This is a genomic window from Nocardioides cynanchi (genome assembly GCF_008761635.1).
In the GTDB taxonomy this organism is placed as follows: Bacteria; Actinomycetota; Actinomycetes; order Propionibacteriales; family Nocardioidaceae; genus Nocardioides; species Nocardioides cynanchi.
Genome location: NZ_CP044344.1, coordinates 3548312 through 3776556 on the forward strand (window position 1 = coordinate 3548312; position 228245 = coordinate 3776556).

A 228245-nucleotide genomic window follows, 5' to 3' on the forward strand; every position below is an offset into this window, starting at 1 on the left:
CGCGCGAGCCGGTCAGCAGGGGCACGGCCGCGCGTACCGACGGGATCGGGGCGATGCCGTCCGAGGCGCCGCCGAAGACCAGCACCGGTGCCGTGATCGCGGCCACCGAGATGGTGCGCCCCTCCAGGTCGAAGGTGCCGTCCACGAGGGCGTTGCCCTTGAGCAGCCGGTGGTAGAGCTGGCCGAAGGTGCGACCGGGGTAGGCGATCATGTTCGCGGTGAAGCGGTCGACCGCCTCGATCTGGGCGAGGTAGTCGGCGTCGTCGAGGTTGCGCGCCATCGCCAGCGGCTTGGTCACCAGCTTCTGGAAGGACGACAGCTGGAATGCCCAGCGCACCAGGGGCTGGGGGGCACCGCCGGCCGCCTGGTAGAGCCGGGTGATCGCACCACGGCCGTCGGTGAGGTTGAGCAGTGGTCGCAGCGGGGCCACCATCGGCACCTCGCGGACGTCGAAGGGCGAGCCGAGGGCGGTGATCGAGGCGATCGGCAGCGAGGCGTCGTCGGCCGCCGCGAGCAGTGCGAACACCCCGCCCAACGACCAGCCGACCACGTGCACCGGCCGCCCGCCGGCGTGGGCCGAGGCCTCGCGGATCGCGGTCGGGACGACCTCCTCGATCCAGTGCTCCATGCCGAGGTTTCGGTCGCGGAACGACACCGCGCCGTACTCCACGACGTAGGTCCGGCGACCCTCGGTGACCAGGTGCTCGACCAACGAGCAGCCCCGGCGCAGGTCGTAGCAGATCGCGGGTGCCGCCAGCGGGGTCACCAGCAGGACGGGGTCTCCGTGCTCGGAGGCGCGGGCCGCGGGGCGGTAGTGGTAGACCTCGCGCAGCGTGCCCTCGTCGATCAGGGTGCGCGGCATCGGCCGCAGGTCGGCCAGGCCGCCGTAGACCACCCGATGAGCGAGGTTGCCGGCCGCGGAGACGACCTGATCGGGCTTCGGTATCAGGTCCACGTGCCGAAACTACCCGAGCGGGAACGAGAAGGCCGACACGGGGAACTTTGCCCCGACCCCGTGCCGGCTCTCGATGGCGATTCGCGCGCCACACAAGGCCCAACGAGGTGGAGCGCCCGGGGTTACGCGGCGTCGTCGGCGGTCGGCCGGACCCGCTTGCCGTGCGGCGGACGGACGTCGTCCAGCTCGGCGAGGAAGCTCCGCGCCCAGGCGGCCACGTCGGCGTGCCTGACCGTCTTGCGCATCGCGCGCATCCGCCGCGACCGGTCCTTGGGGTCGGCGCGGCAGGCGTCGAGCAGCGCCGCCTTCATCCCGTTCAGGTCGTAAGGGTTGACCTGCCAGGCCTGTCGCAGCTCGGCCGCCGCGCCGGCGAACTCCGAGAGCACCAGGGCACCGTCGTCGTCGTAGCGGCAGGCGACGTACTCCTTGGCGACGAGGTTCATCCCGTCGCGGTAGGGCGTGACCACCATGACGTCGGCAGCGCGGAAGAGCGCGGCCATCTCCTCGCGCGGGTACGACGAGTGGAGGTAGCTGATCGCGGGTCTCCCGATCTGGCCGAGGTCGCCGTTGACCCGCCCGACCAGACGGTCGAGGTCGTCGCGCAGCATGCGGTACTCCTCGACCTGCTCGCGCGACGGTGTCGCCACCTGCACGAAGACCGCGTCGCCGACGTCGAGCTCGCCGTCGCGGACCAGCTCGGCGTAGGCGCGCAGCCGGGCGTGGATGCCCTTGGTGTAGTCGAGGCGGTCGATGCCGAGGAAGACCTTCCCCGGGTTGCCCAGGGCCTCGCGGATCTCGGTGGCGCGGCGGCCCACCGACTCGGACCGGGCCAGCTTCTCCAGGCCCTTGTAGTCGATCGAGATCGGGAACGCGGCCGCCCGGACGGTGCGGTTGTCGGGCAGGTAGACGAGGTCGCGGTGGGTCTTGTGGCCCACGCGCTGGCGGACCAGGCGGACGAAGTTGGCGGCGCCGCCGGGCAGCTGGAAGCCGACCAGGTCGGCGCCGAGCAGTCCTTCGAGGAGCTGGCGCCGCCACGGCAGCTGCTGGAACAGCTCGGCGGGCGGGAAGGGGATGTGGAGGTAGAAACCGATCCGCAGGTCGGGGCGCAGCTCGCGCAGCAGCTGCGGCACCAGCTGGAGCTGGTAGTCGTGGACCCACACCGTGGCGTTCTCGGCCGCGCGGTCGGCGGCGTGCTCGGCGAAGCGCTTGTTGACCGCGACGTAGGAGTCCCACCACTCCCGGTGGAACTCGGGCTTGGCGACGAGGTCGTGGTAGAGCGGCCAGAGGGTGGCGTTGCTGAAGCCCTCGTAGAAGCCGGTGACCTCCTCCTCGCTGAGCGAGATCGGGTCGAGCGCCATGCCGTCGTGCTCGAAGGGCTCCAGGCCGGTCTCGGTGCCCCCGGCCAGCCGATCCAGATGCCGTCGTTGGCGCGCATGATCGGCTCGACCGCGGTGACCAGGCCGCCCGGTGACCCGCGCCAGCCCGGGCTGCCGTCCGGAAGGGTGACCCGGTCGACGGGCAGCCGGTTGGCCACGATGACGAGATCGGCCGAACCGTTGGGAGACACACCCTGACCCTAGCGAGGGTGCGGGCGGCCCACTTCATCCACCGGGGCGGTCTGCTGCCCCGCGGAGGCGTCGTCGGCGGGGTAGTGCACCCCGATGATCCGCCTGATGTCGTCCATCACGCCGAGCAGCTCCAGGGTCTGCGCGCGGGGGACCAGCGGGCTCTCGGCGAGCCCGTCCCGCAGGCAGTCCTGCACGTGCGCGGCCTCGTTGCCGAGGCCGGTGCCGAGGACCGGGGCCGGGGTCTGGATCCGCTGGGGCTCGCCGCCTGCGGGGTTCCACACGGCGTACGGCGGGTGGTGGAAGTCGGCGGGCAGGTCGATACGGCCGAGGTCGGTGGCGATGCTGGCGCTGCGCGGGCTCTTGGCGGTCATCGAGGTGGTCAGGGCCGACACCGCGCCGCTCTCGTGACGGCCGGCCACCGCCACGTCGAGGTCGATCCCGCTGCCGGCGAGGTCGGCGCTGGCCGCGACCCCGGTGAACGGCCCGAGCATCATCCGGGCGAAGGTCAGCGGGTAGATCCCCATGTCCAGCAGGGCTCCCGCGCCCAGGTCGCGCTCGACCATCCGGGCGCCGGCGGTCTCCGGCACGACGAAGCCGAGGTCGGCATGCACCTGCCGGGGGGTGCCGAAGTCGCCCGCGAGGAGCCGTCGCTGCACCTCGCGCACGAGCGGGTGGCAGGCCATCCACATCGCCTCCATGCAGAACAGGTCCCCGGCCGACTCGAACAGGGCCTCCGCGTCGGCGCGGGTGATCGTCAGTGGCTTCTCGCAGAGCACCGGCTTGCCCGCGGCGAAGGCGAGCCGGGCGTGCTCGAGGTGCAGGGCGTGCGGGCTGGCGACGTAGACCACGTCGACGTCGGGGTCGGCGACCAGGGCGTCGTACGACGGGTGCGCGCGGGTCGACCCGTCGCCGTACTCGTGGGCGAAGGTCTCCGCCGAGCCGGGCGTGCGGGAGCCGACGGCTCCCAGGCGGGCGCCCGGGACGTGGCGCAGGTCGGCGGCGAACGAGTGTGCGATGCGGCCGGTCGCGAGGATCCCCCAGGAGGTGGTCATCGCCCCAGTCAGTCGGAGTCCGCGACGCGCCGCAAGCGAATGACACGGCTGTGATTCCTCGCGTAGGATGCGCAGCAGGGCACGAGCACAGGCAACCGAGCACGCAGGAGACACCCCATGGACGCCGCAGCCGCACGATCCGGCCACGAGGCCGGAACGAGCCTGGGCGAGCGCGACCGCGAGATCCTGGAGTTCGAGCGTCAGTGGTGGAAGTACGCCGGCGCCAAGGAGACCGCGATCCGCGAGTCCTTCGACATGTCGGCCACTCGCTACTACCAGGTGCTCAACGCGCTGATCGACCGCCCCGAGGCCCTCGTCGAGGATCCCCTGCTGGTGCGTCGCCTGCGCCGGATGCGGGCCGAGCGGCAGCGCGCGCGCTCGGCACGGCGGCTCGGGTTCGAGGTCTGACGTGCTTGCCCGCGACCAGCGCGGCGTGGTCTTCCCCTCGCCCGTGGTGATCCTGAGCATCCTCGCGGTCGCGATGGCCGGCGTCGCGTGGGTCGCCACCCGCAACCCCACACCCAACGAGCGCCAGGTCACCCCGGCGGCGGTCACGCACAGCCCGAGCGCCCACCACTCGTCGTACTCCCCGCCGAAGCCGAAGCACACCCAGCCCAGCGGCCCCACGGTCGACCGCGGCAAGGTCGTCGTCGAGGTCTTCAACAACTCCAGCATCAGTGGGCTGGCCGGTCGGGTCGCGGGCCAGGTGGCCCACGCCGGCTGGCAGGTGGTCGGCTCCGACAACTGGTACGGCACGATCCCGGCCTCCACGGTGTACTACCCACCGCGGCTCAAGGCGGCCGGGCATCTGCTGGCCCTCGATCTCGGCATCCGTCGCACGATGCCCGCGGTGACGCCGATGCGGCTCGACCGGCTGACCGTGATCCTGACCGGGCCGACGAGCACCTCCACGCACTGAGTCTCGACTCCGCTCGACCACCGTCTCGACTCCGCTCGACCACCGTCTCGACTCCGCTCGACCACCGGTCGCGCCTGCGTGATTGGGTGGGGCCGTGGATTTCACCTCCGCCGAGGGGCGGCAGCGCTACGACGCGCTCGTCGCCGCAGCGGCGTCGACGGTGGTCGGGCTCGACTTCGACGGCACGCTGGCCCCGATCGTGGACGACCCCGAGACCGCGCACATCCACCCGGACGCGCCGGGCGTGCTGCTGGCCCTCGCCGGGGTGGTCCGCGCGGTGGCGGTGATCACGGGACGGCCGGCCCGCAAGGCGCTGGCCCTCGGTGGCCTCGACGAGGTGGGCCGCGAGATCGGTGAGACCGGTCGCGAGCTGTTCGTCTTCGGGCAGTACGGCTACGAGCGCTGGAGCAGCACCCAGCGCCGCGTCGTGTCGCCCCGCCCACCGCAGGGCCTGTCGGCGTTCCTGCGCGACCTGCCCCGCGTGCTGCGGGAGGCCGACGCCGCCGACGCCTTCATCGAGGACAAGGGCCTGGCGATCGCCGCGCACACGCGCCGGCTCGACGACCCGGCCGGCGCCTACGACCGGCTGCTGCCCCGACTCACCGAGCTCTCCGAGCGCCACGGCCTCGTGGTCGAGCCGGGCCGCAACGTGATCGAGATGCGCTCGCCCGGCATGGACAAGGGCGTCGTGGTGCGCAACCTGGCCGAGGAGGTCGAGGCCGGCGGCTTTCTCTTCGCCGGGGACGACCTGGGCGACGTCGAGGCGTTCGAGGCGGTGGCCGAGCTCCGCCGACAGGGCCTGCCGACCCTGCTGGTCTGCTCGGCCTCCCAGGAGGAGAGCACCCTGCTCGAGCTCTCCGACGTCGTCGTGCCCGGGCCGGAGGGCGTGCTCGGCCTGCTCCGGCAGCTCACCGAGGACGCCACCCGGGGCTAGCGCTCAGGGCGTGAGCGTCTCGCACGCGAACGGTTCCTCGATCGAGACGCAGCGATCGGTCCCGTTGCTGCCGTTGCCGGCGTCGTGGCCCGGGCCGCCGTCCAGCAGGTCGTTGCCGTCGTTCCCGGTCAGCTGGTCGTCGCCACCCCTGCCGAAGAGGCGCAGCGGGGGTACGACGCCCCCGGAGAAGAGCACGGAGAGCGCGTTGTCCTGGGCGTTCCCGATCAGCGTGTAGGCGCGGGCGACGTGCGGCTGGTGCGGGAGCGTGAGGTCGTCGATCTCGGCGTCGCCGAAGCTGCGGAACCGCATCCGGGCGGTGCCGGTGCGGACGAGCCCGGTCGCGAGGTCGACCACGAGGCGGCGGTACGGCGTGTGCCTGGTCCGGGGGAGCCGCGGGACCAGCAGGAGGAGGTCGTGACCGGGCCCGCCGCGCAGGTCCTGGGCGTGGCGCACCGTGCCCTCGAGGCTGACGTCGTCGCGGCCGGGGCCACCGTGGAGATGGGCCGGACCCTTCCTGGCCACCGCGTCGAGGCTGTCGTTGCCCGGTCCGCCGAGGATCGTGCAGCCGCAGCGCCTCACCCGGATCCCGTCCAGGCCCCTCCCGCCGCGCACCACGCTCGGCCCGGTCACCCGGATCTCGTCGTTGCCGCGACGGCCGACGTACGTGCCGCCCCTGACGTGGTCGATCATGAAGTCGTCGCCGGCGCCCCCGACGAGGGTGTCCCGGCCCGGGCCGCGGTGCTCGAAGTCGAGGCCGCTGCCGCCGAGGACCAGGTCGGCACCCGGCCCGGCGCGCAGGTGGTCCTTGCCGGCGCCACCGCAGATCAGGTCGGCGCCGCCGAGGCCACGGACCCAGTCGTTGCCGCCGAGCCCGGCGATGACGTCGGGCCCCGGCGTCCCGTGGATCACGTCGCGAGCCGGCGTGCCCACGATCGTCGCCACCCGGCCGCCGCAGGTGGGTGCGGTCACCTGGGCGGTGGCCGGGGCGGTGAGCCACGCCGTACCCAGGGACACGGCGGCGGCAGCGGCGACGATGGTATGGAAGCGCATGGTTCCTCCTCGGACTGGAGAGGTCGTACAGGAGAGGACGCCGCAACCCGCGGCGAGATACGTGACCCGGCGTGAGCCTCACGACCCCGGGCGAGTCGATGCGAATCTCGATATTCGAGACGTCTGTCCAACATGTAGACACGCGGTAGGTCGGGCGGCGTGACCGCTCCTACTCTGGAGGCTCGCTCATCGAGAGGGACTGAGGGAACGGCCCGTCGAAGTCCCGGCAACCGCCGCACGTCAGCGTCGTACGACGTGTGGAACCAGGTGCCAATTCCGTCCTGCGGCGAGGGTCGCCGCGGGGAAGATGAGAAGGAGGAGATCTGTGAGCACCCTGGTCACCGAGACCACCACCCAGTCCGGGGCCCGCGCCGCAACCGGGACCACCCACCGGAAGGGCGCGTTCGGCAGCGCCCGGGCTCTGTCCTGCCGCGAGTGCGGCCACGAGCTGGCGCTCGGCCCGCACTACGCGTGTCCGGAGTGCTTCGGCCCGCTCGAGATCGCCTACGACTTCGGCACGGTGACCCGCGCCCAGATCGAGGCCGGGCCCCGCAACATCTGGCGCTACCAGCCGCTGCTGCCGGTGCCGACCGACATCGCGCAGAGCCCCAACATGGAGCCCGGCTACACCCGGCTCCTGCGGGCCGGCAACCTCGGCCGCGAGCTCGGCATCGACACCCTCTGGGTCAAGGACGACAGCACCAACCCCACCAACTCCTTCAAGGACCGCGTGGTCGCCTGTGCGCTCAGTGCAGCCCGCGAGTTCGGTTCCAAGGTCTTCGCCTGCCCCTCGACCGGCAACCTCGCCAACGCCGTCGCCGCCGCGGGCGCCCGCGCCGGGATCAAGACGGTCGTCTTCATCCCCGCGGACCTCGAGAAGCCCAAGCAGGTCAACTCGGCGGTCTACACCGAGAACCTGGTCGCGGTGAACGGCACCTACGACGACGTCAACCGCCTGGCCTCCGAGATCGCGGGCGAGGAGGAGGGCTGGGCGTTCGTCAACGTCAACGTCCGACCGTTCTACGCCGAGGGGTCCAAGACCCTCGGCTACGAGATCGCCGAGCAGCTCGGCTGGCGGCTGCCGGACCAGATCGTCATCCCGGTCGCCTCCGGCTCCCAGCTGACCAAGGTGCATAAGGCCTTCCAGGAGCTGATCGCGCTCGGCCTGGTCGAGGACAAGCCCTACCGCGTGTACGGCGCCCAGGCCGCCGGCTGCTCGCCGGTCTCGGTCGCCTACAAGTCGGGCGCCGACGTCATCCGCCCGGTCAAGCCGGACACGATCGCCAAGAGCCTGGCCATCGGCAACCCGGCCGACGGGGTCTATGTGCTCGACATCTGCCGCGAGACCGGCGGCGCCGTGGAGGACGTCACCGACGACGAGGTCCGCGCCGGGATCGTGCTCCTGGCCAGGACCGAGGGCATCTTCACCGAGACGGCCGGCGGCACCACGGTGGCGGTCCTCAAGAAGCTGGTCGAGACCGGTCTGCTCGACCCGACGCTGGAGACCGTGGTGATCAACACCGGACACGGCCTGAAGACGCTCGACGCCGTCGGCGACGCTGTCGGGCCCGCGGCGACCATCGACCCGTCGTACGCTGCCTTCGTCGCCACCGGCATCGCCTGACCGCCCCGATTCCCGAGATAGTCCGTGACGAAACGCAGGATTTTCGAGCCGAAACACCTGCTGATCGTCACGGACTATCCCGCCAAGGAGGAGAACCCATGAGTGTGTCCGTACGCATCCCGACCATCCTGCGCACCTACACCGGAGGGGAGTCCGAGGTGTCCGCCGACGGCGCGACCCTGACCGAGGTGCTCGACAGCCTGGACAGCAGCTACTCCGGGATCAAGGGCCGGATCATCGACGAGAAGGGCGAGCTGCGCCGCTTCGTCAACGTGTACGTCGGCAACGACGACGTCCGCTTCCTCGACAACCTCGCGACGCCCACCCCGGACGGCACCCAGATCTCGGTGATCCCGGCCGTCGCCGGCGGCTGCTAGGGGTTGACGACCTCGCAGTTGGTCGGTCGCTCGCGAACCCGGTTTCCCCGGGCAGGGAGACTGGGCACGTGCTCGACTCCCTGGCCCCGGCCCGCCGCCGGCTCTTCCTCGGTGTCGGGGGAGTGGTCGCGGCGGCGCTGCTGGTGGGGGGCGTCGCCTTCGGCGTCTCGGCCGTGCACGGCGGCCACACCGTCACACCGGTGAGCCAGGACGCGCAGCCGCCGGTGCTGATCGTGCCCGGGTACGGCGGGGGGACCGGCGGCCTGGAGACCCTCGCCGCCGCGTTGAGGGCGCACGGCCGGGACGCCACGATCGTGCAGCTGGCCGGCGACGGGACCGGTGACCTCGAGACCCAGGCGGCCGTGCTGCAGCGGGCCGTGCAGACCGCCCTGGGTCGCGGGGCGCCGTCGGTCGACATCGTCGGCTACTCCGCCGGAGGCGTCACCGCCCGCCTCTGGTTCCGGGCGTACGACGGCGGGTCGGTCGCCCGGCGCATCGTCACCCTCGGCTCGCCCCAGCACGGCACCGACCTGGCCGCGCTGGCGAGCGACCTCGCCCCCGACTCCTGCCCGGTCGCCTGCCAGCAGCTGGCCACCGACAGCGACCTGATCCGGTCGCTGGACTCCGGCGACGAGACCCCGCCGGGCCCGGCCTGGGTCTCGATCTGGACCACCGACGACCGGATCTCGACGCCACCGCAGACCGCCTCCCTGGACGGCGCGCTCGACCTGACCGTGCAGTCGGTGTGTCCCGGCCGGTCGGTCACCCACGGGCAGCTCCCCGAGGACCCCGCCGTGGTCGCGATGGTGCTGGCCGAGCTGGCCCGCACCCCGCCCGTCGTACCCCCCTCGTCGGTGTGCGCCGCCGCCTGACGGATCAGTCGGTGATGTCCTTGGTCACGAAGTTGGCCCACGCGGCACCCAGGAACACCACGACGTAGCCGACCTGCAGCAGCACGCCGTGCACCACGTCGTGCCACAGGATGGGGTCGCGGAACAGGTCGACGAACGCCAGCCAGTAGCGGGTCACCAGGTAGGGCCGCAGGCCGTGCGCGGCGTCCAGGGTGAGCAGCAGGCTCGAGCCGATCAGCAGCGCGAGCGTGCCCATCGCCGCCGCCAGGGGCGAGCGCACCAGGGTCGAGAGGAACAGCGCGACGGCAGCGACGCCCAGCATCGAGAGCAGCGCGTAGGCCAGGGCCAACCCGGTCCGCTCGACCAGCTGCGGGGTCGTCAGCTGGGTGCCCGAGAAGGTCGTCGTGGCCGCCCCGACGTCCTGGTGTCCGAGCAGGACCACGCCCAGGACGTACGCCGTGACCGCGACCACGAGCAGTGTGAGCAGCACGAAGGCCATCACCGACACCAGCTTGGCGACGAGCAGCCGGGTCCGCCCGACCGGCCGGATCAGCAGGTAGCGAAGGGTTCCTTGTTGGGCCTCGCCGGCGATGGTCTCGCCGGCGGTGATCGCCACCGCCGCCGGCAGGAACAGCGGCAGGATGATCGCGATCGCAGCCAGGGGGAAGAGCGACCCGTCGGCCAGCACCGCGGACAGGAACGCCGGCCCGGTGCCGGGCCGGGGGCCGAGGTCGGTGACCGAGAGCAGCACCGCGACCAGCGACGGCAGGAAGTCGATGATCGCGATGGTCACCCAGGTCCGCCGGCTGCGCAGCATCTTGCGCAGCTCCACGCCGATCATGGGCGTGCCACCCGGTCCGAGCCTGCCTGCGTCGCCTCGAGCACGACGTCCTCGAGGGTACGGCGCTCGGGTGCGAGCAGCTCGACCCGGACGCCGCCCCCCACGAGCAGGGCGTTGAGGGCAGCGGCGTCCGGGTGCCGGATCAGCAGCCGTTCGGCGTCCGCGTGCTCGACCTGGCCGTCCAGCAGCGCGCGGGCGCGACCCACGTCGAGGGTGCGCACCTCGAGCCGGCCGGTGGGCTGCTGGAGCAGGTCGAGCCGCTCCTGCACCACGAGCCGGCCCCGGTCCAGCACGCCGACCCGGTCGCAGAGCTGCTCGACCTCGGCCAGCAGGTGCGAGGAGAGGAACACGGTCGTGCCACGGTCGTTCAGGCCGAGCAGGAGGTCGCGGATCTCGCGGATCCCCTGGGGATCGAGACCGTTCGTCGGCTCGTCGAGCACCAGCAGCCGCGGGGTGCGGAGCAGGGCAGCGGCCAGGCCGAGCCGCTGCCGCATCCCGAGCGAGTAGGTGCGGACGGGTCGGCCGTCGACGCCGCCGAGGCCCACGGCGTCGAGCGCGTCGTCGATGCGTCCGGCCCGCGAGGCCCGCAGACCCTTCGGCCCGATCGCGTCGACGAGGGCCAGGTTGGCCCGGCCCGAGATCCCCGGGTAGGCCGCGGGTCCTTCGACGAGGGCACCCACCTGGGGCAGCACCTCGCCCGCGTCGGCCGGCATCTGCCGGCCCAGCAGCTCGATCTCGCCCGAGGTCGCCAGCACCAGTCCGAGCAGCATCCGCACGGTCGTGGTCTTGCCCGAGCCGTTGGGTCCGAGGAAGCCGTAGACGTCTCCCTCGGCGACGTCCAGGTCGAGGTCGTCGACGGCGAGCACCGCGCCGTACCTCTTGGTCAGCCCCCGGGTCCTGATCATCGGAACTGTGCTCCTGTCGCGAGGTCGGCGGCGGCCCGGAGCAGGGTCTGGTCGGTGACGGTGCCGGTGACCAGCCAGGCGAAGGTCTGGCCCTCCGGCGAGTCGACGCCCACCTCGACGGGCTGGTGGGTGGTCAGGAGGTAGACGCCGAGCGGACCGACCCGCAGCAGCGGCGTTCCGTGGACGAGGGTGGCGCCGTTGGCCTTCAGCTGGTCGGCGAGGTCGCCGGCGTCCCGGGCCTGCAGGGGCAGCGCCATCAGCTGGGTCAGGCCGGTGCCGTAGATCCCGACGGCCCCCTGTGACTGCGGTGACTTGGCCAGCCCGGCCACCTCCGCGGGTGGCAGGAACGGGGCGAACTGGTTGGCGGCGTCGGCGATGTCGAGTACGTCGTCGACGCTCTGGTGCACGCCCGGCGCCGGATGGAACACCGTCGCCGACGGGGCCGGGGTGTGCAGGCTGACGCTGGTGAACGTCGTGCTGAGCGCCGGCTGCGAGCCGGTGCCGTAGGCGTCGAGGGCCAGCACCGCCCCGGTCGCCGGGTCGGCCCACAGATCGACGTGGTCGATGCTGGTGCGCGGGTCGGCGGGGGTCACGCGGAGCCCGACCGTGTCGATGCCGGCGACCCGCCGCGGTGGCAGCCGGCTCACGTCGGCTGGGGTCGCGGCGAGCAGAGCGCGAGCGGCGAGCGGCCCCGGCAGCAGGTCGGCGTCGCGGGGTAGCCGGATCGGGGGGTCGACGCTGGTGCGTGCCTCGGCCCGCTCGTAGTCCCACTCGATGGTGGCCCTGCCGTGGTGGAAGAGGTCCACCTCACCGGTGTCCAGCAGCCGGTCCACACGCCAGTCCTGCCCGCCGCGCCACCAGACCCGCAGCCTGGTGCTGCCGCCGAGCAGGTCGGCGATGTCGGTGAAGTGGTCCGAGATCGGCAGCCCGAGGCGACCGCGGGTCTCGACGGTGCCGGAGTACGCCGTACCCTCGCCGGCGCGCACCAGGGCCAGCACCTGCTCGGCCGAGAGGGCGCGGTCCGGCACCGGCCACGCACGCACGCCGGCCGGAACGATGACGGCCAGGGCGCACGCGGCGACGACGAGACCCCAGCGGTGGACGGCCCGCATGCCCCGAACCTACGTCGGTGGGCGGCGTTCGGTTCGGTCCGGCGGTTTCTGGGACGCCTCAGGCGTACGAGCCGGCCTGGATCGCGTAGAGCTCGGCGTAGGTGCCGCCGCGGGCCATCAGCTCGGCGTGGCTGCCGACCTCGGCGACGCGGGCACCGTCGAGGACCACGATCAGATCGGCCATCCGGACCGTCGAGAAGCGGTGGGAGACGAGTACGGTGACCCGACCGTTGGCGGCGGCCTCGCGGGCACCGACGGCGAATCGCTCGAAGAGGGCGTGCTCGGTCTCCGCGTCGAGGGCGGCCGTCGGCTCGTCGAGCATCAGCAGCACCGGCTCGGGCCGCATGTAGCCGCGGGCCAGCGCGAGCTTCTGCCACTGCCCGAAGCTCACGTCGACGCCGTCGTCCCACGACGGCCCGAGCTGGGTGTCGAGCCCGTCGCGCAGGTCGTCGACCACCGTGCTCGCTCCGGCGCGGTCGACCGCCGAGCCCACGGCTTCCCGGTCGTCGCGGCGGGGCTCGTCGCCCAGACCGACCGTTGTCGCGGCGACGAACTCCAGGCGGGCGAAGTCCTGGAAGGCACCCGAGAGCCGCTCCCGCCACTGGGTGACGTCCATCCGGCCGATGTCGACGCCGTCGGCGGTCACCCGCCCCGACGTGGGGTGGTACATCCGGGCCAGCAGCTTGACCAGGGTCGACTTGCCGGCGCCGTTCTCGCCGACGACCGCGACGACGCTGCCGGCGGGGAGCAGGAGGTCGACGTCCTCGAGCACCGTTCTCGTCGTACCGGGGTAGACGAACGAGACGCCCTCGAAGGCGATGCCCTGCTCCAGCCGGTCGGGTGCCGGCTGGTCGGTGCGGGAGTTCTGGCCGGCGGCGAAGTCCTCGAGCCAGGCCAGGCGCTGGGCGGAGTCGAGCCAGATGCCACGCAGGAAGCCGAGCTCGCCGACCGCCGAGCCGACGTACGCCGAGAGCCGGCCGCCCGCGGTCAGCACCAGCACCACGGAGCCCGGGCTCGCGTCGAGGCCGGTCGCCACCCAGGCCACGGCGGCCACGAACGCCAGCCCGAAGAGGGTCCAGGCCGCGGCGGTCCAGGCGGCGGTGGCCAGCTGGGTGGCGCGCACCAGCGCGAAGAACCGGCCCCACGCCTCGCGGCGCCGGACGACGAGATCGTGCTGGTTGCCGGTGACCCGGAGCTCCTTGCCCGGTGGCGCCGTGGTGGCGAGCTGGAACAGGTGCCGGCCGAGCCGGGCGTCGGAGGCGACCCGCTCCTCGGCGCGCTTCTCGACCTTCGGCCGCCAGGCCGCCACCAGCAGCAGGGGTACGGCGGCGGGCAGGAGGAGCAGCAGCGCGGGATGGATCGCGGCCAGGAGGACCGAGACGAAGACAAGCCGGACCAGCCAGCCGACCAGGGTGAACATCGACCCGAAGAGATGGTCGAGCGCGAACACCCCGGTGCGGAGCACGGCGATCCGGTCGAGGTAGGCCGGTCGCTCGTGGTGCTCGACGGTGGCGACCTCGGCCTGCAGTCGCGCGACATGGCCCTGGAACATGATGTTGAGCCGGTCGCCGAGCCGGCGGATGGTGCGGGTCAGGGTCACCTGGAGCGCCCACATCAAGGTCGCCGACGCGGCCAGCCCCAGGGCGCCGACCAGCAGCCTGGTCCGGTCGTGGTGGACCACCCCGTCGGTGACCAGGGCCAGCCAGAGTGCGACCAGGGCGTCGGGCAGGGCCTGCAGCAGGGTCATCGCCAGCGACGCGACGAGCAGCCGGGGCTCGGCGCGGTAGCCCAGCTTCACCACCCGGATCATCGACGGGACCGCGGCCGGCATCGGACCGGCGGCGTCCTCGGGCCGGCTGCCTGCGTCAGAGGACATCGTGGACGACCTCCTCCCCGTGCTCGTCGACCTCGACGAAACGGCTGGCCTGGAGGTCGTACATCGTGCGGTAGCGGCCGCCCAGCGCCATCAGCTCCTCGTGGCTGCCCAGCTCGAGGGCCCGGCCGTGCTCGACCACGCAGATCAGCTGGGCCTGGCGCACCGTGGAGAAGCGGTGGGACACCAGGATCGTGGTGGTCTGGGACGTCGCGTCCAGCACCCGTCGGAAGATCTCGGACTCACCGCGTACGTCGAGCATCGCCGTCGGCTCGTCGAGGAGCACCACGTCGGCACCGGCGTCGACCTTGGCGATCGCCCGGGCCAGCGCGACCCGCTGCCACTGACCGCCGGACAGCTCCACCCCGCCGGGGTAGCCCTTGGCCATCGGGGCGTCGAGCTCGGCCAGACCGAGGGCACCGGCCCGAGCGAGGGCGCTCTCGACCACGGCGCGGTCGCCCCCGAGCGGCGAGACGTTGTCGGCGAGGGACAGCTCGTAGCGGACGAAGTCCTGGAAGACGGCGGCCACCTCGCTCCGCCAGGCCGCCAGGTCGAGGTCGCGCAGGTCGGTGCCGTCGATCTCGATCGAGCCGGAGTCGGGGTCGTAGAGCCGGCACAGCAGCTTGGCGATGGTGGTCTTGCCGGCGCCGTTCTGCCCGACGATGGCCAGCGAGACCCCCGCCGGGATGGTGAGGTCGAAGCCCTCGAGCACCGGCCTGCTGCCGGTCGGGTAGGTGAAGGTGACGTCTCGGAACCGGATCTCGGGGGAGCGCCCGGACCGTGCCGGTGCCGCTCCTCCCGCGGCGAGCGCACCGGATCGGGCCATCTCCGGCTCGAGCGCGAGGATCGCCAGCACCGGCGCTGCGGCCCCGTCGAGGGCCCAGCTCAGGCCGCCGAACGCGATCGAGCTCGCGCCGAACGCCGCTCCCGCATAGGTCACGACGGCCTGGAGCCCCAGCCGCCCGTCGTACCCCCGCTGGGCGAGCAGCCAGAACAGCAGCGTGTTGGCGGCGAGCACGATCACCAGGGCGCCGGCCAACGACCGCTCGCGCAGCCGGGTGGCGTCGTACTGGAGGTCGTGCAGGCGCAGCCGGTGGGCGGTGAACCGTTCGAGCAGCCAGGGCGAGAGCCCGAACAGCCGCACCTCCTTGGCCGCGGCGGGCTCGGTCGCCAGGTCGTAGGCGTACGACGTGTGGCGGCGCGCGGTCTTGACCTCGTCGGTGTTGCGGTCCCGCCAGACGCCGCTCTCCCGCAGCAGCCAGTGGGTGGCGCCCCACGCTGCGAGGAGCAGCACCGGAGCCCACCAGGCGAAGCCGACCAGCACGATCGCGGACACGATGCCTCCGAGGAGCAGCACCAGCCCCTGGGCGATGAAGTCCATGTTGAGGAACATCGGCGGAGCGGTCCAGCCGAGGTCGAAGTCGCGCGCGGTGGTCAGGTCGTTGGTGAGGTCGCCGCGCTCGAGGTGGCCGATGCCGTCGGGACCCAGGGTCGCCGCCATCAGCCGGTCGTTGAGCACGCTGCTGAACCGGTAGCCGGCCAGCGCCCCGACCACCTGGTGCAGGGGCGGCCCGACCTGGGAGAGGACGAACGCGACGGCGAACCCGACCAGCGGAGCGGTGAGGTCGCCGCCGGACTCGACCCGCCCGACCAGCAGGCCGGTGGCGATCGCCAGAGCCGCAGGCACCAGCGACCGGACCGCGAGCAGGGCCCACCACGCGGAGGCCAGCCCCGGCACCGACCTGGTCAGGGTGACGAAGAAGCGCGCGGCCGGACGTCGGGCGACGGCGGCCGGGCCGAACCGAGAGAGTCGAGGCGCCACGCGGTCACCCTAGGTGAGACCGCGGACGCCGCCTCCAACCCTTTCGACCCGGGGTGCGTTCTGGAAGTGTGACGGCACTTCGGGGAGAGGCGGACGTGACCGAGGCCGATGAGCGCGAGGAGTTCACGCGCTGGGCGCGGGCCCGGCAACAGCACCTCCTGCGTGCCTCCCTGCTGCTCACCGGTGACCGGCAGCGGGCCGAGGACCTGGTGCAGGAGGCTCTGGCCAAGGTCGCGGCCCGGTGGAGTCGTCTGCAGACCACGAGCCCGGATGCCTACGCGCGCACCGTGATGTTCCACGACCACATCTCGTGGTGGCGCGCTCGACGCCACGAGGTGCTCACCGCGTACGACGTGGACGGCGTCGCGGAGGGCGTCGTGCCCGAGCGCCGGATCCTCCTGCTGGCCGCGCTGCGCACGCTGACCCCTCGCCAGCGGGCGGTGGTCGTGCTGCGCTACTTCGAGGACCTCACCGAGCGCCAGACAGCGGAGGTGCTCGGCGTCTCGGTCGGCACCGTGAAGAGCCAGACCCACCTGTCCCTGCGCCGCCTGCGCGAGGCCGCGCCCGAGCTCGCCGAGTTCCTGCACGAGGAGTCGTGATGACCGACCACCAGCTGCGTGACCTGCTGCACGAGTCCGTCGCGGACGCGGCCATGCCCGACGTCGCCGACCGGGCCTGGGAGGCAGGCGGGCGTCGGCGCCGTCGTCGTGCCGCCTCCGCGGTGGGCGGCGTGGTCTCGGTCGTCCTCGTGGTCGGTGGCCTCGCCTGGGCGGTCGACCACCGCGAAGGGAACCGCTCGGCGGCGCCGACCCAGTCGACGAAGCCGACCCGGTCGACGAAGCCGACCCAGAGCGGCGCGCCGTACACCGGAAGGAACCAGCCGGACGGGTCGTACCGCGGCACGTCGGTGTGGTGGGCGCCGAGCGTCGGGCAGGAGAGCTCGCTGCCGTACACGGCGACCCCGCTCCCGACGACGATCGATCTCGCCTCTCCCGACAGCGGGCTGGTCGGTGACCCGGTCTCGCGCGCGCTGGCGGCGTTCGCGGTGACGAGGGCCGACGGGTCGCTGTACTCGATCCGGGTCCTCGGTGCGGACGGCCTGCTCCGGGGCGTCGATCTCGGGACCGCCCCGGACGGACCCGCCCAGGTCCAGCCGATGCGCGACCCGGAGGGGAACCTGCGGATCCGCGCGGGGGAGTCGATGCTATCGCCGTCGGGGGAGTACCTGATGTTCCCGCAGGACGGCTCGATCCGTGTCTTCCGGTTGAAGGGTCAGCAGTGGTCGACGATCGACACCGGTTCCCACAGCACCTGGGACGCCACGTGGACGCCTGACGACGACATCGTGCTCTGGGACCCGGCGCGGCCGGACGCGCATCCTCCCGTGTACGACGTGCGCGGCAGGCCGGTGACGCGGGCGGGTGCGACCGACGACCTGAACCCGAGGTGGGACAGCGATCCCTACGGACTCCCGCGTCGCTCAGCGAGCGGCTCGCTGGCTCAGAGCTACACGTCCGGCGCCGACGTCCCCCAGCCGCCCTCGCTGGGTCTCTCACCGGGGCAGTCGGACTGGATCGGGATCGCCTCCGCTCCGGACGCGATCCTCGTGCTGCCCCAGGAGGCCGCCCGGCAGAAGCAGTGCTGCGAGGCGGCCGGGTGGCTCGACCGGGACGTCCTGCTCTACGAGTCACGCTCCAGCGAAGGGTTCCGGCTCCTGGCCTGGCAGCAGGGGACCGGCAACTTCTGGCAGGTCTCGGATGTCGTGGGCTGGCGGCCGGGGTACCAGTCTGTGGTCGCTTCCTACGCCCGTCTCCCGGTCGTGGGGACCAGGGCCGTCTCCTAGTGGGTCTTCTTCCCCTCGCGCAGCCCGGCCACGGTCTTCTCGATCCGGGTCGCGCGGGTCTCGGGCTTCTTCGCCTCCTCGACCCAGCGCACCCACTCCTTGCGGTGGGAGTAGGACAGGGCGTCGTACGCCGTACGCGCCGCGTCGTCCATCGCCGCCGCGAGGTCGTCGGGCAGCGTGACCTCGCGGGGTGAGGTGTCGAGGGCGATCTCGACCGAGACGTCGTGCCCGGCCGCCAGCCCGGCTGCCTCACGGTGCTCGGCGCTCAGGGGCACCAGGAACCGGTCACCCATCCGCACCGCGGTGGTCCGGTAGGTGTACCCGTTGACCGTGATCGTCACCGCTGGTCGCCGGCTGTCGCCCAGTGCGGCGACCACCTCGTCCGGCACCGGGATCCCGGTCGCAGTCTTCCCGCCCAGCTCGACGGTGCTCTCGAACCTCATCCCCCGATCCTGCCAGCTGCACGGAACAGATAGTCCGTGACGTTCCGCAGGTGATCCGGCTCGATCGACCTGCGTTTCGTCACGGACTATCGCGGGGAGGAACTTCAACCCAGGGTGGCGAGCCGGGCCTCGAGGTGGGCGCGCTCGGCGTCGTTGTCGCACAGGGCCACGGCTCGGGCCAGCTCGACGCCGGCCTCGTCGACCCGGCCGACCCGGGCGAGCAGCTCGCCGCGGACGCCGGGCAGCCGGTGCCCGACCAGCTCGACCCTGTCGAGAGCCCGGAGGCCGGCGAGCGGGCCGTCCGCCTCGGCCACGGCGACGGCGCGGTTGAGCCGGACCACGGGGGAGTCCGCGAGCGCCACCAGCTCGTCGTACCGCGCGACGATGCGAGGCCAGTCGGTCGCGTCGGGGTGGGGGGCGATGGCGTGCTCGGCGGCGATCAGCGCCTGGAGGAGGTACGGCGTGCCCGGCCCGGTGACGTGCGGGGTGAGCACCGCCAGCGCCTCGGTGATCTCCTCGTTATGCCATCGGGCACGGTCCTGCTCGGGCAGCAGGACCAGCCGCCCGTCGTCGACCCGGGCGTCGCGGCGTGAGTGCTGCAGCAGCATCAGGGCGAGCAGGCCATCCAGGTCGGCGCGTCCGGGGAGCAGCTCGCGCAGCACCCGCCCGAGCCGGACGCCCTCGCCGGCGAGCTCGGGTCGCACCAGCGCGGCCCCCGACGGTGGGGCGTAGCCGGCCGTGAACGCGAGGTAGGCGACGTCGGCGGCCCGGTCGACGCGGCGCTGGAGCTCGGCACCGGTCGGCACCGCGAACGTCGCCTCGGCCAGGCTCTTGCGCGAGCGCGTCAGCCGGGCGGCCATGGTCGGGGTGGAGACCAGGAACAGCCGCGCGATGTCGGCGGTGCTGATGCCGAGCACGAGGCGGAGGGTCAGCGCCGCGGCGTTCTCGCGGGACAGCGAGGGGTGGGCGCACAGCAGCACCAGCCGGAGGCGCTCGTCGCGCACCGGTTCGCCGCTGTCGGCCATCACCCGCTGCGCCTCCTCCTGCAGATCGGCCTCGACGGCGAGCCGCGGCATCGCTCGCGCGGCCACGGCCTCCGCCCGCAGCCGGTCGAGGATCCGCCGCCGGGCAGCGGTGAGCAGCCACGCCGGCGGGTTGTCGGGTACGCCGTCGCGCGGCCAGGTGCGCGCGGCCGCCTCGAACGCGTCGCCCAGGCCGTCCTCGGCCAGGTCGAGCCGGCGGTACTGCGCGACCAGCAGCGCGGTCAGCCGGCCCCAGTGGTCGCGCCAGGCGACGTCGAGCGCCCCGGTGACCGTGGGGTCACTCCCCGTCGCGGTCGTCCTCATAGCCCTCGATCTCGATCACCGGCCGCACCTCGACGGCGTACGACGTGGGGAGCAGATGGCACAGGTCCAGGACGACGTCCTGCGACTCCGCCTCGACCAGGTAGAAGCCGCCGAGCTGCTCCACGCCCTCGGCGTACGGACCCTCGGTGACCAGCGGCTGCCCGTCCACGTGGCGCAGGGTGCGTCCCTCCGGCGCCTCGGCGAGCGCCTCCCCGGCGAGCATCGTGGCGCGCTCCGCGACGGCCTGGTGGAAGGCGGTGTGGGCGTCCATCACCACCTGCCGCTGCTCGGGGGTGGCGGCCTGCCACGTGCCTTGCTCCTCGGCCAGCAGCACCAGGTACTTCATCGCGGTTCCGTCCTCTCGTGGGCGAGTGTGTCACCTCGATGACGACCCGGCCCCGGCGGAATCGACACCTCGTGGCTCAGGGGTCACATGCCGCCGCGCTCGACGTAGGCCCGCACCTCGATGCCGCTCTCGACCGAGCTGATCCGGCCGACGCACCGGAGCAGGTCGTCGAGGTCGTCGGTGTCGATGACGTAGAAGCCGGTCAGCTGCTCGGCGGTCTCGGCGTAGGGGCCGTCGGTGACGGTCACATCGTCCAGCGTGCCGCGGACAACGTGCGCCTGGCTGCTCGGGACCAGCTCGGCGCCCTCGACGAAGGTGTGCCCGCGCTGGGCGAGGAGCTCGGCGAACTCGGCGTGGCCGGCGAAGACGCGCTCCTTCTCAGCCTGGGGCAGCGCCTCCCACGTGGACTCGTTGCCGGGGATCAGGACGACGTACTTGGCCATGGCCGTTCCTCTCGGTGGTGGTGCGAGTCTGACACCGCGATGACGCGCGAGGAACCTCCGGATCGACAGGCCGTCAGGCCCAGTCGAGGATGACCTTCCCGCACTCGCCCTGGCCGACGATCTCGAAGGCCTCGGCATAACGGTCGGCCGGGAGCCGGTGCGTGACGATGCCGCTGACGTCGAGACCGCTCTGGAGCATCGCGGCCATCTTGTACCAGGTCTCGAAGATCCGGCGGCCGTAGATCCCCTGGATCTCCAGGCCCTTGAAGATCACGTCGTTGACGTCCAGGGTCATCGGGCCGGCCGGGATGCCGAGCACCGCGATCCGGCCGCCGTGGGTCATCGCGTCGAGCATCTGGTTGAAGGCGGCCTCGGCACCGCTCATCTCCAGGCCGACGTCGAAGCCCTCGGTCATCCCCAGCGCCGCGGTGACGTCGGCGAGCTCGTCACGGCGTACGTCGACCACACGGCTCGCACCGTGCGCCTGCGCCATCGCCAGCCGGTAGGGGTTCACGTCGGTGACGACCACGTGGCGGGCGCCGATGTGGCGGACGATCGCCGCGGCGAGCACGCCGATCGGCCCGGCGCCGGTGATCAGCACGTCCTCGCCGACCACGTCGAAGCGCAGGGCGGTGTGGGTGGCGTTGCCCAGCGGGTCGAGCACGGCCGCGACGTCGTCGGAGATGTGGTCGGGGACCACGAAGACGTTCTGGGCCGGGATCACGAGGTAGTCGGCGAAGGCGCCGGGGCGGGTCACACCGACGCCGGTGTGGTGGTGGCAGAACTCGCGACGGCCGCCCTTGCAGTTGCGGCAGTGCCCGCAGGTGACGTGGCCCTCGCCGGCCACCCGCTGGCCGACCTCCAGGCCGCGCACGCCGGCACCGAGCGCGGTGATCTCGCCCATGAACTCGTGGCCGACCACCATCGGCACCGGGATCGTCGACCGCGCCCAGGCGTCCCAGTGCAGGATGTGCAGGTCGGTGCCGCAGATCGACGTCTTGCGCACGCGGATCAGCACCTCACCGTCGCCCGGCTCGGGCTGCGGCACGTCCTCGAGCCAGAGGCCGGGCTCGGCGGCGGCCTTGACCAGCGCCCTCACGTCAGGACACCCATCTCCGTGCCGACCTTGGCGAACGCCGCGACCGCGCGGTCGATGTCGTCGTCGCTGTGGGCGGCCGACATCTGGGTCCGGATCCGGGCCTTGCCCTGGGGGACGACGGGGAAGCTGAACGCGATCACGTAGACGCCTTCGGCCAGCAGCCGCTGCGCCATCTCGCCGGCGACCTTCGCGTCGCCCAGCATCACCGGGATGATCGGGTGGCCGGCACCGGCCAGGGTGAAGCCGGCGGACTCCATGCCGGTGCGGAACCTCGTCGCGTTGCGCCGGAGCTGGCGCTGGAGGTCGTTGTCGGGCGTCAGCATCTCGAGCACGTGCAGCGTGGTCGCCGCGATCGTGGGGGCCAGCGAGTTGCTGAACAGGTAGGGCCGCGAGCGCTGGCGCAGCCAGTCGACGATCTCCCGGCGGCCGCTGGTGTAGCCGCCGCTGGCGCCACCGAGCGCCTTGCCCAGGGTGCCGGTGATGATGTCGACTCGCCCCAGCACCTCGCAGTACTCCGGGGTGCCACGGCCCCCGTCACCGACGAAGCCGACCGCGTGGGAGTCGTCGACCATGACCAGCGCGTCGTACTTCTCGGCGAGATCGCAGATGGTGTGCAGGTCGGCGATCACGCCGTCCATCGAGAACACCCCGTCGGTCGCGATCAGCCGGTAACGCGCGTCGGAGGCGTCGCGCAGGTGCTGCTCGAGCTGCGCCATGTCGTTGTTGTCGTAGCGCAGGCGGCGGGCCTTGCACAGGCGGATGCCGTCGATGATCGAGGCGTGGTTGAGGGCGTCGGAGATCACGCAGTCCTGCTCGTCCAGGATGGTCTCGAAGAGGCCACCGTTGGCGTCGAAGCACGACGAGTAGAGGATCGTGTCGTCGGTGCCGAGGAAGGTGCTGATCGCGGCCTCGAGCTCGGTGTGCACGGTCTGGGTGCCGCAGATGAAGCGCACCGACGCCATTCCGTAGCCGTGGGCGTCCAGCGCCTCGTGCGCAGCCCGCACGAGCTCCGGGTGGTCGGCGAGGCCGAGGTAGTTGTTGGCGCAGAGGTTGAGCACCTCGCTGCCGTCGGCCAGCGTGATGTGGGCCGTCTGCGGCGAGGCGATCACCCGCTCGCTCTTGAACAGACCGTCGTCGCGAAGGCCGGCCGTGCGCTGGGCGAGGTCGGCGAGGAGGGCGCGTGGCATGGCCCCGACCCTAATCCGCCGGCGCCTGGTGGGGGTCGACCAGGCGGCGCACGGAGGCGGGCACGTCGATGCCCGCGGCGAGGTCGGGCGCCGGCCGCGCGGCGTCGTACGACTGGAGGAGGGGTACGACGCCGGCCCACGCCGGCCCGGCGACGTCGTCGGGGCCGTCCTCCGGCCAGCCGTCGGAAACCTTGAGCGACCAGTCGTCGATCGGCAGGGCCAGCACGAGGGTGGCGGCCAGCTCGGCCTTGGTGGGCCGGCGCACCTCGGCCACCCGGCCGGGCAGCAGCCGCTCGGTGACCAGGTCGAGCACCCGCTCCTTGTCGTCGTCGGCGACGGTCGTGCAGCGGCCGAACAGCACCGCCGAGCGGTAGTGGATCGAGGACTCGAAGGCGCTGCGAGCCACGAGCAGCCCGTCGTACGACGTCACCGCCAGCGCCGTGGGCGCTCCGGCGCCCAGCATCCGCATCCAGCGCGAGCCCGTGGAGCCGTGGGCGAGCACCCGGTCGCCGTCGCGGATGACCGCGGTCGGGATCACCACCGGCAGACCGTCCTCGGCGACCAGTCCGAAGTGGCCGACCAGGGCGGTGTCTAGGAGCCGGTCGAGGGCGGACCGGTCGGTGCTGGCGTGCTCGGGCAGCCGGGTCGGCCGGCGCGGGTCGCGGGGAGTGCTCACGGGAGCAAACTAGCGACCCGGGGGCCGGACCGAGTCGTTTGCACTCGACCCGTGCGAGTGCTAAACATGACGCTGGCACTCTCGGGCAGAGAGTGACAACACCATCGGATCCGGTGAGTTGAGGTCAGAAGCGTCGGTGGGAAGGGTCCACCGGGCAGCCTGGCCGTCCGTCGCGGGCAGCGAGCCGGCCGCCAGACGCTGGATCACGCCAATGATCACGAAGGAATCGCGGAAAATATGGCCAAGCTGATTGCTTTCAACGAGGAGGCCCGCCGCGGGCTCGAGCGAGGGATGAACCAACTCGCCGACGCGGTCAAGGTCACGCTGGGCCCCAAGGGCCGCAACGTCGTTCTCGAGAAGAAGTGGGGCGCGCCCACCATCACCAACGATGGTGTGAGCATCGCCAAGGAGATCGAGCTCGAGGACCCCTACGAGAAGATCGGTGCCGAGCTCGTCAAGGAGGTCGCCAAGAAGACCGACGACGTCGCAGGCGACGGCACCACCACGGCAACCGTGCTCGCGCAGGCGATGGTCCGCGAGGGCCTCCGCAACGTCGCGGCCGGTGCCAACCCGATGAGCATCAAGCGCGGCATCGAGAAGGCCGTCGAGGCCGTCACCGAGCAGCTGCACGCGATGTCGAAGGACGTCGAGACCAAGGAGCAGATCGCCTCGGTCGCCGCGATCTCCGCCGGTGGCGACCAGAGCGTCGGCGACATCATCGCCGAGGCGATGGACAAGGTCGGCAAGGAAGGCGTCATCACCGTCGAGGAGTCGAACACGTTCGGCATCGACCTCGAGCTGACCGAGGGCATGCGGTTCGACAAGGGCTACATCTCGGCGTACTTCGCGACCGACATGGAGCGCATGGAGGCCGTGCTCGAGGACCCCTACATCCTCGTGGCCAACCAGAAGGTCTCGTCGGTCAAGGACCTCCTGCCGATCCTCGAGAAGGTCATGCAGTCCGGCAAGCCGCTGCTGATCATCGCCGAGGACACCGACGGCGAGGCGCTGTCGACCCTGGTCGTCAACAAGATCCGCGGCACCTTCAAGTCCGTGGCCGTCAAGGCCCCGGGCTTCGGTGACCGCCGCAAGGCCATGCTCCAGGACATCGCGATCCTGACCGGTGGCCAGGTGATCTCCGAGGAGGTCGGCCTGAAGCTGGAGTCGACCGGCATCGAGCTGCTCGGCACCGCACGCAAGGTCGTCATCACCAAGGACGAGACCACCATCGTCGAGGGTGGCGGCGACTCCGCCCAGATCGAGGGTCGGGTCAACCAGATCCGCGCCGAGATCGAGAAGAGCGACTCCGACTACGACCGCGAGAAGCTGCAGGAGCGCCTGGCCAAGCTGGCCGGCGGTGTCGCGGTGATCAAGGTCGGCGCGGCCACCGAGGTCGAGCTCAAGGAGCGCAAGCACCGCATCGAGGACGCCGTTCGCGCGGCCAAGGCCTCGGTCGAGGAGGGCATCGTCGCCGGCGGCGGCGTGGCCCTGCTCCAGGCGGGTGCCCGGGCGTTCGACAAGCTCGACCTGCCCGACGACGAGGCCACGGGTGCCAACATCGTCCGGGTCGCGGTCAGCGCCCCGATCCGCCAGATCGCGCTGAACGCCGGTCTCGAGGGTGGTGTCGTCGCCGAGAAGGTCGCCGGCCTGCCCGAGGGCCACGGCCTCAACGCCGCGACCGGCGAGTACGGCGACATGCTGAAGGCCGGCGTGCCCGACCCGACCAAGGTCGTCCGCTCCGCCCTGCAGAACGCCGCCTCCATCGCGGCGCTGTTCCTGACGACCGAGGCCGTCATCGCCGACAAGCCCGAGAAGGCCGCGCCCATGGGCGGCGACCCCTCCGGCGGCATGGGTGGCATGGACTTCTGAGTCCAGCCCTCCTCGCTCCACCACGCAAGGCCCCCGCTCCGGCGGGGGCCTTGCTGTGTTCGGCCCCCACGGTCCCCGGGACGTCATACGTTGTGGTCGCCATGACGACCGATTCGTATGACGTCCGGTGGGGACGCGCCCTGGTGGCGGTCGTCGGGGCGCTGCTGGTGATCGCGTCGTCGGGGTGCGGCGCACCGCCGCGGGCTGCGACCCACCACCCGCGCCACCCCCACGCCGTACGCCGTCACGACGGGTCGCCGACACCGTCGCCGCACCACTCGGCCCCCGCGGCACCGAGCTCGCGTCCCACCCAGGTCCGGCTGACGCCCCAGACCGTGCGCACGGTGCTCGCCGAGCTCGGCCGCCTCGTGGTCCGGCCCCGGCCGCGGGGCACGCGGGGCTACGTCCGCGACGCGTTCGGCAGCGACTGGATCGACACCGACCACAACGGCTGCAACCAGCGCGACGACGTGCTGCTGCGCGACGCCGTACCCGGGAGCACCAGGGTCGAGCAGCAGGGCGCCTGCGACCACGACGTGCTGGCCGGCACCTGGCACGACCCCTACACCGGGCGGACCCTGGTCTTCACCGACCTCAAGGACCTGCGCCAGGCCGAGGCGATCCAGATCGACCACGTGGTACCACTGGCAGAAGCCTGGGTCTCCGGCGCCGCCGGCTGGACGACCGACCGGCGCGAGCTGTTCGCCAACGACCTGCACGAGCTGCTAGCGGTCGACGGCCCGACGAACATGAGCAAGGGCGACGGCGACCCCGCTGCCTGGCGGCCGCGCCAGGGCTACCAGTGCACCTACGCGCGGCGCTGGGTCGCGGTGAAGACCGCGTGGCACCTGGCCGTCGACCCGCCCGAGGTCGCCGCGCTGCGGGAGATGCTCGGCTACTGCCGCTGACCCAGACCCTGGCGCTGTGAGAGCGTGAGGGTCGTGCCGTGGACCATCGCGCCGATCACGCTCGACGACGCCGACGAGGTGGGCCGGGTCCACGTCGAGGTCTGGCGGCAGGCGTACGCCGGGCTGATGCCGGCCGACCACCTCGCCGGTCTCGACCCCGCGGCCTTCGCGTCGCACTGGCGCGACCGGCTGCTCGCCCCGGTGCCGGGCGTCGAGCACTGGCTGGCCCGGGACGAGACCGGGATCGTCGGCATCGCCACCTCCGGTCCCGGCCGCGACGAGGACCGGCCGACCCCGCTGGAGCTCTACGCGATCAACGTGCTCGCCCGGGGGCACGGCACGGGGGTGTCCGACGCCCTGCTCGCCCGCGCAGTCGGCGACCGCGCGGCGTACCTCTGGGTGCTGGAGGGCAACGACCGGGCGCTCGCCTTCTACCGTCGGCACGGGTTCGCCGACGAGGGCGGGCGCAAGCCGGAGCCGGACACCGGCACGCTGGAGATCCGGATGGCGCGGAGCGACCGCACGCCGTGAGCGGCACCGCGCTCGCGTTGGTCCTGACCGCCGCGGTGCTGCACGCGACATGGAACCTCGCCGCCAAGGGCGTGACCGGGGACCGGGTGGCGTTCATCTGGCTGTACGTCGTGACCACGGTGGTCTGCTGGGGACCGGTCGCGGTGGTCTGGGTGGTGGCCCGCGACGAGAGCCCGGACCGGTGGTGGCTGCTCGGCGCGGCGGTGACGGCGGTGCTGCACATCGGCTACCAGCTGGTCCTCCAGCGCGGCTACGCCGAGGGTGACCTCAACCTGGTCTACCCGCTCGCCCGCGGTTCGGGACCGCTGCTGACCTTCGTCGTCGCGGTCGCCCTGCTCGGCCAGCGCCCGGGACCGGTGGCCGCCCTCGGTGTGCTCGCCGTGGTCGCCGGGGTGCTGCTGATCGCGCTCGGGCGCAGCCACCACCGGGTCCGGGCCGGCGTCACCTGGGGGCTGCTCACCGGCGCGACCATCGCGTCGTACACCTTGTGGGACAGCCTCTCGGTCAACCACCTCGGCGTTCCGCCGCTGCCCTACTTCGTGCTGAGCGCCGCCCTGCAGCTGCCGTGGCTGACGGTGCTCCTCGCGAGACGGCGCGAGCCGCAGCCGCTCGACGAGGTCTGGCGGGCCACCCGCAGGCCGGTGCTCGTCGTGGGGATCCTGTCCCCTCTGGCCTACATCCTGGTGCTGCGCGCCCTGCAGCTGGCCCCGGTCGCCCTGGTCGCCCCGGCCCGCGAGAGCAGCATCGTGGTCGGCGCGCTGTTCGGCTGGCTGGTGCTTCGCGAGCCGCGGCCGGCCCGCAGGCTGGTGGGTGCCGCGATCGTGCTGGCCGGCATCGCGTTGATCGCGCTCGGCTGAGCGGGCGGCTACCCGCAGGGGTGAAAGATCCGGTCGGCGTCCGGACATGTGTGAGGGTGGAGACCGTGGACACGGCCGATCTCGAGGCCCGCCGTGCGCGCTTCGACACGATCGTGCGCGGGGTGGTCGAACCCCTGCGGCGCTTCCTGGCACGTCGTACCGACCCGGCCACGGCCGACGACGTGCTCGGCGACACCCTGCTCGTGCTCTGGCGCCGGTACGACGAGCTGCCGGCCGAGCCCCTGCCCTTCGCCTACGGGGTGGCCCGGCTGTGCCTGGCCAACGCCGAGCGCGGCGCGCGGCGACAACGCCGCCTGGCCGGCCGGATCGCGACCGTGGACCCGCCGCGCGAGGCACCCGACCCGGTCGGCGACGACCGGCTGGCCGAGGCGATGGCCTCCCTCTCCGCCGACGACGGGGAGCTGCTCCGGCTGTGGGCCTGGGAGCAGCTGACTCCCGCCGAGATCGCCACGGTCCTCGACGTCACCATCAACGCGGCGGCGATCCGGCTGCACCGCGCCCGCGGCAGGCTGCGTGAGCTGCTGCGAAAGATCGACGCGGTCGACGGACATGAGGAAGCGAACGAAGGGAGGAGACCGTGAACGACGCCGCACCCGAGACCGACGACAGCGCCCTGCTGGCGCGGCTGCGGGCCGCCGACCCGGCCGCCTCCCTCCCACCGGCCGGTCCCGACCGGGTCACGCACCTCCTGGAGGCAGCCATGACCGACACCACCACGCACGAGACGCGAGAGAGTGGCACCCACGACCGCAGCCCGCTGACCTGGCTGGTCGCCGCCGCAGCCGTGCTCCTGATCGCGGCGGCCGGGGTGTTCGGGCTGGTCAACCGCGACCACGGGCCGGCCCCGGCAGCGCAGGGCACCGTGACCATGCTCGGCTACGCCCCGACCCAGGGCCGGTGCGTGCTGCCGAGCGTCGGGGTGCTCCGGGTCCAGACGATCGCCTTCCGCGGCACGCTGACGACGCTCACCGACGGCAGCGCGACGTTCCGGGTGGGCCACTGGTTCAAGGGTGGGCCGACCGACCTGGCCAAGGTGACCACCGCCCCGGCGCTGCTGCGACCGCTGGCCGAGTCGGCCGACCTGCAGGTCGGTGAGACCTACCTCGTCGCCGCCCGCGACGGCCAGGTCACCGGCTGCGGCTTCACCGGCCCGGCGACCGGCCGGCTCGCCACTCTCTACCAGCAGGCCTACGCCGGCTGACCGCTGCCGGCGGCCGGTCGCTTGGCACGTCCTCTCGCTCCTACCTCACAGCGGCCGATCGGCCTCATCGAGGTAGGACCCACCCGGCTACGTCAGCGAGTCGACGTCGCGCCCCGAGGCCAGGTCACCGCACTCGATCAGCTCGACCTCGCGGCCGGCGAGATAGGCGCGGGCACCCTGGTCGCCGTGGGCGGTCTCGAGGACGCCGGGCCAGTGGTCGCGGCCGAAGAGGACCGGATGACCGGGGATGCCGTCGTACGCCGCCCGGGCCAGGACGTGCGGGGAGCGGGTGGCGGTGCCGACCCGGGCGACCACCTCCGGGACGAGGTCGGGCAGGTCGACCAACGAGACCAGGACGAAGCCGTCGGTCGAGTCGGCGAAGGCACGCATGCCGGCCCGCAGCGAGGCGCCCATGCCGTCGGCCCAGTCCTCGGCGACCACGATCCTGGGCGGCTCTGCGAGCTCCTCGAGCAGTGCGGCCGCGCGCTCGGCCTCGGCGCCGAGCACCACGGTCACCCGTCGGCAACCCCCGTCGGCGAGCGTCGTCACCCCACGGACGAGCCAGGACCCGCGGTCGTCGGAGACGAGAGCCTTCGGCATCCCCATCCTCCGGCCGGCTCCGGCCGCGAGCAGCAGTCCCTCCACCTGGCCAGCCTGTCAGACGCGTCGGCTGCGCAGACTGCCAACCATCGGCCAACGGACGCGCCAGTAGCCTGGAATCATGGAGCCGTCGTCGATGCCCGGATCGGCACGAGAGGTGTCCGCCCTGCTCGGGCGCACCGGCTACCTCTGCGACGACGAGCTGGCCACGGTCACCTACCTGATGCTGGCCATGCAGCGGCCGCTGCTGCTGGAGGGCGAGCCCGGCACCGGCAAGACGGCGCTGGCCGAGGCGCTCGCCGAGAGCCTGGAGCTGCCGCTCGTGCGGCTGCAGTGCTACGAGGGCATCGACTCGACGCAGGCCCTCTACGACTGGGACTTCCCCCGCCAGATCCTGCACCTGCGCGCGCTCGAGGCCGGGGGTGGCGCGGATCCCGAGGAGGCCGAGAAGAGCCTGTACGACGAGCGGTTCCTGCTCGCGCGCCCGGTGCTGGCCGCGCTCCAGCAGAGCCCGGCGCTGCTGCTGGTCGACGAGGTGGACCGCGCCGACGACGAGTTCGAGGCGTTCCTCCTGGAGGTGCTGTCCACCTGGCAGGTCAGCATCCCCGAGCTCGGAACCGTCCGGGCCGCGACGCCGCCGCTGGTCGTGCTGACCTCCAACCGCACTCGTGAGCTCCACGACGCTCTGAAACGGCGCTGCCTCTACCACTGGATCGAGCACCCCGGCCTGGACCGCGAGCTGCAGATCGTGCGCTCTCGGGCGCCCGAGGTCTCCGAGGCACTGGCCGGCCAGGTGGTCCGGGTCGTCCAGCAGCTGCGCGACCGCGACCTCCAGAAGCCGCCCGGTGTCGCCGAGACCATCGACTGGGCCCGCGCGCTGCACCACCTCGGCACCGCCGAGCTGGATCTCGAGACCGCGTCGGCGACCCTCGGCGCGCTGGTGAAGTACCGCGAGGACGCCGACCGGGTCCGGCACGCGCTCGACCAGCTTCTGCGGACATGAGCCCCCGATGAGCCCCGATGAGCCCCCGATGAGCCCCGATGAGCCGGGGGAGGTGCGCGGGGGCGACGAGATCCTGCTGGCCTTCGCCCGCGCGCTGCGGGCCGGTGGCATCGCGGTCACCCAGGACCGGGCGCACGGGTTCCTGGCCTCGGCCGCCGAGCTGGGCGCCGACGATCCCGTCGCGGTGCGGATCGCCGGCCGGGCCACGCTGTGCGCGAGCCCGGACGACCTGGCCAGGTTCGACCAGGTCTTCGAGGCGTTCTTCAACGCCCGCGACGGGCTGCCACGGACACGGCCGGCGGCTCCGACCGAGCCGCGCTTCACCGACTTCCCCGAGGAGGACGCGTCGGGGGAGGGCGAGCCGACCGACGAGATGGTCCGGGCGGCGGCCAGCGCGACCGAGCTGCTCCGCCAACGGGACGTCGCCTCCCTGACCCCGGCCGAGAAGCGACGGCTCGACGGCATGTTCGCCACCCTGCGTCCGCGCGCACCGATGCGTCGTACCGCCCGGCACCAGCGCTGGCACCGCGGCCAGGTCGACGCGTCGCGCACCCTCCGTTCCAGCCTGCGTCGCCTCGGCGAGCCGTCGGTGATCGAGTGGCGCCGCCGCGGCACCCGGCCGCGGCGGATCGTCCTGCTCGTCGACGTCAGCGGGTCGATGAGCTCCTACGCCGACGCGCTGCTGCGGCTGGCGCACCGGCTGACCCAGGCGCTGGGGCAGGCGGCCGGCCCGGTCGAGACCTTCACCATCGGCACCCGGGTCACCCACATCAGCCGCGCCCTGCGGATCCGCGACCCCGAGCGCGCGCTGGTGGCCGCGGGCGAGACCGTGCCGGACTGGTCCGGTGGTACCCGGCTCGGCGAGACGCTGCGCTTCTTCCTCGACCGCTGGGGCCAGCGCGGAATGGCGAGGGGGGCCGTGGTCGTTGTCTTCAGCGATGGTTGGGAACGAGGTGACACGGCGCTGCTCGGCGAGCAGATGGCCCGGTTGCGCCGGATCGCGCACCGCGTGGTGTGGGTCAACCCGCACCGCGGCAAGGACGGCTACGAAGCAGTCCAGCAGGGTGTGGTCGCCGCGCTGCCCCATCTCCACGACTTCGTCGCCGGGCACTCGCTCGCGACGTACGCCGAGCTGGTCGAGGTCCTGGCCGATGCCTGAGGTGGCGACATGCGTGAAGTGATGCCCGAGCTGCTGGAGTGGTGGCGCGCCGGCGAGGAGATCGGCGTCGGCACCGTGGTGGCGACGTTCCAGTCGGCCCCGCGGCCCGCCGGAGCCTCGATGCTGGTCGGGCCCGACGAGACCGCGGTCGGCTCGGTCTCGGGCGGCTGTGTCGAGGGCGCCGTCTACGAGCTCGGCCGGGAGGTCGTGGCGTCCGGCGCGCCGGTCCTGACCCGTTACGGCATCTCCGACGACGACGCCTTCGCGGTCGGCCTGACCTGCGGCGGCATCCTCGACGTGTACGTCGAGAAGGTCTCGCGCGAGACGTTCCCCGAGCTGGAGGACCTCGCCGCCGACCTCGAGGCCGGGGTCGCGGTCGCGGTCGCGACGGTGATCGAGCACCCTGACCCCGCCTGGCTCGGCCGCCGGGTGATCATCCATCCCGGCGAGCCGGTCACCGGCTCGCTCGGCTCCCCGCGCGCCGACGACGCCGTGCACGACGACGCGATGGGGCTGCTCGCCAGTGGCACCAACGCCACGCTCACCTACGGCCCGGACGGCGAACGGCGTGGCGAGGGCATGCGGGTCTTCGTCTGGGCCTTCGCCCCCAAGCCGCTGATGCTGGTCTTCGGGGCGATCGACTTCGCCGCCGCGGTCGCCCGGGTGGGCAGCTTCTTGGGGTACCACGTGACCGTGTGCGACGCCCGGCCGGTCTTCGCCACCAACACCCGCTTCCCCGAGGCGGACGAGGTGGTCGTCGAGTGGCCGCACCGGTTCCTGGAGAAGCAGCGCGACTCGGGTGCGATCGACGGCCGGACCGTGATCGCCGTTCTCACCCACGACCCGAAGTTCGACGTCCCGCTGCTCGAGGTCGCGCTCCGGCTGCCGGAGGTGGCCTACATCGGCGCGATGGGTTCGCGGCGTACCCACGAGGACCGCGAGGCCCGGCTCCGCGAGGTCGGGGTCACCGACGCGGAGCTGGCCCGGCTGTCGAGCCCGATCGGTCTCGACCTGGGCGCGCGGACCCCGGAGGAGACCGCGATCTCGATCGCGGCCGAGATCATCGCCGGGCGCTGGGGTGGCTCGGGAAACCGGCTGGCCGCGGGCGCCGGCCGGATCCACCACGACTGACCGGTAGCCGGCGCGCGGCCCCCGCCCGCGACGAGACGTGGACGTGGTGCCGGGTTGAGGTGCCCCGCGCTACCGTGACCAGCGTCACCCGGACGTTGGGACTCACATGAGCTCGTCGAGCGATCTGCAGGACCGTCGGCTCGACGCCCTGCGCGCCTGGACGGCGTTCGTCGAGCACGGCGACCGGGCCGAGGAGCTGGTCCGGCCCGAGATCCTGCGGAGCTGGCGCCGTTCGCAGCCGCGGGTCTCGCCCGACGTCACGCAGGCGCCGCTGACCGACGAGTCCGACGCCCAGGCCTTCTGGCACGAGTCGCCGCTCCAGCAGGCCGTCTCGCGGGTGGAGTCCGAGCTGAGGCGGACCGCCGAGGACGGCGACCTGGTGCTCGCGGTGACCGACGCCCAGACCCGGATCCTCTGGACCTACGGCGGCCGGGTGATGCGCCGCAAGGCCGAGTCGGTGAACTTCGTCCCCGCCGCCCGATGGGACGACGAGAGCGTGGGCACCAACGCCCTCGACCTCGCCAACCGGCACGACCGCCCGAGCATGGTCTTCAGCGCCGAGCACTACGCCCCGATCGTGCACAACTGGGTCTGCTGGGCCGCGCCGGTGCACGACCCGCTCACCGGCGCCCAGCTGGGTGTGATCGACCTGTCGACCACCTGGGACCGCACCCACCCGATCGGGCTGGCCACGGCGCGGGTGCTGGCGCGGCTGATCGAGACCGCGATGCCGCTCTCGACGATGCACCCCCTCGCCTCGGACGCCGACGGACCGACCGGGCTGGTGCTGCGGCTGCTCGGCAACGCCGAGGCCACCCTGGACGGCGCCCGGCTGCTCCTCAACCGGCGGCAGACCGAGATCCTGGCGATCCTGGCGCTGCACAACGACGGACTCTCGCTGGACCGCCTGCACGCGCTGGTCTACGGCGACCAGCCGGTCACGCTGTCCACGCTGAAGGCCGAGGTGTCGCACCTGCGGGCAGCGCTCGGTGGCCAGCTCGCCTCGCGCCCCTACCGGCTCACCCTGCCCGTCGCGACCGACATCGACGACGTCCTGGACGCCCTGCGACGTGGTGACGTCGGCGGCGCCATCGCCCGGTACGGCGGCGACCTGCTGCCCGGAACGGAGTCGCCGGCCCTCGTCGAGCTGGGGGAGTACGTCGCCGTGGCCATGCGCGAGGCCCTCCTGGCCAGCCCGGAGCCCTCCGCGGTGATCCGCTACAGCGAGCTCGCGCCGTACGACACCGAGGTGCTCGAGGTCTGCCTCGCCGCCCTGGGCGCCCGCCCGCACCCGGCGAAGCCCCTCTTGAAGGGCCGGCTGGCGGTCGCCGGCGGCTGATCCGTCGCCGCTTCGGCGTCGCCGTGGCCCCGCCGTTCACAGGAAAGTCGGGCATTTCGGCCCTACGTGCGTCTCCACGCTCCGCTCAGGATGTCAAGAGGTCACCTCGGCTGGAAGGAGTTCGGCTCATGGGCATCGTGTTCTCTGCCGGCAAGTACGTCCACTGGGGGGTTCTGAGCATCAGCCTCACCAACCTCCTGATCATCCTGGGGATGATCGTCGTCTTCGGGCTCGCGCTCGTGCTGCCCTTCCCTGGTGCGCAGGAGCGTCATCAGGCCGACGAGGACGAGTCGTGAGCGCCCCCGCCTCGGACGCCGGCCAGCGCAGCTGGACCGCAGCGGTCCGCGACCACGTCACCGGCCTGGTGCCCGAGGGCCAGGCGCTTCCGGACCGCCAGCCGGCGTACGTCGCCTCCTGGATCTACGTGTTCGGCGTGGCGACCCTCGCCGCCCTCCTCGTCGTCGTGGGCTCGGGGATCGTCCTGGCCATGGGCGGTGCCGCCTGGTGGCACACCTCCGGTCTCGGACACTTCGTGAACTCCGTGCACCTGTGGAGCGTCGAGCTGTTCTTCGCCGCCATGGTCGTGCACCTGTGGGGCAAGTTCTGGATGGCCGCCTGGCGCGGCAACCGGGGCCTGACCTGGGTGACCGGGGTCGTCTCCTTCATCACCTCGATCGGCGCTGCGTTCACCGGCTACCTCGTGCAGAGCAACTTCGACTCGCAGTGGATCAGCGGCGAGGCCAAGGACGGCATCAACTCGATCGGCGTCGGCGGTTTCTTCAACGTGCTGAACACCGGCCAGATGCTGCTGTGGCACGTCACTCTGCTGCCCATCGGCGTCGGCATCATCGCGGTGATGCACGTGATCCTGGTCCGCCGGCACGGCGTCGTGCCGCCGCTGGACGACGAGGGCAAGGAGGTCGCGCGATGACCACCGTGCACGCCCAGCGGCCGCACCGGCAGACCCCCGACTCCCACGACTACCCGACCCGGCACTACGACCTGGTCAAGGAGTTCGTGATCGCCCTGGCGGTCATGGCCGGCCTGTCGCTGGCGCTGGCGGGGGTCTTCTCGTCGCCCGACGACAAGGCGATCACGATGGCCAGCTGGGCGAAGGCCGATCCGGCCGACGTCGTCGCCACGGCGACCGGCGAGCTCGCCGGCACGACGACCAGCGCGACGTACGGCGCGCCGTACAACCACGCCTCGGAGGGTCAGTCCGTGCTCGGGCTGAAGCTCCAGAAGTGGGGCGGCGTCGGCATCCCGATCAACTCGGCCGACCTGGTGCTCCAGCCGCTCCGGGCCGTCGTCGGGAACGCGTCGCTGACCACGGCGCTCGCCCAGTGGGACGCCCTCTCGGCCGACCAGCAGGTCACCGAGGCGACGGCGTACGCCGACGCGCTGGCCGCGACCCCGGACGGCAGCCCCGCCCAGGTGGCGCGGGGCAACTACGGCCCCGTCCCGGCCCTCACCACGTCGTTCCTCGGCCTGGCGGCGTCCGGCGGCCTCGAGGGTTCGCTGACCTCGTCGGGCACGTTCTACGGCACCGACCAGACCCGCGCGATGCTGCTGCTCTCCGACGGCGCCTACCTCGAGGACACCGCCGTGGCCGACCACCTCGGCGGCGACCAGTGGGGCATGATGAACGAGGTCGGCAACTACCCGGGGCAGCCCTGGATGTGGCTGTACACGTTCTGGTACCAGGTGAAGCCGTTCTCGACCTCGGAGAACGCCGACACCCAGGTCTGGGCCCTGATGATGCTGCTCACGCTGGTGCTGGCCCTGGTGCCGTGGATCCCGGGGGTGCGCAGCATCCCGCGGCTGATCCCGGTCCATCGCCTGATCTGGCGCGAGCACTACCGGAACCGCCGCTGACCCGCCCCTGACCGGGTCACCTCGCTTCCGGAACGGCCCGGCACGCGCCACGCGCGTGCCGGGCTGCGCCATGTCGGGGGGCCGGGCCCCGGTCGGGGAACCTCCGGGACCGGCCGAGCAACCTTTCGCCAACCGCCGGGCCCTAACGTGACGCCCACCACAGATCCGCTGTGCCCGAAAGGCAGGCCTTCGATGACCAAGATCAGTCTCACCGTCGACGGAGCGCAGGTCTCCGACGAGGTCGAGCCGCGGATGCTGCTCGTGCAGTACCTCCGCGAGAAGCTCGGGAAGACCGGCACCGTGATCGGTTGCGACACCAGCAACTGCGGTGCCTGCACGGTCCACCTCGACGGCCGCAGCGTGAAGAGCTGCAACGTGCTGGCGGTCCAGGCCGACGGCCACGAGGTGACCACGATCGAGGGCCTCGCCACCGACGGCAAGCTGCACCAGGTGCAGGAGTCGTTCCGGGAGTGCCACGGCCTCCAGTGCGGCTTCTGCACGCCCGGCATGATCATGCAGTCGGTAGACCTCCTCAACGAGAACCCGCATCCGTCCGAGCAGGAGGTCCGTGAGGGCCTCGAAGGCAACCTCTGCCGCTGCACGGGCTACCACAACATCGTCAAGAGCGTGCTCCACGCAGCGGGCCAGGGCTCGACCGCGGGGGCGCAGTCATGACCGCCACCGCCGAAGCCCCCGCCGCCGAGATCGGCCAGGAGCGTCGCCGCAAGGAGGACCAGCGGCTGATCACCGGACGCACCCGGTGGACCGACAACCTGACCCTGCCCGGGATGCTGCACCTGGCGATGGTGCGCAGCCCGTTCGCGCACGCCACGATCGTCAGCGTCGACACCAGCGCCGCCAAGGCCGCGCCCAACGTGATCGGCGTCTTCAGCGGCAAGGACGTCGCCGAGGACCAGGGCATCCTGATCAACGCCTGGGCGATCACGACCGACCAGGTCACGCCCACCCACACCCCGGTCGCGGTCGACCGGGTCACCTTCGCCGGCGAGATCGTCGCCGTGGTCGTGGCCCGCTCCGCCGCCGAGGCCCGGGACGCCGCCGAGCTGGTCGACGTGGAGTACGACGAGCTGCCGGCCGCCCTGGACCTCAAGGAGTCGGCCGAGGACAAGGTCCTGGCCCACCCCGACCTCGGCACCAACAAGAGCGCCTTCTGGAAGTTCGACTCGGCCGAGGCCGGCACCGGGGGCAACGTCGACGAGGCCATCGAGAAGGCCCGCGGCGACGGCATCGTGATCGAGCGGGAGTACCGCCAGCAGCGGCTGATCCCGGCGTTCATGGAGCCCCGCTCGGTCGTGGTGGACCCCACGGGCGAGCAGCTGACCGTCTGGTCGGCCACCCAGATCCCGCACATCCTCCGCTTCGCCCTCGCCGCGACCACCGGCATCTCGGAGTCGAAGATCCGGGTGATCGCCCCGGACGTGGGCGGTGGGTTCGGCGGGAAGCTCCAGACCACGCCCGAGGAGTGGATCGCGGTCGCCCTGGCGCGGCGGGTCGGCAAGCCGGTCAAGTACACCGAGACCCGGAGCGAGTCGCTGATGGCGGCCCACCACGGCCGGGACCAGTGGCAGAAGCTGACCCTCTCGGCGGAGAAGGACGGCACCGTCACCGGCTTCAAGGTCGAGCTCCTGGCCGACCTCGGCTCGCACGTGTCGCTGGTCGGAGGCGGCGTGCCGGTGCTCGGCGCGTTCATGTTCAACTCCATCTACAAGTTCCCCGCCTACCAGTTCAGCGTGCAGACGGTGCTGACCAACAAGACCTGGACCGACGCCTACCGCGGTGCGGGGCGCCCCGAGGCGACGTACGCCATCGAGCGGATCATGGACGAGCTCGCCGTCGAGGTCGGCGTCGACCCCCTCGAGATCCGGGCGAAGAACTGGATCAAGCACGAGGAGTTCCCGTTCACCACGGTGGCCGGGCTCGAGTACGACACGGGCAACTACGAGGCCGCCACCGCGCGGGCCAAGGAGATGTTCGGCTACGACGAGCTGCGCGCGGAGCAGAAGCAGCGCCGGGAGGCGGGTGACCGGGTCCAGCTCGGCATCGGCATCTCGACCTTCACCGAGATGTGCGGCCTGGCTCCGAGCCGGGTGCTGGGCAGCCTGAACTACGGCGCGGGCGGCTGGGAGCACGCCAGCGTGCGGATGCTGGCGACCGGCAAGGTCGAGGTCGTCACCGGCGCCAGCGCGCACGGCCAGGGCCACGAGACGGCGTTCAGCCAGATCGTCGCCGACCGGCTCGGCGTGGCCTTCGAGGACGTCGAGATCCTGCACGGCGACACCCAGATCGCGCACAAGGGCCTCGACACCTACGGCTCGCGCAGCCTGGTGGTCGGTGGTGAGGCCATCGTCAAGGCGGCCGACAAGGTGATCGAGAAGGCCAAGCCGATCGCGGCCCACCTGCTCGAGGCCAGCGTGGACGACATCGAGTTCTCAGGCGGCCGGTTCAGCGTCAGGGGCACCGACCAGGGATTGGCCATGGCCGACATCGCGCTGGCGACGTTCACCTCCCACAACTTCCCGGAGGGTGTCGAGCCGAGCATCGACAGCGACGCGACGTACGACCCGGTCAACTTCAACTACCCGCACGGCACCCATCTGTGCGCGATGGAGGTCGACACCGAGACGGGTCGGGTCACGATGCGCAAGTACGTCTGCTGCGACGACATCGGCAACATCATCAACCCGATGATCGTCGGGGGTCAGGTGCACGGCGGCCTGGTCCAGGGGATCGCGCAGGCGCTCTTCGAGGAGGCGGTGTACGACGACGCCGGGACGCTGGTGAGCGGCTCCTTCGTCGACTACCTGCTGCCCACCTCGGCGGACACGATCTCCTTCGAGATCGACCACACCACCAGCCCCTCGACGACCAACACGCTCGGCACCAAGGGTGTCGGTGAGGCCGGCACGATCGCGTCGACCCCGGCCGTGGTCAACGCCGTCGTCGACGCGGTCCGGCACTTCGGTGTCAACGACATCCAGATGCCCTGCACGCCCGAGCGGGTGTGGAAGGCGATCAACACCTCGTCCGCGACCGGCGGGACCACCGAGGGTGCGGCGATGCCGCACTTCGACGAGTCCGAGCCGGGCCAGAGCAGCACGGAAGGAGCGGGCGCATGATCCCCGCCAAGTTCGACTACGTGGCACCCAGCACGGTCGAGGAGGCCCTCAGCGCCCTGGCCGAGCGCGGCGACGACGCGAAGATCATGGCCGGTGGGCAGAGCCTCCTGCCGGTGCTGCGGATGCGGCTGAACGCGCCGGAGATGGTGATCGACCTCGGCCGCATCGAGAGCCTGCGCGGCGTGACCGAGGACGGCGACGCTCTCGTGATCGGGGCGCTGACCACCCACTCCGAGATGGTGACCAACGACCTGGTCAGGCAGCACGCCCTGCTGCTGTCCAAGGCCGCGGCCGAGGTCGCGGACAACCAGATCCGGCACCGCGGGACTTTCGGCGGGGCCCTGGCCCACGCCGACCCGGCGGGAGACATGGGGGCCGCGGCGCTCGCGATGGACGCCGAGTACGTCGTCCAGGGCCCTGGTGGGTCGCGGACGGTCGCCGCCTCCGACTTCTTCGTGGACCTCTTCGAGACCGCGATCGGTGAGGACGAGATCCTGACCGCGATCCGGATCCCGAAGAAGACCGGTTGGGGTGCCCACTACGAGAAGTTCGTCCGGGTCGCCCACCAGTGGCCGATCGTGGCGATCGCCGCCACGGTCAAGGCCGAGGGCGGCACCATCAGCGAGGCCCGGGTCGGGCTGACCAACATGGGCAACACCGCCCTGCGGGCCACCGCGACCGAGGCCGCCCTCGCGGGCGTGCCGGCCACCGAGGACGGCGTACGCGCGGCAGCCGACCAGGCCGCCGACGGCACCCACCCTCCGAGCGACCTCAACGGTGACTCCGACTACCGCAAGCACCTGGCGACGGTGCTCACCCGGCGTGCCGTGCTGAAGGCGGCCGGCGCCTGACGCCTTCAGCAGATGCTTAACCGAGCCTCCGGACGCGCCGCGTCCGGAGGCTGGGGTCGCTCATTCCCCGCCTTGAAGGAGGCCACGAACCATGGAGCTCACCCACGAGTTCACCGTCCCGGTGCCGGTCCAGGAGGCCTGGGACCACTTCCAGGACATCGCCTCGGTCGCCCAGTGCTTCCCCGGAGCCCAGGTCACGAGCGTCGAGGACACCACCTTCAACGGCTCGGTGAAGGTGAAGCTCGGGCCGATCTCGCTGGTCTACAACGGCAGCGGGACCTTCACCGAGAAGGACGAGACCGCGCACCGTTTCGTGGTCGACGCCAAGGGCAAGGACAAGCGGGGCAACGGCACGGCCGGCGCCAAGGTCACGCTCGCGATGACCCCGAACGGCGACTCGACCGACGTGAAGGTGGAGACCGACCTGGCGATCACCGGCAAGCCGGCGCAGTTCGGTCGTGGCGTGATGCAGGACGTCTCCGACAAGCTGCTCAACCAGTTCGTCGCCTGCCTCGAGCAACGGATGGCGCGGGAGGACTCGACCGCGGCGCCGGCCGAGCCGGCGGCTGCCGACCAGGCGGCTGCCGTCCCGGCCGCCGCCGAGGTGACCCCCGACCCCGCCGCGCCCTCCTCCGAGACTCCCGCCGCGGCGACCCCCGACCCGGCGGCACCGGCTCCGGTCGCCTCGGCTCCGGCAGCCGCACCTCCTGCGGCTGCGGCCGCGCCCCCCGCGGCCGCTCCGAAGCACGCAGCGCCGGCGGCAGCGTCGCCGCGCGGCTCGGACGACGCGCTGGATCTCGGCGCCACCGTGCTGCCGGTGCTCGCCAAGGCCTACTGGAAGCAGGCCGTGGGTGCCCTGGTCGTGATCGGGGTCGTGGTCTGGCTGGTCACACGCTGACCGACCGGTCGTCCGGCGCGGTGTGCACGCCGTTCACTCCGGGCGGCAGGCGGCGCTCGAGATCGGCGGCGACCAGCACGACAGCGCCGCAGCCGACCACCAGCAGGCCGATGTAGGCCACGCCGAGGGAGTGGCCGATCAGCCAGCCCGCCGTGACCGGGCCGATGATCGCCGCGAGCGAGAACGCGCCGGAGCTGAGCGCGTTGTAGCGGCCGCGGAGGTGGTCGGGCGCCAGGTCGTTGACCAGCGCCGGGACGGTGGGCTGCATCAGCGTCTCGCCGAGCGCGAACACCGAGGTGCACGACGCCACCAGCAGGGTCGCGCCGAGCGTGCCGGGCACCAGCCCCGAGGCTCCGAGCAGCAGCCACGCGAACGACCAGATCAGTGACATCACCATGATCACGCGGGTGCGGCGTCGGCCGTCGATCCAGCGGAGCACGATCAGCTGGAGCACCACGATCACCAGCGTGTTGCAGGCGTAGGCCAGACCGAGCCCGGCCGTCGAGATCCGCCCGATGTCGCGGGCGAACGCCTGGGTGCCGGCATTGAGCTGGGAGTAGCCCACGAACGACGCGACGAAGCTCAGCGCCACGACCCCACCCACCGCGGGACGGCGCAGCACCTGGAGGTAGCTCTCGGCCGGTGGCGGCCCGTCGTCGTGCACCGGGCGGCCGGCAAGGTGGCGCAGCGGCACGGCGAGGAGGTAGATCGCGGGCAGGAAGCTGGCGGCGTCGGCGAGGTAGATCGCCTGGAAGGTCACCGGGTGGTGCACGTCGACGAACAGCCCGCCGACGATCCCGCCGATCCCGATGCCGAGGTTGAGCAGGGTGAAGTTCAGCCCGAAGTAGCGCTGCCGCAGCTCCGAGGGGATCGCCGCCGCGATCAGGCTCTGCGAAGCCGGCCAGGAGACCCCGAACGCCATCCCCTGGAGGCTGACCGCGATCACGGCCTGGGGCAGCGCGGAGGCAAAGGCCAGCACGATGTCGGCCACCACGAGCAGGCTGGTGGAGCAGAGCACGATCACCCGCGCGCCGTACTTGTCGATGACGGCTCCGCCCGGCCCGACGACCAGGAACCCGATCAGCGGCCCCAGCCCGATCAGCCAGCCGACCTCGCTCAACGAGAAGCCACGGATCTCGTGGAGGTAGACCACGAGGAACGGCAGCACCAGCCCGGTGCCGAGGAACTCCACGACGACCACGGACAGCAGCAACCGACCCTCGCGCGGCAGGCCGTTCCAGAACGTCGTGAGGGAGGGCGGGCGGGCAGCAGTGTTCTCGGACATCTCCTCGACCCAACCAGCCCCCACCGACAGTCGCACCGGGTTTTCCCCGGCCGCCTACCCGGTGGTCGAGCGAAGTCGAGACCACGGGCGCCGGTGGTCGCGTCGATCAGTTGGAACCGGTATCGAGCGCATCGAGGTCGCGCACGGCGTAGCGGTGGTGCTCCCACTCCTCCTCGAGGATCACGTGGAGGCACGACCGCGTGGTCTCGCTGTGGGAGGGGTCGTGCGGGTTGCGATGGACCGCGTCCAGCTCGTCCGCTGTGACCGCAGCGAGGAAGTCACGCACCATCGCGACCCGGTCGGCGCGCGCCTCGAGGACGTCGTCGTACGTCGGGTCGACCGCGGTTGCCGGCCGGCGGGCGTCCTCGGCCTGGCTCTCGACGTCGATCAGGCCGAGCGGGTGGTAGGGCTCATCGAGCTCCAGGACACCACGGCCCAGCCACGTGTCGGTGGCCAGGACCAGGTGCCGAAGGGTCTGGGCGAACGACCACTCGCCGGCCACCTGGACGTCGACCGTGCCCGCCGGCATCGCCGCGGCTCGTTCGAGGGTGGCCGCCCAGGTGCGCTGCAGGGCAGCCCATGCCTCCCGCAGGCCCTGAGGATCTTCGGCGCGCTGCTGCTCCCGCCCCGGGAACCGGCGGTTGAGCTCGGCCTCGACGAACGGCGTGACGTCGACGCCGTTGACGAGCAGGGGGCTCTGCTCGCTGAGCAGCCACGGAGCGTCGATGTCCGCACCGTCGACCTGGACGCCACGCATCACGACGCCGGAGAGGTCGGCCCGGACGAACCGGGCACCGCGCAGGTCGGTGTCGACGAACTCCGTGCCCGTCAGGTCGTCGGGCGGGGTGAAGGTTGGCATGCGGGTGCCTCCTCGAGCGACCTCGACGGTGCGGTCCGAGCCGGCTGGTGCCGATCGGCTCCACCGTTACTACCAGTCGTCGCCCACCGTTGTCAGTGGTCACCGCCTGACGACGTCCGGTCGAAGCGCGGCAGCGACGGCCAGCGATCGCTGGCCCAGGCGAACCAGCTCTCGAAGTCGCCTGGTGCGGCCGGGACCGCGGCGTAGGAGAGCTCCGCCGGGGAGGGCGGCACGCAGAGCGCCAGGAACTGGTCGTGGTCGTCGTCGGTCATCGGGAAGGTCGTCTCGGGGGCCGTCCTCCAGCGCGTGGTCGCTCGTTCCCGACGCTCCGCCTCGTCGAGGGTGACCCAGCGCAGGTCGAAGCGTGCTCCGACGGACTCGGCCACCATCCGGATCGCGTAGCGCTCGTCGGGTGACCAGCAACCGAAGTCGAGGATCACCGAGGCCCCGCTGCGCAGGACCTCGTGGGCCACCCAGATCAGGCGCCCTTCGAGGATGTCCCGGCGCCCGTTCGCGTCGCTGTGCCGGAAGAGTGGAGCCATCCACTCGTCCGGAGTGAGGCGCAGGATGCCCTCGTCCTCGGCGATCCGGCGCGCCAGCGTCGTCTTGCCGGCGCCCGGCAGCCCCACGGTCAGGTACAGCACGGGCGACTCCGTCACCCCGCGATGCTCACAGTCACCTCACCTGCCCGGCAAGCGGGATTCGACGTGCGTGTGGCCGCCCCCATCGGCCTCCGCCTGCGTCCCTCTGCGGGCCGATGCGCGCCGGGGGTGGGAGGTGCCAGCATGGCCACATGAAGCGACTGGTGGTGTGCTGCGACGGGACGTGGAACAAGCCCGACAGCGAGAACGTCACCAACGTCGAGAAGATCGCACGCACGGTGCAGAGCGACCCGTCGGCCACGGGCGGCGCCTACCAGCTGGTCTACTACATCAGCGGGGTGGGGGCCGGCAGCTACGAGGCCGACCGGCTGCTGGGCGGGGCGTTCGGCTTCGGGCTCTTCCACAACGTCATCGCCTGCTACCGGTTCCTGGCCCAGAACTACGAACCCGGCGACGAGATCTTCATCCTCGGCTTCAGCCGCGGCGCCTACACCGCCCGGTCCGTCGCCGGGATGCTCGCCGGTGTGGGGCTGCTGACCAAGCTGGCGCTGGTCGAGGAGCGGCTGCCCGAGGCGGTCCATCTCTACCAGCGGACCTCGATGCCCGAGGGCGCCTTCGGGGAGAGTGTGGAGGAGTTCAAGCACGACCACTGCCACGCCGCGAAGGTGACCTTCCTCGGTGTCTTCGACACCGTCGGGGCGCTCGGGGTGCCCGGCTTCGAGCGGGACACGCCCCGCTTCCACAACGTCCAGCTCAGTGACCAGGTGCTGTGCGCGCGACAGGCGCTGGCCATCGACGAGACCAGGCTGAAGTTCGCGCCCACGCTCTGGGAGGCGCCAGCCGATCCCCCCGGTGCCCCGACCGAGGACCCACGGGTCAAGCAGGTGTGGTTCGAGGGTGCCCACTCCGACGTCGGGGGCGGCTACGCCCAGACCGGCCTCTCGGACACGGCGCTGCTGTGGATGGCGCGCGAGGCGCACGCCGCCGGACTGGTCTTCGACGCCGACCTCCTCGGCACCTACGTGAACAGCGGGTCCGACCCGATCTGCCACAACCCGCTCAGCCTGCTCTACAAGCTCGACAACGAGATCCTCGGAGCCAAGGAGCACCTGCCCTGGCAGGACGAGGAGAGCGAGTTCAGCCACGGACTGCGGCTCCTCACCAACGACCGCGCGCTCTCCGTGCGGGTGTCCTACTCGGCCGTCCGGCACTACGAGGAGGGCGGCTACGCGCCGGGCAACCTGGTGGCGTTCGCCGAGCAGACCGGCGGCTTCGAGGGGATCATCGAGCACGTCGTCCGGCTCCCGGAGGCCGGCACCGACCTGACTGACCTGGCGAGCCCTCCGGTCGCTGCGGGCTGACCGGATCGACCCGGCACAGCATCGACCGGGCACAGGATCGACTTGACGGTTACCGATCAGAAGACCCCGCGCGGGCGGAACTGCACCGAGATCCGCGGGCCGGCGCGCGCGACCTTGGGTACGGCGTGCTCCCAGGTGCGCTGGCAGGAGCCGCCCATCACCAGCACGTCCCCGTGCCCCATCTCGAAGGTGAGGGAGTCTCCGCCACCGCGCGGCCGGAGCCGGAGCTGGCGCGGGTCGCCGAAGGACACGATCGCGACCATGGTGTCCTGGCTGCGACCCCGGCCGATCGTGTCTCCGTGCCAGGCGACGCTGTCGCGACCGTCGCGGTAGTAGCAGCAGCCGGCGGTCACGAACGGCTCGCCCAGCTCCGGGAGGTAGTGCTCGGAGAGCGCCTCCCGGGCCTCGTCGAGCACGGGGTGGGGGAGCGGCTCGGCCTCGCCGTAGGTGTGCACGAGCCGCGGCACGTCCACCACCCGGTCGTACATCTGCCGGCGCTCGGCCCGCCAGGGCACGTCCGCGACCAGGCGTGCCAGCACCTCGTCGGCGGCGCGGCACCAGTCGCGGCGGACGTCGACCCACGCGCCGCGGGTCAGGGTGTGTCGGACGGTGGAGGCGAGATCGCCCAGGGTGGGCGCCCCCGTCTCCAGCGCCGTCTCGAACAGGGTCCCCTGGAAGTCCATCGACTCAGGATACCACGGAGTCGAACGTGTGTTCGATCGCCCGGGCGGATCCCAGACCGACCCCGGGGCCGGCCCGGGGGCGGGCCGGGGCCGACCCCGATGGAGAGCGCTTGGCCGTCGTTGGCAGGCTGAGCCCGTGAGCGCACCCGCGGCCCGGATCCGCGACCTGACCAAGACCTACGGGTCGGGGGACGCACTGGTGCGCGCGCTGGACGGGGTGAGCCTGGATCTCGAGGCCGGCCGCTTCACCGCGATCATGGGGCCCAGCGGCTCGGGGAAGTCCACGCTCATGCACTGCGCGGCGGCCCTCGACCGCGCCGACTCCGGCACGGTGCACATCGGGGACGAGGAGATCTCGCGGCTGGGGGACAAGTCGCTGACCCGCCTGCGCCGCGACCGGATCGGCTTCGTCTTCCAGGCCTACAACCTGATCCCGACGCTGAGCGCGGAGGAGAACATCCGCCTGCCCCAGGCGATCGCGCGCCGCCGCCCGGACCAGGAGTGGTACGACGAGGTGATCGACACCGTGGGCCTGCGCGACCGGCTGCGGCACCGGCCCAGCGAGCTGTCCGGCGGCCAGCAGCAGCGCGTGGCGGTGGCCCGGGCGCTGGTCGGACGGCCCGAGATCGTCTTCGCCGACGAGCCGACCGGCAACCTGGACAGCCGATCGGGGGCGGAGATCCTCGAGCTGCTGCGTCGCAGCGTCGACCAGCACCACCAGACGGTGGTGATGGTGACCCACGACCCCGTCGCCGCGGCGTACACCGACCGGGTCGTGTTCCTCTCCGACGGCCGGGTCGTCGACGACCTCCGCGACCCCGAGCGCGAGCAGATCATCGCGCACATGGCCGCCGCCGAGCCCGGGGACTGAGATGCTCCGCGCCACGTGGAAGAGCCTGCTCGCGCGCAAGGTACGCCTGCTGATGAGCACGTTTGCGATCGCCCTGGGGGTGGCGTTCGTGGTCGGCTCGCTGGTCTTCTCGGCCGCTCTCAGCGCCGGCTTCAACCGGCTCTTCGGTGCCTCGGTCGGCGACGTGGTCGTCCGGCCGGCGGGCGCGACGACCCTGAACGGCGACCCCTCCACCCGCACCGTCCCCGCGTCGCTCGTCGACCGGCTGGCCCAGGTGCCCGGCGCCGCGCGCGCCGACGGCAACGTCCAGGCGCTGGGCGTCTTCGTGATCAGCGTGGACGGCAAGGTGGTCGGTGGCCTCGGCGCACCGACGTACGGCATCAGCTACTCCACGGCTCCGGCCGAGCACGGCGTCCCCGGCCTGGCGCTCCTCGGTGGCCACGCGCCGCACGGGCCGCACCAGATCGCCCTGGACGAGCACACCGCCGGAGCCGGCGGCTACCACCTGGGAGACCAGGTCCACGTCGTCACGGCCGGCCGCAAGGCGGTGCTGTCCGAGCGGCTCGTCGGCATCGTCGGGTACGCCGACAACACGTCGCTGGCCGGCGCGACCCTCACCGTCTTCGACGTCCCGACGGCCCAGCGGCTGTTCCTGCACGGGAAGGACGCCTTCACCAACATCTGGGTGACCGCCGACCACGGCGTCTCGCAGACCAGCCTGCGCAGCGCCGTCGTGCAGGCACTGCCGCCACAGGTGAAGGCGGTCACCGGTGAGGACGCCGCCAACGAGTCGGCGAGCGGGGTGCTGCGCGGCGTGTCCTTCCTGCGCACCTTCCTGCTGATCTTCGCCGGGGTCGCGCTGGTGGTCGGCGCCTACCTGATCGTCAACACCTTCTCGATCCTGGTGGCACAACGCAGCCGGGAGCTGGCGCTGCTGCGGGCGATCGGTGCGTCGCGACGACAGGTCTCGCGCAGCGTGCTGCTCGAGGCGCTGGTGCTCGGGCTCTTCGGCTCCACCGTCGGGCTGGCGCTGGGGGTGGGGCTGGCCTATGCCATCCGCTCCCTGATCGGGCTGATCGGTCTCGACCTCGGTTCGCAGTCGCTCACCCTCACCGGGGAGGCCGTCGTCGCCGGCTACGGGACGGGTGTGGTGGTGACGATGGCGGCGGCCTGGCTGCCCGCGCGGCGTACCACCAGGATCACGCCGGTGCAGGCGCTGGGAGACGTCGTCGCCCTGCCCGAGTCGTCGATCCGCTGGCGGTTCGCGCTCGGCATGTTGCTGGCGGTGGCCGGTGCCGGTGCGGCGCTCGCGGGGCTGTTCGCCACGGTGCCGCACTCGGGCTACTGGGTCGGGGGCGGCATCCTCGCGGTGCTGCTGGGCGTCACGGCTGCCGCACCGATCCTGTGCCGCCCACTCCTGGCTGCGGCGCGGTGGGCGTACGCCGGGATGTTCCGCGCCGTCGGCAACCTGGCCGGACAGAACGCCCTGCGCAACCCACGGCGTACGACGGCCACCGCGTCGGCCCTGATGATCGGTCTGGCCCTGGCCTGCACCATGTCGATCATCGGGGCGTCGGCCAAGGCCTCGGTGGACCAGGCGATCAGCGAGAACTTCATCGGCAACTACGTGGTCGGGAGCGGCTTCGGGCAGCCGTTCTCGTCGCAGGTCGCGACCCGGATCGCGCACGTGCCGGGCGTCACCAAGGTGGTTCGGCAGCGCTACGCGTTCATCGAGGCCGACGGCAAGCGCGAGGCGCTCACCGGCGTGGACCCGCGCCAGATCGACGACTTCGGTCTCCACCTCTCGGCGGGTACCACGGGCCTGGCCGGCCGCACGGTGCTGGTCAACCAGAAGTACGCCGACCGACGGCACGTGGCGGTCGGCGACACCGTGCGGATCGGCAAGCTGCCGGTCGGGACCCGGACCTTCCGGGTCGGGGGGATCTATGCCGACACCCCGCTCGTCTTCGACTTCGTGGTCTCGATCGACAACCTCCGTCGGGCCGGCTTCGAGGACAGCGACAACTTCCTGATCGTCTTCACCCGGCACCAGTCCGCCGCGACGCTGAGCCGTCTGCAGCACCAGGTGCGCTCGCTGCCGGTGGTCACGGTGCAGGACGAGACGGCCTTCGCCCAGCAGCAGCGGGCGCCGATCGACCGGTTGGTGCTGATGGTCGACGCCCTGCTCGGCCTGGCCCTGGTGATCGCGGTCCTCGGCATCGTCAACACGCTGGCGCTGTCGATCATCGAGCGCACCCGGGAGATCGGCCTGCTCCGGGCGATCGGGCTGGGCCGCGGGCAGCTGCGGCTGATGGTCACCCTGGAATCGGTGGTGATGGCGGTGCTGGGTGCGGTGCTCGGCGTGGCTCTCGGCGTGTGCTTCGGCGTCGCCATGATGTACGCCGTCCGCGACCAGGGGCTGAAGGTGATCGCCATCCCCTGGGCGCAGCTGGCGGTCTTCCTGGGCCTGGCCGTGGTGATCGGGGTCGTCGCCGCGGTGCTCCCGGCACGTCGGGCCGCCCGGCTGGACGTGCTCGCCGCCATCTCGGCGACCTGACCGTTCGACGTCCCGCAGCGCTCGTTTCCCCCTAGAATCCGGGGGTGGAGGAGTTGCTCGTGCCGATCGGTACGACGCTCAAGCACGTCCAGGTTCGCGAGTACGTCCGAGCCCTGATCCAGGACCTTCCCGAGGGTGCCCCGGCGCCGTCGGAACGCGGGCTGATGCAGCACTTCGGGGTGGCGCGGATGACGGTGCGCCAGGCGATCGACGCCCTGGTCGCCGAGGGACTGCTCGAGCGCGCGCCGGCCAGAGGCACCTTCGTGTGCAAGAACCCGCGGCCGGCGTCGCGGCCGTTGTCGTTCGCCGAGGACGCCGCGGCCCGGGGCTGGGAGATCACCACCGAGACCCTCCAGTCGGGGCTTGGTCAGGCCGGACCCGGGGTGGCGAAAGCGCTGGGGATCACCCCCGGCGACGCCGTCATCCACTGGCGCCGCCGACGCCGGCTGGACGACGTACCCCTCTGCTACCAGGACGTGTACCTCAACGAGGTCCTGCTGCCGGGCTTCCTCCAGACCGGGCTGCCCCACAGCCTGTACTCCCTGCTCGCCGCGCGCGGCCTGCGGCCGACGGTCGCCGAGGACCGCTTCACCGCCGACCTGGCCAACGAGTCCGACGCCGAGCTGCTCGACCTCGCGGTCGGCGACCCCGTGCTCCGGCACTCCCGCCGCGGGCTGGTGGGAGACGCGGTGATCGAGCTGTCCCGGTCGGTGTTCGCCGGTGCGCGCTACACCTGGTGGGGCCATCTGGGCTGACGGTCAGCCCGCGGGCCCCAGCCGGCCCAGCTGGGCCACCGTCCGACCCGACTCCTCGCAGACCCACCGCGGCATCGGACCGCCGATGTCCGGCTCGATGTAGAGCGCGTGCTCGGGCACCTCGGGGTCGCAGGTCAGACAGACCGGCCACCGGCCCAGCGTGCCGAACAGGGCGTCCTGCACGTCCTGGGCGACCAGGCCCGCGACGAACGCCTCCCCCTCGGGCCACTGCTCGGCCCACCAGCCGCGGTTGGCGCAGGCGTCCTCCAGCGCGTCCACCGCGTCGGGTACGGCGCGGTCGCGTGCCTGGAGGTCGGCCAGCACGAGAGCCCGGGCGGCGAGCAGGAGCGTGTCGTCCACGCTTCCGATTGTGCCCCGCTGCCGGGCACGGTGCCCCGCAGACGCCGGAAAAGAGCATCGACGGCGGGGTTCTGGCTGCTCACGTGCCGCGGTGAGGCCGGGCCACAGCCCTAGGCTGTGGCCATGTCGGCGTCGGGTGTGGTGCTGGAGGTCAGCGTCTCCGAGCCACGCGACGTCGCCGGCGCCGCGGAGGGTGGTGCCGACCGGCTGCACGTCGTCGTCCCCGGGCCGACCTGCGGCCTCTCGCCCGAGCCGGCGCTGGTCAGCACGATCGGCCGCGAGAGCGAGCTGCCGGTCTTCGTGCTGCTCCGGCTCAACGACACCTGGTCGACCACCGGCGGCGAGTTCGCCCGCCTGATCGGCCTCGCGGAGGACTACGTCGCCAGTGGTGCGACCGGTGTCGCGTTCGGCTTCCTCGACGGCGACCTCGAGATCGACACCGAGACCTGCTCGATGCTGCTCGGCCGGCTGCCCAACGTGCCCTGGACCTTCACCCGCGCGATCGACTCCTCGCTCGACCCACGGCGTTCGTGGCGCCGGCTGCTCGACCTGCCGCGGCTCGTGGCCGTGCGCTCGGCCGGCTCCCCCCAGGGCATGGCGGTGGGGTACGACGACCTGCTGGCGTCGGTGACCCCGGCGATCGCGCCGCTGCTGATGCCCGGCGGCGGGCTGGCTGCCGAGCACGTGCCGTGGCTGCTCAAGGCCGGGGTGCGGCAGCTCCACCTCGGTGCCCAGGTCCGGCCCGGTGGGTCCGCCAAGGCCTACGTCGACGCCACCTACGTGCGGTCGTGGCGCACGCTGGTCGACGACCAGTCGCTGGGCCGATGATCCTGATCGACCCGGCCAACGCGCCCGGCCACGGCCGGCTGTGGTCCCACCTCGCCAGCGACACGTCGTACGACGAGCTGCACGCCTTCGCCCGCAGGATCGGCATCCCCGAGCGGGGTTTCGACCGCGACCACTACGACGTACCGTCCGAGAGGTACGACGTCGTCGTCGCCGCCGGCGCGGTGCCGGTCAGCTCGCGCGAGCTGATCGTCCGGCTCCGCGCGGCGGGTCTGCGGCGGCGCAAGCACTCACGACGGGCTCTCGAGGAGGACTGATGCGCGGACGGACCAACCAGGCAGGCGCCGACCGGTGGCAGCGCAAGGACTGGTGGGGCGTCAACGTCGAGGCCCCCGACCCGCGGGGGCTGCTCGCCTTCTGGTCGGAGATCCTCGGCGTGCCGATCCATGCGGTCGACGAGACCGGCGGGTCGCTCGACTTCGGGGAGGGCGTCGGCTCGTTCACCGTCCAGCGCGCCGACGTCTACGAGCCCCCCGTGTGGCCGCCCGAGCCGGGGAAGCAGGGCATGCAGATGCACCTGGAGGTGGAGGTCGACGACCTGGCTGCCGCGGTCGAGCACGCCGTCGAGCTCGGTGCGACGGTGGCCGACCACCAACCCCAGGAGGACGTGCGAGTGATGCTCGACCCCGCCGGGCACCCGTTCTGCCTCTACACCTGACCGTCAGCGGGTCCTCGGCCGAGGCGGGCGAGCTCGGCCGCCAGGTTGGCGCGGGCGGCCGGCTCCCACCGCTCGCGGGCGTACGCCGTGTGGAACAGCCGGTCGCGGGCGCCCAGGTCGCGGAGCACGGCCGCGCGGCCGACGGCGAAGTCGGCGTCGGACACGTGGGCGTAGTCGCGGCGGACTCCGGCCACGTAGGCCGCGTAGCGCTCCGGGGATGCCGCGAGGATCGCCAGGTCGGCGTCGCAGAGCACCTGTCCGATCAGGTCGTCCGGGGCCGGGTCGTGGTGCTCGGTGAGACGGACCAGGCGGGCGACCTCGGCGGCATGCGGGGTGTCGGCCAGGGAGTCCTCGGCCCAGAGGGCGCTGCGGTCCTCGTCACCGCGCAGCCCGTCGTAGACCCCGTCGTGGAACCACGCGGCCAGGCGCAGGGTGGTGGGGTCGAGGGGGTCGCCGGGGTCGGCCACGGCGGCCGACCCGGTGAGCTCGTCGATCCGGTCGAGCACCTCGGTCAGGTGGAGCCCGTTGTGATAGCCCCGGTCGGGGTCGCCGTACGCCGCCAGCAGGGCGTCGCGGTCATCCTCGTGGTCGGGCAGGGGCCAGCGGTCCGCGAGCTGGTCGGGCGTCATCAGCTCGCGGCGCCGAGCCCGGGTGCGTCGGCCTCGCGCTGGGCCTGCAGCCGCGCCACGACCGACGGGTCGCTGGTCATCGCCCAGCGGATGGTGCGGGTGGCCAGCGCGCCGAGCGGTCCGGCGACCCGGTCGTGGACCAGCGGGATCGTCGGCAGCCCCAGGGGCCTGCGGGACCACTGCGGCATCAGGCCGATCGACGCCGCGACCAGCACGCCGTACGGCAGCCGCGCCGGGAGCGGCAGGTCGGGGTGCCAGATCAGGTAGGACACCGCCTCCCGGGCGTGGTCGGTGACGGTGAGCTCGGGGCGGAAGCGCGCCATCGCGGCCTCGAGCTCGGCCTCGGTGGTCGGCGGGTCGAGGGCGCCGAGCTTGCGCGCGACGAAGGCTGTTTGCGCGACGTACTCGTCGCGGCCGGCCTGGTCGAGCGGCCGCGCGCCGTACCGTTGGTGCGCCAGGAGGAAGCTGTGGATCTCGGCGATGTGCACCCACTCGAGGAGGTGCGGGTCGGTGGCGGTGTACGGCGTGCCGTCGGGCATCGTGCCGACCACCCGCTCGTGGATCGCCTTGACCACGTCGACGGCCTGCTGGGCGTCGTCGGCCATGCCGAAGGTGGTGACCGCGAGGAAGCGGCTGGTGCGGGCCAGGCGGCCCCAGATGTCGCCGCGGTAGCCGGAGTGCTCGGCCACCGCCGTCATCGCCTGCGGCTGCAGGGTCTGGAGCAGCACCGCGCGCAGGCCGCCGACGTACATCGACGCCTCGCCGTGCACCCGGGTGATCGGGCTGCCCGGCTCGAACCAGCGCGGCCCCGGCGTCCCGTGGATCCGGTCGCGGTGGATGGTGCCCTCCGGCCCGGCGACCCGGGCGAAGATGGCGTCGTTCAGCCGCTCGCGGATGCTCCCCATGCGGTCGAGCGTACGGGGGGGCTGGTTTCACCGGTGTACCGGGGAAACCGTCGCTTCTCAGCCGAAATATCAGCCGAGAAGCGACGGTTTCGGCTGGGGAGTCCGGGGTGGGCCGGCGCCCTCAGGCGAGCGTGGCGACCAGGCGTTCGACGTCGGGCAGCAGCAGGGGCTGGCCCAGGAACTCCTCCACCCCGGCCAGCGACCGGGCCCGGCTCTCGCTGTCGCGGGCCGCGAGCCACATCCGGATGTGCCGGTGCCCGATGTGGTGGAGCTGCGCGACGGTCAGGGCGAGGTCCTCCGGCGACGTCACGCGACCGGGCCCGCCGGCGTCGCGGTACGCGTCGTACAGCAGCCGTTGTCGCCGCGGGTCACCCTGCCCGAACTCGACGACCAGCATCGCCACCTCGCGGGCGGGGTCGCCGGGGCCGGCGTTGTCGAAGTCGATCACGCACGCGGTGCCGTCGGAGCTACGACGCCGCAGGTTGTCCGCCCACAGGTCGAGGTGCAGCATCTGCACCGGAACCATCGGGGTCAGCAGCGACTCGACCGCCAGCAGGTGCGGGAGCATCTCACCGAGCCGGTCGGCGTACGGCGCGCCCGCCCCGCGCGAGGCCTTGAGCACCGCCCGCCACTCGCGCTCCCCGACCGGGGCCTCGAACCACGCGTGCACGCCCCCGACCCCGGGCCGGCGTACGGCGTGCAGCGCGGCCAGCAGGGAGCCGACCTCGACCGGGTCCAGGCCGGGGTCCGGATCGTCGAGGTCGACCCAGCCGTAGGCCCGGAGCAGCTCGCCGCCCACCTCGGCGGAGTGCCCACCGGCGACGGAGAGCCGCGGCTGGGGCGTCGGGACCCCGGCCTCCCAGCACGCGCGATGGAACGCGCCGGACGCCTCGGCCTCGGCGACTTCGGCGTCACCGACCGGGTCGAGCGACTCCTTGACCGCCCAGACGCCGGTGTCGGTGACCAGGCGGCGTACCTGCCCGAGCTCACCACGCGCCACCGGTTCGCTCAGCGACTCCGCACGGCCCAGGCCGAAGGCGTCGGCCACGGACTGCGCATCGGGACACATGCGGCCACGCTAATGGCGTGGCCGGTGGCGTCCGGAGGGGCGCACCATGGAGACGTGCAGCCGACCGCCGACGACTTCCGCGCGCTCGCCCGGAGCTCCCCGTGGCGGTGGACGACGCTGCACTTCCGGCACCGGTCCCGCTTCCCAGGTGAGGCCGAGGCGTGGGTACGGCGCCCCGGCGAGCTGCTCGTCAGCCCGCGCGGCCGACCGACCGAGTACGTCTCGGGCGTGCCGTACTCGACCTCCAGCGTGCGGATCGTCGGCAACGCCGACGGCACGCAGGCGGTCGAGCCCGACCCTGAGCCCGAGCCGGAGCCGGTCTTCCGGGCCGACGGGCTCGTGGAGTCCCGGCCCGACGGCTGGGGCTTCCGGCACAGCGACCCCATATGGGGGAACTACAGCTGGCCGGCCATGCTCGACCCCGAGGAGCTCAGCCACCACGTCGACGTCGCCGACCTGCGGGTGGTCGAGGTGGCCGGCCGGACCGCGTGGCGGGCCGACCTGCGCGCCGGACCCGGCTACGACCCGCGGTGCGGCGGCAACTGCTGCGAGCTGCTGTACAGCGAGGCCGGGCTGCGCGCCGACTTCCCCGACCCGGACGACGTACCGGAGAAGTGGCGTGGGCGCGACTACCCCGACCACTACGACGTCGCGCTCGACGTCGGGACGGGCGTCGTCGTGCGCTGCCTGCCGGTCGGTGGTCCGGACGACGCCCCATGGCTGGAGAACGACGTCCTCGAGGTCGACGCCGACCTCGACGCGGTCTTCGCCGGCCGCTGACCCGGGTCGGTCAGTCCTCGGCGTCGCGGATCGAGTAGGCGTAGCCCTGCTCGGCGAGGAACCGCTGCCGGTTGGCGGCGAACTCCGCGTCGACGGTGTCGCGGCTGACGATCGTGTAGAAGTGCGCGGTCTTGCCCTCGGTCTTCGGGCGCAGCAGCCGGCCGAGGCGCTGGGCCTCCTCCTGGCGTGAGCCGAACGACCCCGACACCTGGATCGCCACCTCGGCGGTGGGCAGGTCGACGGAGAAGTTGGCGACCTTGGAGACCACCAGCAGCTCCTCCTCGCCGTGCCGGAACGCCTCGAACAGCCGCTGCCGCTCCTTGACCGTCGTGGCCCCGGTGATCAGCGGCGCGTCGAGGGCGGCGGCGAGCTCGTCGAGCTGCTCGAGGTACTGCCCGATCACCAGCGTCGGCTGGCCTGGGTGCTGCGCGACCAGCCGTCGTACGACGTCGATCTTGTGGTGGGTGCACGACGCCAGCCGGTAGCGCTCCTCGGGCTCGGCGGTGGCGTAGACCAGCCGCTCGGACGACGGCAGCGTCACCCGCACCTCGACGCAGTCGGCCGGCGCGATCCAGCCCTGGGACTCGATGTCCTTCCACGGGGCGTCGTACCGCTTGGGCCCGATCAGCGAGAACACGTCGCCCTCGCGGCCGTCCTCGCGCACCAGCGTCGCGGTCAGCCCGAGCCGTCGCCGGGCCTGGAGGTCGGCGGTCATCCGGAAGATCGGCGCGGGCAGCAGGTGCACCTCGTCGTAGACGATCAGCCCCCAGTCGCGGGCGTCGAGCAGCTCGAGGTGGGTGTAGACGCCCTTCCGGCGGGTGGTCATCACCTGGTACGTCGCGATGGTGACCGGCCGGATCTCCTTGACCGAGCCGCTGTACTCGCCGATCTCGTCGGCGGTCAGGGAAGTACGACGGACCAGCTCGTCCTTCCACTGCCGCGCGCTCACGGTGTTGGTGACCAGGATCAGCGTGGTCGCCTTCGCCTCCGCCATCGCGGCCGCGCCGACCATCGTCTTGCCGGCGCCGCACGGGAGCACGACCACGCCGGAGCCGCCGTGCCAGAACGACTCGACGGCCTCCTTCTGGTAGGGCCGCATCGACCAGTCGGACTCGTCGAGCTCGATCGCGTGCGCCTCGCCGTCGACGTACCCCGCGAAGTCCTCGGCCGGCCAGCCGAGCTTGAGCAGCGCCTGCTTGAGGTTGCCGCGCTCGGAGGGGTGGACGGCGACGGTGTCGTCGTCGATCCGGTTGCCGAGCATCCCGGCGATCTTCTTGGCGCGCAGCACCTCCTCCAGCACCGGCCGGTCGGTGGAGACCAGCACCAGGCCGTTGACCGGATCCTTCTCCAGCCGCAGCCGGCCGTAGCGGGCCATCGTCTCAGCGACGTCGACGAGCAGCGCGTGGGGTACGGCGTACCGGCTGAACTCCAGCAGCGTGTCGACGACCTGCTCCGCGTCGTGCCCGGCGGCCCGGGCGTTCCACAGGCCGAGGGGGGTGAGCCGGTAGGTGTGGATGTGCTCGGGCGAGCGCTCCAGCTCGGCGAACGGCGCGATCGCCTTGCGGCAGTCCTGCGCGCGCTCGTGGTCGACCTCGAGCAGCAGCGTCTTGTCGCTCTGCACGATCAGGGGCCCGTCGGTCACTGCCCAAGACTACGGAGTGCAGGTAACGTGCCGGACGTGGCCGACATCCGGGAGGTCCGCCAGGTGGTGGTGATGGGCGTGTCCGGCGTGGGCAAGTCCACGGTGGCCAAGGGGATCTCGCTCACCTTGGGCTGGACCTACGCCGAGGGAGACGCGTTCCACTCCCCGGCCAACGTCGCCAAGATGGCGTCGGGACACCCGCTCACCGACGACGACCGGTGGCCGTGGCTGGCCAGCATCGGCGACTGGATGTCCGGCGAGATCGCCGCAGGGCACTCGTCGGTGATCACCTGCTCGGCGCTGCGCCGCGCCTACCGCGACGTGCTCCGGGAGGGCCGCCCGGAGGTGGTGTTCTGCCATCTCGTCGCCGGCGAGGACCTGGTCGCCGACCGGATCTCGAACCGCCGAAGCCACTTCATGCCGAGCTCGCTGCTGCACAGCCAGTACCAGACCCTCGAGCCCCTCGAGCCCGACGAGCCGGGCGTCGTCGTGCCCGTCGACGGCACGGCCGCCGAGGTCCTGACCCGCACCTTGGACGCCCTGGGCATCACTCCGCCCCCTGCTGAAGGAGCCAGATCGTGAGCTGGATCATCCTCCCCCTCGCCACCCCTCCGCCGCCCGTCATCAGCGACGCCGGAGACACCCAGCTGGTGCTGGCGGCCCTGGCCGGCATCGCGGCGGTCGTCCTGCTGATCGTGCTGGCCAAGCTGCACCCGTTCCTCGCCCTGATGCTCGGCTCCGGCGTGCTCGGAGCGGTGGCGTTCGCGGCGCCGATCGACGTCGTGACGGCGTTCACGACCGGGTTCGGCACGACCATGGGATCGGTCGGCATCCTGATCGCGCTCGGCGCGATGATCGGCAAGCTGCTCGCCGACTCCGGGGGGAGCAACACCATCGTCGACGCGGTGATCGGGCGCGTGGGCCCGCGCCGACTGCCGTGGGCGATGGCCCTGATCGCGGCGATCCTGGGGCTGCCGCTGTTCTTCGAGATCGGCGTCGTGCTGCTGGTCCCGGTGGTGATCCTGGTCGCCCGCCGCGTCGAGGTCCCCGTGATGCGGGTCGGGATCCCGGCGCTCGCCGGACTCTCCGTGCTGCACGGACTGGTGCCTCCGCACCCGGGACCGCTGACCGCGATCGCCAACCTCCAGGCCGACCTCGGCCGCACCCTGATCTTCGGCCTGATCGTGGCCGTCCCGACGCTGATCATCTGCGGCCCGCTCCTGGCCCGGGTGATCGAGCGCTGGGTGCCGGTGATGGCGCCTGCCGGGGCGGGCGGTACCCCGGACACCACCGACGAGGAGGGTCGGGCGCCGGTGGCGGAGGGCGTGACCCGCCGGCCGGGCTTCGGAGCCGCCCTGGTCAGCATCGTGCTGCCGGTCCTCCTGATGCTGGTCCGCGCCATCGCCGACCTGGTCATCGACAACCCGGACGACAGCACCCAGAAGGTCTTCGACTTCATCGGCAACCCGACCGTGGCACTCCTGGTCGCGGTGCTCGTGGCGATGTTCGCGCTCGGGCGCGGCTCGGGGATGAGCATGCGGCAGACCCAGGACTCCCTCGGCTCCGGACTGCCCTTGGTGGCGAGCATCCTGCTGATCGTGGCCGCCGGAGGCGGCTTCAAGGAGGTGCTGGTCGAGTGCGGAGTCGCCCACGTGATCAGCGACGCGGCGGAGGGGAGCGGCCTGTCGATCCTGGTGCTCGGCTGGCTGGTCGCGGTAGGCGTGCGTCTGGCCACCGGCTCGGCGACCGTGGCCACGATCACCGCCTCGGGCATCGTCACCGGCGCAGCCGCCTCGAGCTCGACGAACGAGGTGGCCCTGCTGGTGCTGGCGATCGGGTGCGGCTCGCTGTTCTTCAGCCACGTGAACGACGCGGGCTTCTGGTTGGTCAAGGAGTACTTCGGTCTCACGGTCGGGCAGACCATCAAGTCCTGGTCGGTGATGGAGACCGCGATCTCCGTGGTCGGCCTGGTCTTCGTGCTCCTGCTCAACCTGGTCGTCTAGCTCGAGGCCCGGCCGGGAATCCGACGGCCACCTCGCCCCCCGGGCGGGCGTGAGCCCGATAGCGTGCCCGCGTGACTGAATCGCTGACCGTGATGTTCATGCCGGAGTCGGCCTACGGACCCACCAACCAGTGCATCGGTCTCGGGAAGGTGCTGCTCGACCGGGGACACCGCGTGGTGTTCGCCGCCGAGGCGTCGTGGGCCGGACGACTGGAGCCGTTCGGGTTCGTCGAGGCGCTGGTCGACCTCGCGGAGCCCGACCCGGACGCGGAGGAAGGGGCTGCCGGGCAGTTCTGGATCGACTTCGTCAACGAGACGGCGCCGGAGTTCGCCAGGCCGACCCGCGACCAGCTCGCCAGCTTCGTCCAGCCGACGTACGACGCGCTGGTCACGGGAGCGCGATACGCCGAGCCGCGGCTGCGCGAGATCATCGCCGAGCACCGCCCCGACGTGATCGTCGAGGACAACGTCGTGTCGTTCCCGGCCCTGATGACCTCCGACGCGGCGTTCGTGCGGATCGTCTCCTGCAACCCGCTCGAGGTCCGCGGCGACGACATCCCCCCGGTGTTCTCCGGCTACCCCATGGCCGACCGCTCGCAGTGGGTTGACTTCCTGGCGGAGTTCGACCGGGTGCACGCCGACACCTGGACGGAGTGGGACGCGTGGTGCCGGGAGCAGGGTGCCCCGCCGCTGCCGCCGCGCGCGTTCATGCACACCTCGCCGACCGCGAACATCTACGTCTATCCCCGCGAGCTCGACTACACCGACGCCCGGCCGCTCGACGACACCTGGCACCGGATCGACTCCAGTGTCCGCGAGACCGACGAGGACTACGACCTCCCGCCGGAGCTGGCGGACCGGCCCGACGGCAGCGGCCTGGTCTACCTCTCGCTGGGCTCGCTCGGCGGGGCCGACGTCGAGCTGATGCAGCGGCTGATCGACGTGCTCGGCACCTCGCGGCACCGGGTGGTCGTGAGCATGGGGCCGCGGGCCGACGAGCTCCGGCTGGCCGACAACATGAGCGGCGCGGCGACGGTGCCGCAGACCAAGGTGATCCCGCAGGTCGACCTGGTGATCACCCACGGCGGCAACAACACCACCACCGAGGCGATGCACTTCGGCAAGCCGATGGTCGTGCTGCCGCTCTTCTGGGACCAGTACGACAACGCCCAGCGCGTGGACGAGCTCGGGTACGGCGTACGCCTCCCGACGTACGCCTTCTCCGACGACGACCTCCTCGGCGCCGTCGACCGGCTGCTCGCCGACACCGACCTGCGAACCCGGCTGGACGCGATCGGCGCCGACATCCGGGCCCGCGACGGCGTGCGTCGTGGTGCCGAGATCATCGAACGGGTCGGTCTGGACCATCGTGGTGACCGCTGACCTGCTCCGTCTCGACGCCGGCCACGCCGTGCGGGTCGTCGCGACGGAGGCGGGCCACCGCGCCGGGCCGGTGACCCTTGCCGGCGACGAATGGTTGCCCGCCGAGCCCGGCGACGGCGCCGGCCTGGCCGTGCTGCACCGGCTGCGCAACCGCTCGGCCGTCGAGGAGGGGTTCCGGGTCACCGGGTTCGGCTGGAGCGCTCCGCGTGACGAGTCCGAGCGGGCGATGGGGGTCGACCAGACCCACCGGTCGTGGGTGGTCGGCGACAGCGTCGTGGTGAAGTGGATGACCGAGCCCCTCGTCGGGCCGCACCCCGCCCCCGAGCGGCTGCGCCGGCTCGCGGAGGCCGGCTTCGCGGAGGCGCCCGAGCTGCTGGGGCTCCTCGAGTGGCACGACCCCGACCAGGGTGGGTGGATCCCGGTCGTCGTCGTGCAGGCCTACCTGCCCGGGGCCGAGGACGGCTGGACCTGGGCGGTCACCGACGCCCGCCGGGCGCTGGGCCTCGAGCCGGGTGAGCCGACCGACCTCGGCGGCGACCTCGGTGGGCTGACCGGGCGCCTCCACGTGGCCCTCGCCGACCGACCGCCGGCCCGGTTGTCGGAGGCCGTGGCCCGGGCGCACGCCGACGAGGCCCGCAGTGCCTTCGACCTCGCCGTGCGCCTCACCGAGCAGCACGACCCCGACTCGTCCGCGCTGCTGGTCGCCCACCGGGACCGGATCGAGGAGGTGCTCGGCGGGCTGGCCGGCGCCGCGGGGACCCCGGTGCTGCCGGTGCACGGCGACCTCCACGTCGGGCAGGTGCTGCGCGACCCGGCCGGCGCCCTGGCCGTGATCGACTTCGACGGCAACCCCACCCGCACACCGGCCCTGCGCGCGGCCCTCGCGCCGGCCGCCCTCGACGTGGCGGGGATGCTCGTCTGTCTGGAGAACGTCGCGCACGTCGCCCGCCACGGTGCCGATGCCGATGCCGACCCCGCGCTCGACCCCGCGCTCGACTGGTCCACGATGGCGTGGACCAGCCACGCCCAGGCCCGCTTCCTCAGCGGTTACCGCGAGGCGCTCGGCGACCACCTCGATCTGTACGACGCGTCCCTGGTCCCGGCGTACTCCTGGGAGCAGCTGTGCCGTGAGTTCGTCTACGCGGCGCTGCACCTGCCGGCGTGGCTCTACGTGCCGGCGGCGTCGCTGCGGAACCGGCTCGCGCAGGAGCCCGCGTGAACCCCGATCTCTTCCTGGCCGACCTCGAGGAGAAGCCCGGGCGGCTGACGGAGCTCGCCGCCTCACTGCGCGCCGCCGATCCCTGGGGGGCGGTCGGGCCGGCCGAGCGATGGGTCTTCCTCGGCATGGGCTCGTCCCACTACGCCAACCAGGTCGCGGCCGCCCGGCTGAGGTCCCGGGGCGTTGCCGCGGTCGCCGAGCTGGCTGCCTCCGACCTGCTGCCCATCGTCGGGCCCGGCACCACCGTGGTCGCCGTATCGGCGTCGGGTGGGTCCGCCGAGACCCTCGATGCCGTACGCCGGCTGCGGGCGGCCGGCGACGGCGCGCGGTTCGTGGCGCTGACCAACCGGGCCTCGACCGGCTCGACCACCGCAACGCCGCTGGCGGGGCTGTGCGACGTCGAGGTGGGCCTGGCGGCAGGGGAGGAGCGCGGCGGGGTCGCCTGCCGGTCGTTCCAGCACACGCTGGCGCTGCTGCTGGCGCTCGAGGAGCGGCTGACCGGGTCTCGACTCCGCTCGACCGCCGAGGTGGTCAGCGCGACCGCCGAGGTGGTGGAGCGGGCAGCGGAGGCCTGCGCGCACCTGCTCGACACCCGCGACGAGTGGCTCCCGTCGCTGTCCGCCGCGGCGCTCGGCCCGCAGGGCACCCACGTCGTGGCACCCGCCCGGCGGCTCGGCTCGGCGCTCCAGTCGGCGCTGATGCTGCGTGAGGGTCCGCGGCTGCCGGCGGTCGGCTGCGAGACCGCCGACTGGAGCCACGTCGACGTCTATCTGACCAAGACGACCGACTACCGCCTCGTCCTGCTCGCCGGCTCCCGCTGGGAGCCCGAGCTGCTCGACTGGGTGGGGCAGCGCGGGAGCACGCTGGTCGCGGTCGGCGGCGAGGTGCCCGGGGCGGCGGTCACCGTGCGCTACCCGCACGACGACGTCGACGACGTACGCCTGCTCGCCGAGACGCTGGTCCTCGAGCTGGTCGCGGCGCAGGCGTGGCGAGGGCAGGCCCAGGGCGACTTCGGCGCCTGACAGGAGCTACGGGGCACTCCCGGGCAGGTCGTCCCCGCTACCGCACCGACGGGGCGCCCTGGCCAGGATCCTCGCTCAGCCCGCGGCGGCCTTCTGCCGGGCCCGGTAGGCCGCCACGTTGGCCCGTGAGGAGCAGCGGTCCGAGCAGTAGCGCCGCGACTGGTTCGGCGAGGTGTCGACGTACACGTTGGTGCAGGGCGTGGCCGCGCAGACGCCGAGGCGGGTCGGGCCGAGGTCGCAGACCAGGTTGGCGAGCCCCAGGAGAGCCTCGCCGACGAGCAGGTCGGCGACGCTGGCGGCCCGGTTGGCGACGTGGATGTGCAGGTTGGCCGGGTTGTGGTCGGCGATCCGCGGGGTGATCGGGTGCCGCTCGAGCAGCGCGTTCAGGCCGTCCACGACGCCCTTCGGGTCGTCGGCCGACGACGCCTCGAACACCGGCCGGAGGTCGCGCTGGAAGCGCCGCAGCGCGATCACGTCCCGCTCGCCGACCTGGGGCTGCAGCCAGGCCCGCGGGGTCAGGAACGCCACCAGCGAGTCGAGGTCGGTCAGCTCGGCGTTGAGCAGCGCTGCCGACGACTCGGCGTACCGGACGAAATCCACACCCCGAGTCTAGGTCGCGACGTCCACCGGATTCACGCTGCGGATCCGGTGGACGGCGAAGGTGCGCACGTCGTCGGCCCGGTGGTCGCGTGCGGTGAGCACCCCGCCGTCGACGCGGAGGGGGTCGACGAGTCGCTCGGTGGCGGCGCCGTGGTTGTCGACGTAGGCGATCAGGACGGTGCGCCCGCCCTCGGCGGCCTCACGCAGGGCGGTCAGCGAGCCCATCGGGGTCAGTGCCGGCGCGGGTGCGCCCCGCGCCTCGACGACCCGGTCGCCGGCTCGGATCGCGGTGACGACCTGGGCCAGCCGGGCCTCCTGCCGGGCGTCGGCGATGGTACGCCGCGCGACCTTGGGGCGGGCGCGCTGCCGGTCGGGCCGGCTCACGTGCACGGTGCCGTCGATCGCCTCCACCAGCGGCGAGACGCCGAGCTCACGCAGCCGCGGCAGCAGCACCTCGAGCGGAGTCGTGCTGACCAGCACGGTCGGCGCGATCCGGCGCAGCCCGAGCGAGCCGGCCCGCGAGTGGTGCAGGACCTCGGTCAGGGCCGCCTCGTCGTCGGCGCGCAGGAACGCCTCCGCGTGCCCGACCCGGATCGTCCCGAAGGTCCGGGCCGCGTCGTCGACGAGGTAGCTCAGCGGCTGCGGGACCGGCGTCCGCGAGACCTGCTCGAGGAAGGAGTGGACCTCGTGGGCGGCCCAGCCGGCGTCGAACGCCCGGCGCACCGACGACGGTGTGAAGCGGTAGACGGTGGCCTGTCCCCGTGACTCGACGTCGGCCATCAGGTGCAGGTCGCGAGCGCGCTCGCGCACCAGCGGACCGGGGGCCACCGCGGTCAGGTCGGCCTGGATCAGCACCTGGTCCACCTCGTCGGGCAGCAGCGCCTCGAGTGCCGGCGCGGGGTCGTCGCCGGCGAGCAGGAGCCGGGCGTACGACGCCAGCCCGCCGAGTGCGGTCAGGCCGAGGTGGGCGGCCTCGTCGAGCGCGGAGACGACCTGGTCGGCGCGTGAGGGCAGCCGTCGCGGTCGCAGCCAGGCGACCCGGGCCACCACCGAGGCCGGCCCGGTGCCGGCGGCCAGGACCCGGCCGGGAGGCAGGTCGGCCAGCGCCGTCAGCGCCATCCGCCGGGTCTCGGGGGCGGAGCGCGCGACCAGGTCGGGGTCCAGGGCGTTGCGCGGCTTGCCCTGGTCGTCGCGGCTGCCGACGAGTCCGGGCACCCGCTCGGTGTCGAGCCAGGCGCGGGCCAGGACGGCCCAGCGGACCGCGGCCGGCTCGTCGGACCACGCGTCGTACGCCTCGGTGGGCGTCCACGCCGGATTGCCGTCGGCATCGGGCCAGGTCGCCGCCAAGTGGGCGGCGGCGGCCACCTCGGCGACCAGGGCGGTGGCCGCAAGATCGAGCTGGACCGTCTCGGCGGCGGCCTTGAGGTCGCGGGCCGACAAAGCGCCGTTGCGCAGGGCTATCGGCGGCCGGGTGCCCCAGTGGTCCACCAGCAGCTCGACACGTCGTACGACGTCGAAGGCCGCGCCGGCCGCGGTGTGGTCCACCTGTCCGGAATCGCGCTCGGACCAGGCGACCTCCGGGGCCTCGGCGAGCGGCTCCCGCAGCGCCCGCCCGCCGCGCAGCGCGACCTGCACCTCACCGGGCACCCGGACCAGTCCCGCCCGGCCCGGCACCAGCAGGCCGCGCGACAGCAGCTCCTCGGCCGGGGTCCGGGCCTCGGCCGGCGTGATGCCGGGACGGGCCGAGCCGGGTGCGGCCTCGCCGGAGCCCGCCTCGACGTGCTCGAGCAGTGCCACCGCGGCCGGGGACAGCTCGGCCAGGAGCCGGGCGACGTCGTCGGCGGTGCGCCCCGGGGTCAGCGGGTGGATCATCGCCGAGCCGCCGAGGGCCTCGGCCACCCCGGTCAGCGGACGGAGGCCGGCGTCGTGCTCCCAGACCAGGGCCAGGTCGGCCAGCCGGGTCAGTGCGCTCTCGACAGTCGGGCCCGGGAGACCGAGGATGTGGGCCAGATCCAGGTCGGGAGTTTGGTCCGACGCCACGAGGGCATCAAGGACGGAGAGCTCGAGGCGCGTGAGCAGGTCGAGAGCACGGTTCAGTGAGGAGCGCGTCGCAGCCCGCGATGCCAGCTGGCCGCAGTCGGCAGGGGCAGGAGTGGACAGATCGGACCGTTGCCGGAGCAGCCGCGTCAGCCGGTCGTCCGGCCAGCTCCTGAGCTGGTCGGCGAGCGAGCGGTACCCCCGGCGCGCGGGTTCCCGGCTGGAGGGAGCGGACGAGGTGGACATCGTTCCCACGCTACTGGTCTGCCCCAGCTGCGGGTCTGGGCCCGCGTGATGGACGACGGGCTCGATCGGGTCGAGCTCCACTACGGGGCGGCCACCGACGTCGGTCTGGTCCGCGAGGTCAACGAGGACTCCCACCTGGCCGACCCGCCGGTGTTCGTGGTCGCCGACGGCATGGGCGGTCACGACGGCGGTGACGTCGCCAGCCGGATCGTCGCCGAGGAGTTCGCCCGCCTCGCCGACGTCGGCTACGACGCCCGGCGCGGCCGGCACGTCGTCGACGCGACGCTGCGGCAGTGCCAGCTCCGCCTCCGGCAGTACGGCGAGACGCACCTCGGCAGCGACGGCGGCCGCTGGCACGGCGGGACGACCGCGGTGGTGGCACTGCTGGTGCAGGAGGAGGGCGAGCCGCGCTGGCTGCTGGCCAACCTCGGCGACTCCCGGATCTACCGGTTCAACCAAGGCGAGCTGGTCCGGGTCAGCGTGGACCACAGCGTGGTCCAGGAGCTGGTCGACGCCGGTGAGATCACCGAGGAGGAGGCCGCGGTGCACCCCGAGCGGCACATCGTGACCCGCGCTCTCGGTGGGCCCGATCGTCCCGAGCCGGACTACTTCACGCTCCCGCTGCCCGAGGCCGAACGGATCCTGCTCTGCTCCGACGGGGTCACCGGGATGGTTCCCGACCACGACCTGGCCACGTTGCTCGGCAGCCACCCCGACCCGCGCGACGCCGCCGAGCGAGTCGTCGCGGCGGCGGTGGCTGCCGGCGGGGTCGACAACGCCACGGCGGTCGTGGTGGATGTGATGGGATTGGCCAGCGACGACAGCTACGACTCCCGGCGCCAGCGCGAGAGTCTGCACGAGAAACTGGGGGCCCTGCCGTGACCGCAAGCCGCTCCGTCACGCCGGGGGACTGGTACGGCGTCCTGGGTGACCGCGTGGCGGTCCTGCTGCCACCCGCCGCCAAGTCCCGGGTGGCCGGCCTGTGGGAGCGGGTGGACGAGGACGCCGGCTTCGACGAGGTGCTCGACGCCCTGATCAGCGGCGGGCTGCGGGAGCTGCCCGGGTTCGTGCTGGTCAGCACAGAGGGCTCCGAGGTCCGGGTGGTGATCCGCGGGGCCGGCCGGGCCGAGCTGACCACGAGCGACGGCCCGGTCACGGTGAGCGGCGCCCAGGACACCACCTGGGTCGAACAGACGGTCTCCGGGGTGACCGGCCTGAAGGTGCAGGTCGCCGACGGCGACGGTACGCCGTACCCCTTCGGCACCGGGCTGGTCCGGGTCTCCGGGCTCGAGCAGCCGCCGAGCGCGCCCGCGTCGCCCGCCGCCGCACCCCCCGTCACGGCGCCGCCGGTCGCCGCGCCCCCGATCCCGCCGCCGGTCGCTGCGCCCCCGATCCCGCCGCCGGTCGTGACCCCCGATCCCGGCGACACCCAGAGCGGGTCGTTCGACCCGGGTCCGCTGGCACCCGCCGAGGAGCCGAGCCCGCGACCGCCCGACCACGCTCCGGGCACACCGACCCCGCCCGCGGTCGCCCAGCGACCGGTGGCGCGGCTGATCTTCTCCAGCGGCGAGATCGTCGACGTCGACCGGGCGGTGCTGGTGGGCCGGGCACCGGAGTCGCGTCGCTTCGGTGGTGACGACCAGTCGCGGCTGGTCCGGGTGCCGAGCCCGCACCAGGAGGTCTCCTCCACCCACCTCGAGATCCGGCCCGGCACCGGTGCCGACCACGGCTCGGCGGTGGTCACCGACCTCGGCTCGACCAACGGCACCGTCGTGGTCCAGCCCGGGCTGCCGGCCGAGGATCTCCAGCCCGGCATCGCGGTCCAGCTGATCCCGGGTGCCATCGTCGACCTCGGTGAAGGGGTGACCATCCAGGTCACCACCGTGTGAGCGCCGTGAGCAGCGCAGTCGCACCGACCGCCACCCCGGCCCGCACCGCTCCGACGCCCGAGACCGGGCTCCGGGTCGCCGAGACCGACCGGCGCTTCTACGCCTTCGCCGTCGACCGCCTGATCGCCTGGGGCATCGACCTCGCCTTCGCCTTGGCGGCGCAGCACTACCTGATCTCCCGCGGCCACGTGTGGGGCGGTGTCCTGGTGATCGTGGCGACGGTCCTGGTCGTCGGCGGCGTCTTCGCGGCGCTTCTCGGTCTCACCGGGAGCACCCCCGGCAAGGCGTTCTGCGGACTACGGGTGATCGACTCCCGTACCGGTCGACCGATCGGGATGGGACCGGCCCTGCTCCGCACCGTGGTGGTCGCGGGTGCGACGGTGCCGTTCGGCTTCGGCCTCGCGGCCCTGGCCTGGACCGCCCTGGCCGACCCCGATCGGCTTGCGCGCGGCTGGCACGACCGGCTGGTCTCCTCGCTCGTCGTGGACGTGCGACCGGTGCCGGCCGCGGAGGAGCCCGAGCAGTCCGCGCCTCGCGGTGTGGTCAACCTGACCGCGATGCGGCTGGTGCCCGCACGTCGTACGCCGCCCGGACCCGACCCCGCCCGGCTCCCCGCCCGGGCACCGACCCGCGATCACCGGGCCCGACCGGCGACCGGCGACGCAGGGGAGTCGGGGCGGACCACCGTGCGCGACCCGGCGTTGGCCGCTGCGGCCTCCGGCGGCACCACGGCAACCCCCGAGGCGTCACCGGCCCCGTCCGCCTGGGGCCTGGTCTTCGACACCGGCGAGCGGGTGCGGGTGGAGTCGGTCGTGCTGATCGGGCGACGCCCCGAGCCCCGCGAGGGAGAGCAGGGGGCCCGGCTGGTCGGGCTGCCGTCGACCGACATGTCGGTCTCCAAGACCCATGCCCAGGTGGCGCTGGCCCCCGACGGCACGCTCGTGGTCACCGACCGCGGCTCGACCAACGGCTCCGTGCTCCGGCGGCAGGGGGTCGCCAGGCGACTGACCGCCGGGCGGCCGGCGACCCTGCTCGACGGCGACGTGGTCAACCTCGGCGACCGCACGATGACCGTCGTCCGCGTCGGCTGAGCCGACCCTCCCGCAGCCCAGCTCGGGCGAGTAGTTTCCGGTCATGCAGTCCTATGCGCGCGGTGAGTCCGAGCCGGCCCTGCTCGAGGAGACGATCGGGGCGAACCTCGACCGCACGGTCGCGGCCTTCCCCGATCGTGAGGCCCTCGTCGAGTTCGCGTCCGGGCGTCGGTGGACGTGGCGCGAGCTCAACCACGACGTCGACCTGTTCGCACGCGGGCTGATCGCGTACGGCATCGAGAAGGGCGACCGGGTCGGCATCTGGGCACCCAACTGCGCCGAGTGGACGATCACGCAGTACGCCTGCGCCAAGATCGGGGCGGTCCTGGTCAACGTCAACCCGGCCTACCGCACCCACGAGTTCTCCTACGCCGTGAACCAGTCGGGGCTGCGGCTCCTGGTCGCCGCCGAGAGCTTCAAGACCAGCGACTACCGGGCGATGGTCGAGGAGACGGCGCCCCTCAACTCAGCCCTCGAGCGCGTGGTCTACATCGGCACCGGCGACTGGGCGGACGTGGTGGCCGCCGGCCAGCAGGTCGACTCCGACGTCGTGAACGCGCGGATGCTGACGCTGCGACCCGAGGACCCGATCAACATCCAGTACACCTCGGGCACCACGGGCCGGCCCAAGGGCGCGACCCTCTCGCACCGCAACATCCTCAACAACGGCTTCATGGTCACCGAGCTGATGGGCTTCACCGAGCAGGACCGGCTCTGCATCCCGGTGCCCTTCTACCACTGCTTCGGGATGGTGATGGCCAACCTCGGCTGCACCAGCCACGGCTCCACGATGGTGATCCCGGCGCCGGGCTTCGACCCCGAGGTCACCCTGCGCGCGATCGCCGAGGAGCGGTGCACGGCGGTGTACGGCGTGCCGACGATGTTCATCGCCATGCAGCACCACCCGACCTTCGCCGACCACGACCTCTCGAGCCTGAGGACCGGCTGCATGGCGGGGTCGATCTGCCCGGTCGAGGTGATGAAGCGCTGTCTCGGCGACATGCACATGGCCGAGGTCTGCATCGCCTACGGCATGACCGAGACCTCACCGGTCTCGACCCAGACCCGGGTCGACGACGACCTCGACCGTCGTACCGCCTCGATCGGCCGGGTCCATCCCCACGTCGAGGTCAAGATCGTGGACCCGGTCACCGGCGCGACCGTCGAGCGGGGGAGCCCCGGCGAGCTGTGCACCCGCGGCTACTCGGTGATGCTCGGCTACTGGGACGACCCCGAGAAGACCGCCGAGGCGATCGACGCCGAGGGGTGGATGCACACCGGCGACCTCGCCGAGATGCGTGAGGACGGCTACTGCAACATCGTCGGCCGGATCAAGGACATGGTGATCCGCGGCGGGGAGAACGTCTACCCGCGCGAGATCGAGGAGTTCCTCTACGCCCACCCCGACATCGAGGACGTGCAGGTGATCGGCGTCCCCGACGAGAAGTACGGCGAGGAGCTGGCCGCGTGGATCAAGCTGCGGGCCGGCGCCGAGCCGCTCGACGCCGACGCGGTTCGCGCGTACGCCACCGGCAAGCTCGCCCACTACAAGATCCCGCGCTACGTGCTGCTGGTCGACGAGTTCCCGATGACGGTGACCGGCAAGATCCGCAAGGTGCAGATGCGTGAGGAGACCGCGGCCAGGCTCGGCCTGACCGGTGCGGGCCACGGTCCGGCCGGCTCGTAGGCCGGAGCCTCCGGTCGAGACGAAATCGTGACGTCCGGCGTCGACTCCCGCGGCTAGGTTGATCGCGACCCATCGGAGCCTCGGAAGGAACCTGCGTTGAGCGACTCACTGCGACAGCTGGCCGACGACTACTGGAAGGCCTTGCTCGACGTCGACCCGACCTGGCGGCACATGCTCGGCGACTACTCCGCCGTCGGCCGCTACGAGCACTGCTCCCGGGTCTCCGAGGACTCCGTCGCTGCGACCCTGCGCGACTTCGCGGCCCGCGCGGAGGCGCTCGACGAGGGCCCGCTCGACGAGCAGGAGCGGCTCACCCGGGGGGTGCTGGCGTCGTCCGCGACGTCCACCGCAGACCTGCTCGACGCCCGACTCACCGAGCTGGCCGCCGACCCGGTACACGGCCCGCAGACCACCTTGTCCCTGGTGCTCGGCATGCTCGCGGTGCCCGACCAGCAGGTCGCCGACGCGATGCCCGCCAAGCTCGACGGCATCGGCACCTACTTCCACGAGCTCGCCGACCGGGTCCACGAGGGCGTGGGCCGCGGCTGGGTGGCGGCCGAGTTCGCGGTCGCCGAGACGATCGCCCAGATCGAGGCCGCGCTCGCCGTCCCGCCCGCGAGCGACCCGATGCTGGGCGCCGTCGCGATCCCCGACGGTGTCGACGCCGAGGCGTTCCGGAGGCACCTGCAGGAGGCGCTCGAGCGCGCGGTGCGCCCGGGCCTGGTGGCCTACCGCGACGCGCTGCGTGACCAGGCTCTGCCGATCGCCCGCTCCGAGGAGCGGTGCGGCCTGAGCTGGCTGACCGGCGGCGACGACGCCTACGACCGCACCCTGCGCTACTACACGACGACCGCCAAGACGGCGCAGGAGATCCACGAGATCGGTCTCGCGCAGGTCGCCAAGCTCGCCGACGAGTACCGCGCGCTCGGCCCCGAGGTGGTCGGCACCGACGACCTCCAGCAGATCTTCGAGGCGATGCGCACCGACCCCAAGCTGCACTTCGAGCACGCCGACGAGCTGGTCGAGCAGTCGCGTGTCGCCCTCGCCAGGGCGGAGGCCGCGATGGGCGACTGGTTCGAGGTCGTGCCCCAGGCGCCGTGCGCGGTGTCCGGCACCGAGGTCGGCGCCAAGGCGTTCTACTACCCGCCGGCGACCGACGGCTCGCGCGGCGGCACGTTCTTCGTCAACACCACCGACCCCGAGACGTGGGGCCGCTTCGAGCTCGAGTCGATGGCCTTCCACGAGGGCGTGCCCGGTCACCACCTCCAGCTCGCCATCGCCGCCGAGCTGCCCGACACGATGCCGGAGTTCCGCAAGCACCTCCACAACTCCGCGTACGCCGAGGGCTGGGGCCTCTACACCGAGCGGCTCTCCGACGAGATGGGTCTCTACAGCTCGGCCGTGGACCGGATGGGCATGTACAGCGCCGACTCGATGCGGGCCTGCCGGCTCGTCGTCGACACCGGACTGCACGCGCTGGGCTGGAGCCGCCAGCAGGCGATCGACTACATGGTCGCCAACAGCCCCCTCACCGAGGGTGTCTGCCGGCCCGAGGTGGACCGCTACATCTGCAGCCCCGGCCAGGCGACGTCGTACATGATCGGCCGGCTGGAGATCGAGCGGATGCGGGCCGAGGCCGAGCAGCGGCAGGGGGCGGCGTTCGACGTCAAGAAGTTCCACTCGGCCGTGCTCGACAGCGGCTCGCTGCCCCTCGAGGTGCTCGACCGGGTGGTCGCGGCTCGGCTTGCCTGAGCGGTCGGGTCCGACAGGTCAGCGCCGCAGCCGGCTCCGCCGACCCTCGGGGCGGCGGCGCGGGTCGGCGGCGTCGAGCCGCTCCTCGCGGAGCTGCTCGGTCACGTCACGGGGTACGACGGCCAGCGGGCCGGTGACCCGCTCGAGCAGCGTGTCGGCGAGCACAGGGTTGCGGACCAGCACCGGCCCGTGCAGGTAGGTCGCGACGATGTTGTCCTGCTGCACTCCCTCGGTGCGACCGTCGCCGTTCCCCACTCCGGCCACGAGCGTGCCCAGCGGGCGCGCGGACGGCCCGACCTCGGCCGTGCCGCGGTGGTTCTCGAACCCGGTCAGCGTCGGGACGCCGGGCAGCTCCACCGGTTCGAGCACGATCTCGCCGACGGCCCGCTCGGCGAGCCGGTCGCAGGTGGCGTCGAGCAGCCCGAGCCCCGTCTCCGGCCGGCCCTCGAACCCGAGGAACGTCCGCGAGAGCAGCTGGAGCCCGGCGCAGACCGCGAAGACCGGTGCGCTGCCCCCGAAGATCGACGCCGCCCGGTCGTCGGCGAGCATCGCCCGGGCCGCGAGCAGCTGGGTGGCGTCCTCGCCGCCGCCGATCACGAAGAGGTCGCCGGAGGCGGGGAGCGGCTGGTCGGCCATCACGTCGACGATCTCGGTCGCGACGCCGCGCAGCCCGGCGCGGTAGGCCAGGGCGAGCACGTTGCCGCGGTCGCCGTAGGTCCCGAGCAGGTCGGGGTAGACGTGGACGATCACCAAGGGGTCAGCCACGGCGGCCCAGCTCCTCTCGGGCGGCCTGGAAGGCCGTGTAGTTGCCGACCACGTCGACCGGGCCGGCGGCCAGGTGGGGCAGCACGCTGAGCAGGCCTGCCGGAGCGCGCCGGGCCTCGACGCCGTCGACGGCCAGCCGGGCCAGCAGGTCGGTGGCGCGGCGGCCGGTCACCCACACGGTCCGGCCGCGCAGGGCGGTGAAGGAGACGTCGTACAGCCAGGACGGGTCGCGCCCGTCGACCCCCTCGGCGTTGAAGCACAGCACCACGGGCCGCTGGTCGTCGGCCATCATCGCCAGGAGCTCGAGCCAGCCGGCGGGGTTCTTGGCCAGCATCAGCCGCAGCTCGTGCTCGCCGTGGCGCACCTGCTCGAAGCGGCCGGACACCGCGGGGACCGCCGCCACCCGACGCGCCGCCTCCTCGAGGGGTACGCCGTCCGCGTGGGCGGTCGCGACCGCCAGCGCGGCGTTCCCCAGGTTGAACCTGCCCGGGATGCCGAGCGCGAGAGCCACCTGGTCGTCGTCCGGCCCGTGCAGGGTCGCTCCGTCGAGCCAGAAGTCCGGCTGCGGTCGCCGCAGGTCGCACTCCGTGCAGTGCCAGCCTCCGTCCTCGTGCCGAATCCGGGAGCCGCACTTCGGGCAGACGAGGGAGTCCTGGGTCCAGGAGATGTGGGCGGCCACCCAGACCTGGCGCTCGGCAGCCATCGCCGCCCACACGATCAGGGGATCGTCGGCGTTGGCGACGACAAGGGGCACCCCGGCCAGGGCGGTGCGCCAGGCCCGGGACACCGAGCCGACCTCGTGGTGGCGTGAGAGCTGGTCGCGGGACAGGTTCGAGATCAGCACGCTGACCGGTCGCGTCCGGGTGATCACCCAGGGCAGCCAGCCCTCGTCGGTCTCCAGGACCATCCGGTGGTCGCGGGTGGCAGCCAGCGTGCCGGCGATGCCGACCGACGTGTTGGCCCCGCCGCGGTTGCTCCCGACCACGCCGTCCCCGCCCAGGGCTGCGGTCAGGAGACCGGTGGTGGTGGTCTTGCCGTTGGTGCCGCTGACCAGGGTGATCCGGCGGCCGCGGCTGAGCTCGGCGGCCGCCGAGGGCGTGGCCATCAGCAGGAGACGGCCGGCGATCACGTTGCCCGAGCCGCCGCGCAGGCGCCGGGCCGCGGCAGCCACCGCCCGGGTGCCCTGCCGGGCGATCCGGAGCGGGACCTCCGGGCGGCTCACGAGGGGACCCCTGACGGCGGTACGGAAGGGCGAGCGGTCCGTGCGGTCACGCTCCAGTAGTACCCGATCGCCTGGGCCGGCGCCCCGTCGACCCTCAGATCTTCTTCGACAGGAGCTGGATCACGGTCTCCCCGGGGCAGGTCGTCGACTCCTTGATCGCCCAGCGACCGGTGTAGCCGTTGCCGGTCCAGTTGGCCTCGGCGTCGTGGTCCTCGGTCTCGCCCTCGGTCACCTTGAAGCCGGCCGACTTCGCCGCGTTCAGGGCACTGAGCACGTCGGGGAACGCCGCCTTGGTGACCCCGGTGGCCACGACGCCCTCGGAGCCGCGGTCCTCGACGTGGTAGACGACGGTGACGTCCGGCAGTGGGAACTCGGTGGGATAGCCCGCGGGGAAGTCGCTGACCTGGTGCGCGTCGGACAGGCAGGTCGAGGTGTCGGCCGCGGCCGTCAGGTCGGCGTCGGCCTCGGGACCCGAGGCCGCGCCCGAGCCGCCGCAGCCCGCGGTGAGCAGGAGCAGCCCCAGTGCAGCAGCGGCGACCCGCGCCGCCCTGGTCACCGTCACCGCCGGCCCCGGTGCGCCACCCGCTTGTTGTCCGACTCGTGGCGCTCGCGCACCCGGTCGCGCGGGTCGGTGATCGCGGTGATCGTCTGCGGCTTCGACGAGGCCGGCCAGCGGAACACCAGCGCGGTGCCTCGGTGCGCATTGAGCGAGGTCACCGCCCGGCCGACCCGGGAGCGGTTGTCGGTGACGATCGTGGCGAAGTCCGAGACGGCGCGGTCACCGGTGTTGCGTACGGTCACCCGGTCGACCCACATTCCGCTGGCGTTCTTGTGCAGGTGCTGCTTGGTCAGCTTCAGGTTGACCGTCGAGGCGTCGTACGCCGAGAAGAGCCCGAGGCCGCTGCTCTGCCGCGCGATCGTGGCGTACGCCGCCTGGGCGTCGGCCGGGCCGGCACCGCTGGTCTCCGTGGTGTCGGTGACGCAGGTGTTGATGCAGCCGTCGGCGAACGCCGCCTCGACCCGCCCCTGCTTGTCGGTGGTCACGTCGATGAAGTCGAGCAGGTTGCGGTCGCTGCCGCACGTCGTACCGCCGGTGCAGATGGAGCCGCGCTGGACCGGGTCGTTCGGGGTGGCGTCGCTGGTCACCCAGGACTTTCCGCCGTCGTACGTCGTGGCCAGGTAGAGGTGCCAGACGCCCTTGAAGTTGGTGGCGTCCTGGTAGTTGCCGGCGGTCGGGGTGCCGAGGAACGCGAGGGTGGCCCGGTCGTCGTCACCGGCGACCATGGCCGGGAACACGGCGTTCTTGATGCCGAACTCGCTGCCGACGACCTGCGGCGTCGACCACGTCGTGCCCTGGTCGTGGCTGACCGCGACGCTCGGGCGGCCGTCGGAGCCCACCGAGCCGAGGTAGACGGTGCCGTTGGCGCCCACGCCCACCGACGGGTCGGCGTCGCTGGGGCTGGTGCCGGGCACCTTGTTCACCGTCCAGGTGGTGCCGCCGTCCTTGGAGACGACGACCGCGGCGTTGTTCCCGCACGCCCGGTTGGGCAGGTACGCCGTACCGTCCGGCGCGACCTTGACGTGGCCGTGCAGGCCGCCGCAGTCGAGCAGGCTGTAGGTCGGGACGCCGGGGCCGAACGTCGTACCCCCGTCGTGCGAGGCGGCGCAGAAGGCGGTGGCGATGTCCTGGCTGCAGTAGTAGACCGCGTGCGGATAGGTCGACGTGGGCAGGGAGCCGAGGCCGGCCGGGCTGTAGACCCCGCCGCCCAGGGTCTGGTGGTCGGCGCCGGACGGGATGCCCCCGCCGGTGCTCGGGTTCCACGTCGTGCCGTCGTCGTCGGTGTAGCAGGTGGCCGAGTCCGCGCCAGTGAGCTGCGACTCGAAGGTGCGCCCGGTGGTGTGGTCGGTGAACAGGATCGGGTCCAGGCTCAGGGTGCTGCCGACCACACAGCCGTCGGCGGCGTTGGCCGAGACGTCCGACCAGTGCGCGGTCGCCGGCGAGGTGCTGTCGTCGAAGCTCACCCGGTAGGTCGACAGGCTGGCCTGGTACATCGTCGAACCGGTCTTCCAGTCCGTGCCGATCGAGGGCTCGCCTGCGTTGTTGGTGTCCTTGCCGAGGGTGCTCGGGGCGGGGTACGTCGTGAAGCCCGGCGGCGTCGCTGTGCCCGGCGGCGGGGGCGCCGGGGTGTCGGTGAGCACCGCCTTGGCGGTGTAGCTGTCCCCGAGCGGGGCGAACGGGACGACCCGGACGGTGTAGGTCCCGGTGGTCGGTGGGACCACGACCTCCTCCGGGTTGGCGCTGGAGGCGGAGGTGCCGACGGTGTGACCGGCCGCGTCGAGCACGTAGACGTCGAAGTCCGCGGCGGTGTTCGGCCAGGCCACGTCGATCTTCAGCGCGTGACCGGTGTCGTAGCCGGCGGGCGTCGAGACGTGGAGGGTGAAGTCGTCGCAGCTCATCGGGACCGTGCAGTCGGGAGCGCCGAGGGCGGTCGCGGTCGCGTTGGGAGCCACGAAGGGGCCGCCGCTCCAGGTCACCTTCGTGGAGGTGTCGCTGACCGTCCCTTCGGCAGGGTTGCTGGCCGTGGCATGGCCGCCCAGGGTGACGAGGGCGGCTGCGAGGCAGGCTGAGGAAGCGAGACCGATCACTCGGCGGGCACGTGGCATGAGGGCTCCTGAGATCGTCGACGTACTCCTCGTCAACGAGCCGGCCGCCCCCGGGTCACGCTCAGGGAGCGATCACGACCGGGATCCGCACCCTCGTGCCGTCCTCGGCGGTCCAGGTGACCGCGCCGCTGTCGAGGGGCTGCGCGGCCCCCGGCCCGGCGCCGTACACCTCGAGGTGGAAGGTGAGGCTCTCGCCCGGCGCCAGGCGGGCGGCCGCGGGCGTCACCACCACCTGGTGGCGCCGGAAGCCGGTCGCCGTCGAGGAGAAGTAGCGCGCCCGCTCCCCGACGTTGGTGACTTGGCGGGTGACGACCGTCGGGGAGGTGGCGCCGGTGGAGACGAAGACCGACGTGGCGTCGAGGGCATCGGCGGGCAGCAGGCCGTCCAGCCAGCGGCGGTAGTCCCCGGGGCGGGGCAGGTAGGCGAGATGGGGGCGTGCCGCGGGCCGGGCCGCAGCGAGGCCCGCACCCTGGCGGAGCGGTCCCGCACCGGGGACCGGCCGGGCCGTGGTGGCCAGTGCGGAGCGGACCTGGCCGGGGGTCCAGCCCGGTGCGGCGCCGAGCGCGGCCGCAAGACCGCTGACCGCGGCCGTGGCGGCCGAGGTGCCGGACTCGAGGTCCCACCGCAGGCCACGCTCGTCCGGGGGTACGGCGCCCAGGACGCCGAGGCCGGGCGCCAGCAGGTCGGGCTTGAGCAGAGGTCCGGTGCGGTCACCGCCTCGGGACCAGCCCGGCACCCTCGGCCCGGGCCGCGCGGTGCCGGACGGCACCAACCGGATCCTGGCCCGCGGGTGGCTCCGCACCCAAGCGGTGAGCGTCGACCCGGCCCTGGCGTCGAGGTGCACGGTCGGCACGCTGTGGAGGTCGGCGTCGACCGAGCCCGGTCCGGTGTTGACCAGGACCATGCCGACGCCGTCGGCCCGGGCCACGGCCGCGGACTTGTCGACCCGCCCGATGCCCCCGCGACGGCAGACCACCACCCGGCCCGCCGTCCGACCCGCGTCGAGGCTGCCCGGGAGGCACCGGGCTGCGGCCCGGCTCGACCGCCCGGGCACCGCCAGGTCGCTGCCGAGGACGACCCGGACCGGCCCGACGTGCCGGCGCGACGACATGGCGCCGGTCAGCCGGGGCCCGCCGGCGATCTCGACCGCACCGCGGCTCTGCTCACCGGTGCCGGCACCGACCGTGGTCACCCAGGGCGACGGATGGGCGGCGTGGCCGGGGCCGTTGCCGGCGGAGGCCACCACCACCGTGCCCGCCTCGGTGGCACCGAGCAGCGCGCGCTCGACGGTGTCGATCCGGTCGGGGCCGGACACCGGCAGGTCGAGCACGTCGACGCCGTCGGCCGTCGCCCGGTCGACGGCGGTGACCAGGTCGGCGGTGGAGCAGCCGTCGTTCGCCGGGTCGGGGGCCTGCCAGCACGCCTTGTAGACCGCCACCCGGGCTCGCGGCGCCACCCCGCTGGTCAGCCGGTGCGGCACGCCGGGCACCTGCACGGTGACCCCGCCGTCGCCGGCCGCGATCGAGGCCGAGAGCGTGCCGTGGCCGTCGTCGTCGACCGGGGAGAGCCGGGCACTGCTGGCGATCCGGTCCGCGCCGAAGCCTCGCACGAAGAACCGCGCCGCCACGACCTTCCCGTCGCACATGCCGGCTCGCCAGCCGGGGCCGGTCCGGCAGGGGCCGTGGAAGCCCGGTGGCCGTCGGTGCATCCCCGGACTCTCGGCGAACGCCGCGCTGTGCGGCCACAGACCGGAGTCCACGAACCCGATTACCTGGTCGCGGCCACCTCCGGGGACGGAGTGCGTCGGCGTCCCGGCCGCGGCCCGCAGGTCCAGCCCGGTCAGCCGGCGTACGGCGTCGCGCTCGACCAGGGCCACGTCGGCGCTCGCCGCCAGGGTCGCCGCCTGGCCGGCGTCGAGGCGTACGGCGAACCCGTCCAGGGCGGTGGTCCAGCGGTAGACCGGTGCCGACGCCCCCACCTGGTCGAGCAGGGCGTCCTGCCGCAGCACCTGCGCCGCGCGGCTCGCGTCCGGCGCATGGCGCGGGGCGTCGTGGCGGCCGGCCGTGCCGGGCCCGGTCAGGGTGACCAGGTAGAGGGACCGGTGACCGTCGGGGACGTGCGCCTGAGCCGGCCCGGACACGGCCACGCCGCCGGCGACCGTGGTCGCCGCGAGCAGACCGAGCAGGAGCGCCGAGCCCGCGGCCGACCCGCGGCGTACCCGCCGACGAGCTCGCTGGCCGCACACGGTCACGGGATCCTCCATCGCCCGGCGGCGGGCGCCGCCGGTGAGCCGCCAAGAATGACAGGCGCACCCCACCGAGTCCAAGGGTCCACCCCCGGACACCCTGCGGGGTGAATCGGTTGGTGCCGTCGCCGGGCAGGAGCCTAGGCTGGGGTGTCGGCCGGGCAAGTGACCCGGCCGCTGCTGTTGTAGAAGAGGGATGATCGTGCCCAGTGGCAAGGTGAAGTGGTTCGACCCCGAGAAGGGTTTCGGGTTCCTGTCGCAGGACGACGGGCCCGATGTCTACGTGCACGCCGACGCGCTGCCCGACGGCACCGCCACCCTCAAGGCGGGCACCCGGGTCGAGTTCGGGATCGCCCAGGGCCGCCGTGGCGAGCAGGCCCTCCAGGTCAAGGTGCTCGACGCGCCCGCCTCGGTGGTCCGCAACCAGTCGCACGCCAAGCGCAAGAAGCCCGAGGAGATGGCCCCGATCGTCGAGGACCTGATCCGCCTGCTCGACGGGGTCGGTGAGTCCTACCGGCACGGCCGCTACCCGGAGTCGCGCTCGGCCCGGCCGACCGCCAAGCTGCTGCGCGCCCTCGCCGACGAGCTGGAGCTCTGAGGAGCGGCGCGACCGACCGTCAGGCCGCAGTCGGGGCCGGCCGCGGTGCCGGCGTACGCCGTCCGACGTTGGCCAGCACGAACAGCGACCACGCCACCAGCACCACGGCCGCCACGATCAGGCCGAGGCGGGGCTGGAGCGGCATCGCGATGCCGACGAAGCCCCCGATCACCCAGGCCAGCTGGAGCGTGGTGTCGCTGCGCGCGAAGGCGCTGGTCTGCACCCGCTCGGGCACGTCGCGCTGGATGGTGGAGTCGAGCGAGAGCTTGGCCAGGCACTGGGTCAGCCCGGCGGTGAATCCCAGCACCACGAGCGGCAGCAGGCCGTAGAACAGCGCGGCCACGGTGACCGCGGCCGCGTCGGCCAGGAGCGCCAGCACGAGGGTGATCTTGGGGTGGACGTTCTTCAGCACCGAGCCGAGCCCCAGGCCCAGGACGTTGCCGACCCCGGCCGCGCCGATGATCGCGGCGAGCAGGAACTTCGGTGAGTGCCCCGCGATCGGGTGCACGCGCAGCAGGAACGCCATGAAGAGGGTCAGGAAGCCCGACAGCCAGCGTGGCCCGCAGTTGGCGCGCAGGGCGAAGGCCATGCTCGAGGGGATCCGGACGGTCCGGCGTCGCCGGGCCGCACCGGTGGCCGTCGCCGCCGTCGTACCGGCGGTGGGGTCGTCCACCGCCGCGCCGCTCAGGAAGCCGATCGCGTCCTCACCCTGGCTGGAGTCGACCCGGGCCGGGAGCCGGATTGCCAGGATCGTGGCCACCACGAAGACCAGGAAGGCGTAGCGCAGCGACCACTCGGGCCCGAAGGTCGACGCCGCGGCCGCGATCGGTGCCGAGACCGCGACCCCGACCATCCCGGCCATCGACGTCCGGGCGTTCGCGGTGACCAGGGAGAGGTCGTGCGGCAGGAGCCGGGGTACGGCGGCAGCCCGGGTCACGTTGTAGGCCTTGGAGGCGATCAGCACCCCGAGCGCGGCCGGGAACAGCCACACCGAGGACGAGGTGACCGAGCCTGCGAGCACCCACACCAGGAACGCGCGCACCGCCATGGTGGCGCCGATGGCCCAGCGCCGGCCGTGGCTGAAGCGGTCCAGGAGAGGTCCGATCAGCGGAGCCACGATCGCGAAGGGCAGCATGGTCAGGCCCAGGAAGAGGGAGACCTGACCCCGGGCCTCGCCGGTGGGGATCTGGAAGAAGAGCGTGCCGGCCAGCGAGATCGCCACGGCGGCGTCGGCGGCGGCGTTGAGCGCCCCGAGCTCGATCAGCCGGGCCAGCCCGCTGGTGTCGGCGCCCTCGGCGGCGGCCGCGCGGCGCGCCGTACGGAAGGCGCCGCGGCCCAGCCGGCCCGTGCCGCGCGCCACCGACCGGAGGCCGCGACCGGTCACCCGGGCGCCGCTGACCACGGTGTCGCGCCGCGAGGCGCGGGCGGGCTCCCCGGGCGAGGTCATGGGACCATCCTGCATCGTGATCCGGGCCGGCCGGGGTCCCGGCTCGCAACTCGTCGCGGACCGATCTGACACGCGCCGACCCGATGGGACATCATGGCGCCATGAGTGACGTCGACGAGGCCCCGGTCGTGGAGCGCACGCGCACGTCCCGAGCCCGTCGCGACGAGGGCGGCGACGCCGTCGCCCGAGCGGCCTCCGACGTGGCGCGAGCGAGCCTGCTCCTCGACGTCGACGCCGCCGAGGTCGGAGACCACCTCGGCGCCGAGGTCGAGGGGGAACGGGTGGTGACCCACCTGTTCGAGTGCCGGAAGCCGGGCTACCTCGGCTGGCGCTGGTCGGTGACCGTGGTCCGGGCCTCGCGGCAGAAGACCGTCACCGTCGACGAGATCGTGCTGATCCCCGGCGCCGACGCGATCGTGGCGCCGGAGTGGGTGCCCTACCGCGAGCGTCTCCAGCCGGGTGACCTCTCACCCGGCGACCTCCTGCCGGTGGCCGACGACGACCCGCGGCTGGTCCCGACGTACTCCTTCGGCGACGACCCGCTCGACACCGACGCGAAGGCCCAGATCCGCACCGTCGCCCAGGACCTCGGCCTCGGCCGGGTCCGCACCCTCTCGCTCGAGGGTCACGAGTCGGCGGCGCAGCGGTGGTACGACGGTGACGGCGGCCCCGAGGCGCCGCTCGCGCAGTCGGCGCCCGAGCCCTGCTCGACCTGCGGCTTCCTGCTCCGGATCTCCGGCTCCCTCGCCGAGTCGTTCGGCGTGTGCGCGAACGGCGACGCCAACGACGACGGCCGCGTGGTCGCGTTCGGGCACGGCTGCGGGGCGCACTCCGAGGTCCGCCTGGCCAAGCGCCACGAGCCGATCCCGATGCCCGACCCCGTGATCGACGAGATCGTCGAGGATCTCGAGACCTTTTAGATCGTCGTCGAGACCTCGGCCTCGCCCGGGCCGGCCTGGTCACGCAGCGTGCGCGCGCGCTTGCGGCGGCGGCAGTACTCCAGACCCAGCAGCCCCAGGCCGCAGCCCGCGGCGCAGGTCCAGAGCAGCCACGAGCGGCCGTCGTCCTGGAGCCGGCCGTAGAACGGCAGGACCGCGACGAAGCCGATCACCCAGAGCGCCACACCGACCTGCACCGTGCGGACCCCGTCGACGTCGAGGGGCTCCACGTCGGCCACGATGTAGGTGCGGTTGCCGATCTCGTGGGTCATCGGCTGGTCGTCCCGCAGCTCCATGGTGCTCACTGTAGGGGTGTCCCCGACGGTCTGCGCGGCGACGCTTCCGCCGCGACCCGGGCTCTGGCATGCTGCCGCGCGTGACGGAACAGTCCGAGGGCGCGCGCCCCGCCAAGACCCGGTCCGCGGACCGCACCAAGTCCACGCCGACCCCCCGTCGCAACGACCCGCGGCAGCAGGGCGGAGCGCTGGACCGGTGGTTCCACATCCACGAGCGCGGGTCGACCGTCGAGCGCGAGCTGCGCGGCGGCGTCGTCACCTTCTTCACGATGGCCTACATCGTGGTGCTCAACCCGATCATCCTGGGCTTCGCTCCCGACAAGAACGGCCACTTCCTCGGTGGCGGCACAGGTCACGGCGAGAACCTCCCGGCGATCGCGGCCGGGACGGCGCTGGTCGCCGGGGTGATGTCGATCCTGATGGGGACCGTGGCCAACTACCCGCTCGCGCTGGCGACCGGGCTCGGGCTGAACGCCTTCGTCGCGGTCTCGATCGCCCGCCAGATGAGCTGGTCGGCGGCGATGGGCCTGATCGTGATCGAGGGCCTGGTGATCCTGGCGCTGGTGCTGACCGGTTTCCGGACGGCGGTGTTCCATGCCGTGCCCTCCCAGCTGAAGATCGCGATCTCGGTCGGGATCGGCCTGTTCATCGCCTTCATCGGCTTCGTCGACGCCGGCTTCGTACGCCGTATCCCCGACGCCGCGCAGACCACCGTGCCGGTCGAGGTCGGGCCCAACGGGTTCCTGTCCGGCTGGCCGGTGCTGGTCTTCCTGGTCGGGCTGGCGCTGGTGATCACCCTGTGGGTGCGCAAGGTGCGAGGTGCGATCCTGATCTCGATCGTGCTGACCACGATCCTGGCGATGATCGTGGAGGGCATCGGCAACACCGGCCCGATGTTCCCGACCGGCGGGTACAACCCGACCGGATGGGGCCTGAACGTCCCGTCCTGGCCGTCGTCGGTCTTCGAGAAGCCGCACTTCTCCACGATCGGGCACGTCACCTTCGGGGCGTTCTCCGAGGTCGGCGTGGTCTCGGCGATCCTCCTGGTCTTCACCCTGATGCTGGCCGACTTCTTCGACACCATGGGCACGATGACGGCGATCGGCGCCGAGGCCGGCCTGCTCGACAAGGACGGCACCCCGCCCAACCCGACCCGGATCCTGGTCGTCGACTCCCTGGCCGCGGCGGCCGGTGGCGCGGCCGGCGTGTCGTCCAACACGGCGTACATCGAGAGCGCCTCGGGGGTCGGCGAAGGTGCCCGGACCGGCCTCGCGTCGGTGGTGACCGGCCTGCTCTTCCTGGTCTCGATCGTCTTCGCGCCGCTGGTCAAGGTGATCCCCTCCGAGGCGGCCGTGCCCGCGCTGGTGCTGGTCGGCTTCCTGATGATGCAGCAGGTCAAGGGCATCGCCTGGGACGACGTCGAGATCGCGATCCCGGCGTTCCTGACGATCATCCTGATGCCGTTCACCTACTCGATCACGGTCGGCATCGGGGCCGGGTTCTGCGCCTACGTGCTGATCAAGGCGGTGCGCAGCAAGGCCGCCGAGGTCCACCCCCTCCTCTGGGTCGTCGCCGCCCTCTTCGTCGTCTACTTCGCGATCAACCCCGTCACCGCCCTCTTCACCTGAGTCGGCGCAAAGAGGCATTCCCAAGCCGCTGAGTCGGCGCAAAGAGGCATTCCCGAGCCGCTGAGTCGGCGCAAAGAGGCATTCCCGAGCCGCTGAGTCGGCGCATGTGTGCACCCCGAGATGCCTCTTTATGCCGACTCGGCGACCTCCTTACGTCTCTTTGTGACGACTCGGCCGCCTTGCGCTGCCTGTTTGCGCCGACTCGGCCGTGTTGTGCTGCCTGTTCGTGGCGACTCGGGAATGGTTAGCGTGGGTAATGAGTTATGCTAACGATATGCCCACTGTCGAGATGGCCTCCCGGACCGATGCCGGGCTCGCGAGCGAGCTCCGGCTGTCGGTGATGCGACTGCGTCGCCGCCTGGCCAACGAGCGCCACCCCGACAACCCGCTGAGCATGGGTGCGATGTCGGTGCTCGGCTGCCTGTTCCGCAACGGCGACCTGACCGTCGGGGAGCTCGCCTCCCACGAGCGGGTGCAACCGCCCAGCATGACCCGCACCGTCAACGCCCTCGACGCGGGCGGCTACGTCGTCCGCCGCAAGCACGACACCGACGGCCGGCAGGTCGTCCTCGCGCTCTCCGACCGGGGCCGGACCACCGTGCTCGCCGACCGCGCCCGGCGCGACGCCTGGCTGGCCCAGCGCCTGCGCGACCTGACCACGGACGAACGCGACACCCTCCGCCGCGCGGCGCCGATCCTCGAGCGCCTCGCCACCTCCGACTGACCGACCGCCCGCACCAGACCGGAAGCAGATCTTGAGCCCCACGTTCCGTGCCCTGCACAACCCCAACTACCGCCGCTACGCGCTCGGCAGCCTGGTGTCCAACACCGGCACCTGGATGATGCGCGTCGCCCAGGACTGGCTGGTCCTCGAGCTCACCCACGGCAGCGGTACGGCGCTCGGCGTGACCACCGGCCTCCAGTTCCTGCCCGTGCTCCTGCTCTCGCCGTACGCCGGTGTGGTCGCCGACCGCTTCCCCAAGCGCCGCCTGCTCCAGCTCACCCAGCTGACGATGGCGCTCGCCTCGCTGGTGCTCGGCCTCCTCGCCGTGGTCGGGGTGGCCGAGGTCTGGCAGGTCTACGTGATCGCCTTCCTGTTCGGCATCGGCTCGGCCTTCGACGCGCCGGCCCGTCAGTCGTTCGTCTCGGAGCTGGTCGACGCCGACGACCTGACCAACGCCGTCGGCCTCAACTCCGCCACCTTCAACGCCGCCCGGATCGTCGGCCCGGCGGTCGCCGGCCTGATGATCGGGGCGCTGGGCGGCGGTGCCGGGGCCACCGGCTGGGTGATCCTGGTCAACGCGGCGTCGTACGGCGCGGTGATCTGGCAGCTCCAGCACATGGACGCCGCGCTCCTGCACTCCCCGAAACCGGTCGCCCGGACACCCGGGATGCTGCTCGAGGGCGTCCGCTACGTCCGCAGCCAGCCCAAGATGATGCTGATCCTGGTGATGGTGTTCTTCGCCGGCACCTTCGGGATGAACTTCCAGATCACCTCTGCCCTGATGGCCACCCAGGTGTTCGGCAAGGGCGCCGGCGAGTTCGGGATCCTCGGCTCGGCGATGGCGGTGGGCTCGTTGGCCGGCGCCCTCCTGAGCGCGCGGCGGGTCCGGATCCGCGTGCGCCTGCTGGTCGGCGCCGCCCTGGGCTTCGGGTCCGCGGAGATCCTGGCGGGCCTGATGCCGACCTACCTCTCCTTCGCGATCGTCTGCCCGCTGATCGGCCTGTGCACCCTGACCATGCTCAACTCCGCCAACGCCACCATGCAGCTCGAGTCCGAGCCCGCCCTGCGCGGCCGGGTGATGGCGCTCTACATGACCATCGTGATGGGCGGCACCCCGATCGGGTCGCCGATCATCGGCTGGGTCGGCCAGCAGTACGGCGCCCGCTGGACCCTGCTCGGCGGCGGCATCCTCACCATCCTGGGGGTCGGGCTGGCGCTCGCGCTGTTCGCCCGGCCCGCCCGCGCCCAGGCGGAGTCCCTGGCCCGGGCCGAGCGCGAACCGGTCCCGGCCGAGGCCGCCTGACCGGCTCGGATTCTCGTTTTGGCCCTGACCGGCCGCACCGGTAGCCTTGGCAGTCGTGTCTGGCCGGTCCGGACCGTGGCGAGCCCTCCACCCGTCGTACGACGTGAACCCGGGACGCCGACATCTCACGGCACATCGCTCCAACGCAACACGATCGTGCCCGGCAAGGCGCTGGGTACTGAGGTAAGAAACAGAAAGGGAACCACCAGGTGCCCACCATCCAGCAGTTGGTCCGCAAGGGCCGCCAGGACAAGGCGTCCAAGTCCAAGACGCCCGCCCTCAAGGGCAGTCCGCAGCGCCGAGGCGTCTGCACCCGCGTCTACACCACCACCCCGAAGAAGCCGAACTCCGCCCTCCGCAAGGTCGCCCGCGTGCGCCTGTCGAGCGGTGTCGAGGTCACGGCCTACATCCCGGGCGTCGGTCACAACCTCCAGGAGCACTCGATCGTGCTCGTCCGCGGCGGCCGGGTGAAGGACCTCCCCGGTGTCCGCTACAAGATCATCCGCGGCACGCTCGACACCCAGGGCGTGAAGAACCGCAAGCAGGCGCGCAGCCGTTACGGCGCCAAGAAGGAGAAGAGCTAATGCCCCGCAAGGGTCCCGCCCCGAAGCGGCCGCTCGACGTCGACCCCGTCTACGGGTCGCAGCTGGTCACCCAGCTGGTCTCCAAGGTGCTCAAGGACGGCAAGAAGCAGGTCGCCCAGCGCATCGTCTACACCGCCCTCGAGGGCTGCCGCGAGAAGACCGGCACCGACCCCGTGGTCACGCTCAAGCGCGCCATGGACAACGTGAAGCCGGCCATCGAGGTCAAGTCCCGACGCGTCGGTGGTGCGACCTACCAGGTCCCGATCGAGGTCAAGGGAACACGCGGCACCACGCTCGCGTTGCGCTGGTTGGTCGGGTACGCCGCGGACCGTCGTGAGAAGACGATGTCCGAGCGCCTGATGAACGAGATCCTCGACGCCTCCAACGGGCTCGGAGCCGCTGTGAAGAAGCGCGAGGACACCCACAAGATGGCCGAGTCCAACAAGGCCTTCGCCCACTACCGCTGGTGACCAACCGTCGTACGCCTTCCTGATCCGGGAGGCCGTACGACGGCGAGCACCGGCTTCCACGTCCTACCTAAGGAAACGAACCCTCAGTGGCCGTCGACATCACCACGGACCTGAAGAAGGTCCGCAACATCGGCATCATGGCGCACATCGATGCCGGCAAGACCACCACCACCGAGCGCATCCTGTTCTACACCGGCATCTCCTACAAGATCGGTGAGGTCCACGACGGCGCTGCCGTCATGGACTGGATGGAGCAGGAGCAGGAGCGCGGCATCACGATCACGTCCGCCGCGACCACCTGCTGGTGGAAGGACCACCAGATCAACATCATCGACACCCCCGGGCACGTCGACTTCACCGCCGAGGTCGAGCGCTCGTTGCGCGTCCTCGACGGCGCCGTCGCCGTCTTCGACGGCGTGGCCGGCGTGGAGCCGCAGACGATGACGGTCTGGCGCCAGGCGAACAAGTACTCCGTGCCCCGGATGTGCTTCGTCAACAAGCTGGACCGCACCGGCGCGGACTTCTTCCGCTGCGTCGACATGATGGTCGAGCGCCTCAACTCCACCCCGCTCGTCCTCCAGCTGCCGATCGGCGCGGAGGCCGACTTCCTCGGTGTCGTCGACCTGGTCGGCATGCGTGCCCTGACCTGGCGCGGCGAGACCACCATGGGTGAGGACTACGAGGTCGAGGAGATCCCGGAGTCGCTGCGTGAGCAGGCCGACGAGTACCGCGAGAAGTTCCTCGAGACGCTCGCCGAGGCCGACGACGCCGTGATGGAGAAGTACCTCGAGGGCGAGGAGCTCTCCGTCGAGGAGCTGGAGGCCGCGATCCGTCGCGCCACCCTGGCCGACCTCGTCAATCCCGTGCTGTGCGGTACGGCGTTCAAGAACAAGGGCGTGCAGCCCCTGCTCGACGCCGTCGTGAAGTACCTCCCGAGCCCGCTCGACATCGACGCGATCGTCGGCCACAAGGTCAACGACGAGGACGAGAAGATCGAGCGGATGCCCGCGGACGACCAGCCGTTCTCCGGCCTGGCCTACAAGATCGCCTCGGACCCCCACCTCGGCAAGCTGATCTACGTGCGCGTCTACTCCGGCAAGCTGGAGGCCGGCGCGACCGTGCTCAACTCCGTGACGGGCAAGAAGGAGCGGATCGGCAAGGTCTACCAGATGCACGCCAACAAGCGTGAGGAGATCGCGTCGGTCGGCGCCGGCCAGATCGTGGCCGTGATGGGTCTGAAGGACACCAAGACCGGTCACACGCTCAGCGACCTGCAGCACCCGGTCGTGCTCGAGTCGATGTCGTTCCCGGCCCCGGTGATCGAGGTCGCGATCGAGCCCAAGACCAAGAGCGACCAGGAGAAGCTCGGTACCGCCATCCAGCGGCTCTCCGACGAGGACCCCACCTTCACGGTGAAGACCGACGAGGAGACCGGCCAGACGATCATCGCCGGGATGGGCGAGCTCCACCTGGAGATCCTGGTCGACCGGATGAAGCGCGAGTTCCGCGTCGAGGCCACTGTCGGCAAGCCGCAGGTCGCCTACCGCGAGACCGTCCGCAACGAGGTCACCAACCACACCTACGTGCACAAGAAGCAGACCGGTGGGTCCGGCCAGTTCGCGAAGGTCGTGATCAGCCTCGGGCCGAGCATCGACCCCGAGACCGGCCAGGGCGCCGGCTACGAGTTCGTCAACAACGTCTCCGGTGGCCGCATCCCGCGCGAGTACATCCCCTCGGTGGACCAGGGCGGCCAGGACGCCATGGAGTTCGGCGTGCTCGCGGGCTACCCCATGGTCGACGTGAAGTTCACCCTCGAGGACGGCGCCTACCACGACGTCGACTCCTCGGAGCTGGCCTTCAAGATCGCCGGCAACCAGGCCTTCAAGGAGGCCGCGCGGATGGCGAAGCCGGTCCTGCTCGAGCCGATGTTCGCGGTCGAGGTGATCACCCCGGACACCTTCCTGGGCACGGTCATCGGCGACCTCAACAGCCGGCGCGGCCAGATCCAGGCACAGGAGGAGCGCCACGGTGACATGGTCATCAACGCGCTCGTGCCGCTCTCAGAGATGTTCGGGTACGTTGGCGACCTGAGGTCCAAGACCTCCGGCCAGGCGTCGTACTCGATGGAGTTCGACTCGTACGCCGAGGTCCCCGGGGGCATCGCCGACGAGATCGTCAAGAAGGTTCGCGGCGAGTAATCGCTCCCAGCGGTCCGGTACGTGCCGGGGCGCATTTGGCCGGACCCTCGGCATGCAGCACAATCATCGAGTCAAAGCGACAACAACAGGAGGAGCCCCCAGTGGCTAAGGCGAAGTTCGAGCGGACCAAGCCGCACGTCAACATCGGCACGATCGGTCACATCGACCACGGCAAGACCACCTTGACCGCGGCGATCACCAAGGTCCTGCACGACCAGCACCCCGACCTGAACCCCTTCACGCCGTTCGACGAGATCGACAAGGCACCCGAAGAGCGTCAGCGCGGTATCACGATCTCCATCGCGCACGTGGAGTACCAGACCGAGGCGCGGCACTACGCCCACGTCGACTGCCCGGGTCACGCCGACTACATCAAGAACATGATCACCGGCGCGGCTCAGATGGACGGCGCGATCCTCGTGGTCGCCGCCACCGACGGCCCCATGCCCCAGACGCGTGAGCACGTGCTGCTCGCCCGCCAGGTCGGCGTGCCGGCGATCGTGGTCGCGCTCAACAAGTGCGACATGGTCGACGACGAGGAGCTCATCGAGCTCGTCGAGATGGAGGTGCGCGAGCTCCTCTCCGAGTACGACTTCCCGGGCGACGACATCCCGGTGGTGAAGGTCGCTGCCTTCCCGGCGCTGAACGGCGACGAGAAGTGGGGCGCCTCGATCCTCGAGCTCATGAACGCGGTCGACGAGTCGATCCCGACCCCTGAGCGCGACACCGAGAAGCCCTTCCTGATGCCGGTCGAGGACGTCTTCACGATCACCGGTCGCGGCACGGTCATCACCGGCCGTATCGAGCGGGGCATCGTGAAGGTAAACGAGGAGGTCGAGATCATCGGCATCCGCGACAAGTCGCAGAAGAGCACCGTCACCGGTGTCGAGATGTTCCGCAAGCTGCTCGACGAGGGTCAGGCCGGCGAGAACGTCGGGCTGCTGCTTCGTGGCACCAAGCGCGAGGACGTCGAGCGCGGCATGGTCGTGATCAAGCCCGGCACGACGACCCCGCACACCAACTTCGGCGCGAACGTCTACATCCTGTCGAAGGAGGAGGGCGGCCGTCACACGCCGTTCTTCAACAACTACCGCCCGCAGTTCTACTTCCGTACCACCGACGTGACCGGCGTGGTGACCCTCCCCGAGGGCACCGAGATGGTCATGCCCGGCGACAACACGGAGATGGCCGTCGAGCTGATCCAGCCGATCGCCATGGAAGAGGGCCTGCGGTTCGCGATCCGGGAGGGTGGCCGCACCGTCGGCGCCGGCCGGGTCACCAAGATCACCAAGTGAATCCCCTCGGTGGTCGAGCGGAGTCGAGACCACTGAGCTGAACCACCAGAACGGCCCCGGACCTCGGTCCGGGGCCGTTCTGCGTTGGTCGTGAGTCGCTGCCTACGCGGCGTGGCCGGCGGGCTCGGTGAGGTCGGGCTCCGAGGACTCGCGCCGGTCGGCCAGCACCAGCCCGGCCGAGCCGGCCAGGAGACAGACCAGCGCGGCCAGACCGGAGACCTCGGCGCCGACGACGAGAACGGCGGCCAGCGCCACCCCACCGCCCAGCCGGGGTACGGCGCCGGGCAGCCCGAGCACCAGCCGGAACAGCCCGAGCCCGACCCAGAAGCCGCCGACGCCCACGCTCAGCTGGCCGGCGTACTCCCAGCCGAGCCGGTCCGTGGGATGGGCGAGAGCGTGGTGCAGCCCGGCGGCGGTCAGCACGATCCCGAACAGGACCACCCAGAAGGCATAGCCGTACGACGCGAGCGCGGCCGCCTCCACGCGCTCGGGAGGCATCGCCTCGAGGGCGGCCTCGGCCCGGCGGTCCTCCTCGACCCCGAAGTAGGCCCAGAACAGGGTGGCGGCCAGCAGCAGGCTGATCGCTGCGAAGGCGATCTGGGCCGGGCCGATCGCGCTGACCCCGGTGCCCAGCCCCACGCCGATCGCCAGCACCGACTCGCCGAGCGCGATCAGGAGCATCAGCCCGTGCCGCTCCACGAAGTGCCCGGGCACCAGCTCGAAGGCGGGGCCGCCGTCGTCCTCGGGCCGGTCGAAGGGGCCGATCGAGACCAGACGCGGCAGGACGACCACCACCACGAAGGCACCGAGCCACCACCACGCCAGGATGTCCTCGAAGAACAGCGCGCCGACCAGCCCCAGCACGGCACCGAGCATGTTCCACCCGAGCAGCTGGACCACCATGCCGCGGGTGATCCGGGCCGCCTCGGTCACGTACATGCCGGCGTGGACGGTCACGACGAGCAGGTAGCCCGAGGCGAACACCACGCGGTCCGAGCCGTAGGCGTGCGGGATCGACATCGCGGTCACGAAGTTGCCGAGCATCCCGAGCACCAGCAGCACCCGGCGACGCGTGGTGACCGGTGGCGCGGCGTTGGTCAGCCACGCGTAGCCGCCGTACATCCACCACAGCAGCAGGAGCAGGAGCGCCGAGCGGGCGGTGACCGCCCAGCCGCCGGGTCCGACGGTCGCGGTGAGCTGGGTGATGGTGAAGACAAAGACCAGGTCGAAGAACAGCTCGAGCGAGGTGACCTGGCCGGCGGTGGGCAACGCGACGCCCTGCCGACGAGGCTGCATGTCGCGCACCCTACGACCATCGCTGCGCCCCCGCACCCGGGAAAACCCGTGGTGCCGGCGGTACGGCGCGCCCTACGGTGGCGGGGTCCGTCAGCGGTGACCCACGAGAGAGGAGCAGCAGATGCGCGGAGCGTGCGGTTCTTTCGAGCTCTGTCCCTCTCTCTCGAAGGTGGTCACGCATGCCCGCACGCACGCTCAACCTGGGGATCCTGGCGCACGTTGACGCCGGCAAGACGACCCTGACCGAACGCCTCCTGCACCACGCAGGGGTGATCCGCGACCTCGGCTCGGTGGACTCGGGGACCACCCAGACCGACACCCTGGCCCTGGAACGACGCCGGGGCATCACCATCCGCGCGGCCGTCGTGGCGTTCCCCCTCGACGGGGCCACCGTGAACGTCATCGACACCCCGGGCCACCCCGACTTCATCGCCGAGGTCGAGCGCTCGCTGGCGGTGCTCGACGGCGCGGTGCTGGTCGTGTCAGCGGTGGAGGGGGTGCAGCCCCAGACCCGGGTCCTGATGCGGGCCCTGCGTCGTCTGGGCGTCCCGACCCTGGTGTTCGTCAACAAGGTGGACCGTTCCGGCGCCGACCCGGACCGGGTGCTGGCCGCGGTCGCGGACCGGCTCGCGCCCCGGCTGGTGTCGATGGGCACGGTGACCGCGGCCGGCTCGCGGGCCGCGGGGTTCACGTCGTACCGTCCCGACGACGTCGCGTTCCGCAGCCGCCTGCTCGACCTGCTCGCCGACGACTCCGATGCGCTGGTGGCCGAGTACGTCCACGACGGGCAGGTCACCGAGCGTCATCTGAACGACGAGCTGGCGGCGCAGGTCGCGGCGGCCCGGCTCCATCCGGTGTTCTTCGGCTCCGCCGCCACCGGGGCCGGGGTTCCCGAGCTGATGGACGGCATCGGCCGGTTGCTGCCCGGCACCGCGCCCGACGGCACCGGGCCCGCGTCCGGGCGGGTGTTCAAGGTCGAGCGGGGTGAGGCGGGCGACAAGGTCGCCTACCTCCGGATGTTCGCCGGCTCGGTCGGGGTCCGCCAACGCCTCGACCTGCCCGACGGCCGGCTCGGGAAGGTGGCCGGCATCCAGCTGTTCGAGTCCGGACGATGGGTCCGCGCCGGCTCGGTGGGCGCCGGCCAGATCGGACGGGTCACCGGGCTCGCCGCGGTCCGGGTCGGTGACGTCTTCGGCGACCGGAGCGCGGCCGACGACCACCACTTCGCACCCCCGACGCTCGAGGCCGCCGTCACCGCGGTCCGCCCCGAGCAGGGACCGGCCCTGCGGGCGGCGCTGGCCGCGCTGGCCGACCAGGACCCGCTGATCGACGCCCGGAGCGACGAGGCCGGCGGGGTCGTGGTCTCGCTCTACGGTCGCGTCCAGCAGGAGGTGCTGGCGGCGACGCTCGCCGAGGAGTACGGCGTCGAGGCGGCGTTCGCCGATGCCAGCGTGCTCCACGTGGAGCGACCCCGCGGCCGGGGCGAGGCGGTGGTCCGGCTGAACACCGACGAGAACCCCTACCAGGCCACGATCGGGCTCCGGATCGAGCCGGGGCGTCCCGGCTCGGGGCTTCGCTTCGTGATCGCCGCGCCCGCCCGTGACATGCCGCTGTACCTGTTCCGCAGCGCCGAGGCCTTCGGGGCGGCGCTCGAGGCGCATGTCCGCCGCGAGCTCGCCCGCGGTCGGCACGGCTGGGAGGTCACCGACGCGGTCGTAACGCTGGTCGAGGTGGCCTACAGCACCGCCGACGGACCGCCCTCGAAGCGGGGGCCGACCAGCACGTCGCTCGACTATCGCAAGGTCGCTCCCGTGGTGGCACGCCGGGCGCTGGACCGGGCCCGGACGGTGGTCTGCGAGCCGGTGCTGAGGATCCGGCTCGAGGTCCCCGTCGAGACCACCCCTGCACTGCAGCGCCTGCTCGGCCGGTGGGGGGCCGAACAGTCGGACCAGAGCTCGAGCGGCAGCTTCGCCATCCTGGAGGCGCTCCTGCCCGCGGCCCGGCTGCACGAGCTGCAGCGCCGGTTGCCGGACCTGACCGGGGGCGAAGGGGTCCTCGAGTCCGCCTTCGCCGGCTACCAGCCCGTGCCCGGCCGGCCTCCGCAGCGGGCCGGCGGAGCGGCCGGGTCCCGGACGGTCGTGGCAGGCTGACGCCCGTGCCGCACTTCACCCGGGCCGAGCTCGAGTCGTTCCGCGGGGTCGAGGTGCCCGACCTCGTGGGCGACGGGGTCAGGCTGGTCTTCGTCGGCATCAACCCCGGGCTGCGCACCGCTGCGACCCAGATCCACTTCGGCAACCCCGGCAACCGTTTCCGCCCGGCCCTCGTCGAGGCGGGAGTCCTCGCCCCGGCCGTCGGCGGAGTGCCCGGGATGACCGAGGCCGATCTCGCCGAGCTGGTCCGCCGAGGGGTGGGCATCACCAACCTCGTCCGCCGGGCCACCGCCCGCGCCGACGAGCTCTCCGCCGCCGAGCTGGTCGAGGGCGCGGCCCGGCTCGAGGCCTTCGTGGCCACCCACCGCCCGCAGGTGGTCGCGGTGCTGGGCATCACGGCGTACCGCATCGCCTTCGCGCTGCCCCGCGCCGTCCCCGGCCGGCAGCCCGACGACCTCGCCGGAGCAGCGCTGTGGGTGGTGCCGAACCCGAGCGGGCTGAACGCCCACGAGACGGTCGCGTCGCTCGGTGCGGCGTACGCCGAGCCCGCCCGGGCCGCGGGCATCGGGCCTGTCGGCGTCCGCTGAGAGGCTGTGGGCATGACGCAGCATGCCCACGGCACCTTCGAGGTCACGATCACGCCCGACGAGACCGACGACGGGTTCGGCCGCTTCCGGTTCCACAAGACCTGGTCCGGCGACCTCACGGGCAGCAGCCACGGAGTGATGCTGTCCGCGGGCGACCCGACGCAGCACCGGGCCGGTTACGTCGCGCTCGAGTCGGTCGAGGGCACGCTCGACGGTCGGGCCGGCACGTTCGCCTTCCAGCAGCTCGGCACCATGCGACCCGACGGGCAGGAGCTGACCTACGTCGTGGTGCCGGGCTCGGGGACCGGCGACCTGGCCGCCTTGGAGGGCTCGCTCGCCCTCGACATCGCGGCCGACGGCACGCACACCTACGACCTGACCTACGTCGGCACCGACTGAGCCGCTGACGACCGGCCGGAGCGCCGCCGGTCACGCCGGCGCGCGCACCAGGGTCACCAGCCGCGCGGTCCCGCGGCTCCGCCGTACACCTTTCCGCGCCCGGAGACCGCCAGGGGGTGGCCGTCGACCTCGGGCCACCCGCCCAGGTAGCGCACCTCGCCGTCGCGGGAGACCAGCCGCGCCGGCAACCGCGCCTCGGCCAGCCACGCCTCCGCCCCGTCTCCCGCCACGACGGCCGCGGTCGATGCGGCGTTCGCGTCGGCGCACGTCGCGGCGGCGACGCTCACCGTGCGCCACGGCGCGTCGGCCGGGAGCCCGGTGCCCGGATTCACGATGTGGTGCATCTCCCGACCGCCGCTCCGCCAGCGGCGGCACGCGGTCGACGACGTCGCCACGGCCCCGGTCACGAGCCGGACCTCCTGGGTGCCGCCCTGGCCGGTCGACCCGGGTTCGTCGGCCACGAGGATCGGCCAGCCGCCGCGCGGCGGCTGTCCGTCGACGGCGATGTCGCCGCCCAGACTGACCAGGACGCCGCCTTCCTGCCGGGTGGCCGACATCACGGCCCGCACCGCGCGGTCGGAGCCCAGCCCCTTGGCCGTGGCGCCGAGATCCAGCCGGACTCCGCGCGGCAGGGTGAGCATCGGCCCGTCGAGCTCCACGGTGCGCCAGCCCGGAGCGGGGGTTGCTGCGACCGGCTCGCCTCCCCGGGGGTCGAGGGTGGCGAAGTCCCGGTCGTAGCCCAGCGCGATCACCGCCTCGCCGACCGTCGGGTCGGTCCGGCCGCGGGTCCACCGGGCGGCCGCCAGGGCGACGCCGACCGCCTCGGCCAGACCGTTGCTGAGCATGAACATGCCGCCGTCCTTGCGGTGCACGCGGGAGATCTCCGAGTCGGCACGGAACCGGCTCGCCTGTCGGTCGAGCGCCGTCAGGACACCGTCGACAGCCACGAGCGCCTCGTCGAGGTTCTCCGGTGGCCACACCGCGACCCGCGCCGTGGTGCCGAGGGCGTCGCGCTCGGCGACGGCGATCGAGGTGTCGCCGGTGTCGACGGACCGCCACACCGCGGTCATCGTGAGCTCGGTCATCTCAGGCTCCTGGTCAGCTGTCGTGGTGCGTGGTGGTGGCACCACTGCGGGTGTGCGTGACCACGGTCTTGCCGTTCACGACCTGGGTGGTGGTGTACGTCGTCACGCCGGAGGCGCTCGTCGTCGCCACCGTGTGGGTGACCGTGGGTCCGCTGCCGGTGTTGGTGACCTTCGTCGTACCGACCCCGCCGGTGCTCGAGGAGGCACCGAGGGGCGCAGGAGCGGGCGGCAGCAGCTGGTAGGCGAGGGTCACCGCGGCGGCCCCGCTGCCCACCATCAGCACGCCCGCGGTCAGCCGCGACCTGCGGCGGGCACGGCGGTAGGAGTCGCTGTCGGACCTGACCGTGCGATCCGCCGCGGGAGATGCCGGGAGCGGGACCCAGGCTGCGACCGGGTCCTCGGCCGGACCCGGGTGCGTGACTGGGCCGCCGTGGGTGTCGCTGTCGTCGGACATGTCGCTTCCTTTCGTCATCACGTCCCGGGTCCCGCCCGGCACGCCCACTCTGCGCCGGGAGCCATGTGCAGGCCGTGAGAGGACGATGAGAGGACCTCTCATCTGCCCGGGTCTTTGGCCTCCTCCGCCGAGCCCGGTGGCTGCGTAGCGTGAGCGACGTGCGGGTGCTGGTGATCGAGGACGAGGTGCGCATGGCACAGCTCGTCGAGCGCGCCCTCGTCGAGGAGGGATACGCCGTCGACGTGTGCGGCGACGGTCCCGAGGGGCTGTGGATGGCCACGGAGAACCCCTACGCCGCGGTCGTCCTCGACGTGATGCTCCCCGGGTTCGACGGCTTCGAGCTGTGCCGGAGGTTGCGCGCCGCAGAGATCTGGGTCCCGGTCCTGATGCTCACCGCGCGCGACGAGATCGGTGACCGGGTCCGCGGGCTCGACGTCGGTGCGGACGACTACCTGGTCAAGCCGTTCAGCCTGCTCGAGCTCGCGGCGCGGCTGCGCGCCCTCACCCGACGCGAGGAGCACAGCCGCCCCGCAGTGGTCGGGGTCGGTGACCTGACGCTGGACCCGGCCGCCAAGCGGGCGTGGCGGGGGAGTGCAGAGCTGGAGCTCTCCCCCAAGGAGTTCGCTCTGCTCGAGCTCTTCCTGCGCCATCCGGGCGCCGTACTGACCCGCACGCAGATCATCGACGCGGTCTGGGACTTCGCCTACGACGGCACCTCGAACGTCGTCGACCAGTACGTCAACTACCTGCGCCGCAAGGTCGACGCGCCGTTCGGTCGTCACGACCTCGGGACCGTCCGCGGCCGGGGCTACCGGCTGCGGGACGACAAGGCCGGATAGGCCATGTCGATCCGCCTTCGCCTGGCCGGGGTGTTCGCGCTCGTCTCGACGGTGCTGTTCACCGTGGGCGGCTGGCTGTTCGTGAGCCAGCTGTCGGCATCACTGCAGGGCACGATCGACGCCCAGCTGGCCGTCCAACTGGCCCAAGCGGCGCGAGTCCTGCCCGCTTCTGGCGCTCCGACGACGTCATCGGCGGGCCCGGCGCCGGGGGAGTACGTCGTCCAGGTCGTCGACGGTCACGGGCAGGTCCGCGGCGGCAGCGCGGACGCCGGGACGAGCCCCCTCCTCGGTGCCGGCGACCTCCAGCGAGCGGCTCGGGGTCGCATCCTCGAGACGGTGGCAGCCGAGGGCGAACGGGAGCGGGTGCTGGCGGCCCCACTACCTGGCCACCGCGGCTGGGTCGCGGTCGCGGGGGTCTCGCTCGAGACCATGGACGCGACGCTGCGCCATGTGACCCGAGAGCTGCTGGTCGCCGGGCTGGTGCTGGTGCTCGGGGCGGGCTTCGGTGCCTACGGCCTGGCCCGCGCCGCGCTGTCCCCGGTGGAGCGGCTGCGTCGTGAGGTCGCCGAGCTCTCCGAGCGGGAGGACGCCCCGGGCGTCCGCGTGCCGCGGACCCGCGACGAGATCGCGGCGCTGGCGACGACGATGAACCAGCTCCTCGACCGGATCCGGGGCGCCCTGGCGCAGCAGCGTGCGCTGGTCGCGGACGCCAGTCACGAGCTGCGGAACCCCTTCGCGGTGCTGAGCGGCGAGCTCGAGCTCGCCGCCCGGCCGGGGCGGAGCCGGACGGAGCTGGCCCTCGCCGTCGAGCGAGCGGGCGAGGAGACGGCGCGGCTGGCGCGGCTCACCGAGCAGCTGCTGACCCTGGCCCGGAGCGACGAGGACCGGCTGCCGGCCGACCGTGAGCCGACCGGCCTCCTCCGACTGCTGACCCGCAGCGCAGACCACGCCGCCGCGCGAGCCCTGGCCGCCGGCGCGCGGTGCGAGGTTCGCGTGCCCGACGGCCTCACGGCCACCCTCGACCCGGACCGGATCGGCGAGGCGGTCGACAACCTGGTCGACAACGCCCTCCGGTTCGCCCCGAGCGGCACGCCGATCGTGCTCTCCGCTCGGGCGGCCGGCCGGACCGACCTGGTGATCGAGGTCAGCGACTCCGGACCGGGCTTCCCGGTGGAGTTCCTGCCGCACGCCTTCGAGCGGTTCGCGCGACCGGACTCCAGCCGCGCCCGCCGCGACGGGGGTGCCGGGCTCGGGCTGTCGATCGTCGAGGCCATCGCCCGGACCCACGGCGGTCGGGCGACGGTCCACAACCGCCCGGAGGGCGGATCCGTGGTGGCCCTGGAGCTCCCGGGCTGCGTCAGCGAGCCGACGGCATCCGCGCCCGGGCCGCGGTCCGACCTCTGACCCCGGCCGGCCCGCGAGTCCGGGAAACGTCCCGGCCGCGCAGGCACTTTCGGCCCTGACGGACGCGGCCCGCGGCGGCGAGGATGTGAGGTGCGGGACGGGCCACCCGCCCTGCACCGTCCCTTGGAGGTCGCCATGAGGAGCATGGTCCGACACCCCGCACCGACTCCGTCGCTGTCCGACGCACTGGACGGCTGGGTGCACCTGGGTCTGATCACCGATGAGCAGTCGCGCGCGATCCGACTGCACGAGGGGGAGCCACCCGAGCGGCGCGTTCCGCTGGCGCTGGCGCCCCCACCCGAGCCCGGACCCTCCCTGGTCGTCGAGGCCCTGGGCTATCTCGGTGGCGTCGTGATGCTGGTCGGTGCCGGGATCCTGGCCGGGATGTACTGGCTGGACCTGTCGGTCCCGCTCCGGCTGGTCCTGATCGGGGCGACGGCGGTCGCCCTCATAGGTGCCGGCTTCGTGGTCTCCGAGCGCCTCGGTGACGCGGCCGGACGGCTGCGCTCGGTCCTCTGGGCCCTGGGTGTCGCGACCACCGCGGGCTTCCTCGGCGTCCTCAGCACCGACGTGCTGAACCGGTACGACGAGCATGCGCTGGTGGTCGTCGGCGGCGGCACCGCGGTGGTCGCCGGCGTCCTGTGGTGGCTGCGGCCGACGGTCCTCCAGCAGCTGGCCCTGTTCGTTCCCGTGCTGGTCGGCACCGTGGGTGCCGCGCTGGAGCTCACGTCGACCAGCTCGTCCTGGGGTGGCGTCGCCCTGTGGGCCGTCGCGGTCGCCTGGGCCGGGCTGTCGTGGGCAGGGCGGCTCGAGCCGCGCGTGACCGGCGTCGCCCTCGGCGTGCTCGGCGCCGTGCTGGGGGCGATGACGATCGACGGCGACGTGGGCATCGCGCTCGCGCTCCTGACCGCGGTCGGCGCGGTCGTCCTGGCGCTGGGGGACCGCAACCTCCCCTGGCTCGGAGTGGCCGCGGTCGCCCTCCTCTGGACCGTGCCACGCGCAGCCGGCGCCTGGTTCCCGGGCCGCCTGTCGGCCGCCCTCACCCTGATCGTGACCGGCGCCGCTCTCGTGGGTGCGGCCGTGTGGGTGGCCCGGCACCGGAGCGGTCCGCCGTCCTGATGGCTCCCGGCCCGCGCTAGTCGGCGAGGAGCGCGAGCTCCTCGTCGACGTAGGGGTCTGCCTCGCCGACCGTGACCAGCTCGTCCTTCAGCGCCTGCTGCACGGCGCGCGCCTCGTCGCGACGTCCCAGGTTACGCAGCGCCCAGCCGATCATCCACCGGGCCACCCGGATGGTCGCAGGGTCGCCGATCCGCTCCCGGGCGGCCAGTGCCTCCTCGAACGTCGTCAGCGCGGCCTGGAAGTCGCCGGCATCGGCCTGGGTCATCCCCAGGTTGTTGAGCAGGGAGGCGTCCCAGTCACGGGCTCGCTGGTCGGAGGAGCCGCGGGCCACCGCCAGAGCGCTCTCGGTCAGCGCCGCCTGCTCCTCCGGGGGCGCGACCAGAGCGACCATGTGCAGCGCGTCGACGTGGAGCGCCTCCAGGCCGGCCTGTGCGGCTGTCTCCGCGGCGAGCACGAACAACGGCCGCGCGTCGTCGGGACGGCCCGACGACCGGAGCACCCGCCCGCGCTCCAGCGCGAGGTAGGTGACGGCCTCCGGGTCGTCCGAGCTGAGGCCGTCGAGGACCTTGGTCGCCTCGTCGTACTTCTCCTGGAGACCCAGCGCGCGGACGTACTGCGTCAGCCAGGCCGTCCGCTCCGGCTCTTCCGCCTGCTCGGCCGCGTCGAGGAAGCGTTCGGCGGACGCCGCCGGGTCGTCGAAGTCCCACCGTGGCTTGGGGTCGATCATGCGGAGATCCTGCCAGAACCCGCTGCTGCGGCGTCCGCCAGAATGTCCCCATGCCGGAGCCCACGCCGATCGACGCCGTGACCCCTGCGCGACCGCACCACCGCTTCACCGAGGACGGCCGCCGGATCCGCGAGGTGCTCAGCTACTCCCGGCGCGGGAGCCGGTTCACGCCGAGCCAGCGCGAGGCCTGGGAGGCGCACAGCGACGCCTGGGTGATCCCCGAGTCTGCCGTCGACGACCCCGACTTCCGGCTCGCGGACTGGTTCGGCCGCGAGGCGCCCCTGATCGTCGAGATCGGCTCCGGCGTGGGCGAGGCGACCGGAGCGCTGGCCGCCGCCCGTCCGTCGTACGACGTGCTGGCGCTGGAGGTGTGGCGACCCGGCGTCGCCGCGTCCCTGGCGGAGGTCGCGGCCGCCGGTGCCACGCACGTGCGCTTCTGCTCGGTCGACGCGGTCTGGGCGCTGGAGCACCTCGTCGCCCCCGGGACGCTGGCCGAGCTGTGGACCTTCTTCCCCGACCCGTGGCCCAAGACCCGGCACCACAAGCGCCGCATCGTCGACCCCGCCTTCGCGGCCGTGGCCGCCGGCCGGCTCGCGACGGGCGGCACCTGGCGGCTGGCCACCGACTGGGCCGACTACGCCGACCAGATGGTCGCGGTGCTCGACGCCCAGCCCGGCCTGGTGGGCGGGGTGACCGAGCGCTGGGCCGAGCGGCCGGTCACCAAGTTCGAGCGCAAAGGAGTCGAGGCGGGGCGGGCGATCACCGACCTGGCCTACCGGCGGCTCTGATCAGCCGAGGTCGACGCCGGCCTCGGCGAGGTCGTGCTCGGTCCGCAGCCGCTCGCTCTCGCGCTCGAGGTCGTCGGTGATCCGGTCCAGCTCGGTCGGCACGCCGAGGGCGTGACAGGCGTCGAGGAGGGCATCGTCGTACGCCGCCACGGCAGCCTGGCGACGGACCATCGGGGTGCCGGCGGGTGGCTGCATCACCTCGGGCCGGATCCGGCGCAGGTCGGCGGCGATCCGCTCGATCCGCATCCCGGTGGGCGCGGGGAGGGCCGGCGGTGCCAGCCGCGCCCGCCGCGCCACGGCGAGCGACAGGGTGACCAGCCGGCGCGCGTTGAGCACACCCCACAGCACCGCGGCACCGATCGCGGTCACCTCGGCGATGTAGAGCACACCGCCCCACCTGCCTGTTGGCACGTGATCGACGTTAGGCGCGGGTCAGCCCGGCGGCAAGAGGCCGAAGGCTGCGACACTGACCCGCATGACCCAGCAGCCGGCGGCCCCGCCGTACCCCTCGGTGCCACCGAACCATCCGCAGTCGACCACCGCGCTGGTCCTGGGCATCCTCGGACTGGTGCTGTGCGGCGCCATCGCGCCGTTCGCCTGGAACATCGGCAGTCAGGCCGTGCGCGAGATCGACGCCTCCGGTGGGGCGTGGGGAGGCCGCTCGGAGGCCAACGCGGGCCGGATCATGGGCATCGTCGGCACGGTCCTGCTGGCCCTCGGGTTCCTGGCGTTCATCGCCTTCGTGGTGGTCTTCGTGGTGCTCGGAGCCACGTCGATGACCACGATCCACACCACCCACACGCACCTGGTGCGCTGACCGGGGGAAGGCTCTCCAGCGCCGCCTTCGGGCTCACTCGCTGCGCGCGGTGAGCCTGGCGCGCAGGGCGTCGTCCCGGCTCAGCCGGGCGGCGTCCCGCTGGCGTCGGGTGGCGCTCACCGCGGCCAGGAAGTCCCAGGAGGTGGTGCCCGGTGGCGGGGGCGGTGCGACGTACTCCGACATCCGGGTCGCGAGCAGCTCGCCGCCCCGGTGCCGCGAGGCGGGGTCCAGGGTGGACACCCGGGCGAGGTACTGACGCACGGCCAGGGCGAGCCCGACCGGCGGCGAGCGCACGTCGGCCGTGGCCGCCCAGCCGACCAGGTGTGCGGGCATCGGGGTGGGCGGGGGGAGTGCGAGGCGAACCCGGTCCCGGACGACGTAGGTGCCGGCGGCGTAGTCACCCAGCCGCTTGCCACGTGAGCTGACCAGGCAGCTGAAGAACGCCGGACCGCCGGACAGGGCGTAGATCTCCACGATCCCGATCAGGGCCCGCACGAACGACTGCTGGGCGGTGACCGGTCCGGCGTCGTCGCGGACCACCCGCAGCCCCATCGCCACCTTGCCGAGCGACCGGCCGCGGGTCAGTGTCTCCAGCACGGTCGGGTAGACCAGGAAGACCAGCATCAACGAGCCGACCAGCGCCACGTGCTGGAGCGCGCCGTCGGTGTGGGCGCTGGAGACGATGGCCAGGAAGAGCACCACGAACCCGACGATGCCCAGCGCGAGCACGTCGAGCAGGCCCGAGGCGATCCGGGCGCCCACGGTGGCGGCGGGCAGGTCCAGGGCGACGGCCTCGCCGGTGACGAGGTCGTCCTCGGTCAGCATCGCGAACTCCGGTGAGGACATCGACGTGAGCATAGGCTTCGGCGCGTGGACCTGGACGCGTATGTGCTCGCCCACCACGCCGAGTGGACCCGCCTGGAGACCCTGACTGGTCAGCGGCGGCTCGACGGCGCCGAGAGCGACGAGCTCGTCGAGCGCTACCAGCGCGTGGCCACGCACCTCTCGGTGATCCGGACCTCGGCGCCCGACGCGAGCGTGATCACCTATCTCTCGCTGCTGCTGAGCCGCGCCCGCAACCGGGCCGGCGCCTCCAGCGGCGGCACCTGGCACGGCGTACGCACGTTCGTGCTCGAGCGGTTCCCGGCCGCGCTCTACCGGCTGCGCTGGTGGTGGATCGGTACGGCAGCGGGCAACGTGGTGGCCACCGGCGTGATGATGTGGTGGCTGCTCGGCCATTCGGACGTCGAGCAGCGGCTGCTCTCGCCGCGCGACGTCGACCAGCTGGTCAACCACCGCTTCTCCGGCTACTACAGCCAGTACGCCGCCTCGCACTTCGCTGCGGAGGTGTGGACCAACAACGTCTGGGTCGCCGCGCTCTGCCTGGCCTTCGGGGCGCTCGGCGTCCCGGTGGTCTACCTGCTGTTCCAGAACGTCGCGAACCTCGCCGTGATCGGCTCGATCATGACCCGCCACGGGCACGCCGCGGAGTTCTGGGGGCTGATTCTGCCCCACGGGATGCTCGAGCTGACCGCCGTGTTCGTCGCCGGTGGCGTCGGCTTCCGGCTCTTCTGGTCGTGGGTGGAGCCGGGCGACCTGACCCGAGCACAGTCCTTCGCCCGCGAGGGGCGAACGGCCGGGACGGTCGCGCTGGGGCTGGTCGGCGTGCTGGCGGTCAGCGGCGTCATCGAGGCCTTCGTGACCCCGAGCGGGCTCCCGACCTGGGCCCGGATCGGTGTCGGCGCGCTGGCCGAGGCGACGTTCCTGGCCTACGTCTTCGGGCTCGGCCGGCGGGCGGCGCGGCGCGGTCACACGGGCGACATCGACGCCCGTCTGCTCGAGGACCGGGTCGCCGCGCAGGCCTGAGCGGCGGGCGACCAGCCGCTCACAGCAACCCGCGTGCCTTGAGCGACAGGTAGTGGTCGGCCAGCGCCGGCGGCAGGTCGTCGGCCGGTACGTCGATCACGTCCACGCCGAGCGTGCGCAGCAGGCCGCGGATGATCCGGAACGCACCGTCCAGGATGTCGCCGAGCACGAGAGGGCGCAGCGGGATCGCTCCCGGCCGGTGGGCCGCGCCCGGCGGGACGCCGGTCGGCGACTGCTGGAGGGCGTAGGCCGGGGGGGTCGGGTACGCCGCCTGGTAGGACGGTGCCGGGCTCGGCCCTGGCTGCAGCCAGCGCGGGGTCTCCGCACCGCCGGAGGACGGCGCACCCGGCGGCGGGGGAGGCGGCGTGACCTGGCCCCAGCCGGGCGTCGGTGCCGGAGACCCGCTCCATCCGGGGGGCGGCGGTTCCGGCTCGCCCCCACCGGGGGGTGGCGGTTGCTCTCCCGACACGGCTGTGGTCTCCTCGTCGTGGGGGCGGCGACCCGGGGTCCGGCCTCCGCGAGGCGCCCATCCTGTCAGCCGTCGACGCGATTTGGCGTCCATGGGGGCCATCTGTCAGGATTGTCCGGTTGCTCCGGCGGGTTGCCGGGGTGCGCAGCACTTGACTTCTGAATCGCGTCTCCCGCTGGTTCGCAGGTCGCCGTGCGTCGCACCGAACCAGGAGACCCGATCTCCCGACACCTGTCGGGGGCCCACCAACACGATGCAGTTCTCCCGCGAGGGGGAGCTGCGTGCCGCGGAACCTGCGCGACACGCCCGACCTCGGGGGTCGGGAGTGGAGCGTGCCGGGCAGCGGACAACACGGACGACAGGCGGACGGTTCCGACCCGGGACCGGACGGACGGACAGCAGCACGACACGAAGAGGACGAGAGAGACCTATGGCGGGACAGAAGATCCGCATCAGGCTCAAGGCCTATGACCACGAGGTGATCGACACCTCGGCGCGCAAGATCGTGGACACCGTCACCCGTACGGGTGCCAAGGTCGCCGGCCCCGTGCCGCTGCCGACCGAGAAGAACGTGTACTGCGTCATCCGCTCGCCCCACAAGTACAAGGACTCGCGCGAGCACTTCGAGATGCGCACCCACAAGCGGCTGATCGACATCATCGACCCCACGCCGAAGACCGTCGACTCCCTGATGCGCCTCGACCTCCCCGCCGGTGTCGACATCGAGATCAAGCTCTGAGGCTCTGACATGACTGTTGAACGAAACGTGAAGGGGCTGCTGGGCACCAAGCTCGGCATGACCCAGCTGTGGGACGAGAACAACCGCATCGTCCCGGTCACCGTCGTCGCGGCGTCCACCAACGTCGTCACCCAGGTGCGCAAGCCCGAGAGCGACGGCTACAACGCCATCCAGGTCGGGTACGGCGAGATCGACGGCCGCAAGGTCACCAAGCCGGAGGCCGGCCAGTTCGTCCGCGCCGGCGTCTCCCCCCGCCGCCACGTGGTCGAGATCCGGACCGCCGACGCCGGCTCGTACACCGTGGGCCAGGAGCTCGCCGTCGACACCTTCGCCCCGGGCGAGGAGATCGACGTGACCGGCACCAGCAAGGGCAAGGGCTTCGCCGGTGTGATGAAGCGACACGGCTTCCACGGCGTCGGCGCCTCGCACGGCGCCCACCGCAACCACCGCAAGCCGGGCTCCATCGGTGCCTGCGCCACCCCCGGTCGCGTCTTCAAGGGCGTCCGGATGGCCGGTCGCATGGGCAACGAGACCGTCACCACCCAGAACGTCACCGTCCACGCGGTCGACGCCGAGAAGGGCCTGATCCTGCTCAAGGGCGCCGTTCCCGGCCCCAAGGGCGGGCTGATCGTGCTCCGCTCGGCCGCCAAGCGGACCGCACCCGCCGAGGAGGCCTGACCATGGCGAGCACCACGAAGAAGGCTGCCGCGAAGAAGGCGCCCGCGGCCAAGACCACGGGCACCACCTCGGTCGTGGCCGTCGACCTGCCCGCCGAGATCTTCGACGTCGAGGTCAACATTCCGCTGATCCACCAGGTCGTGGTGGCCCAGCAGGCGGCCGCCCGCCAGGGCACGCACGCCACCAAACGCCGCGGCGACGTCCGCGGTGGTGGCCGCAAGCCCTACAAGCAGAAGGGCACCGGCCGCGCCCGTCAGGGCTCGACCCGCGCTCCGCAGTTCGCCGGCGGCGGTGTCGTCCACGGCCCGCAGCCGCGCAGCTACGCCCAGCGCACCCCCAAGAAGATGATCGCCGCCGCCCTGCGCGGTGCGCTCTCCGACCGGGCCCGGGACGGCCGCATCCACGTCGTGGAGTCGCTCGTCACCGGGGAGACCCCCTCGACCAAGGCGGCCCTGGCCGCTCTGGCCGGCGTGGTGGCCGACCGGGCGAACTTCCTGGTCGTGCTCGAGCGTTCCGACGCCGTCACCTGGCTGTCGCTGCGCAACGCGCACGAGGTGCACATCCTGGCCGTCGACCAGGTCAACACCTACGACGTGCTGGCCTCCGACGACATCGTGTTCACCCGCGGTGCCTACGAGGCGTTCGTGAACGGCACCGCTTCGGCGACTGCCCGCCCGGCCACCATCGTCGAAGCGCCGGCCGCTGACGCGGAGTCCCCGGCTGCGGCCGAGACGCCCGTCGAGGCCGAGGCCGAGACGGTCGTCGCCGAGGATGCCAAGCCGGAGCTGCCCCAGGGCGCGAAGCTGCCGCTGAAGAGTGGTGGCGCCCCCAAGGGCTACGACGTCAAGGGCAACGCCGACTCGGGTCTGTACCACGAGCCCGACGGCCAGTGGTACGACGCCACGGTGGCGGAGTTCTACTTCAAGACCGCCGAGGACGCCGAGGCAGCGGGCTTCACCCGCGCCGGCGGCGCCGCTGAAGGGGAGGACCAGAAGTGAGCACCCTGCACAAGGACCACCGCGACGTCCTGCTCGCCCCGGTGGTGTCGGAGAAGAGCTACGGCCTCCTCGACGCCAACAAGTACACCTTCCTGGTGCACCCGGACGCCAACAAGACCGAGATCAAGATCGCGGTCGAGAAGGTCTTCGGCGTCAAGGTCACCTCGGTGAACACCATCAACCGCCAGGGCAAGACGCGTCGTACCCGGACCGGTCTGGGCAAGCGCAAGAACACCAAGCGCGCCATCGTCAGCCTCGCCGAGGGCCACCGCATCGACATCTTCGGAGGTCCGGTCTCCTGACCGGGCTCCTGACTAGGACGAGAAACCATGGCTATCCGCAAGTACAAGCCGACCACCCCGGGCCGTCGTGGCTCCTCGGTGGCCGACTTCGTCGAGATCACCCGGACCACGCCGGAGAAGTCGCTGACGCGTCCGCTGCCCAAGAAGGGCGGCCGCAACAACCAGGGCCGGATCACCACCCGGCACCAGGGCGGCGGCCACAAGCGGGCCTACCGCATCATCGACTTCCGTCGCTACGACAAGGACGGCGTGCCCTGCAAGGTCGCGCACATCGAGTACGACCCCAACCGCACGGCCCGGATCGCGCTGCTGCACTACGCCGACGGCGAGAAGCGCTACATCGTGGCGCCCAAGGACCTCTTCCAGGGCATGGCCCTGGAGTCCGGCCCCAACGCCGACATCAAGGTGGGCAACAACCTGCCGCTGCGCAACATCCCGGTCGGTACCACCATCCACTGCATCGAGATGCGTCCGGGCGGTGGCGCCAAGATCGCCCGCTCGGCCGGCAACTCCGCGCAGCTGGTCGCCAAGGAGGGCTCGCGCGCCACGCTGCGGATGCCCTCGGGCGAGATGCGGTTCGTCGACGTCCGGTGCCGTGCCTCGATCGGTGAGGTCGGCAACGCCGAGCAGTCCAACATCAACTGGGGCAAGGCCGGCCGCATGCGGTGGAAGGGCAAGCGCCCGACCGTCCGAGGTGTGGTCATGAACCCGGTCGACCACCCGCACGGTGGTGGCGAGGGCAAGACCTCCGGTGGTCGTCACCCGGTCAGCCCGTGGGGCAAGCCCGAGGGCCGCACCCGCCGTAAGGGCAAGGCCAGCGACGCCCAGATCATCCGCCGCCGCCGCAGTGGCAAGAACAAGAAGCGCTGAGCAGGGAGATAGAGACAGATGCCTCGCAGCCTCAAGAAGGGCCCGTTCGTCGACGGCCACCTGCAGAAGAAGGTGGACGCCGAGAACGACAAGGGATCCCACAACGTGATCAAGACCTGGTCGCGTCGCTCGATGATCGTGCCGACCATGATCGGTCACACGATCGCCGTACACGACGGCCGCAAGCACGTCCCTGTCTTCGTGACCGACTCGATGGTCGGCCACAAGCTCGGGGAGTTCGCACCGACCCGCACCTACCGCGGGCACGTCAAGGACGACCGTAAGGGGAGGCGCCGCTAATGCCGACCACTGAACGCCGGCGCACCAGCGCCCGCCGCGACTCGCTGCTGGGCGACCAGCCGGGTTCCTTCGCCAGCGCCCGCTACGTGCGGATCACGCCGATGAAGGCCCGCCGCGTCACCCAGATGATCCACGGCCTGCCGGTCGACGACGCCCTGTCCCTCCTGCAGTTCGCTCCGCAGGCTGCGGCCGCGACGGTCTACAAGGTCCTGGAGAGCGCGGTCGCGAACGCCGAGACCACCGAGGACCTCACCCGCGCGGACCTGGTCGTGAGCAACTGCCAGGTCGACGAGGGCCCCACGATGAAGCGCTGGCGCCCGCGCGCCCAGGGCCGCGCCACGCGGATCCTGAAGCGCACCAGCCACATCACCCTCGTGGTGACGCCGCGGGCCAAGCCCGCCGTGAGCACCAACAAGAACCGGAAGAAGGGGAAGGCCTGATGGGCCAGAAAATCAACCCGAACGGCTTCCGCCTCGGCATCTCGACCGACCACAAGTCGCGTTGGTACGCCGACAAGCTCTACAAGTCGTACGTCGGCGAGGACGTCGCCATCCGCCGCCTCCTGTCCAAGGGCATGGAGCGCGCGGGCATCGCCAAGGTCGAGATCGAGCGCACCCGTGACCGGGTGCGGGTGGACATCCACACCGCGCGTCCGGGCATCGTGATCGGCCGCCGTGGCGCCGAGGCCGACCGGATCCGCGGCGACCTGGAGAAGCTCACCGGCAAGCAGGTCCAGCTGAACATCCTCGAGGTCAAGAACCCCGAGATCGACGCGCAGCTGGTCGCCCAGGGCGTCGCCGAGCAGCTCAGCGGCCGCGTGCAGTTCCGGCGGGCCATGCGCAAGGCGATGCAGACCACGATGCGCTCGGGTGCCAAGGGCATCCGGATCCAGTGCTCGGGTCGCCTCAACGGCGCTGAGATGTCGCGCACCGAGTTCTACCGCGAGGGCCGCGTGCCCCTGCACACCCTGCGTGCCGACATCGACTACGGCTTCTACGAGGCCAAGACCACCTTCGGCCGGATCGGCGTGAAGGTCTGGATCTACAAGGGCGAGGTCGCCGGCACCCGTGCCGAGCGTCAGGCGCAGGCCGCCGCCAAGGCCGGCGTGCCCGGTCGCAGCGGTCGCCCGTCGACCCGTGGTGGCGGCGCCGCCGAGCGTCCCAGCCGGGGCACCCGCCCGACCCGTTCGGACCGCGACGCGGCTCCGGCCGAGGCAGCCGCTCCGGCCGCCGAGGCTGCCGCGCCGGCGACCACCGGATCGGAGGCCTGAGCCATGTTGATGCCCCGACGCCTCAAGCACCGCAAGCAGCACCACCCCAACCGCTCCGGTGCGGCCAAGGGCGGAACCAAGCTCGCGTTCGGTGAGTTCGGCATCCAGGCCCTCGAGGGCTCCTACCTGACCAACCGTCAGATCGAGTCCGCCCGAATCGCGATGACCCGCCACATCAAGCGTGGCGGCAAGGTGTGGATCAACATCTACCCCGACCGCCCGCTGACCAAGAAGCCCGCCGAGACCCGGATGGGCTCCGGCAAGGGCTCCCCGGAGTGGTGGATCGCCAACATCAAGCCCGGCCGCGTGCTCTTCGAGCTCTCCGGTGTGGACGAGACGACGGCGCGCGAGGCCATGCGCCGCGCGCAGCACAAGCTCCCGTGCAAGACGCGTTTCATCTCCCGTGAAGCAGGTGAATTCTGATGGCCAGCATCCTGAGGGCTCACGAGCTCGACGAGATGAACGAGACCGACCTCGAGGCCCGCTTGCGCGAGGCCAAGGAGGAGCTGTTCAACCTGCGCTTCCAGGCGGCCACCGGCCAGCTGGAGAGCCACGGTCGGCTCCGCACGGTCAAGAAGGACATCGCCCGGATCTACACCGTGGTGCGTGAGCGCGAGCTCGGCATCAGGTCCACCCCGAGCGCCGACGATGAGGCGAAGACCCCGAAGAGCCAGAAGGCTCCGAAGGCCAAGAAGGAAGGTGCTGACGCATGAGCGAGCAGTCCGTTGCTCCTGAGCGCAACACACGCAAGGTCCTCCAGGGCCTGGTCGTCAGCGACAAGATGGACAAGACCGTCGTGGTCGAGGTCGAGAACCGCGTGAAGCACGCGGTCTACGGCAAGGTCATGCGCCGGACGTCGCGCCTCAAGGCTCACGACGAGCTGAACGACGCCCACCAGGGCGACCGGGTCCAGATCATGGAGACCCGTCCGCTCTCGGCGACCAAGCGCTGGCGCATCGTGGAGATCCTGGAGCGTGCGAAGTGATCCAGCAGGAGTCGCGACTCAAGGTCGCCGACAACACCGGTGCCAAGGAAGTCCTGTGCATCCGGGTGCTCGGTGGCTCCGGTCGGCGCTACGCCGGGATCGGTGACGTGATCGTCTGCACGGTCAAGGACGCCATCCCCGGCGGCAATGTCAAGAAGGGCGACGTCGTCAAGGCCGTGATCGTGCGCACCACCAAGGAGCGCCGCCGTCCCGACGGGTCCTACATCAAGTTCGACGAGAACGCCGCGGTCATCCTCCGCCAGGACGGCGAGCCCCGTGGCACCCGCATCTTCGGCCCGGTGGGCCGCGAGCTGCGGGACAAGAAGTTCATGAAGATCATCTCCCTCGCACCGGAGGTGCTCTGAGATGGGGAAGCACTCGATGAAGATCAGGAAGGGCGACACCGTCAAGGTGATCGCCGGCAAGGACAAGGGCGCCGAAGGCAAGGTGATCCTGGTGCTCCGTGAGGAGCAGCGGGTCATCGTCGAGGGTGTGAACCGCGTCAAGAAGCACACCAAGGTCGTCAACCAGGGCGGTCGCGCCGGCACCACCGGCGGGATCATCACCACCGAGGCCCCGATCCACGTGTCCAACGTGATGCTGGTCGAGGGCGACGGGGTCACCCGGGCCGGCTTCCGCCGGGACGAGGTGCTCAAGCGCCGCCCCGACGGGTCGACGTACCCCGGCACCCGCAGCGTCCGCATCTCGCGCAAGAGCGGGAAGGAGATCTGACATGAGCGACACCGTCACCGAGAAGGCGCCGGAGCCCAAGGTCACCCCGCGGCTGAAGACGCGTTACCGCGAGGAGATCCTGCCCGCGCTGCGGAGCGAGTTCGAGATCGCCAACGTCATGCAGGTGCCCGGCCTGACCAAGATCGTGGTCAACATGGGCGTCGGCGAGGCGGCTCGTGACTCGAAGCTGATCGAGGGTGCCATCAAGGACCTCACCGCCATCACCGGCCAGAAGCCGATGGTGACGCAGGCCCGTAAGTCGATCGCCCAGTTCAAGCTGCGCGAGGGGATGCCGATCGGCGCCCACGTGACGCTGCGGGGCGACCGGATGTGGGAGTTCCTGGACCGGCTGCTGTCGCTCGCGCTGCCCCGCATCCGCGACTTCCGCGGGCTGTCGCCGGCGCAGTTCGACGGCAACGGCAACTACACCTTCGGGCTGACCGAGCAGGTCATGTTCCACGAGATCAACCAGGACCGCGTCGACCGCCCCCGGGGCATGGACATCACGGTCGTCACCACCGCGACGAACGACGAGCAGGGCCGCGCGCTGTTGAAGCAGCTCGGGTTCCCGTTCAAGGAGGCCTGACATGGCGAAGACCGCACTGAGGGTGAAGGCGGCGCGCAAGCCCAAGTTCGCCGTACGTGGCTACACCCGCTGCCAGCGCTGCGGCCGTCCCAAGGCGGTCTACCGCAAGTTCGGCCTGTGCCGGATCTGCCTGCGCGAGATGGCTCACCGCGGTGAGCTGCCCGGCATCACCAAGTCCAGCTGGTAGCACCTACTAGAACGCTGTAGGTCCTCCGAGTCGCCGAGCGCGACTCCGCGGGAAACCACAACGAGAGAGAACACACCTCACCATGACCATGACCGACCCGATCGCAGACATGCTGACCCGTCTGCGCAACGCCAACCAGGCGTACCACGACTCCGTGACCATGCCCTACAGCAAGATGAAGCAGGGCCTGGCCGAGATCCTCAAGGCCGAGGGCTACATCACGTCCTTCGATGTGGCCGAGGCTCCCGACGGTGGTGTCGCCAAGACGCTGACCATCACCTTGAAGTACGGCCGCAACCGCGAGCGCTCGATCGCCGGCGTACGCCGGATCAGCAAGCCCGGTCTGCGCGTCTACGCGAAGAGCACCGGCCTGCCCAAGGTCCTCGGTGGCCTGGGTGTCGCGATCATCTCCACCAGCCAGGGTCTCCTGACCGACCGCCAGGCGAACCAGAAGGGCGTGGGTGGGGAAGTCCTCGCCTACGTCTGGTAGCCCGAGACCGGAGAAGGAGAAACAGACATGTCGCGCATCGGAAGAATGCCGGTCGTCGTCCCCTCGGGTGTCGACGTCGCGATCGACGGCCCCCTGGTCACGGTCAAGGGCCCCAAGGGCACGCTGACCCACACGGTGGTCACCCCGATCACGGTCGCCAAGGGCGAGGACGGCGCACTCGCCGTCACCCGCCCCGACGACGAGCGGGAGAGCCGGGCCCGCCACGGGCTGACCCGCACCCTGGTCAACAACATGGTCATCGGTGTCACCGAGGGCTACGAGAAGAAGCTCGAGATCGTGGGCGTCGGCTACCGGGTGCTGTCCAAGGGCCCGACCCAGCTGGAGTTCCAGCTCGGCTACAGCCACTCGATCACGTTCAACGCTCCCGACGGCATCACCTTCACCGTCGACGGCCCTACCCGCCTCGGCGTCCAGGGCATCGACAAGCAGCTCGTCGGCGAGGTGGCCGCCAACATCCGCAAGCTGCGCAAGCCCGAGCCCTACAAGGGTAAGGGCATCCGCTACGCCGGCGAGCACATCCGCCGCAAGGTCGGAAAGGCTGGTAAGTGACCATGGGGATCTCCCTGTCCAAGCACAAGCACACGGCGCCGCGCACGAAGGCGCGCCTGCAGCGCCAGGTCCGCGGTCGCAAGAAGATCTCCGGGACGGCCGAGCGGCCGCGCCTGGTGGTCACCCGGTCGTCGAAGCACATCAGCGTGCAGGTCGTCGACGACCTCGAGGGCAAGACCCTCGTGTCGGCCTCCAGCATGGAGGCAGACCTGCGAGGTCTCGACGGCGACAAGACCGCCAAGGCCAAGAAGGTCGGCGAGCTCGTCGCCGAGCGGGCGAAGACCCAGGGCATCGACTCGGTGGTCTTCGACCGTGCCGGCAACAAGTACCACGGCCGCGTCGCGGCCCTCGCCGATGCCGCCCGTGAGGGCGGCCTGAGCTTCTGACCGCACCACACGACCAAGAGAAATTGAAGGAAGAGGACATCTGATGAGCGGAGCTCAGCGCGGACAGCGCGGGGGTGGCGATCGCCAGTCCGGCCGTCGCGACGACCGTCGCGGTGGTGCCGAGAAGAGCGCCTACGTCGAGCGGGTGGTCGCGATCAACCGCGTCGCCAAGGTCGTCCAGGGTGGTCGTCGGTTCAGCTTCACCGCCCTCGTGGTCGTCGGAGACGGCGACGGCATGGTCGGTGTCGGCTACGGCAAGGCCAAGGAGGTGCCGGCGGCGATCGCCAAGGGCGTCGAGGAGGCCAAGAAGGCCTTCTTCCGGGTCCCCCGCATCCAGGGCACCATCCCGCACCCCGTCCAGGGCGAGAAGGCCGCGGGCGTCGTCCTGCTGCGTCCAGCCGCTCCCGGTACCGGCGTGATCGCCGGTGGCCCGGTGCGCGCCGTGCTCGAGTGCGCCGGCATCCACGACGTGCTCAGCAAGTCGCTGGGGTCGTCCAACCAGATCAACATCGTGCACGCCACCGTGGCGGCGCTGAAGATGCTCGAGCAGCCCGAGACCGTGGCCGCGCGACGGGGCCTGCCCGTCGAGCACGTCGCCCCGGCCGCCCTGCTCCGGGCCAAGGCAGCGGAGACCGCTGCCGCGGCGGCGGAGGTGGCGCACTGATGGCACAGCTCAAGGTCAAGCAGCTCAGGAGCGGGATCGGCTGCAAGGCCAACCAGCGCGAGACGCTGCGCTCGCTCGGTCTCAAGCGGATCGGCGACGTCGTCGTGAAGGAGGACCGCCCGGAGATCCGGGGCATGGTCCAGACCGTCCGTCACCTGGTGACGGTCGAGGAAGTCGAGTAGGACTATGACGCTGAAACTCCACCACCTGCGCCCGGCGCCGGGTGCCAAGACCGCCAAGACCCGCGTCGGACGCGGTGAGGGCTCGAAGGGCAAGACGTCCGGTCGCGGCACCAAGGGCACCAAGGCGCGCTACCAGGTCCCCGCTGCGTTCGAGGGCGGCCAGATGCCGCTGCACATGCGCCTGCCCAAGCTCAAGGGATTCAAGAACCCGTTCAAGGTCGAGTTCCAGGTCGTGAACCTCGACAAGCTCGGCGAGCTCTTCCCCGAAGGCGGCACGGTGTCCCCGGCCGACCTCGTCGCGAAGGGCGCGGTCCGCAAGGGCCAGCCGGTCAAGGTCCTCGGCCAGGGCGACCTCTCGGTCGCCTGCCAGGTGAGCGCCCAGGCGTTCTCCGGCACGGCCCGGGAGAAGATCGAGGCCGCCGGCGGCTCCGTGACGGTTCTCTGACCGACGCCAGGAGGCGCGGGCCACGCGGGTTCGTCCCGCAGGGTCCGCGCCTCATGCATTCTCGGGGTCTGTGAGCAGCCTGTTAGGCTTCCCGGGGTCATCGCCGGAGCCTGGGAAGGCGGGCAGACAATGGCCTCCCGAGGCCCGGAAACCGCCCCTGCGGCGGGATCAAGAAAGAGGAATCTGTGCTAGGCGCCTACGTCAACGCGTTCCGGACCCCGGACCTTCGGCGCAAGCTGTTGTTCGTCCTGATGATCATCGCGATCTTCCGGCTCGGCTCGCAGATCCCCGCTCCGGGCGTCAACGTCGCGAACGTGCACGAGTGCATCCAGGGCTCCACCGGAGGCGTCTACAACCTGATCAACGTCTTCTCCGGCGGCGCGCTGCTCCAGCTGACGATCTTCGCGCTCGGGATCATGCCCTACATCACCGCTAGCATCATCCTGCAGCTGCTCGTCGTGGTGATCCCGCGGCTCGAAGCGCTGAAGAAGGAAGGCCAGGCGGGCCAGACCAAGATCACCCAGTACACCCGTTACCTGACGCTCGGCCTGGCCCTGCTGCAGGCCACCGGCATCGTCGCCCTGGCCCGCTCCGGCAGCCTGCTCAACTGCGACAACTCCCGGTTCCCGCTGCTCTACGACAACGGCACCAAGACCTTCCTGGTCATGGTGATCACGATGACCGCCGGTACGGCCGTGATCATGTGGCTCGGCGAGCTGATCACCGACCGCGGCGTCGGCAACGGCATGTCGATCCTGATCTTCACCCAGGTCGTCGCCCGCTTCCCGAGCTCGCTGTGGTCGGTCGGCAAGTCCAAGGGCTGGTGGGTCTTCGCGATCGTGGTCGCGATCGGGCTCGTGATCATCGCCGCGGTCATCTTCATCGAGCAGGCCCAGCGCCGGATCCCGGTGCAGTACGCGCGCCGGATGGTGGGCCGCAAGATGTTCGGCGGCTCCTCGACGTACATCCCGCTCAAGGTCAACCAGGCCGGCGTCATCCCGGTGATCTTCGCGTCGTCCCTGCTCTACCTCCCCGCGATGGCGTCGCAGTTCAACCAGAACGCCACCTCCGGCTGGGCGGTCTGGGTCCAGAGCAACCTGGTCCGGGGCGACCATCCGCTCTACATGGCGCTGTTCTTCGCCATGATCGTCTTCTTCACCTACTTCTACGTGTCGATCACCTTCAACCCTGAAGAGGTGGCGGACAACATGAAGAAGTACGGCGGCTTCATCCCCGGGATCCGGGCGGGCAAGCCGACCGAGGACTACCTGTCCTACGTACTGTCCCGCATCACGTTGCCGGGCGCGCTGTACCTCGGTCTGATTGCCCTGATCCCGCTGATCGCCTTCGTGCTGATCGGTGCGGACCAGAACTTCCCCTTCGGCGGCACGTCCATCCTGATCATGGTGGGCGTTGCACTCGACACGGTGAAACAGATCGAGAGCCAGCTCCAGCAGCGCAACTACGAAGGGTTCTTGCGCTAGCCATGAGACTGATCCTGATGGGGCCTCCCGGAGCCGGGAAGGGTACCCAGGCCAGGTACGTCGCCGATCACTTCGGCATCCCGGCGATCTCCACCGGCGACATCTTCCGGGCCAACGTGTCGCAGGGCACCGCCCTGGGCAAGAAGGCCCAGGAGTACATGGACGCCGGCGAGTACGTCCCGGACGAGATCACCAACCTCATGGTGCGAGCCCGGATCGACGAGCCCGACGCCGCTCCCGGCTTCCTGCTCGACGGCTACCCGCGCACCCTGGCCCAGGTCGAGGAGCTGGACGGGATGATCAAGCACACCGGTCACGTCCTCGACGCGGTCGTGGTGCTCGTGGTCGACCCCGACGAGCTGGTGGCCCGGCTGGTGCAGCGCGCGGAGGTCGAGGGTCGCGCCGACGACACCGAGGACGTCATCCGGCGCCGCCAGGAGGTGTACGCCGAGCAGACCGAGCCGCTGATCGGGGTCTACCGCGGTCGCGGCATCGTCCAGGAGATCGACGGGATCGGCGAGGTCACCGAGGTGACCGAGCGGATCTTCGCCGCCCTGGACGTCGTACCCCAGAGCTGAGCGCGCGAGCTGATGGGACTCCTGGACCGCGGCCTCGAGATCAAGACGCCGGCGCAGATCGACCTGATGCGGGTCGCCGGCCTCCTGGTCGGGCAGACCCTGGAGCTGCTGCGCGACGCCTGCGCACCCGGCGTGACCACGGGCCGGCTGGACGAGCTGGCGGAGGAGCACATCCGCTCGCACGGTGGCATCCCGTCGTTCCTGGGGTACGGCGTGCCGCCCTTCCCGGCGACCATCTGCGCCTCGGTGAACGACGAGGTCGTGCACGGCATCCCGGGCGAGCGGGTGCTGGCCGAGGGCGACGTGATCTCCATCGACTGCGGCGCCATCGTCGACGGCTGGCACGGCGACGCCGCGATCACGGTCGGCATCGGGGAGATCGCCGCCGACGTGGCCGAGCTGATGCGGGTCACCGAGGAGTCGCTGTGGGCAGGGATGGCCGCCGCCCGGCTCGGAGGGCGGGTCAGCGACATCTCCCACGCCGTCGAGACCTGCGTCCGGTCCCAGGGCGGCTACGGCATCCTCGAGGACTACGTCGGGCACGGCATCGGCACCCAGATGCACCTGCCGCCCAACGTGCCGAACGTCGGACGCCCCGGCCGCGGACCCAAGCTGGTGCCCGGCCTCGCGCTCGCGGTGGAGCCGATGGTGACCCTGGGCAGCAGCGAGACCGACGTGCTCGAGGACGACTGGACGGTGGCGACCGCCGACGGCTCGATGTCGGCCCACTTCGAGCACACCTTCACCCTCACCCCCGACGGCCCCTGGGTGCTGACCGCGATCGACGGCGGCGAGCAGCGGCTGACGTCCCTCGGGGTGCCTTTCGGCGGTCGATAGGTTCGGCGCATGCATGTCGCCCCGTGGGTCTGGTGGACCACCGTCCTCCTGACGACCGCGATCCTCCTGTTCGACGTGTTCGTGATCGGTCGTCGCCCGCACGAGCCGAGTCGCCGCGAGACGTCGTTCGCCCTGGGTCTCTACGTGACGCTGGCGATCGTCTTCGGGCTCGGCGTGTGGTGGTTCTCCGGCGGCGAGTACGGCGGGGAGTTCTTCGCCGGCTGGCTGACCGAGTACTCCCTGTCGATCGACAACCTGTTCATCTTCATCGTGATCATGGGCAAGCTCGCCGTGCCCCGTGACCTCCAGCAGTCGGCCCTGCTTGTCGGGATCGTGCTGGCCCTGGTGCTGCGCGGGATCTTCATCGCCGTCGGCGCCGCGGCGATCAACCAGTTCAGCTGGGTGTTCTACATCTTCGGGGCGTTCCTCGTGATCACCGCGGTGAACCTGGCGCGCGAGGGCGGCGAGGACGACGGTGGGTACGACGAGCCGCGGCTGGTCCGCTGGCTGCGGCGTCGCCTGCCCTTCAGCGAGAGCTGGAACGGCGCCCGGCTCACCGTCTCGGAGAACGGCTCGCGGCTGTTCACCCCGATGTTCATCGTGGTGCTCACCCTCGGCGTCACCGACCTGCTCTTCGCCCTCGACTCGATCCCGGCGATCTACGGGTTGACCAGTGAGCCGTACCTCGTGCTGACCGCCAACATCTTCGCCCTGATGGGGCTGCGGCAGCTGTACTTCCTGATCGGCGACCTGCTCACCCGCCTGGTCTTCCTCTCCTACGGACTGGCGTTCCTGCTGCTGTTCATCGGCGTCAAGCTCGTGCTCCACGCGATGCACGAGAACACGCTGCCCTTCGTCAACGGCGGGGAGAACCTCTCATGGGCGCCGGACATCCCGATCTGGGTCTCCCTCGTGGTGATCGTGGCCACCCTCGCGATCACCACCGTGGCCAGCCTCGCCTCCGACAGGTTCCGGCCAGGCGCACCGGTCTGAGCCACGGACGCAGCCCACGGGCGCGGTGTGGCGGAGCGGAGGCCGGAGAGCACGTCAAGGGGCTTGGCCGCGGCGGCCGCCGACCACCGTCACCGACGACGGCGTCGCCCGGCCGACGCGCCGCCCCAGTGCCGCAGGTCTTCGCTCCGCCGCGCCGCGCACCCTCGGGAGGCGTGACTGACCTGCGTCAGCCGCAGGCGCCGGCGTAGGTCGAGGGCGGCAGGTCGGGACGCGCGAGCCGGACCTGGAGGCACACGCGCGCTGACGAGTGGATCGTCACCGAGTCCGCCGAGGTCAGGTGCGAGCCCCCGGCGCGGGGGAGGCGCCACTGGAAGGAGTCGCCCGGTTGCGGGACGTCCGCGGCGTGCCAACGGAACTCGACGGTGGCTCCCGACCGCTGGGCCGTCACGACCGGGCGCGGCACGACACCGGGTACGACGGGACCGGACGTGGTCGCGGGAGGGAGCACCACGTCGCGGCCGCCCGACCCCGAGGTGAGCCGGGGGACCACGATCACGGCCAGCACCACCAGGGCGACGACGAGGGCGGCCCACCGGGTGGCGGGCTCGACCCACCACCGGCGTCGGGCCGGGGCCGGCGTGGTGTCGCGTGCCCCGGCGACGCCCCGGGGCGCCGACCCGGAGACCACGCCGACCGGCTTCAGCTGGGTCCGGTCGCCCTCCTCCACGGGGACGACCGGCGTCGTGTGGTCGGGGCGGTCACCCTCGACCGCGATCGGCGTCCGGGAGAAGCCGGCCTGGGCCTCGATCCGCTGGAGGCTGCGAGCCAGCTCGAGCGCCGAGCCGGGCCGGTGCTCGGGGGTCTTGGACAGGCACGAGGCGAGCAGCTGGTCGAGCGCCGGCGGCACGTCGGGCCGCTGCGTGCGCGGCGGCGTGGAGTGCAGGATCCGGGCGCTGAGGGCGCGTGAGGAGTTGTCGCCGTTGGGGACCGAGAACGGCGACCGGCCGACCAGGAGGTTCCAGATCGTGGCGCCGAGGGAGTAGACGTCGGAGGCGACCGAACCGTTCGAGCGGCCGTCGAGCAGCTCCGGCGGTGACCACGGGTAGGAGATCCGGACCTCGCTGTCGCCCTCGATCTCGTGGAGCCGGCCGGCGATGCCGAAGTCGGTCAGTGCCGGCTCGTGGTACGGCGTGACCAGGACGTTGGAGGGCTTGATGTCGCGGTGGATGATCCCGCTCCGGTGGGCCGTCTCCACCGCGCTGGCCAGCTTGATGCCGGTACTGATCGCGTCGGGCACCGACATCGGCTGGGCCTGGGCTCTCGCCCCGAGATCGGGTGGTGGGCAGTAGCGCATCACCAGGAACGGCCGCGACCCCTCGGCGGCACTCGTGGTGCCGGCGGTCATCACCGAGACGATGTAGGGGTGGTCCGCCAGGCGCGCCATGGCGTTGGCCTCGGAGGTGAACATCGACTTCTCGCGCTCGGTCAGCGGTACGTCGGCGCGCACCACCTTGATCGCGACCCGCTGGTTGGGCCACTCCTGCTCGTAGAGGAACACGTCGGCGAAGCCGCCCGAGCCGAGCAGCTGCACGAGCTCGAAGCCGGGGATCACCGGGCCCTTCACGTCGCGTCTCCGGAGCGCGAGGGGTCGTCGCCCACCTCGTAAACCACCAGGAACTCGTCGGCGAGGTCGAGCGCGTGGCCGGGCTCGAGCACGTGCGGCTCCTGGGCCCGGATCGCCTCGGGTGCCCGCCCGGGCACCAGCAGGGTGGTGCCACCTCGGGAGCCGAGGTCGCGGGCGACTACCAGCCAGCCGTCGATCTCGAGGTGGACGTGCACGCGGGAGACGTACGACGCCTCGGGCGGCACGCTGACCAGGTGCGGCCACTCGCCCTGGTCGTCCACCGGGGCGGGACGGCGGCCGATCACGACGCTCCGGTCGAGCGCGACGACCTCGCCGGACGGCAGGCGCAGGCCTCCGAGTCGCGGGCGGGGGATCCGCTGCGGCTGCTGCGAGGCGACCTCGCCCCGGCAGACCCGGCAGGTCCCGGAGTACGCCGGCGTCGGGTGGCCGTGGGCGCAGAACACCGCCAGGACCGTCTCCGACGTCGGCTGGCGCAGGTGGTCGACGCGGGAGGTGCGCACCACCGTCGCGGACTGTCGGTGGGTGGTCCGGCCGTCGTGCTCGGCCCCCTCCTCGGGGGGCTCGGCCGCCGGTTGGTCCGGGCGTCGTCGGAGGCCTGTGGGCACGTCCGGCCCCACGGACGCGGCCACTTCCTCGGGGATGCCGTCGATCAGGCGACGCCGGCCCACGGGGGCGTCGGCCGGCTCGAGCCGGACCGCGGCACCGGCCACGATGCCACCCGCAAGCGGCAGCCACGGCCCGTCGAGGTCGAGTCCGACCGTGAGCTCGGGACCGGCGCCGTGGGCGACCGCACCCCCGCCCCGCACCTGGCATCGGCCGACGTCCCAAGCGGCGACCGACGGCGGCCGCCCGGCGTACGCCCGTTCCACCACGGCGAGGGCCTGGTCGAGGCCGAGCCCGGTCAGGGCCTCCCAGAGGTCGCGGATCACGCACTCCTCGGGCTGGTCGGCCACGAGCAGCCAGCGGTCGCCGGTGCCGAGGAGCAGACCGGCGCCGGGCGCGTAGCTCCAGCGCTGCGTTGCGCCTGCGGTCACGAGCGTTCCTCCGAGAGTGGTCGGGCCGGTCACATTCTCACCTGCGGGATCCCCGGTGACGCACCGAAGGTCACAGATCGGCGAAAGGTTTGGCCGGACTCGCGGGCTCACGTAGCCTCCGTCACGCAGGATCCTGGTGACGGGAGAAGACGTGGATCTCGGGGTGGCGATGCAGCGACGGCGCGTCGCCATCGCGTCGTACCTGGCGCTGGCTCTGGCAGTCGGCCTGGTGGTCGTCTACGCCGTGGCGGCGCAGGGCTACCGCGCCCACCAGACGCGCCTCAACGACGGCGGCATCTGGGTCACCGACAACCGCGACAGCGCCTACGGCCGGATGAACAAGCCGATCGGCCAGCTCGACGGAGCCGTCTTCGCCGGGCTCGACGCCAACCTCGACGTCGCCCAGGACGACTCCGCGATCGTCGGGATCAACCTCTCCGGCGGCACGATGTCGCCGCTCGACCCGTCGACGATGCGCCCGCCGTCGAGCTCCTCGGTGCCGATCCCGGCCGCCCCGCAGGTCGAGGCCGCCGGCGGGACCCTCGCTGTGCTCGACACCGACCAGGGCACGCTGTGGGCGACGCGGGTCGACACCGTGGCCGGGGTGCCCGACCTGGCCCAGGTCGGCCGTGAGGCGAAGCCGCTGGCGAAGGTGGGCCGGACCGCCGCTCTCGCGGTGACCGACCTCGGCACCGTGCTCGCGGTCTCCGCGGTCACCGGCAACCTGCTGACGATCCCCGCCGCCGGGGCGACGGCCTCGGGCTTCGGCCCGGTGCACAGCCAGCACCTCGCCGGGAGGCCGAGCGGTTCGAAGTCCCTCCAGCTGACCGCGGTCGGCGCGACCCCGGTGGTCCTCGACCCGGTCACCGGAGCCCTGCGCGTCGTCGGTGGCGGTACGGCACAGGTGCCTCCCGGCTCGGTGCTGCAGCAGCCGGGGCCGGCAGGCGACAGCGTCCTGGTCGACACCCCGACCTCGCTGGTCGAGGTCGACCTGTCCACCGGGGCGAGCAGCACGCTGGCCGGCCAGGTCTCCGGCCGCCCCAGCCGGCCGGTCCGCCTCGGCACCTGCGCGTACGGCGCGTGGTCCGGCGGGACCGGCTTCGTCGCCACCCGCTGCGGTGCCGGTGACCCGATGGTCGCCGGGCTGCGGGCCCAGACCACCGACCTGGTCTTCCGGGTCAACCGGGGGCAGGTCGTGCTCAACGACCGTGGCGACGGCGCCGTCTGGGACGTCGACCACGCCCAGCCGCGGCGCCTCGACAACTGGGACGCCTACCGGTCGACCCCGACCAGATCCAGCCGGCACCAGCACGACGACAACCCCGACCTCGGGGACCGGCGGCCGCCCAAGGCCAAGGACGACAGCTTCGGCGCGCGCCCCGGACGCTCCACCGTGCTGCACCCCCTCGACAACGACAGTGCCCCGGCCGGCCGGCTGCTGGCGATCCGGGCGATCCAGCAGGTGTCCGACCCGGCAGCACGGGTCCGGATCAGCCCCGACGGGCAGACCGTCGACCTCACCCTGCCGCCGCGTGCGACCGGGGTGACCACGTTCGAGTACTTCGTCGACGACGGCCGAGACGGTGTCTCCGGCCACGCGACCGTGCGCGTCCAGGCGCGGGTGGGCGCGGTCAACCAGCCGCCCGATCTCCGTGCCGGCGCCAAGCCACGGGTCTGGAACATCCCGGCTTCCGGCACGATGACGGTCCCGGTGCTCGCCGACTGGCGCGACAACCGCGACGGTGACGCCCTGACGCTGGTCTCGGCGTCGCCCGAGACCGGCGCCGACCACGGGGCGACCGCCACGACGACCGACGCCGGCGCCGTCCGCTTCCACGCGCCCGACGACCCCGGCCTGGTCCGGGTCCGGTACGCCGCCACCGACAGCCTGTCCGCCCCGGTGGAGAGGACGCTGACCTTCCGCGTCGAAAGCCGCGACGGGGACGCGTCGTACCCCGCCGTCGCGGAGCCCGACGTCATCGCCGGCCAGGTCGGCAAGCCGATCACCGTGAAGCCGCTGCTCAACGACCTGCCGGGGTCCGACCCGATCGACCCCCAGGCCGCCCTCGGGCTGGCCGGCCGGGTCGCCCAGCCGGACGGCGCGCACGTGACCACCGACCTCGACCAGGGCACGATCACCCTCGAGAGCCCGACCGCGCACACCTACTTCCTCGACTATCAGGCCTCCTACGGCAACGCCAAGGCCACGCCCGGCCGGATCCGCGTCGACGTGAAGGCACCCGCCCGGACCCCGCAGGACCCCGTCGCGATGCCCGACCAGGTGACGCTGCACGGCCAGGAGCCGGCACTGGTCGACGTGCTGGCCAACGACTCCGACCCGGCCGGTGGGCTGCTCGAGGTGCAGAACGCCGCCGCCGACGACCCGACCCAGCTCGACGTCGGCGTCGTCGACGGTCGATGGCTGCGGGTCTCGGCACCCCGCGGTGCGCTGGCTCCCGACCCGCAGGTCGTGACCTACCAGATCAGCGACGGTGAGCACTCCGGGATCACCGGCCAGGTGGTGGTGAACCAGCGACCGACCCCGGCCGACGACACCCCGGTCACCAGCGACGACGAGGTCACGGTCCGGGCCGGGAACGCCGTGGCGGTGCCGGTGCTGGACAACGACTTCAGCCCGGCCGGTGACCAGCTCGAGCTGCTGCGGACCGTCGCCGGGCAGCGACCCGGCCGGCTCGAGGTCGGCCAGGACGGCGGGCAGGGGCCGTCGGGGTCGGCGTACACCGTGGGCCGGCAGGTGCGCTACGTCGCGCCGGCATCGGTCTCGGAGCCGCAGGACGTCCAGGTGCGCTACGTCGCCGTGAACGCCTCCGGTGCGACGGCGCCCGGCACCCTCGACGTGACGGTGATCCCGCGGCAGAAGGGCAACGACCCGCCCAGCCCACCGCCGCTCGAGGGCCGGGTCGTCTCCGGCGACGTGGTCAAGCTCCGGCTGCCGGGCTCGGGGGTGGACCCCGACGGCGACGCCGTCACCATCCTCGGCCTCGACAGCGCGCCCGCCCTCGGCCGGATCCTCAAGATCGGTGCGAACTCGATCGACTACCAGGCCTACCCCGGCAGCGTCGGGACCGACGAGTTCAGCTACCGGCTGACCGATGCGCTCGGTGCCACCTCGACCGGCACCGCCCGCGTGGTGATCGCGCCCCCGGGCACCCCGCAGGCGCCCCTGGCGGTGGCCGATGCGATGACCGTGGCTCCCGGTCGGACGGCGTCGGTGGACGTGCTGGCCAACGACCTGGTGTCCTCGGGAGACCGGGTCACCGTCAGCCTGGTGGGCCCGCCCCCGGGCGTGAGCCTCGAGTCGCCGACGGGCCCGGTCCGGATCCAGGCGCCGCGCACCGCGGACGGCCGCAACGAGGTGGTCGTCTACCGGATCAGCAACGGCCTCGAGGTCTCGCAGTCGACGGTCACCCTGACCGTGGTGGCCGGCTACGACAACCCGCCGGTGGTCTTCGACGCCTTCGGCGCGACCGGCAACGGCGACACGGTGACCACCGACGTCCTGGCCACGGCGTACGACCCGGACGGGCCGCCGGGCGACCTCCGGATCAGCAAGGTCCTGGCCCCGCGCGGCGTCACCGCCCGGGTGGTGGGGGGATCGAGGATCCGGGTCTCCCGCGGCCACGACCCCACGGTGGTGCCGTTCGTGGTCACCGACGGCGAGGGTGCGGCGACCACCGGCAACCTCTACGTCCCGGCGGCGACGGGTGGGCTGCCCTACGTGAAGCCCGGCGCCCTGCTCCGGGTCAAGCCGGACGGCTCGGTCAGCGGCCGGCTGTCGGACCTCGTGGTCAACCCCTCCGGCGGCCCGGTCCGGTTCACCTCGGCCACCCGGGTCTGGACCTCCCCGCAGCCCGGTCTCGACGTGGTGACCACCGGCCGGGACACCTTCCGGATCGATGCCGGCCACCGCTACGCCGGGCCGGGGGCGATGGTCTTCGAGGTGACCCGGGCCGCCGGTCCGAACGCCGCGAGCAACGGCCGGGCCCGGACGGTCGTGCTGTCGGTGCCCGTGCAGGTGGGTCAGGACAAGCCGATCCTGCGCTGCCCGAGCAACAGCCTGACCGTGCCCCAGGGGCAGGCGATCACCGTGGACATCCTGGCCATGTGCCACGTCTGGACGATCGACCCCGCCCAGCAGTCGAGCCTGACCTACGCCGCCGGGTGGGACGGCAACGCGCAGGGGCTCGACCTCGGCAGCGTGACCGGGTCGCGGGTCGAGATCCGTGCGGCCGGCAGTGCCACCCCGGGCACCACCGCGGTGCTCGACGTGTCGGCCTCCGGGAGCGACCGGGGCCAGATCCGGATCCGGGTGACCCGGACGGCACCACCCCGACTGATCCCGATCAAGGTCTCCGACCTGCGCTTCGGCGAGACCCGCACCCTCGACCTCGCCTCGTACCTCGTCCCGGGCGTGCGCAACCCCCGGCCCACCGTGATCTCCGCCGCCGAGACCTCCGGTGTTCCGGTCCGGATCACCACCCAGGGCACGACGGTGTCGCTCCGCGCGCTCCGCCACGTGCACGGGCACGCCACCTTCCGGATCGTGATGTCCGACGCCGGCCCCGGTGCCGGCCCGGAGCGCCGCGTGCAGGGCCTGCTCTCGCTCGACATCCTCGACGTGCCCGGGCAGCCCGGGCAGCCGCTCCCGGACGGCGTCACCCATGACGCCAAGGTGCCGATGTCGTGGTCGCCGGCGGTGGCCAACGGCGCGCCGGTCACCGGCTACCAGGTCCGTGACGACCACGGGAGGACCACCTCCTGCGGCTCGACGGCCTGCACGGTGACCGGCCTGCACAACGGCACGACGTACCGCTTCTCGGTGCGCGCCCACAACGCCGTGGGCTGGGGCGCGTGGAGCCCGTGGTCGCGCCAGGCGACCCCCGATGCCGCGGCCGGCCAGGTGAGCGCGGTCCGGATGACCCAGCAGGGCGACCACTTCATCTCGCTGGCGTGGCGCCGGCCGCCGGTGCAGGGCACCCAGGTCACGACCTACCGGGTCACCTGGACCGGCGCCGGCCGCTCGATCCGGGTGACCGGCGAGCACGCGACCGTGACCGGGCTCGACAACGACACCCGCTACCGGTTCACGATCGTCCCCTACAACGGGTTCGGTGCCGGTGCCCACTACGTCTCCCCGTGGTTCCAGCCGATGGGGCCCCCGGACGCCCCGGGCAAACCGACGGTGCGCGACGTCCCGCAGGACGGCAACACCGCCCAGGTGGCCGTGTCGTGGCCGGCGGTCGCCGCGAACGGGCCGCCCGAGGTGCACTACGACGTGTTCCGCGACGGCACCCCGGTCTGCCAGGGCGTCACCGCGCTCAGCTGCACCGACCAGGGGATGGCCTACGACGGCACGACCTACACCTACACCGTGACCGCGACCAACAAGAACGGCCACGGCGTGACCTCCCCCCACAGTGTCGGTACGACGTACCAGGCGGTCGGCTCGCCGGGGACCTGGGGCAACGACTGGAGCGCCCAGGCCACCGGCAACGACCAGGAGGTCCAGGTCAGCTACACGGTGCCCGGCTCGCGCGGGGCGCAGTCGCGGGTCGACGTGCTGGTCGACGGCAACGTGAACCAGTCGTTCGACGAGACCGGCTCGCACGCGCACAAGATCACCGTGGCCGACGACGACCACTCGTTCGCGATCTCGCTGCGGGTCTGCAACGAGTTCAACCGCTGCTCGACGACCGGCGGGTCCCAGAGCGTGCAGCCGTACGGACCGCTGCGCGACAGCGCGATCACGAACTTCACCCCGGTGGCCAGCGGCCCGAACGTGACCTACCAGATCACCGGGGACACCAACGGTCGCCCGGCCGACCTCGTGCTCACCCACGGCGACGGCAGCCAGCAGGTGTGGCACCTGCCGGCAGGGCCGTTCACGGTGACCTCGGACCCGGCCACCGTCGGCTACGACCGCTCCGAGCAGGCCCGGCTGGCCATGAGCGACCCGCAAGGGGGCCGCGGCACCGCCAACGCCCAGGTCCGAGGGCAAGCGGCGTCACCGCCCCAGGCCCACGTGTCGGTGAGCCGCGGCAGCCTCTGCAACGACGGCAACGGCTCGGGTGAGCCGTCCTGCCAGCAACGCGGCTCCGACCCGCGCTGCACCGACCCCAGCTGCGGGCACGTCCAGTTCTCGCTCGACTCGTTCGTCGACGAGAACGGCGCACCGGCCCAGGCGACCTGCTCGCTCTCGGCCGCCGACGGAGCCCTCTGGGGCTGGCTGGGGCACATCTGGACCGTCAGCAACGGCACCTCGGAGTTCCCGGACGCCTACTACGGGTCGCCGGGCAACACCGTGACCGTCACCTGCAGCGACACCACCGGCAACCAGGGCCAGCGCGCGACCAGCACCTTCCAGTGGCCCAACTAACCGACGAGGAACAACCGTGACGATCTCCGAACAGCAGGCCGCGTGGTTCGCCACGACCTTCGACGAGCTCACCGCCAACATGGAGCAGGCCGTGCTCGGCAAGCGGCACGTCGTACGCCTGGCCCTGACCTGCCTGCTCTCCGAGGGGCACCTGCTGCTGGAGGACTTCCCCGGCACCGGCAAGACCATGCTGGCGCGGGCCCTGGCCAACACGGTGCAGGGCAGCAACGCCCGGATCCAGTTCACCCCCGACCTGCTGCCCAGCGACGTGGTCGGCGTCACCGTCTACGACCAGCACAAGGGCAGCTTCGAGTTCCATCCCGGCCCGATCTTCCACACGATCGTGCTCGCCGACGAGATCAACCGGGCCTCGCCCAAGACCCAGTCCGCCCTGCTGGAGGTGATGGAGGAGAACCGCGTCACCGTCGACGGGGTGCCGCACCCCGTGGGCAGGCCGTTCCTCGTGATCGCCACCCAGAACCCGATCGAGCAGGCGGGCACCTACCGGTTGCCGGAGGCCCAGCTGGACCGCTTCCTGATGAAGACCGCGATGGGGTACCCCGACCGCGCGGCGACCGTCGAGCTCCTGGTCAACGCGAAGGTGCGCGACCGGGCGGCGCTGGTCTCCCCGGTGATCACCGCCCAGGCGATCGCCCAGATGAGCGGCCTGGCCGACGACGTGTACGTCGACCCGGCGGTGATCAGCTACGTCGCCGAGCTTGCCGAGGAGTCGCGTCGGCAGCCGCACGTACGGTTGGGGCTGTCCGCGCGCGGCTGCCTGGCGATGATCCGGGTCGCCAAGACCTGGGCGGCGGCCGACGGTCGCAACCACGTGCTGCCCGACGACGTGAAGGCACTGGCCGAGCCGGTGCTGTGCCACCGGCTGCTGCTCGATGCCGAGGCGCAGTTCAGCGGGGTCGGCGTGCACGACGTGATCGGCCGCCTGCTGGACTCCGTGTCGCCACCGACCGACCGGGTGGCGTGAGCTCCCGATGAGCCCGACCGACCGCGCGCGTGGGGCCTGGGGGGTGGTCAATCCTCTGGGCCGGGTCGTCGTCGCCCTCGGCCTGCTGCTGGCGGTGGTGGCGGGTGTCGCGCACTGGCGCGAGGTGGCGGTGCTGTCGGCGGCCTGCCTCCTGCTGATGTTGCTCGCGCTGCCGTTCCTGGTCGGCCGGACCTCGGTCCGCGTCGACCTGCGCCTCCAGCCCGAGCGGGTCACCGCGGGGGAGTCGGTCGCAGCGAGCGTCACGGTCACCAACCTCGCTCCGCGGCGGATGCTCCCGACCCTGCTGGAGGTCGCGGTCGGCCCGCTGCTGCACCGGTACGCCGTACCAGCGCTCGGGGCGGCCGGGCGGCGAGGCGACTCGACGGAGGAGAACCTCACGATCCGCACCGAGCGGCGCGGGGTGATCCCGGTCGGGCCGGTGCTGACCCGCCGCGGCGACCCGCTCGGGCTCTCCTCGGTCGACATCCGCTGGACCGGGGTCACCGAGATCATGGTGCGCCCGCCGATGGTGGGCCTCGAGGCGCTCGGCGCCGGTCTGCTCCGCGACCTCGAGGGCGTCTCCACCGACGCCCTCTCGCAGAGCGACCTCGCCTTCCACGCGCTGCGCGAGTACTCACCCGGCGACGACCTGCGCCATGTGCACTGGCGCTCGTCGGCCAAGGCGATGGCCGCGTCGGGCGACACCGCGCTGCTCGTGCGTCAATACCTCGACACCCGACGCAGCCACGCCACCGTCGTCGTCGACGACGACCCGGGCGGGTGGACGACGACCGAGGACTTCGAGACCGCGATGTCGGTGGCGGCGTCGATCATCCGGCGTTCGATCCTCGACGAGCTCGACGTCTCGTTCGTCTGTGGCCGGCGGGCCGCCACCGGCGTCAGCGGCCACCTCGCGCTCGACGCCCTGTGCCGGGCGGAGACCGGTGACGTCGGCCTGGTCCGGGCCGCGCAGCGGGCGGCCACCGCGGCGCCGGACACCAGCGTCCTGTTCCTGCTGAGCGGGGCCCTGGCGCCGTTCGCGGACCTCCAGCGCGCGGCCGCCGCCTTCCCGCCGGAGGTACGCCGGTTCGCGCTGGTGGTCGACCCCGACGCGGCGCCGACGGTCACCGAGGCGGCCGGGCTGCCGGTGCTGCGCCTGGCCACGAAGGACGACGCTCCCGCCCTGCTCCAGTGGAGCGTGCGATGAGCCCGGCCAGCCACGCGGTCACTCACGACCGTCGGACCCGGGTCGACCTCGGCCTGCTCCTCGCCCTCCTCCTGGTCACGCTGGCCGGGCTGGCCCCGACCTATCAGGGATGGGGCTTCCTCGTGGTCGGCCTGGCCGGTGCGGTGCTCTCCGCGGGCGCCCTCCTGCTGGTGCGCGCCCTGGCGTGGCCGTCGATCACCGCGGTGCTCCTGACCCTGGCGCTGTACTACCTGGCCGGCGGCCCGGCGTGCCTGCGCGGCGAGGGCACGTCGGCGTCGTTGCCCGGTCCCACCAGCGCCCGCCTGCTGACCCACGAGGCGGTGTTCGGCTGGAAGGACCTGCTGACCACCCTGCCGCCGCTGGACGCGAGCGGCCCACTGCTCGCGCTGCCGTTCATCCTGGGCCTCGCCGGGGGGCTGGCCGGAATGTTGCTGGCGGGGGTCGAGCCGGGGCCGGCCCGGGTGGGCGCCGCGCTGCCGTTGCTCTCGCCCCTGGTGCTGCTCGCGCTGGTGATCCTGCTCGGCGTGCACCGTCCCCAGTCACTGTGGCTCCAGGGAGTCGGCTTCGCGGTGCTGGCCCTGGTCTGGCTGGTTGTGCGCCACGACCGCTCGGGCGGCGCCGTCCGCGACACCGCCTCACGGCTGCGTCGTACGACGACGGGTGGCGCGCTGCTCGCCGCGGCCGCGCTGCTCGCGCTCCCGGTCGGCACCTGGGCCGCCGGTGGCGACTCGGGACGCACCGTGCTGCGCACCTACGTCAGCCCGCCGTTCGACATCGGGCAGTACCCCTCCCCGCTGGCGTCGTACCGGCGCTACGTCCCGGAGCCGGCCCGGTCCCACGACCCGCAGAACCTCCACGACCAGACCCTGTTCACGATCACGGGGGTGCCGGCCGGGACCCGGGTCCGGATCGCCACGCTGGACCACTACGACGGCGTCGTCTACGGCGCCTCGAACGGCTCCGAGCCCGGGCCGGTCGACGACACGTTCCAGCGGGTGTCCTCGTCGATCGACGACCCGGTCGCCGGCACCCCGGTGCAGGGCACCGTCACCCTCGGTCCCGGCTACTCCGGGGTGTGGCTGCCGGTCGCCGGGGCGCTTCAGCACCTGCGCTTCGAGTCGGGCGACACCGGCGCGATGGCCGAGACGTTCCGCTACAACCTGGCGACCTCGACCGGGGTGGTGCCGTCGGGGCTGGTGCCCGGGAACTCCTGGAGCTACTCCGCCGTGCTGCCCGACCAGAGGCTCAGCGCCCGTGACGTCCCCGGCGCGCCCCTGGTCGAGACCGCGGTGGACGGCGCGTTCCTGGACACGCTCGCGGCCAAGTGGGCCCAAGGCGCCAGCGCACCGATGCAGCAGCTGTTCGCCATCGCGAGACACCTGAAGAACGACGGGAAGTTCTCCGACGGTGTCACCCGCGCCGAGCGGGTCTACCACGCGGGACACAACGAGTTCCGGCTCGCCGACGACCAGGGCGGCGTCAACTCGCGGGGCATCGTCGGCGACGACGAGCAGTACGCCGCCTGGATGTCCCTCCTGGCCAACCAGGTCGGGGTGCCGGCCCGCGTCGTGTTCGGTGCCGTGGTGCCGGCCGGTGGCGTGGTCACCGGTGCCGACGTGCACGCGTGGGTCGAGGTCCGCGTCGGGGACGGCTCGTGGCGCACCCTGCCGACCTCGGCGTTCATGGACCACGACAAGCCCGCCACCCTGCCTCCGCAGTCGCAGCAGCAGATGACCGGAGCCGTCGTACCCCCGCCGCAGCCGATCCCGCCGCCCTCCTCGGCCGGCGACCAGTCCGACACCGACATGCGGGCCCAGAAGAGCAGGCACACGACGACCACGCCGCCGCCCACCACCTCACGTGCCGCGGCCTGGGTCGGCCGGGTGGTGACCTACGTCGGAGTTCCGGTGCTGCTGGTCGCCGCGGTCGTGGGCGGCATCCTGGGTGCCAAGCTGCTGCGCCGCCGCCGACGCCGTACGGCGCCGCGCATCTCGTCCCGCTTCGTCGGAGGTTGGCACGAGCTGGTCGACCACGCCCGCGACCTCGGCCAGCCGATCCCGGTGGGGATGGTGACCCGGCGCGAGCAGGCGGGCTGGTTCGCCGATCCGGCCAGCCGCGCAGCCGCGCCGGGCCTGGCCCGCACCGCAGACCGCCACGTCTTCGGTCCCGCCTCACCGGCCGCCGAGGCGGCCGAGGCCTTCTGGCGCGCCGTCGACGCCGAACGTCGGGCGATGAGCGCTTCGGCCGACCGTGGCCGCCGGATCCGGGCGGCGCTCGCCGTGCGCACCTTCCGCCGCGTCTGACTCGGCCCCCTGGGGGCGACGCCGCGCCCTCAGGTCGTCTTGGTGGGGGTCTTCCGGGTCGTCGTGCGGGCACGCCGGCTGGTCGACGTCGTCGTGGCGGTCTTCGCGGCGGCCTTCGTCGCCGTCCTGGCGGCGGCCTTGACCGGCTCCGGCTTGACCCGTACCCGGGGCGCCTGCCCGTCGGCCTGCTTGACCTCGAGGTAGTCCTGCGCCCGGGCCAGCGTGCTCAGCTTGGAGAAACCGTAGTTGCGAGGGTCGAACGACGCGTGGGTGTTGTTGAGGTAGTTGCCCATCGCGGACAGCCCCGACCACCCGTCGTCCTGGGACGTGGACTCGACGGCCGACGTGAGGATCCGGCGCAGGTCGGGCAGCGGCGGCTCGTCGGTCGCGTCGGGGTCGCCTGCCGGTGAGTCGTCGGCCTGGCCGAGCACCTCCAGGTAGATGAACCGGTCACACGCGGCGACCAGGGAGGCCGGGGTACGGCGTCGCCCCATGCCGTAGACCGTCTTGCCGGACTCGCGGATCCGGGTGGCGAGCCGGGTGAAGTCCGAGTCGCTCGACACGATCGCGAAGGCGTCGAGGTTGCCGGAGTACAGCAGGTCCATCGCGTCGATGATCAGCGCGGAGTCGGTGGAGTTCTTCCCGGTCGTGTAGGCGAACTGCTGCACCGGCTGGATGGCGTGCCGGTGGAGCTCGTCCTTCCAGCGGACGAGGTTCTGGGTGGTCCAGTCACCGTAGGCGCGCTTCACCGTCGGGATGCCGTAACGTGCGAGCTCCTCGAGGATGGCCGCGGCCTGACTGGCGGAGGTGTTGTCGGCGTCGATCAGGACGGCCAGACGGGCCGCATCGTGGTCGGGCACTCGTGCTCCTTCGGGTCACCGGCCACGTTAGCGGAGGCACGAATCCCCCTCGACGGGACATACTGCCTGCGTACCTTCCGGTACCACGACGAAACGAGGAGCCCATGCCGTCCCTGTCCGAGCTGATTCGCAGGCTCGACGAGCTGGACGACGACGGCACGTTGTTCGCGGCCCGACCGTGGAGCGCAGGCTCCGACGCGGCCTGCGCGGTCGAGGACCACGAGTCGAAGGAAGCCGTCGAGGCCGGGATGACCTACCTCCTGGAGGTCTCGATGGCCCAGGAGGTCGTGCAGACCTGGGGTGCCTGGCACGGGGGTCGGACGCCCTCCACGACGGAGGCTGTCCGGGCCGTGATCTACTACGCGGAGCACGACACCTACCCGCCCGGCTGAGCCGGTCGCGACGCCCTTTCGCACGGTTCACTCCGATTAGGGGTTGTGACCATGTGCGTCCTAAACTTGCGTGTCGGCCCAACTTGGGTCTGTTTCGCGGTGCCTCGCGGCTGCCCGGACCACCTCACGACCAGCGTTCGCTGGGCGTGTGTGCGCCCGGGAAGAGGCTGCTGCGAGCGGCGCCAAGAGGTCCACCGGCTCACCTGTGAGGCGGAGGTTCCCGGGCCGACGGTACGACGACCTGACCAACCAGAGATCCAACCGAAGTGGAGATATGCCGAAAAAAGAAGGTGTGATCGAGATCGAGGGCACCGTCGTCGAAGCTCTCCCGAACGCCATGTTCCGGGTCGAGCTGAGCAACGGTCACAAGGTCCTGGCCCACATCAGCGGCAAGATGCGCCAGCACTACATCCGGATCCTCCCGAGGACCGCGTGGTGGTGGAGCTGTCTCCCTACGACCTCACCCGGGGTCGGATCGTCTACCGCTACAAGTAAGTCCCAGCCGACCCGAGCAAGAAAGGGCTGACATGAAGGTCAACCCGAGCGTGAAGCGCATCTGTGACAAGTGCAAGGTGATCCGTCGCCACGGCCGCGTCATGGTGATCTGCGAGAACCCGCGTCACAAGCAACGTCAGGGCTGAGGAGTGAGCCCGGAGGTACGCCGAGCGCAGCGAGGTGTGCCGGAGGGTGAGCCCCGCAAGGCCTGACACATCGAACACCGTGAGTCGATGTCAGGAATGACTCACCCGAGACAACTGAATCACCACCACAAACGTGATCGCTAGCTGGTCTCGACAGGCTCGACCGTCGAGCACCAGCGAATCACCTCCGGAGCAGTGGCCGGAGCCTGGTCCCGACTCCCGTCGGGAAGGCGCCAGGACGCGACACGACCGAAACCACTGTGCAATCCCGAGGGGACCAGCTCCCCTCCAAGAAAGGGCCATCTGATGGCACGCCTCGTTGGTGTGGATCTCCCGCGTGACAAGCGGATCGAGATCGCACTCACCTACATCTACGGCATCGGCCGTACCCGCGCCCAGCAGCTCTTGAGCGTGACCGGGGTCAACCCCGACCTCCGCGTCCACCAGCTCGGCGACGAGGAGCTGGTCAAGCTCCGCGACGCCATCGAGGGCAACGACGAGATCAAGATCGAGGGTGACCTCCGCCGTGAGGTCCAGGCGGACATCCGTCGCAAGATCGAGATCGGCAGCTACCAGGGTCGCCGCCACCGCCAGGGTCTCCCTGTCCGTGGCCAGCGCACCAAGACCAACGCCCGCACCCGCAAGGGTCCCAAGCGCACCGTGGCCGGCAAGAAGAAGGCCAAGTGACGGTCTCGACTCCGCTCGACCACCGAGCCGCTTCGCTCGACCACCGAGCCGCTTCGCTCGACCACCGAGCCGCTTCGCTCGACCACCGAGCACACCCGATCTCTCGTCCCGCTTCCGTTTAGGAGTACTGCATGCCTCCCAAGAGCCGTCAGGCCGGCGCCAAGAAGGTGCGTCGCAAGGAGAAGAAGAACATCGCTCAGGGCGAAGCCCACATCAAGAGCACGTTCAACAACACCATCGTCACCATCACCGACCCCACGGGCGCGGTGATCTCGTGGGCCTCGGCCGGCACCGTCGGCTTCAAGGGCTCGCGCAAGTCCACCCCGTTCGCCGCCCAGATGGCCGCCGAGGCCGCGGGTCGCCGGGCGATGGACCACGGCATGAAGAAGATCGACGTCTTCGTGAAGGGCCCGGGCTCGGGCCGCGAGACCGCGATCCGCTCGCTCGGTGCGATCGGCCTCGAGGTCGGCACCATCCAGGACGTCACGCCCACTCCCCACAACGGTTGCCGCCCGCCCAAGCGCCGGCGCGTCTGACCCCGAGACCTGAGAAAGAGAGACTGACATGGCCCGTTACACCGGCCCCATGACCAAGAAGTCGCGCCGTCTCGGTGTCGACCTCGTCGGCGGCGACTCGGCGTACGAGCGTCGCCCCTACCCGCCCGGCCAGCACGGCCGCGGGCGGATCAAGGAGAGCGAGTACCTCCTCCAGCTGCGCGAGAAGCAGAAGGCCCGCTTCACCTACGGCGTGCTGGAGAAGCAGTTCCACAACTACTACACCGAGGCCTCGCGTCGGCAGGGCAAGACCGGTGACAACCTGCTGCAGCTGCTCGAGTGCCGTCTCGACAACGTGATCTACCGTGCCGGGTTCGCCCGCACGCGCCGTCACGCGCGTCAGCTGGTCAACCACGGGCACTTCCGGGTCAACGGTCGCAAGGTCGACATCCCGTCGTTCCAGGTCAGCCAGTACGACATCATCGACGTGCGCGAGAAGTCGCTGGAGATGACGCCGTTCATCGTGGCGCGCGAGACCCACGGCGAGCGGATCGTCCCGGCGTGGCTCGAGGCGATCCCGACCCGGATGCGCATCCTGGTCCACCAGCTGCCGGTCCGGGCCCAGATCGACCTCCCCGTCCAGGAGCAGCTGATCGTCGAGTACTACTCCAAGAAGTAGGCACCACCACGCCGGCTCCGCCGGCACCGTTCGCACGACCACCACATGGAGTTCGAGCCCGTCAAATAGCGGGGGGGCTCGGAAAGGAAAGAACAAGTGCTCATCGCACAGCGTCCGACCCTGTCGGAAGAGTCCGTCGGCGACTTCCGTTCACGTTTCGTCATCGAGCCCCTGGAGCCGGGTTTCGGCTACACGCTCGGCAACTCCCTGCGTCGTACCCTCCTGTCGTCCATCCCGGGCGCATCGGTCACGAGCATCAAGGTGGACACCGTCCTCCACGAGTTCTCGACCATCGAGGGTGTCAAGGAGGACGTCACCGAGGTGATCCTCAACCTCAAGGGCCTCGTCGTCTCCTCCGAGCACGACGAGCCGGTGACGATGTACCTGCGCAAGTCCGGCGCGGGCGAGGTCACCGCCGGTGACATCCAGCCGCCGGCAGGCGTCGAGGTGCACAACCCCGAGCTGAAGATCGCCACCCTGTCCGACAAGGGCAAGCTGGAGATGGAGCTGGTCGTCGAGCGTGGCCGCGGCTACGTCTCCGCCGTCCAGAACAAGGGTGCCGACAACGAGATCGGCCGGATGCCGGTCGACTCGATCTACAGCCCCGTGCTGAAGGTGACCTACAAGGTCGAGGCCACCCGTGTCGAGCAGCGCACCGACTTCGACAAGCTCGTGATCGACGTCGAGACCAAGCCGTCGATGAAGCCGCGCGATGCGATCGCCTCGGCCGGCAAGACGCTGGTCGAGCTGTTCGGTCTGGCCCGTGAGCTCAACGTCGAGGCGGAGGGCATCGACATCGGCCCGTCGCCCGTCGACGAGCAGCTGGCCGCGGACCTCGCCCTCCCGGTCGAGGACCTCCAGCTGACGGTCCGGTCCTACAACTGCCTCAAGCGCGAGGGCATCCACACCGTGGGTGAGCTGATCTCGCGCTCGGAGCAGGACCTCCTCGACATCCGCAACTTCGGCGCCAAGTCGATCGACGAGGTCAAGGCCAAGCTGGTCGAGATGGGCCTGTCCCTCAAGGACAGCGCGCCCGGCTTCGACCCGCACGCGGCCCTGGCTGCGTACGGCGACGACGAGGACGACGCGTTCATCGAGGATGAGTCCTACTGACTCAGAGAACGGCGGAGCCGTTCACTGAGTCGGGAGGCGAACGCCGCAGCGAGCTTGCTCGCAAGGCGGCTTGACGTCAGCCAGCCCGTCTGACATCACCCAGAGCACCATCTACTCCGGTACCTGACACGGCCGGGGAGAATCGAGAGAGCAATGCCCAAGCCCAAGAAGGGTCCCCGCCTCGGCGGCAGCCCGGCCCACCAGCGGCTGATCCTGTCCAACCTGGCCACCCAGCTGTTCGAGCACGGGCGGATCACCACCACCGAGGCCAAGGCGCGCGTGCTGCGCCCGTACGCCGAGAAGCTGATCACCAAGGCCAAGCGGGGCGACCTGCACAACCGTCGTGAGGTGCTCAAGACGGTCCGGGACAAGTCGGTCGTGCACGTGCTGTTCACCGAGATCGCCCCGACCTTCACCGAGCGCCCGGGTGGGTACACCCGGATCACCAAGATCGGGCCCCGCAAGGGCGACAACGCCCCCATGGCCGTGATCGAGCTGGTGACCGAGGCCTACGAGCCGAAGTCGGCGAAGCCGGCCAGGAAGACCGCTGCCCCCAAGGCCGCCACCTCGGCCAAGGCCGAGAAGCCGGCCGACGAGGCTCCGGTCGAGGAGTCCGAGACCGTCGAGGACCCGGTCGAGGCATCGGCCGAGGCTCTCGACCTCGAGCCCGCCACCGAGGTGGAGGGCGTCGACGCCGAGGTCTTCGAGGAGACCGAGGGCGGGTTCGCGGGCAAGTACGCCGGCTCGCACGTGCCGCTCGAGGACGAGTCGACGGCGCCCGAGGGCTTCCCGATCAAGGGCAACGAGGACTCCATGAAGTTCCACGAGCCCGATGGTCAGTGGTTCGAGCAGACCGTGGCGGAGGTGTGGTTCGACACCGTCGAGTCCGCCGAGGCCGCGGGCTTCACCCGCGCCGGCGAGTAGCGCCGTACCTCCACGAAAGGCCCGTCACCTCAGCGAGGTGGCGGGCCTTCGTCGTCCGTCGGAGCTCACGGGGTGGGGGAGGCCGACGGGTCCACCTGCTCCAGCGCCCAGCCCGCCAGGATCGCCAGCAGCACGGGGATGATCACGAACGTCATGCCCACGACCTCGCTGCCCCGGAAGTCGAAGTGGATCTGGATCCGGAACTTCCAGTCACTCCGCTCGAACCACCAGTGCAGGGCAGGGGCCACCGGCACCGCGAGCAGCCACAGGCCGCCCCGGCGCCGGGCGACCCCCCAGGCCAGCGCAGCCAGGGTCGGCACCGCGACCACGGCGATCCAGCTCAGGGTGTCGAGCAGGTGCCGGTGGGTCGCGACCTCCGCCTGGGTGTGCGCGATGTGCGAGGCCAGGATCGACCACCCCCAGACCACGAGACCCGCGAGCAGGGCCAGCCCGGCCGCGGGCAGCCGGAGAGCGGGACGCCGGGCGACCACATAGACGGCGACGGCGAGGAGGAGGTACTCGGGCCCCACGATCAGCAGGCGCAGGACCTCGTAGGACAGGCCCGAGCCGAAGACCAGGTGGTCGACGACCCAGGGGAACCAGAGGAGTGCGAGCAGCAGCTCGGCGACGACGAGGGCGGTCCCGACCGGGACGGCGCCCCGCCAGCGTTCGGTGACGCCGGGCTCGATCTGTGTGGTCGTCGTCATGGGTCCAGTGTGCGCCCTCGACGTCACCGTCGACGGCATGCGATAGACATGGGCCATGACGGACTTCCTCGTGGTGGGCGAGTCGCTCGTCGACATCGTCCAGCGTCCCGACGGATCCACCCTCGAGTACCCCGGCGGCAGCGCAGCCAACGTCGCGGTCGCGCTGGCCCGGCTCGGTCGGCCCGTCGAGCTGGCGACGTCGTTCGCCGACGACGAGCGGGGAGCGATGCTGGCGCGTCATCTCAACCAGTCGGCGGTCGGCCTGGTGGGTGACCCGCACCGGCTCGCGCGGACGTCGACGGCGTTGGCCACGATCGCGGCCGACGGCAGCGCGTCGTACACCTTCGACATCGAGTGGCAGCTGCCCGAGATCCCCGAGGTCGGGCCGCTCGTGGTGCACACCTGCTCACTGGGGGCGGTGATGGCGCCCGGCGCTGCCGACGTACGCCGCCTGCTCGAGCGGCTGCGCCCGCAGGCGTTGGTCAGCTACGACGTGAACACCCGGCCGGCCGTCACCGGGGTCGGCCCCGAGGTGGTGCAGGCGGTTGAGGAGGTCGTCACGCTGGCCGACCTGGTCAAGGCCTCCGACGAGGACCTCCACGCGCTGTACCCCGCCGACACCGTCGAGGTCGCGGTGGAGCGGCTGCGCGGTCTCGGTGCCTCCGCGGTGGTCGTGACCCGGGGTCAGGGCGGTGCCACGTGGTACGGCCCCGACGGCCGGGTCGACGTCGCCTCCCACGAGGTGCCCGTGGTCGACACGATCGGCGCGGGCGACACCTTCGGGGCTGCCGTCATCGACGCCCTGTCCGACCTCGGCGCCGTCGGCGGCCGGCTCCCGGGCCTGGGCTCCTCGGAGGTCGACAAGGTCCTGCGCCACGCCGCCCGGGCGGCCGCCGTGACCGTCTCGCGTCCCGGCGCCGACCCGCCGTACCGCCACGAGCTGCTCTGAGCAGCTGTCTGCGAGATCACAGGTCGACGAGCCGCCGGCGACGTCCGACAGGACTAGCGTGGACAGTGCGGGCGCGGTCCCGAGTGGGACGTGGTCCGCGGTGTCGGACCTCGGCGATCGCCGACACCCAGGTGCGGCGGAGGTGCCATCGTGCGTCAGTCGGCGGTCGAGTTCCTGGAGTGGGTCACGGACCGGACTCCCGGTGAGGCGGAGTTCCACCAGGCGGTGTCGGAGGTGGTGCCGTCGGTCTGGCCGGTGCTCGAGCGCAAGCCGGCGTACGCCGAGGCCCGGATCCTGCACCGGATGGTGGAGCCCGAGCGGGTGATCTCGTTCCGGGTGCCGTGGGTCGACGACCACGGGGAGATCCAGGTGAACCGTGGCTACCGGGTCGAGATGAACAGCGCGATCGGGCCCTACAAGGGCGGACTCCGGTTCCGCGGCAACGTCGACCTCAGTGTGCTGAAGTTCCTGGCCTTCGAGCAGGCGTTCAAGAACGCGCTGACGACGCTTCCGCTCGGGGGCGGCAAGGGCGGCTCGGACTTCGAGCCCAAGGGCCGCAGCGACGGGGAGGTGATGCGCTTCTGCCAGTCGTTCATGAGTGAGCTGTTCCGCCACATCGGTGCCCACACCGACGTCCCCGCCGGGGACATCGGGGTCGGCGGTCGGGAGATCGGCTTCCTCTTCGGGCAGTACAAGCGGCTCAGCAACGAGTTCACGGGGGTGCTCACCGGCAAGGGTGTCTCCTGGGGCGGCAGCCTGATCCGGCCCGAGGCCACCGGTTACGGCCTGGTCTACTTCGCTGACCAGATGCTCAAGACCCGCGACGACAGCATGTACCGCAAGATCTGTCTGATCTCGGGCTCCGGGAACGTCGCGCAGTACGCCGCCGAGAACGTGATCCGGCTGGGCGGCAAGGTCCTGACCATGTCCGACTCCTCGGGCTTCGTCCACGACCCGAGCGGGATCGACGAGGAGAAGCTGGCGTGGATCGTCGACCTCAAGGAGGTACGACGCGGCCGGATCTCGGAGTACGCCGAGCACTTCGGCTGCGACTTCCACGCCGGTCAGCGCCCCTGGGGGGTCGAGGGTGCGCAGGTCGCACTGCCCTGCGCCTGTCAGAACGAGCTCGACGAGGAGGACGCCAAGGCGCTGCTGGCCAACGGTGTCGTCGTCGTCGCCGAGGGCGCCAACATGCCGTCCGAGCCCGGCGCCGTGCGGCAGTTCGTCGACGCCGGGATCCTCTACGGCCCGGGCAAGGCCGCCAACGCCGGCGGCGTGGCGGTCAGCGGGTTGGAGATGGTGCAGAACGCGGCCTTCTCCACCTGGACCCGCGACGAGGTGGACGCCCGCCTCCTGGGGATCATGGTCGACATCCACCGCAGCTGTGTCCGGGCGGCCGCGGAGTACGACCAGCCCGGCAACTACGTCGTCGGCGCCAACATCGCAGGCTTCGAGAAGATCGCCTCGGCCATGCTGGCCCAGGGCGTCGTGTAGGAGGAGGCGGACATGACGCGCAAGAAGGTCGGGTACTTCGACGGGACGGACTCGACGCTGCTGACCGCGCTGGTCTGCGACGGCTACGACACGATCCCGGTCTCGAACGGCCGTGACAACCACGGTCGCCACGTCCGGCTGATCAACGACAAGAACCGCGTCGACCTGCTGATCGCCTATGTGCACAAGATCATCGCTCCGGAGGGTGAGGACCGCGAGGAGAGCGACGTCGTCTTCGAGGACCTGTTCCGGATCTGCCGGATCCTCGAGATCCCGCTCCTGCTGGAGATCCCGGAGGCCCTCCAGCCGCGGGCCATCGAGATGCTCGGTCACCCGCCCGACATCGTCGAGCTCGTCGACCCGGCGGACACGCTCCGGGTCGCCCGGGAGCACCTGGCCCGGGCCTGACCGCTGCGGCCCGAGCCGGCTCAGCCCAGCTCGCCGAGGAGCTCGGTGAACGCGGCGAGGTAGGCGTCGACGTCCGCGTCGGTGGCGGCCACCGAGCAGGTCGGCCCGGCACCAACGATGGCGTCCCAGACGCCGCGGTTGGCCAGGTAGACCCGCATCAGCCTGCGCAGCGGGACGTCGAGGGTGGCCAGCGCCTCGGCGGCCGTGCGCGGCATCGTGGGGCTGAACGACAGACCGCTCCGGGGCCAGAACCGGTGCGTCGTCCACGACAGTCCCGCGTCGGCCACGGCGCCGGAGATCCCGTCGGCCAGCCGGCCACCCAGCCGCTGGCTGTGGGCGTAGGCGTCGTCGGTGAGCACGGCGCCCATGGCGGCCCGCGCCGCGGCCATGGACAGCGGGTTGCCGAACAGCGTGCCGCCGACGGCCACCTGTGGCCGGTCGTCGTCCCGCCCCCCGGGGCGCTGGAGGACCGCCGCCATCTCGTGGGTCATGCCGTAGGCGCCCAGCGGGATCCCCGCCGCGATCGACTTGCCGACGGTGACGAAGTCCGGCGCGAGCGACCAGCGCCGGGTCAGGCCGCCCGGACCCACGACCTGGGTATGGGTCTCGTCGTACGCCAGCAGCGTGCCGGTACGCCGCGTCACCTCACGGAGTCCTTCGTGGAAGCCGTCGTCCGGCAGCAGGAGGCCGACGTTGTTGGTGAGCGCCGGCTCGATGATCACCACCGCCACCTCGTGGCCCGACAGCGCCTGGTCGAGCGCGTCGAGGTCGTTGAACGGTACGACGAGCGTCCGGGCGGTGACGTCGTGCGGCAGCCCGGCCTCCTCCGGCACCAGCCGTCCCTCCTCCAGCTCGACCAGGACGTCGTCGAAGTGGCCGTGGTACTTGCCGTCGAAGAACAGGACCTTCTCGCGGCCGGTCGTGGCCCGCGCGATCCGGATCACCTCGGTGTTGGCGCTGGTCGCCGCCAGCGTGAACTGCCACAGCGGCAGGCCGTAGCGCCGCGCCAGCTCGCCGGCCACCCAGATCGAGTCCTCGGTCGGCAGCAGGTACTGCGAGCCGAGGGCGACCTGGCGGCTGACCGCGGCGACGACCGCCGGCGGGCCGTAGCCGGTGAACATCGACATGTCCGCGATGTTGAAGTCGGCGTACTCGTGCCCGTCGACGTCGCGCAGTCGGGAGCCGGTCGCCGACTCGACGAACAGCGGCGGATGGTCGTAGGACGTGCGCAGCCAGCTCATCGGCACGCCGTTCGGCATCACGTCCTGGGCGGCGGACCACAGGGCCCGGCTCCGGGGACGAGCGGCCACGAACGCGGCGTCCTCGCGCTCCTTGAGAGCGGCCACCCGCGCCGGCTCCACCCCTGATCCGCCCACGCCGGAAGCGTAGGGCACATCGTGGGTGCGCGGCCGTCCGACGTCAGCGGAGGATGCGCGAGCGCTCCGGGTCGAGGAAGGGCTTGAGGGAGACCCGGGCCGGGACCCGGGTGCCGGCGATGTCGATCTCGAACGAGCCGGCCGCGAGGTCGGCGGCGGTGAAGGCCTCGTCGCGCTCCAGCGCCGCGATGCCGCACGCGGCGCCCAGGGAGTGGCCGAACCCGCCGCTGCGGACGTGACCGACCGGACGGTCGTCCCAGTAGACCGGCTCGTCGCCGAACAGGTCGTGGTCGGGGGAGTCGAGCAGCACGTTGACCAGGCGCCGGCTCGGTGGGCCGGCGTCGCGCTGCTCCAGCAGCGCCTCGCGCCCGACGAAGCCCCCCTCCTTGTCCCAGGAGACCGCGAACCCGAGGCCGGCCTCGAGCGGTGTGTCCGTGGAGTCGATGTCGTGACCCATGTCGCGGAAGGCCTTCTCCAGCCGCATCGTCTCCAGGGCGCCGACGCCGGTGGGCCGGAAGCCGAAGTCGGCTCCGACCTCACGCAGCTGGTCGTAGAGCGTGGCACCGAACTCGGTCGGCACGAGGAGGTCCCAGCCGAGCTCGCCGACATAGGTGACCCGCAGCGCCCACAACGGGGTGTAGCCGAGCTCGACCTTGCGCGCGGTCAGATAGGGGAAGGCGGCGTCGGAGAAGTCGTCCGGGCTGAGCCGCTGCAGGACCTCGCGCGAGCGCGGCCCCTGCACGGACAGCAGCGCGTGCCCGCTGGTCACGTCGGTGACGGTCAGGAACTCGCCCTCCCGGGTCTGTCGCCGGATCCAGGCGGGCACCCGGCGGTGGATGGTGTCACCGCTGATCACGACGTAGGCGTCCTCGGCCAGCCGGGTGACCGTGACGTCGGCGACGATCCCGCCCCGGTCGTCGAGCCACTGGGTGTAGACGACCCGTCCGACCGGGGTGTCGACCTGGTTGGCACAGACCCGGTTGAGCACGGACATCGCGGCGGGCCCCTGCACGAGATGGTGCGACATCAGGGACAGGTCGAAGACCGCGAACGCGTCGCGGGCGTGGAGATGCTCCTCTCGGGTGCGCTCGAACGCCTCACCTCGCGCGAAGCCCCACTCGACGGTCGGGGTCACACCCCGTCCGGCGAAGTAGTCGGGATACTCCCAGCCGCTGGTCGCCACGAAGTGGGCGCCGTCCTCGACGTGCCGGTGATGGTACGGCGAGCGGCGGACGTTGCGACCCCGTCGCGGCTGGGCGTTGGGCCAGGCCAGGTCGTTGAGCAGAAACCCGAGCCGCTCCACGGTCCGCTCCTCGCGGAAGCGCCGGGTCGCCTGGAACTCGTGCGCCCGGTCGACACCCACCGACGTGACGTCGATCGGTGGGTGCTCCTCGATCAGCCACTGGGCCATCACGTGGCCGAGCCCGCCCCCGGAGAGGATGCCGACCGAGTTCAGGCCGCAGGCGAGGTACAGCCCGTCGACCTCGGGCGACTCGCCCAGCATCGGCGAGAGGTCGTCGGTGAAGCTCTCCGGACCGCAGAACAGCGTGCGGATGCCGGCGTCCTCGAGCGCCGGGAATCGCCGCATCGCGACCTCGAGGAACGGCGCCATCCGGTCCCAGTCGGGCGGCAGCACCGCGAACGCGCTGTCGCGCGGCGTACCGTCCAGGGCCCAGGCCTTGCCGACCGGCTCGAACATCCCGACCAGGAGGCCGCCCCCCTCCTCGCGGTAGTAGCCGTAAGCCTCGCCGTCCTCGATCACCGGGACCGACTCGGGGGTGACCCCGGCGATCGGCTCGGTCAGCAGGTAGTAGTGCTCGGCCGCCTGGAGCGGCACGGTCACGCCGGCCCTGGCCGCCACCTCCCGGCCCCACAGCCCGGCCGCGATCACCACCTTCTCGCACTCGATGTCGCCGCGTCCGGTGCGGACGCCGGTGACCCGTGCGGCCCCGCGGTTCTCCGCGAGCACGAAGTCGGTGACCTCGGTGTCCTCGAAGATCCGGACGCCGCGCTGCCGTGCGCCCCTGGCCATCGACATGGTCACGTCGACCGGGTTGGCCCGGCCCTCGTCGGGCGTCCAGAAGCCGTGGATCACGTCGTCGGTGCGCATCAGCGGCACCATCTCGGCGACCTCGCGCGGTGAGAGCACCTCCTTGGCCATCCCGACCGAGCGCATGTACGCCGTCTCGCGGCGGAAGCCCTCGTCGGCACGCGGGGTGGTGGCCAGCTGGAGGTAGCCACACCGGCGGAACCCGGTGGACAGTCCCGTCTCCTCCTCGAGCCGCGCGTAGAGCTCGCCGGAGTAGCGCGCCATCCAGAGCGCGTCCTCGGTCGTCCCTCCCGAGACCACCTCGCCGGCCGCGTGCCAGGTGGTGCCCGACGTGAGCTGCTTGCGCTCGAGCAGCACCACGTCGGTCGCGCCGAGGAGGGCCAGGTGGTAGGCGATCGACGTGCCGATCACCCCGCCACCGACGACGACGTACTGGGCCCGGCTCGGCAGGTCGCCGGTGGTCGAGGCGGAGGCGTCCCCGGCGCGAGCGGCGGCCGGGTTGATGGCGGTGAAGTCCAGCGACATGAGGAGCACCCTGCCACTGTTTGAACAGTCATTCAACGACGAGCGATGGGTAGGGTGCCGAGGCATGCGGTGGTCTCGTGTCCTCATCGTCGGCCTCGGAGGCCTGGTGCTGGCGACGAGCGTCCCGGGCGCGACGGCGGCCGGCGGCCGTCGAACCGGCGACACGCTCACCCCCGCCCCCGCCGCTGCGGTCGGGTCGGTGAGCGCCTCCTGCGTCTCCGAGGGCGGTACCAGCCCGGTCCGGAGGCCGGTGTTCGTCCGGCGGATCGCGACGGGGGAGACCGGCTGGTTCTCCTCGCCGGGTCTGGCCGACCTGAACGGCGACGGGCGCCTGGAGATCGTGGCGCCGTTCTACTCGACCTTCGTCTTCGACGCCCGCGGCCATCTGCTGAGCAAGGGAACGGCGACCGACGGCCGGGTCTACGCGCCGTCCGTGGTCACCGATCTCGAGGGTGACGGCGTGCCCGACATCGTGGTCGGCGGCGCGGGCGCGGTGGCGGCGTACGAGTTCCGGCACGGCCGTCTCCACCTGAAGCCCGGCTGGCCCGCGTCGGTGCGCAGCGGCGGCCAGACCCCGGAGGTGCGGGGGCTGGCGGCGGCCGACCTGAACGGCGACGGCCGCGTCGAGGTGGTGGCCACGACGACCAACACCTCCCCCACCGGCGCGCAGGTCTTCGTCTTCAACGCCCACGGCAACCTGTTCCAGCCGTCGGGTGGGCACCGGCCCGCGTGGCCCCGCTACAACCGCCTGAGTGGGCGAGGCAACGACCTGCACTTCAACGGTGTGGGCAACCACGGCTACGGGGCGTACGGCGAGAATGTCGCGATCGGCAACATCGACGACGACCCCGCCCTGGAGATCATCACCACCTTCGACAACCACCAGATCAACGCCTTCAACGACGACGGCACCTCGGTCCTGGCCTCGAAATGGTTCACCAACCCCGAGTCCGACGCCCTCGGCCGGCGGATGGGGTGGGGACAGTTCATCCGGTGGGCCGATCCCCGCGTCGAGCGGCGCCACTACCACCTGCACACCGGCGCGTGGCCGAGCCCGGACCGCCAGGCCTGGCTGCAGTGGACCGCCTCGCCACCCGATGTCGCCGACCTCGACGGCGACGGACGCAACGAGGTGATCGGGCTCCCCAACGTCGAGCGGCACATCCCCTACCGCACCCAGGGCTACGCGTTCATGGCGCTCGACGGCGCGTACGGCGACGGGCACCGCTCGGCGCGCCGGCACCGCGGCTTCGAGACCCTGCCGATGTCCAACCACCCCGTCTACCGGCCCGCCGGCGACTGGTACCCCCCGTCCGGGATCCCGGCCCCGACCGTGGTCGACCTCGTCGGCGACACCCGGCCCGAGATCGTGGCCGCCCTCCCCGGCGGCAAGGTCTACGCCGTCGGGCCGGGCGGTCACCGGCTCTGGAGCACCCGCTACGCACCGCGCCGTTCGAAGACCTTCGCCTCCGAGGTGGTCGCCACCGACCTGAACCGGGACGGCACCCCCGAGCTGGTCTTCGGCACCTACTCGCTGCACCGCGACGCCGGACGCCTGATCGTGCTCTCGGCTCACGGCACGAAGCTCTCGGTCACCCGGCTGCGCCACCAGGGACAGGACGGCAACGGCATCGGCGTGGCGGCCGCGCCGTCGATCGCCGACCTCACCGGCAACGGCACCCTCGAGATCGTGCTGACCACCTTCGACCACGGCATCGACGTCTACACCGTGCCCGGCTCCGGCACCGGGTGCCTGCCCTGGCCCACCGGCCGGGGCAACCTGCTACGCAACGGCATGGGTCCCGCGACGGTGCGCTGAGTCGACCGGGGCGGCCCGTCGCCGGACACGAGTTGCGGTGCGACGCCGGCGGTGGATGATGTCGTCGTCAGCCCCAGCCGCTGCCGTCCTGCAGGAGGGACGCATCATGCCCAGCACGCACTTCACCGTCCACACGACGCTGTCGCCCAGCGAGGTGTTGACGCTCTTCACCGACTTCGGGCCGGACCGGGTCAACCGGTGGCCCAACATCGACGCGGCCCACTTCCAGGTGCACGACCAGGGTCCGGACTGGGCCGAGGTCACCGAGGGGACCGCGATGGGCTGGGAGCGGGAGCGCTACACCTGGGACGCTGCCGCCGGCACGGTGGCGATCGAGACCCTGGACTCCAACCTCTGGGGCCCCGGCAGCGGCTGGCGGTACCGGCTCGCCCCGGCCGGTGGTGGGACCGACGTCGAGGTGACCCTGACGCGCGTGCCTCGCACCGTCAAGGGCAGGCTGATCGGTGCCCTGATCCCGATCGCGGGCTCGCGCGCGCTCGGCCGGCAGTTCGCGTCGGTGCTCCGCAAGGCCGAGTCCGCCTGACGCGGTGCCTAGAGGTGCTTGACCAGCTCCGCCGACACCTCGACCGGCTCGAAGCCCATCCGCTGGTTGATCGCGACCATGTAGTCGTTGGTCTCACCGTTCTGGGTCGTCACCAGGGTGAGGTCGGGACGCGCGGCCTGCACGGCGCGGAGGTTGACCGCCTTGACGGCCAGTCCCAGCCGGTGGCCACGGTGCTCGCGGTGCACGAACGTGCCCCACTGGAACACGGTGGTGCCTTCCCCCAGCGGCATCGCCAGCGTCGTCTGGGCCACCACCTGACGGTCCGGGGTCAGCGCCACGGTCTCGTAGCGGGCCCGGCCCATGGCCTTCACGCCTGCCGCCATCTCGGCGTACCGCTCCGGGGTGATCCGCTCCTCCTCGAAGTCGACGAGTCCGGTGGGCGCGTCGACCGACAGCTGGCCGAGCAGCACGCACAACGACTCGACCAGGTCGTCGGGGACGCCGTCGACGAACGTCTCGATCCGGTACGACGGGTGGTGGGGGGCCGCGTCGTCGAGCCACTCCTGGATCCGGTCGTCGGGCACGGGAAGCCGCAGGTGGCGGATCACCTCGAAGTCGGACAGCTCGTAGCCGCAGGCCTCGGCGAAACGACGGTGTCCGTGCTGCTCGCGATCGTCGAACGGCAGGACCGTGTCGGTCATCATCAGCGACCGGTCCTCGCTCTTGGCGACCTGCTCGAGGCGCTCGACCAGGGCCCGGCCGATGCCCCGCCGCCGGTCGGGCACGTCGACGTCGACGTGGAGCGCCGCCTTGTCGAGGTTGTCGAGCAGGAACGTCCACATCACGGCGTTGCCGACCATGCGGTCGCCGTCGTAGGCAGCCAGCAGGTCCTGGCGCTCGCCGCTGTCCGGTGACCGGTAGGCACCGAGGAACTCCTGGAAGGTCCAGAACGGCGCGTCCGGCCGGCCGTGGAGCTCGGCCCGCCGGGTGAGGTCGTAGTAGTCGCGCATCACCGCGTCGTCGGCCAGGGCCGCCTCGTCGAGCTCGCGTATCTCCACGACGTACGACGTTAGGCCAGGCCCGCGGTCGGGCGACACGGGTTTTCCGTCGCCGGGCCGGGGCGGCGGTCCGGGTCAGCCTCCTAGAACTGGTCGCCCTGTCGCCACGCCATCTCCTGGAGCTCGAAGGTGTTGCCGTCCGGGTCGGCGAAGTTCGCGCCCCGCACGCCACCCCCGAAGTCGTGGATCTCGCCGACCTCCACACCCCGGCCGAGGAGCTCGACACGAGCCGCGTCGAGGTCTGCCACCACCAGGTGCACGCCTCTGACGCTGCCGGGCACCCCGTCGTACACGTCGAGACCGGTCCCGAAGCCGACCGAGCAGCCCGAGCCCTCCGGGGTCAGCTGGACTACCCGGACGCCCTCAGCGGGCTGGACGTCGAAGTCCTTCCCGAAGCCGAGCTGGTCGGTGTAGAAGGAGATCGACCGGTCCACGTCGGAGACCGGGAGCGGGATCAGTTCCACCTTCATCTGCATCGGGGTCGAGCCTCCCTCACCTGTCGTGTCGAACCAGATCATCCCATTGCGCCACGGGCCGGTCGCCGGGGCCTCGTCCGACACACTGGTCCCACCGTCCGTCGCCGAGGTCGAGAGGTCCCCATGCTTGGCACATCCGACGTGATCGCGTTCGCCTCCACCACCGATCTGGCGAGCGCCAGGTCCTTCTACGAAGGCACGCTGGGACTGCCGCTCGTGGAGGAGAACGACTACGCCTGTGTCTTCGACGCCCACGGCACGATGCTGCGGGTCACCGCCGTCGCCGAGGTCGCCCGCCCCGGCTACACGGTGCTCGGCTGGCAAGTCGCCGACATCGCCGCGATGATCTCCGGGCTGGAGTCCCGCGGCGTCACCTGTGCCCGCTACGACGGGATGGAGCAGGACGCACAGGGGGTCTGGACCACTCCGAACGGGGATCGGATCGCGTGGTTCAGCGATCCCGACGGAAACGTCCTGTCCCTCACCGAGTTCGGCGGTGGGGGTGAGCGACGCCCCGGGCGACGAGCGGGCCCTCAGCTTCGGCTCGGTGGCTGCTGCCTATGAGCGTCACCGGCCCGGCTACCCGGATGACGTGGTCAGCGAGGTGGTCGCCTATGCGGGTCGACCGGTCCGGACCGCGCTCGAGATCGGGGCCGGCACCGGCAAGGCCACCCGGGTCTTCGCCCGCCACGGGATCACGGTCACCGCGACCGACCCCGACCCGGAGATGCTCACCGAGCTGCGTCGGCACGTGCCGCCCACGGTGGTCACGGTGACCGCGGGGCTCGAGGGCCTGCCGCTCACCGCCGACTTCGACCTGGTCTTCGCCGCCGCATCGCTGCACTGGACCGATCCGGCTCACCGGTGGCCGAGGGTGGCCGGGATGCTGGCGCCCGGCGGTGTCTTCGCGTCGTTCGGGGGGCAGGTGCACCTCGCCGACGATGAGCAGGCTCGAGCCTTCGGCGCCGTCCTGGCGGCGTACGACGTGGACGACGACGTGCCGTCCCCGGACGGGACCGCTGCGGACGGCCCGCTCCAGTGGCCGGGCACCGAGCTGCGCGGCTCGGACCTCTTCACCGACGTGCGCCAGACGACGATCCCGCGGCGGCTCACCATGTCGTCCGACGACTACGTCGGCCACCTGTCGACGATCTCGGCCTACCTCGTGCTGCCGGAGGCGGTGCGGAGGACGGTGCTCGGCCGGATCCGCGGGGTGCTGGGCGACGACGTGGTGCTCAGCGCCGACATCACCCTGCACCTGGCGCGTCGGACAGCCTGATCTCGACCATCAGCTCGTCGGCGAGGGACTCGAGCGTCGTGCGGAGCGCGTCGGTGCTGGTCGCCGGCGGCGACTGGAGCACGGCCCGCGCCTCGAACAGCATGCCCCCGGCCATCGGGGCCTCGCGCACGTCCGTGGTCAGCTCCTCGATCCCGATGCCGCGCTCGGCCAGGGCAGCCGAGATCTCCGCGACGATGCCCGGATGGTCGGCGCCGAGCAGCTCCAGGCTCAGCCGCTGCGACTCGTGCTCGACCGGGGGATCGGTCCGCGCGAGCGTGACCTGGAGCCCGATGTCCTCCAGCGCCTGAAGGTCGGCGACCAGGGCGTCCGCCCGATCCTCGGCGACCTCCACGAGCAGGATGCCGGCGAACTTGCCGGCCAGCCGGGCCATCTGGCTGCGCTCCCAGCTCGCCTCGTGGGCCTTGACCGTGGCGGCGACGGCCGACACCAGCCCGGGCCGGTCGTCCCCGATGCAGGTGAGCGTGAAGGTGGCCATGGGCGCAGGCTATGAGATCGCGGCGCAGAAGTCTCGGCCCGACCACGGGCGCTCCCGGTTCGTCTCCTGCCCCGAGCAGTTCCTGGACCTCCTGCTCGCCCGGACCTGACCGGCGCTGTCGTGGTTGCCCTAGGGTCGGACCGAGGCCCGCTGGGGCGACGGAGGGAGCGGCCGTGCCGACCCCCTTGCTCCGGACCAAGCTCTTCGTCCCGCCCGTCCGCCCGGGCCTGGTGCCGCGGCCGCGTCTGGACGCTCGTCTGAGCCCGGCGGCGAGGCCGCGGCTGACGCTGGTCTCGGCGCCGCCCGGGTTCGGCAAGACCACCCTGCTCTCCGCGTGGGTGGCAGCCGAGACGTCCGCGGAGCGCCCGGTGGCCTGGGTGTCCCTGGAGGAGGGTGAGCAGGAGCCCGGCGTCTTCTGGACCTACGTGGCGACCGCCCTGGAGGCCGCGGCCCCCGGGGTCGCGGAGGCCGCGCTGCCGCTGCTCCAGACGGCCCAGCCACCGATCGCGACGGTCCTGGCCACGGTGCTCAACGGCCTCGGTGCCCTGCCCCAGGGGCTCGTGCTCGTGCTCGACGACTACCACCTGGCCGACAGCCCGGCCATCGCCGACGACGTGGCGTTCCTGCTCGAGCACCTGCCTCCGGAGGTGCAGCTGGTGATCAGCACCCGGGCCGATCCCGCGCTGCCGCTGGCCCGGCTGCGCGCGCGGGGAGAGCTGGTGGAGGTCCGGGCCGCCGACCTCCGGTTCACCCCGGCCGAGGTCGCGTCGTACCTCAACGAGGTGATCGGGCTGGGGCTCTCGGCCGCTGACGTCACGGCGCTCGAGGGCCGCACGGAGGGCTGGATCGCGGCCCTCCAGCTCGCCGCCCTGTCGATCCGGGGCCGCGACGACGCCTCCTCCTTCATCGCGGGCTTCGCCGGCGACGACCGCTACGTCGTGGACTACCTGGTCGAGGAGGTGCTGGTCCGCCAGCCCGACGACGTCCGACGGTTCCTCCTGGAGACCTCGATCCTGGACCGCCTCTGCGGCGCGCTGTGCGACGCGGTGACCGGCGGTAACGCCGGCCGGGCCGAGCTCGAGCGGCTCGAGCGCTCGAACCTGTTCGTCGTCCCGCTGGACGACAGTCGGCAGTGGTACCGCTACCACCACCTCTTCGCCGACGTGCTCCGCGCGCACCTGCTCGAGGAGCCGCACGACGAGGTCGCGGCACTGCACCGGCGGGCGAGCAGGTGGTACGACGCCGAGGGCGAGCCGGTGCCCGCGGTCCGGCACGCCCTCGCCTCCGGTGACGTCGCGGCGGCCGCCGACCTCGTCGAGGCCGCCGTCCTCGGCTTCCTGCGCGATCGTCGCGAGGTCACGGCCCGGAGCTGGATCGACGACCTGCCGGCCGACGTGGTGTCGACCCGGCCGGTGCTGGCGATCGGCTTCATCGGCGCCCTGATGTCGACCGGCGAGTTCGCCGACGTCGAGCCCCGGCTCGACGAGGTCGAGCGGCTCCTGGGCTCCGCCTCCGCCGATCCGTCCGTGGTCCTGACCGCCGTCGACCCCGCCGACCTGGCGCGGCTGCCCGGCGCGATCGAGATGTACCGCGCGGCGCTGGCCCTGATCCGGGGCGACCCGGCTGCCACGGCGGCGCACGCCGACCTCGCCATCGCAACGGCGGCGGCCGGCGACCACGTCACGGTCTCGGCGGCGGCGGCCCTGGCCGGACTCGCCGCCTGGGGGAGCGGCGACCTCGCGGGCGCGGTGCGCGGCTACTCCACCGCGGTCGACGGGCTGCTGAGAGCCGGGCACTACCCCGACGTCCTCGGCTGCTCGATCAGCGTCGCCGATCTCGAGCTGACGCTGGGCCGTCTGGGCGAGGCCCGCCGGACCTATGTGGCCGGGCTCGACCTCGCCGCGGCCGAGCAGCCCGAGGGCGTGATGCGCGGGACGGCGGACATGCTGGTGGGGCTCGCCCTGGTCGAGCTCGAGCGCGGCGACCTCAGGTCGGCCGCCGACCACCTGACCCGGGCGGAGGACCTCGGTGAGCACACGGGTCTGCCCCAGCACCCTACCGTCGCCGGGTCGCCCGCGCCCGGCTGCACGAGGCGCACGGGGACCTCGCCGCCGCGGCCGAGCTCCTCGAGGAGGCCGAGCAGGTCTACGTCGGAGACTTCGCACCGGACGTGCGGCCGGTCCCGGCGACGCGGGCTCGGCTGCTGGTGGCGCAGGGGCGGGCGTCCGACGCTCTCGACTGGGTGCGCCGGGCCGGAGTGTCCGCCGACGACGACCTCGCCTACGTCCGCGAGTACGAGCACGTCACCCTGGCCCGGGTCCTGCTGGCCACCTCCGGTGCCGAGCACCCACCTGCGCTGGGCGCGACGTACCGGCTGCTGGAGCGGCTCCGGGTGGCCGCCGAGGCCGGCGGACGGATCGGGAGCCTGGTCGAGATCCTGGCCCTGCAGTCGCTCGCCCACCATGCCGGCCACGGTCGACACGACCTGCCCGGCGCGCTGGACCCTCTGGAGCAGGCACTGCGGCTGGCCGAGCCCGAGGGCTACGTGCACGTCTTCGTCAGCGAGGGTGCCCCGATGCGGACCTTGCTCGACGCGCTGAGCCGCCGGCACGGCTCGTGGGCCTATCCGCGCCGACTCCTCTCGGGGTACGACGTCACGACGGCCGCGGCCACCAGCACCGCCCTGGTCGAGCAGCTCAGCGCCCGCGAGCTGGACGTGCTCCGGCTGCTGGCCGGTGACCTGACCGGCCCGGAGATCGCCCGCGAGCTGGTCGTGTCGCTCAACACCGTGCGTACGCACACCAAGAACATCTACGCCAAGCTCGGCGTGACCAGCCGACGTGCCGCCGTCTCCCGGGGCGGCGAGCTGCACCTGATCGGTCGGGGCAAGATCACCACATGATGTGAGCCCCGCTCACCACGTCGGCTCCTACCGTGCGGCCATGAGCACCTCATCCGACAGCCGCCCGGACGGCCCGCCGTGGTACGAGATCCGCCTCGAGGGGCGTCTCGACCCACGCTGGGCCGGCCGGTTCGACCCGATGAGCCTCACCACCGCCGACGGTCTCACCCGGCTCACGGGCCCCGTCGTCGACCAGGCGGCCCTGCACGGGCTGCTGCACCAGCTGCGCGACATCGGTCTCACCCTGGTCTCGGTCGGCCAGGTCGAGCCCGGCGCCACGTCGTACCCCGTCGCGCCGTCGACACCCACGCACCGCCCGACCACAGGAGCCTGAGATGACCGTCACCGCCACCGTCCCCACCACGCGCCGAGCCCCTGGCGCCACCACCGACCCGATGCGGGGCCACGCCCGAGCTGCGGGGATCTTCTACCTGCTCACCTTCCTCAGCTCGATCCCGGCGCTGATCCTGATCGGACCGGTGCTCAACGACGCCCACTACGTCACCGGCGCCGGCCACGACACGCGAGTGCTGTGGGGCTGCCTGCTCGACGCCGTCAATGCGCTCACAGCCGTCGGCAGCGCGGTCGCGCTCTATCCGGTGGTGAAGCGCCAGAACGGGTCGATGGCCCTGGGCTTCGTCACCTCCCGGATGGTCGAGGCCGCCGTGGTCCTGATCGGCGTGGTCAGCCTCCTCGCCGTGGTCACCCTGCGCCAGGACTACGCCGGCACCGGCGACGCCGCCTCCTTCACCCCGATCGCGACCGCCCTGGTCGACGTCCGCAACTGGACCTTCCTGGTCGGCCCCGGCCTGATGCCCGCCTTCAACGCCGTGCTGCTCGGCACCCTGCTCCACCGCTCACGCCTGGTGCCCCGGATCATCCCGACCGTCGGACTGGTCGGCGCCCCGCTGCTGTTCGCGGCCTTCATCGCGGCCTTCTTCGGTGGCATCGAGCAGGTCTCGGCGACCTCGTTCTTCCTGACGCTGCCGATCGCCGCCTGGGAGCTCTCGGTCGGCCTCTGGATGACCTTCAAGGGCTTCTCGGTCACCTCGCCGGTCCTGCCCACGGTGGGCGACCGGGCCTGACCGTCGCAGCACCACCGAAGGCGGCTCCGCACCGGCGGGGCCGCCTTCGGCGTCGTACGGCGTGTCGTCACAACCATCACCCGCGCCCACGCGTCCCAGCTGTATGGGGAAGAAGTCGACTGTCCGGTCCGTTCTGCGGACCGCGGTCGCACTGGCGATGTCCGTTGCGCTCCTGGGTGCCTGTGCCCACGCCGGCGATCAGGTCGCCCTTCCCGGCGGGCCTTCCACTGCTCCGACCTCGGTGCCCCCGCGGTCGTCCTCCCCGGCCCCGTCCCACGCCGCATCGACCGCTGCGAAGGCGCACCGGAGTCGTCGCCCGTACTCCGACGTGAACCCTCCACCGCGGCGCGGCGGGGACTTCGTCGTGAAGGTGCTGATCGTGACCCGGGACAAGCCCGGTGCCAGTGGGCCTCGGGTGCGCCAGAACCGGACCGGCTGGGACTACTACGGCGAGGAGGTCCGCACCTGCCTGAGTCGCTCGAGCCACCGCCGCGAGGCCGTGGGTTGGAAGGACTGGCGTGCCGAGGACGTGAACGGCCGGACCTACCCGGCGGACCCCCGCGACACCTCGCCGTTGCGGCGACCGACGTACCCCTTCCACCGGGCTGTCGCCCGGGCAGTGCGCGACGGGGTACTGGTTGATCACCGTGCCGAAGGGCTCGGACATCCGGGCGATCCAGTTCGCGCCGGCCGGTGGGCCGGTGCTCATCGAGTGGCTGATGCTCCGTTAGCCGGCATCAGCGTGGTGGCGGCAGCGCCGGGTGGTCGGCCGGGTAGATGCCGACCGCGAAGCCGTACGTCGTCTCGCCTGACCTCGGCAGCCGGTCGAACGTCTCGACCAGGTCGGCCATCTGCTTCCAGAACTGGCGGGCCTGCTCGTCGGTGAGGCGGGCGTGTCGGATGAAGCCCCACAGCCGCCCCTCCTCGAACGCCGGCGCGGACTCGCGAGCGGCGACCTCGAAGTCGTTGAAGTCGCGCGGCATCTCAGCTCCGCCCGTGGTCGGCTCCGCCGCCACGTAGAACATCCGCGCCGTACGCCCGTGGAAGCGCTCCTCGACGGCGCGCACCCTGCGGGTGCGGACCACGCGGACCAGGCCGCTGCGGGTGAGCACCTCCACGTGGTGGGCGACCGTGCTCTTGGGGCGTTCCACGGCGATCGCCAGCTCGGTGACGGTCGCGGCCCGCTCGTGGAGCAGCTGCAGGATCGTGGTGCGGAGCGGGTGGCCGATGGCCTTGACCTGGTCGGGCCTGGTCAGCGACATCCGATCGGCCAGCTCGTAGTCCGGGGGGTTGTCGCCCATGGCCGAACAGACTAGCATCGCCGAACGTTCCAAATTATTCGATTGAAGTTTCGGGAAGGTGACGGTCATGGCCGAGGTGCTGCTGTACCACCACATCCAGGGTCTGACCGACGGGGTGAAGTCCTTCGCCGACGAGCTGCGTCGGGCCGGGCACACGGTGCACATGCCCGACCTGTTCGACGGCCACACCTTCGACAGCATCGAGGAGGGCTTCGGGTTCGCGCGGGAGGCGGGACTCGACGCGATCCGCGAACGCGGCGCCACGTTCGCCGAGGATCTCGGCCCCGCGCTCGTGTACGGCGGCTTCTCCTTCGGGGTGACCATCGCCCAGGCCCTCGCGCAGACGCGACCGGGCGCCCGCGGTGCCCTGCTCGTCTACTCCTGCCTCCCGGTCACAGAGTTCGGGGAGGCCTGGCCGGACGGGCTGCCGGTCCAGATCCACGGCAAGGAGGGCGACGAGTTCTTCGAGGAGGACCTTCCGGCCGCACGCGAGCTCGCCGACTCGGCCGCGTCCGCCGAGCTGTTCCTCTACCCGGGCGACCAGCACCTGTTCGCCGACTCCTCGCTCGACGCCTACGACCCGGCCTCGGCCGAGCTGCTCATGGAGCGGGTGCAGGAGTTCCTCGCCGGCGTGTGACCGGCGGGCTGACAAGCCCGCGAGCGCTCCTCCAGACGTCAGTCGTGGAGCAGCCCGGCCGGGGCGAGATGGCCGAGGCGCACCAGGGGAACGACGAGCGCGACGACCGCGGCGAGCCTCCCGGCCGAGGCGGCCAGCCCGGCGGCGCGCCCGAGGATCAGCACGTCGGCGTGGAGCAGGACACCCGTGGCGGTGACCCCGAGGAGCGCGCCGGCGACGGCGCCGACCGCCGCGATCACCAGCGCCTCGGTGGCGAACAGGCGTTGGACGTGATGCTCGGTCCAGCCGGTGGCGCGCAGGGTGCCGATCTCGGCTCGTCGCTCGGAGATGTTGAGGTAGGCCACGTCGGCGATGGTGAACGCGCCGAGCCCCAGCACGAGGGCGACCGCGAGCAGGTCGACCCCGCGGACCTGGATCGCGACCACGTTGCCCAGCAGGGTGCCGACGACGTGTTGGGAGAACTCCTGCTGGATCGCCAGCAGCCCGGCCAGCGCCGCCACCCCGATGAACAGGCTGGCCGCCGCCAGCAGGCTCCGACCCGGGGTCCGGCTCACCCCCACGAGCCCGAGCCGGGTCACCGAGGTGACCGCCAGCGCCCGGCGCGGCGCTCGCACGGCGGGCTGGATCGCCTGCATCGGGACCGCCCGGCTCGCCCTCCGCGTGGGCGCCAGCCCGGCCACGCCGGCCAGGAGCACGGCGACCGGGGTGATCAGCAGCAGCTGCTGCCAGGCCACGTGCAGGTCGAAGATCCCCACCAGCGCCATGGCGATCGCGGTCCCGACCAGTCCCGCGACGAGGCCGGTGACCAGCAGCTCGATCTCGAGCAGCCAGAAGATCCGCCGGCTCGACCAGCCCAGACAGGACAGGATGCCCAGCTCCGCGGTCCGGGACCGCACGGCCGCGGTCACGGCGTTCAGCAGGAACAACGCACACACCAGCAGCACCAGCCCGAACAGGAGCAGGCTCTTGGTGTCGATCGCGCTGAGCAGCTGGACCGCGACACCCTTCTTCACCCATCCCTCCCGCAACGTCATCGCTGGCCGGCCGGCGTTCCCGGCGGGCAGGTCGATCAGCTGCGGTGTGGGTGAGGTGCCGATGGTGATGTCGACGTCCAGGCCGGTACGACGTGCGATCTGCTCGGCGACCAGCCGCACCCGCTCCCGGCTCGCGTCGTCGGCACCCGTCACCCCGGCCACCCGCACCCGGATCACGCTGATCGGCGCCTTCCACGCGGTGGGGTATCCGCGCATCTCACCGTTCGTCAGCGGGGTGAAGGCCTGCGAGTCGTAGAACGCCGGGAGCGAGCGCAGGTTGGTGAGCAGGAGCGGAGGCTGCTGGAGGTAGCCGGCCAGGTTGTTGTTCGGAAGGAGTGACTGCCCGTGGAGGAGCCGGGCCGCCCGTGGGTCGGCAGGCGCGGCCGCCGGCGGGTAGTAGGTCGTCAGCGGAACCTGGGACAGCTTCGAGAACCCCTCGATCCGGTGCGGGTCGAACTGCCCCACGACCTGGGGCTCCGGGGCGTAGTAGACATTTCCGGGAGAGATCTGGTTGCTGGCCTCGGCGACGATCAGCTTCCGGAAGCCGATGTCTCCGGCCTCGGGGGGCGCGAAGAAGCCGCTGGTGCTGTCCGTCCACGTGAAGCGGTTGTTGGTGCGAGGCCTGGGTTGGAGATGCCCGTCGGCGCCCCGCCGGTAGTCGACCTGCCCGGCGCTCCAGTACTGCGCGGAGTACTGAACGCTCTTGCTGCGGCTGTAGGTCCGGAGCAGCTGTCGGTAGACCTGGTTCCCGGGATGGCGGGTCCGGTGGACGACGTGGAACGGCAGATGGGTGACCCAACGTGGTCCGTCCTTGGCGGCCAGCCGACCGGGCAGCTGGTCGTCCGGGATCCCGGTGTCGACTGTCGAGACCACCGTGGTCATGTGCTCGTCGCTGGTGAGGCGGCCGCTCATGAGCATGGGGACCTGGCGGTACGTCAAGGACGTCCTTCCTCCGTTTCCGTGGACCACCGTGTGCGTGATGTGGTCGCGCTCGGTGAGGTAACGCCCGGACGTGACCGCCTGCTTGAGGCCCACCAGCTCCGCCTCGGCCTTGGGGTCTACGGCCGCGATCATCAGCGGCATCTGGTAGAGGTAGTTGCTCCCGATCTGCCCCGGCTTGAGTCCGTAGTTCTGCGCGAGTCTCCCCGGCCTGGTGGTCGAGAACGGAATGAGGTTCGGGGGGTTCTGGAACGCCGACGTCCGGTTGGTGTCCAGGGTGTCGAACGCTGACGTGACCTGGATCTGGTGCCCGGTCACGGGATCCCGCAGGGCCTGCCCGTGATGGAGGGGTTCCTTTGTGACGAAGAAGTACCGGGTGGCGTCGTGGGTGTGTGTCAGGCCGCGGTCGCTGGTCCATCGGAAGTCGACCCGGAGCAGCTGCTGGCTCCTCGTCGGATCGACGTACTTGTTGATCGCGTAGCGGAGGTTCACGACCGGCAGGGTGTAGCCGACCATCGCGATCGGGGCGGCGACCTGGACCCCCGACAGCTGCTTGATCAGGTGGTACTGCTGCATGGTGATGCCGCCGAAGATGCCCGACAGGTAGTTCTCCTGCACGAGCCGGTCGGAGCGCTCGAGCGGCGTGATCGAGTGTGGCGGACGGACCAGGATGTCGTAGGCCGACCGGAAGTTGGCCGTCACCTTGCCCTTCACCTCGAGCCGGGAGCTCGCCACCGCCGAGGTCAGCAGGGAGAACGAGACCGCGGCGACGACGATCGCGGCCACCACGGCCAGGCTCCGCCCGCGCCGGCGGGCGACCTGGGACCACACGATGTGCAGCACGGCGCCTCCTCCGAGCGAGCGTCCTTGCATTGTCACCCCGTCGCGGGCCACGTCGAGTCACGGACGGGTAACGGTCTCGCGGCCGATGACGGCGGGCGATTGTCGGATCGCCGGGCCAGGCGCACACTGCTGGAGTGACCGTCAGCGAGGCTCGGGAGCGCACCGGGCGAGCGATCAGAGTCGAGTCCTGCTCCCGGACCTACCTGACGCCGGGAGGTGTCCCGATCCAGGCGCTGGCCGACGTCAGCGTGGATTTCCCGGCCGGCTCGGTCACCGCCCTCTGCGGACCCTCCGGCTCGGGCAAGTCGACGCTGCTGCATCTGGTCGGTGGCATGGACCGTCCCGACAGCGGCTCGATCTTTGCCGACGACGATGACCTGACCGGCTTCAGCACCAAGGAGCTGGTGGAGTACCGCCGCACCGTCGGTTTCGTCTTCCAGACCTTCGCCCTGCTTCCTGCCCTGACCGCCCGTGACAACGTGATGCTGCCGGTGCTGCCCTACCGCTCCGGCAAGCAGGACCACGACCACGCCCGCGAGCTGCTCGCCGAGGTCGGCCTCGAGGGCCGCGAGGATGCCGTCCCGTCCCAGCTCTCCGGCGGCCAGCGGCAGCGCGTCGCGATCGCGCGGGCCCTGATGGGGCACCCCCGGCTGATCGTGGCCGACGAGCCCACCGGCAACCTCGACTCCACCACTGGTGGGGACATCGTCGACCTGCTCTTCTCGTTGCGTGACAGTCGAGGGATCACGATCATCATCGGCACCCACGACGAGAGCCTGGCCGCCGGCTGCGACACCACGATCCGGCTCAAGGACGGCCACCCCCAGACCTGACCGAGCAGGCGTAGGGTCGCGCCCATGAGCGAGGCCGGCGCGTGGGTGAGGGAGCGGAAGCCGCAGTTTCTCGCCCTGCTCGTCGGCGCCGTGCTCGGCACGGTCCTGTGGTTCGCGTTGAGCCCCTACCTGAGCCACGACCAGGAACACGCCCTCAGCTGGCTGCTGCTGGGTGGCAACTTCGTTCTCCTGTGGCTGATGCTGCGGGTGCAGCGGACCCGTCGGGGACGACGCGGATCACCGTGAGCGAGTCGGTCGTGGACCAGCACGACGGGTGGGCTCGGCGCTTCGTGAGGAGCTCTGCTCAGGTACTGCTCAGTCGGCGTCGCACCACGCGACGGCGCAGGGTGGGCGAGGCCACCACCTCGTAGCCGGCCTCGAGGAAGACCTGTAACAGCCCCACCGACGCCTCGTCCCAGATCACCGACTTCCCTGGCGGCGGCTCGATCGGATAGCCCTCCAGGACCGCGGCGCCGACCTGCTCGCCGTAGTCGACCGTGGCCGCGGCGAGCTCGTAGGTCAGCCCCGACTGGCGCCATCCCTTGCGTACGACGAAACAGGTGACCGACCAGACCCCCTCCAGGTCAGGGTCCATCCGCATCCACGGTTGCTTCCGGCTCCACAGCCGCGGGTAGTTCTCACGCGTCTCGACCGCCACCCAGCCGGCGGCCTCGCCGTCGACGTACCCGATCAACCCGGACGTCGGCCCAGCGGTGCCGCAGGCGGTCTGCTCGAGCAACGCGGCATCTCGTTCCTCCTGGGTGGTGTCTCGCCAGATCCATCCGGGCACCTTCAGGGCCTGGCACCGACATCTGCGGGCGCCTCCTGTGGCGAACACCGTCTCGACGTCCTCGGATCGTGCTCGGTTGGCCGGAAGCCAGGTGAAGTCAGACATGCTGCGAGCCTAAGAACCGGACCGGGGATTCTGAAGCCATCCGCGCGCGGGCCACCTGGAAGAGGTGAGACCAGCGGAGCACTGTGCGGCGCCCCACCTAGCCCTCGCCGGCCTGCCGTGGGACTTGAAAGGTGTGCACCTCGTGGGGCCACAGGCAGGCTGTCGCGACTTTGGCGGCCCACATGCGAGCCGCCTCCTCGTCGGGCACGTCGATGATCGTGAACCCTCCGAGGTGCTCCTTGGTCTCGGTGTAGGGGCCATCGGTGAAGATCGGACTGCCGCTGGTGGCGTCCACGCTGAACACCGGCGCGGAGTTGTCCAACCCTCCGAGGAAGACGTAGACACCGGCAGCCTTCATCTCCGCTCGCAGCTCTTTCACTGCCTGCGACATCTCCTCCATCCGCTCCTCCGAGTAGTCGGGGACCCACTCTTCGTTGGCGGTGATGAGGTACTCGGTCATGTTCGGCTCCTTCGTCGAGGCGGCGGTCCTTGGCCCACCATCTACTCTCCCCACGAACGGTTCAGGCGAGATTCGACACCAAGCATCTGACACCCACTCACCAGCGAACTCCGTGCCGAGCCGGACAGCGGCATGCGCGGGCATTTTGAGCCCAACCGGATCCCAGTTTCGTAGGGTGGCGATCATGGACGCGACGGAAGCTTCCGACGAGGCGTTGCAGAAGATGCTGGTCGAGATGGCTCGTGCCATGGAGCGTGGCCCTCTTCATCGCATGGTCCTCAACGGGTGTCGCGTGCTTCGCTACCTTGCGGACTCTTCGGTCGTGACCAGGGAGGAAGCAGGAAGGTGGGCTCTCGGGCACTGGCGCTCGTCTGACCATGACCTCATCGAGGCGGCACTCGCACGCGAGACAGGAGCTGACAAGAAGGCGGCCATGGATCTCTCGGCTGCCTACTTCTTCGGGTTCCGTGTGGAGGTGATCGCCAAGGAAGGGGTCGACCCGGAGGACCAGTGAGTCGACCGTTCATCGGCATGAGAGGGCGTTTGCCGGGGGTGTGGCGAAGCCCGCTGGAGTTCGGGGGTCTCTCTCGTGGTCGCCCCCCGCACAGTCGGCGAGGGGGGCTGGGGCCCGGGTGAGTCCCCGGCGGCATCCCGGGCTCTTGGTCGGGGACCCTGGCCCTCAGTGATGGCTCGGCACCAGATCCGGTGGGTTGAGGCTTGCGATGCGCGTGCGCCGGCGGCCGCCAACCCGGCTTGCGGGCTGGCGGCCGCCTCGCCGCCGTGAAGGAACGAGGACCGGGGGATCCACTTCACGGGCGGTACTGCGGGACCGCCCGGTTCGATCCCAGTCGTGGTTCCATGACAGCACATCAGCGCAGCGCGCTTCGGGAGCGAAACGACGTGGGCGTGTCCGCGCCCGCGATCGAATGTCGTCATACCGGCGTCCCACAGGGGCTTCACGCCGCTCGCAGGACGAGGCCAGGCTCGGGCATGAGGATGCCCGCCGAGTACGGGTCGTCCCCAGCGGGCATCCGTCATCCCCCGATGACGGGTGACACCCCGCGGAGCTATGGGACCTCGCCCACGAGACGTCACTTCCGGGCGCGTGGCCCGGCACGGGTAGAGGAACACAGCGATACCCGTTCGCGGCACACCCTTAGCGGTATCCAGTGGGCTTGAGTGCACAGGCGTCAGCGGCCGCCAACCTCTGGATCCGGCCGACGGCCGCCTCGCCGCCGTGAAGGGCCAAATCGGGGGATTCCACTCCACGGGCGGACTGTGGGGATCGCATGCCCAAGTTCGAATCATCACAACACAGAGCGGGGGCCGTCTGCGCCATCGCAAAGGGTGTGCCCTACTGCCGTCCAGCGCTGTCGCGGAGAGCAACAAAGCCCGCTCGAGACTCTGGTCTCCAGCGGGCTTCGCGTCGACTCGCCAGGAGGAGCCATCACACCGACCACGTTGCGCGCGAAGAGACTGCCGCCCTCCCCCGAAGGTGACAACTCTTGACACAAAGGGCCGCCTGTGGACTTCGCTCCGGGCGGATCTTCCACCAATGAAACGAAGCGCACCCGAGATGGTGACGTGGCCGAACGGACCAAGTACCTGGCCCGTTGGCACTAGTTCGCGCTGCACCGGCCCTCAGGCGTGACGATGCCCGCTGATGAGCGGGTGGATCAGCGCCCGGCTTGTTCGACTGGCGCGAGGGCGGTCAGCGCCGTTCTGACGCGCTCCAGCACGTAGTACTCAGAGCGTCCCGACAAACGGACTACGGCCCCAAGAGGACCGTCAAACAGGGCGATGTCAAGGCGGATGCTCTCCCGGACCAAGAGAAAGGCCAGGCCGACGGGGAAAAGGAGGAACACCGGGATGATCGCCCACACGGGAATGCGTCGAAGCACTACCGCGTGTCGCCCAGGGGCAACACCCAGGTACTGAGTGCCCTCGAGGGACGACAAGGCGACCACCAACGCGGGCTCCCGGGCCTGCGCTGCACCGCCGATCACAAGGTCCTCCGAAACTGTGACGCGCTTGGTCGTACGCATTCGCCGCACCAGCGCAAAGAGGAGCCCGATCAGCAGCACAAGAACGAGCATCGCAATGGCTGTCTCCATGCAGCACAGGTTAGAAGTCGTGCGAGATCAGAGTGTGGCGATCGCACCCACTTCATCGTTCGCCATCGGTCGTGTCGACGGCCACCGGCGTCCTCTCCTCGGCATGAAGCGGACACCCGGACAGCGGGGTGTGAGGCGTGGGTGCCGCATCATTCCGCGCCTGGACCCGTCCCTACCCAAAGTCAGGTTGGAACTGTGGAGAGCCAACTCCATCGTGCTGTTCGATTGGCTGATGACGGAGGACATTGAATCGGTGCCCATCACCCACCGGGCAGAGAAGCAGGTGCTTACCGTCCTGCTGACACGCCTGGAGCACGAGACGGAGATCCCGGCGTCACTCAGGCGCAGATCGACGAGGCCCGGGGAGAAGTCGCCCGCGACATGGACTGGTAGCGCGACCGCACAGCGACATGAGAGGGCGTTGGGTTCCAGCCCGGCCGGCACCTGTGGCCGACTACAGGGGCTTCTGGAAGGAAACCTCTGCGCGGGTCTTGCGGATGAGGTCGTAGCCGCAGACCTCGCAATGGGCCTCCGCTACCTGTTCTCCGCACTCAGGGCAGGCCTTCCGCGACCGACGGAGCTTCGACAACCAACTTGGATGCTTCATCGCCCGTCACCTCCTACTGTTGCCACCAGTCCACTCCAGGCGCCGCGTCGGAGCCTAGGGCCTCTGGTCCTGATCCCTTCAGGGACAACAGAGACGCGTTGGACCGGCGTTCTTATCGACCTCGACACGGCGGATTCGAACAGAACCTGACGCGCACTCACATCGGCGTGAGAGCGTGGCGAGGGACGATGGCATGAGGGCCGATCTCGCCACCCGCTCGTCCGGTTCCTGCCCTGGATGTGCGACGAAGGCTCGAGGTGCCCGTTCGCGTCAGGCTCAGCGCATGGCCTGCTTGGCGGCCGCACACACGGTTGCCTTGGTGCAGGAAATGGCCCAGCTGTCCCCGTAGACAGTGATCGGGAGCCCCACGACTTCGGTCTTGACGTGCTGATTCGCCTTCTTGAAGGCATCTTCTTGGGTTTGTGAGTCGAACCACGACACGATCACTTGCTCGCCGCGGAACGAGCACGTCACCGAATTGGACGCTGCGAAGTTGCGAACCGCCTGCACATCTGCGCAGCCGAGCTGGTTGGCGACCGCGACCGAGCTGTTCAAGCGGGGATGCTGGTGGAGGTACACCCACACGACGCCGGTGAGAATGATGCCGACACATCCCAGCCCCATCCCTGTGGAGGCGAGTCGCCGACCCCTCAAGTCGCCCTCGGAGGCGGCGATGTGCTGCAGAGACTTGCGTCCTACCCAGATGGCTGGCAGTCCGGTCACGATCCCGAGGACGAGGCTGAGCAGCCCCAGGATCAAGGCGGCCTTGGCTCCCTTGTCGATGTCGTCGGGGGCGCCAACGGCGTCGGGATCGGTGTCGAGTCCACCGTGCGGCCCCGGCGAGAAGTCGCGGAACACCTCGTTGCCGGAGTTGCCTCCGTAGAACTCGCTCATGACCACGCTCCCCGTGACGACCGCGTCTGGCGAGAGTACTCCGGTTACCCGACCAGATGAGGGAGAAGGACCGAGTCGAGCTGCTGGATGCCCTGCTCGCGGCATGAGAGTGCGCTTTCCGGACGAGGGGGCCGTCAAGCGGCGTTGCGCCCGATATTGGGTTGGCAACACCGTCAGGATCGACTACCGACGCGACCTGGTCGCCCTGTCTTTCCCTGTGGCGTGCATCAACACTCCTCGGTGGGTCGCGGCTCGCGTCCTGGAGGTGTCCAAGAAGAGTGCGGGTGTCTTCGACTCAGACGACCTACCCGATCAGAACCGGACCGTCGGCACCTACAGCCCCCGAGTACATCAGGGCTGAGGCAGTCGACCGCTCATCGGCATGAGAGTGCGATCGACCTCCTGCCACCGGTGTGGAGCTGCTTGGGACCCCGCCCCTGGGCCTGTGACCGGCCGGACAGCGGAATGAACGGCTCCGCTGATGGGTAGCGTCGGGTCATGGGAACCATCTGGGCTGACAGCGTCCGGCGGAGCCTGAACGAGGCGGTGGACTTGTTGGGTGCTGTCATCCACGACTGTCCCGACGAACTCTGGCGCGTCCCGATGTGGCGGGTGCAGCCCTCCGAGATCGTCGGAGAGGTGTACGACGACGCGGGCGTCCCCATCAGCGGTTCTGCCCGGAGAGAAGAACGAGTCCAGCGTTGGTCCCAACCATGGAGCGTGGCCTGGCATGCCCTGGAGGTGCTCGACTACGACCTGGCCGGCGAGCTGGTCCCGTGGTCTCCTCCGCCGCCGTTCGCCGGCAACCCCCACTGGCAGACGTTCACCAGCCTGCCGGTCGGCTGGTCGCGCCCCGAGCTCGCCGGCTACGTCGCCCATTGTCGAGGGCGGATTCACGACGTGTTGGGCGACCTGACCGAGGACGGGGCCGCGACGTTGCTGCCGGCCACCCATCGCTACGCGGGCAAGCCTTACGCCTGGATCGTCACCAGCCTGATCGGCCACACCACCGCGCACGCCGTGCAGATTCGGCAGTTCACGAGCACCCGCGAGACGCCGCCCGTCCCACCGGCTGCCTGAGAGGTCGCGCTGTCGGTGGCGGCGAGCCGAGACCCTCCCTGGGCGTTCGGGCGGGTCAGACAGCGCCGTCGGACAGCAGCGCGTCGAGCTTGGCGTAGCCGTCGTTCACACCGACCTCCATGCCGCTGCGCAGCCAGGCGTCCCGCGCCTCGAAGCTGTCGCAGAGCGACCGGGCGTGCAGGCGGGTGCGGCCGTCCCCGAGGTCCTCGAACGTCATCGTCTCGAGCGCCACGCCGTCGGGCATGCCGTCCCACGTGAAGGTCTGCACGATCCGGTCGGGACGCACGGTGTGGAAGCAGCCGTGGAACGCCTGCTGCTGGCCGTCGCTGTCGTCTCCGCGGAAGCGGAAGGCGCCGCCCTCGGTGGCGTCCCAGCGGTCGATCACGACGGACAGGCCGGCCGGGCCGACCCAGCGGGCGAAGAGGTCCTGGTCGGTGTGGGCCCGGAGCAGCTGCTCGGGGGTGGCCTCGAAGTCGCGCCGGATGTGGATCATCGGCACCGTCGGGTCGGCCTCGATCGCGGCCTGGTCGTAGCGGGTGTCCGGGTGCGTTTCGGTGGTCATGATGCGGTGCCCTCCTGGGTCCTCTCGGTGGTGGTCTGCTCGTCGTTCAGGTCGGCCAGGACGTCGTCCAGCCGGGCGAAGCGCTCCTCGGCCCGTCGCCGGTACCGCTCGATCCATGCCGTCATCAGGTCGAACACCTCGGCTTCCAGGTGCACCGGTCGGCGCTGGGCGTCGCGGCTGCGGGTGACCAGACCGGCCTGCTCGAGCACCTTGAGGTGCTTGGAGACTGCCTGGAGGCTCACGTCGTACGGCGCGGCCAGGTCGCCGACCGTCGCGTCACCCTCGGTGAGGCGGGCGACCAGGTCGCGCCGGGTGGGGTCGGCCAGGGCCGCGAAGACGCGGGAGAGCGGGTCCGCCATGGTCACCTTCTTCAACCTCGTGGTTGATCACGACGGTAGGGCGGTGCTCAGGCTTTGTCAACCATGCGGTTGAGTGGTCTCGACTTCGCTCGACCACCGAGGACCGCTCGACCACCGAGAACCGCTTGACCACCGAGAACCGCTTGACCACCGAGAACCGCTCGACCATCGAGGACCGCTCGACCATCGAGGACCGCTCGACCACCGAGGACCGCTCGACCACCGGGACCGCTCGACCACCGAGGACCGCTCGACCACCGGGCCGGGCCGCCCGGCGGGTCAGTGGGCGCGGGACTCGAAGTTCGCGATCGCCTGGCGGAGCGCGTCGTCGAGGGTCGACTTGAAGGCCGGCTGCCCGTTGCCGTAGACCGCGATCACGTGGCGCAGGATCGGGAAGGAGTTGCCGCCCACCGCCTGGGCGTAGACCGGCTCGACGTAGAGCACCTGGCCGGCCAGCGGGATCGTGAGCAGGTTGCCCAGCACGACCTTGGAGTTGCCCTGGCGCTGCAGGGTCAGGGCCTTGGCGATCGTGTTGTCGGACTCGATGTCGTTCTGGATCTGCGACGGCGATCCGACCGACTGCCCGGCCGGGAACTCCAGCAGGGTGAAACGTCCGTAGCCGGGGCCAGGCTCGGCGTTCACCGTCAGGAAGCCGGCGAGGTCGCGGTCGTTCAGGGTCACCATCGGCGTGGACAGCGCGTAGCCCGCCGGGCCGTCGCCCGTGGCGGACATCGACATGTAGACCGACGGGAGCGTGGGTGACGACGACGTCGACGTGATGCCGTTGCGGTTCACCCGGGCGGTGGCCGCGAGGGTCGGGTCGCTCGGGATCTTCCAGAAGGCGCTGCCGCTGTAGAAGTCCCGCGGGTTGGTCACGTGGTAGTTGGTGAGCAGGCTGCGCTGCACGTTGAAGAGGTCCTGCGGGTAGCGCAGGTGGGGCAGCAGGTCGGCCGGGATCGTCGACTCCGGCTGCACGAGGCCGGGGAACGCCGCCTCCCACGTCTGCAGGATCGGGTCCGGCTCGGCGGCCTGGTTCCAGGAGTAGAGGGTGACCTTGCCGGTGTAGGCGTCGACGGTGGCCTTGACCGAGTTGTGGAGGTAGTTGACCGTCGTGTTCGGCTGCGTCACCGTCGAGCCGGTCTTGGTCAGCGAGTTGCTGGTGGCCGAGCGCAGGTTGGTCTTCTGCGACTCGGGGTAGTTCGAGGTGGACGTGTAGCCGTCGACCACCCAGTCCACGTGCCCGTCGACCATGGCGGGGTAGACGTCGCCGTCGAGGGTCAGCCACGGCGCGACCGTGGCCACCCGGCTGCGCGGGTTGCGCACGGTGAGCAGCTTCGAGCCGCTGTTGATCTCGCTGGAGAAGAAGATGTTGGGGTCGCCCAGCTTCACGGCGTAGAGGAACCGGTCGAAGCGCGACCCGATCGGCACTCCGCCCCCGCCGGCGTACGTCGTGTGGACCGCGCCCGAGGCGCTGTTGCTGCCGGGGTAGTCGAACTCGAGGTCGGTGGTGCTGCCCGCCGGCTGGCCGACGATGGAGTACGACGGGGAGTTCTGGCCGAAGTAGATCTGCGGCGTCGTGACCGGGATCCGGTTCGCCGGAGGTAGCCCGCCGTTGACGAACAGGGGAGTGCCGGTGCGCGGGTCCATCCGGTCGGTCGGCGCGGCGACGACGCCGTAGCCGTGCGTGTAGACCAGGTGCCGGTTGGTCCAGGTGCTCCGCGAGATGCCGGACAGGTTGAGCTCACGCACCGCGACCGCGAGGTCGTGCTCCTGGCCGGCCAGCGGGTAGTGGTCGATGTCGAGGGTGGACTTGAAGTTGTAGTAGGCCTGCACCTGCTGCTTGACGTTGAACGTCGGGCTGAGCTGGTTGGGGTCGAGCAGCCGGATCTGGGCGATCTGCCTGGCCTCGGCCAGCAGGGCCGCACCGCTGGGCCGGGCCTGCCGGGTGACGCCGTACTGCTGGGTGGCGACCTGGTGGTCGAGGCCGAAGGCGTTCAGGGTCGCGGCCTGGTTGCGCTCGATCGAGGTGCGGTCCAGGGTCGAGGCGCTCGGCTGCTCGCGGTAGCGCATCACCAGCGTGGGCCAGAGGCCACCGATCAGAATGGCCGCGACCGCCATCGTGACGAGACCGAGCACGGCGTACCGCAGCCGGCGCAGCCGCACGTTGGCGAACAGGACGAGCGCGCACAGGACCGCGACGACCATCAGGATGGTGCGGGCCGGCAGCACCGCGTGCTGGTCGGTGTAGGACAGGCCGGTCACCGGCCCACGCGTCGAGGTGGAGAGCGCGAAGCGGCCCAGCCAGTACGACGCGGCCTTGAGCAGGAGGTAGAGACCCAGCAGCAGCGAGACCTGAGCCTTGAACGACGGGGTCATCCGGCGTCCGCGGCCCCGGATCCGCAGCGCGCCGTACAGGTAGGACGCGATCACGGTGACCACCAGGCAGGTGACCACGATGGAGCTGAGATAGGAGTCGACCATCTTGTGGAACGGGTAGATGGACACGAAGTAGGACAGGTCGCGGTGGAACTGCGGGTCCTGCTGGCCCCACGAGACCGAGTGCCTCCACATCAGGTAGGTCTGCCAGCGGTGGGTCGCCCGGCTGCCGGCGCGCACGCCCAGCCACAGGGAGACCACGACGATCAGCCAGACCCGCACCCGCGACTCGTAGCGCACGAAGCGGGCGCGCCACTTCTGCCGGACCGGGTCCGGGCGGAAGCGCGGCCGGTTGCGGACCACCACGAGCAGCGAGGCCGCGACGGCCAGTGCGGTCAGGCCGCCGAAGACCGCGAACAGCAGGATCTGGGCACCCAGGATGGTGCCGTAGACCGAGCCGGCATGCACCGAGTCGAACCACAGCACGTTGGTGCGGATGTTGACGAACGCGAGGAACGCGTAGACCACCGCGGCAAGCACGAGCGCGATGAGCAGGAGCCGGATCCCGAGCCGCTTCCAACGAGATGTGTCGAGCATGCGGAGACGCGATGGGGAAGCGGTTGACACGGGCGGAACCCTACCAACGGGCAGGTCACCGGCCCGCTTCGGCGGACGCGGGTTCGAGCCAGGTGTGCACGAGCGAGACCACCGACGAGCCCTCGCCGCTGGCACTGGCCACGCGCTTCATCGAGCCTGCCCGGATGTCGCCGACCGCGAAGATGCCGGGCACGGTGGTGACCAGGTTGTCCGGCGGCAGGCCGTCGCGCCAGGCCTCGGGCGGGACCTCGCGACCGGTGAGCACGAAGCCGCGCGCGTCGCGGGCCACCTCGTCAGGCAGCCAGTCGCAGTGGGCGACGGCGCCGAGCAGCAGGAACAGGCCGCCGGCCTCCCGGCGGGTGCGCTCCCCGGTGACGGTGTCCTCGACCTCGATCCACTCCAGCCGCCCGTTGCCTCCACCGTCGACCACCTGGCAGCAGCCCTCGACGGTGATCCGCGGGTTGAACTCGATCTCGCCGATGAGGTACGACGACATGGTCGCGCGCAGGTCGGGTCGTCGGACCAGGATGGTCACCGACCTGGCGAAGCGGGCCAGGTGGATCGCGGCCTGCCCGGCGGAGTTGCCACCGCCCACGACGTAGACGTCGTACCCCTCCATCTCGCGGGCGGCGGTCATCGCGGCGCCGTAGTTGACGCCGCTGCCGACCAGGGAGTCGACCGCGTCGACGCCGAGCTTGCGGTAGGTGACACCGGAGGCGATCACCACGGCACGGGCACGGACGTCACCACCCTCGGTGCGGATCACGTGCGGCTCGCCGTCGCGGCCGACCTCGAGGGCCGTGGCCGGCCAACCGGTGTAGAACCGGGTGCCGAACCGGATCGCCTGGTTGCGGGCCCGCTGGGCCAGCCGCATGCCGGAGATGCCGCGCGGGAACCCGAGGTAGTTGCGGATCATCGAGCTGGTCCCGGCCTGGCCGCCGATCGCCTCGGCCTCGATGGTGACCGTGCTGAGACCCTCGGACGCGCCGTACACCGACGCTGCGAGGCCGGCCGGGCCGGCGCCGACGATGGCCAGGTCGACCACCGAGTCGACCTCGATGTCGTCGGGGCGGCCGTAGATCGACACCGCGACGTCGCGCACCGACGAGACCGGGTAGGGGTCGCCGTTCCAGCGCTCGACCAGGGGGTACGACGGCACCGGGGCGCCGTACCGCGCGACGATCTCCCGACCGGTCTCGCTGTCGGGGTGATGCACCAGGGCGGGCACGCCGATCCGGTCGAGGTAGTCACGCACGGCCAGGGTGATGCCGTCGTTGCTCGGCGAGACGATCCGAAGCGCCTCGACCACCGGTGCAGCCACCGTGGAGCCCCAGTCGGAGAGCAGCTCGCAGACCGCGGTGTGGAACTCCTCGTCCCGTGCGCCCCGGGGCATCAGCAGGTAGGCGTCGTACTTGCCCTTGGCCAGGGCGGGACGCAGGGCCTCGGCGTCGTCGCGGAACCGCGTGTAGTGGGCCGCGATCAGGCGGCGCGCCGTCGGCACGTAGGTGCGCAGCCGCTGGAACATCGCCAGCACGTCGTCGTCGGGCAGTACCGACTCGGAGACGGCCAGCGCCAGCGGCCGGCCCTCGCGGGTGAGCGCCTGCACGACCTGCTTGGCCTCCGCGGCGCTGCGGGCGGCCCGCACGTCGTAGTCGCGGGCGTAGCGGCCGAACTCGTCGAGCAGGAAGTCGGCGTTGTCCTCCGAGACCAGGAGGATGGCAGGGCGGTCGTCCACCTGACCGATCGTAGGCCGCGACCGTGCAGACCGGTGGGCTCGGCACGGTCCTCTCCGCTCGTAGGATGCCGTCCGTGCGCCTGCGGATCGACCTCTCCTACGACGGGGGCGACTTCCACGGGTGGGCGATGCAGCCGGGGCTGCGGACCGTCGAGGCGGAGCTGGCGGCCGGGCTGACGACGGTGCTCCGGCTGCCCTCGGTGACGCTGGTGTGCGCCGGACGCACCGACACCGGCGTGCACGCCCGCGGTCAGGTGGTCCACGTCGACCTCGACGAGCACGTGCTCGTGGCGGCACGCGGGCGCGACGCCGGCTCGCCGACCGAGGCGCTGGCTCGGCGGCTGAACGGGCTCCTGCCCGCCGATCTCCGGGTACGACGTGTGGTCGCGGCCCCGGACGGCTTCGACGCCCGCTTCTCCCCGCTGTGGCGGCGCTACGCCTACCGGATCTGCGACGGCATCCCGGACCCGATGGAGCGCGGCCACGTGCTCGCCTGGCCCCGTCCGCTCGACGTCGCGGCGATGAACGAGGCCTCGGCCGCCCTCCTCGGGTTGCACGACTTCGCCGCCTTCTGCAGGCGGCGCGCGGGCGCGACGACGGTGCGTACCCTGCTCGACCTCGCCTGGCACCGCGACGGCGACCTGATCACCGGCCTGGTCCGCGCCGACGCGTTCTGCCACCACATGGTCCGCTCGCTGGTCGGCTCGCTCGTGGCCGTCGGCGAGGGTCGCCGACCCCTCTCCTGGCCGGCCGACCTCCTCGTCGCCGGTGCCCGCGACGCGCGCGTGCTCGTCGTACCCGCGCACGGGCTGACGCTCGAGGAGGTCGCCTACCCGCCCGACGCCGACCTGCTGGCCCGGGCCGACCGCACCCGCGCCCGGCGGGAGGTGCCATGAGCGACCACCACTACTTCACCGCCGACCCGTCCGTGCCCTTCGCCCGCGAGCCGTTCAGCTGCGAGGTGTGGGGGCACCGGCTCGACCTGGTCAGCGGTTCGGGGGTCTACAGCCGCGGCCGGCTCGACAAGGGCACCGCCGTGCTGCTGCGCGAGACCGAGCCGCCACCACCCGGTCACGTGCTCGACCTCGGCACGGGGTATGGCGTGATCGGGCTGGCCATCGCCGACGCGTGGCGCCGGGACGGCGTCGCCGCCGGTCCGGCCGGCGGGGTCACCGGGGTCGAGGTCAACCAGCGGGCGGTGCTGCTCGCCAACCAGAACGCCGCGGCGCTCGGCCTCCAGGACCGGTACGTCGCGTGCGAGCCCGACGCCGTACCGGCCGAGGTCGGCTTCGACGAGCTCTGGTCCAACCCCCCGATCCGGATCGGCAAGGCCGCGCTGCACGACCTGCTGCTCCGGTGGCTCGGCCGGCTCCGCCCGGACGGCAGGGCGGTGATGGTGGTCGGCAAGAACCTCGGCGGCGACTCGCTCCAGGCCTGGCTGACCGACCAGGGATACCCGACGACGCGCCTGGCCAGCTCCCGGGGGTTCCGCGTGCTGGAGTCGCGACCGGCCTGACCTGCGACTCGCCTCCCGGGATCGAGCCCGGTCGCCCGCGGCCCGGACGATCAGGGGACCTTCCATCCGCAGCACAAGTGGGACGACGCTGTAGCTGCTGCGGAGGAATGGCGCTACGGCGAGGATCACCGTCGCAAGCACCACTCAACTTCGCTTCAGTCGGCGACCGGCGACGCGATTCAGCACCAGGACATCCCGGCGGGTGACCTCGACGAGGCCTTCACCGACGTCCGTCTCGCTCACCGGTTCGCAGCTGTATTCGAGTCCGAGTGCCGTCCGGTGGTCTTCTGCCACGGCGTCGGCTGGTTGAAGTGGGACGGCACGCGCTGGCGCCGCACCGACTCCGGGGAACTCAAGGGCACCATCCTGGAGTCGTCCACGCAATGGCTGGAGCGACTGGCCCAGCATCAGGCCCCTCGCAATCTCATCGAGAGGGTCATCCGGCTGCTCTACGAGAACCGGGCCCTGCGGATCGTCAAGGCGATGGAGGCCCTTTTCCGGGTCGAGGTGGGTGAGCTGGACAGCCACCCGGACCTACTGAACTGCCGCAACGGCGTCGTGGACCTGCGCACCGGTGTGCTCAGTCCGCACGACCCTGCGCTGTACATGACCAAGGTGACGCGCGTCGACTACGTGCCGGATGCCCGCTCTCGCGACTGGGAGAAGGCCAAGCAGGCTCTTCCTGCCGAGGTTGGCGAGTACCTGCTGGACCGGCTGGGTCAAGCCGCTACAGGGCATACACCGAGCGATGACCGGATCCCCTTCAACGTGGGAGTGGGCGGGAACGGCAAGTCCACGATGCTCGACCCGGTCCGCCTCTGTTTGGGCGACTACGCGGGAGTCGTGACCCAGAAGTTGCTGTTGGCCAACCCCAGCGAGCACCCCACCGAGTTCATGACTCTGCGCGGCCTTCGGCTGGTAGTGCTCGAGGAGCTACCGGAGCAGGGCCGACTGAACACGCAGCGCTTGAAGACGATCACCGGCACCGAGACCATCCAAGCGCGGGGGATGCGCCAGGACTTCGTGGAGTTCGCCACCACGCACGCTCTGGTCGTGAACACCAACCACGCCCCGATCGTGAACGAGACCGACCACGGCACGTGGCGTCGCCTGATGCTGATCCCCTTCGAGCGCAAGTATCGAGCCGATGACGGCACGGTCGACCAGACGCTCAGGCAACGGATGAAGAAGCGTAAGGTCCTCGAAGCTGTCCTTGCCGAGCTGGTGAAGCACGCCCGTCACTGGTACGACAACGGGCAGGTGATGGCCTCACCTCCCGCCGTCATCGAGGAGGCCACGGCTGCGTGGCGTACCGAGTCCGACGACCTGGTCGGCTTCTTCCAGGAGCGCCTCGAGGCAGACCCCCACGCGGCCGTGCGCCTGTCGGACGTCATGGACGCCTTCAACAGCTACCTGGAGAAGAAGGGCCATCGCATCCCCTGGAGCGAGAAGACCTTCTCCTCACGCTTGGCGTCGAACGAAGGTCTCCCGGTCCCCTTCGCCAAGGGGCAGCGCCAACGTCGCTACCTCAACCCCCTAGGAGGCCCGGTTCAGGGTCCCCACCCGGTCACGGTTTGGAAGGGGGTGCGCTTCCGGAACTAGGCCCCCCGGCCCGTGCGCGGCGTGCAGCTTAGAGAGGATCCCTTTCTCCAAGTTGCTCTTGAGAGGTAGACGCTCGAGGACGCACATCCCGCACAGGCCGGCACAGGAGTGGGGCGGAAGGCCGCCCACAGGGATGACACCACCGCCCGAGATGAGGCTCGCTGAGAGCCCAGGGATGGACGGCGGATCGAGGTACCTCATGGAAGGAGAGATCAGACAATGAGGGGGAGACCGGCGGTCACCTGTACCGCGACAGCGAAGACCACGGGGGAGCGGTGCAAGCGCGCCCCGATCCCGGGCGGGACGGTGTGCATGTTCCACGGGGGCGGCACAAGGAAGGCACGTGCCGCGGGGAAGCGGCGTCTCGCTGAAGCGATGATGCTGCGCGAGCTCGCGGCCGCCGAGAAACGACGCGAGATCCACGAGGCGGCTCTTGAACCGTGGGCGGACGACCCGGCGATCCGTCGCGTGAATGCCGTCGGGCGAGCGGATCCGGCGGATCTACGGAGAGTCGCCCGCGAGATGGCCGAGGGTGCACGGATCTTCCGTGCGGCGGCTCGCGCACTCGAACAAGAACAGCAAGAACCGGAGGAGGACGAAGAACTGTGAGGCCCGGTCGATGAGGAATGGTGGAACGTGCAAGTTCCGCCGACTTGGCGAGTTCGTTTAGTTGCAGAGCGTGTGCCATCCGTGTGCCAGTGGCTCCGCAGAGCGGGCGGAACGCCCAGATCCACGCCTGTTGATAGAGCTCGGGCGGCGGAAGCTGCCTGAGTCTAGATCAGGGAATTTTCCTCCGTTCGCGGTCGTTGAAACCAGCAACGACCAGCAAACCTGAGTCTACAGAAACCAAGGAGACAACGATGTTGGACCTTTTCAAGACCAACGGCACCAGCCCCCCGCAGGTGACGGGGGTGAGTCAGGTTGCCCCGCAAGCCTGACCTGAACGACCGGACCCGTTACCACCACATCCGTGAGGTCCGCGGCAAGTACCGCGTGGTCATCGAGGTACGTGCGGAACCTCGTCGACAGGCGCAGCGCAGCTTCCCGACCACCTCCGGCGGCCTGAAAGAGGCCGTCGAGTGGCGCGACATCACGCTCGGTCAAGTCGCTAGCGGGACCTATGCACCCCCCGAGGCCGTCCCTCGTTCCAGGCAGGCCGAGCCGCCTGAAGCGGCCCCGGTGACCTTCGATCTGCTCGCCGACCGGTTCCTGGCCAGCAAGCTCGGCGAGATCCGCCCCAACTCGATCGATGGCTACCGCAGAGCCCTCGCCAGGGCGCGCCGCCACTTCGCGGACACACCCGTCGAGGGGATCACCGCCGACGACGTGATCGCGCTGCGGACGGCGATGCTGAGTGAACCGACCCGGACCGGCCGGGTCGCGAGTCATCGCACCATCGTCTACACCCTGCTCGCGGTGCGGCTGGTGTTCGAGTACGGCGTGCGCGCCGGCCACCTCGCATCGAACCCTGCCGCCGGTGTGAAGCCTCCGCGCAAGTCCAGCATCAAGACCCGCACACCCGCGCCGGTCACCTGGACCGCGGACGAGCTCCGCCGCTTCATCGGGTACCTCGGGGAGGAGCCAGACGTGACCGATCGCCACGACCCGCGCCACGGTGGCTGGGTCAAGCCGGCCTTCCTGCTCAGCGCCTGCGGCCTTCGTCGTGGGGAGGTCCTCGGGTTGTGCTGGGACGCTGTCGACTTCGAGCAAGGGACGGTGTGCGTGGAGGCCAGCCGCACCCGGACCGGCGGCTCAAACGGTGAGACCGATCGCGACGACGCCAAGTCCGGCAACTCGCGCCGCAGCGTGCACCCCGACGACCTGCATCCGGGCGTCATGGACGCCCTGCGAGACCTCCGCGAGGCACAGGCCAAGGACCGCGCCGAGCACGCCTCGTGCTGGGACAGTCCGGATGGCCTGGTGGTGGTCAACGTGTTCGGAGCCGGCGTCGACCCGGAGACGTACCGGACCCGGTTCAGGCGGCTCTGTAAGCGAGCAGGCGTCCCGGAGATTGGGTTGCACCGGATCAGACACACTCTGGCCAACCTCATGCACGACAACGCCGTTCCGCCCAAACGTGCTGCCGACCTGCTCGGGCACAGCGTGGAAGTGCACTTAGCTCGCTACATCACCAATACCGAGTCCGGCACACTCGAGGCCGGACGTGCCGTGGGCCAGGCTCTCTGGCATCAGGACGGCGAGTAACAGCACGGACCCGCCGCTCTTGAGGTTCTTCCAGACGCAGCTTCAGGAGACGCGACCTTGCCTGAACCGCCACGCGGGCCCTGTCGGGGGTCGCCGCCCGGGACGGAGGATCCAGCACGACGGCGGCGTGGCGTTGCTGAGGTGTCCTGAGGCGGTGGCGAAGCAAGGATCGTTGTGGACCGAATCAGGACGCTCGAAGATAATTGGTGGCCCGGCATGCGAACGTCAAGGAGCCGACATGGTCACGACATTGCACACGGCGCAGACGTGGCGCGGTCCGGAGTCGTCGTCTCGTTGGCATCATGAGTCCACCGGGCGTGTTCTTCTGTACGAGCGTGACGGCAGGGTCACGCTTCAGACACGGTTATCGGTTTCGCAGGGTTGGTCCTCGGTGGGCATCGTTCTCGACGAACAGGTCTTTCGGGAACTCTTCAATACGATGTCCAAAGCTAATCCAGATTTGATGCGGGCCTTGTGCGCCCGAGCGATGGCCCCTGGCCGGCTGCTGTCTCCGACATATGGTCACCCGGAGGCAATCAGGTGGGCCAGGGAGTACGACGCGATTGATCCGTTGACGGAGTCTGTGCCGGAGGATCTTGAGCCCGCGGACGAGGTCGGCGAGGAGGACTTGCCTCTCTTGACGTTGGTCTCGGAAGACGAGTGATGGGTCCGATTCCCCGGCTCTGAGACCATGACTCGCGGACCCCACGCCACCTTCTGATCACGGTCCTGAAGTTCTGATTCCAGACACGGGCGACAGATCCGCCGTGCTCAAGGGCTGGCCGCATAGGTTGTTCCGGACGCTCGGGGCGACGAAGGGGACAGATGGCACTCCAAGAGTTCGAGGACAAGATCACGTTGGTCCAGAGGGTGGCCGACCAGCGAGGCGTCCCGCACTGTCATTCGTCACGCTTCCGCGGGCAACGAGATTGTCGGCTCCTGCCGCTAACCTCTAGTGCGAAGGCTCGGCTTGACCAGACTGGAGTGCTTGTGTCGCGATCACGAGATGGCCGGTTCGCCGACCTGCGCCACACGTCGGCCGACGACCTCGCCCTCACAGAGCTGCTTTCCTCATCGTCGGCGACAGTGCGGCAACGGTGACGGTGAGGGGGACGGTTGTCGAGGAGCAGGTCGTGAAGTCGCGGCACCGCGTGAAGACCTACGGCGAGGTCTTCACCCCGCGTCACATGGTCGACCAGATGCTCGACCTGGTCCGTGAAGAGCTGGAGACCGGCCCCGACTTCGTCGACAAGACCTTCCTTGAGCCGGCGGCAGGCCACGGCAACTTCCTCGTGGCGATCCTGCGCCGCAAGCTCCATGCGATCGAAACGCGGTACCCGGCTGAGTCGTGGCCGGCGGAGTCGCTGTTCGCGCTTGCCTCGATCTACGGCATCGAACTTCTCGAGGACAACCACCAGGACGCGAAGGCGGTCATGCTCGCCGAGTTCCACAGGTTCCACGATGCCCTCGGCACCCCCTGCAGTCCGACGACCGACCTGCACCAGGCAGCGGCGTTCCTGATCGAGACGAACATCGTGCGCGGCAATACCCTGGCCGGCCAGACCCCGAGCGGGGAAGACATCCAGTTCTCGTGGTGGCACCGGATCGACGGAAAGCCCGGCGAGGTGCAGCGCGATCCCTTTACCCTCGCCTCGCTCCGTGACGACGCTGGTTTCGATTTCACCGTCTACGACAGCTATCAGGCGTGCCGAATTGAGAGAGTTCACGAACAAGCAAAGACCGATGGCTAGCCCGAAGATCAGCACCTACCGCGAAGTTGTCCCGTACATCTACTCGTGGCGCACCCCAGACGTACCGAAGTACGACGGGTGGGAGAAGATCGGGTACACCGAGCAGGAGTCGGCTGACAAGCGCATCAACCAGCAGGCATCCCAGCTCAACATCACGAAGATCAAGGTCTGGGCGTACAGGGCGGCGTTCATCACCGAGGACGGCGGGTCGTTCCGCGACAGCGACTTCCACGCCTTCCTCAAGCAACAGGGCATCCCACGCGAGTTCGACCCCAACGCCACCCCGCACCGCACGGAGTGGCACAAGTTCGCCGGCGCCCCGAACACCAGCCAGCAGTACTTCTTCGAGTTCGCCTCGAAATCCTTCACCACACCGCTCGCTGCATCGCAGGACGACTACACGTTGCGGCCCGAGCAGCAGCAGGCGGTCAGCCAGGCGATGACGGCGTTCGGCCCGCACGGGTCCGGCGAGGTGCTCTGGAACGCGAAGCCGCGATTCGGCAAGACGCTGACGACGTACGACCTGATGCGGAAGATGGACGTCAAGCGTGCCCTGATCGTCACCAATCGCCCGGCCATCGCCAACTCCTGGTTTGACGACTACCAGCGGTTCATTGGCCACCAGACCAGCTACCAGTTCGTGTCCGACTCGCCGTCGCTCGCCCAACGCAGCCCGATGACCCGCGAACAGTGGAAGGCGTACTCACTGGAGCAGGTCGACCAGGACCCCCGCATCATCGATTTCGTCTCGCTCCAGGACCTCAAGGGATCGCAGTACTTCGGCGGCTCCTTCGACAAGCTCAAGCACATCGCGGACGCTGACTGGGACTTGCTCGTCATCGACGAAGCCCACGAAGGCGTCGACACGACGAAGACCGACGTGGCCTTCAACCAGATCAAGCGCAAGCACACGTTGCACCTGTCGGGCACACCGTTCAAGGCGTTGGCGTCGGGTCGCTTCGGAGAGGACCAGATCTTCAACTGGACCTACGAGAACGAGCAAACGGCCAAGGAGCAGTGGTCCGACGGGACGCAGGACAACCCATACGCCCAGCTCCCGACCCTCAACCTGCTGACCTACCAGCTCTCCCGCATGGTCACCGACCGGCTCGCCGAAGGCGTCGCACTCGACGAAGAGAAGGGGAACGTCGACTACACGTTCGACCTGGCTGAGTTCTTCTCCACCAAGGACAATGGCTACTTCGTCTACGAAGCTGACGTAGCGCGATTCCTGGACGCGCTTACGACGCAGGAGAAGTATCCGTTCTCCACCCCGAAGCTGCGTGACGAGATTAGGCACTCGTTCTGGCTGCTCAACCGGGTCGCCTCCGCCAAGGCGCTGGAGCGGATGCTCAAGAAGCACCCTGTCTTTAGCGAGTACACAGTCATCCTGGCGGCCGGCGACGGCCGGCCCCACACAGACGCCGGTGATGGGCTGGACGAGGACGCCGATGACTCAGTGACCGTGGGCAAGTCCCTAGACAAGGTCCGCGCAGCCATCGCGAAGGCGGAGGCCGACGGCGGCAAGACGATCACGCTGTCGGTGGGTCAGCTCACGACGGGCGTGACGGTGCCGGAGTGGACGGCGGTCATCATGCTGTCCAACTTGTCTTCGCCGGCTCTCTACATGCAGGCGGCGTTCCGGTCTCAGAACCAGTGCATGTTCATGCGGGGCGACAAGGTCTACCAGAAGAAGAACGCCTACATCTTCGACTTCGCCCCCGAGCGCACGCTGACAATCTTTGACGCGTTCGCGAACAACCTTGCCCCGCACCCACCGATCGATGCCGGTGAGCGCAGGGAGAACATCCGTCGGCTGCTGAACTTCTTCCCCATCCTGGGCGAGGACACCGAGGGCCGCATGATTGCGCTCGACGCCGCTCAGGTGCTCACGTTCCCGCAGGTGTTTAAGGCCCGTGAGGTCGTTCGGCGGGGCTTCCTGTCGAACCTCCTGTTCGCGAATGTGTCCGGCATCTTCCGGGCTGTCGAGCACTTCCAGGACATCCTCAACCAGCTCCCCGTCGCCAAGGAGAAGAAGGTCGAGAAAGGCAAGCCGGTCGAGGTCTCGGTCCCGCCACCGACCACGGACGCAGACGGAAACGTTCAGGTCGACGTCGGCACCGTCATCAACCCCAAGGTCGCCGAGCTGGGCAAGCCGGTCTACTCCGACGAGGACGTGCCGCCGCTCGACCCGGCCACGACGAAGGCGGCCGAGGCGGCTAAGCAGATTGCCGCGATCGTCACAGAGAAGGCGCGCGGGACACGGACCAAGGCCGCGGCCGAGTACGGCATGACAGCCACGCAGATCCAGAACGACGAGAGAGCCACCGAGGCGCAGGTGAAGGCCAAGGTGGAACGCGCGTACGTCGACCATCAGATCGCGCTCAGCCACATCGACGCCGAAGCCAAGGAAGCGGCGACCGAAGCCGAGTTCCAGGCGGTCGAGGCGAAGAAGGCCGAGGCGAAGGCCGAACTCGACGCACAGGTGCTCTCAATCTTCCACAACACGCTCGACACCGTCACCGAGACCGTCGTCAAGCGAGAGGAGACCAAGAAGGCCCAGAAGCAGGTCGACAAGACGATGGATGCGGCCCGCGACCACCTGCGCGGTTTCGCACGGACCATCCCGATGTTCCTCATGGCCTATGGCGACCGGAACATCACCCTTGCCAGCTTCGACGACTACACCCCGGACGACGTGTTCCACGAGATCACGGGGATCACCGAGGAGGACTTCCGCAAGCTCCGCGACGGCCGCGAGGTCTCCGACCCAACGACCGGTGTAGTCACTAAGGTTCCGGGCCTGTTCGATGAGGCAGTGTTCAACCAGGCGATCCAGGAGTTTCTCAACAAGAAGGACGAGCTCTCCGACTACTTCGACCCCGCGCTCACCGAGGACATCTTCGCGTACATCCCGCAACAGAAGACCTCGCTCGTTTTCACGCCGAAGCCGGTCGTGCAGATGATGTGCGACACGCTAGAGGCCGAGAACCCGGGCATCTTCTCCGACCCAGACAAGACGTTCGCCGACCTGTTCTCCACCGCCGGCCTGTTCCTGATGGAACTCGTGCGCCGGCTCGACAAGGGTCTGACCAAGACCTTCCCCGACCAGGACGAGCGGCTCCGGCACATACTGACGCGGCAGGTGTTCGAGATGAGCCACAACGAGATACTGCACGACATCACCTTGGAGGCCGTCAGCGGCGGAGTGCCGGATCGTCGAGCCTGGCTAGAGAATTCTGGGCACTTCCGGGTTGGCAACCTCGCCCGCATGACCCCCGAGGAACGAGAACAGATCGTGGACGACATGCTGGGAGACGACTGACATGGCCAAGAAGTTCGACGTCGTCATCGGTAACCCTCCCTACCAGGAGGAAGCCCAAGGCGAGGGCAAACGCGACACCCCCGTCTACCACCTGTTCATGGACGCGGCCTACGAGCTAGGGACCAAGGCCGTCCTCATCACCCCGGCACGCTTCCTGTTCAACGCGGGTTTCACGCCGAAGGCTTGGAACGAGAAGATGCTCACCGACCCGCATCTCACTGTGCCGATCTACGTCCGCGACAGCTCGGAACTGTTTCCGGGCACCAAGATTCGCGCAGGAATCGCCGTGACGTACCGAGACGCGGAGCGCGCCGCCGAACCTATCGAGACGTTCACGGCCTATCCCGAGTTGAACACGATCCTGCACAAGGTCCGCGAGTCAGGGACAGCGTTCATCGAGTCGCTTGGGATCACGAGCTCACGTTCTTACCGCTATACGGACAAGCTCTACGACGACCACCCTGAAGCGCGCGCCCTTCGCCCTGAAGGCAACGCTGCGCTGGTCAACACGAATGCCTTTGAGCAGTTCTCGTTCCTTTATCACGCCGATCCGCCGTCGGACGGTTTCGATTACGTTCAGGTCCTCGGAGTGATCAAGAACAAGCGGTTTCGCCGTTGGATCCGTAGCGACTACATCGCCGGCCCGGAGAGTTTCGGCAGGTACAAAGTTGCGCTCCCGAAGGCTAACGAGACCAACAAGTTTGGCTGGATGGCGGCCCCCGAGGTCGTGGAGCCAGGTGTCGCTGTTACCCAGACGTTCCTGACCATCGGCTCGTTCGCGACCGAAGCGGAGGCGAAGGCATGCTTCGCCTACGTGAAGACGAAGTTCGCCCGAGCCATGCTCTACGTACTCAAGGTGACCCAGGACAACCCTCGCGCCACCTGGAAGTTCGTCCCGGCCCAGGACTTCACGACGGCATCAGACATCGACTGGACCAAGTCGATCCCCGAGATCGACGCCCAACTCTGCGAGAAGTACCGCCTTGATCCTGAGGAGACCGCCTTTGTCGAGGGCAAGGTCGCGTCGATGGAATGATCGCCGGAGCAGCGGGCCCACGCGGCACCGAACAGAGCCAACTCCCGAGGTTCTGCGATCGATCGTCGGCTGCACGACCAGACGCGAGCGTTGGCCGACCGGGTCATGGAGATGTTGGTCGAAGGCACGAGAAGACGGACACTTGTTCGACCTGTTCTTCGCCAAGCCGGACTTGCAGGCGATGCTCCTGCAGTACCTCGCCAGCATCTAAGACGAGTGCCGCGCCGAAGTAGAGTGGCTGACCGCTTGCCACACCAGCGCACCAGAGGGTCAGGGGTCGGGAAGAGCACCGGAGACCCGATCCGGTCGCCTTCGTCGCGACTGCCAGGAAGACAGCGACCAGATCCGAACTCCAAGGTGGAGCCGTATCGGATCTTCCATTGGGGCGGCGTACCCTTGGCAGCAAGGGCCCTACGGTGCCATGTGGGTCCTTCGGGCCTGGGGGACGTCGGGAGTCGAAACGTAGGCTTGGCCTACGCTGAGCTTTTCGATCTCTAGGCTGAGATCTTGACCGGTGCGCCCCCGTAGATAGCCGGCGACCTGCTTGCTGGCCGGGAAATTGGTGCGGAAGACGATCTTGGTGCCCGCATTTCCCACGACATCCTTATGGAAGTCGGCCGCTCCCTGGCTCGCCACGACAATGACTACGCCGTATTTCCTGCCCTCTTTCATCAGCTTCGGGAGAGTGACGTCCTTCGCCAGACGGTGTGCCTCATCGAGTACGACGGCGAGCTTGAGCTTCCCGTCCTGCGGCCACTGGAACATGTCGCGGTAGACCTTTCGTAGCAGGAAGGCTCCGGCCGCCAGTTGCACCTGCTCTAGCGTGATGGAGCTGACGTCGATGACCATGCCGCTTGCGCGCGGGTCGAACGTGCCAACTGCATCTTCCGCGAACAGCCCGAAGTCGGTTAGCGGCCGGATGCGTTCGCGGGCGTGCTTGCCCTTCGCTGCGGCCTCGATGGCTTCGAGCTTGTCGGCGAAATGCTCGACTGTGGGCGCCTGCGGAGTCGTGCCGTCGACGACATCTTTGTAGGCCTCCTGAATGGCCTTGTACACGTGCGATTGCTGGATTTCTCCCAGACTCGCGACGTAGGCGACTATCTCGGCCGTCTCGAACGCCAAGGAGTTGAGCACCGGGCCTGTCTCGAGGACGCCTTCGAAGGGGCTGAAGGGGAGCCCGTGGCTGGCGTCGATCACGCTGGCACCCGGTGGCGGGTCGGTGGCCATGTCACCGTGGAAGTCCAACAGCAGCGACGGCAAGCCCGCTTCGGAGAACGCACGAACGATGCGTCGGGTCGTCACCGACTTGCCCTGTCCAGGTATGCCGACGACGAAGGCGTGCGGGCTGCCCTTAGTGCTCACCGACCAGACGACATCGCCTCCCTGACCGTCCTTGCCCAGCACGACGTCCAGCGTCACTGCCGAGGTCGTCGTCGAGGCGGGAGTGAGCTTCAGTTCGGGCTCCGGGACAGCTTCAGGTTCGAGTTCAGGGACGGGTTGGGGCTCGGCTCCCGGTTCGGGTTCGGCTTCGGCCCTTGCCTCCGAGCTTGGCGTCGCCGGCGTCTCGTCGAGCGTTTCGTCCTCGGCGTCCTCGGGGAGCACGAACGCATCGTCGCGCTGCGGGTCGAACTTCGTGGAGAAACCGGCCTGGCCCAGGTCGGCGGCGGTCAATACGGCGATCGGGACCTGACGGTGCTGCGCCGGGATGCCTGCCGCACCGTGGAGGCTGATGACGTAACCGTGCAAAGAGATCTCCACGGGCGCGCCGGTCTCGAGATGCCGGTCGATCAGCTTGTGGACACCTGCGAGCTTTTCCGGTGACAGCGTGCCGCTCACCGCGGCCCGCTCGGCGTAGTAGTGCAGCATGCCGGCGAGCCGCGCACGCTGGAGCGCGGCGTCGACACGCGGGGGGTCGGTCGCGAAGAACCTTGACACCAGCAGGCGCTTGGTCTCCTCGAGCTGGTCGACAATGTCGTCGGCGAGCTGTGTTGGGAGCGCCGCCGCCTTACGGGACTTCACCTCGACACACTCGATCCGCAGGCCGTTGCGCAGCACCCGCACCAGCAGGAGGTCGCACCGTCGCGCCGCATGATCAACTTCGCGTGCTTGCCGTCCAAAGATCTCGTCGTGTGAGTCGACAGGAACGATAATGGTGTCGTCCAGCTTCCTGCGGGCATCCAGGTGAGCCACGAGGGCGGCAAGGCTCACCGCTTCTCGCGCGAAGGATTCGCTTCCTTGCAGCCTCAGCACGAGGCGGCCGGAGATCGTGAGCAGCTTGTCGATGACCAGGGTTATCGACTGGTCGAGAGCGTCGAGGCCGAGCTCCTCCATCGCGTGCCCGAGGATTTGGGCGACTTCGGTGCGATGTTTCGTCGTCACCGTTAGGCGGTGGCTGAGCCCCTCGATGAAGTCCGGGGCGTAGTCGAGCATGTAGCTGTGACTGCCGAGTCCGATCGCGATTGGGTCTTCGTACAAGTCGAGCCCGACGAAGCGGTCGAGCGTCAGAACCCAGTCCGACAACTCGTGAAGCACGCGGATCGCCTGTAGGCCGTCGGGTTCGATCCCGATCCGCAACGCCGGAGGGGCGTGCAAGCCGAGTGTGGAGCCGAGCGCTGCCTGATGTGACTTGTGCGTCTCCACGACAGCTCGCCCTGGAGCCTCCGGTGTCGAGGCCAGCGCCGGTGACGCCAACCAACCCGGTTTGCCATCGACGGCCACTCGCGTCGTGATGACCGGTGTGAGCAGGTCGTGAAATGCCGTGAACCGGTCCGACCCCTCGTCAACAGCTGGGGCGAGTTCGAGTGTCGCCACATCCTGGATCAGCGCAACGTGGGCGGCACGATCGTCGGTAACGAGCGCCCCTGGCTCACGCATCGCGAGCCCGAGGGGTGGCGCCAGGTGGCTCTGACGCCCCGGCACCTGGGCGAGCTGCAGAGTGTGCTGCAGCTGCGCCAGTCGCGGCAGCGGAGCGGCGAAGCCGGCGTGACGGCCGTAGGCAACGACTTCCACTCGCGGCGGGGCCGCGGATGCAACTTCGTCAGCCGCGGCCGCGACGTCGACGAGCGATTCGACAGCCAGGCCGAGCACTTCGCCGTCGCCGGGGTTCATCGCAGCGAGGCGAAGTGCCTGCACTTCCGGGTGCGACTGGCGGAAGTCCCTGAGTCGGCTCGACACCATCTGGGCGACGGAGTCCAGCGCCTTCGATTCGCGCGGCATATCCAAGGCGGCGTAGACGACCGACGCCACCGCTTCGGGGGCAGCGAGATTGGGCTCGAGGAGGACAGCCGAGCCAAAGGCGACCTCGTCGAAGTAGACGAGGACCTTGCCGTCGGCGTTGGGGCCGGCAAAGGGGAGGTTCGTCGGCCGTACGCGGGCGAAAAGCGCCTCGTCGACCACCAAGCGGCGAGCCTTCGCGCCGCCGAGCGAAACGAGGTCCGTGCACCACGTTTCGACGACACCGTAGTGCGCCGCGATCCAGCCGAGCCGGAGTGGGTGGATCGGCAACACGACGACGGCCCGCTCGGTGCCGACCGACGTACCCACTTCCAGTGACAGGGTGTCGAGCCGCAGCAGCGCTTCCCGCAGCGCCCCGTCGGAGGAATCGAGGGCACGCTTGTAGGTCTGCACGTAGTCGAGTGCTGCCTGCCGAGCGGCCGCGTCCCAGCGGAAGACCTCAGGCACGTCATGGGGAGCGCCCTGCGCGAGAAGCGTGAGAAGCTCCTTGCGCTTCTTGGAGAACGCCAAGGGGAGGTCCCAGCGCTGCACTGTCACGTCGGCAGGGTCGATGGGGTCGCCGTACTCGGAGGTCGCCTCTAACGCCGTGACGCTGGGTTCGGCGATCACGCGGCGCTGTAGTTGCACCAGGATCGGTGCGATTCGCACCTGTGCCCCCAGGTGCTTCCCGATCCGTACCGAGAAGACCCGACCGCCGAAGTCCCACGCCTGCATGTCGACGTCGGTGTTCAAGGCACCGGAGAGCACCGCGTGCAGCTGGGCCTCCGCCAAGGAGCCCGCTGAAGGTTGGCGGGTCAGCCGTTCCGCTAGTGACTCCTCGAAGATGACTTCGAATTGGTCACTGTCCCTGACCGCCGGCGTCCCGTCTGTGAGCAGCATCGGGGTGCCGTTGGCGTCGAGTGCGGTGATGCGAACGACGAACAATGCGCCCGCCGCGAGGTCGTCGGCACCCAGCTCAAGTTTCAGGGTGGCGGACAGGCGTGTGCCCTTGATCTTGGTCTCGAGCGTGGAGGGAGTACCGTCATCGCGGAGGTCCTCCGGTGGCAGGAGTTCGAGAAGCCAGTTTGCGACGTCGCTTGGCTTGCCCGGCCGAGTCTTCCACCGGAGTCCGATCGAGCTCGGGTTGTCCTGTGACGTCTGCACGAAGAGGGCTCCGTCGTCCGTCGCCTGTAGCTTGCTGAAGGCCTCTACGCCGCCGTCCGGTTTGGTGAAACTGTCTAGCTGAAGATCAATGAGCGCGGACTCGACCTCGCTATCGAGTGGTATGCCGGCGAGGGTGATGCCGTGTTCCTCGAACAGCTTGCGCGTCCAGCCGATCGTGTCGCGGAGATCGGCGACCGCGGGATTAAGCACCCCGACCAGCTTCTCGAATACCTCTCCCTGGGCGACGCGAGCCTTGCGCAGTCGCTCGCGGACCGTCGCGGTCGCCACGGCAGGCCTAGCCACCTGGGCGACCAGATCGGCATTGCGATCCAGATTGGCTCGCAGCTGCGGCGGCTCCGACGTGTCGACGATGAGACCGACCCGCCACAACTCCTTTCCGAAGTCGGCGGAGTCTTCGGACTCCAGCACCGCTGCCAGGAAGTCGAGCCTTGCCTCGATCGGCACGCGCGACCTCCGCAGCACGAGCGTGACGGGCAGTTCCGGCCAGCGAGATGCGACTTCGTGCTTGAGGCGCGTTGCGACCTCCTCCAGCTCTCGGACGAGGGGGAGACGTTCGAACGAGTTGTCCAGGGAGCTCGCAGCATGGGCCAGGCCGGGCGGGACCATCAGAACGAAGGCGTGGGTCTTGTCGTTGCGGATGCCGACCGCGGACTCGACCGTCACGGCGTCTTCCTGGTCTTGCACAGCAAGTACAGCGATCCGTACCTTGGCTGCGTCGACCTCCTGCCGGACGAGCGCGGCCAGTGCGAAGGCGTCCTCCTCGAGGATGTCGTCGACGCGGACACAGTGGCCCGCCTCGGCGCCCCGCACCGAGGCGACGATCCGGGAGGCGAGCGCCTCGAGCACTCGGCTTCTCATTCGCCCTCCCTCAAGTTGACCAGCGGGTTGAGAACCCGCTGGGCGCTAAGGTCGTCGCTTAGGCCTTCGAAGACGCCGAGCAGCTGAAGCCGATACTTGAAGGCCTCAAGGTTGTGCGCCGCAGCCGCCCGGTTCTCCGCCGAGTCCAGCCCTGCCGGCGGCCGATCGACCAAGAGCCCGAACCGACTCTGGAGCTGATCGAGCACGTCGCGGATCGGGAGTTCGGCGAGGGCGGGTCCGCCTCCTGAGCGGGCGAAGATGACCGCGAGGAGCGACGCCAGCAGCTTGTCCGACGGCGCGTATGTCCATGACGGCCGCGCCTTGAGTGCACCTGCCAGGATGCCAACGTCGGTCTTGATTCCGCCGGTCGACCAGAACCACTTGAACGCGTTCTCGTAGCCCCGCTTCTTCAGTGCCTCGACGAGCACGTCGGTGAGCCGGTCGGCGATCGGCCTGGAGTCTGCGGCCATCGCGGCGAGGAACGGCGTCGTGTCCTCGTCGTCCGTCTGCGTGTTCTCCTGCTCGACCAGTGAGAAGAGGTATTCCAGGTGGGCCTCGACTTTGGGCGCTTCCTTCGACCTTGCGAGCTGAGCTAACTTCTCCGCAGCGCTGGTCGCGTCGTCCTCGAAGATCGGCTTGGAGACCGGGGCGGTGCGCATCGACAGCAGGTAGAGGCGATCCCAAAAGAACTGCCGAGTGACCTCAAGGTCCCGCTGCACGCATTCACGAGCCAGTAGGTCCGACTGCGATCCCTTGTCACCGGTAAAGTCAACGTACTGCTCCAGCGGATTCGAGGCGGAGGGCCCGGCCATGTCGGCGGTGAGTTCCCCTTCGGTCTCAATCAGGGCACGGGTGGCAAGAGCTGAGCGCAACGGCAGCTGGAAGAGCCGCAGGCCGATGATGGCGGCGAGGTGTTGAGACATCACTAGGGCGGGCGCTCGATCACCGTACGCCTGGATGTAGTCGAGGACGTCGGTCCCCAATGGCCGTGTTGCCGCCGGGACCGGCGAGTCGATGGCGAGGTCCTTGTCGGGCGACGCTGTCTTCTCCTCGAACTCCTCCAGGAAGTACAGGGAAAGCAGGGCTGTGATGTCGAGGTCCGCGGCGCCGTCGTACGACGGTCCCCACTTCGGCGGGTCGCTGAAGTCCACGCCGCGCCCAAAGGCGGTCTTGAACCGCTCATGGATCCACGTCTTCGCCTTGCCCTCGCCGTCTTCCGGGCGACGAGCCATCGCTTCACGCAGCAGCTCGCGGTAGACGATCAGGTCGGCGCCGCGGTGCCGGCTGCGAGATGGGAACCCTGCACGGAAGACGGCGACCGTCGTGGGGCGGAAATACTGCATCTGCTCAGTTGCGCGGCTGAGGCCAGCTCGGCCCATCTCGACGACCGATGCCCGTAGCCAGCCGTCTAGGACGGCCTGACCGCGGCCGTCACCGAAGCCGACGAGACGGTTACTGCGGCCGAGCGCGGCGCGCTTCTCGTCGTACTGCTTGGCGGCAGCGAGATTGGTTGCGGTCCGCCCCTGCTTGATGGCCATCTCGAATATCTGGGTGAGCATGCGCTCGACGTCAGTGTCGTTAGTGTCGACGACGGTGAGCTCACGGAACGTGAACGTGCGGAGGTTCTTCGGCAGGTCGACCTTCATGCGTTCGCGCCTTCCCGTGTGATGACGCCATCGACGATCTTGATGGCATCGGGGCGCCCGGCTGGGTCGACCACTTGGACGCGATGGGCCGGAGTCGTCCGCAGCACGTTGCCGAACGCGCTTAGCTCCAGCTTCACCGCATCGGAGCCGGCGTCGCCGAGGATCTCGCCCTCGGCCGCGCGCCGGACAAGCTCGTAGGAGTCGAGCGTCAGCACGATGGTGCCAAGTGCGTGCGACAGCTTGAGACCGTCGGGCTGCTGTTCGACGTATGTCGCGTCCGTTGGGAGCGGCTCGAGTGTGAACTCCTCTGCCGGGATTTCGCGAAGGACCGACCAGCCGGCACTTTCGCCGTCAAGCAGGGCGAGCGCGGATCCTCGGTAACCGTGCGCCCCGAGCACGCGGCTGAGTCCGAGCAGGACTTTGGCAAGCACGAACTCAATGTCCTCACGCCCGTCAAGGACGCCGACGAACTCGTCGAAGAACCGGTACGCCCGAACCTCGCCGCGGCCCACGCCGCTCTGCCCGGCGCCATCGAAGAAGAGCTGCCGCTTCTCTGAGCCCGGACGGCGTCCGCCATCGAGGACGAACCTGCCGTCGCGCAGCGCACGCTCGACGCCAGGGGCGCTCAACAGGTCTGGGTCGACGGTCGCCCACTCGGCGACGAGGTAGTCCTGGTTGCCTGCGTCGAAAGCGACGTCGAAGACCCGGGAGTCGTCCGTCATCCGCAGGTCGCGCCCGTCTGCGAGCGCGGCGTGGATGTCTTCGCAGCCTCGGTCGCCGGTGATCGTCCAGGCGATGGCTGACCGAACGTCGCGAAAGGTCGCTCGACGCTTGCGGCGCAGGTGCGAGATCGACACTAGTTCCAGTAGCGGGCTCTTGCCCGCCTCGCGCAGCAGGTTCCGGTTAGCGAGAATCGGACACACGCCTCGAGCTGTACACGTCCGGCAGTCGGTCCACAGCGCCGGAGCCACGAACGAATCGAGGACGGCGCCTGCCAGCCCGTGGTCGTCAGGCGCGGTGGGTGCCACGGACCGGCGCTTGAGGTCCACGATCGCGATCCTGGGCGTGTCGGTTGGTTGGCCCTGCGAGTAGCGGCTCACCGCGACATAGCAGTCCGGGAAGACGTCTTGGTGGGCCACGAAGAAGTTGAGAAGCCTGCCGTCATTGATCGCGACGAGGGCGGTGTGTTCGGCATCGCCCATCAGCGCCTCGCTGAGGATCTCGTCAGACGTCTTCCCGTCACGCGCCTCGCTTGCGTCGTAGACCGCGGCGTACGTGCGGCTGCCGCGCTTCATTCGCCAGCCCGCCGCCGTCGGCTCCACGACGTCGTGAGCGCCTGTCTCGAACAGATACTCGCGCAGCGTGTATAGGTAGGAGGTCTTGCCGTCCCCTGGGTTGCCGGTCAGGAGGACGACGTCGAGTTCGCCGGCCAGCACGCTCGGAGTGAGGCGGGTGTCGAGCCGGGTCTCGACATATGTGTGTCGTGCGAACTCGTCGTCGAGTCCGCGGTTGCCGGCGTTGCCCACGGCGCTCCCGCGATATAGCCGACGCAGGCTGAGCACGGTCGGGTTGATAGCCTCGCGGCCCTCCTCGACCTTTGCAGCGGCGACCGTCTTGAGGTACGCCGCGAAGCTCGCGGCAGTCACCGGATCGCCGTCCAGGAGCCGGTCTTGAGGACTTAGTGCCACCAACTTGAAAAGCGCATTCGCGACTGCGGCGCCGGTTGGGCCCCAAGTCTCCTCTTCCTCGGCGGTCAGTGGATCGAGCTCGTTCTTATCCCAATCCCTGAACGGCGGCCGGCCGAGCATCGCATGGAGCAGGCTCGCTCCGAGTGCGTACAAGTCAGCGGACACCGACCAGTTTCCGGTTGCTACCTCGGGGGCCATGTACCAGGGAGTCCCCACAACAGAATGCGCGTCGGCTCGGGCGACCGAGAGCCCGAAGTCGATCAGGACTCCATGGCCGTCGTCGCGCACGACGATGTTGTTGGGCGAGATGTCGCGGTGCAGCTGGCCTTCGTCGTGAAGGTAGGCAAGCGCTTCCAGAATGTCCAGAGCGATCTTGCGGTAATCCTCCTCTGTCGCCGTACGCTCCTGACCCAGCTCCTTCAGGGTTCGGCCCGCGATGTAGTCCGATACTAAGTAGACGGGCGGCACCGGTGAGAAGTCCCAGACCCGCGCACAGCGCGGGTGGTGCAGTTTCGCCGCCGCTTCAAACTCCAATTGCGCATTCGCTACCGCCTCGGCCGCGTGATACTGCTTGATGACGCGCTGAGCGTTCACCTGGGTGTCGGTCGCCAGCCACGAGGACGCGAAGCCGCCTTGACCGAGCATGCGCTCGATGCGCCAGCGCCCGTTCGGCCCGACGGCATTGCCGACGGCGAACAAGTCAAGTGGCCCCTCCTCGCCACTAGCGCCTGGCGCCGCGGGTGGAGTACCGGGTGGTGACGGCGGTGGCGGCGGCTGGAGGAGCTCCCGCAGCTTCGCTGCGACCTCTGCTGCCTCGGGGCGGTCGGCCAGCTCGTCGGCCAGGCATTCGGCGAGGAGCTGAGTGACGGCGTCGAGTTGGGCGACGGCAGACGCAGCCGCCTTGATCACAGCGGAATCCTTGACGGCTACATCTCCGTTGATCCACCACAGCAGGGTCAGCGCGAGGGAGTAGACGTCTGCTTTCGGGGACGCCCCGCCGATGAACTGGGCGACTTCGGGCGCGCGGAAGGGGACCGAACCGTCGACGGTGTCGGCCACGATCGGTCCGACTGTGACCTGACTATCTGCATGTGCGAGGTAGAAGTCGCGGAAAAGGACCCGGTCGTTCTTGCCGACCAGGACGCGTTCAGGCATCAGGCCGCGGTGCGCGACCCCTGTCTGGTGCACCTCGGCGAGGGCGTCGAAAGCGTCGAGGACGATCCCGGCGGCCCGCTCGGTGAGGCCGTGGCCGCGCTTGACGTCGAGCTTGCCTGCAGCGGCGTGGCGGGCGAGAGAGACGCTCGGGATCGGCCGCGTCGGGAGGACGATCCAGCGCCGAACCTCATCGACGAACGTCGCCTCGACCGGCCAGGAGCGCTGGATGTCAGCGATCTTCTTCGTGGCCTGGCGCTCGTGCGTCACGAGCTGCTGCACGTCGATGCCTAGTCCCCAGCCGTCCATCGGGTACGCCCGCAGCAGTGCGGGATCGCCATCGCTGTCCTTGGCGTAGAACACGCGCGAGCGTCCTACACCCTCGACCTCCGATTCGACATCGAACGGTCCGAGCTTCAACGGCTTGGTCTCCCGCACACTCAGTCCGCTGACGAAGTCGATCACCTTGTGGCGGATCTGCTGGAAGCCGGTGACGCCGCTATCGGCGTGCTGCAAGACCTCGGCGGCTTCCGAGAGCGGGAGGATCTGGTCGTCGTCGTACGGGTAATTACTGGTGTCGAGATCAAGTTTTGGATGCGAAAGAACAACTCGCGCTTCGACAAGGTGGCTCCCCTTGGCGGCCGCGCTGTAACCAGGAATCGCGCTCTTGAGTACACCGGCGAGGATCTTGGCGACCTGGCTGTTGCGGCCGATGGGGCTCTGCCGAAGCTCACCCTTAACCAGCCAGCCGCCATTCTCGACCTGGATGGCGGGACCCCAATGCTTCTGCTCAAGCACGAAGACGCGGTTGGCCCCGACGACGAGCAGGTCGATGTCGTCCTTCTGTGGCGTCGGCAGGGCTCGGCCCGCAACGATTACCCAATCGGCGGGCAACTCGGACGCCAAGGTCTCGGCGGTATCCCGCTCACCCGGGCCTACATAGGAGTAGACGACTAGCTCAGCCACGATCAGGAATCCCGTCGTACTGGTCGGGCCACAGCCACCGGCGCACGTAAGTCTCGTCCGTGCTGAGGATCTTGAGATAGCTATTGTCGCGGGTGTAGGTGACGAGGAGCTGGTCCTTAGCCCGGGTCGCGCCCACGAAGGCCGCTCGGCCCACCCTTACCGCATCGCCGTCGGCGGGATCAAAGGCCGGGAGGGTGTCGAGGCCGAAGAGGAAGACGACCGGGAACTCGTGGCCCTTCGCCGAGTGAGGCGTGATGATCTTGACCGTGTTCGTCGTGCGGTCGAACGCCTTCTTATCGTCCTTAGACATGACCGCCGTGTAGGGGATCTCTAACGCGTCAAGCGCGGGCCTGATCTGACCGATCAAGCCCTTGTACCTGGGAATGACAACGGCCATGTCGCCCGGCTCGCGATCTCCGCTGGACCGCATCAGGTGGGCCTCCCACGCGATCGCGGCCGCTTGCTCAGCTGGGGAAGCAGCCCAGATCAGGTCGACGGGCTCGCCGTCCGGTGCCTGATCCATCGAGGCGACCGTGAATTCGTCGTTGAGGCCCCCGACGGCCCCAAGGATGCTGCGGGTGCTGCGGTAAGGCCGACTGAGATGTAGCTCCTCGACCCCGCGTTCCTTGATGACCCTCGGGAGATCATTGTCGCCATAAAGTGATTGGGCCTTGTCACCAGCCATCACCATGCCACCCCGGCTGGGTTCCAGTCCTTCATACACGATCGCGAGCCATGACTGGTTGAAGTCCTGAACCTCGTCAAGGAGCACGGCTTCGGCGATGGGCCGCCTTCCGCTCAGTCTCGCCTGTGCGAGATTCCGGCTGTTCGCTGCCTCGTTGGTGAAAGAGAACTGGACCCCGAACTCGGAGGCGAAGGGCCACATCGTCGTCACCTCGACATTGCCGTAGCCCGCCACCAGGCTCTTGAGGTACGGCACCAGCGCGTTATTGAAACAGAGAAACTTGATCCGCCAATCCGGGTGGTGCTCGGACAGCCACCGTGCTCGAGCGGCGAGCACCAGTGTCTTGCCGCTGCCCGGCGGCCCCTGCACGCGCGCGACGTCGATGTCGTCACGCTGCGCAATCGAAGCCTGCGCGGCATCGAGCGTGACCCGCAGCCTCTCGCGCTCCTCAGCACCCTCGTCATGAGCGCCACGACGGAAAGTCGTCTCAAACGTGAACGTCGGCTCCAGCAGCTCGGCGATCGCAGCAGCGAGCTCCTCGTCGAGAGGCTGGGCTGGGACGGCTGTTAGCCAGGCCAGATCGATCAGTTGGGCGGGACCGATGCTCGTGCGTCCGCCAACCCCGAGGGTTGGCTCGGGGAGTTCGCGGTGGGGATTCAGCACCACCCGCCCGACAGGGGTTGCCGCGTCCAGCCGCAGAGTCTGGCGCAACGTGTGCACCTTCTCGTTGAGACGGAGGAAGGGAGCGGGATCGCCCACATCGACTCCCGACTCATCGATGTCGACCGCCACAAGGCCGATCTCTGGGTGGAGCACCACGAGGCTCGGCTCGCCTTCGCCCGCAAGCAGGACCGCCCGGCCGCCAGTATCCACGAGCTGGCTGGTAAGCGTGTGGACCACAGTCTGAGCGTCGATCGTGGCGGCCGAACTTGTCGCCATCGCCACCAACCTCCCAGACGTCAGTCACCGTGTGCGGGCCCAGGCTAAGCGATCCTCACGTGGCGCGGGCGACATCCGGGCGATGCTCGGCTCCAGAAGCCTTCCGCCAGATCAGTCGGCACACGGTGCGGCACACGAATCGGATGTCGAACCCCCTCCACGGTCTTCCAGCCAACTCCAATCCTTCGCGATTCTGAGCGTGAATCGTGGACTGAATTCGGCCGATCTCGACCCTGAATCGAAATTCAAAGTCAGGCGGGCCCTGCCGGCAGACCAACCGGGGATCGGTGCTCAAGGTTAGAGCCCGCCCGACGGGGCAGCACGTCGACCACCCGCGAGATCAGCCTCCCGGACGATGGCCGCACCCCCACGAGCAAGGCATAGGTTGGACCCCATGCCCAGCGACCTGACCGTGATCGTGCTCGCCGCGGGTGGGGGCACCCGCATGAAGTCCGGGACGGCCAAGGTCCTGCACGAGATCGGGGGCCGCAGCATGGTCGGCCACGTGCTGACCGCGGTCCGGGCGCTGGAGCCCACGCGGATCGTGGCGGTCGTGGGCCACCAGCGCGACCAGGTGGGCCCCCACATCCAATCGCTGGCCCCCGAGGTGACCCTGGCGGTCCAGGAGGAGCAGCACGGCACCGGGCACGCCGTCCGGATCGCGATGGACTCCCTGGCCGGCTCACCCGGTACGACGACCGGCACCGTGATCGTGGCTGCCGGCGACACCCCGCTGCTGCGCGGTGACACCCTGCGCGACTTCGCCTCGGAGCACGAGGCGGCCCAGTGCGCGGTCAGCGTGCTCAGCGGGGTCGTCGGCGAGCCCCACGGCTACGGCCGGATCGTGCGCAACGACGAGGGCGACGTCGAGGCGATCGTGGAGGAGAAGGACGCGACCCCCGTGCAGCGCGAGATCGCCGAGATCAGCTCGGGCATCCTCGCCTTCGACGCGGCCTTCCTCGTGGAGTCCCTGCCCCGCCTGGGCAACGACAACGCCAAGGGGGAGTACTACCTCACCGACGTCGTCGGCCTGGCCCGCGACGCCGGCCTGGCCGTCGGCGCCTTCCCGATCGACGACGTGATGCAGACCGAGGGGGTCAACGACCGGCTCCAGCTGGCCAACCTCGGCCGCGAGCTCAACCGGCGCACCCTCGAGGGCTGGATGCGCGAGGGCGTCACCGTGATGGACCCCGCGACCACCTGGGTCGACTCCGGGGTGAGGCTGGCGCCCGACGTGACCCTGCTGCCCGGCGTCCAGCTGCTCGGCGCCACGGTCGTCGGCACCCACACCGTGATCGGGCCCGACAGCACGCTCAAGGACTGCGAGATCGGCCGCCACGCCCGCGTGGTGCGCTCCCACGCCGAGCTCGCCGTGATCGAGGACCAGGCCAGTGTCGGCCCCTTCGCCTACCTCCGCCCCGGTACGACGCTCGGGCAGGGGGGCAAGATCGGCACCTTCGTGGAGACCAAGAACGCCCGGATCGGTGACGGCGCGAAGGTCCCCCACCTGTCCTACGTCGGTGACGCCGACATCGGTGCGGGCACCAACATCGGCGCCGGCACGATCTTCGCCAACTACGACGGCACCAACAAGCACCACACCACGGTCGGGAAGGGCGCCAAGACCGGCGCCAACAACACCTTCGTCGCGCCGGTGACGATCGGCGACGGCGCGATGACCGGCGGCGGTGCCGTCGTGCGACGTGACGTGCCGCCGGGTGCCCTCGCCGTGTCCGGAGGTCCCCAGCGCAACCTCGAGGGCCGGTCCCACGTCCGGCGCGAGCCGCCCACGGCGCCCGACGCGCCCCACGTGGAGGACGCCGCCGCCGGTGGGGGAGAATCCTGACCCGTGAGCGCCAAACGCAAGCTGACCACCAAGAAGCACCTGATGGTCTTCTCCGGGCGGGCTCACCCGTCGCTGGCCGAGGAGGTCGCGGTCGAGCTCGGCATCGGGCTGGTGCCGACGCAGGCGTTCGAGTTCGCCAACTCCGAGATCTACGTCCGCTACGAGGAGTCGGTCCGCGGCTGCGACGCCTTCGTGATCCAGAGCCACACCGCTCCGATCAACGAGTGGATCATGGAGCACCTGATCATGGTCGACGCGCTCAAGCGGGCCAGCGCCAAGCGGATCACCGTGGTGATGCCCTTCTACGGCTACGCCCGCCAGGACAAGAAGCACCGCGGCCGCGAGCCGATCTCGGCGCGGCTGATGGCCGACCTGTTCAAGACGGCGGGCGCCGACCGCCTGATCACCGTCGACCTGCACGCCGACCAGATCCAGGGATTCTTCGACGGGCCGGTCGACCACCTGATGGCGCTGCCGATCCTGGCCGACTACGTGCGGGAGAAGTACGGCGAGCAGCAGCTGGCGGTGGTCAGCCCCGACGCCGGCCGGATCAAGGTCGCCGAGCGGTGGTCGGCTCGGCTCGGTGGTGCGCCGCTGGCCTTCATCCACAAGTCACGTCGTACCGACCGTCCCAACGAGGTGGTCGCCAACCGCGTGGTCGGTGACGTCCGCGGCCGGATCTGCGTGCTGGTCGACGACATGATCGACACCGGCGGCACCATCGTCCAGGCCGCCGAGGCGCTGATGAGCGACGGCGCCGCGGGCGTCGTGATCGCGGCCACCCACCCGATCCTGTCGGGCCCCGCGGTCGATCGGCTCAAGAACAGCTCGGTCACCGAGATCGTGGTCACCAACACGCTGCCGATGTCCGACGCGCAGCGCTTCGACAAGCTGACCTGCCTGTCGATCGCCCCGTTGCTGTCGCGGGCGATCCGCGAGGTCTTCGAGGACGGCTCGGTCACCTCGATGTTCGAGGGTCACGCCTGAGCGGGCCTCAGCCGGCCGCTCGCACCAGCAGCGCGACGTCGTAGTCGTCGACCCGGTCGCGCCAGCCGCGCCGCAGCACCGTGTTGTCGGTGCCCGCCGACGCGGCGTCGAGCCGGTCGCGGAACTCCTGGAGCCGGGCCACGGCCATCGGGATCCGGGGTACGGCGAAGCCGATGTCGGCGGCGAAGCTCTGGCTGCGCTCGGCCACCCGCGGCGCGTCCTCGAGGTAGCGGTCGAGGTACGGCGCGCACAGGTCCTCCTGGCCCGGCGTCCACAGGCCGGCGACCAGCGCGTCGAAGTCGCGGTTGGAGGTCGTCGGGTCGATGATCTGGCGCCACGCGTCGGCCTTCGCGGCTGCGTCGGGTCGGCTGGCCAGCGCGGTGAGTGACGCCTGATGGCCGCTCGAGGAGCGGTCGGCCGCGGCCTCGGTCGCGACCAGGTCCGCACCGGCGGCACCCAGCACCACGAGGCGGCGCACGGCGACCCACCTGGTGTCGCGGTCGATCTCGAGCCCGGGCCGGGCCCGGCCGCTCTCGAGCCAGTCGCCGAGCAGGGTCACGTCGCGGGTGCTGGCCGCTAGGCCGCGCATCGCGGCCAGGGCGCGGTCGCCGTCACCGGCGTCGAGCGCGGTGGTGCACACCGACGCCACCGACGCCTGGGCGGCCGCCAGGGCCTCCGGCGAGGTCCACTGCGTCAGCACCATCCCGCGGACCCGGCGCAGCACCGAGTCGAAGACCACCGGGTCTCGCTCCCGGCCGAGGTGCGCCTCGACGACGCCCATGAACGCCGGTGCGGTCAGCCGGCCCGAGCGCACGCGGGTGAACGCGTTGGACCACGCGACCGCGCGCTGCAGCGGCTCGGAGAGCTCCGAGAGCCCGTCGACCAGGCCCTGCCAGGACGCGTCGTCGAGCAGCACGTCGGCGTAGGCCTCGTCCGCAGCGTTGGGCAGCACCGGCAGTCCCGCGAACGACGTCAGCGCGACCGGCTCCGAGCCGAGGTCGACCAGCGTCGTACCCGGTCCGGCGGAGCCGTCCAGGGCCGCCACGGTGAAGCGGTGCGGCCGCGACCCGTCGCGCTCGAGCACGGGGACCTCGCCGTCGCGGCTGACCCGGATCGTGTCGAAGCCGGTGGTCCGCAGGTAGGCCTCGGCCCAGCCGCGGACGTCGCGGTCGGTCACCGAGTCGAGCGCCTCGAGGAAGTCGGCGAGCTCGGCGTTGCCGAACCGGTGCCGGGTCAGGTAGACGTTGGTGCCCTCCACGAAGGTCTCCCAGCCCAGCCAGATCACCAGCTGGTGGAGCACCGAGGCGCCCTTGGCGTAGGTGATCATGTCGAAGTTCGTGAACGCGGTGTCCACGTCGACCAGGTGCTCGGCGTCCTCGGCGATCGGGTGCGTCGACCGGCGCGCGTCGGCGGCGTAGCCGGTGGGCTTGCGGTTGAGCGAGAAGTCCGGCCACGAGCCGGCGACCCCGGCCTCGTGCGCGACGTGGTAGCCCATGAAGTCGGCGAAGGACTCGTTGAGCCAGGTGTCCTGCCACCACTTCATGGTCACCAGGTCGCCGAACCACATGTGCGCCATCTCGTGCGCGATCACGGTGGCCCGGTCCACCACCTCGCCGGCGTCGGGCTGGTTGCGCGGGAGGTACTCGTCGCGGAAGGTCACGCAGCCCGCGGTCTCCATCGCGCCCCAGTTGTGGCCCGGGCCCATCACCTGGTCGTAGGAGTCGAACGGGTAGGGCTCGTCGAAGGTGCGCGTGTAGAAGTCGAAGCAGGCCTCGGTGACCTCCTTCATGTTCTCGAAGTCGCGGTCGAGCTCGGTGGCCAGCGACGCCCGCGCGTGCCAGCCGAAGGGCAGCCCGGCGTGCTCCCACGTGCGCGAGGCCCACGGTCCGGCGCACACCGTGAAGAGGTACGTCGAGATCGGCGGCGTGGTCGTGAACCGCCACGCCGCGCCTTCGTGGCTGTCCAGCCGGCCGTTGCCGAGCACCGTCCAGTCGGCGGGTGCGGTGACGGTCAGGCTGATCGGGGCCTTGAGGTCCGGCTGGTCGAAGCAGGCGAAGACCCGGTGCGCGAGGTCCATCCCGGCGTACGCCGCCACGTAGGTGGCGTCGTCCGCGGGGTCGGTGACGGTGTGCATGCCGTCGCCGTCGTTGACGTAGGGGATCCGGGCCTCCACGACCACCTCGTTGACCGGCTTCAGGTCGTGCAGGGTGATCCGGGTGCCGTCGTACGCCGGAGCCGGCACCGCCGCGTCGTTCACGGTCAGCCGGAGGTCCTGGGCGTCGGCCAGCTCGAGGAAGGTGGTCGCCCGGGGATCCTCGAGGTCGAAGGTGACCGTGGTGCGGCAGCCGAAGGTCTCGCGCGAGGTCAGGTCGAGGTCGATGGCGTAGGCCACGCGGGAGATCCGGGCGGCGCGGGCACGGGCTTCGTCGTAGGTGAGGGACACGCTCTCGACCCTAGGCGAACCCTCCGGGGGCGTGCATCCTGGTTGTCCGAGCGGCCGGGACGTGATGACGATTCGCGTCGTACCGCTCGCGCTGTCTAGACTCTGGCAGTTGCCTCGGCGAGGGAATCCCTTGGATCCAAGGGCGTCCGTGATCGACAGGGCCGGCTGATCTCACGCCGCGCTGACCCGGTCGCGCGGCGTTTCTCATGCCGAGGCCAAGAGCCCCGGTGGTCGAGCTGAGTCGAGACCACCACACGACGCACGAGGAGACATGAGATGGCCGCCGACAAGATCACCGCAGAGCTGCGCACCGAGTTCGGCAAGGGCGCCGCCCGCCGGATCCGCCGCGAGCACAAGATCCCCGCCGTCGTGTACGGCCACGGCAACGACCCGATCCACCTGACGCTGCCGGGCCACGACACCATGCTCGCGCTCAAGCGGGGCGGCAGCAACGCACTGCTGGAGCTCGACATCGACGGCAAGCCGCAGCTCGCCCTGGCCCGCGAGGTGCAGGTCGACCCGCTGCGCCGCGTGCTGGAGCACATCGACTTCGTGGCCGTCCGTCAGGGCGAGCGGGTGACTGTGGACGTCCTGGTGCAGCTGGTCGGCGACGCCGGCCCCGACACCCTCGTGGTCACCGAGAACACCACGGTGCAGGTCGAGGCCGAGGCCACCCACATCCCCGAGAGCATCGAGGTCTCGATCCAGGGCCTGCCGGTCGGCACCCAGATCCACGCCTCCGACCTCCGCCTCCCCGAGGGCACCACGCTGCTGGTCGACCCGGAGACGCTGGTCGTCAACATCACCGCCGCCCAGTCCGAGGCGCAGCTGGAGGCCGAGCTGGCCGAGGCCGAGGCCGACGCCGGCATCGTCCACGAGCCGAGCGACGACGACGTGGCCGAGGCGCAGGACGAGGCCGCTGCCGAGGACGCCGACCGCGAGAGCGGCAGCGAGTCCGCGGGCGACTCGAGCGAGTGAGGCTGCCGCGCCGGCCGGGGTGGCTGCGACGCAGCCCAGCCTCGGCCCGCGCGACCGCTGACCGGACGACCGTGGGAGCAGGTGACATGGCTGTGGGTGAGCGGGGCGAGGTATGGCTCGTCGTCGGCCTGGGCAACCCCGGGCCGTCGTACGCCGGTCACCGGCACAACATCGGCTATCTCGTCGTCGACGAGCTCGCCGACCGGATGGGTGCGCCGTTCCGGGCCCACAAGTCCGGCCGGGCCGACGTCGTGGAGGGCCGGCTCGCAGCGCCGGGGACCGACGGTCCCCGCGTGGTGCTGATGCGGGCTCGGACGTACATGAACGAGACCGGCGGTCCGGTCTCGGCGCTGGCGAAGTTCTACAAGGTGCCGCCGGAGCGGATCGTGGCCGTGCACGACGAGCTGGACCTGCCCTTCGACTCCATGCGGGTCAAGCTCGGTGGTGGCGACAACGGCCACAACGGCCTCCGCAGCATGCGAGCCTCGCTCGGCACCGGCGACTTCCACCGGGTCCGGATCGGTGTCGGCCGCCCACCGGGCCGCCAGGACGTGGCCGACTTCCTGCTCACGAACTACTCCGGCGCCGAGGGCAAGGCGATCCCCCTGCAGGTCGTCACGGCGGCCGACGCCGTCGAGTCGCTGGTATCCGACGGGCTGGAGCGCACCCAGTCGCGGTTCAACTCCTGAGCCCCATTACCACCCGTTCAGGGGCGTTTCGCGCCCGAGACGTGGAATTTACCCAACTAGTGACGTCGTGGACTGGCGTTTTCGGCAGTCCTTGCGGAGAATGGTTCCCGGCAGGACCTTCGACTCGGGGGAGTCGTCGATCATCGATCACTGGTGCTGCCATGGGACGAGACCGCAGAGGTCTCGATGGGGGAAATTGATCGTGGAGTTCGTCTCCTCGGCACTGCCGGGGACACCTATGGCGACGGCCGTGCGTTCCACGCACCGCTGCGCGATCGTTGTACGGCCAAGCGCCGTTTCTTGCACCCCGCGACCCAGTCGTCGGGCTCACGCCTGCCGGCTGACCGTGAGGTACTCCCGCCCAGTAACGCTCCGGGTGTCGCCCGGAGCTTCCAGGGAACAGGAGATTTCATCATGAACAAGCCAAGCAGGCGCGCAGTAGTCCGTACCGGTGTCTGGGCGGTCCCCGTGGTCGCCACGGCCGCCGCCGCTCCGGCCTTCGCCGGGACCAGCACACCGCCGGTCGACGTCGAGGGCGTCGGTTCGGGCTGCAAGCTGCCCGGTCACAGCACGCACGACGGTGAGACGTTCTACGGGTACCGGATGGTCGTCACGTTCGACAACAACACCACGACCAACCAGGACATCCAGCTCATCGACTTCACGATCAGCGGCAAGTCGGTCACCGGCTTCCCGACCGGCTCGATCCTCACGCTGACGCCGGGGCCCAACCCCGAGCTTTTCATCGTGACCAGCTCGGCCAGCTCGCAGCGCACCGCAGTGATCACGTTCGAGTACAAGGGGACCATCATCACCAAGACGGTCACCTTCCCGGACTTCAACCCCTGCAAGTGCACGCCCAAGGACGCAGACCCGACGCTGATCACGTCGAACTGCTCCTGACCCAGGGCGCTACTGTTCGGTCCCGTGACCGACTCCGATCGCCCTCTCGTCCACGACGACCATGCACTGGCGGCCTGGCTGGCCTCAACGGCCGGCCAGCGGTTGCTCGAGGTACGAGAGGGCGGTCTGGTCGGGCGTGAGCTGAAGGACGCCGGTGACAGGGCTGCCCACGAGCTGTTGGTGGCGCTCTTGGCTCAACACCGGCCCGCGGACGCCGTGCTCTCCGAAGAGGGAGCCGACGACAAGCGGCGCCTCAGCTCGCCCCGGGTCTGGATCGTCGACCCGCTCGACGGCACGCGCGAGTTCTCCGAACCGCCGCGTGCCGACTGGGCGGTCCATGTCGCCCTCTGGGAGAACGGCGAGCTGACGGCAGGCGCCGTTGCGCAGCCCGCCCTGGGGGAGACCTTCTCCACCGGTCAGCCACCCGTGGTGCCGCCCCGGACGAGCACTCGTCCGCGGATCGCGGTGTCGCGGACCCGGCCACCGGCGTTCGTCGCGGCTCTGGCGGCCGAGATCGACGCCGAGCTGGTGCCCATGGGCTCGGCCGGCGTCAAGGTGATCTCGGTGGTCCGTGATCTCACGGACGCCTATGTCCACGCCGGAGGCCAGTACGAATGGGACAACGCCGCCCCCGTGGCGGTGGCTCGTTCCGCCGGCCTGTTCTGCTCACGGGTGGACGGCTCGGAGCTGCGCTACAACCAGGACGACGTGTCCCTGCCCGACCTGGTGGTCTGCCGGCCCGAGCTGTCCGACCAGATCCTCGACTTCGTACGCCGCCACGGCACCGACTGAGACCCGCTGACGGGTCGCACCGCCGACCCTCCTGACCTCGGTATCTGAGGACCGACGAGCAGCCTCCTGATGTCGACACCGATCCAGGAGGCCGGCATGTGGGACACCGTGGTCGAGACCACGTCTCACCTCTCGCACGAGATGCCCTGCCCGTGGTGCCGGCACGCGTCCCACTCGTTCCTGCCGTGCTCGGACCGGTGCCGGTGCACAGGCTGGCGCGTCCTGCGTGAGGCCGAGCCGGTCGCCGCTCTCGCCGCCGATGGGAACCGCGCGCACGTCGCGGGCGTCCCATCGGCATGCTGACCCGACGCGACTCGCTTCGACTGCTCGGCCTCTCCTCGCTGGCCGTCTCGCCCCTCCTCGCCGCGTGCGGCGACCGCGGCGCCGGCGCCGCGCCTGCCGGTGACTCGATGCAGGGGCTCAGGCTGGTCAGCGCCCAGGTCTCGCGGAGTGCGGGCGACGCCGCCGCGATCCCCGACGTGGTGACCGCTATGGGTGGCTTCACCGCCGACCTGTGGAGCCACCTCGGCACCCCCGGCGACAACCTCGCTCTCTCGCCGTACTCGATCGCGGTGGCCCTGGCGATGACCGCGAACGGTGCCGCGGGCCGCACCCAGGCGCAGATGCTCGACGTGCTCCACGTCGGCTCCCTGGCGTCGTACAACGCCGGGATCGACGCGCTCACCCAGCAGGTGCTGGCCCTGGCAGGTCCGGTCACCCAGGCCGACGGGACACCGGACGAGATCGCACTGGCGACGGCCAACCAGCTGTTCGGTGACGCCGAGACCCAGTGGGGCCGGGCGTTCCTCACCGTCCTGGCCAAGGAGTACGGCGCGGGGATGCGGACCGTGGACTTCCGGACGGCAGCCGAGGCGGCGCGGCAGCTGGTGAACCAGTGGACCGCGAGCCAGACCCACGACCGGATCCCGACCATCCTCCCGCCGGGAAGTGTCGACAGCACGACCCGGCTGGTGCTGGTGAACGCGCTCTACCTGAAGGCGCCCTGGGGCGACCCCTTCGACAAGTCACTGACGGCGCCACGGGCCTTCACCCGCGCCGACGGCTCGCGCGTCCAGGCGCCGATGATGCAGGGCGACCCGGCCGGGGCCGGGTTCGTGTCCGGGTCGCACTACACGGCCGCGCGCCTCCCCTACGCCGGCGGGAAGCTGGCCATGACCCTGGTGCTTCCCGACACCGGGTACGAGACCGAGGCCCTCGCCGCCCTGCTCGGTGACGGCCTCACGGCCGCGGGCCAGCCGGGCGTCCACGTGGAGCTCCCGCGCTTCACCTTCCGCACGCCGTCCGGGCTCAAGCAGCCCCTGATCGAGCTGGGGATGCCACTCGCGTTCGGTGACCTCGCGGACTTCTCCCCGATGTCGCCGACCACCCCGCTGCTGATCGACGACGTGCTCCACCAGGCCTTCGTGGCCGTCGACGAGAGCGGCACCGAGGCCGCGGCCGCCACAGCTGTCGTGATGCGCGAGACCAGTGGCTCGGTCGGCGGACACACGCTGGTCTGTGACCGGCCGTTCCTCTTCGTCGTCCACGACACCGCGCACGGCACACCGCTCTTCGTGGGTCGGGTCGCCGATCCCACGAGCTGACCCGGAGGACGACCCCCGCGCGTCGCGTCGCGGTCTCGCCGGCGTCAGCCGATCGCGAGCGTCAGCCCGAGGCGCGCAGGCGATCCAACGTGGAAGCACGGAACTCCCGCGGCCTGCGAAGGATCTGCAGATGCAGCTCCTGGGTCTGGGGCGACGGGTCGGTGCCCAGCTCCTCGGCGAGATGGACGCGGCAGTCCTCGAACACGCGCAGGGCCAGCCCGACCTCTCCCAGCTCGGCATGAGACCGCATCAACGACCGTGTCGCTGCCTCGACCGTCGGGTCGAGGCGCACCGCAGTCGTGGCGAGGTCCTGCGCCTCGCGCAGGAGGCCGAGCTCGAGGGCGGCCCGAGAGGCGTCGCAGAGCGTCGTCACGTGCAGGGCCTTGAGCGCGTCCCGCTCCGCCACTGCCCAGGGCGCGTCGTCCTCGTGGGCGTAGAAGTCACCGGCGTAGAGAGCCAGGGCTGCGCGGGCGTTGGTGAGGACCTCCGCCGACGCCGACGACCGGGCCGCGAGCTGGGCTCGCTGCGCCAGGGCCCGGAAGGCGTTCACGTCCACCCACGCGTTGCGCAGCGTCAGGGCGGCGTGGTCGCGAACGACGCACGGCTCCCCGACGGTGCGCCTGATCTGACTGGCCGCGGTGCCGAGGCTGTTGCGGGCGCGATCCACGGTCACGTCCGGCCACAGCTTCTCGATCAGCCCCGACACCCGGACCGGTTGACCGTTCTCGAGCGCCAGGAGACGCAGCAGGTCGCGCGTCTTGCCGGTCCGCCACTCCTCCTGCATCACTCGGGTCCCATCGGAACGATGGACCTCGAAGCCTCCGAGCAGGCGGATACGAATCTCGCACTTCTGGTGCATGGCCCCCCCGAGCCTTTTGCTTTCACAGCCCCCCGACTGCAAGGCTCAGGTTAGTAGTTCAGTGGCCGTCTGTCTCCCCGGAGTTTGCCCAAATTTTGATTTCCCCGGCGTGTCGCGCCGTCATTCGGCTGACGGACGACTAGGGGGCCGCGAGGGTGGCACCCAACCCGCCTTGCGAGCGGCTCCGACGGCCGCCAGCTGACTGGTCACCTCGAGCTTCGCCAGGATCGACTTGACCTGGGTCCGCACCGTGGCCTCCGACACGAACGAGGCGTCGGCGATCTCGCGGACGGGCTGGCCGTCCATCAGGTGGGCGAGCACCTCGATCTCTCGTGCCGTGAGGAGCTCGAGCCTCCGGCGAACGGTCTTGACCACCTCACGCTCGGTGTAGAAATGGGTGATCAGGCTCTGCCGCTCCTCACCGGTGTGCACGTGACGACCGTCGGCCACCAGCCGGAGGGCGGACAGGATCTCCTCGAGTCGTGCCGACTTCGACAGCACCGCCCGGGCACCCTCGCGCAGGCACTGACCCCATCGCGCTCGGTCGGTGCTCCCGGTGACCACCACCACCGAGATGCCCGACCGGGTCAAGGGTGCAACCAGGCGGGTTCCGTCGCCGCCGGCGCCGAGGTCCAGGTCGAGCAGCGCGATGCCGGGGTTCATCCGCATCACGCTCGTGAGCAGCTGGCCGGGCATCGCCCGCTCCTTGACGGGAATCCGGCGAACGTCGAACCCCTCTCGCGTCAGCGTCACGTCCATGGCCTCAGCGAAGAGGACGTGGTCCTCGACCAGTGCGACGGTGGTCACGTCCGCGCGGCCAGGCATGGCGTCGACGCGGCGCTGGGGCGCAGGACAGTGGTGAAGGTGGCCCCTCGTCGGTCGGCGGGCGGGTCGAGGAAGAGGTCACCGCCCATCTGTCGTGCCAGCCGGCGTGCGATGTCGAGCCCGATCCCCTCCCCGGGCGACTCCGACCCGCGGACTCCCCGGTCGAAGAGTCGGGGTGCCAGGTCGCGGGGCACTCCGGGCCCGTCGTCCGACACCGTCAGGAGGATCTCGCTCGGGCGGCTCTTCACCTGGACCGAGACCTCCGCTCCCGGAGCGTGCCGTGCGGCGTTCTCCAGGAGGATGTGCACGATCTCGGCGATGTCGTCCCCACGACCGATCGCCGTGACCTCGGCCGCCTCCCAGGCGACCCGATGGCCGCGCAGCCGCAGGGTCTGGACGAGCGGCTCGATCACGGAGCCGACGTCGACGGGCTCGTCGACTGCCGGGGCGGTGTCCTCGTCCCGGAGGATCCGCTCCAAACGGGTGATCTCCCGGTCGTAGAGGACCTCCAGACTGCTGCGCTCGGCCGTCGACAGCTGGACGTCCGGGTTGCTGAGCAGCCGGTGGGTGAGGCCGATCCCGGCGACGGTGGCGCGAACCTCGTGGAGCCGGTCTCGTGCGTCGTGGGCCTTGATCAGCATCGGGTCCAGGTCCTCGTCGTGGACCGGCGGGGCCACGGGGGACTGCTCGCTCGCGGAGGACGGCCGCAGCCGGCGCGCCGTCCAGACGACCACCCCGAGCTGAGCGAGCAACCAGGTCGCCACGAGCAGCGTGCTGATGTCGGAGGGCGGCCCCAGGACCACCAGCACAACGGCCAGGACCGGTGCGGACAGGGTGAGCGCGGCCAGCCCGGGCGGCACCGGCCGCGGCGTGGACCGGGATCGCCGTGCGGTCACACCCTCGTCGAGCCCGATCCGAGGTTCGGGCCGAGCCGGACCGTCGGGGTCCGTGAAGGCGCGGTCCAGCGGCCGGTCGTTGCCGGCAGATGGGCCTCCCCCGTGTGTCCCAGGCCCTGGAAATCGTCTGAAGTCGTCGATGCGCATGGTTTCCCCCCGTGTGCGGTTCCATGAAGTCATGCGCGCCCAAAACATTTGGTAAAAGCGCGTCAAATGGGGCGCCCGGAACCGAGGTGGGACCCACCAGCCGTGTCCGGAGTCCATCGCCCTTTCGGGGGAAAGCGCTACAGCGGTGGGTCCGGCACCTCGTCAGGTTTTCCGAGGCGGCACAACTTCGGCTGACCTCGGCGCCACGGCTGGTGGGCCGTCGGGGATGCGTCAGCGGATAGGCACCAGACTGGTGGCGCCGGATCGTCCTCGGCATCCTCAATCGAGGGGGATCTTCGATCGGAGTCGAGCCTCGGAAGGGCGGCTGCCCCGCGCAGGGTCCGGTTCCTGGAGACGGCGCAGCGGCGAGGCGGGAGTGCGTCCAGCTCGGCCTGACCGACCCCAGGGTCGAGTAGTCCGATCGGACTACCCGACCTAGGCCGATCGGGCGCCGCGACGCGCCGAGGCGGGCACGGGCTTGACGTGGGCTCCGTTGTCGTCCTAAATACGACTAAGTCAGTAGACATACTGATGTTCTCGGGTCACTCGACCACTCGGCCGCGGCCGTCCCTTGTTCGAAGAGAGGTGCTCATGCGCACACGCCTGCGCGTTCTCGGTGCCACCGTCACGACGGCTGTCGTCGCGGTCGCCGTGCCCCTGGTGACATCGTCCCAGGCCCATGCCGCCCGGTTCACCGGCGGTGACGTCGTCGTCTACCGGGTCGGTAGCGGCGGCGCCTCACCCCTGACCAACGCGGCCGCGCCGGTGTTCCTCGATGAGTACGCGCCCGGCGGCAGCCTGGTCCAGTCGGTGGCCCTCCCGACGACCGCGGCGGAAGGCAACGCCCGCCTCACCGCCAGCGGCCAGTCCCGGTCCGAAGGCCTGATCGACCGGTCGGCCGACGGCCGGTTCCTCGCGGTCACGGGGTACGACGCCGCCGTCGGAGCAACCGGACCGAGCGGGGCGTCCCTGACCGCCTCCGACCCGGCCCAGGTCGGACGCGTGGTCGGCCTGGTCGACGCCAACGGCACGGTCGACACCACGACGGTGCTCACCGGGGCGGGAGTCACCAAGATCATCCGCTCGGCGACCACCACCGACGGCGAACGGCTCTGGGCCACCGGCGGGAACGGCGGCGTCGTCACGACCAACCGCGGCTCCAGCGCCGCCAGCACCGTCGCGGGCAGCGCGACCAGCAACCTCAGCGCCCTGACCGTCCAGGGTGGACAGCTGTTCAGCAGCGGCATCTTGACCGACCGGCTCGCCCGCATCGGCACCGGTGTGCCGACCTCGGGTGCCCTCACCGACCTCCCGGGGCTCCCCGACAACCTGCTGACCTACGGCTACGCGCTGGCCGACCTGACCCCGGACGACTACGCCGGAACCGGTCTGGACACGCTCTACATCGCCGACGGCTCGGCTCGCGGGGGGACCGTCGACAAGTACCGCTGGAACGGCACGACGTGGGCGTCGGCCGGCTACGTCGACGTCGAGGGCGCCTTCGGCATCGTCGCCGACGTACAGGGCGCCTCGGTCAGCCTGGCGGTGACCACCCCGACCTCGCTGGTCACCCTCACCGACCCCGCCGGCGCGGCCGCGTCGTTCGCCCCGTCCGCGCCGACCGTGCTGGCCACCGCCGCCCCCAACACCGAGTTCCGGGGGGTCGCCCTCGCGCCGACCGCGGCGGCCGGCCCCTCGGTCTTCCTGCGGACGCCTGCCGCCGGCAGCAGCGTCCCGCTCGGCGGCACCGTCAAGGTCTCGGCGTACGTCGCGTCGCCCGCCGGCGTGGGCGCGGTCGAGGCGAAGCTCGGGAGCGGCGCGTTCGTCGCGGCGACCCAGTCCGGCCACGTGTGGACCGCCCAGGTGCCGACCACCGGGCTCAAGACCGGGGCCGCGACGGTCACGTTCCGGGCCACCGACACCGCAGCCACGCCGGCCACGACGACCGTCACCCGCTCGGTCACGCTGGGCGGCTCCGCCGTCCCGGCCGGCAACCTCCCTGCCGGCTCCTACCCGTGGTCGGCCAAGAAGGTGAAGCTGGCCGGCACCTGGAAGTCCTACCGGACGTCGCACTCGCCGTCCGGCAAGGGTGAGAAGTCCGCGAAGAGGAAGTCGACCGCGACCGCCAAGGTCTACGGCCACGGCGCCACTCTCACCTTCGACCGCTCCGCGAAGGCGGGCAAGGTCAAGGTCACCGTGGACGGCAGGAGCACCACGCTCGACCTCTACAACAAGGCCGGCAAGCCCCTGAAGAAGAGCTGGAGCTTCTCCGGCCGTCTGAAGAGCCACACGGTCGTCGTCACGGTGCTCGGCAAGAAGGACGCGGCCAGCAAGGGCCTCTGGGTCCTCCTCGCCGCACTGAAGGTGAAGGCCTGATGAGGACGCCCGGCACCCACCCGACACCCACCCGGACCAGAACAGGAACCCCGATGTCCCGACGTACCCTGCGTGCCGGCCTGGCCGCCGGCGCCGCCACCCTGCTGACCCTGACCGGAGTGGCGGCGCACGCCGACCCGAACCCGACGGACCCTGGCACGCCGATCAGCGGCAAGTCCCAGACCGAGCTGTACGCCGCCGTCGGTGCCGACGCGTTCGCGGAGCTGACCAACAACGTGGTCAGCGCCTACGACGCGCAGGCGCCGGCGCCGGCACACCTGCTGGAGTCGTACGACGCGGTCAACCCGGTCACGGGGCAGACGCCCGAGACGATCACCACCAAGCCCGGTTGCCCCATCTCGCGACCCAACGGCGCCAACGGCGGCTTGAGCGCGATCCTGCTCAACCAGAAGAGCACGGTCGACAACACCAGCTACTGCATCGACTGGGTCCGGTCCAGTCGCGCGAAGAAGACCGACGGCACGGAGGCCGGACTGACGTTCTACGCCCAGAGCCAGGACGCGGTCTCGTACGCCGTGGTCGGCAACGCCTACGCACCGACGACGCCGCTGACGACCGCCCAGCTGAAGGACATCTTCGAGTGCACCGACACCGACTGGAGCCAGGTCGGAGGCCAGGCGGGTCCGATCCACGTCTACCTGCCGCCCGCCTCCGCCGCGACCCTGACCTTCTTCCTGCAGGCGATCGGGACGACGCTGAACAACGTCCAGGCGGGCTGCCAGGGCCTGCCCACGGTGTTCTCCCAGCAGCAGAACGACGGCCGGACCATGAACGGTGACCCGATGGGCATCGCGCCGTACGCCGTGACCAAGTGGGCCGCGCAGAGCAACCAGGCGCCCGGCATCGCCGACAACCGCGGAGGCACCCACATCGGGCTGGTCAACACCACGACGTCGCCGATCACGACCACGGTGCTGAACAACGTGACGTACGACGTCCTCAACCCCGCGTTCACCACCGGTGACAGCACGGCGTTCGGCCGGCTGTTCTTCAACGCGGTCCGCAACGACGCTCCGCAGGACCTGAAGGACGTGTTCAAGGCGGGGGGCTTCCTCTGCCAGAACCAGGACGCGTTCCTGGTGCCGTTCGGCAACACGCCCCTGGGCAACGACCAGAACGCCGCGCGCTTCTGCGGCCAGGCCAGCTGAGTCGGCGTCATCGATCCAGAACCCCCGATGGTGGCGGGCCCGAGGCCCCGGGCCCGCCACCGGCACGAACACCAGCACCACCACCGAGCAACGGGAGAGCAGCACATGTCGATCGCGCCGATCCGACGACGAGCACGCCACAGGACCACGGCCGTCCCCGTCGTCGGGGGACTGCTCGTGCTCGGGCTGCTGGCGCTCGCCACTCCGGCGGTCGCGCACCCGTCGGCCACGGCCGGCTCCGACGGTCCCGTCACCGTCCCGGCGCCGGGAGCCGGGGACGGGGCGACGGTCACGGTCAGCCGGACCATCGGTCTGGTCAACCAGACGGTGCGGGTGTCGTGGTCGGGGTTCCGGCCGAGCTCGGCGACCCGGCTCCAGAACAGCGGCGACTCCCTCGACGTCAACACCGAGAACCCGGTCCGCGTCTACGAGTGTCGCGGCGCGGACCCGGCCAGCTCCAGTGACTGCTACGGGTCTCCGGGCTTCCGTGGGGTGGACGCCACCGCCACCAACCCGGCGATCCCGGCGGTGCCGCCGTTCACCTACCCGGGTCAGACCGACGCCTTCGACGCGACCCCGGACGGTCCCGCGAACTGGCAGGACACCGTGACCGGCGCCGACGGCACCGGCCAGGTCACCATCCAGCTGTTCACCAAGCGCGAGTCGGCGGCCCTGGGCTGCGACGCCGGGGCGCCGTGCTCCCTGGTGGTGGTCCCCAACTACGGCCGTCCGCAGGGCGACACCGAGGACCTGCTCGACGCGCCGTGGGCGTGGGCGAGGCGCACCGTCGTCCCGCTGGGCTTCCTGCCGGTGGACGACGCCTGCCCCCTGAGCGGCTCGTCCCTGCGGGTCGAGGGCAGCCCGATGGTGGCCGACCTGCTGGCGACCTGGCGAGGTCGCACCTGCACGCTGGCCGACCACCCCGTGACGCTCGACTACACCTCGATCGGTGAGCCACAGACGCGAGGCGACGTCGCCTCGGGCACCACCGACACCGGGCTGGTCATCGACCCGCTGGACGCGGACGCTGCGGCGACCGCGGGAGTCGTCTACGCGCCGGTCACCGTGACCGGGCTGGTCGTCGCCTTCCAGATCGACGACGCACACGGACGGCCGGTCACCTCGATGCACCTGAACGCGCGGCTGGTCGCCAAGCTGATCACGGCGTCGTACCGCTCGGGAGGGGACCCGGCGGTGATCGACAACCCGGTCAACATCTTCCACGACCCCGAGTTCCTGAAGCTGAACCCCGGCGTCGACTGGCCCGGCGGTGCGCCGGGCAACCACCCGCTGCTGCTCGGCGACCTGTCGGACACGACGCTGGCGCTGACCCGCTGGATCGCCAGCGACCCCGACGCACGCGCGTTCCTCAAGGGAAAGCCCGACCCGTGGGGGATGACGGTCAACGCCACCTACAAGGACCTCGACTTGCCCTTCGCCGGCTACCCGCTGCTCGACCAGGCGCTGTCCTCGACGTTCCAGCCGATCCAGGGCATGGACGCGCTGGCCCGCCAGCTGTCCATCGCCCAGTTCCCCGGCGCCCTGGTCACCCAGGAGAACGGCCAGAACGTCGTGACCAAGCAGCCGCGGCAGAACCCCGGCGCCCGGGAGGTCTTCGGCATCATCGACGCTGCCGACGCGGCGAAGTTCCTGCTGCCGACCGCCTCGCTCCAGAACGCGTCGGGTGCGTTCGTCGCTCCCACGACCGCGAGCCTGCAAGCCGGGATCACCCACGCCGTGGTGAACGCCGACGGTGTCACCCGCAGGGTGGACCTCGCGTCGCAGGACCCCCACGTGTACCCGTTGACCCTCCTGGTCTCCGCGGCGCTGTCCACCCACGCCGACAAGGCGGCCCGGGGCCTGATGGCCGACTTCCTCGACTACGTGGACGGACCGGGACAGGTGCCGGGCCAGCGCGTCGGGCAGCTGCCCCCCGGACACGCGCCATTGACCAAGGCCCTGCGCGCGGAGGTGACCCGAGCTCGGGCCGCGGTGCTCGCCGGCCCTTCGACGGAGCCCACCGTGGACCCTTCGCCGACCGACACCCCGCCCAGCTCGCCGACCGACCAGCCGACCACACCGGTCGGTCCGGTCGGGCCCGTAGGTCCGGCCTCGGGCCCCGGTGACGCCACCGGCTCCCTCCCGCTCACCGCGCCCTCGGACGGCGCCTCACCGTCGGCCGGCGCCACGCCCCCTGCGTCGACCGAGGCCGCCGCCGCCCCGCAGATGGTGGCCGTGTCGTCGGAGTCGACGACAGCGCGCCAGCTGCTGCTGCCGGTCCTGCTCGGTTTCGCCCTGCTCGGCCTCGTCGCGGGTCCGGCGCTGCTCTGGCTCGGTCGCTCGGGACGGGGGCCGCAGTGGCTGCAGCGATGACGCCCGTGTCGCCCGGCCAGCCGGTCGCCCCGGTGGTCGAGCCGGTGGTCGACCCGAGCGCCGGCGAGAGCGGGATCGCCGGGACCGCACGCCGCCGGATGCTCCGGCTGGTCGGGTCTCGCCGTCCCGAGCCGCCGGCACCGCCCGTCGCCCCTCCGCTCGCGACGCCTCCCGAGCGCCGTCGGGTGACGACGGCCACGGTGGTGGCCGGAGGCCTGCTCCTGGTCACCGGGCTGGTCCTGGCCTTCGCCGGCTACCTGCTGGTCGGCTCCGGGCTGGCCGCCAACCGCAACCAGGGCGTGATGTACGACCACCTGCGCACCTCGCTGGCCCAGGCCACGGTCCCCGTCTCGGCACCGATCGCCGCCGGCACACCCCTCGGTGTCGTCAGCGTGCCGACCATCGGGCTGGAGCAGGTCTTCGTCGAGGGCAGCTCGTCCGAGCAGACCCTGAACGGCCCGGGGCTCACGACCGGCTCGGTGCTGCCGGGCCAGACCGGGCTCTCGGTGCTGGTGGGTCGCCGGGCGACCTTCGGAGCGCCGTTCGCCCACCTGGACCGGCTGCACCCCGGTGACCGGATCGACGTCACCACCGGCCAGGGCAGGTTCGCCTACGTGGTCGACCTGGTGCGCACCAGCGACGCGCCCGCGAGCCAGGTGCGCGTCGTACCGTCGCGGCTGACGCTGGTCACCTCCGATCCCGCGTTCACACCGGACCGGAAGCTGGTCGTCTCGGCGCACCTGACCGGCAACGCGCTGCCCGCGAGCACCGGTACGACGGCGCCGGCCTCCGACCAGCCCGGCCACGGCAGCCACGACCGGGCCGTCGAGCTGCTGCTGTGGTGCCAGCTGCTCCTGCTCGTCACGGTCGCAGTGACCTGGGCGGCCCTGCGGCTGCCGGGCCGCGGCCTGTGGATCGGAGCGGTGCCCGTGCTGCTGGCGATCCTCTGGAACGTGTTCGAGAACCTCGCCGTCCTGCTTCCCAACACCCTGTGAAGGCCGACATGACCATCCTCGACGAGACCCCCTCCGACCAGACCCTCAGCCTGCCGGCGGTCCAGGACGCCCTGCCTGGTCGGCCGGCGACGCTGGTCGCCGAAGGCGTCAGTGCCTGGTTCGCCGACCACCAGGTGCTCGAGGACGTCACCCTGACCATGCCGGCCGGACGGGTCACGGCTCTGATCGGACCGTCGGGCTGCGGGAAGTCGACCTTCCTGCGGATCCTGAACCGGATGCACGAGTTGGTGCCCGGTGCCAGCCTGGCCGGCGGCGTCCGCCTCGACGGGGAGGACATCTACGACGCCGGACGCCGGCCGATCGAGAGCCGTCGGCGGATCGGGATGGTGTTCCAGAAGGCCAACCCGTTCCCGACGATGTCGGTCCACGACAACGTGCTGGCCGGACTGGCCCTGACCGGGTGCCGGACCCGCGGTCGCGAGGACCTCGTGGAGCGGAGCCTTCGCAGCGCCGGCCTCTGGGACGAGGTGCGCAACCGGCTCGAGGCACCGGGGAGCTCGCTGTCCGGCGGTCAGCAGCAGCGGCTCTGCATCGCTCGCGCCCTGGCCGTGCGTCCCGACGTGCTGCTGATGGACGAGCCGTGCTCCGCGCTCGACCCGACCTCGACCCGACGGGTCGAGGAGACGATCCGGGCGATCGCCGGCGAGGTGACCGTGGTGATCGTGACCCACAACATGCAGCAGGCGCACCGGGTCTCCGACCGGTGCGCCTTCTTCCTGGCCGCCGAGGGACAGCCCGGCCACATCGTGGAGCAGGGCGACACCACCGACATCTTCGAGCGCCCGGCCGATGCCCGCACCGCCGACTACGTGAACGGACGTTTCGGATGACGACCACACCGGCCGGCACCCTGTCGGTCACCCGGCCACCCGTCGTACGCCGGAACCTCAGCTACCGCCCGACCGCGCAGGACCAGGGCTTCGTGGCGGCCGCCCGGGCGGCCGCCCTGTCCACCCTGGTGATCATGGGCCTGATCGGCTTCTTCCTGCTGATCGGGGCCTGGCCCGCCCTGCACAGCCAGGGCCTCGGCTTCCTCACCGAGAGCCAGTGGCTGCCCGAGACCGGCACCTTCGGGATCGCCTCGCTGCTCTGGGGAACCGTCCTGGTGGGCCTGTTCGCGCTGACGGTGGCGGTGCCCCTGGGCTTCGGAGCGGCCCTGTTCATCAGCGAGTACGCGCCCCGGTCGCTGCGGAAGCCGCTGGTCACGCTGGTCGACCTGATGGCGGCGGTGCCGTCGATCGTCTACGCCATGTGGGCGCTGTTCTTCCTCCAGGCGCACTTGCTGACGATCGCGCAGTGGCTGTCGGTGCACCTCGGACCGGTCCTCCCGTTCCTGCGGGTGCAGACGCCCGACTCGCCGTCGTCGTACACCTCGTCGGCCTTCATCGCGGGCATCGCGGTGGGCATCGTCGTGCTGCCGACGGTCACCTCGATCATGCGCGAGGTGTTCGCCCAGGCGCCGATCGGCGAGCGTGAGGGTGCCATCGCCCTGGGCGCGACGCGGTGGGGCATGGTCCGGGCGGTGGTGATCCCCTTCGGTCGGGCCGGGATCGTGGGCGGCGTGATGCTCGGCCTGGGCCGCGCGCTCGGCGAGACGATCGTGGTCTACGCCATCATCTCGCCGATGTTCGGGTTCACGACCCATCCGCTCCAGAGCGGCACGAACACCATCGCCTCCCACATCGCCTCCCGCTACTCGGAGTCCGGCGGCCTCGCGCTCTCCGGCCTGCTCGGGGCCGGGCTGGTGCTCTTCTTCTTCACCCTGGTCGTCAACACCCTGGCCGGTGTCGTGGTCAGCCGATCGCGCTCCGGCGCCTCCACGGAGATCTGATGTCGACGCTCCTGACCTCACAGCCGCCCGCGCCGACCGGTGACCAGCGCGTCGTACGACGAGAAGCGCCGCGGCGGGTCCGCCTCGGGGGAGCGGACCCCGAGCTGGTCTCCCACGTCGCGTCCGCGGCGTTCGGTGCGCTGGCGCTCGTCTGGCTGGTCTACGAGCGGCTGGTGCCGATGACCGGTGCGATCGGCTTCTGGCTCTGCTGGTACGTCGCGTTCCTGGTGTTGTTCGCGGCGGTCAGCGCGACCACCCTGGACCGGATGGGGGTGACCGACCGGATCGTCGGGGCCCTGGTCACCACCGCGGGGCTGGTGATGGTGAGCTGTCTCGCAGGCATCGTGGTGTTCACCTTCGCCCGGGGCAGGCAGGCGCTGATGCACCTGAACTTCTACACCCAGACCACGGCGTACATCGGTCCCGAGGCGCCGCTCGACCAGGGCGGCATCTACGCGGCGATCGTCGGCACCCTCGAGCAGGTCGCGATCTCGGTGGTCCTCAGCGTGCCCCTCGGCATCGCCACCGCGGTCTACCTCAGCGAGGTGCGCGGTCGGCTGGCGCGGCTGGTCCGCACCGTCGTCGAGGCGATGAGCGCGGTCCCCACGATCGTGGCCGGCCTGTTCATCTACTCGATGCTGATCCTCAAGTTCGGGCAGGAGCGCAGCGGCTTCGCCGCCTCGCTGGCGCTCTGCATCAGCATGATCCCGGTCGTCACCACGACCGCGGAGGTGGTGCTGCGCCTGGTGCCCAACGGCCTCCGCGAGGCCTCGCTGGCGCTCGGGACCACCCAGTGGCAGACCGTACGACGCGTGGTGCTGCCGACGGCCCGGCCGGGGCTGGTCACTGCCGTGCTGCTCGGGGTGGCGCGGGTGATCGGCGAGACCTCGCCGGGGCTGCTGGTCGCCGGCTCGACCAACGAGCTCAACTACGACCCCACGCACGGCCCGCAGCTCTCGCTTCCGCTGTTCGCCTTCACCTCGATGCGACAGCCGCTCGACACCGCCATCGCCCGGGCCTTCGGCGCCTGCGTGGTGCTCCTGGTCCTGGTCGTCGTGCTGTTCGCCCTGGCCCGGATCCTCGGCGGTCGCGAGCCCGGTCACATCTCCCGCCGCCGGCGCCGTCGTCTCGCCGCGGCCCGCGTCACCACCACCGAAAGCGAGCCCGCCCGATGAAGAAGTCCACCTCCGTGAGCCTGACCGGCCGCCTCGTGCTGGCGGCCCTGGCGGCGTCGCTGGTCAGCCTCCTGCTGGTTCCGGCTCCGGCTCAGGCTGCCGACTACGTGCCGATCTCCGGAGCCGGCTCGACCTGGAGCCAGGTCGCGGTCGACGCCTGGCGCGCCGACGTCCGCGCCAGCGGCGTGGTCGTGAACTACGCCGGCACCGGCTCGACCGACGGTCGCTCCCAGTTCATCCAGGGCACGGTCGACTTCGCCAACACCGAGATCCCGTTCCAGAACCCACCGGAGCCCGGGCAGCAGGCCGAGATCCCCAGCCGTCCCTACGCCTACCTGCCGATCGTGGCCGGCGGCACGTCGTTCATGTACAACCTGACCGTCGCCGGTCAGCGGGTCCGCGACCTGCGCCTCTCGGGTGACACGCTGGCCAAGATCTTCACCGGCGCGATCACCCGCTGGAGCGACCCCGCGATCACCCGGGACTACGGCAAGACCCTGCCCGACATCCCGATCATCCCGGTGGTCCGCTCCGACGGCGCGGGCGCCTCGGCCCAGTTCACCAAGTACATGGCCAGCCAGGCGCCGTCGGTCTACTGCCCCTTCATCCGCAGCAAGCTCAACCTGAGCGGCAGCGCCTGCCCCAGCGTGTCCTTCTACCCGGCGTTCGGGAGCTCCAAGGCGCAGAACGGCTCCAACGGCGTCGCCAACTACGTCGCCGCGTCGTACGGCGCCGGGGCGATCGGGTACGTCGAGTACGCCTACCCGAAGCGGATCGACTTCCCGGTGGTCAGCCTCCTCAACAAGGCCGGCTACTACTCCCAGCCCACGGCCGGCAACGTCGCCGTGGCGCTGACCAAGGCCAAGATCAACCCCGACCTCACCCAGAACCTCGACTCGGTCTACAGCAACCCCGACCCGCGGGCCTACCCGATGTCGAGCTACAGCTACATGGTCGTCCCGACCTCGACAGCCGCGCCGTTCAACACCGACAAGGGGCGCACCCTGTCGACCTTCGTCAACTACTTCCTGTGCGGCGGCCAGCAGAAGGCGGACATCCTCGGCTACTCGCCGCTGCCCAAGAACCTCGTCGAGGCCGGCTTCCAGCAGGTGGCGCGGATCCCCGGTGCCGTGCCCTCGCCGTCGATCACGCAGTGCCACAACCCGGCCCTGGACATCCTCCACTCGGCACCGATGCCCGACAAGTGCATGAAGGTGGGCGCGACCTGCGACCCGTCGACGACCCCGAGCAGCGGCGGCACCCCGAGCCCGAGTGGTACGACGACGACCACGCCGGGCAGCAGCACCCCCGCCGGCGGCCTGCCCGGGTCGACCACCCCCGGGGGCACGGCCGCCGACCCGGGAGGCGGCCCGTCGGGTTCGGACCCCGGCGCGGCCGCACCGGACCCGCTGACCGGCACTCCGGCAGGTGGGACGGTGACCACAGCGGGCGGCGCCCTGACGGCGGCGGCCGGCACCCCGGTCAGCCTGGCGTCGTCACGGGCCGGCCAGCAGAAGGCGATCGGCTGGTTGGTGGCGGCGATGCTGGCGCTGACCGTGCTCGCACCACCGTTCCTGGTCTCGCGACACCTCCGTCGACGACCGTGAGCCGGGCCCGGTCCCGGTGGGTGGCCCTGGTCGCCGTGGCGCTCGGGCTGGTGGCAGCCCTGGCCCTCGGCGTGCGCGTGCTGCCCCGACCCGACCCGGTCCTCCGGGTCCCGCCGGACACCCTCCTGGTCGCCGCACCGCGTGCCCACTCGCGCCCGGTGGCGGCCGCGACCCGCGCCACGACGGGAGCCACGACGGTGAGCCTCCGGTGGGTACGTCGTACCTCCGCGGACACGGGGGTGCCGTGGCCGGCGGTCCGCGCCTACGGTGCCGCCACGCTCGATGTCGGTCGGTCGGACCCCGGCTGCCACCTGTCGTGGACGACCCTGGCCGGCATCGGGTGGGTCGAGTCGCAGCAGGGGACGATCGGGGGTCGAAGGCTGGGGGACGACGGCCGCCCCGACCGGCCGATCTCCGGTCCCAGCCTGGACGGGAGCGCGGACCTGGCGGCGCTGACCGCGCGGTCGGGGGGCTGGCAGCACGCGGTCGGCCCCATGCAGTTCCTGCCCGGCACCTGGGCCCGGTGGGCCTCCGACGGCGACGGCGACGGCGTCCGGGACCCCGACGACCTGGACGACGCGGCTCTCGGCGCGGCGCGGTACCTGTGCGCCTCGGGCACGGATCTCGCGACCGGGACCGGGTGGAGCGCCGCGGTGTTCTCCTACAACCACGCCGCCTCCTACGTCCTCGACGTCTATGCGGCCGCCCAGGAGTACGCCCAGCGAAGCTCGTGATCTGCCAGCGAAGCTCCTGATCGGTCGGCATACCTCCTGACGCAGCGGCTGACCGCGGGACCGTCGGTACCGCCGTCTACCCTGAGTCGGGCAACCCCCATCGCTCGCCGATGGGGGCCGCTCGTGCTGTCCCCCTGCTCTCCCAGCCACTCCACCGAGGTGCCCGTGATCCTGTCCGCGCTGTCCGAGGCCGTCCTCGCCGAGCCTGCGCTCGCCGAGGTGCTGGGCGACCCCGCGCACCTCGGGACCCTCGACCTGACCGGGCCCGCGGGGCTGCGGCCGTTCCTGGTCGACGGCCTGGTCCGGGCGGGCCGCACGGTGCTGCTGGTCACCGCCACCGGTCGCGAGGCGGAGGAGCTGACCTCCGAGCTGGCTTCCCTGGTCGACCCGGCGACGATCGCCTACTTCCCGAGCTGGGAGACGCTGCCGCACGAGCGGCTCAGCCCGCGCAGCGACACCGTCGGCCGGCGCCTCGCGGTGCTGCGCCGGCTGCGTCACCCCGCGGCCGGGGCCGGCAGCGGGCCGCTCCAGGTGGTGGTCGCGCCGGTGCGCTCGATCCTCCAGCCCCAGGTCAAGGGGCTGGGCGACCTCGTGCCGGTGGAGCTGGCCGCCGGCGACGAGGTGGTGCTCGACGACGTCGTACGCCGGCTCGCCGACGCCGCCTACACCCGGGTCGACCTGGTCGAGAAGCGCGGCGAGTTCGCGGTGCGCGGCGGGCTGGTCGACGTCTTCCCGCCCACCGAGCAGCACCCGGTGCGGGTGGAGTTCTGGGGCGACGAGGTCGAGGAGGTCCGCTCGTTCGCGGTGGCCGACCAGCGCACCATCGAGGTCGTGCCGCGGCTCTGGGCACCGCCCTGCCGCGAGCTGCTGCTGACCGACGACGTACGCCGTCGGGCGGCCGAGCTCGGACGCGCCCACCCCCAGCTGGCCGAGATGACCGACAAGATTGCCGCCGGCATCGCGGTCGAGGGCATGGAGTCGCTGGCGCCGGTGCTGGTCGACGAGCTCGAGCTGCTGGTCGACGTGATGCCCGCCGACACCCAGGTCGTGGTGGTCGACCCCGAGCGGGTCCGCAGCCGCGCGCACGACCTGGTCGCGACCAGCGAGGAGTTCCTCGGTGCGTCGTGGGCGGCCGCCGCGGGCGGCGGCACCGCCCCGATCGACCTCGGCGCCGCGTCGTACCGCGATCTCGACGACGTCCGCGAGCACAGCCGCTCGCTCGGCTCGCCGTGGTGGACGGTGAGCCCGTTCGGCCTCGACGACTCGGTCACCGACCGGTCGACGCTCACCCTCGCCGTGGGGGCCGTCGAGGGCTACCGCGGCGACCTCGAGCGGGCCGTCGCGGACCTGCGCGGCTGGCTCGCCGCCGGGCACCGGGTCGTCGTGGTCCACCTCGGCCACGGTCCGGCCCAGCGCATGGTCGAGGTGCTCGGCGACCACGACGTGGCGGCCCGCCTGGTCGAGCCCCGCGACGACGCCTCGCTGGAGCCGGGCATCGTCCTGGTCACCACCGGCACCTTGTCGCACGGCTTCGTCGACGACGCCCGGGGTCTGGTCCTGGTCACCGGCGACGACCTCTCCGGCCAGCGCGCGGCCACCCGCGACCAGACCCGGATGCCCACGCGACGCAAGCGACAGATCGACCCGCTCGAGCTCAAGGCCGGCGACTACGTCGTTCACGAGCAGCACGGCGTCGGCCGCTTCGTGGAGATGCGGCAGCGCGAGGCGCAGGGCGCCACCCGCGAGTACCTCGTGCTGCAGTACGGCGCGTCCAAACGCGGCGGCCCTCCCGACATGCTGTTCGTGCCGGCCGACAGCCTCGACCAGGTCACCCGCTACGTCGGCGGCGAGCAGCCCAGCCTCGACCGGCTCGGTGGCGCCGACTGGGGCAAGCGCAAGGGTCGTGCCCGGCGCGCGGTCCGCGAGATCGCGGCCGAGCTGATCAAGCTGTACGCCGCTCGCCAGGCCACCCAGGGCTTCGCCTTCGGCCCCGACACCCCCTGGCAGCAGGAGCTCGAGGACGCCTTCCCCTTCCACGAGACGCCCGACCAGCTGACCACGGTCGAGGAGGTCAAGGCCGACATGCGGCGCACCGTGCCGATGGACCGGCTGGTCTGCGGCGACGTCGGCTACGGCAAGACCGAGATCGCGGTGCGGGCGGCGTTCAAGGCCGTGCAGGAGGGCAAGCAGGTCGCCGTGCTCGTCCCGACGACGCTGCTGGTCCAGCAGCACTACACGACGTTCGCCGAGCGGATGGGTGCCTTCCCGGTGACGATCCGGGCGCTCAGCCGCTTCCAGACCGAGAAGGAGGCGCGGGAGGTGACCGACGGCCTGCGGGACGGCTCGGTCGACATCGTGATCGGCACCCACCGGCTGCTCAACCCCGACATCTCGGTGAAGGACCTCGGCCTGATCGTGGTCGACGAGGAGCAGCGCTTCGGCGTGGAGCACAAGGAGCAGATGAAGCGGCTGCGCACCAGCGTCGACGTGCTGTCGATGAGCGCGACGCCGATCCCGCGCACGCTGGAGATGGCGATCACCGGCATCCGCGAGATGTCGACGATCACCACTCCGCCCGAGGAGCGGCACCCGGTGCTGACCTACGTCGGCGCCTACGAGGACCGCACGGTCACCGCTGCGGTCCGGCGCGAGCTGTTGCGCGAGGGCCAGGTCTTCTTCATCCACAACCGCGTGCAGTCGATCGAGAAGGCGGCCGCCCGGCTGCGCGAGCTGGTGCCCGAGGCCCGGGTGGGGGTCGCTCACGGGCAGATGGGCGAGCACCAGCTCGAGCAGGTGATGCTCGACTTCTGGGAGAAGCGCTTCGACGTTCTGGTCTGCACCACGATCGTGGAGTCCGGGCTCGACGTCTCCAACGCCAACACGATGATCATCGAGCGGGCCGACACCCTCGGACTCTCCCAGCTGCACCAGCTGCGGGGCCGGGTCGGCCGCTCGAGCGAGCGGGCCTACGCCTACTTCCTCTACCCGGCCGAGAAGCCGATGACCGAGACCGCGCACGAACGGCTCGCCACGCTGGCCCAGCACTCCGACCTCGGCGGCGGCATGGCGATCGCGATGAAGGACCTCGAGATCCGGGGCGCGGGCAACCTGCTCGGCGGCGAGCAGTCCGGTCACATCGCCGACGTCGGCTTCGACCTCTACGTGCGGCTGGTGGGCGAGGCCGTCAACGAGTTTCGCCGGGGCGACGGTGCTGACGGAGAGCCCGAGCTCGGCGAGGTCCGGATCGAGCTGCCGGTCGACGCCCACCTGCCGCACACCTACATCCCCAGCGAGCGGCTGCGCCTCGAGATGTACCGCCGGCTCGCCGAGGTGCGCTCGGACGCCGACGTCGACCAGATCCGCGACGAGCTCGACGACCGGTACGGCGAGCCGCCGGCCGAGGTCGCCTCGCTGCTGCTGGTCGCCCGCTTCCGGGCCCGGGCCCGGCAGGCGTCGGTCACCGAGGTCACGATCGCGGGGCGCAACGTGCGGTTCGCACCCGTGGACCTGCCCGAGTCACGCGTCGTACGTCTCAACCGGCTGTATCCCCGCAGCATCCTCAAGCAGCAGGTCGGGTCGCTGCTGGTGCCGCGGCCGCAGACGGCGGTGATCGGGGGGCATCCGATCGACGGGGTGGCCCTGCTTGAATGGGCACGCGCGGTGATCGACACCGTCATCGATCCCAGGGAGGCCACCTGATGCTGGAGCGACACTCTCGCCGTCCGGTCGCCCGGTCCGTGACCCTCGCCGGCCTGGCCGTCCTGGGCCTGCTGCTGAGCGGCTGCGGCGGCTCGCTCGGCATCCACCCCGGCTCGGCCGTGGTGGTCGGCAGCGACTCGGTCTCCATGGACAAGATCGACACCGACTCGGGCCTGATCTGCCAGGCGTTCCTTCCCCAGCTCCAGCAGGGCGGCCAGAAGGTGCCGATGCGCTACGTGCGCCAGCTGGTCGCGACCAACCTCGCCCAGCGCGCCCTCGGTCAGCAGCTCGCCGACGCCTACTCCGTGCAGCCGACTCCGGACTACGCCAACCAGGTCACCCAGCTCACCCAGCAGTTCGCCTCCGCGACTCCCGAGATCCAGCGCGCCGTGATCGACGTCGAAGGAGGGTCCGCCTACCTCCAGAACGTCCAGGTCGCGGTCGGGCGCCAGCTCCTCGCGGCGTCCGGCAGCCCGTCCGCCTCGACCAAGTCCGCCTTCCAGCGGGGTCAGGTCGCCACCCAGGACTGGCTGCGCAGCCATTCCGCGACCATCGACCCGGTGTTCGGCGCGTCGGTCGACGGCGGTGCCTTCACGCAGGGCTACGACCAGACGTCGTACCCCCTCAGCACGCTGGCCGCGGCCGGCTTCCGCAGCACCAGCCAGTCCGCCGACCCGGCCTACACCACGGGCCTGCCGCCCTCGCAGATCTGCGGCTGACCGTGGCCGCCCCGCAGCCGGGCGAGCCGCTGCTGGACTTCCGGGCCGACATGGAGCGGCTGCGAGCGGAATGTCCCTGGAAGCGGGAGCAGACCCACCGCTCGCTGGCGCGCTACCTCCAGGAGGAGGCCTACGAGGTGCTCGAGGCGATCGACACCGGCGACCCCGACCACTTGCGCGAGGAGCTCGGCGACCTGCTGCTCCAGGTCTACTTCCATGCGGTGATCGCCGAGGAGGCGGGTGACTTCACCCTGGACGACGTCGCCCGCGGCATCGCGGAGAAGATGCGGCTGCGCAACCCGCACGTCTTCGCGGTCGACACTCCGACCACGCTGTCGGCCGCCGAGGTGAACGACCGCTGGCAGCAGATCAAGGAGACCGAGAAGCCCCGCGTTACGCCGTACGACGGCATACCGGAGGCGCTGCCCGCCCTGCTGCTGGCCACCAAGGTGCTCGAGCGCCTGGGCGAACCGGCCGCCGCGCTCCCGCCGGCCGAGCGCGACCCGGCGGACGAGACCGCGATCGGCGACCGGCTCCTCGCCGTCGTCTCCGACGCGCTCGCCGCCGGGGTGGACCCCGAGCAGGCGCTCCGCGCCGCCGTCCGCCGCCGCACCCCCCGCTGAGTCGGCGCAAAGGCACATGCCCAAGCCGCTGAGTCGGCGCAAGTGTGCACGCCGAAGCCGCCGACTCGGCGCAAGTGTGCACGCCGAAGCCGCCGACTCGACGTCGTACAGCAGTCTGTTTGCGCCGACTCGGCGTCGTGCGGGTGTCTGATTGCGCCGACTCGGCGTCGTATGGATGTCTCTTTCTGCCGACTCGGCGTCGTGCGGGTGTCTGTTTGCGCCGACTCGGCGTCGTGCGGGTGTCTGTTTGTGCCGACTCGGCGTCGTGACCGGCCCGCGAGTGCTGTGCGCCGGGGCGGTGGGGCGTGGATAGTCTGAGCGGCATGGCGATCATCGAAGCTGTCGGCGCACGCGAGATCCTCGACTCCCGGGGCAACCCCACGGTCGAGGTCGAGGTGCTGCTCGACGACGGCACGTTCGCCCGCGCTGCAGTGCCCAGCGGGGCGTCAACCGGCGCCTTCGAGGCCGTCGAGCTGCGCGACGGTGACCAGCGGTACGGCGGCAAGGGCGTGCTGAAGGCGGTCGACGGCGTCGTCCAGCGGATCGGTCCGGCCCTCGAGGGCCTCGACGCCGACGACCAGCGGCTCGTCGACCAGACGATGATCGACCTCGACGGCACCCCCAACAAGGCCGAGCTCGGCGCCAACGCGATCCTCGGCGCCTCGCTGGCCGTGGCCCGGGCCGCGGCCGACTCCTCGGGCCTGCCGCTCTACCGCTACGTCGGCGGCCCGAACGCCCACCTGCTCCCGGTGCCGATGATGAACATCCTGAACGGCGGCTCGCACGCCGACTCCAACGTCGACATCCAGGAGTTCATGATCGCGCCGATCGGCGCGGCGACCTTCCGCGAGGCGATCCAGTCGGGCGCGGAGGTCTACCACGCCCTGAAGTCGGTGCTGAAGAAGAAGGGCCTGGCCACCGGGCTCGGCGACGAGGGCGGCTTCGCCCCCAACCTGGACAGCAACCGTGCCGCGCTCGACCTGATCGCCGAGGCCGTCTCCGCCGCCGGTCTGACCCTGGGCACCGACATCGCGCTGGCGATGGACGTCGCGGCGAGCGAGTTCCACGACAACGGCTCCTACGCCTTCGAGGGCGGGTCGAAGTCGGCCGACGAGATGACGGCCTACTACGCCGACCTGGTCGCGGCCTACCCCATCGTCAGCATCGAGGACCCGCTCAACGAGGACGACTGGGACGGCTGGAAGGCCCTGACCGACGAGCTCGGCGACACGATCCAGATCGTCGGCGACGACCTCTTCGTGACCAACGTCGAGCGGATCCAGCGCGGCATCGAGGGCGGCCAGGCCAACGCCCTGCTGGTCAAGGTCAACCAGATCGGCTCGCTGACCGAGACCCTCGACTCGGTCGACCTCGCGCACCGCAACGGCTTCCGCTGCATGATGAGCCACCGCTCCGGCGAGACCGAGGACACCACGATCGCCGACCTGGCCGTGGCGACCAACTGCGGACAGATCAAGACCGGTGCGCCGGCCAGGTCCGAACGGGTCGCCAAGTACAACCAGCTGATGCGGATCGAGGAAGAGCTCGGCGAGGCTGCGCGGTACGCCGGCGCACGCGCGTTCCCGCGGTTCGGGGCCTGACCCGATGGCCCAGCCCCGACCCCAGTCCCGGCCCCAGCCGGGACCCCGGCCGCGCCGGGCGCCGACGGGCCGTCCGGGCTCCCGTCCGGGGCTGCCCCGTCAGCGACCTCGCGCCACGGCCCGGGCGGCAGCGCCCGCCGCACCCGCGTCGGCGCCGCGCAAGCAGTCCCGCTTCACCGGCCGCGCGATGGTGCTGCTGCTCGTGCTCTCGGTGCTGACCATCTCCTACGCGTCGTCGCTCAAGGCCTACTTCCAGCAGCACAGCCAGATCCAGGAGCTCAAGGCCCAGATCGCCTCGAGCGAGACCAGCATCACCGCGCTCGAGAACGAGAAGGCACGGTGGCAGGACCCGGCCTACGTCAAGGAGCAGGCGCGGGCCCGCTTCGGCTACCTGATGCCCGGCCAGACGTCGTACGTCGTGATCGGGGCGAACGGCAAGCCGCTGGCCGCCCAGGCGACGCTGAGCGACCCGCGGACCTCGACCGCCGGGAAGACGCCGACGGCCTGGTGGACCACGGAGTGGACGTCGGTGCAGCTGGCCGGCGACCCGCCGTCGGTGAAGCAGAAGCAGCAGCCGCTGAAGTACCTCGGCGGCAACCACCGGTGAGCGCCGCTTGACCCCCCGCGGCCGATCCGACGAGCCGGTCGCGGCCGCCGACCTGGCCGCGGTCGAGGCCCAGCTGGGCCGCCCCCCGCGGGGCACGCACGCGGTCGGGCACCGCTGCCCGTGCGGGCTGCCCGACACCGTCGTCACCGAGCCGCGGCTGCCGGACGGTACGCCGTTCCCGACGACGTTCTACC

The 228245-nt window shown here is 71.1% G+C and carries 211 protein-coding genes, 4 pseudogenes and 1 riboswitch (2 of these 216 running past the window's edge); of the genes and pseudogenes, 146 read left to right on the plus strand and 69 right to left on the minus strand.

The genetic code is table 11. The features are described 5' to 3' along the window. The 3 genes and pseudogenes from E3N83_RS17195 to E3N83_RS17205 form a co-directional block, all read right to left on the minus strand. A protein-coding gene (locus tag E3N83_RS17195; RefSeq protein ID WP_238342959.1) for an alpha/beta fold hydrolase crosses the window boundary here: on the minus strand, positions 1 to 955 show its 5' portion. The gene continues 428 nt to the left of window position 1, outside the view; the window shows 955 of its 1383 coding nt (coding positions 1-955); its start codon is at positions 953 to 955; the stop codon falls past the left edge of the window. A 122-nt stretch (positions 956 to 1077) separates the two neighbouring features. Beyond that, positions 1078 to 2522: pseudogene (locus E3N83_RS17200) on the minus strand (alpha,alpha-trehalose-phosphate synthase (UDP-forming)). Between the two features lie 9 nt (positions 2523 to 2531). After that, entirely contained in the window at positions 2532 to 3575 is a 1044-nt protein-coding gene (locus E3N83_RS17205) for a Gfo/Idh/MocA family protein (RefSeq protein WP_151084366.1), read from the minus strand. 117 nt (positions 3576 to 3692) lie between these two features. Here E3N83_RS17205 and E3N83_RS17210 point away from each other — a divergent pair, with 117 nt between their 5' ends. From E3N83_RS17210 to otsB, 3 genes are all read left to right on the plus strand, one after another. Beyond that, entirely contained in the window at positions 3693 to 3983 is a 291-nt protein-coding gene (locus tag E3N83_RS17210) for a DUF3263 domain-containing protein (RefSeq protein ID WP_151084367.1), read from the plus strand. Between the two features lies 1 nt (position 3984). Continuing rightward, positions 3985 to 4494, plus strand: a complete 510-nt coding sequence (locus E3N83_RS17215; RefSeq protein WP_151084368.1) for a LytR C-terminal domain-containing protein — start codon at positions 3985 to 3987, stop codon at positions 4492 to 4494. A gap of 94 nt (positions 4495 to 4588) precedes the next feature. After that, a complete protein-coding gene (otsB, locus tag E3N83_RS17220) occupies positions 4589 to 5428 on the plus strand; it encodes a trehalose-phosphatase (protein WP_151084369.1) in 840 nt (279 codons plus the stop codon). Positions 5429 to 5431: 3 nt separating this feature from the next. On the opposite strand, the gene E3N83_RS17225 is transcribed toward otsB, so the two are convergent. Then, entirely contained in the window at positions 5432 to 6478 is a 1047-nt protein-coding gene (locus E3N83_RS17225; RefSeq protein WP_151084370.1) for a calcium-binding protein, read from the minus strand. Between the two features lie 183 nt (positions 6479 to 6661). Then, positions 6662 to 6792: riboswitch (SAM riboswitch) on the plus strand. Between the two features lie 11 nt (positions 6793 to 6803). On the opposite strand from E3N83_RS17225, the gene thrC reads away from it, so the two are divergent. From thrC to E3N83_RS17240, 3 genes are all read left to right on the plus strand, one after another. After that, on the plus strand, positions 6804 to 8102 hold the full coding sequence (thrC, locus tag E3N83_RS17230; RefSeq protein WP_475441531.1) for a threonine synthase: 1299 nt from the start codon (positions 6804 to 6806) through the stop codon (positions 8100 to 8102). A gap of 98 nt (positions 8103 to 8200) precedes the next feature. Next, positions 8201 to 8479: a MoaD/ThiS family protein gene (locus E3N83_RS17235; protein ID WP_151084372.1), complete on the plus strand. Its 279-nt coding sequence runs from the start codon at positions 8201 to 8203 to the stop codon at positions 8477 to 8479. 68 nt (positions 8480 to 8547) lie between these two features. Beyond that, positions 8548 to 9351: a lipase family alpha/beta hydrolase gene (locus E3N83_RS17240; protein ID WP_151084373.1), complete on the plus strand. Its 804-nt coding sequence runs from the start codon at positions 8548 to 8550 to the stop codon at positions 9349 to 9351. A 4-nt stretch (positions 9352 to 9355) separates the two neighbouring features. Here the strand turns inward: E3N83_RS17240 and E3N83_RS17245 are convergent, their stop codons facing one another. Genes E3N83_RS17245 through E3N83_RS17265 form a run of 5 tightly spaced genes read right to left on the minus strand, consistent with a single transcriptional unit; the run spans position 9356 to position 15883 of the window. Then, on the minus strand, positions 9356 to 10162 hold the full coding sequence (locus E3N83_RS17245) for an ABC transporter permease (RefSeq protein ID WP_238342960.1): 807 nt from the start codon (positions 10160 to 10162) through the stop codon (positions 9356 to 9358). A 5-nt stretch (positions 10163 to 10167) separates the two neighbouring features. Next, a complete protein-coding gene (locus tag E3N83_RS17250) occupies positions 10168 to 11076 on the minus strand; it encodes an ABC transporter ATP-binding protein (RefSeq protein WP_151084375.1) in 909 nt (302 codons plus the stop codon). Continuing rightward, the gene (locus E3N83_RS17255) at positions 11073 to 12188 is read right to left on the minus strand and encodes a hypothetical protein (protein ID WP_151084376.1); all 1116 of its coding nucleotides are present in this window, start codon (positions 12186 to 12188) and stop codon (positions 11073 to 11075) included. Before E3N83_RS17255 ends, E3N83_RS17250 begins: the two co-directional genes overlap by 4 nt. A gap of 58 nt (positions 12189 to 12246) precedes the next feature. Continuing rightward, the gene (locus tag E3N83_RS17260; protein ID WP_238342961.1) at positions 12247 to 14064 is read right to left on the minus strand and encodes an ATP-binding cassette domain-containing protein; all 1818 of its coding nucleotides are present in this window, start codon (positions 14062 to 14064) and stop codon (positions 12247 to 12249) included. Beyond that, a complete protein-coding gene (locus E3N83_RS17265; RefSeq protein WP_238342962.1) occupies positions 14054 to 15883 on the minus strand; it encodes an ABC transporter ATP-binding protein in 1830 nt (609 codons plus the stop codon). The genes E3N83_RS17260 and E3N83_RS17265 overlap by 11 nt, the downstream gene beginning before the upstream one ends. Before the next feature lie 95 nt (positions 15884 to 15978). Between E3N83_RS17265 and E3N83_RS17270 the strand changes: the two genes are divergently transcribed. Both E3N83_RS17270 and E3N83_RS17275 read left to right on the plus strand, forming a co-directional pair. Next, the gene (locus E3N83_RS17270) at positions 15979 to 16482 is read left to right on the plus strand and encodes a SigE family RNA polymerase sigma factor (RefSeq protein WP_151084377.1); all 504 of its coding nucleotides are present in this window, start codon (positions 15979 to 15981) and stop codon (positions 16480 to 16482) included. Continuing rightward, positions 16482 to 17726: a hypothetical protein gene (locus tag E3N83_RS17275; protein WP_151084378.1), complete on the plus strand. Its 1245-nt coding sequence runs from the start codon at positions 16482 to 16484 to the stop codon at positions 17724 to 17726. Before E3N83_RS17270 ends, E3N83_RS17275 begins: the two co-directional genes overlap by 1 nt. On the opposite strand, the gene E3N83_RS17280 is transcribed toward E3N83_RS17275, so the two are convergent. From E3N83_RS17280 to E3N83_RS17310, 7 genes are all read right to left on the minus strand, one after another. Then, a complete protein-coding gene (locus tag E3N83_RS17280) occupies positions 17723 to 18169 on the minus strand; it encodes a YdeI/OmpD-associated family protein (protein ID WP_151084379.1) in 447 nt (148 codons plus the stop codon). The genes E3N83_RS17275 and E3N83_RS17280 overlap by 4 nt on opposite strands. A 104-nt stretch (positions 18170 to 18273) precedes the next feature. Continuing rightward, a complete protein-coding gene (locus tag E3N83_RS17285) occupies positions 18274 to 19515 on the minus strand; it encodes an RNA polymerase sigma factor (RefSeq protein ID WP_151084380.1) in 1242 nt (413 codons plus the stop codon). Continuing rightward, the gene (locus tag E3N83_RS17290) at positions 19490 to 19861 is read right to left on the minus strand and encodes a YciI family protein (protein WP_151084381.1); all 372 of its coding nucleotides are present in this window, start codon (positions 19859 to 19861) and stop codon (positions 19490 to 19492) included. Before E3N83_RS17290 ends, E3N83_RS17285 begins: the two co-directional genes overlap by 26 nt. An 83-nt stretch (positions 19862 to 19944) precedes the next feature. Next, positions 19945 to 20304, minus strand: a complete 360-nt coding sequence (locus E3N83_RS17295; protein ID WP_151084382.1) for a YciI family protein — start codon at positions 20302 to 20304, stop codon at positions 19945 to 19947. 73 nt (positions 20305 to 20377) lie between these two features. Then, on the minus strand, positions 20378 to 21403 hold the full coding sequence (gene tdh / locus E3N83_RS17300; protein WP_151084383.1) for an L-threonine 3-dehydrogenase: 1026 nt from the start codon (positions 21401 to 21403) through the stop codon (positions 20378 to 20380). After that, positions 21400 to 22590: a glycine C-acetyltransferase gene (locus tag E3N83_RS17305; protein ID WP_151084384.1), complete on the minus strand. Its 1191-nt coding sequence runs from the start codon at positions 22588 to 22590 to the stop codon at positions 21400 to 21402. The genes tdh and E3N83_RS17305 overlap by 4 nt, the downstream gene beginning before the upstream one ends. A 10-nt stretch (positions 22591 to 22600) precedes the next feature. Next, entirely contained in the window at positions 22601 to 23266 is a 666-nt protein-coding gene (locus tag E3N83_RS17310; protein ID WP_202879260.1) for a pyridoxamine 5'-phosphate oxidase family protein, read from the minus strand. Positions 23267 to 23503: 237 nt separating this feature from the next. On the opposite strand from E3N83_RS17310, the gene groL reads away from it, so the two are divergent. The 6 genes from groL to E3N83_RS17340 all read left to right on the plus strand — a co-directional run bounded on the left by groL (position 23504) and on the right by E3N83_RS17340 (position 28653). Then, entirely contained in the window at positions 23504 to 25135 is a 1632-nt protein-coding gene (groL, locus tag E3N83_RS17315; protein ID WP_151084385.1) for a chaperonin GroEL, read from the plus strand. 101 nt (positions 25136 to 25236) lie between these two features. Continuing rightward, on the plus strand, positions 25237 to 26043 hold the full coding sequence (locus E3N83_RS17320; protein ID WP_151084386.1) for an HNH endonuclease family protein: 807 nt from the start codon (positions 25237 to 25239) through the stop codon (positions 26041 to 26043). Positions 26044 to 26076: 33 nt separating this feature from the next. Continuing rightward, positions 26077 to 26574: a GNAT family N-acetyltransferase gene (locus E3N83_RS17325; protein WP_238342963.1), complete on the plus strand. Its 498-nt coding sequence runs from the start codon at positions 26077 to 26079 to the stop codon at positions 26572 to 26574. Then, positions 26571 to 27431, plus strand: coding sequence for a DMT family transporter (locus tag E3N83_RS17330; RefSeq protein WP_151084387.1), 861 nt, complete (start codon positions 26571 to 26573; stop codon positions 27429 to 27431). The genes E3N83_RS17325 and E3N83_RS17330 overlap by 4 nt, the downstream gene beginning before the upstream one ends. A gap of 65 nt (positions 27432 to 27496) precedes the next feature. Further along, positions 27497 to 28033 carry an RNA polymerase sigma factor gene (locus E3N83_RS17335; RefSeq protein ID WP_151084388.1) on the plus strand — a complete coding sequence of 179 codons (537 nt, stop codon included), beginning with the start codon at positions 27497 to 27499 and terminating at the stop codon, positions 28031 to 28033. Further along, positions 28030 to 28653 (plus strand): hypothetical protein, encoded by a 624-nt coding sequence (locus E3N83_RS17340; protein WP_151084389.1) that lies wholly within the window; start codon positions 28030 to 28032, stop codon positions 28651 to 28653. The genes E3N83_RS17335 and E3N83_RS17340 overlap by 4 nt, the downstream gene beginning before the upstream one ends. A gap of 87 nt (positions 28654 to 28740) precedes the next feature. Here E3N83_RS17340 and E3N83_RS17345 read toward each other — a convergent pair whose 3' ends face one another. Continuing rightward, entirely contained in the window at positions 28741 to 29298 is a 558-nt protein-coding gene (locus E3N83_RS17345) for a nucleotidyltransferase family protein (protein ID WP_151084390.1), read from the minus strand. Positions 29299 to 29374: 76 nt separating this feature from the next. On the opposite strand from E3N83_RS17345, the gene E3N83_RS17350 reads away from it, so the two are divergent. The 11 genes from E3N83_RS17350 (at position 29375) to E3N83_RS17395 (ending at position 40646) form a co-directional block, all read left to right on the plus strand. Then, a complete protein-coding gene (locus tag E3N83_RS17350; RefSeq protein ID WP_151084391.1) occupies positions 29375 to 30256 on the plus strand; it encodes an AAA family ATPase in 882 nt (293 codons plus the stop codon). A gap of 28 nt (positions 30257 to 30284) precedes the next feature. Next, positions 30285 to 31415 carry a vWA domain-containing protein gene (locus tag E3N83_RS17355; protein WP_151084392.1) on the plus strand — a complete coding sequence of 377 codons (1131 nt, stop codon included), beginning with the start codon at positions 30285 to 30287 and terminating at the stop codon, positions 31413 to 31415. Positions 31416 to 31424: 9 nt separating this feature from the next. Further along, entirely contained in the window at positions 31425 to 32546 is a 1122-nt protein-coding gene (locus tag E3N83_RS17360) for an XdhC family protein (protein WP_151084393.1), read from the plus strand. Positions 32547 to 32652: 106 nt separating this feature from the next. Then, positions 32653 to 33885: a sigma-54-dependent transcriptional regulator family protein gene (locus E3N83_RS17365; protein WP_151084394.1), complete on the plus strand. Its 1233-nt coding sequence runs from the start codon at positions 32653 to 32655 to the stop codon at positions 33883 to 33885. 128 nt (positions 33886 to 34013) lie between these two features. After that, positions 34014 to 34181 carry a hypothetical protein gene (locus E3N83_RS19660; RefSeq protein WP_191907849.1) on the plus strand — a complete coding sequence of 56 codons (168 nt, stop codon included), beginning with the start codon at positions 34014 to 34016 and terminating at the stop codon, positions 34179 to 34181. Beyond that, positions 34178 to 34816, plus strand: a complete 639-nt coding sequence (locus tag E3N83_RS17370) for a cytochrome b N-terminal domain-containing protein (protein ID WP_151084395.1) — start codon at positions 34178 to 34180, stop codon at positions 34814 to 34816. Before E3N83_RS19660 ends, E3N83_RS17370 begins: the two co-directional genes overlap by 4 nt. Next, positions 34813 to 35760 (plus strand): hypothetical protein, encoded by a 948-nt coding sequence (locus E3N83_RS17375; RefSeq protein ID WP_151084396.1) that lies wholly within the window; start codon positions 34813 to 34815, stop codon positions 35758 to 35760. The genes E3N83_RS17370 and E3N83_RS17375 overlap by 4 nt, the downstream gene beginning before the upstream one ends. A gap of 192 nt (positions 35761 to 35952) precedes the next feature. Further along, entirely contained in the window at positions 35953 to 36435 is a 483-nt protein-coding gene (locus E3N83_RS17380) for a (2Fe-2S)-binding protein (RefSeq protein ID WP_151084397.1), read from the plus strand. Further along, positions 36432 to 38897: a xanthine dehydrogenase family protein molybdopterin-binding subunit gene (locus E3N83_RS17385; protein WP_151084398.1), complete on the plus strand. Its 2466-nt coding sequence runs from the start codon at positions 36432 to 36434 to the stop codon at positions 38895 to 38897. Before E3N83_RS17380 ends, E3N83_RS17385 begins: the two co-directional genes overlap by 4 nt. After that, a complete protein-coding gene (locus E3N83_RS17390) occupies positions 38894 to 39748 on the plus strand; it encodes an FAD binding domain-containing protein (RefSeq protein WP_151084399.1) in 855 nt (284 codons plus the stop codon). The genes E3N83_RS17385 and E3N83_RS17390 overlap by 4 nt, the downstream gene beginning before the upstream one ends. 91 nt (positions 39749 to 39839) lie before the next feature. Further along, positions 39840 to 40646 (plus strand): SRPBCC family protein, encoded by an 807-nt coding sequence (locus E3N83_RS17395; RefSeq protein ID WP_151084400.1) that lies wholly within the window; start codon positions 39840 to 39842, stop codon positions 40644 to 40646. On the opposite strand, the gene E3N83_RS17400 is transcribed toward E3N83_RS17395, so the two are convergent. The 3 genes from E3N83_RS17400 to E3N83_RS17410 form a co-directional block, all read right to left on the minus strand. Next, entirely contained in the window at positions 40636 to 41931 is a 1296-nt protein-coding gene (locus tag E3N83_RS17400) for an MFS transporter (RefSeq protein ID WP_151084401.1), read from the minus strand. The two genes, E3N83_RS17395 and E3N83_RS17400, sit on opposite strands and share 11 nt — an antisense overlap. Positions 41932 to 42037: 106 nt before the next feature. After that, the gene (locus tag E3N83_RS17405; RefSeq protein WP_151084402.1) at positions 42038 to 42790 is read right to left on the minus strand and encodes a DinB family protein; all 753 of its coding nucleotides are present in this window, start codon (positions 42788 to 42790) and stop codon (positions 42038 to 42040) included. A gap of 92 nt (positions 42791 to 42882) precedes the next feature. Then, positions 42883 to 43449: a P-loop nucleotide/nucleoside kinase family protein gene (locus E3N83_RS17410; protein ID WP_202879261.1), complete on the minus strand. Its 567-nt coding sequence runs from the start codon at positions 43447 to 43449 to the stop codon at positions 42883 to 42885. A gap of 134 nt (positions 43450 to 43583) precedes the next feature. On the opposite strand from E3N83_RS17410, the gene E3N83_RS17415 reads away from it, so the two are divergent. Continuing rightward, a complete protein-coding gene (locus E3N83_RS17415; RefSeq protein ID WP_191907850.1) occupies positions 43584 to 44753 on the plus strand; it encodes a DUF2235 domain-containing protein in 1170 nt (389 codons plus the stop codon). 56 nt (positions 44754 to 44809) lie between these two features. Here the strand turns inward: E3N83_RS17415 and E3N83_RS17420 are convergent, their stop codons facing one another. Then, entirely contained in the window at positions 44810 to 45436 is a 627-nt protein-coding gene (locus tag E3N83_RS17420) for an alpha-ketoglutarate-dependent dioxygenase AlkB (RefSeq protein WP_151084404.1), read from the minus strand. A gap of 136 nt (positions 45437 to 45572) precedes the next feature. Here E3N83_RS17420 and E3N83_RS17425 point away from each other — a divergent pair, with 136 nt between their 5' ends. The 3 genes from E3N83_RS17425 to E3N83_RS17435 are packed head-to-tail and all read left to right on the plus strand — an operon-like array spanning position 45573 to position 49598. Further along, on the plus strand, positions 45573 to 46307 hold the full coding sequence (locus E3N83_RS17425; RefSeq protein WP_151084405.1) for an ABC transporter ATP-binding protein: 735 nt from the start codon (positions 45573 to 45575) through the stop codon (positions 46305 to 46307). 1 nt (position 46308) lies between these two features. Then, positions 46309 to 48843: an ABC transporter permease gene (locus tag E3N83_RS17430; protein WP_151084406.1), complete on the plus strand. Its 2535-nt coding sequence runs from the start codon at positions 46309 to 46311 to the stop codon at positions 48841 to 48843. A 44-nt stretch (positions 48844 to 48887) separates the two neighbouring features. Then, positions 48888 to 49598, plus strand: a complete 711-nt coding sequence (locus E3N83_RS17435) for a GntR family transcriptional regulator (RefSeq protein ID WP_238342964.1) — start codon at positions 48888 to 48890, stop codon at positions 49596 to 49598. Positions 49599 to 49601: 3 nt separating this feature from the next. On the opposite strand, the gene E3N83_RS17440 is transcribed toward E3N83_RS17435, so the two are convergent. After that, complete coding sequence (locus E3N83_RS17440; protein ID WP_151084407.1) at positions 49602 to 49958, minus strand: hypothetical protein; 357 nt, start codon at positions 49956 to 49958, stop codon at positions 49602 to 49604. Between the two features lie 123 nt (positions 49959 to 50081). Here E3N83_RS17440 and E3N83_RS17445 point away from each other — a divergent pair, with 123 nt between their 5' ends. From E3N83_RS17445 to E3N83_RS17455, 3 genes are read left to right on the plus strand one after another with little or no spacing between them, the layout of a single operon-like run. Continuing rightward, on the plus strand, positions 50082 to 50786 hold the full coding sequence (locus E3N83_RS17445; protein WP_151084408.1) for a copper homeostasis protein CutC: 705 nt from the start codon (positions 50082 to 50084) through the stop codon (positions 50784 to 50786). After that, positions 50783 to 51061, plus strand: coding sequence for a DUF4031 domain-containing protein (locus tag E3N83_RS17450; RefSeq protein ID WP_151084409.1), 279 nt, complete (start codon positions 50783 to 50785; stop codon positions 51059 to 51061). The genes E3N83_RS17445 and E3N83_RS17450 overlap by 4 nt, the downstream gene beginning before the upstream one ends. Next, on the plus strand, positions 51061 to 51462 hold the full coding sequence (locus E3N83_RS17455; protein WP_151084410.1) for a VOC family protein: 402 nt from the start codon (positions 51061 to 51063) through the stop codon (positions 51460 to 51462). Before E3N83_RS17450 ends, E3N83_RS17455 begins: the two co-directional genes overlap by 1 nt. On the opposite strand, the gene E3N83_RS17460 is transcribed toward E3N83_RS17455, so the two are convergent. From E3N83_RS17460 to E3N83_RS17470, 3 genes are all read right to left on the minus strand, one after another. Further along, complete coding sequence (locus tag E3N83_RS17460; protein ID WP_151084411.1) at positions 51453 to 52091, minus strand: HD domain-containing protein; 639 nt, start codon at positions 52089 to 52091, stop codon at positions 51453 to 51455. The genes E3N83_RS17455 and E3N83_RS17460 overlap by 10 nt on opposite strands. Then, entirely contained in the window at positions 52091 to 52996 is a 906-nt protein-coding gene (locus E3N83_RS17465) for an oxygenase MpaB family protein (RefSeq protein WP_151084412.1), read from the minus strand. The genes E3N83_RS17460 and E3N83_RS17465 overlap by 1 nt, the downstream gene beginning before the upstream one ends. A gap of 121 nt (positions 52997 to 53117) precedes the next feature. Continuing rightward, on the minus strand, positions 53118 to 54065 hold the full coding sequence (locus tag E3N83_RS17470) for a phosphotransferase enzyme family protein (RefSeq protein ID WP_151084413.1): 948 nt from the start codon (positions 54063 to 54065) through the stop codon (positions 53118 to 53120). Between the two features lie 54 nt (positions 54066 to 54119). On the opposite strand from E3N83_RS17470, the gene E3N83_RS17475 reads away from it, so the two are divergent. Next, positions 54120 to 54845 (plus strand): hypothetical protein, encoded by a 726-nt coding sequence (locus E3N83_RS17475; protein ID WP_151084414.1) that lies wholly within the window; start codon positions 54120 to 54122, stop codon positions 54843 to 54845. A 10-nt stretch (positions 54846 to 54855) separates the two neighbouring features. On the opposite strand, the gene E3N83_RS17480 is transcribed toward E3N83_RS17475, so the two are convergent. Next, positions 54856 to 56487 (minus strand): DNA repair helicase XPB, encoded by a 1632-nt coding sequence (locus tag E3N83_RS17480; protein ID WP_151084415.1) that lies wholly within the window; start codon positions 56485 to 56487, stop codon positions 54856 to 54858. A 36-nt stretch (positions 56488 to 56523) separates the two neighbouring features. On the opposite strand from E3N83_RS17480, the gene E3N83_RS17485 reads away from it, so the two are divergent. The 5 genes from E3N83_RS17485 (at position 56524) to E3N83_RS17505 (ending at position 62113) form a co-directional block, all read left to right on the plus strand. Continuing rightward, positions 56524 to 57069 (plus strand): gluconokinase, encoded by a 546-nt coding sequence (locus E3N83_RS17485; RefSeq protein WP_238342965.1) that lies wholly within the window; start codon positions 56524 to 56526, stop codon positions 57067 to 57069. Positions 57070 to 57074: 5 nt separating this feature from the next. Next, positions 57075 to 58490, plus strand: a complete 1416-nt coding sequence (locus E3N83_RS17490; protein WP_151085424.1) for a GntP family permease — start codon at positions 57075 to 57077, stop codon at positions 58488 to 58490. Positions 58491 to 58561: 71 nt separating this feature from the next. Next, positions 58562 to 59872, plus strand: coding sequence for a nucleotide disphospho-sugar-binding domain-containing protein (locus E3N83_RS17495; protein ID WP_202879262.1), 1311 nt, complete (start codon positions 58562 to 58564; stop codon positions 59870 to 59872). Further along, positions 59862 to 61091, plus strand: coding sequence for a hypothetical protein (locus E3N83_RS17500; RefSeq protein ID WP_202879263.1), 1230 nt, complete (start codon positions 59862 to 59864; stop codon positions 61089 to 61091). Before E3N83_RS17495 ends, E3N83_RS17500 begins: the two co-directional genes overlap by 11 nt. After that, on the plus strand, positions 61088 to 62113 hold the full coding sequence (locus E3N83_RS17505) for an SIS domain-containing protein (protein WP_151084416.1): 1026 nt from the start codon (positions 61088 to 61090) through the stop codon (positions 62111 to 62113). Before E3N83_RS17500 ends, E3N83_RS17505 begins: the two co-directional genes overlap by 4 nt. 75 nt (positions 62114 to 62188) lie before the next feature. Here the strand turns inward: E3N83_RS17505 and E3N83_RS20095 are convergent, their stop codons facing one another. Both E3N83_RS20095 and E3N83_RS17515 read right to left on the minus strand, forming a co-directional pair. Continuing rightward, positions 62189 to 62713, minus strand: coding sequence for a CGNR zinc finger domain-containing protein (locus E3N83_RS20095; RefSeq protein WP_151084417.1), 525 nt, complete (start codon positions 62711 to 62713; stop codon positions 62189 to 62191). Positions 62714 to 62722: 9 nt separating this feature from the next. Next, positions 62723 to 64996 (minus strand): helicase-associated domain-containing protein, encoded by a 2274-nt coding sequence (locus E3N83_RS17515; RefSeq protein WP_151084418.1) that lies wholly within the window; start codon positions 64994 to 64996, stop codon positions 62723 to 62725. A gap of 48 nt (positions 64997 to 65044) precedes the next feature. Here E3N83_RS17515 and E3N83_RS17520 point away from each other — a divergent pair, with 48 nt between their 5' ends. The 5 genes from E3N83_RS17520 to E3N83_RS17540 all read left to right on the plus strand — a co-directional run bounded on the left by E3N83_RS17520 (position 65045) and on the right by E3N83_RS17540 (position 71415). Further along, the gene (locus tag E3N83_RS17520) at positions 65045 to 65878 is read left to right on the plus strand and encodes a PP2C family protein-serine/threonine phosphatase (RefSeq protein ID WP_151084419.1); all 834 of its coding nucleotides are present in this window, start codon (positions 65045 to 65047) and stop codon (positions 65876 to 65878) included. Further along, on the plus strand, positions 65875 to 66885 hold the full coding sequence (locus E3N83_RS20270; protein WP_151084420.1) for an FHA domain-containing protein: 1011 nt from the start codon (positions 65875 to 65877) through the stop codon (positions 66883 to 66885). Before E3N83_RS17520 ends, E3N83_RS20270 begins: the two co-directional genes overlap by 4 nt. A gap of 5 nt (positions 66886 to 66890) precedes the next feature. Next, positions 66891 to 67976, plus strand: a complete 1086-nt coding sequence (locus E3N83_RS17530) for an RDD family protein (protein ID WP_191907851.1) — start codon at positions 66891 to 66893, stop codon at positions 67974 to 67976. 43 nt (positions 67977 to 68019) lie between these two features. Beyond that, the gene (locus tag E3N83_RS17535) at positions 68020 to 69663 is read left to right on the plus strand and encodes an AMP-binding protein (RefSeq protein WP_151084422.1); all 1644 of its coding nucleotides are present in this window, start codon (positions 68020 to 68022) and stop codon (positions 69661 to 69663) included. A gap of 96 nt (positions 69664 to 69759) precedes the next feature. Next, complete coding sequence (locus tag E3N83_RS17540; RefSeq protein ID WP_151084423.1) at positions 69760 to 71415, plus strand: DUF885 domain-containing protein; 1656 nt, start codon at positions 69760 to 69762, stop codon at positions 71413 to 71415. Between the two features lie 18 nt (positions 71416 to 71433). On the opposite strand, the gene E3N83_RS17545 is transcribed toward E3N83_RS17540, so the two are convergent. The 5 genes from E3N83_RS17545 to E3N83_RS17565 form a co-directional block, all read right to left on the minus strand. Continuing rightward, positions 71434 to 72180, minus strand: coding sequence for a type 1 glutamine amidotransferase (locus E3N83_RS17545; RefSeq protein ID WP_151084424.1), 747 nt, complete (start codon positions 72178 to 72180; stop codon positions 71434 to 71436). Next, positions 72173 to 73402 (minus strand): MurT ligase domain-containing protein, encoded by a 1230-nt coding sequence (locus E3N83_RS17550; protein WP_151084425.1) that lies wholly within the window; start codon positions 73400 to 73402, stop codon positions 72173 to 72175. Before E3N83_RS17550 ends, E3N83_RS17545 begins: the two co-directional genes overlap by 8 nt. 94 nt (positions 73403 to 73496) lie before the next feature. Next, on the minus strand, positions 73497 to 73964 hold the full coding sequence (locus tag E3N83_RS17555; protein WP_151084426.1) for a hypothetical protein: 468 nt from the start codon (positions 73962 to 73964) through the stop codon (positions 73497 to 73499). Next, positions 73961 to 76066 (minus strand): CARDB domain-containing protein, encoded by a 2106-nt coding sequence (locus tag E3N83_RS17560; RefSeq protein WP_151084427.1) that lies wholly within the window; start codon positions 76064 to 76066, stop codon positions 73961 to 73963. Before E3N83_RS17560 ends, E3N83_RS17555 begins: the two co-directional genes overlap by 4 nt. A 61-nt stretch (positions 76067 to 76127) precedes the next feature. After that, positions 76128 to 78311, minus strand: a complete 2184-nt coding sequence (locus E3N83_RS17565; protein ID WP_191907852.1) for a S8 family serine peptidase — start codon at positions 78309 to 78311, stop codon at positions 76128 to 76130. A 202-nt stretch (positions 78312 to 78513) separates the two neighbouring features. Here E3N83_RS17565 and E3N83_RS17570 point away from each other — a divergent pair, with 202 nt between their 5' ends. Next, a complete protein-coding gene (locus E3N83_RS17570) occupies positions 78514 to 78909 on the plus strand; it encodes a cold-shock protein (RefSeq protein WP_151085430.1) in 396 nt (131 codons plus the stop codon). Between the two features lie 19 nt (positions 78910 to 78928). On the opposite strand, the gene E3N83_RS17575 is transcribed toward E3N83_RS17570, so the two are convergent. Continuing rightward, on the minus strand, positions 78929 to 80356 hold the full coding sequence (locus E3N83_RS17575) for an MFS transporter (protein ID WP_151084429.1): 1428 nt from the start codon (positions 80354 to 80356) through the stop codon (positions 78929 to 78931). Positions 80357 to 80457: 101 nt separating this feature from the next. On the opposite strand from E3N83_RS17575, the gene E3N83_RS17580 reads away from it, so the two are divergent. Next, positions 80458 to 81276, plus strand: a complete 819-nt coding sequence (locus tag E3N83_RS17580; protein ID WP_151084430.1) for a DUF3027 domain-containing protein — start codon at positions 80458 to 80460, stop codon at positions 81274 to 81276. Here E3N83_RS17580 and E3N83_RS17585 read toward each other — a convergent pair. Continuing rightward, positions 81273 to 81590 carry a DUF2530 domain-containing protein gene (locus E3N83_RS17585; protein ID WP_238342966.1) on the minus strand — a complete coding sequence of 106 codons (318 nt, stop codon included), beginning with the start codon at positions 81588 to 81590 and terminating at the stop codon, positions 81273 to 81275. The two genes, E3N83_RS17580 and E3N83_RS17585, sit on opposite strands and share 4 nt — an antisense overlap. A 188-nt stretch (positions 81591 to 81778) precedes the next feature. On the opposite strand from E3N83_RS17585, the gene E3N83_RS17590 reads away from it, so the two are divergent. The 7 genes from E3N83_RS17590 (at position 81779) to tuf (ending at position 89792) form a co-directional block, all read left to right on the plus strand. Further along, positions 81779 to 83218: an NCS2 family permease gene (locus E3N83_RS17590; RefSeq protein ID WP_238343204.1), complete on the plus strand. Its 1440-nt coding sequence runs from the start codon at positions 81779 to 81781 to the stop codon at positions 83216 to 83218. 274 nt (positions 83219 to 83492) lie between these two features. Continuing rightward, complete coding sequence (locus E3N83_RS17595; RefSeq protein WP_238342967.1) at positions 83493 to 83942, plus strand: MarR family winged helix-turn-helix transcriptional regulator; 450 nt, start codon at positions 83493 to 83495, stop codon at positions 83940 to 83942. A 31-nt stretch (positions 83943 to 83973) separates the two neighbouring features. After that, positions 83974 to 85245: an MFS transporter gene (locus E3N83_RS17600; protein ID WP_151084432.1), complete on the plus strand. Its 1272-nt coding sequence runs from the start codon at positions 83974 to 83976 to the stop codon at positions 85243 to 85245. A gap of 209 nt (positions 85246 to 85454) precedes the next feature. Further along, positions 85455 to 85829: a 30S ribosomal protein S12 gene (gene rpsL, locus E3N83_RS17605; protein WP_151084433.1), complete on the plus strand. Its 375-nt coding sequence runs from the start codon at positions 85455 to 85457 to the stop codon at positions 85827 to 85829. Beyond that, a complete protein-coding gene (gene rpsG, locus E3N83_RS17610; RefSeq protein ID WP_151084434.1) occupies positions 85829 to 86299 on the plus strand; it encodes a 30S ribosomal protein S7 in 471 nt (156 codons plus the stop codon). Before rpsL ends, rpsG begins: the two co-directional genes overlap by 1 nt. Before the next feature lie 86 nt (positions 86300 to 86385). Then, positions 86386 to 88497 carry an elongation factor G gene (fusA, locus tag E3N83_RS17615; RefSeq protein WP_151084435.1) on the plus strand — a complete coding sequence of 704 codons (2112 nt, stop codon included), beginning with the start codon at positions 86386 to 86388 and terminating at the stop codon, positions 88495 to 88497. A gap of 101 nt (positions 88498 to 88598) precedes the next feature. Continuing rightward, on the plus strand, positions 88599 to 89792 hold the full coding sequence (gene tuf, locus E3N83_RS17620) for an elongation factor Tu (protein ID WP_151084436.1): 1194 nt from the start codon (positions 88599 to 88601) through the stop codon (positions 89790 to 89792). A gap of 102 nt (positions 89793 to 89894) precedes the next feature. Here tuf and E3N83_RS17625 read toward each other — a convergent pair whose 3' ends face one another. Continuing rightward, positions 89895 to 91088, minus strand: coding sequence for a low temperature requirement protein A (locus E3N83_RS17625; RefSeq protein WP_151084437.1), 1194 nt, complete (start codon positions 91086 to 91088; stop codon positions 89895 to 89897). Positions 91089 to 91267: 179 nt separating this feature from the next. Between E3N83_RS17625 and E3N83_RS17630 the strand changes: the two genes are divergently transcribed. The 3 genes from E3N83_RS17630 to E3N83_RS17640 are packed head-to-tail and all read left to right on the plus strand — an operon-like array spanning position 91268 to position 94224. Next, positions 91268 to 93238 (plus strand): elongation factor G, encoded by a 1971-nt coding sequence (locus E3N83_RS17630; RefSeq protein ID WP_151084438.1) that lies wholly within the window; start codon positions 91268 to 91270, stop codon positions 93236 to 93238. 5 nt (positions 93239 to 93243) lie between these two features. Beyond that, a complete protein-coding gene (locus tag E3N83_RS17635; protein WP_151084439.1) occupies positions 93244 to 93825 on the plus strand; it encodes a mismatch-specific DNA-glycosylase in 582 nt (193 codons plus the stop codon). Between the two features lie 12 nt (positions 93826 to 93837). Then, positions 93838 to 94224, plus strand: a complete 387-nt coding sequence (locus E3N83_RS17640) for a DUF3224 domain-containing protein (protein ID WP_151084440.1) — start codon at positions 93838 to 93840, stop codon at positions 94222 to 94224. 53 nt (positions 94225 to 94277) lie between these two features. Here E3N83_RS17640 and E3N83_RS17645 read toward each other — a convergent pair whose 3' ends face one another. Both E3N83_RS17645 and E3N83_RS17650 read right to left on the minus strand, forming a co-directional pair. Beyond that, positions 94278 to 95309, minus strand: a complete 1032-nt coding sequence (locus E3N83_RS17645) for an FAD:protein FMN transferase (RefSeq protein WP_151084441.1) — start codon at positions 95307 to 95309, stop codon at positions 94278 to 94280. Positions 95310 to 95322: 13 nt separating this feature from the next. Next, positions 95323 to 95763 carry a hypothetical protein gene (locus E3N83_RS17650; RefSeq protein WP_151084442.1) on the minus strand — a complete coding sequence of 147 codons (441 nt, stop codon included), beginning with the start codon at positions 95761 to 95763 and terminating at the stop codon, positions 95323 to 95325. 149 nt (positions 95764 to 95912) lie between these two features. Between E3N83_RS17650 and E3N83_RS17655 the strand changes: the two genes are divergently transcribed. The 3 genes from E3N83_RS17655 to E3N83_RS17665 all read left to right on the plus strand — a co-directional run bounded on the left by E3N83_RS17655 (position 95913) and on the right by E3N83_RS17665 (position 99125). Beyond that, positions 95913 to 96602 carry a response regulator transcription factor gene (locus E3N83_RS17655; RefSeq protein ID WP_272950270.1) on the plus strand — a complete coding sequence of 230 codons (690 nt, stop codon included), beginning with the start codon at positions 95913 to 95915 and terminating at the stop codon, positions 96600 to 96602. Between the two features lie 3 nt (positions 96603 to 96605). Continuing rightward, positions 96606 to 98006: a sensor histidine kinase gene (locus E3N83_RS17660; protein WP_151084443.1), complete on the plus strand. Its 1401-nt coding sequence runs from the start codon at positions 96606 to 96608 to the stop codon at positions 98004 to 98006. Positions 98007 to 98141: 135 nt separating this feature from the next. Further along, positions 98142 to 99125 carry a DUF2157 domain-containing protein gene (locus E3N83_RS17665; protein WP_151084444.1) on the plus strand — a complete coding sequence of 328 codons (984 nt, stop codon included), beginning with the start codon at positions 98142 to 98144 and terminating at the stop codon, positions 99123 to 99125. Positions 99126 to 99141: 16 nt separating this feature from the next. Here E3N83_RS17665 and E3N83_RS17670 read toward each other — a convergent pair whose 3' ends face one another. Then, positions 99142 to 99852 carry a tetratricopeptide repeat protein gene (locus tag E3N83_RS17670; RefSeq protein WP_151084445.1) on the minus strand — a complete coding sequence of 237 codons (711 nt, stop codon included), beginning with the start codon at positions 99850 to 99852 and terminating at the stop codon, positions 99142 to 99144. 50 nt (positions 99853 to 99902) lie between these two features. Between E3N83_RS17670 and trmB the strand changes: the two genes are divergently transcribed. Beyond that, the gene (gene trmB / locus E3N83_RS17675; protein WP_151084446.1) at positions 99903 to 100640 is read left to right on the plus strand and encodes a tRNA (guanine(46)-N(7))-methyltransferase TrmB; all 738 of its coding nucleotides are present in this window, start codon (positions 99903 to 99905) and stop codon (positions 100638 to 100640) included. Here the strand turns inward: trmB and E3N83_RS17680 are convergent, their stop codons facing one another. Further along, positions 100641 to 101051 (minus strand): hypothetical protein, encoded by a 411-nt coding sequence (locus E3N83_RS17680; protein WP_151084447.1) that lies wholly within the window; start codon positions 101049 to 101051, stop codon positions 100641 to 100643. It abuts the gene before it with no gap. A 64-nt stretch (positions 101052 to 101115) separates the two neighbouring features. On the opposite strand from E3N83_RS17680, the gene E3N83_RS17685 reads away from it, so the two are divergent. After that, on the plus strand, positions 101116 to 101457 hold the full coding sequence (locus E3N83_RS17685; protein ID WP_151084448.1) for a DUF4190 domain-containing protein: 342 nt from the start codon (positions 101116 to 101118) through the stop codon (positions 101455 to 101457). 33 nt (positions 101458 to 101490) lie between these two features. Here E3N83_RS17685 and E3N83_RS17690 read toward each other — a convergent pair whose 3' ends face one another. Then, complete coding sequence (locus tag E3N83_RS17690) at positions 101491 to 102303, minus strand: RDD family protein (protein ID WP_151084449.1); 813 nt, start codon at positions 102301 to 102303, stop codon at positions 101491 to 101493. 24 nt (positions 102304 to 102327) lie between these two features. Here E3N83_RS17690 and E3N83_RS17695 point away from each other — a divergent pair, with 24 nt between their 5' ends. Next, positions 102328 to 103323: a stage II sporulation protein M gene (locus E3N83_RS17695; RefSeq protein WP_151084450.1), complete on the plus strand. Its 996-nt coding sequence runs from the start codon at positions 102328 to 102330 to the stop codon at positions 103321 to 103323. Between the two features lie 19 nt (positions 103324 to 103342). Here E3N83_RS17695 and E3N83_RS17700 read toward each other — a convergent pair whose 3' ends face one another. Further along, entirely contained in the window at positions 103343 to 103792 is a 450-nt protein-coding gene (locus tag E3N83_RS17700) for a hypothetical protein (protein WP_151084451.1), read from the minus strand. Positions 103793 to 104222: 430 nt separating this feature from the next. Here E3N83_RS17700 and rpsJ point away from each other — a divergent pair, with 430 nt between their 5' ends. The 25 genes from rpsJ (at position 104223) to E3N83_RS17825 (ending at position 118068) form a co-directional block, all read left to right on the plus strand. Beyond that, positions 104223 to 104531 (plus strand): 30S ribosomal protein S10, encoded by a 309-nt coding sequence (gene rpsJ / locus E3N83_RS17705; protein WP_008360994.1) that lies wholly within the window; start codon positions 104223 to 104225, stop codon positions 104529 to 104531. 9 nt (positions 104532 to 104540) lie between these two features. Beyond that, positions 104541 to 105209: a 50S ribosomal protein L3 gene (rplC, locus tag E3N83_RS17710; protein ID WP_151084452.1), complete on the plus strand. Its 669-nt coding sequence runs from the start codon at positions 104541 to 104543 to the stop codon at positions 105207 to 105209. 2 nt (positions 105210 to 105211) lie between these two features. Next, positions 105212 to 106207, plus strand: a complete 996-nt coding sequence (gene rplD, locus E3N83_RS17715) for a 50S ribosomal protein L4, sunset domain variant (RefSeq protein ID WP_151084453.1) — start codon at positions 105212 to 105214, stop codon at positions 106205 to 106207. Next, entirely contained in the window at positions 106204 to 106509 is a 306-nt protein-coding gene (gene rplW / locus E3N83_RS17720; RefSeq protein WP_151084454.1) for a 50S ribosomal protein L23, read from the plus strand. Before rplD ends, rplW begins: the two co-directional genes overlap by 4 nt. Before the next feature lie 27 nt (positions 106510 to 106536). Then, positions 106537 to 107379, plus strand: coding sequence for a 50S ribosomal protein L2 (rplB, locus tag E3N83_RS17725; protein ID WP_151084455.1), 843 nt, complete (start codon positions 106537 to 106539; stop codon positions 107377 to 107379). A gap of 18 nt (positions 107380 to 107397) precedes the next feature. Next, positions 107398 to 107679 (plus strand): 30S ribosomal protein S19, encoded by a 282-nt coding sequence (gene rpsS, locus E3N83_RS17730; RefSeq protein WP_151084456.1) that lies wholly within the window; start codon positions 107398 to 107400, stop codon positions 107677 to 107679. Beyond that, entirely contained in the window at positions 107679 to 108119 is a 441-nt protein-coding gene (rplV, locus tag E3N83_RS17735) for a 50S ribosomal protein L22 (protein ID WP_151084457.1), read from the plus strand. The genes rpsS and rplV overlap by 1 nt, the downstream gene beginning before the upstream one ends. After that, positions 108119 to 108949 (plus strand): 30S ribosomal protein S3, encoded by an 831-nt coding sequence (gene rpsC, locus E3N83_RS17740; RefSeq protein ID WP_151084458.1) that lies wholly within the window; start codon positions 108119 to 108121, stop codon positions 108947 to 108949. Before rplV ends, rpsC begins: the two co-directional genes overlap by 1 nt. Positions 108950 to 108952: 3 nt before the next feature. Next, positions 108953 to 109372, plus strand: a complete 420-nt coding sequence (rplP, locus tag E3N83_RS17745) for a 50S ribosomal protein L16 (protein WP_151084459.1) — start codon at positions 108953 to 108955, stop codon at positions 109370 to 109372. Beyond that, a complete protein-coding gene (gene rpmC, locus E3N83_RS17750) occupies positions 109372 to 109662 on the plus strand; it encodes a 50S ribosomal protein L29 (protein WP_151084460.1) in 291 nt (96 codons plus the stop codon). The genes rplP and rpmC overlap by 1 nt, the downstream gene beginning before the upstream one ends. Continuing rightward, entirely contained in the window at positions 109659 to 109934 is a 276-nt protein-coding gene (gene rpsQ / locus E3N83_RS17755) for a 30S ribosomal protein S17 (RefSeq protein ID WP_151084461.1), read from the plus strand. The genes rpmC and rpsQ overlap by 4 nt, the downstream gene beginning before the upstream one ends. Next, the gene (rplN, locus tag E3N83_RS17760; RefSeq protein ID WP_151084462.1) at positions 109931 to 110299 is read left to right on the plus strand and encodes a 50S ribosomal protein L14; all 369 of its coding nucleotides are present in this window, start codon (positions 109931 to 109933) and stop codon (positions 110297 to 110299) included. Before rpsQ ends, rplN begins: the two co-directional genes overlap by 4 nt. 1 nt (position 110300) lies before the next feature. Next, complete coding sequence (rplX, locus tag E3N83_RS17765) at positions 110301 to 110666, plus strand: 50S ribosomal protein L24 (RefSeq protein WP_238342968.1); 366 nt, start codon at positions 110301 to 110303, stop codon at positions 110664 to 110666. A gap of 1 nt (position 110667) precedes the next feature. Further along, complete coding sequence (rplE, locus tag E3N83_RS17770) at positions 110668 to 111252, plus strand: 50S ribosomal protein L5 (RefSeq protein ID WP_151084463.1); 585 nt, start codon at positions 110668 to 110670, stop codon at positions 111250 to 111252. Between the two features lies 1 nt (position 111253). Further along, positions 111254 to 111439, plus strand: coding sequence for a type Z 30S ribosomal protein S14 (locus E3N83_RS17775; RefSeq protein WP_151084464.1), 186 nt, complete (start codon positions 111254 to 111256; stop codon positions 111437 to 111439). Between the two features lie 82 nt (positions 111440 to 111521). After that, a complete protein-coding gene (gene rpsH, locus E3N83_RS17780) occupies positions 111522 to 111929 on the plus strand; it encodes a 30S ribosomal protein S8 (protein ID WP_151084465.1) in 408 nt (135 codons plus the stop codon). A gap of 27 nt (positions 111930 to 111956) precedes the next feature. Further along, complete coding sequence (gene rplF, locus E3N83_RS17785; RefSeq protein ID WP_151084466.1) at positions 111957 to 112499, plus strand: 50S ribosomal protein L6; 543 nt, start codon at positions 111957 to 111959, stop codon at positions 112497 to 112499. 2 nt (positions 112500 to 112501) lie between these two features. Next, positions 112502 to 112885, plus strand: coding sequence for a 50S ribosomal protein L18 (gene rplR, locus E3N83_RS17790; RefSeq protein ID WP_151085439.1), 384 nt, complete (start codon positions 112502 to 112504; stop codon positions 112883 to 112885). Positions 112886 to 112928: 43 nt separating this feature from the next. Beyond that, the gene (gene rpsE / locus E3N83_RS17795) at positions 112929 to 113549 is read left to right on the plus strand and encodes a 30S ribosomal protein S5 (protein WP_151084467.1); all 621 of its coding nucleotides are present in this window, start codon (positions 112929 to 112931) and stop codon (positions 113547 to 113549) included. Beyond that, on the plus strand, positions 113549 to 113731 hold the full coding sequence (gene rpmD / locus E3N83_RS17800; protein ID WP_151084468.1) for a 50S ribosomal protein L30: 183 nt from the start codon (positions 113549 to 113551) through the stop codon (positions 113729 to 113731). The genes rpsE and rpmD overlap by 1 nt, the downstream gene beginning before the upstream one ends. A 4-nt stretch (positions 113732 to 113735) precedes the next feature. Further along, on the plus strand, positions 113736 to 114176 hold the full coding sequence (gene rplO / locus E3N83_RS17805) for a 50S ribosomal protein L15 (RefSeq protein WP_151084469.1): 441 nt from the start codon (positions 113736 to 113738) through the stop codon (positions 114174 to 114176). Between the two features lie 185 nt (positions 114177 to 114361). Then, entirely contained in the window at positions 114362 to 115660 is a 1299-nt protein-coding gene (secY, locus tag E3N83_RS17810; RefSeq protein ID WP_151084470.1) for a preprotein translocase subunit SecY, read from the plus strand. Positions 115661 to 115662: 2 nt separating this feature from the next. Further along, positions 115663 to 116238: an adenylate kinase gene (locus E3N83_RS17815; protein WP_151084471.1), complete on the plus strand. Its 576-nt coding sequence runs from the start codon at positions 115663 to 115665 to the stop codon at positions 116236 to 116238. Between the two features lie 12 nt (positions 116239 to 116250). Continuing rightward, a complete protein-coding gene (map, locus tag E3N83_RS17820; RefSeq protein ID WP_151084472.1) occupies positions 116251 to 117075 on the plus strand; it encodes a type I methionyl aminopeptidase in 825 nt (274 codons plus the stop codon). 9 nt (positions 117076 to 117084) lie between these two features. Continuing rightward, entirely contained in the window at positions 117085 to 118068 is a 984-nt protein-coding gene (locus E3N83_RS17825) for a TerC/Alx family metal homeostasis membrane protein (protein WP_151084473.1), read from the plus strand. Positions 118069 to 118255: 187 nt separating this feature from the next. Here the strand turns inward: E3N83_RS17825 and E3N83_RS17830 are convergent, their stop codons facing one another. Together E3N83_RS17830 and E3N83_RS19665 are read right to left on the minus strand one after the other, a co-directional pair. Beyond that, complete coding sequence (locus E3N83_RS17830; RefSeq protein ID WP_191907853.1) at positions 118256 to 119653, minus strand: serine/threonine-protein kinase; 1398 nt, start codon at positions 119651 to 119653, stop codon at positions 118256 to 118258. Beyond that, a complete protein-coding gene (locus E3N83_RS19665) occupies positions 119650 to 120708 on the minus strand; it encodes an FHA domain-containing protein (RefSeq protein ID WP_191907854.1) in 1059 nt (352 codons plus the stop codon). The genes E3N83_RS17830 and E3N83_RS19665 overlap by 4 nt, the downstream gene beginning before the upstream one ends. A 136-nt stretch (positions 120709 to 120844) precedes the next feature. Here E3N83_RS19665 and E3N83_RS17835 point away from each other — a divergent pair, with 136 nt between their 5' ends. From E3N83_RS17835 to E3N83_RS17850, 4 genes are read left to right on the plus strand one after another with little or no spacing between them, the layout of a single operon-like run. Further along, the gene (locus tag E3N83_RS17835) at positions 120845 to 127105 is read left to right on the plus strand and encodes an Ig-like domain-containing protein (protein WP_151084475.1); all 6261 of its coding nucleotides are present in this window, start codon (positions 120845 to 120847) and stop codon (positions 127103 to 127105) included. 16 nt (positions 127106 to 127121) lie between these two features. Next, positions 127122 to 128090: an AAA family ATPase gene (locus E3N83_RS17840; protein WP_151084476.1), complete on the plus strand. Its 969-nt coding sequence runs from the start codon at positions 127122 to 127124 to the stop codon at positions 128088 to 128090. Between the two features lie 7 nt (positions 128091 to 128097). After that, on the plus strand, positions 128098 to 129297 hold the full coding sequence (locus tag E3N83_RS17845; protein ID WP_151084477.1) for a DUF58 domain-containing protein: 1200 nt from the start codon (positions 128098 to 128100) through the stop codon (positions 129295 to 129297). Beyond that, entirely contained in the window at positions 129294 to 131600 is a 2307-nt protein-coding gene (locus E3N83_RS17850) for a transglutaminase-like domain-containing protein (protein ID WP_151084478.1), read from the plus strand. The genes E3N83_RS17845 and E3N83_RS17850 overlap by 4 nt, the downstream gene beginning before the upstream one ends. 29 nt (positions 131601 to 131629) lie before the next feature. Here E3N83_RS17850 and E3N83_RS17855 read toward each other — a convergent pair whose 3' ends face one another. Further along, positions 131630 to 132460: an NYN domain-containing protein gene (locus E3N83_RS17855; protein ID WP_151084479.1), complete on the minus strand. Its 831-nt coding sequence runs from the start codon at positions 132458 to 132460 to the stop codon at positions 131630 to 131632. Positions 132461 to 132564: 104 nt separating this feature from the next. On the opposite strand from E3N83_RS17855, the gene E3N83_RS17860 reads away from it, so the two are divergent. The 8 genes and pseudogenes from E3N83_RS17860 (at position 132565) to rplQ (ending at position 137390) form a co-directional block, all read left to right on the plus strand. Next, the gene (locus E3N83_RS17860; protein WP_151084480.1) at positions 132565 to 132852 is read left to right on the plus strand and encodes a DUF7716 domain-containing protein; all 288 of its coding nucleotides are present in this window, start codon (positions 132565 to 132567) and stop codon (positions 132850 to 132852) included. Positions 132853 to 133126: 274 nt separating this feature from the next. Then, positions 133127 to 133347: pseudogene (gene infA / locus E3N83_RS17865) on the plus strand (translation initiation factor IF-1). A 32-nt stretch (positions 133348 to 133379) separates the two neighbouring features. Next, positions 133380 to 133493 carry a 50S ribosomal protein L36 gene (rpmJ, locus tag E3N83_RS17870; protein ID WP_056734976.1) on the plus strand — a complete coding sequence of 38 codons (114 nt, stop codon included), beginning with the start codon at positions 133380 to 133382 and terminating at the stop codon, positions 133491 to 133493. 306 nt (positions 133494 to 133799) lie between these two features. Continuing rightward, positions 133800 to 134180 (plus strand): 30S ribosomal protein S13, encoded by a 381-nt coding sequence (rpsM, locus tag E3N83_RS17875; protein WP_151084481.1) that lies wholly within the window; start codon positions 133800 to 133802, stop codon positions 134178 to 134180. 131 nt (positions 134181 to 134311) lie between these two features. Beyond that, positions 134312 to 134716, plus strand: coding sequence for a 30S ribosomal protein S11 (gene rpsK / locus E3N83_RS17880; RefSeq protein ID WP_151084482.1), 405 nt, complete (start codon positions 134312 to 134314; stop codon positions 134714 to 134716). A gap of 28 nt (positions 134717 to 134744) precedes the next feature. Next, positions 134745 to 135353: a 30S ribosomal protein S4 gene (rpsD, locus tag E3N83_RS17885; protein WP_151084483.1), complete on the plus strand. Its 609-nt coding sequence runs from the start codon at positions 134745 to 134747 to the stop codon at positions 135351 to 135353. Between the two features lie 96 nt (positions 135354 to 135449). After that, positions 135450 to 136466: a DNA-directed RNA polymerase subunit alpha gene (locus tag E3N83_RS17890; RefSeq protein ID WP_151084484.1), complete on the plus strand. Its 1017-nt coding sequence runs from the start codon at positions 135450 to 135452 to the stop codon at positions 136464 to 136466. Positions 136467 to 136619: 153 nt separating this feature from the next. Then, positions 136620 to 137390, plus strand: a complete 771-nt coding sequence (gene rplQ / locus E3N83_RS20310; protein ID WP_151084485.1) for a 50S ribosomal protein L17, sunset domain variant — start codon at positions 136620 to 136622, stop codon at positions 137388 to 137390. Positions 137391 to 137455: 65 nt separating this feature from the next. Here rplQ and E3N83_RS17900 read toward each other — a convergent pair whose 3' ends face one another. Then, entirely contained in the window at positions 137456 to 138097 is a 642-nt protein-coding gene (locus E3N83_RS17900; protein WP_151084486.1) for a hypothetical protein, read from the minus strand. Positions 138098 to 138152: 55 nt separating this feature from the next. Here E3N83_RS17900 and E3N83_RS17905 point away from each other — a divergent pair, with 55 nt between their 5' ends. The 3 genes from E3N83_RS17905 (at position 138153) to E3N83_RS17915 (ending at position 140948) form a co-directional block, all read left to right on the plus strand. Further along, positions 138153 to 139046, plus strand: coding sequence for a carbohydrate kinase family protein (locus tag E3N83_RS17905; RefSeq protein WP_151084487.1), 894 nt, complete (start codon positions 138153 to 138155; stop codon positions 139044 to 139046). A 150-nt stretch (positions 139047 to 139196) separates the two neighbouring features. Beyond that, a complete protein-coding gene (gene gdhA / locus E3N83_RS17910; RefSeq protein ID WP_151084488.1) occupies positions 139197 to 140540 on the plus strand; it encodes an NADP-specific glutamate dehydrogenase in 1344 nt (447 codons plus the stop codon). Between the two features lie 12 nt (positions 140541 to 140552). Beyond that, complete coding sequence (locus tag E3N83_RS17915) at positions 140553 to 140948, plus strand: hypothetical protein (protein ID WP_151084489.1); 396 nt, start codon at positions 140553 to 140555, stop codon at positions 140946 to 140948. Between the two features lie 20 nt (positions 140949 to 140968). Here E3N83_RS17915 and E3N83_RS17920 read toward each other — a convergent pair whose 3' ends face one another. Continuing rightward, on the minus strand, positions 140969 to 142324 hold the full coding sequence (locus E3N83_RS17920) for a transaminase (RefSeq protein ID WP_191907855.1): 1356 nt from the start codon (positions 142322 to 142324) through the stop codon (positions 140969 to 140971). Positions 142325 to 142367: 43 nt separating this feature from the next. Then, positions 142368 to 144899 carry an FAD-dependent oxidoreductase gene (locus tag E3N83_RS17925; protein WP_191907856.1) on the minus strand — a complete coding sequence of 844 codons (2532 nt, stop codon included), beginning with the start codon at positions 144897 to 144899 and terminating at the stop codon, positions 142368 to 142370. Positions 144900 to 144963: 64 nt separating this feature from the next. On the opposite strand from E3N83_RS17925, the gene E3N83_RS17930 reads away from it, so the two are divergent. Continuing rightward, positions 144964 to 146718, plus strand: coding sequence for an FG-GAP-like repeat-containing protein (locus E3N83_RS17930; protein WP_191907857.1), 1755 nt, complete (start codon positions 144964 to 144966; stop codon positions 146716 to 146718). 106 nt (positions 146719 to 146824) lie between these two features. Beyond that, positions 146825 to 147262: an SRPBCC family protein gene (locus tag E3N83_RS17935; protein WP_151084493.1), complete on the plus strand. Its 438-nt coding sequence runs from the start codon at positions 146825 to 146827 to the stop codon at positions 147260 to 147262. A gap of 8 nt (positions 147263 to 147270) precedes the next feature. Here the strand turns inward: E3N83_RS17935 and E3N83_RS17940 are convergent, their stop codons facing one another. Together E3N83_RS17940 and E3N83_RS17945 are read right to left on the minus strand one after the other, a co-directional pair. After that, positions 147271 to 148281, minus strand: a complete 1011-nt coding sequence (locus tag E3N83_RS17940) for a GNAT family N-acetyltransferase (protein WP_151084494.1) — start codon at positions 148279 to 148281, stop codon at positions 147271 to 147273. 83 nt (positions 148282 to 148364) lie between these two features. Then, on the minus strand, positions 148365 to 148757 hold the full coding sequence (locus tag E3N83_RS17945) for a VOC family protein (protein WP_151084495.1): 393 nt from the start codon (positions 148755 to 148757) through the stop codon (positions 148365 to 148367). A 123-nt stretch (positions 148758 to 148880) separates the two neighbouring features. Here E3N83_RS17945 and E3N83_RS17950 point away from each other — a divergent pair, with 123 nt between their 5' ends. Further along, the gene (locus E3N83_RS17950) at positions 148881 to 149321 is read left to right on the plus strand and encodes a VOC family protein (RefSeq protein ID WP_151084496.1); all 441 of its coding nucleotides are present in this window, start codon (positions 148881 to 148883) and stop codon (positions 149319 to 149321) included. Continuing rightward, complete coding sequence (locus tag E3N83_RS17955) at positions 149260 to 150036, plus strand: class I SAM-dependent methyltransferase (protein ID WP_151084497.1); 777 nt, start codon at positions 149260 to 149262, stop codon at positions 150034 to 150036. Before E3N83_RS17950 ends, E3N83_RS17955 begins: the two co-directional genes overlap by 62 nt. Here E3N83_RS17955 and E3N83_RS20275 read toward each other — a convergent pair. Then, entirely contained in the window at positions 150005 to 150532 is a 528-nt protein-coding gene (locus tag E3N83_RS20275; protein ID WP_151084498.1) for a glycine cleavage system transcriptional repressor, read from the minus strand. The two genes, E3N83_RS17955 and E3N83_RS20275, sit on opposite strands and share 32 nt — an antisense overlap. A gap of 959 nt (positions 150533 to 151491) precedes the next feature. Here E3N83_RS20275 and E3N83_RS20380 point away from each other — a divergent pair. From E3N83_RS20380 to E3N83_RS17975, 5 genes and pseudogenes are all read left to right on the plus strand, one after another. Continuing rightward, positions 151492 to 152568: pseudogene (locus E3N83_RS20380) on the plus strand (winged helix-turn-helix domain-containing protein); the annotation flags it as partial. Positions 152569 to 152615: 47 nt separating this feature from the next. Then, positions 152616 to 153077: pseudogene (locus tag E3N83_RS20285) on the plus strand (tetratricopeptide repeat protein); the annotation flags it as partial. Between the two features lie 30 nt (positions 153078 to 153107). Next, positions 153108 to 153434, plus strand: coding sequence for a response regulator transcription factor (locus E3N83_RS19870; RefSeq protein WP_202879266.1), 327 nt, complete (start codon positions 153108 to 153110; stop codon positions 153432 to 153434). A gap of 40 nt (positions 153435 to 153474) precedes the next feature. Beyond that, positions 153475 to 153768 (plus strand): hypothetical protein, encoded by a 294-nt coding sequence (locus E3N83_RS17970; RefSeq protein WP_151084499.1) that lies wholly within the window; start codon positions 153475 to 153477, stop codon positions 153766 to 153768. 1 nt (position 153769) lies between these two features. Beyond that, complete coding sequence (locus E3N83_RS17975; protein ID WP_151084500.1) at positions 153770 to 154519, plus strand: DUF4386 domain-containing protein; 750 nt, start codon at positions 153770 to 153772, stop codon at positions 154517 to 154519. A 737-nt stretch (positions 154520 to 155256) separates the two neighbouring features. On the opposite strand, the gene E3N83_RS17980 is transcribed toward E3N83_RS17975, so the two are convergent. Beyond that, entirely contained in the window at positions 155257 to 155820 is a 564-nt protein-coding gene (locus tag E3N83_RS17980; protein ID WP_151084501.1) for an ArsR/SmtB family transcription factor, read from the minus strand. Positions 155821 to 155887: 67 nt separating this feature from the next. Between E3N83_RS17980 and E3N83_RS17985 the strand changes: the two genes are divergently transcribed. Continuing rightward, positions 155888 to 156457 (plus strand): dienelactone hydrolase family protein, encoded by a 570-nt coding sequence (locus E3N83_RS17985; RefSeq protein ID WP_151084502.1) that lies wholly within the window; start codon positions 155888 to 155890, stop codon positions 156455 to 156457. A gap of 38 nt (positions 156458 to 156495) precedes the next feature. Here the strand turns inward: E3N83_RS17985 and E3N83_RS17990 are convergent, their stop codons facing one another. Beyond that, complete coding sequence (locus E3N83_RS17990; protein WP_151084503.1) at positions 156496 to 159273, minus strand: ABC transporter permease; 2778 nt, start codon at positions 159271 to 159273, stop codon at positions 156496 to 156498. Between the two features lie 134 nt (positions 159274 to 159407). On the opposite strand from E3N83_RS17990, the gene E3N83_RS17995 reads away from it, so the two are divergent. Together E3N83_RS17995 and E3N83_RS18000 are read left to right on the plus strand one after the other, a co-directional pair. Continuing rightward, the gene (locus E3N83_RS17995; protein ID WP_202879267.1) at positions 159408 to 160106 is read left to right on the plus strand and encodes an ABC transporter ATP-binding protein; all 699 of its coding nucleotides are present in this window, start codon (positions 159408 to 159410) and stop codon (positions 160104 to 160106) included. Positions 160107 to 160130: 24 nt separating this feature from the next. Beyond that, the gene (locus E3N83_RS18000; RefSeq protein ID WP_151084504.1) at positions 160131 to 160352 is read left to right on the plus strand and encodes a hypothetical protein; all 222 of its coding nucleotides are present in this window, start codon (positions 160131 to 160133) and stop codon (positions 160350 to 160352) included. Positions 160353 to 160410: 58 nt separating this feature from the next. On the opposite strand, the gene E3N83_RS18005 is transcribed toward E3N83_RS18000, so the two are convergent. Both E3N83_RS18005 and E3N83_RS18010 read right to left on the minus strand, forming a co-directional pair. Beyond that, complete coding sequence (locus E3N83_RS18005; RefSeq protein WP_151084505.1) at positions 160411 to 161001, minus strand: GNAT family N-acetyltransferase; 591 nt, start codon at positions 160999 to 161001, stop codon at positions 160411 to 160413. Positions 161002 to 161098: 97 nt separating this feature from the next. Continuing rightward, positions 161099 to 161461, minus strand: a complete 363-nt coding sequence (locus E3N83_RS18010; protein ID WP_151084506.1) for a YciI family protein — start codon at positions 161459 to 161461, stop codon at positions 161099 to 161101. Between the two features lie 184 nt (positions 161462 to 161645). Between E3N83_RS18010 and E3N83_RS19670 the strand changes: the two genes are divergently transcribed. Next, on the plus strand, positions 161646 to 161975 hold the full coding sequence (locus E3N83_RS19670; RefSeq protein WP_191907858.1) for an aminoglycoside adenylyltransferase domain-containing protein: 330 nt from the start codon (positions 161646 to 161648) through the stop codon (positions 161973 to 161975). 1162 nt (positions 161976 to 163137) lie between these two features. Here E3N83_RS19670 and E3N83_RS18020 read toward each other — a convergent pair. Beyond that, positions 163138 to 163575, minus strand: coding sequence for a hypothetical protein (locus tag E3N83_RS18020; RefSeq protein WP_151084508.1), 438 nt, complete (start codon positions 163573 to 163575; stop codon positions 163138 to 163140). Positions 163576 to 164458: 883 nt separating this feature from the next. After that, the gene (locus E3N83_RS18030; protein WP_191907859.1) at positions 164459 to 165076 is read right to left on the minus strand and encodes a DUF4190 domain-containing protein; all 618 of its coding nucleotides are present in this window, start codon (positions 165074 to 165076) and stop codon (positions 164459 to 164461) included. A gap of 498 nt (positions 165077 to 165574) precedes the next feature. Between E3N83_RS18030 and E3N83_RS18035 the strand changes: the two genes are divergently transcribed. After that, positions 165575 to 166156, plus strand: coding sequence for a DinB family protein (locus tag E3N83_RS18035; RefSeq protein WP_151084510.1), 582 nt, complete (start codon positions 165575 to 165577; stop codon positions 166154 to 166156). 55 nt (positions 166157 to 166211) lie between these two features. Here E3N83_RS18035 and E3N83_RS18040 read toward each other — a convergent pair whose 3' ends face one another. From E3N83_RS18040 to E3N83_RS18055, 4 genes are all read right to left on the minus strand, one after another. Further along, positions 166212 to 166718 carry an SRPBCC domain-containing protein gene (locus E3N83_RS18040; RefSeq protein ID WP_151084511.1) on the minus strand — a complete coding sequence of 169 codons (507 nt, stop codon included), beginning with the start codon at positions 166716 to 166718 and terminating at the stop codon, positions 166212 to 166214. Beyond that, entirely contained in the window at positions 166715 to 167077 is a 363-nt protein-coding gene (locus E3N83_RS18045; protein ID WP_151084512.1) for an ArsR/SmtB family transcription factor, read from the minus strand. The genes E3N83_RS18040 and E3N83_RS18045 overlap by 4 nt, the downstream gene beginning before the upstream one ends. A gap of 279 nt (positions 167078 to 167356) precedes the next feature. Then, positions 167357 to 170050, minus strand: a complete 2694-nt coding sequence (locus E3N83_RS18050; RefSeq protein WP_151084513.1) for a UPF0182 family membrane protein — start codon at positions 170048 to 170050, stop codon at positions 167357 to 167359. A 55-nt stretch (positions 170051 to 170105) separates the two neighbouring features. Then, positions 170106 to 171785, minus strand: a complete 1680-nt coding sequence (locus E3N83_RS18055) for an NAD(P)/FAD-dependent oxidoreductase (protein ID WP_151084514.1) — start codon at positions 171783 to 171785, stop codon at positions 170106 to 170108. Positions 171786 to 171850: 65 nt separating this feature from the next. Here E3N83_RS18055 and truA point away from each other — a divergent pair, with 65 nt between their 5' ends. From truA to E3N83_RS18100, 9 genes are all read left to right on the plus strand, one after another. Then, positions 171851 to 172681, plus strand: a complete 831-nt coding sequence (gene truA, locus E3N83_RS18060) for a tRNA pseudouridine(38-40) synthase TruA (RefSeq protein ID WP_151084515.1) — start codon at positions 171851 to 171853, stop codon at positions 172679 to 172681. After that, positions 172678 to 173301, plus strand: a complete 624-nt coding sequence (locus E3N83_RS18065) for a class I SAM-dependent methyltransferase (protein WP_151084516.1) — start codon at positions 172678 to 172680, stop codon at positions 173299 to 173301. Before truA ends, E3N83_RS18065 begins: the two co-directional genes overlap by 4 nt. A 192-nt stretch (positions 173302 to 173493) precedes the next feature. Beyond that, positions 173494 to 174903 carry a DNA primase family protein gene (locus tag E3N83_RS18070; RefSeq protein ID WP_272950308.1) on the plus strand — a complete coding sequence of 470 codons (1410 nt, stop codon included), beginning with the start codon at positions 173494 to 173496 and terminating at the stop codon, positions 174901 to 174903. Positions 174904 to 175278: 375 nt separating this feature from the next. Continuing rightward, positions 175279 to 175512, plus strand: a complete 234-nt coding sequence (locus E3N83_RS18075) for a hypothetical protein (RefSeq protein ID WP_151084518.1) — start codon at positions 175279 to 175281, stop codon at positions 175510 to 175512. Between the two features lie 570 nt (positions 175513 to 176082). Beyond that, entirely contained in the window at positions 176083 to 177108 is a 1026-nt protein-coding gene (locus E3N83_RS18080; RefSeq protein WP_151084519.1) for a site-specific integrase, read from the plus strand. Positions 177109 to 177499: 391 nt separating this feature from the next. Then, positions 177500 to 177772: a hypothetical protein gene (locus E3N83_RS18085; RefSeq protein WP_151084520.1), complete on the plus strand. Its 273-nt coding sequence runs from the start codon at positions 177500 to 177502 to the stop codon at positions 177770 to 177772. A gap of 469 nt (positions 177773 to 178241) precedes the next feature. Further along, positions 178242 to 178859, plus strand: coding sequence for a DNA methyltransferase family protein (locus E3N83_RS18090; protein ID WP_151084521.1), 618 nt, complete (start codon positions 178242 to 178244; stop codon positions 178857 to 178859). Then, positions 178852 to 182184, plus strand: coding sequence for a DEAD/DEAH box helicase (locus E3N83_RS18095; protein ID WP_151084522.1), 3333 nt, complete (start codon positions 178852 to 178854; stop codon positions 182182 to 182184). Before E3N83_RS18090 ends, E3N83_RS18095 begins: the two co-directional genes overlap by 8 nt. A 1-nt stretch (position 182185) precedes the next feature. Then, positions 182186 to 183220: an Eco57I restriction-modification methylase domain-containing protein gene (locus E3N83_RS18100; protein ID WP_151084523.1), complete on the plus strand. Its 1035-nt coding sequence runs from the start codon at positions 182186 to 182188 to the stop codon at positions 183218 to 183220. Between the two features lie 411 nt (positions 183221 to 183631). Here E3N83_RS18100 and E3N83_RS18105 read toward each other — a convergent pair whose 3' ends face one another. Genes E3N83_RS18105 through E3N83_RS18120 form a run of 4 tightly spaced genes read right to left on the minus strand, consistent with a single transcriptional unit; the run spans position 183632 to position 195552 of the window. Continuing rightward, a complete protein-coding gene (locus tag E3N83_RS18105) occupies positions 183632 to 188464 on the minus strand; it encodes a helicase HerA domain-containing protein (protein ID WP_151084524.1) in 4833 nt (1610 codons plus the stop codon). Between the two features lie 8 nt (positions 188465 to 188472). Further along, on the minus strand, positions 188473 to 190122 hold the full coding sequence (gene mads7, locus E3N83_RS18110; RefSeq protein ID WP_151084525.1) for a methylation-associated defense system protein MAD7: 1650 nt from the start codon (positions 190120 to 190122) through the stop codon (positions 188473 to 188475). After that, positions 190119 to 193928, minus strand: a complete 3810-nt coding sequence (locus tag E3N83_RS18115; protein ID WP_151084526.1) for a protein kinase domain-containing protein — start codon at positions 193926 to 193928, stop codon at positions 190119 to 190121. Before E3N83_RS18115 ends, mads7 begins: the two co-directional genes overlap by 4 nt. Continuing rightward, positions 193921 to 195552, minus strand: coding sequence for a 3'-5' exonuclease (locus tag E3N83_RS18120; protein ID WP_151084527.1), 1632 nt, complete (start codon positions 195550 to 195552; stop codon positions 193921 to 193923). The genes E3N83_RS18115 and E3N83_RS18120 overlap by 8 nt, the downstream gene beginning before the upstream one ends. A gap of 394 nt (positions 195553 to 195946) precedes the next feature. Here E3N83_RS18120 and glmU point away from each other — a divergent pair, with 394 nt between their 5' ends. Further along, complete coding sequence (glmU, locus tag E3N83_RS18125) at positions 195947 to 197398, plus strand: bifunctional UDP-N-acetylglucosamine diphosphorylase/glucosamine-1-phosphate N-acetyltransferase GlmU (protein ID WP_151084528.1); 1452 nt, start codon at positions 195947 to 195949, stop codon at positions 197396 to 197398. Positions 197399 to 197440: 42 nt separating this feature from the next. After that, on the plus strand, positions 197441 to 198385 hold the full coding sequence (locus E3N83_RS18130; protein WP_238343207.1) for a ribose-phosphate diphosphokinase: 945 nt from the start codon (positions 197441 to 197443) through the stop codon (positions 198383 to 198385). A gap of 7 nt (positions 198386 to 198392) precedes the next feature. Here E3N83_RS18130 and pepN read toward each other — a convergent pair whose 3' ends face one another. Beyond that, positions 198393 to 200828 (minus strand): aminopeptidase N, encoded by a 2436-nt coding sequence (pepN, locus tag E3N83_RS18135; protein WP_151084530.1) that lies wholly within the window; start codon positions 200826 to 200828, stop codon positions 198393 to 198395. A gap of 276 nt (positions 200829 to 201104) precedes the next feature. Between pepN and E3N83_RS18140 the strand changes: the two genes are divergently transcribed. From E3N83_RS18140 to E3N83_RS18165, 5 genes are all read left to right on the plus strand, one after another. Next, a complete protein-coding gene (locus tag E3N83_RS18140) occupies positions 201105 to 201806 on the plus strand; it encodes a 50S ribosomal protein L25/general stress protein Ctc (protein WP_151084531.1) in 702 nt (233 codons plus the stop codon). 86 nt (positions 201807 to 201892) lie between these two features. Further along, on the plus strand, positions 201893 to 202495 hold the full coding sequence (gene pth / locus E3N83_RS18145) for an aminoacyl-tRNA hydrolase (protein WP_151084532.1): 603 nt from the start codon (positions 201893 to 201895) through the stop codon (positions 202493 to 202495). Positions 202496 to 202909: 414 nt separating this feature from the next. Continuing rightward, a complete protein-coding gene (locus E3N83_RS18150) occupies positions 202910 to 203398 on the plus strand; it encodes a hypothetical protein (protein ID WP_151084533.1) in 489 nt (162 codons plus the stop codon). 24 nt (positions 203399 to 203422) lie between these two features. After that, entirely contained in the window at positions 203423 to 204190 is a 768-nt protein-coding gene (locus tag E3N83_RS18155) for a 3'(2'),5'-bisphosphate nucleotidase CysQ (RefSeq protein WP_151084534.1), read from the plus strand. Positions 204191 to 204486: 296 nt separating this feature from the next. Next, on the plus strand, positions 204487 to 205794 hold the full coding sequence (locus E3N83_RS18165) for a serpin family protein (protein ID WP_202879268.1): 1308 nt from the start codon (positions 204487 to 204489) through the stop codon (positions 205792 to 205794). A gap of 61 nt (positions 205795 to 205855) precedes the next feature. Here the strand turns inward: E3N83_RS18165 and E3N83_RS18170 are convergent, their stop codons facing one another. From E3N83_RS18170 to E3N83_RS18180, 3 genes are all read right to left on the minus strand, one after another. Further along, positions 205856 to 206578 (minus strand): AfsR/SARP family transcriptional regulator, encoded by a 723-nt coding sequence (locus tag E3N83_RS18170; RefSeq protein ID WP_238343208.1) that lies wholly within the window; start codon positions 206576 to 206578, stop codon positions 205856 to 205858. Between the two features lie 195 nt (positions 206579 to 206773). Then, positions 206774 to 207478 carry a response regulator transcription factor gene (locus E3N83_RS18175; RefSeq protein ID WP_151084537.1) on the minus strand — a complete coding sequence of 235 codons (705 nt, stop codon included), beginning with the start codon at positions 207476 to 207478 and terminating at the stop codon, positions 206774 to 206776. Then, a complete protein-coding gene (locus tag E3N83_RS18180; RefSeq protein WP_191907862.1) occupies positions 207457 to 208374 on the minus strand; it encodes a sensor histidine kinase in 918 nt (305 codons plus the stop codon). Before E3N83_RS18180 ends, E3N83_RS18175 begins: the two co-directional genes overlap by 22 nt. A 738-nt stretch (positions 208375 to 209112) precedes the next feature. Here E3N83_RS18180 and E3N83_RS18185 point away from each other — a divergent pair. The 15 genes from E3N83_RS18185 to E3N83_RS18255 form a co-directional block, all read left to right on the plus strand. Continuing rightward, complete coding sequence (locus E3N83_RS18185) at positions 209113 to 210897, plus strand: Ig-like domain-containing protein (protein WP_151084539.1); 1785 nt, start codon at positions 209113 to 209115, stop codon at positions 210895 to 210897. A gap of 53 nt (positions 210898 to 210950) precedes the next feature. After that, on the plus strand, positions 210951 to 212066 hold the full coding sequence (locus E3N83_RS18190; RefSeq protein WP_191907863.1) for a substrate-binding domain-containing protein: 1116 nt from the start codon (positions 210951 to 210953) through the stop codon (positions 212064 to 212066). Between the two features lie 105 nt (positions 212067 to 212171). Then, on the plus strand, positions 212172 to 214439 hold the full coding sequence (locus tag E3N83_RS18195) for a substrate-binding domain-containing protein (RefSeq protein WP_191907864.1): 2268 nt from the start codon (positions 212172 to 212174) through the stop codon (positions 214437 to 214439). Next, entirely contained in the window at positions 214436 to 215434 is a 999-nt protein-coding gene (locus E3N83_RS18200) for a sortase (RefSeq protein ID WP_151084542.1), read from the plus strand. The genes E3N83_RS18195 and E3N83_RS18200 overlap by 4 nt, the downstream gene beginning before the upstream one ends. An 8-nt stretch (positions 215435 to 215442) precedes the next feature. Then, on the plus strand, positions 215443 to 216285 hold the full coding sequence (locus E3N83_RS18205; RefSeq protein WP_151084543.1) for a phosphate ABC transporter ATP-binding protein: 843 nt from the start codon (positions 215443 to 215445) through the stop codon (positions 216283 to 216285). Continuing rightward, entirely contained in the window at positions 216282 to 217286 is a 1005-nt protein-coding gene (gene pstC / locus E3N83_RS18210) for a phosphate ABC transporter permease subunit PstC (protein WP_151084544.1), read from the plus strand. The genes E3N83_RS18205 and pstC overlap by 4 nt, the downstream gene beginning before the upstream one ends. After that, the gene (gene pstA / locus E3N83_RS18215; protein WP_151084545.1) at positions 217286 to 218461 is read left to right on the plus strand and encodes a phosphate ABC transporter permease PstA; all 1176 of its coding nucleotides are present in this window, start codon (positions 217286 to 217288) and stop codon (positions 218459 to 218461) included. The genes pstC and pstA overlap by 1 nt, the downstream gene beginning before the upstream one ends. Beyond that, on the plus strand, positions 218458 to 220068 hold the full coding sequence (locus tag E3N83_RS18220; RefSeq protein ID WP_151084546.1) for a phosphate ABC transporter substrate-binding protein PstS: 1611 nt from the start codon (positions 218458 to 218460) through the stop codon (positions 220066 to 220068). Before pstA ends, E3N83_RS18220 begins: the two co-directional genes overlap by 4 nt. Continuing rightward, positions 220065 to 220802, plus strand: coding sequence for a lytic transglycosylase domain-containing protein (locus E3N83_RS18225; protein ID WP_151084547.1), 738 nt, complete (start codon positions 220065 to 220067; stop codon positions 220800 to 220802). Before E3N83_RS18220 ends, E3N83_RS18225 begins: the two co-directional genes overlap by 4 nt. Before the next feature lie 126 nt (positions 220803 to 220928). Next, entirely contained in the window at positions 220929 to 224501 is a 3573-nt protein-coding gene (gene mfd, locus E3N83_RS18230; protein ID WP_238343209.1) for a transcription-repair coupling factor, read from the plus strand. Beyond that, on the plus strand, positions 224501 to 225220 hold the full coding sequence (locus E3N83_RS18235) for a hypothetical protein (RefSeq protein ID WP_151084548.1): 720 nt from the start codon (positions 224501 to 224503) through the stop codon (positions 225218 to 225220). Before mfd ends, E3N83_RS18235 begins: the two co-directional genes overlap by 1 nt. 2 nt (positions 225221 to 225222) lie before the next feature. Further along, entirely contained in the window at positions 225223 to 225843 is a 621-nt protein-coding gene (locus E3N83_RS18240; protein WP_151084549.1) for a nucleoside triphosphate pyrophosphohydrolase, read from the plus strand. A gap of 323 nt (positions 225844 to 226166) precedes the next feature. Then, entirely contained in the window at positions 226167 to 227444 is a 1278-nt protein-coding gene (gene eno / locus E3N83_RS18245; RefSeq protein WP_151084550.1) for a phosphopyruvate hydratase, read from the plus strand. A gap of 4 nt (positions 227445 to 227448) precedes the next feature. Continuing rightward, positions 227449 to 228051, plus strand: coding sequence for an FtsB family cell division protein (locus tag E3N83_RS18250; protein ID WP_238342970.1), 603 nt, complete (start codon positions 227449 to 227451; stop codon positions 228049 to 228051). A 7-nt stretch (positions 228052 to 228058) separates the two neighbouring features. Continuing rightward, positions 228059 to 228245: the beginning of a DUF501 domain-containing protein gene (locus E3N83_RS18255; RefSeq protein ID WP_420371833.1), read on the plus strand. The gene runs 377 nt beyond the window's last position; only the first 187 of its 564 coding nucleotides appear in the window; it begins with the start codon at positions 228059 to 228061; its stop codon lies beyond the right edge, outside the window.

What these genes read in the sequence shown, in the direction of transcription:
- E3N83_RS17205 (WP_151084366.1), bottom strand. Translation starts at nt 3,575, where the DNA reads ATGACCACCTCCTGGGGGATCCTCGCGACCGGCCGCATCGCACACTCG.
- E3N83_RS17210 (WP_151084367.1), top strand. Translation starts at nt 3,693, where the DNA reads ATGGACGCCGCAGCCGCACGATCCGGCCACGAGGCCGGAACGAGCCTG.
- E3N83_RS17225 (WP_151084370.1), bottom strand. Translation starts at nt 6,478, where the DNA reads ATGCGCTTCCATACCATCGTCGCCGCTGCCGCCGCCGTGTCCCTGGGT.
- E3N83_RS17235 (WP_151084372.1), top strand. Translation starts at nt 8,201, where the DNA reads ATGAGTGTGTCCGTACGCATCCCGACCATCCTGCGCACCTACACCGGA.
- E3N83_RS17250 (WP_151084375.1), bottom strand. Translation starts at nt 11,076, where the DNA reads ATGATCAGGACCCGGGGGCTGACCAAGAGGTACGGCGCGGTGCTCGCC.
- E3N83_RS17255 (WP_151084376.1), bottom strand. Translation starts at nt 12,188, where the DNA reads ATGCGGGCCGTCCACCGCTGGGGTCTCGTCGTCGCCGCGTGCGCCCTG.
- E3N83_RS17260 (WP_238342961.1), bottom strand. Translation starts at nt 14,064, where the DNA reads ATGTCCTCTGACGCAGGCAGCCGGCCCGAGGACGCCGCCGGTCCGATG.
- E3N83_RS17275 (WP_151084378.1), top strand. Translation starts at nt 16,482, where the DNA reads ATGACCGACCACCAGCTGCGTGACCTGCTGCACGAGTCCGTCGCGGAC.
- E3N83_RS17280 (WP_151084379.1), bottom strand. Translation starts at nt 18,169, where the DNA reads ATGAGGTTCGAGAGCACCGTCGAGCTGGGCGGGAAGACTGCGACCGGG.
- E3N83_RS17285 (WP_151084380.1), bottom strand. Translation starts at nt 19,515, where the DNA reads ATGAGGACGACCGCGACGGGGAGTGACCCCACGGTCACCGGGGCGCTC.
- E3N83_RS17290 (WP_151084381.1), bottom strand. Translation starts at nt 19,861, where the DNA reads ATGAAGTACCTGGTGCTGCTGGCCGAGGAGCAAGGCACGTGGCAGGCC.
- E3N83_RS17295 (WP_151084382.1), bottom strand. Translation starts at nt 20,304, where the DNA reads ATGGCCAAGTACGTCGTCCTGATCCCCGGCAACGAGTCCACGTGGGAG.
- E3N83_RS17305 (WP_151084384.1), bottom strand. Translation starts at nt 22,590, where the DNA reads ATGCCACGCGCCCTCCTCGCCGACCTCGCCCAGCGCACGGCCGGCCTT.
- groL (WP_151084385.1), top strand. Translation starts at nt 23,504, where the DNA reads ATGGCCAAGCTGATTGCTTTCAACGAGGAGGCCCGCCGCGGGCTCGAG.
- E3N83_RS17320 (WP_151084386.1), top strand. Translation starts at nt 25,237, where the DNA reads ATGACGACCGATTCGTATGACGTCCGGTGGGGACGCGCCCTGGTGGCG.
- E3N83_RS17350 (WP_151084391.1), top strand. Translation starts at nt 29,375, where the DNA reads ATGGAGCCGTCGTCGATGCCCGGATCGGCACGAGAGGTGTCCGCCCTG.
- E3N83_RS17355 (WP_151084392.1), top strand. Translation starts at nt 30,285, where the DNA reads ATGAGCCCCGATGAGCCGGGGGAGGTGCGCGGGGGCGACGAGATCCTG.
- E3N83_RS17360 (WP_151084393.1), top strand. Translation starts at nt 31,425, where the DNA reads ATGCGTGAAGTGATGCCCGAGCTGCTGGAGTGGTGGCGCGCCGGCGAG.
- E3N83_RS17365 (WP_151084394.1), top strand. Translation starts at nt 32,653, where the DNA reads ATGAGCTCGTCGAGCGATCTGCAGGACCGTCGGCTCGACGCCCTGCGC.
- E3N83_RS19660 (WP_191907849.1), top strand. Translation starts at nt 34,014, where the DNA reads ATGGGCATCGTGTTCTCTGCCGGCAAGTACGTCCACTGGGGGGTTCTG.
- E3N83_RS17375 (WP_151084396.1), top strand. Translation starts at nt 34,813, where the DNA reads ATGACCACCGTGCACGCCCAGCGGCCGCACCGGCAGACCCCCGACTCC.
- E3N83_RS17380 (WP_151084397.1), top strand. Translation starts at nt 35,953, where the DNA reads ATGACCAAGATCAGTCTCACCGTCGACGGAGCGCAGGTCTCCGACGAG.
- E3N83_RS17385 (WP_151084398.1), top strand. Translation starts at nt 36,432, where the DNA reads ATGACCGCCACCGCCGAAGCCCCCGCCGCCGAGATCGGCCAGGAGCGT.
- E3N83_RS17390 (WP_151084399.1), top strand. Translation starts at nt 38,894, where the DNA reads ATGATCCCCGCCAAGTTCGACTACGTGGCACCCAGCACGGTCGAGGAG.
- E3N83_RS17395 (WP_151084400.1), top strand. Translation starts at nt 39,840, where the DNA reads ATGGAGCTCACCCACGAGTTCACCGTCCCGGTGCCGGTCCAGGAGGCC.
- E3N83_RS17400 (WP_151084401.1), bottom strand. Translation starts at nt 41,931, where the DNA reads ATGTCCGAGAACACTGCTGCCCGCCCGCCCTCCCTCACGACGTTCTGG.
- E3N83_RS17405 (WP_151084402.1), bottom strand. Translation starts at nt 42,790, where the DNA reads ATGCCAACCTTCACCCCGCCCGACGACCTGACGGGCACGGAGTTCGTC.
- E3N83_RS17415 (WP_191907850.1), top strand. Translation starts at nt 43,584, where the DNA reads ATGAAGCGACTGGTGGTGTGCTGCGACGGGACGTGGAACAAGCCCGAC.
- E3N83_RS17420 (WP_151084404.1), bottom strand. Translation starts at nt 45,436, where the DNA reads ATGGACTTCCAGGGGACCCTGTTCGAGACGGCGCTGGAGACGGGGGCG.
- E3N83_RS17430 (WP_151084406.1), top strand. Translation starts at nt 46,309, where the DNA reads ATGCTCCGCGCCACGTGGAAGAGCCTGCTCGCGCGCAAGGTACGCCTG.
- E3N83_RS17445 (WP_151084408.1), top strand. Translation starts at nt 50,082, where the DNA reads ATGTCGGCGTCGGGTGTGGTGCTGGAGGTCAGCGTCTCCGAGCCACGC.
- E3N83_RS17450 (WP_151084409.1), top strand. Translation starts at nt 50,783, where the DNA reads ATGATCCTGATCGACCCGGCCAACGCGCCCGGCCACGGCCGGCTGTGG.
- E3N83_RS17455 (WP_151084410.1), top strand. Translation starts at nt 51,061, where the DNA reads ATGCGCGGACGGACCAACCAGGCAGGCGCCGACCGGTGGCAGCGCAAG.
- E3N83_RS17460 (WP_151084411.1), bottom strand. Translation starts at nt 52,091, where the DNA reads ATGACGCCCGACCAGCTCGCGGACCGCTGGCCCCTGCCCGACCACGAG.
- E3N83_RS17465 (WP_151084412.1), bottom strand. Translation starts at nt 52,996, where the DNA reads ATGGGGAGCATCCGCGAGCGGCTGAACGACGCCATCTTCGCCCGGGTC.
- E3N83_RS17470 (WP_151084413.1), bottom strand. Translation starts at nt 54,065, where the DNA reads ATGTGTCCCGATGCGCAGTCCGTGGCCGACGCCTTCGGCCTGGGCCGT.
- E3N83_RS17515 (WP_151084418.1), bottom strand. Translation starts at nt 64,996, where the DNA reads ATGTCCACCTCGTCCGCTCCCTCCAGCCGGGAACCCGCGCGCCGGGGG.
- E3N83_RS17520 (WP_151084419.1), top strand. Translation starts at nt 65,045, where the DNA reads ATGGACGACGGGCTCGATCGGGTCGAGCTCCACTACGGGGCGGCCACC.
- E3N83_RS17535 (WP_151084422.1), top strand. Translation starts at nt 68,020, where the DNA reads ATGCAGTCCTATGCGCGCGGTGAGTCCGAGCCGGCCCTGCTCGAGGAG.
- E3N83_RS17560 (WP_151084427.1), bottom strand. Translation starts at nt 76,066, where the DNA reads ATGCCACGTGCCCGCCGAGTGATCGGTCTCGCTTCCTCAGCCTGCCTC.
- E3N83_RS17575 (WP_151084429.1), bottom strand. Translation starts at nt 80,356, where the DNA reads ATGACCTCGCCCGGGGAGCCCGCCCGCGCCTCGCGGCGCGACACCGTG.
- E3N83_RS17580 (WP_151084430.1), top strand. Translation starts at nt 80,458, where the DNA reads ATGAGTGACGTCGACGAGGCCCCGGTCGTGGAGCGCACGCGCACGTCC.
- E3N83_RS17585 (WP_238342966.1), bottom strand. Translation starts at nt 81,590, where the DNA reads ATGGAGCTGCGGGACGACCAGCCGATGACCCACGAGATCGGCAACCGC.
- E3N83_RS17595 (WP_238342967.1), top strand. Translation starts at nt 83,493, where the DNA reads ATGCCCACTGTCGAGATGGCCTCCCGGACCGATGCCGGGCTCGCGAGC.
- rpsG (WP_151084434.1), top strand. Translation starts at nt 85,829, where the DNA reads ATGCCCCGCAAGGGTCCCGCCCCGAAGCGGCCGCTCGACGTCGACCCC.
- E3N83_RS17625 (WP_151084437.1), bottom strand. Translation starts at nt 91,088, where the DNA reads ATGCAGCCTCGTCGGCAGGGCGTCGCGTTGCCCACCGCCGGCCAGGTC.
- E3N83_RS17630 (WP_151084438.1), top strand. Translation starts at nt 91,268, where the DNA reads ATGCCCGCACGCACGCTCAACCTGGGGATCCTGGCGCACGTTGACGCC.
- E3N83_RS17640 (WP_151084440.1), top strand. Translation starts at nt 93,838, where the DNA reads ATGACGCAGCATGCCCACGGCACCTTCGAGGTCACGATCACGCCCGAC.
- E3N83_RS17645 (WP_151084441.1), bottom strand. Translation starts at nt 95,309, where the DNA reads ATGACCGAGCTCACGATGACCGCGGTGTGGCGGTCCGTCGACACCGGC.
- E3N83_RS17650 (WP_151084442.1), bottom strand. Translation starts at nt 95,763, where the DNA reads ATGTCCGACGACAGCGACACCCACGGCGGCCCAGTCACGCACCCGGGT.
- E3N83_RS17660 (WP_151084443.1), top strand. Translation starts at nt 96,606, where the DNA reads ATGTCGATCCGCCTTCGCCTGGCCGGGGTGTTCGCGCTCGTCTCGACG.
- E3N83_RS17665 (WP_151084444.1), top strand. Translation starts at nt 98,142, where the DNA reads ATGAGGAGCATGGTCCGACACCCCGCACCGACTCCGTCGCTGTCCGAC.
- E3N83_RS17670 (WP_151084445.1), bottom strand. Translation starts at nt 99,852, where the DNA reads ATGATCGACCCCAAGCCACGGTGGGACTTCGACGACCCGGCGGCGTCC.
- trmB (WP_151084446.1), top strand. Translation starts at nt 99,903, where the DNA reads ATGCCGGAGCCCACGCCGATCGACGCCGTGACCCCTGCGCGACCGCAC.
- E3N83_RS17685 (WP_151084448.1), top strand. Translation starts at nt 101,116, where the DNA reads ATGACCCAGCAGCCGGCGGCCCCGCCGTACCCCTCGGTGCCACCGAAC.
- E3N83_RS17690 (WP_151084449.1), bottom strand. Translation starts at nt 102,303, where the DNA reads ATGTCCTCACCGGAGTTCGCGATGCTGACCGAGGACGACCTCGTCACC.
- rpsJ (WP_008360994.1), top strand. Translation starts at nt 104,223, where the DNA reads ATGGCGGGACAGAAGATCCGCATCAGGCTCAAGGCCTATGACCACGAG.
- rplC (WP_151084452.1), top strand. Translation starts at nt 104,541, where the DNA reads ATGACTGTTGAACGAAACGTGAAGGGGCTGCTGGGCACCAAGCTCGGC.
- rplD (WP_151084453.1), top strand. Translation starts at nt 105,212, where the DNA reads ATGGCGAGCACCACGAAGAAGGCTGCCGCGAAGAAGGCGCCCGCGGCC.
- rplB (WP_151084455.1), top strand. Translation starts at nt 106,537, where the DNA reads ATGGCTATCCGCAAGTACAAGCCGACCACCCCGGGCCGTCGTGGCTCC.
- rpsS (WP_151084456.1), top strand. Translation starts at nt 107,398, where the DNA reads ATGCCTCGCAGCCTCAAGAAGGGCCCGTTCGTCGACGGCCACCTGCAG.
- rplV (WP_151084457.1), top strand. Translation starts at nt 107,679, where the DNA reads ATGCCGACCACTGAACGCCGGCGCACCAGCGCCCGCCGCGACTCGCTG.
- rpsC (WP_151084458.1), top strand. Translation starts at nt 108,119, where the DNA reads ATGGGCCAGAAAATCAACCCGAACGGCTTCCGCCTCGGCATCTCGACC.
- rplP (WP_151084459.1), top strand. Translation starts at nt 108,953, where the DNA reads ATGTTGATGCCCCGACGCCTCAAGCACCGCAAGCAGCACCACCCCAAC.
- rpmC (WP_151084460.1), top strand. Translation starts at nt 109,372, where the DNA reads ATGGCCAGCATCCTGAGGGCTCACGAGCTCGACGAGATGAACGAGACC.
- rpsQ (WP_151084461.1), top strand. Translation starts at nt 109,659, where the DNA reads ATGAGCGAGCAGTCCGTTGCTCCTGAGCGCAACACACGCAAGGTCCTC.
- rplX (WP_238342968.1), top strand. Translation starts at nt 110,301, where the DNA reads ATGGGGAAGCACTCGATGAAGATCAGGAAGGGCGACACCGTCAAGGTG.
- rplE (WP_151084463.1), top strand. Translation starts at nt 110,668, where the DNA reads ATGAGCGACACCGTCACCGAGAAGGCGCCGGAGCCCAAGGTCACCCCG.
- E3N83_RS17775 (WP_151084464.1), top strand. Translation starts at nt 111,254, where the DNA reads ATGGCGAAGACCGCACTGAGGGTGAAGGCGGCGCGCAAGCCCAAGTTC.
- rpsH (WP_151084465.1), top strand. Translation starts at nt 111,522, where the DNA reads ATGACCATGACCGACCCGATCGCAGACATGCTGACCCGTCTGCGCAAC.
- rplF (WP_151084466.1), top strand. Translation starts at nt 111,957, where the DNA reads ATGTCGCGCATCGGAAGAATGCCGGTCGTCGTCCCCTCGGGTGTCGAC.
- rplR (WP_151085439.1), top strand. Translation starts at nt 112,502, where the DNA reads ATGGGGATCTCCCTGTCCAAGCACAAGCACACGGCGCCGCGCACGAAG.
- rpsE (WP_151084467.1), top strand. Translation starts at nt 112,929, where the DNA reads ATGAGCGGAGCTCAGCGCGGACAGCGCGGGGGTGGCGATCGCCAGTCC.
- rpmD (WP_151084468.1), top strand. Translation starts at nt 113,549, where the DNA reads ATGGCACAGCTCAAGGTCAAGCAGCTCAGGAGCGGGATCGGCTGCAAG.
- rplO (WP_151084469.1), top strand. Translation starts at nt 113,736, where the DNA reads ATGACGCTGAAACTCCACCACCTGCGCCCGGCGCCGGGTGCCAAGACC.
- E3N83_RS17815 (WP_151084471.1), top strand. Translation starts at nt 115,663, where the DNA reads ATGAGACTGATCCTGATGGGGCCTCCCGGAGCCGGGAAGGGTACCCAG.
- map (WP_151084472.1), top strand. Translation starts at nt 116,251, where the DNA reads ATGGGACTCCTGGACCGCGGCCTCGAGATCAAGACGCCGGCGCAGATC.
- E3N83_RS17825 (WP_151084473.1), top strand. Translation starts at nt 117,085, where the DNA reads ATGCATGTCGCCCCGTGGGTCTGGTGGACCACCGTCCTCCTGACGACC.
- E3N83_RS17845 (WP_151084477.1), top strand. Translation starts at nt 128,098, where the DNA reads ATGAGCCCGACCGACCGCGCGCGTGGGGCCTGGGGGGTGGTCAATCCT.
- E3N83_RS17850 (WP_151084478.1), top strand. Translation starts at nt 129,294, where the DNA reads ATGAGCCCGGCCAGCCACGCGGTCACTCACGACCGTCGGACCCGGGTC.
- E3N83_RS17860 (WP_151084480.1), top strand. Translation starts at nt 132,565, where the DNA reads ATGCCGTCCCTGTCCGAGCTGATTCGCAGGCTCGACGAGCTGGACGAC.
- rpmJ (WP_056734976.1), top strand. Translation starts at nt 133,380, where the DNA reads ATGAAGGTCAACCCGAGCGTGAAGCGCATCTGTGACAAGTGCAAGGTG.
- rpsM (WP_151084481.1), top strand. Translation starts at nt 133,800, where the DNA reads ATGGCACGCCTCGTTGGTGTGGATCTCCCGCGTGACAAGCGGATCGAG.
- rpsK (WP_151084482.1), top strand. Translation starts at nt 134,312, where the DNA reads ATGCCTCCCAAGAGCCGTCAGGCCGGCGCCAAGAAGGTGCGTCGCAAG.
- rpsD (WP_151084483.1), top strand. Translation starts at nt 134,745, where the DNA reads ATGGCCCGTTACACCGGCCCCATGACCAAGAAGTCGCGCCGTCTCGGT.
- rplQ (WP_151084485.1), top strand. Translation starts at nt 136,620, where the DNA reads ATGCCCAAGCCCAAGAAGGGTCCCCGCCTCGGCGGCAGCCCGGCCCAC.
- E3N83_RS17900 (WP_151084486.1), bottom strand. Translation starts at nt 138,097, where the DNA reads ATGACGACGACCACACAGATCGAGCCCGGCGTCACCGAACGCTGGCGG.
- E3N83_RS17905 (WP_151084487.1), top strand. Translation starts at nt 138,153, where the DNA reads ATGACGGACTTCCTCGTGGTGGGCGAGTCGCTCGTCGACATCGTCCAG.
- E3N83_RS17915 (WP_151084489.1), top strand. Translation starts at nt 140,553, where the DNA reads ATGACGCGCAAGAAGGTCGGGTACTTCGACGGGACGGACTCGACGCTG.
- E3N83_RS17925 (WP_191907856.1), bottom strand. Translation starts at nt 144,899, where the DNA reads ATGTCGCTGGACTTCACCGCCATCAACCCGGCCGCCGCTCGCGCCGGG.
- E3N83_RS17930 (WP_191907857.1), top strand. Translation starts at nt 144,964, where the DNA reads ATGCGGTGGTCTCGTGTCCTCATCGTCGGCCTCGGAGGCCTGGTGCTG.
- E3N83_RS17935 (WP_151084493.1), top strand. Translation starts at nt 146,825, where the DNA reads ATGCCCAGCACGCACTTCACCGTCCACACGACGCTGTCGCCCAGCGAG.
- E3N83_RS17945 (WP_151084495.1), bottom strand. Translation starts at nt 148,757, where the DNA reads ATGCAGATGAAGGTGGAACTGATCCCGCTCCCGGTCTCCGACGTGGAC.
- E3N83_RS17950 (WP_151084496.1), top strand. Translation starts at nt 148,881, where the DNA reads ATGCTTGGCACATCCGACGTGATCGCGTTCGCCTCCACCACCGATCTG.
- E3N83_RS20275 (WP_151084498.1), bottom strand. Translation starts at nt 150,532, where the DNA reads ATGGCCACCTTCACGCTCACCTGCATCGGGGACGACCGGCCCGGGCTG.
- E3N83_RS19870 (WP_202879266.1), top strand. Translation starts at nt 153,108, where the DNA reads ATGCGGACCTTGCTCGACGCGCTGAGCCGCCGGCACGGCTCGTGGGCC.
- E3N83_RS17970 (WP_151084499.1), top strand. Translation starts at nt 153,475, where the DNA reads ATGAGCACCTCATCCGACAGCCGCCCGGACGGCCCGCCGTGGTACGAG.
- E3N83_RS17975 (WP_151084500.1), top strand. Translation starts at nt 153,770, where the DNA reads ATGACCGTCACCGCCACCGTCCCCACCACGCGCCGAGCCCCTGGCGCC.
- E3N83_RS17980 (WP_151084501.1), bottom strand. Translation starts at nt 155,820, where the DNA reads ATGGGCGACAACCCCCCGGACTACGAGCTGGCCGATCGGATGTCGCTG.
- E3N83_RS17985 (WP_151084502.1), top strand. Translation starts at nt 155,888, where the DNA reads ATGGCCGAGGTGCTGCTGTACCACCACATCCAGGGTCTGACCGACGGG.
- E3N83_RS18000 (WP_151084504.1), top strand. Translation starts at nt 160,131, where the DNA reads ATGAGCGAGGCCGGCGCGTGGGTGAGGGAGCGGAAGCCGCAGTTTCTC.
- E3N83_RS18005 (WP_151084505.1), bottom strand. Translation starts at nt 161,001, where the DNA reads ATGTCTGACTTCACCTGGCTTCCGGCCAACCGAGCACGATCCGAGGAC.
- E3N83_RS18010 (WP_151084506.1), bottom strand. Translation starts at nt 161,461, where the DNA reads ATGACCGAGTACCTCATCACCGCCAACGAAGAGTGGGTCCCCGACTAC.
- E3N83_RS19670 (WP_191907858.1), top strand. Translation starts at nt 161,646, where the DNA reads ATGGACGCGACGGAAGCTTCCGACGAGGCGTTGCAGAAGATGCTGGTC.
- E3N83_RS18020 (WP_151084508.1), bottom strand. Translation starts at nt 163,575, where the DNA reads ATGGAGACAGCCATTGCGATGCTCGTTCTTGTGCTGCTGATCGGGCTC.
- E3N83_RS18030 (WP_191907859.1), bottom strand. Translation starts at nt 165,076, where the DNA reads ATGAGCGAGTTCTACGGAGGCAACTCCGGCAACGAGGTGTTCCGCGAC.
- E3N83_RS18035 (WP_151084510.1), top strand. Translation starts at nt 165,575, where the DNA reads ATGGGAACCATCTGGGCTGACAGCGTCCGGCGGAGCCTGAACGAGGCG.
- E3N83_RS18040 (WP_151084511.1), bottom strand. Translation starts at nt 166,718, where the DNA reads ATGACCACCGAAACGCACCCGGACACCCGCTACGACCAGGCCGCGATC.
- E3N83_RS18045 (WP_151084512.1), bottom strand. Translation starts at nt 167,077, where the DNA reads ATGGCGGACCCGCTCTCCCGCGTCTTCGCGGCCCTGGCCGACCCCACC.
- E3N83_RS18050 (WP_151084513.1), bottom strand. Translation starts at nt 170,050, where the DNA reads ATGCTCGACACATCTCGTTGGAAGCGGCTCGGGATCCGGCTCCTGCTC.
- truA (WP_151084515.1), top strand. Translation starts at nt 171,851, where the DNA reads ATGCCGTCCGTGCGCCTGCGGATCGACCTCTCCTACGACGGGGGCGAC.
- E3N83_RS18065 (WP_151084516.1), top strand. Translation starts at nt 172,678, where the DNA reads ATGAGCGACCACCACTACTTCACCGCCGACCCGTCCGTGCCCTTCGCC.
- E3N83_RS18075 (WP_151084518.1), top strand. Translation starts at nt 175,279, where the DNA reads ATGATGCTGCGCGAGCTCGCGGCCGCCGAGAAACGACGCGAGATCCAC.
- E3N83_RS18095 (WP_151084522.1), top strand. Translation starts at nt 178,852, where the DNA reads ATGGCTAGCCCGAAGATCAGCACCTACCGCGAAGTTGTCCCGTACATC.
- E3N83_RS18100 (WP_151084523.1), top strand. Translation starts at nt 182,186, where the DNA reads ATGGCCAAGAAGTTCGACGTCGTCATCGGTAACCCTCCCTACCAGGAG.
- mads7 (WP_151084525.1), bottom strand. Translation starts at nt 190,122, where the DNA reads ATGAAGGTCGACCTGCCGAAGAACCTCCGCACGTTCACGTTCCGTGAG.
- E3N83_RS18120 (WP_151084527.1), bottom strand. Translation starts at nt 195,552, where the DNA reads ATGGCGACAAGTTCGGCCGCCACGATCGACGCTCAGACTGTGGTCCAC.
- glmU (WP_151084528.1), top strand. Translation starts at nt 195,947, where the DNA reads ATGCCCAGCGACCTGACCGTGATCGTGCTCGCCGCGGGTGGGGGCACC.
- E3N83_RS18130 (WP_238343207.1), top strand. Translation starts at nt 197,441, where the DNA reads ATGGTCTTCTCCGGGCGGGCTCACCCGTCGCTGGCCGAGGAGGTCGCG.
- E3N83_RS18140 (WP_151084531.1), top strand. Translation starts at nt 201,105, where the DNA reads ATGGCCGCCGACAAGATCACCGCAGAGCTGCGCACCGAGTTCGGCAAG.
- pth (WP_151084532.1), top strand. Translation starts at nt 201,893, where the DNA reads ATGGCTGTGGGTGAGCGGGGCGAGGTATGGCTCGTCGTCGGCCTGGGC.
- E3N83_RS18150 (WP_151084533.1), top strand. Translation starts at nt 202,910, where the DNA reads ATGAACAAGCCAAGCAGGCGCGCAGTAGTCCGTACCGGTGTCTGGGCG.
- E3N83_RS18165 (WP_202879268.1), top strand. Translation starts at nt 204,487, where the DNA reads ATGCTGACCCGACGCGACTCGCTTCGACTGCTCGGCCTCTCCTCGCTG.
- E3N83_RS18170 (WP_238343208.1), bottom strand. Translation starts at nt 206,578, where the DNA reads ATGCAGGAGGAGTGGCGGACCGGCAAGACGCGCGACCTGCTGCGTCTC.
- E3N83_RS18175 (WP_151084537.1), bottom strand. Translation starts at nt 207,478, where the DNA reads ATGCCTGGCCGCGCGGACGTGACCACCGTCGCACTGGTCGAGGACCAC.
- E3N83_RS18185 (WP_151084539.1), top strand. Translation starts at nt 209,113, where the DNA reads ATGCGCACACGCCTGCGCGTTCTCGGTGCCACCGTCACGACGGCTGTC.
- E3N83_RS18190 (WP_191907863.1), top strand. Translation starts at nt 210,951, where the DNA reads ATGTCCCGACGTACCCTGCGTGCCGGCCTGGCCGCCGGCGCCGCCACC.
- E3N83_RS18195 (WP_191907864.1), top strand. Translation starts at nt 212,172, where the DNA reads ATGTCGATCGCGCCGATCCGACGACGAGCACGCCACAGGACCACGGCC.
- E3N83_RS18200 (WP_151084542.1), top strand. Translation starts at nt 214,436, where the DNA reads ATGACGCCCGTGTCGCCCGGCCAGCCGGTCGCCCCGGTGGTCGAGCCG.
- E3N83_RS18205 (WP_151084543.1), top strand. Translation starts at nt 215,443, where the DNA reads ATGACCATCCTCGACGAGACCCCCTCCGACCAGACCCTCAGCCTGCCG.
- pstC (WP_151084544.1), top strand. Translation starts at nt 216,282, where the DNA reads ATGACGACCACACCGGCCGGCACCCTGTCGGTCACCCGGCCACCCGTC.
- pstA (WP_151084545.1), top strand. Translation starts at nt 217,286, where the DNA reads ATGTCGACGCTCCTGACCTCACAGCCGCCCGCGCCGACCGGTGACCAG.
- E3N83_RS18220 (WP_151084546.1), top strand. Translation starts at nt 218,458, where the DNA reads ATGAAGAAGTCCACCTCCGTGAGCCTGACCGGCCGCCTCGTGCTGGCG.
- E3N83_RS18235 (WP_151084548.1), top strand. Translation starts at nt 224,501, where the DNA reads ATGCTGGAGCGACACTCTCGCCGTCCGGTCGCCCGGTCCGTGACCCTC.
- eno (WP_151084550.1), top strand. Translation starts at nt 226,167, where the DNA reads ATGGCGATCATCGAAGCTGTCGGCGCACGCGAGATCCTCGACTCCCGG.
- E3N83_RS18250 (WP_238342970.1), top strand. Translation starts at nt 227,449, where the DNA reads ATGGCCCAGCCCCGACCCCAGTCCCGGCCCCAGCCGGGACCCCGGCCG.